The sequence below is a fragment of the Clostridium fermenticellae genome (assembly GCF_003600355.1).
GTDB lineage: Bacteria > Bacillota > Clostridia > Clostridiales > Clostridiaceae > Clostridium_AV > Clostridium_AV fermenticellae.
Map to the genome: position 1 here is coordinate 2,363,734 of NZ_CP032416.1, position 230,686 is coordinate 2,594,419.

The 230,686-nt window shown below is 31.3% G+C and carries 185 protein-coding genes, 3 tRNA genes, 3 rRNA genes, 2 pseudogenes and 3 riboswitches (2 of these 196 running past the window's edge); of the genes and pseudogenes, 43 read left to right on the forward strand and 150 right to left on the reverse strand.

Annotated elements, in window-relative coordinates; genetic code table 11:
- The 29 genes from cobO to D4Z93_RS11150 form a co-directional block, all read right to left on the reverse strand.
- On the reverse strand, positions 1-479 hold the 5' portion of the coding sequence (gene cobO, locus D4Z93_RS11010; RefSeq protein WP_119973520.1) for a cob(I)yrinic acid a,c-diamide adenosyltransferase. Its footprint begins 37 nt before the window's first position; only the first 479 of its 516 coding nucleotides appear in the window; it begins with the start codon at positions 477-479; the stop codon falls past the left edge of the window.
- Between the two features lie 41 nt (positions 480-520).
- Complete coding sequence (locus D4Z93_RS11015; RefSeq protein ID WP_119973522.1) at positions 521-1,363, reverse strand: GHMP family kinase ATP-binding protein; 843 nt, start codon at positions 1,361-1,363, stop codon at positions 521-523.
- Positions 1,353-2,138, reverse strand: a complete 786-nt coding sequence (locus tag D4Z93_RS11020) for a cobalt-precorrin-6A reductase (RefSeq protein ID WP_119973523.1) — start codon at positions 2,136-2,138, stop codon at positions 1,353-1,355. The genes D4Z93_RS11015 and D4Z93_RS11020 overlap by 11 nt, the downstream gene beginning before the upstream one ends.
- Before the next feature lie 33 nt (positions 2,139-2,171).
- Positions 2,172-2,978 (reverse strand): sirohydrochlorin cobaltochelatase, encoded by an 807-nt coding sequence (locus D4Z93_RS11025; protein ID WP_199798440.1) that lies wholly within the window; start codon positions 2,976-2,978, stop codon positions 2,172-2,174.
- Positions 2,978-3,706: a precorrin-3B C(17)-methyltransferase gene (cobJ, locus tag D4Z93_RS11030; RefSeq protein ID WP_119973527.1), complete on the reverse strand. Its 729-nt coding sequence runs from the start codon at positions 3,704-3,706 to the stop codon at positions 2,978-2,980. The genes D4Z93_RS11025 and cobJ overlap by 1 nt, the downstream gene beginning before the upstream one ends.
- A 33-nt stretch (positions 3,707-3,739) precedes the next feature.
- Entirely contained in the window at positions 3,740-4,726 is a 987-nt protein-coding gene (gene cbiG / locus D4Z93_RS11035) for a cobalt-precorrin 5A hydrolase (protein WP_119973528.1), read from the reverse strand.
- Positions 4,707-5,483, reverse strand: a complete 777-nt coding sequence (cobM, locus tag D4Z93_RS11040; RefSeq protein WP_119973530.1) for a precorrin-4 C(11)-methyltransferase — start codon at positions 5,481-5,483, stop codon at positions 4,707-4,709. The genes cbiG and cobM overlap by 20 nt, the downstream gene beginning before the upstream one ends.
- 10 nt (positions 5,484-5,493) lie before the next feature.
- A complete protein-coding gene (locus D4Z93_RS11045) occupies positions 5,494-6,177 on the reverse strand; it encodes a cobalt-factor II C(20)-methyltransferase (protein WP_119973532.1) in 684 nt (227 codons plus the stop codon).
- Positions 6,170-6,754 (reverse strand): precorrin-6Y C5,15-methyltransferase (decarboxylating) subunit CbiT, encoded by a 585-nt coding sequence (gene cbiT, locus D4Z93_RS11050; RefSeq protein WP_119973534.1) that lies wholly within the window; start codon positions 6,752-6,754, stop codon positions 6,170-6,172. Before cbiT ends, D4Z93_RS11045 begins: the two co-directional genes overlap by 8 nt.
- Positions 6,755-6,778: 24 nt before the next feature.
- Entirely contained in the window at positions 6,779-7,399 is a 621-nt protein-coding gene (gene cbiE, locus D4Z93_RS11055; protein WP_119973536.1) for a precorrin-6y C5,15-methyltransferase (decarboxylating) subunit CbiE, read from the reverse strand.
- A 19-nt stretch (positions 7,400-7,418) separates the two neighbouring features.
- A complete protein-coding gene (cbiD, locus tag D4Z93_RS11060; protein ID WP_119973538.1) occupies positions 7,419-8,507 on the reverse strand; it encodes a cobalt-precorrin-5B (C(1))-methyltransferase CbiD in 1,089 nt (362 codons plus the stop codon).
- An 18-nt stretch (positions 8,508-8,525) separates the two neighbouring features.
- A complete protein-coding gene (locus tag D4Z93_RS11065) occupies positions 8,526-9,149 on the reverse strand; it encodes a precorrin-8X methylmutase (RefSeq protein WP_119973539.1) in 624 nt (207 codons plus the stop codon).
- A 16-nt stretch (positions 9,150-9,165) separates the two neighbouring features.
- A complete protein-coding gene (gene cobT, locus D4Z93_RS11070) occupies positions 9,166-10,233 on the reverse strand; it encodes a nicotinate-nucleotide--dimethylbenzimidazole phosphoribosyltransferase (protein ID WP_119973541.1) in 1,068 nt (355 codons plus the stop codon).
- Between the two features lie 16 nt (positions 10,234-10,249).
- Positions 10,250-11,581: a cobyrinic acid a,c-diamide synthase CobB gene (locus tag D4Z93_RS11075; protein WP_119973543.1), complete on the reverse strand. Its 1,332-nt coding sequence runs from the start codon at positions 11,579-11,581 to the stop codon at positions 10,250-10,252.
- An 18-nt stretch (positions 11,582-11,599) separates the two neighbouring features.
- Positions 11,600-12,568, reverse strand: a complete 969-nt coding sequence (hemB, locus tag D4Z93_RS11080; protein WP_119973544.1) for a porphobilinogen synthase — start codon at positions 12,566-12,568, stop codon at positions 11,600-11,602.
- Between the two features lie 43 nt (positions 12,569-12,611).
- Entirely contained in the window at positions 12,612-14,072 is a 1,461-nt protein-coding gene (gene cobA / locus D4Z93_RS11085) for a uroporphyrinogen-III C-methyltransferase (RefSeq protein ID WP_119973546.1), read from the reverse strand.
- A 13-nt stretch (positions 14,073-14,085) separates the two neighbouring features.
- On the reverse strand, positions 14,086-14,958 hold the full coding sequence (gene hemC / locus D4Z93_RS11090) for a hydroxymethylbilane synthase (protein ID WP_119973548.1): 873 nt from the start codon (positions 14,956-14,958) through the stop codon (positions 14,086-14,088).
- A 14-nt stretch (positions 14,959-14,972) separates the two neighbouring features.
- On the reverse strand, positions 14,973-15,581 hold the full coding sequence (locus tag D4Z93_RS11095; protein WP_162920298.1) for an NAD(P)-dependent oxidoreductase: 609 nt from the start codon (positions 15,579-15,581) through the stop codon (positions 14,973-14,975).
- A 20-nt stretch (positions 15,582-15,601) separates the two neighbouring features.
- Entirely contained in the window at positions 15,602-16,669 is a 1,068-nt protein-coding gene (locus D4Z93_RS11100) for a pyridoxal phosphate-dependent aminotransferase (protein ID WP_119973552.1), read from the reverse strand.
- A 2-nt stretch (positions 16,670-16,671) separates the two neighbouring features.
- Positions 16,672-17,646, reverse strand: a complete 975-nt coding sequence (gene cbiB, locus D4Z93_RS11105; RefSeq protein ID WP_119973554.1) for an adenosylcobinamide-phosphate synthase CbiB — start codon at positions 17,644-17,646, stop codon at positions 16,672-16,674.
- A 26-nt stretch (positions 17,647-17,672) separates the two neighbouring features.
- Positions 17,673-19,172, reverse strand: coding sequence for a cobyric acid synthase (locus D4Z93_RS11110; RefSeq protein ID WP_119973555.1), 1,500 nt, complete (start codon positions 19,170-19,172; stop codon positions 17,673-17,675).
- Positions 19,173-19,217: 45 nt separating this feature from the next.
- Positions 19,218-19,769 carry an NUDIX domain-containing protein gene (locus tag D4Z93_RS11115; protein WP_119973557.1) on the reverse strand — a complete coding sequence of 184 codons (552 nt, stop codon included), beginning with the start codon at positions 19,767-19,769 and terminating at the stop codon, positions 19,218-19,220.
- 22 nt (positions 19,770-19,791) lie between these two features.
- The gene (gene pdxR, locus D4Z93_RS11120) at positions 19,792-21,234 is read right to left on the reverse strand and encodes a MocR-like pyridoxine biosynthesis transcription factor PdxR (protein ID WP_119973559.1); all 1,443 of its coding nucleotides are present in this window, start codon (positions 21,232-21,234) and stop codon (positions 19,792-19,794) included.
- 103 nt (positions 21,235-21,337) lie between these two features.
- Positions 21,338-22,321: a dipeptidase gene (locus tag D4Z93_RS11125; RefSeq protein WP_119973561.1), complete on the reverse strand. Its 984-nt coding sequence runs from the start codon at positions 22,319-22,321 to the stop codon at positions 21,338-21,340.
- Positions 22,322-22,539: 218 nt separating this feature from the next.
- Positions 22,540-23,730: a D-alanine--D-alanine ligase family protein gene (locus D4Z93_RS11130; RefSeq protein ID WP_119973563.1), complete on the reverse strand. Its 1,191-nt coding sequence runs from the start codon at positions 23,728-23,730 to the stop codon at positions 22,540-22,542.
- A gap of 54 nt (positions 23,731-23,784) precedes the next feature.
- Complete coding sequence (locus tag D4Z93_RS11135) at positions 23,785-25,398, reverse strand: UDP-N-acetylmuramoyl-tripeptide--D-alanyl-D-alanine ligase (protein ID WP_119973564.1); 1,614 nt, start codon at positions 25,396-25,398, stop codon at positions 23,785-23,787.
- Between the two features lie 2 nt (positions 25,399-25,400).
- Positions 25,401-26,162: an alpha/beta fold hydrolase gene (locus D4Z93_RS11140; RefSeq protein ID WP_119973566.1), complete on the reverse strand. Its 762-nt coding sequence runs from the start codon at positions 26,160-26,162 to the stop codon at positions 25,401-25,403.
- A 585-nt stretch (positions 26,163-26,747) separates the two neighbouring features.
- Positions 26,748-28,637 (reverse strand): molecular chaperone HtpG, encoded by a 1,890-nt coding sequence (htpG, locus tag D4Z93_RS11145; RefSeq protein WP_119973568.1) that lies wholly within the window; start codon positions 28,635-28,637, stop codon positions 26,748-26,750.
- Between the two features lie 321 nt (positions 28,638-28,958).
- Entirely contained in the window at positions 28,959-30,269 is a 1,311-nt protein-coding gene (locus tag D4Z93_RS11150) for a pyridoxal phosphate-dependent aminotransferase (RefSeq protein WP_119973570.1), read from the reverse strand.
- Between the two features lie 341 nt (positions 30,270-30,610).
- Between D4Z93_RS11150 and D4Z93_RS11155 the strand changes: the two genes are divergently transcribed.
- Genes D4Z93_RS11155 through D4Z93_RS11165 form a run of 3 tightly spaced genes read left to right on the forward strand, consistent with a single transcriptional unit; the run spans position 30,611 to position 34,748 of the window.
- On the forward strand, positions 30,611-31,048 hold the full coding sequence (locus tag D4Z93_RS11155; protein WP_119973572.1) for a MarR family winged helix-turn-helix transcriptional regulator: 438 nt from the start codon (positions 30,611-30,613) through the stop codon (positions 31,046-31,048).
- Between the two features lie 48 nt (positions 31,049-31,096).
- Complete coding sequence (locus D4Z93_RS11160) at positions 31,097-32,839, forward strand: ABC transporter ATP-binding protein (protein ID WP_119973573.1); 1,743 nt, start codon at positions 31,097-31,099, stop codon at positions 32,837-32,839.
- Positions 32,826-34,748, forward strand: a complete 1,923-nt coding sequence (locus D4Z93_RS11165) for an ABC transporter ATP-binding protein (RefSeq protein ID WP_119973575.1) — start codon at positions 32,826-32,828, stop codon at positions 34,746-34,748. Before D4Z93_RS11160 ends, D4Z93_RS11165 begins: the two co-directional genes overlap by 14 nt.
- A gap of 1,825 nt (positions 34,749-36,573) precedes the next feature.
- Here the strand turns inward: D4Z93_RS11165 and D4Z93_RS11170 are convergent.
- The 8 genes from D4Z93_RS11170 to thrC form a co-directional block, all read right to left on the reverse strand.
- Positions 36,574-37,212, reverse strand: a complete 639-nt coding sequence (locus D4Z93_RS11170; RefSeq protein WP_119973576.1) for an amino acid ABC transporter permease — start codon at positions 37,210-37,212, stop codon at positions 36,574-36,576.
- A 22-nt stretch (positions 37,213-37,234) separates the two neighbouring features.
- Entirely contained in the window at positions 37,235-38,041 is an 807-nt protein-coding gene (locus D4Z93_RS11175) for an amino acid ABC transporter substrate-binding protein (RefSeq protein ID WP_119973578.1), read from the reverse strand.
- A gap of 217 nt (positions 38,042-38,258) precedes the next feature.
- Entirely contained in the window at positions 38,259-38,867 is a 609-nt protein-coding gene (gene thiE, locus D4Z93_RS11180) for a thiamine phosphate synthase (RefSeq protein WP_119973579.1), read from the reverse strand.
- On the reverse strand, positions 38,858-39,670 hold the full coding sequence (gene thiM, locus D4Z93_RS11185; protein ID WP_119973581.1) for a hydroxyethylthiazole kinase: 813 nt from the start codon (positions 39,668-39,670) through the stop codon (positions 38,858-38,860). The genes thiE and thiM overlap by 10 nt, the downstream gene beginning before the upstream one ends.
- A 178-nt stretch (positions 39,671-39,848) precedes the next feature.
- A complete protein-coding gene (thiD, locus tag D4Z93_RS11190; RefSeq protein WP_119974325.1) occupies positions 39,849-40,649 on the reverse strand; it encodes a bifunctional hydroxymethylpyrimidine kinase/phosphomethylpyrimidine kinase in 801 nt (266 codons plus the stop codon).
- Between the two features lie 65 nt (positions 40,650-40,714).
- A riboswitch (TPP riboswitch) is annotated at positions 40,715-40,813 on the reverse strand.
- Between the two features lie 34 nt (positions 40,814-40,847).
- Entirely contained in the window at positions 40,848-44,564 is a 3,717-nt protein-coding gene (gene addA, locus D4Z93_RS11195) for a helicase-exonuclease AddAB subunit AddA (RefSeq protein ID WP_119973583.1), read from the reverse strand.
- A 50-nt stretch (positions 44,565-44,614) separates the two neighbouring features.
- A complete protein-coding gene (locus D4Z93_RS11200; protein WP_119973585.1) occupies positions 44,615-45,673 on the reverse strand; it encodes a sensor domain-containing diguanylate cyclase in 1,059 nt (352 codons plus the stop codon).
- A gap of 223 nt (positions 45,674-45,896) precedes the next feature.
- Positions 45,897-47,393, reverse strand: coding sequence for a threonine synthase (gene thrC / locus D4Z93_RS11205; protein WP_119973586.1), 1,497 nt, complete (start codon positions 47,391-47,393; stop codon positions 45,897-45,899).
- 415 nt (positions 47,394-47,808) lie between these two features.
- Here thrC and D4Z93_RS11210 point away from each other — a divergent pair, with 415 nt between their 5' ends.
- The gene (locus D4Z93_RS11210; protein WP_243105936.1) at positions 47,809-48,753 is read left to right on the forward strand and encodes a C40 family peptidase; all 945 of its coding nucleotides are present in this window, start codon (positions 47,809-47,811) and stop codon (positions 48,751-48,753) included.
- A 146-nt stretch (positions 48,754-48,899) separates the two neighbouring features.
- Here the strand turns inward: D4Z93_RS11210 and addB are convergent, their stop codons facing one another.
- From addB to D4Z93_RS11235, 5 genes are all read right to left on the reverse strand, one after another.
- Positions 48,900-52,355, reverse strand: coding sequence for a helicase-exonuclease AddAB subunit AddB (gene addB, locus D4Z93_RS11215; protein WP_119973590.1), 3,456 nt, complete (start codon positions 52,353-52,355; stop codon positions 48,900-48,902).
- 170 nt (positions 52,356-52,525) lie between these two features.
- The gene (locus tag D4Z93_RS11220; RefSeq protein ID WP_119973592.1) at positions 52,526-53,170 is read right to left on the reverse strand and encodes a DUF4397 domain-containing protein; all 645 of its coding nucleotides are present in this window, start codon (positions 53,168-53,170) and stop codon (positions 52,526-52,528) included.
- Between the two features lie 123 nt (positions 53,171-53,293).
- A complete protein-coding gene (locus D4Z93_RS11225) occupies positions 53,294-54,550 on the reverse strand; it encodes an MFS transporter (protein ID WP_243105937.1) in 1,257 nt (418 codons plus the stop codon).
- Between the two features lie 260 nt (positions 54,551-54,810).
- Entirely contained in the window at positions 54,811-56,064 is a 1,254-nt protein-coding gene (locus tag D4Z93_RS13530; protein WP_119973485.1) for a transposase, read from the reverse strand.
- A 255-nt stretch (positions 56,065-56,319) separates the two neighbouring features.
- Positions 56,320-56,799 carry an S-ribosylhomocysteine lyase gene (locus D4Z93_RS11235; RefSeq protein ID WP_119973593.1) on the reverse strand — a complete coding sequence of 160 codons (480 nt, stop codon included), beginning with the start codon at positions 56,797-56,799 and terminating at the stop codon, positions 56,320-56,322.
- 266 nt (positions 56,800-57,065) lie between these two features.
- Between D4Z93_RS11235 and D4Z93_RS11240 the strand changes: the two genes are divergently transcribed.
- Entirely contained in the window at positions 57,066-57,506 is a 441-nt protein-coding gene (locus D4Z93_RS11240) for an NfeD family protein (protein ID WP_119973595.1), read from the forward strand.
- Positions 57,507-58,445: an SPFH domain-containing protein gene (locus tag D4Z93_RS11245; protein WP_119973597.1), complete on the forward strand. Its 939-nt coding sequence runs from the start codon at positions 57,507-57,509 to the stop codon at positions 58,443-58,445.
- Positions 58,446-58,494: 49 nt separating this feature from the next.
- Here D4Z93_RS11245 and D4Z93_RS11250 read toward each other — a convergent pair whose 3' ends face one another.
- The 3 genes from D4Z93_RS11250 to D4Z93_RS11260 all read right to left on the reverse strand — a co-directional run bounded on the left by D4Z93_RS11250 (position 58,495) and on the right by D4Z93_RS11260 (position 63,557).
- Positions 58,495-61,560, reverse strand: coding sequence for an efflux RND transporter permease subunit (locus D4Z93_RS11250; RefSeq protein ID WP_119973598.1), 3,066 nt, complete (start codon positions 61,558-61,560; stop codon positions 58,495-58,497).
- 16 nt (positions 61,561-61,576) lie between these two features.
- Positions 61,577-62,839, reverse strand: coding sequence for an efflux RND transporter periplasmic adaptor subunit (locus D4Z93_RS11255; RefSeq protein WP_243105939.1), 1,263 nt, complete (start codon positions 62,837-62,839; stop codon positions 61,577-61,579).
- Between the two features lie 91 nt (positions 62,840-62,930).
- Entirely contained in the window at positions 62,931-63,557 is a 627-nt protein-coding gene (locus D4Z93_RS11260; protein WP_119973600.1) for a TetR/AcrR family transcriptional regulator, read from the reverse strand.
- A 164-nt stretch (positions 63,558-63,721) separates the two neighbouring features.
- On the opposite strand from D4Z93_RS11260, the gene D4Z93_RS11265 reads away from it, so the two are divergent.
- The 4 genes from D4Z93_RS11265 to D4Z93_RS11280 all read left to right on the forward strand — a co-directional run bounded on the left by D4Z93_RS11265 (position 63,722) and on the right by D4Z93_RS11280 (position 69,732).
- Positions 63,722-65,644 carry an NAD(+) synthase gene (locus D4Z93_RS11265; protein WP_119973602.1) on the forward strand — a complete coding sequence of 641 codons (1,923 nt, stop codon included), beginning with the start codon at positions 63,722-63,724 and terminating at the stop codon, positions 65,642-65,644.
- A 1,216-nt stretch (positions 65,645-66,860) separates the two neighbouring features.
- Complete coding sequence (locus tag D4Z93_RS11270; RefSeq protein WP_119973604.1) at positions 66,861-67,661, forward strand: hypothetical protein; 801 nt, start codon at positions 66,861-66,863, stop codon at positions 67,659-67,661.
- A gap of 162 nt (positions 67,662-67,823) precedes the next feature.
- Positions 67,824-68,282 carry a MarR family winged helix-turn-helix transcriptional regulator gene (locus tag D4Z93_RS11275; RefSeq protein ID WP_119973605.1) on the forward strand — a complete coding sequence of 153 codons (459 nt, stop codon included), beginning with the start codon at positions 67,824-67,826 and terminating at the stop codon, positions 68,280-68,282.
- A 31-nt stretch (positions 68,283-68,313) separates the two neighbouring features.
- A complete protein-coding gene (locus D4Z93_RS11280; RefSeq protein WP_119973607.1) occupies positions 68,314-69,732 on the forward strand; it encodes an MDR family MFS transporter in 1,419 nt (472 codons plus the stop codon).
- A gap of 1,456 nt (positions 69,733-71,188) precedes the next feature.
- Here the strand turns inward: D4Z93_RS11280 and D4Z93_RS11285 are convergent.
- A complete protein-coding gene (locus D4Z93_RS11285; protein ID WP_119973609.1) occupies positions 71,189-71,611 on the reverse strand; it encodes a YaaR family protein in 423 nt (140 codons plus the stop codon).
- A gap of 176 nt (positions 71,612-71,787) precedes the next feature.
- Positions 71,788-71,986: riboswitch (cobalamin riboswitch) on the forward strand.
- A gap of 199 nt (positions 71,987-72,185) precedes the next feature.
- On the opposite strand from D4Z93_RS11285, the gene D4Z93_RS11290 reads away from it, so the two are divergent.
- Genes D4Z93_RS11290 through D4Z93_RS11305 form a run of 4 tightly spaced genes read left to right on the forward strand, consistent with a single transcriptional unit; the run spans position 72,186 to position 74,834 of the window.
- Complete coding sequence (locus tag D4Z93_RS11290) at positions 72,186-72,860, forward strand: energy-coupling factor ABC transporter permease (protein WP_119973611.1); 675 nt, start codon at positions 72,186-72,188, stop codon at positions 72,858-72,860.
- Between the two features lie 2 nt (positions 72,861-72,862).
- The gene (locus tag D4Z93_RS11295) at positions 72,863-73,204 is read left to right on the forward strand and encodes a hypothetical protein (RefSeq protein WP_119973613.1); all 342 of its coding nucleotides are present in this window, start codon (positions 72,863-72,865) and stop codon (positions 73,202-73,204) included.
- Positions 73,205-73,206: 2 nt separating this feature from the next.
- Positions 73,207-73,989, forward strand: coding sequence for a cobalt ECF transporter T component CbiQ (cbiQ, locus tag D4Z93_RS11300; RefSeq protein WP_119973615.1), 783 nt, complete (start codon positions 73,207-73,209; stop codon positions 73,987-73,989).
- 14 nt (positions 73,990-74,003) lie between these two features.
- Entirely contained in the window at positions 74,004-74,834 is an 831-nt protein-coding gene (locus D4Z93_RS11305; protein WP_119973617.1) for an energy-coupling factor ABC transporter ATP-binding protein, read from the forward strand.
- 360 nt (positions 74,835-75,194) lie between these two features.
- Here D4Z93_RS11305 and D4Z93_RS11310 read toward each other — a convergent pair whose 3' ends face one another.
- From D4Z93_RS11310 to D4Z93_RS11320, 3 genes are all read right to left on the reverse strand, one after another.
- On the reverse strand, positions 75,195-76,016 hold the full coding sequence (locus D4Z93_RS11310) for a ComEC/Rec2 family competence protein (RefSeq protein ID WP_199798392.1): 822 nt from the start codon (positions 76,014-76,016) through the stop codon (positions 75,195-75,197).
- Between the two features lie 111 nt (positions 76,017-76,127).
- Entirely contained in the window at positions 76,128-76,976 is an 849-nt protein-coding gene (locus D4Z93_RS11315; RefSeq protein WP_119973620.1) for a CvfB family protein, read from the reverse strand.
- 269 nt (positions 76,977-77,245) lie between these two features.
- On the reverse strand, positions 77,246-77,614 hold the full coding sequence (locus D4Z93_RS11320; RefSeq protein ID WP_119973622.1) for a hypothetical protein: 369 nt from the start codon (positions 77,612-77,614) through the stop codon (positions 77,246-77,248).
- A gap of 235 nt (positions 77,615-77,849) precedes the next feature.
- Here D4Z93_RS11320 and D4Z93_RS11325 point away from each other — a divergent pair, with 235 nt between their 5' ends.
- Positions 77,850-78,338, forward strand: coding sequence for an Lrp/AsnC ligand binding domain-containing protein (locus D4Z93_RS11325; RefSeq protein WP_119973624.1), 489 nt, complete (start codon positions 77,850-77,852; stop codon positions 78,336-78,338).
- A gap of 206 nt (positions 78,339-78,544) precedes the next feature.
- A complete protein-coding gene (locus D4Z93_RS11330; protein WP_119973626.1) occupies positions 78,545-78,772 on the forward strand; it encodes a DUF378 domain-containing protein in 228 nt (75 codons plus the stop codon).
- 56 nt (positions 78,773-78,828) lie between these two features.
- Here D4Z93_RS11330 and argH read toward each other — a convergent pair whose 3' ends face one another.
- The 9 genes from argH to D4Z93_RS11375 form a co-directional block, all read right to left on the reverse strand.
- A complete protein-coding gene (argH, locus tag D4Z93_RS11335) occupies positions 78,829-80,145 on the reverse strand; it encodes an argininosuccinate lyase (protein ID WP_119973628.1) in 1,317 nt (438 codons plus the stop codon).
- A 2-nt stretch (positions 80,146-80,147) separates the two neighbouring features.
- Positions 80,148-81,350, reverse strand: a complete 1,203-nt coding sequence (locus tag D4Z93_RS11340) for an argininosuccinate synthase (protein WP_119973629.1) — start codon at positions 81,348-81,350, stop codon at positions 80,148-80,150.
- 174 nt (positions 81,351-81,524) lie between these two features.
- A complete protein-coding gene (locus tag D4Z93_RS11345) occupies positions 81,525-82,304 on the reverse strand; it encodes an amino acid ABC transporter ATP-binding protein (RefSeq protein ID WP_119973631.1) in 780 nt (259 codons plus the stop codon).
- A 25-nt stretch (positions 82,305-82,329) separates the two neighbouring features.
- Positions 82,330-82,980 (reverse strand): amino acid ABC transporter permease, encoded by a 651-nt coding sequence (locus D4Z93_RS11350; RefSeq protein WP_119973633.1) that lies wholly within the window; start codon positions 82,978-82,980, stop codon positions 82,330-82,332.
- A 40-nt stretch (positions 82,981-83,020) separates the two neighbouring features.
- Positions 83,021-83,854 carry an ABC transporter substrate-binding protein gene (locus D4Z93_RS11355; protein ID WP_119973635.1) on the reverse strand — a complete coding sequence of 278 codons (834 nt, stop codon included), beginning with the start codon at positions 83,852-83,854 and terminating at the stop codon, positions 83,021-83,023.
- Between the two features lie 418 nt (positions 83,855-84,272).
- Positions 84,273-84,950: a hydrolase gene (locus tag D4Z93_RS11360; protein WP_162920299.1), complete on the reverse strand. Its 678-nt coding sequence runs from the start codon at positions 84,948-84,950 to the stop codon at positions 84,273-84,275.
- Between the two features lie 536 nt (positions 84,951-85,486).
- Positions 85,487-86,491 carry an isocitrate dehydrogenase (NAD(+)) gene (locus D4Z93_RS11365; RefSeq protein ID WP_119973639.1) on the reverse strand — a complete coding sequence of 335 codons (1,005 nt, stop codon included), beginning with the start codon at positions 86,489-86,491 and terminating at the stop codon, positions 85,487-85,489.
- Between the two features lie 65 nt (positions 86,492-86,556).
- On the reverse strand, positions 86,557-88,479 hold the full coding sequence (locus tag D4Z93_RS11370; protein ID WP_119973641.1) for an aconitate hydratase: 1,923 nt from the start codon (positions 88,477-88,479) through the stop codon (positions 86,557-86,559).
- Positions 88,480-88,506: 27 nt separating this feature from the next.
- Complete coding sequence (locus tag D4Z93_RS11375) at positions 88,507-89,880, reverse strand: beta/alpha barrel domain-containing protein (protein WP_199798441.1); 1,374 nt, start codon at positions 89,878-89,880, stop codon at positions 88,507-88,509.
- A 430-nt stretch (positions 89,881-90,310) separates the two neighbouring features.
- Here D4Z93_RS11375 and D4Z93_RS11380 point away from each other — a divergent pair, with 430 nt between their 5' ends.
- Positions 90,311-91,165: a ComEC/Rec2 family competence protein gene (locus tag D4Z93_RS11380; RefSeq protein WP_119974330.1), complete on the forward strand. Its 855-nt coding sequence runs from the start codon at positions 90,311-90,313 to the stop codon at positions 91,163-91,165.
- Between the two features lie 23 nt (positions 91,166-91,188).
- Here the strand turns inward: D4Z93_RS11380 and D4Z93_RS11385 are convergent.
- The 8 genes from D4Z93_RS11385 to pckA all read right to left on the reverse strand — a co-directional run bounded on the left by D4Z93_RS11385 (position 91,189) and on the right by pckA (position 99,765).
- Positions 91,189-91,263, reverse strand: a tRNA-Asn gene (locus D4Z93_RS11385).
- A gap of 16 nt (positions 91,264-91,279) precedes the next feature.
- Positions 91,280-91,396 (reverse strand): 5S ribosomal RNA (rrf, locus tag D4Z93_RS11390).
- A gap of 161 nt (positions 91,397-91,557) precedes the next feature.
- Positions 91,558-94,458 (reverse strand): 23S ribosomal RNA (locus tag D4Z93_RS11395).
- 248 nt (positions 94,459-94,706) lie between these two features.
- Positions 94,707-94,783: transfer RNA gene (locus D4Z93_RS11400), tRNA-Ile, on the reverse strand.
- Positions 94,784-94,786: 3 nt separating this feature from the next.
- Positions 94,787-94,862: transfer RNA gene (locus tag D4Z93_RS11405), tRNA-Ala, on the reverse strand.
- An 87-nt stretch (positions 94,863-94,949) separates the two neighbouring features.
- Positions 94,950-96,462 (reverse strand): 16S ribosomal RNA (locus D4Z93_RS11410).
- The 16S, 23S and 5S rRNA genes sit together here with 3 tRNA genes alongside, the layout of an rRNA operon.
- A 752-nt stretch (positions 96,463-97,214) precedes the next feature.
- Entirely contained in the window at positions 97,215-98,048 is an 834-nt protein-coding gene (locus tag D4Z93_RS11415; RefSeq protein WP_119973644.1) for an undecaprenyl-diphosphate phosphatase, read from the reverse strand.
- A gap of 115 nt (positions 98,049-98,163) precedes the next feature.
- A complete protein-coding gene (gene pckA, locus D4Z93_RS11420; RefSeq protein WP_119973646.1) occupies positions 98,164-99,765 on the reverse strand; it encodes a phosphoenolpyruvate carboxykinase (ATP) in 1,602 nt (533 codons plus the stop codon).
- A 348-nt stretch (positions 99,766-100,113) separates the two neighbouring features.
- On the opposite strand from pckA, the gene D4Z93_RS11425 reads away from it, so the two are divergent.
- Positions 100,114-101,472 (forward strand): Mur ligase family protein, encoded by a 1,359-nt coding sequence (locus D4Z93_RS11425; RefSeq protein ID WP_162920300.1) that lies wholly within the window; start codon positions 100,114-100,116, stop codon positions 101,470-101,472.
- A 25-nt stretch (positions 101,473-101,497) separates the two neighbouring features.
- Positions 101,498-102,229 carry a type 1 glutamine amidotransferase gene (locus tag D4Z93_RS11430; protein ID WP_119973648.1) on the forward strand — a complete coding sequence of 244 codons (732 nt, stop codon included), beginning with the start codon at positions 101,498-101,500 and terminating at the stop codon, positions 102,227-102,229.
- 59 nt (positions 102,230-102,288) lie between these two features.
- Here the strand turns inward: D4Z93_RS11430 and D4Z93_RS11435 are convergent, their stop codons facing one another.
- The 6 genes from D4Z93_RS11435 to D4Z93_RS11460 form a co-directional block, all read right to left on the reverse strand.
- Entirely contained in the window at positions 102,289-103,101 is an 813-nt protein-coding gene (locus D4Z93_RS11435; protein ID WP_119973650.1) for a polysaccharide deacetylase family protein, read from the reverse strand.
- A 100-nt stretch (positions 103,102-103,201) separates the two neighbouring features.
- Positions 103,202-104,194, reverse strand: a complete 993-nt coding sequence (galE, locus tag D4Z93_RS11440) for a UDP-glucose 4-epimerase GalE (RefSeq protein ID WP_119973651.1) — start codon at positions 104,192-104,194, stop codon at positions 103,202-103,204.
- A 178-nt stretch (positions 104,195-104,372) separates the two neighbouring features.
- Entirely contained in the window at positions 104,373-105,680 is a 1,308-nt protein-coding gene (locus tag D4Z93_RS11445) for an acetyl-CoA hydrolase/transferase family protein (RefSeq protein WP_119973653.1), read from the reverse strand.
- A gap of 312 nt (positions 105,681-105,992) precedes the next feature.
- Positions 105,993-107,363 carry an APC family permease gene (locus D4Z93_RS11450; protein ID WP_119973655.1) on the reverse strand — a complete coding sequence of 457 codons (1,371 nt, stop codon included), beginning with the start codon at positions 107,361-107,363 and terminating at the stop codon, positions 105,993-105,995.
- A 202-nt stretch (positions 107,364-107,565) separates the two neighbouring features.
- Positions 107,566-108,930 (reverse strand): aspartate aminotransferase family protein, encoded by a 1,365-nt coding sequence (locus tag D4Z93_RS11455; protein WP_119973657.1) that lies wholly within the window; start codon positions 108,928-108,930, stop codon positions 107,566-107,568.
- Between the two features lie 406 nt (positions 108,931-109,336).
- Positions 109,337-110,452, reverse strand: coding sequence for a 4-hydroxybutyrate dehydrogenase (locus tag D4Z93_RS11460; protein ID WP_119973659.1), 1,116 nt, complete (start codon positions 110,450-110,452; stop codon positions 109,337-109,339).
- A gap of 312 nt (positions 110,453-110,764) precedes the next feature.
- Between D4Z93_RS11460 and D4Z93_RS11465 the strand changes: the two genes are divergently transcribed.
- On the forward strand, positions 110,765-112,432 hold the full coding sequence (locus D4Z93_RS11465; protein ID WP_162920301.1) for a sigma-54 interaction domain-containing protein: 1,668 nt from the start codon (positions 110,765-110,767) through the stop codon (positions 112,430-112,432).
- Positions 112,433-112,593: 161 nt separating this feature from the next.
- Here D4Z93_RS11465 and D4Z93_RS11470 read toward each other — a convergent pair whose 3' ends face one another.
- From D4Z93_RS11470 to D4Z93_RS11560, 19 genes are all read right to left on the reverse strand, one after another.
- On the reverse strand, positions 112,594-113,961 hold the full coding sequence (locus tag D4Z93_RS11470; RefSeq protein ID WP_119973662.1) for a hypothetical protein: 1,368 nt from the start codon (positions 113,959-113,961) through the stop codon (positions 112,594-112,596).
- A gap of 208 nt (positions 113,962-114,169) precedes the next feature.
- Complete coding sequence (locus D4Z93_RS11475; protein WP_119973663.1) at positions 114,170-115,474, reverse strand: acetyl-CoA hydrolase/transferase family protein; 1,305 nt, start codon at positions 115,472-115,474, stop codon at positions 114,170-114,172.
- Positions 115,475-115,518: 44 nt separating this feature from the next.
- The gene (locus tag D4Z93_RS11480; protein ID WP_119973665.1) at positions 115,519-115,782 is read right to left on the reverse strand and encodes a hypothetical protein; all 264 of its coding nucleotides are present in this window, start codon (positions 115,780-115,782) and stop codon (positions 115,519-115,521) included.
- A gap of 16 nt (positions 115,783-115,798) precedes the next feature.
- Positions 115,799-116,077, reverse strand: coding sequence for a NifU family protein (locus D4Z93_RS11485; RefSeq protein WP_119973667.1), 279 nt, complete (start codon positions 116,075-116,077; stop codon positions 115,799-115,801).
- Between the two features lie 55 nt (positions 116,078-116,132).
- Complete coding sequence (locus D4Z93_RS11490; protein WP_119973669.1) at positions 116,133-117,584, reverse strand: 4-hydroxyphenylacetate 3-hydroxylase family protein; 1,452 nt, start codon at positions 117,582-117,584, stop codon at positions 116,133-116,135.
- A 338-nt stretch (positions 117,585-117,922) separates the two neighbouring features.
- The gene (locus tag D4Z93_RS11495) at positions 117,923-119,371 is read right to left on the reverse strand and encodes a sigma-54 interaction domain-containing protein (RefSeq protein WP_119973671.1); all 1,449 of its coding nucleotides are present in this window, start codon (positions 119,369-119,371) and stop codon (positions 117,923-117,925) included.
- 236 nt (positions 119,372-119,607) lie between these two features.
- The gene (locus D4Z93_RS11500; RefSeq protein WP_119973673.1) at positions 119,608-120,609 is read right to left on the reverse strand and encodes an electron transfer flavoprotein subunit alpha/FixB family protein; all 1,002 of its coding nucleotides are present in this window, start codon (positions 120,607-120,609) and stop codon (positions 119,608-119,610) included.
- A 21-nt stretch (positions 120,610-120,630) separates the two neighbouring features.
- Positions 120,631-121,410 carry an electron transfer flavoprotein subunit beta/FixA family protein gene (locus D4Z93_RS11505; RefSeq protein ID WP_119970188.1) on the reverse strand — a complete coding sequence of 260 codons (780 nt, stop codon included), beginning with the start codon at positions 121,408-121,410 and terminating at the stop codon, positions 120,631-120,633.
- Positions 121,411-121,423: 13 nt separating this feature from the next.
- On the reverse strand, positions 121,424-122,566 hold the full coding sequence (locus D4Z93_RS11510) for an acyl-CoA dehydrogenase (protein ID WP_119973675.1): 1,143 nt from the start codon (positions 122,564-122,566) through the stop codon (positions 121,424-121,426).
- A 178-nt stretch (positions 122,567-122,744) separates the two neighbouring features.
- Entirely contained in the window at positions 122,745-123,923 is a 1,179-nt protein-coding gene (locus D4Z93_RS11515) for an acetyl-CoA C-acetyltransferase (RefSeq protein ID WP_119973676.1), read from the reverse strand.
- Between the two features lie 131 nt (positions 123,924-124,054).
- Positions 124,055-125,347 (reverse strand): acyl-CoA reductase, encoded by a 1,293-nt coding sequence (locus tag D4Z93_RS11520; RefSeq protein ID WP_119973678.1) that lies wholly within the window; start codon positions 125,345-125,347, stop codon positions 124,055-124,057.
- The gene (locus D4Z93_RS11525; RefSeq protein WP_119973680.1) at positions 125,344-126,456 is read right to left on the reverse strand and encodes a LuxE/PaaK family acyltransferase; all 1,113 of its coding nucleotides are present in this window, start codon (positions 126,454-126,456) and stop codon (positions 125,344-125,346) included. The genes D4Z93_RS11520 and D4Z93_RS11525 overlap by 4 nt, the downstream gene beginning before the upstream one ends.
- Positions 126,457-126,472: 16 nt before the next feature.
- A complete protein-coding gene (locus D4Z93_RS11530) occupies positions 126,473-127,960 on the reverse strand; it encodes an AMP-binding protein (RefSeq protein ID WP_119973682.1) in 1,488 nt (495 codons plus the stop codon).
- Positions 127,957-128,199, reverse strand: a complete 243-nt coding sequence (locus D4Z93_RS11535) for an acyl carrier protein (RefSeq protein WP_119973684.1) — start codon at positions 128,197-128,199, stop codon at positions 127,957-127,959. Before D4Z93_RS11535 ends, D4Z93_RS11530 begins: the two co-directional genes overlap by 4 nt.
- A gap of 399 nt (positions 128,200-128,598) precedes the next feature.
- Positions 128,599-131,214, reverse strand: coding sequence for an ATP-dependent chaperone ClpB (clpB, locus tag D4Z93_RS11540; protein ID WP_119973685.1), 2,616 nt, complete (start codon positions 131,212-131,214; stop codon positions 128,599-128,601).
- Positions 131,215-131,348: 134 nt separating this feature from the next.
- Positions 131,349-132,602 carry a helix-turn-helix domain-containing protein gene (locus tag D4Z93_RS11545; RefSeq protein ID WP_119973687.1) on the reverse strand — a complete coding sequence of 418 codons (1,254 nt, stop codon included), beginning with the start codon at positions 132,600-132,602 and terminating at the stop codon, positions 131,349-131,351.
- A gap of 18 nt (positions 132,603-132,620) precedes the next feature.
- The gene (locus D4Z93_RS11550; RefSeq protein ID WP_119973689.1) at positions 132,621-133,925 is read right to left on the reverse strand and encodes a helix-turn-helix domain-containing protein; all 1,305 of its coding nucleotides are present in this window, start codon (positions 133,923-133,925) and stop codon (positions 132,621-132,623) included.
- 239 nt (positions 133,926-134,164) lie between these two features.
- The gene (locus D4Z93_RS11555; protein WP_243105941.1) at positions 134,165-134,356 is read right to left on the reverse strand and encodes a YtxH domain-containing protein; all 192 of its coding nucleotides are present in this window, start codon (positions 134,354-134,356) and stop codon (positions 134,165-134,167) included.
- 98 nt (positions 134,357-134,454) lie between these two features.
- The gene (locus tag D4Z93_RS11560; protein WP_119973690.1) at positions 134,455-136,191 is read right to left on the reverse strand and encodes an ATP-dependent metallopeptidase FtsH/Yme1/Tma family protein; all 1,737 of its coding nucleotides are present in this window, start codon (positions 136,189-136,191) and stop codon (positions 134,455-134,457) included.
- Positions 136,192-136,434: 243 nt separating this feature from the next.
- Between D4Z93_RS11560 and D4Z93_RS11565 the strand changes: the two genes are divergently transcribed.
- Positions 136,435-136,926, forward strand: a complete 492-nt coding sequence (locus D4Z93_RS11565; protein ID WP_119973692.1) for a hypothetical protein — start codon at positions 136,435-136,437, stop codon at positions 136,924-136,926.
- A gap of 152 nt (positions 136,927-137,078) precedes the next feature.
- Entirely contained in the window at positions 137,079-137,360 is a 282-nt protein-coding gene (locus D4Z93_RS11570; protein WP_207666741.1) for a YkvA family protein, read from the forward strand.
- 343 nt (positions 137,361-137,703) lie between these two features.
- Here D4Z93_RS11570 and D4Z93_RS11575 read toward each other — a convergent pair whose 3' ends face one another.
- Together D4Z93_RS11575 and D4Z93_RS11580 are read right to left on the reverse strand one after the other, a co-directional pair.
- Positions 137,704-138,687 (reverse strand): rhomboid family intramembrane serine protease, encoded by a 984-nt coding sequence (locus D4Z93_RS11575; protein ID WP_119973696.1) that lies wholly within the window; start codon positions 138,685-138,687, stop codon positions 137,704-137,706.
- Positions 138,688-138,808: 121 nt separating this feature from the next.
- On the reverse strand, positions 138,809-139,870 hold the full coding sequence (locus D4Z93_RS11580) for an HD-GYP domain-containing protein (RefSeq protein WP_119973697.1): 1,062 nt from the start codon (positions 139,868-139,870) through the stop codon (positions 138,809-138,811).
- A gap of 122 nt (positions 139,871-139,992) precedes the next feature.
- On the opposite strand from D4Z93_RS11580, the gene D4Z93_RS11585 reads away from it, so the two are divergent.
- Positions 139,993-140,325 carry a hypothetical protein gene (locus D4Z93_RS11585; protein ID WP_119973699.1) on the forward strand — a complete coding sequence of 111 codons (333 nt, stop codon included), beginning with the start codon at positions 139,993-139,995 and terminating at the stop codon, positions 140,323-140,325.
- Between the two features lie 15 nt (positions 140,326-140,340).
- Here D4Z93_RS11585 and D4Z93_RS11590 read toward each other — a convergent pair whose 3' ends face one another.
- The 21 genes from D4Z93_RS11590 to D4Z93_RS11695 all read right to left on the reverse strand — a co-directional run bounded on the left by D4Z93_RS11590 (position 140,341) and on the right by D4Z93_RS11695 (position 167,018).
- Positions 140,341-140,775 (reverse strand): Fur family transcriptional regulator, encoded by a 435-nt coding sequence (locus D4Z93_RS11590; RefSeq protein ID WP_119973701.1) that lies wholly within the window; start codon positions 140,773-140,775, stop codon positions 140,341-140,343.
- Positions 140,776-140,795: 20 nt separating this feature from the next.
- On the reverse strand, positions 140,796-141,347 hold the full coding sequence (locus tag D4Z93_RS11595) for a manganese efflux pump MntP (protein ID WP_119973703.1): 552 nt from the start codon (positions 141,345-141,347) through the stop codon (positions 140,796-140,798).
- A gap of 120 nt (positions 141,348-141,467) precedes the next feature.
- Complete coding sequence (locus tag D4Z93_RS11600) at positions 141,468-143,042, reverse strand: S41 family peptidase (protein ID WP_243105942.1); 1,575 nt, start codon at positions 143,040-143,042, stop codon at positions 141,468-141,470.
- 152 nt (positions 143,043-143,194) lie between these two features.
- The gene (locus D4Z93_RS11605) at positions 143,195-144,076 is read right to left on the reverse strand and encodes an SLAP domain-containing protein (RefSeq protein ID WP_119973707.1); all 882 of its coding nucleotides are present in this window, start codon (positions 144,074-144,076) and stop codon (positions 143,195-143,197) included.
- A 273-nt stretch (positions 144,077-144,349) separates the two neighbouring features.
- Positions 144,350-146,026, reverse strand: coding sequence for a WG repeat-containing protein (locus tag D4Z93_RS11610; protein ID WP_119973709.1), 1,677 nt, complete (start codon positions 146,024-146,026; stop codon positions 144,350-144,352).
- A 70-nt stretch (positions 146,027-146,096) separates the two neighbouring features.
- On the reverse strand, positions 146,097-147,428 hold the full coding sequence (locus tag D4Z93_RS11615) for a transglutaminase-like domain-containing protein (protein ID WP_162920302.1): 1,332 nt from the start codon (positions 147,426-147,428) through the stop codon (positions 146,097-146,099).
- 247 nt (positions 147,429-147,675) lie between these two features.
- A complete protein-coding gene (locus D4Z93_RS11620; protein ID WP_243105943.1) occupies positions 147,676-148,467 on the reverse strand; it encodes a sensor histidine kinase in 792 nt (263 codons plus the stop codon).
- Between the two features lie 156 nt (positions 148,468-148,623).
- Positions 148,624-149,358, reverse strand: a complete 735-nt coding sequence (locus D4Z93_RS11625) for an ABC transporter permease (RefSeq protein WP_119973712.1) — start codon at positions 149,356-149,358, stop codon at positions 148,624-148,626.
- Positions 149,358-150,263, reverse strand: a complete 906-nt coding sequence (locus D4Z93_RS11630; RefSeq protein ID WP_119973714.1) for an ABC transporter ATP-binding protein — start codon at positions 150,261-150,263, stop codon at positions 149,358-149,360. The genes D4Z93_RS11625 and D4Z93_RS11630 overlap by 1 nt, the downstream gene beginning before the upstream one ends.
- Before the next feature lie 117 nt (positions 150,264-150,380).
- The gene (locus D4Z93_RS11635; protein ID WP_119973716.1) at positions 150,381-151,058 is read right to left on the reverse strand and encodes a response regulator transcription factor; all 678 of its coding nucleotides are present in this window, start codon (positions 151,056-151,058) and stop codon (positions 150,381-150,383) included.
- 498 nt (positions 151,059-151,556) lie between these two features.
- Complete coding sequence (locus D4Z93_RS11640) at positions 151,557-153,578, reverse strand: leucine-rich repeat domain-containing protein (protein ID WP_119973718.1); 2,022 nt, start codon at positions 153,576-153,578, stop codon at positions 151,557-151,559.
- A 57-nt stretch (positions 153,579-153,635) separates the two neighbouring features.
- The gene (locus tag D4Z93_RS11645; RefSeq protein ID WP_119973719.1) at positions 153,636-155,738 is read right to left on the reverse strand and encodes a leucine-rich repeat domain-containing protein; all 2,103 of its coding nucleotides are present in this window, start codon (positions 155,736-155,738) and stop codon (positions 153,636-153,638) included.
- Between the two features lie 20 nt (positions 155,739-155,758).
- The gene (locus tag D4Z93_RS11650) at positions 155,759-158,644 is read right to left on the reverse strand and encodes a YhgE/Pip domain-containing protein (RefSeq protein ID WP_119973721.1); all 2,886 of its coding nucleotides are present in this window, start codon (positions 158,642-158,644) and stop codon (positions 155,759-155,761) included.
- 201 nt (positions 158,645-158,845) lie between these two features.
- A complete protein-coding gene (locus tag D4Z93_RS11655; protein WP_119973722.1) occupies positions 158,846-159,208 on the reverse strand; it encodes a hypothetical protein in 363 nt (120 codons plus the stop codon).
- Positions 159,209-159,474: 266 nt separating this feature from the next.
- Entirely contained in the window at positions 159,475-160,062 is a 588-nt protein-coding gene (locus D4Z93_RS11660) for a type II toxin-antitoxin system PemK/MazF family toxin (RefSeq protein WP_119974337.1), read from the reverse strand.
- Positions 160,063-160,175: 113 nt separating this feature from the next.
- On the reverse strand, positions 160,176-161,261 hold the full coding sequence (locus D4Z93_RS11665) for a GerAB/ArcD/ProY family transporter (RefSeq protein ID WP_119973724.1): 1,086 nt from the start codon (positions 161,259-161,261) through the stop codon (positions 160,176-160,178).
- A 279-nt stretch (positions 161,262-161,540) separates the two neighbouring features.
- Positions 161,541-162,698 (reverse strand): Ger(x)C family spore germination protein, encoded by a 1,158-nt coding sequence (locus D4Z93_RS11675; protein WP_119973727.1) that lies wholly within the window; start codon positions 162,696-162,698, stop codon positions 161,541-161,543.
- A gap of 20 nt (positions 162,699-162,718) precedes the next feature.
- The gene (locus tag D4Z93_RS11680) at positions 162,719-164,317 is read right to left on the reverse strand and encodes a spore germination protein (protein ID WP_119973729.1); all 1,599 of its coding nucleotides are present in this window, start codon (positions 164,315-164,317) and stop codon (positions 162,719-162,721) included.
- 20 nt (positions 164,318-164,337) lie between these two features.
- Entirely contained in the window at positions 164,338-164,559 is a 222-nt protein-coding gene (locus D4Z93_RS11685; RefSeq protein WP_119973731.1) for a hypothetical protein, read from the reverse strand.
- 26 nt (positions 164,560-164,585) lie between these two features.
- Positions 164,586-165,671, reverse strand: a complete 1,086-nt coding sequence (locus tag D4Z93_RS11690) for a GerAB/ArcD/ProY family transporter (protein WP_119973732.1) — start codon at positions 165,669-165,671, stop codon at positions 164,586-164,588.
- Positions 165,672-166,037: 366 nt separating this feature from the next.
- Positions 166,038-167,018, reverse strand: a complete 981-nt coding sequence (locus D4Z93_RS11695; RefSeq protein WP_119973734.1) for a type I phosphomannose isomerase catalytic subunit — start codon at positions 167,016-167,018, stop codon at positions 166,038-166,040.
- Positions 167,019-167,414: 396 nt separating this feature from the next.
- Here D4Z93_RS11695 and D4Z93_RS11700 point away from each other — a divergent pair, with 396 nt between their 5' ends.
- The 3 genes and pseudogenes from D4Z93_RS11700 to D4Z93_RS11710 all read left to right on the forward strand — a co-directional run bounded on the left by D4Z93_RS11700 (position 167,415) and on the right by D4Z93_RS11710 (position 170,430).
- Positions 167,415-168,707, forward strand: a complete 1,293-nt coding sequence (locus tag D4Z93_RS11700; RefSeq protein ID WP_119973736.1) for an ATP-binding protein — start codon at positions 167,415-167,417, stop codon at positions 168,705-168,707.
- A gap of 800 nt (positions 168,708-169,507) precedes the next feature.
- A pseudogene (locus D4Z93_RS13535) lies at positions 169,508-169,609 on the forward strand (flavodoxin); the annotation flags it as partial.
- Between the two features lie 86 nt (positions 169,610-169,695).
- Entirely contained in the window at positions 169,696-170,430 is a 735-nt protein-coding gene (locus tag D4Z93_RS11710) for a MerR family transcriptional regulator (protein ID WP_119973737.1), read from the forward strand.
- 194 nt (positions 170,431-170,624) lie between these two features.
- Here D4Z93_RS11710 and D4Z93_RS13245 read toward each other — a convergent pair whose 3' ends face one another.
- The 8 genes from D4Z93_RS13245 to D4Z93_RS11745 all read right to left on the reverse strand — a co-directional run bounded on the left by D4Z93_RS13245 (position 170,625) and on the right by D4Z93_RS11745 (position 177,132).
- Positions 170,625-170,765, reverse strand: coding sequence for a hypothetical protein (locus tag D4Z93_RS13245; protein ID WP_162920303.1), 141 nt, complete (start codon positions 170,763-170,765; stop codon positions 170,625-170,627).
- 87 nt (positions 170,766-170,852) lie between these two features.
- Positions 170,853-171,065: a PadR family transcriptional regulator gene (locus tag D4Z93_RS11715; protein ID WP_243106008.1), complete on the reverse strand. Its 213-nt coding sequence runs from the start codon at positions 171,063-171,065 to the stop codon at positions 170,853-170,855.
- 443 nt (positions 171,066-171,508) lie between these two features.
- Positions 171,509-172,744, reverse strand: coding sequence for a serine hydroxymethyltransferase (gene glyA / locus D4Z93_RS11720; protein ID WP_119973740.1), 1,236 nt, complete (start codon positions 172,742-172,744; stop codon positions 171,509-171,511).
- A 240-nt stretch (positions 172,745-172,984) separates the two neighbouring features.
- Positions 172,985-173,122, reverse strand: coding sequence for a hypothetical protein (locus tag D4Z93_RS11725; RefSeq protein WP_243105944.1), 138 nt, complete (start codon positions 173,120-173,122; stop codon positions 172,985-172,987).
- Between the two features lie 48 nt (positions 173,123-173,170).
- Complete coding sequence (locus D4Z93_RS13660) at positions 173,171-173,341, reverse strand: type II toxin-antitoxin system Phd/YefM family antitoxin (protein ID WP_341466789.1); 171 nt, start codon at positions 173,339-173,341, stop codon at positions 173,171-173,173.
- 332 nt (positions 173,342-173,673) lie between these two features.
- Entirely contained in the window at positions 173,674-174,837 is a 1,164-nt protein-coding gene (locus D4Z93_RS11735) for an iron-containing alcohol dehydrogenase (RefSeq protein ID WP_119974339.1), read from the reverse strand.
- Between the two features lie 43 nt (positions 174,838-174,880).
- Positions 174,881-176,194: a hemolysin family protein gene (locus D4Z93_RS11740; protein WP_119974341.1), complete on the reverse strand. Its 1,314-nt coding sequence runs from the start codon at positions 176,192-176,194 to the stop codon at positions 174,881-174,883.
- A 23-nt stretch (positions 176,195-176,217) separates the two neighbouring features.
- Complete coding sequence (locus D4Z93_RS11745; RefSeq protein WP_341466771.1) at positions 176,218-177,132, reverse strand: ketopantoate reductase family protein; 915 nt, start codon at positions 177,130-177,132, stop codon at positions 176,218-176,220.
- 312 nt (positions 177,133-177,444) lie between these two features.
- Between D4Z93_RS11745 and D4Z93_RS11750 the strand changes: the two genes are divergently transcribed.
- Entirely contained in the window at positions 177,445-178,422 is a 978-nt protein-coding gene (locus D4Z93_RS11750) for a glycosyltransferase family 2 protein (RefSeq protein ID WP_119973742.1), read from the forward strand.
- Entirely contained in the window at positions 178,406-181,474 is a 3,069-nt protein-coding gene (locus D4Z93_RS11755; protein WP_119973744.1) for a GtrA family protein, read from the forward strand. Before D4Z93_RS11750 ends, D4Z93_RS11755 begins: the two co-directional genes overlap by 17 nt.
- 64 nt (positions 181,475-181,538) lie before the next feature.
- Here the strand turns inward: D4Z93_RS11755 and D4Z93_RS11760 are convergent, their stop codons facing one another.
- Positions 181,539-181,808, reverse strand: a complete 270-nt coding sequence (locus D4Z93_RS11760) for a hypothetical protein (protein WP_119973746.1) — start codon at positions 181,806-181,808, stop codon at positions 181,539-181,541.
- Between the two features lie 193 nt (positions 181,809-182,001).
- Here D4Z93_RS11760 and D4Z93_RS11765 point away from each other — a divergent pair, with 193 nt between their 5' ends.
- Positions 182,002-182,823, forward strand: a complete 822-nt coding sequence (locus D4Z93_RS11765) for a CsxC family protein (protein WP_119973747.1) — start codon at positions 182,002-182,004, stop codon at positions 182,821-182,823.
- A 124-nt stretch (positions 182,824-182,947) separates the two neighbouring features.
- On the forward strand, positions 182,948-183,574 hold the full coding sequence (locus D4Z93_RS11770; protein ID WP_119973749.1) for a hypothetical protein: 627 nt from the start codon (positions 182,948-182,950) through the stop codon (positions 183,572-183,574).
- A gap of 27 nt (positions 183,575-183,601) precedes the next feature.
- On the opposite strand, the gene D4Z93_RS11775 is transcribed toward D4Z93_RS11770, so the two are convergent.
- The 5 genes from D4Z93_RS11775 to D4Z93_RS11795 all read right to left on the reverse strand — a co-directional run bounded on the left by D4Z93_RS11775 (position 183,602) and on the right by D4Z93_RS11795 (position 190,080).
- Positions 183,602-184,525 carry an HD domain-containing protein gene (locus D4Z93_RS11775; RefSeq protein WP_423243033.1) on the reverse strand — a complete coding sequence of 308 codons (924 nt, stop codon included), beginning with the start codon at positions 184,523-184,525 and terminating at the stop codon, positions 183,602-183,604.
- A gap of 59 nt (positions 184,526-184,584) precedes the next feature.
- Entirely contained in the window at positions 184,585-185,247 is a 663-nt protein-coding gene (locus D4Z93_RS11780) for a B3/B4 domain-containing protein (protein ID WP_119973751.1), read from the reverse strand.
- 130 nt (positions 185,248-185,377) lie between these two features.
- Positions 185,378-186,145 carry a type I 3-dehydroquinate dehydratase gene (aroD, locus tag D4Z93_RS11785; RefSeq protein WP_119973753.1) on the reverse strand — a complete coding sequence of 256 codons (768 nt, stop codon included), beginning with the start codon at positions 186,143-186,145 and terminating at the stop codon, positions 185,378-185,380.
- Between the two features lie 300 nt (positions 186,146-186,445).
- Positions 186,446-187,843, reverse strand: a complete 1,398-nt coding sequence (locus D4Z93_RS11790) for an MATE family efflux transporter (RefSeq protein WP_119973755.1) — start codon at positions 187,841-187,843, stop codon at positions 186,446-186,448.
- A gap of 173 nt (positions 187,844-188,016) precedes the next feature.
- Positions 188,017-190,080 carry a helix-turn-helix domain-containing protein gene (locus D4Z93_RS11795; RefSeq protein WP_119973756.1) on the reverse strand — a complete coding sequence of 688 codons (2,064 nt, stop codon included), beginning with the start codon at positions 190,078-190,080 and terminating at the stop codon, positions 188,017-188,019.
- A gap of 414 nt (positions 190,081-190,494) precedes the next feature.
- Here D4Z93_RS11795 and D4Z93_RS11800 point away from each other — a divergent pair, with 414 nt between their 5' ends.
- Positions 190,495-191,268 (forward strand): PhzF family phenazine biosynthesis protein, encoded by a 774-nt coding sequence (locus tag D4Z93_RS11800; protein WP_119973758.1) that lies wholly within the window; start codon positions 190,495-190,497, stop codon positions 191,266-191,268.
- A gap of 40 nt (positions 191,269-191,308) precedes the next feature.
- Positions 191,309-191,884 (forward strand): flavodoxin family protein, encoded by a 576-nt coding sequence (locus tag D4Z93_RS11805; protein ID WP_119973760.1) that lies wholly within the window; start codon positions 191,309-191,311, stop codon positions 191,882-191,884.
- A 1,459-nt stretch (positions 191,885-193,343) separates the two neighbouring features.
- Here D4Z93_RS11805 and D4Z93_RS11810 read toward each other — a convergent pair.
- Positions 193,344-194,753 (reverse strand): sigma 54-interacting transcriptional regulator, encoded by a 1,410-nt coding sequence (locus D4Z93_RS11810; protein ID WP_119973761.1) that lies wholly within the window; start codon positions 194,751-194,753, stop codon positions 193,344-193,346.
- 166 nt (positions 194,754-194,919) lie between these two features.
- On the opposite strand from D4Z93_RS11810, the gene D4Z93_RS11815 reads away from it, so the two are divergent.
- Genes D4Z93_RS11815 through D4Z93_RS11830 form a run of 4 tightly spaced genes read left to right on the forward strand, consistent with a single transcriptional unit; the run spans position 194,920 to position 197,946 of the window.
- Positions 194,920-195,498 carry a 2-oxoacid:acceptor oxidoreductase family protein gene (locus D4Z93_RS11815; protein ID WP_119973763.1) on the forward strand — a complete coding sequence of 193 codons (579 nt, stop codon included), beginning with the start codon at positions 194,920-194,922 and terminating at the stop codon, positions 195,496-195,498.
- Positions 195,495-195,803 (forward strand): 4Fe-4S dicluster domain-containing protein, encoded by a 309-nt coding sequence (locus D4Z93_RS11820; protein ID WP_119973765.1) that lies wholly within the window; start codon positions 195,495-195,497, stop codon positions 195,801-195,803. Before D4Z93_RS11815 ends, D4Z93_RS11820 begins: the two co-directional genes overlap by 4 nt.
- Positions 195,804-195,815: 12 nt before the next feature.
- A complete protein-coding gene (gene porA, locus D4Z93_RS11825; protein ID WP_119973767.1) occupies positions 195,816-196,997 on the forward strand; it encodes a pyruvate ferredoxin oxidoreductase in 1,182 nt (393 codons plus the stop codon).
- 13 nt (positions 196,998-197,010) lie between these two features.
- On the forward strand, positions 197,011-197,946 hold the full coding sequence (locus D4Z93_RS11830; protein ID WP_119973769.1) for a thiamine pyrophosphate-dependent enzyme: 936 nt from the start codon (positions 197,011-197,013) through the stop codon (positions 197,944-197,946).
- 197 nt (positions 197,947-198,143) lie between these two features.
- Here D4Z93_RS11830 and D4Z93_RS11835 read toward each other — a convergent pair whose 3' ends face one another.
- The 4 genes from D4Z93_RS11835 to D4Z93_RS11850 all read right to left on the reverse strand — a co-directional run bounded on the left by D4Z93_RS11835 (position 198,144) and on the right by D4Z93_RS11850 (position 201,819).
- Positions 198,144-199,445 (reverse strand): pyrimidine-nucleoside phosphorylase, encoded by a 1,302-nt coding sequence (locus D4Z93_RS11835; RefSeq protein WP_119973771.1) that lies wholly within the window; start codon positions 199,443-199,445, stop codon positions 198,144-198,146.
- A gap of 15 nt (positions 199,446-199,460) precedes the next feature.
- Positions 199,461-200,642 carry a phosphopentomutase gene (deoB, locus tag D4Z93_RS11840; RefSeq protein ID WP_119973773.1) on the reverse strand — a complete coding sequence of 394 codons (1,182 nt, stop codon included), beginning with the start codon at positions 200,640-200,642 and terminating at the stop codon, positions 199,461-199,463.
- 60 nt (positions 200,643-200,702) lie between these two features.
- Positions 200,703-201,347 (reverse strand): deoxyribose-phosphate aldolase, encoded by a 645-nt coding sequence (gene deoC, locus D4Z93_RS11845; protein WP_119973774.1) that lies wholly within the window; start codon positions 201,345-201,347, stop codon positions 200,703-200,705.
- 73 nt (positions 201,348-201,420) lie between these two features.
- Complete coding sequence (locus tag D4Z93_RS11850) at positions 201,421-201,819, reverse strand: cytidine deaminase (RefSeq protein WP_119973776.1); 399 nt, start codon at positions 201,817-201,819, stop codon at positions 201,421-201,423.
- Positions 201,820-202,402: 583 nt separating this feature from the next.
- Here D4Z93_RS11850 and D4Z93_RS13360 point away from each other — a divergent pair.
- The gene (locus D4Z93_RS13360) at positions 202,403-203,512 is read left to right on the forward strand and encodes a transposase (RefSeq protein WP_243105945.1); all 1,110 of its coding nucleotides are present in this window, start codon (positions 202,403-202,405) and stop codon (positions 203,510-203,512) included.
- Between the two features lie 262 nt (positions 203,513-203,774).
- The gene (gene dapB, locus D4Z93_RS11860; protein WP_119973777.1) at positions 203,775-204,605 is read left to right on the forward strand and encodes a 4-hydroxy-tetrahydrodipicolinate reductase; all 831 of its coding nucleotides are present in this window, start codon (positions 203,775-203,777) and stop codon (positions 204,603-204,605) included.
- 405 nt (positions 204,606-205,010) lie between these two features.
- Here the strand turns inward: dapB and D4Z93_RS11865 are convergent, their stop codons facing one another.
- The 3 genes from D4Z93_RS11865 to D4Z93_RS11875 form a co-directional block, all read right to left on the reverse strand.
- A complete protein-coding gene (locus D4Z93_RS11865; protein ID WP_119973779.1) occupies positions 205,011-205,208 on the reverse strand; it encodes a cold-shock protein in 198 nt (65 codons plus the stop codon).
- A 226-nt stretch (positions 205,209-205,434) separates the two neighbouring features.
- A complete protein-coding gene (locus D4Z93_RS11870) occupies positions 205,435-207,285 on the reverse strand; it encodes an APC family permease (RefSeq protein ID WP_119973781.1) in 1,851 nt (616 codons plus the stop codon).
- Positions 207,286-207,421: 136 nt separating this feature from the next.
- Complete coding sequence (locus D4Z93_RS11875; RefSeq protein ID WP_119973782.1) at positions 207,422-209,278, reverse strand: APC family permease; 1,857 nt, start codon at positions 209,276-209,278, stop codon at positions 207,422-207,424.
- 432 nt (positions 209,279-209,710) lie between these two features.
- On the opposite strand from D4Z93_RS11875, the gene D4Z93_RS11880 reads away from it, so the two are divergent.
- Entirely contained in the window at positions 209,711-211,711 is a 2,001-nt protein-coding gene (locus tag D4Z93_RS11880; RefSeq protein ID WP_119973784.1) for a methyl-accepting chemotaxis protein, read from the forward strand.
- Positions 211,712-211,941: 230 nt separating this feature from the next.
- On the opposite strand, the gene D4Z93_RS11885 is transcribed toward D4Z93_RS11880, so the two are convergent.
- On the reverse strand, positions 211,942-212,949 hold the full coding sequence (locus D4Z93_RS11885; protein ID WP_119973786.1) for an aldo/keto reductase: 1,008 nt from the start codon (positions 212,947-212,949) through the stop codon (positions 211,942-211,944).
- A 299-nt stretch (positions 212,950-213,248) separates the two neighbouring features.
- Positions 213,249-213,358: riboswitch (TPP riboswitch) on the forward strand.
- A 58-nt stretch (positions 213,359-213,416) separates the two neighbouring features.
- Here D4Z93_RS11885 and D4Z93_RS11890 point away from each other — a divergent pair.
- The gene (locus D4Z93_RS11890) at positions 213,417-214,202 is read left to right on the forward strand and encodes a sulfide-dependent adenosine diphosphate thiazole synthase (protein ID WP_119973788.1); all 786 of its coding nucleotides are present in this window, start codon (positions 213,417-213,419) and stop codon (positions 214,200-214,202) included.
- 107 nt (positions 214,203-214,309) lie between these two features.
- Here D4Z93_RS11890 and D4Z93_RS11895 read toward each other — a convergent pair whose 3' ends face one another.
- From D4Z93_RS11895 to D4Z93_RS11910, 4 genes are all read right to left on the reverse strand, one after another.
- Entirely contained in the window at positions 214,310-215,494 is a 1,185-nt protein-coding gene (locus D4Z93_RS11895; RefSeq protein ID WP_119973790.1) for a pyridoxal phosphate-dependent aminotransferase, read from the reverse strand.
- Positions 215,495-215,670: 176 nt separating this feature from the next.
- Positions 215,671-216,270 (reverse strand): manganese catalase family protein, encoded by a 600-nt coding sequence (locus tag D4Z93_RS11900; protein WP_119973791.1) that lies wholly within the window; start codon positions 216,268-216,270, stop codon positions 215,671-215,673.
- A 17-nt stretch (positions 216,271-216,287) separates the two neighbouring features.
- Positions 216,288-216,557 carry a spore coat protein CotJB gene (locus D4Z93_RS11905; protein WP_119973793.1) on the reverse strand — a complete coding sequence of 90 codons (270 nt, stop codon included), beginning with the start codon at positions 216,555-216,557 and terminating at the stop codon, positions 216,288-216,290.
- The gene (locus D4Z93_RS11910) at positions 216,550-216,804 is read right to left on the reverse strand and encodes a spore coat associated protein CotJA (protein ID WP_119973795.1); all 255 of its coding nucleotides are present in this window, start codon (positions 216,802-216,804) and stop codon (positions 216,550-216,552) included. The genes D4Z93_RS11905 and D4Z93_RS11910 overlap by 8 nt, the downstream gene beginning before the upstream one ends.
- Before the next feature lie 280 nt (positions 216,805-217,084).
- On the opposite strand from D4Z93_RS11910, the gene D4Z93_RS11915 reads away from it, so the two are divergent.
- Complete coding sequence (locus tag D4Z93_RS11915) at positions 217,085-217,945, forward strand: 4Fe-4S binding protein (protein WP_119973797.1); 861 nt, start codon at positions 217,085-217,087, stop codon at positions 217,943-217,945.
- Between the two features lie 50 nt (positions 217,946-217,995).
- Here the strand turns inward: D4Z93_RS11915 and D4Z93_RS11920 are convergent, their stop codons facing one another.
- Complete coding sequence (locus tag D4Z93_RS11920; RefSeq protein ID WP_119973799.1) at positions 217,996-220,227, reverse strand: heavy metal translocating P-type ATPase; 2,232 nt, start codon at positions 220,225-220,227, stop codon at positions 217,996-217,998.
- 163 nt (positions 220,228-220,390) lie between these two features.
- Positions 220,391-220,543: an aspartyl-phosphate phosphatase Spo0E family protein gene (locus D4Z93_RS11925; RefSeq protein ID WP_119973801.1), complete on the reverse strand. Its 153-nt coding sequence runs from the start codon at positions 220,541-220,543 to the stop codon at positions 220,391-220,393.
- Between the two features lie 233 nt (positions 220,544-220,776).
- Here D4Z93_RS11925 and D4Z93_RS11930 point away from each other — a divergent pair, with 233 nt between their 5' ends.
- Entirely contained in the window at positions 220,777-221,154 is a 378-nt protein-coding gene (locus tag D4Z93_RS11930; protein WP_119973802.1) for a helix-turn-helix domain-containing protein, read from the forward strand.
- A gap of 191 nt (positions 221,155-221,345) precedes the next feature.
- Here D4Z93_RS11930 and recQ read toward each other — a convergent pair.
- Positions 221,346-223,133, reverse strand: a pseudogene (gene recQ / locus D4Z93_RS11935) (DNA helicase RecQ); the annotation flags it as partial.
- Positions 223,134-223,204: 71 nt separating this feature from the next.
- Positions 223,205-224,200: an adenosine deaminase gene (gene add / locus D4Z93_RS11940; RefSeq protein ID WP_119973804.1), complete on the reverse strand. Its 996-nt coding sequence runs from the start codon at positions 224,198-224,200 to the stop codon at positions 223,205-223,207.
- Between the two features lie 280 nt (positions 224,201-224,480).
- Here add and D4Z93_RS11945 point away from each other — a divergent pair, with 280 nt between their 5' ends.
- Positions 224,481-225,338: a YitT family protein gene (locus tag D4Z93_RS11945; RefSeq protein ID WP_119973806.1), complete on the forward strand. Its 858-nt coding sequence runs from the start codon at positions 224,481-224,483 to the stop codon at positions 225,336-225,338.
- Between the two features lie 524 nt (positions 225,339-225,862).
- On the opposite strand, the gene D4Z93_RS13385 is transcribed toward D4Z93_RS11945, so the two are convergent.
- The 5 genes from D4Z93_RS13385 to D4Z93_RS11965 all read right to left on the reverse strand — a co-directional run.
- Positions 225,863-226,063 carry a hypothetical protein gene (locus D4Z93_RS13385; protein WP_207666742.1) on the reverse strand — a complete coding sequence of 67 codons (201 nt, stop codon included), beginning with the start codon at positions 226,061-226,063 and terminating at the stop codon, positions 225,863-225,865.
- Positions 226,064-226,246: 183 nt separating this feature from the next.
- Positions 226,247-226,594 (reverse strand): hypothetical protein, encoded by a 348-nt coding sequence (locus D4Z93_RS11950; protein WP_119973808.1) that lies wholly within the window; start codon positions 226,592-226,594, stop codon positions 226,247-226,249.
- A gap of 5 nt (positions 226,595-226,599) precedes the next feature.
- Positions 226,600-227,391, reverse strand: coding sequence for an RHS repeat-associated core domain-containing protein (locus tag D4Z93_RS13665; RefSeq protein WP_119973809.1), 792 nt, complete (start codon positions 227,389-227,391; stop codon positions 226,600-226,602).
- A gap of 178 nt (positions 227,392-227,569) precedes the next feature.
- Positions 227,570-227,938 carry a hypothetical protein gene (locus D4Z93_RS11960; protein WP_119973811.1) on the reverse strand — a complete coding sequence of 123 codons (369 nt, stop codon included), beginning with the start codon at positions 227,936-227,938 and terminating at the stop codon, positions 227,570-227,572.
- A gap of 28 nt (positions 227,939-227,966) precedes the next feature.
- On the reverse strand, positions 227,967-230,686 hold the 3' portion of the coding sequence (locus D4Z93_RS11965; RefSeq protein ID WP_162920305.1) for a DNRLRE domain-containing protein. Its footprint extends 4,297 nt past the window's final position; 2,720 of the gene's 7,017 nt are visible here — the last part of the coding sequence; the start codon falls outside the window, past its right edge; its stop codon occupies positions 227,967-227,969.

Sequence of the window (230,686 nt, forward strand, 5' to 3'; positions counted from 1 at the left end):
TCAAAATAGTGTTTAACTTCTTTCATTTCAGTTACTAAATCCGCCATATTTATTATATCATCTTTTGCATATCTGCCTGTAAGTATCATCTCAACATTCTCAGGCTTATTGTTAAGCAGTTCTTTTACAGCATCTACAGAAATCAAATTATAGTAAAGTGCAATATTTATTTCATCAAGAACTACAATATCATACATCCCGCTCTTTAAAATCTCATTAGCTCTGCGAAGACCTTTTTCAGCATTGACTACATCCTCTTCACGTGTTTCATCATTTATAAAATGATCTAAACCAAATTGCTCCATTTTAAATCCGGGTAAATATTTGTATGCATTCAATTCACTGTAATCCATACCTTTTATAAATTGTCCAAAGAATACTTTCTTACCTGCACATACTGCTCTCAGACTAAGGCCAAGTGCAGCTGTAGTTTTCCCTTTACCATTGCCTGTATAAACTTGAATATAACCTTTTTCCATTTTTAAAATCTTCCTTTCATATAGCAATTTTAAAACCCTGTTTATATAATTCTTATTCCCATTAAAGTCTTTAATGAGTATATACTGAACAAATTAGAATAGTTTTTTAAAGTTTTTAAAGCAAATTCTGTTTTTTGCTTGTCATCATATATAATTCCAAGGACGCTGCCACTGTGTGCACCAATGATTCCAAGTCCTCCTGTGTTATTTTTTATCCTAATAATTTCTTCAATCCAATCATACTTAAGCCTTTTTTGATTTCTAAGTATGCTCTCCGTTGACACAAAAGAAAGTTTCTCTGAATTTTTCTCTTGAACAGCCTGTTTTAAATATGGTATTAAATCATCTACATCACTTAAACTTGGAAGAACTCTATTATTAAATTCTACAGTATTCACTATATTCCTTCCTTCAAATGCAAGAATATTATATTTAAAGTAACTGCCTATCTTATAGACTGTATTGCCAAATTTATAATCAAATAAAGTCATTTTGTCATAAATTATGCTGTCTGTCGGTTCAATTCTTATGCATTCATTTTTTAATTCATCTTCATTAAATTGTCTGTCAAACATTTTTATCAAACAATAATAAAGTGCACAAAGATCGGCTGTACTGCTTGCCATTCCCTTACCACATGGTATATCAGAATTTATTTCTATATCCATATTCTTATAAAGACCTTCAAGATTCCACTCCTTCAATACATTGTATAGAAATATAGATGATTTTTCATACTTGTTCTTGTTTGTAGGATTGTTTGTCTCGTATATTTTAACATTAGTATAAACATTAACAGGACAGGACAGCAGCATATCATGTCCACTTACTTTGCCCTGAATCACTTCTCCAAAGCTTCCGGGATATCTGACTTTAGCCTCCATAAAATACACCCTTCACTTCTTTTTTTATAAAATTTACAGCCTCTTCTTCACTATAAAATACATTTTTGTAATTACCTTTTTTTCTCCCTATTACTATTGCATATATGTCATTATCAATACACGATTTTATCTTTTCAAAGGTGCCTCCTTGAATTCCACTGTCCTTCATTATCATAGCCCTTACATCATACTCTCTTATAAAACTGCAATTTAAATCATAGCTTATAGGTCCTTTGATTGCTATTATGTCATCTACACTTATTCCATTCTGGTAACATTCAGATATAGCCTTAGCCGAAGGCAGAACTCTATGTATCATTCTATTTTTTATGTTTAAAGATAATATTTTTTTTATATTTCTGCTTCCACTTGTATTTAATACATTCCCATCTATATCTTTTAACACACTTTTAAGTTCCTCATAACCATTTATTTTAAGTATATGTGAATTACTTCCAAATTTATTTAGACAAGAAGGTCTCTCATACCTTAAATATTTTATCTTCAGAATTTCACACGCTTTAATTGCATTTTGTGTGATTTCTATGGCATATGGGTGGGATGCATCTAAAAGTATGTTCACCTTATTTTTTCTAAAAGTATATATTAAATCTTCGAATTTTAAAGGTTCTGTATTTAAGACCTTATATTTATAATTTTCAAGAAGTTGTCCTCCATAATTTGTCGCAGTAGATACAAATATATCATTGGTAAATCCATTTAAAAGCGACAATATCTTTTTTCCCTCTGACGTACCTAAAATTAATCCTATCATAAATAATAATCTCCCCATTTGAAAAATCCATGACTATTTTTCAAGCATTGGATTCCCATCTATAGAATCTAAAATGTGATGTATATATATTTGTTGAAATGCCTTATTTTCTCCTAGCCCATGCATATAAAGACTTACTTTAAATCCATGCTTTTCAAGTATATTCTTCCATGAATCATCACGATTTCCTGCCATATCATTAATAGCATGATCGCCAGCCACCAACATGAATGGCATAAGCATAACTTCTTTTATGTTTCTTTCTTCAAGCTTCGATATTACTTGCTTAAGCATAGGGTATCCTTCTACTGTAGCTACATATACATTACCAGGTTTTGCCTCATCCAATATATATTGAAGTAATGCATAAGCTGCATTTATCGGATGTTCTGAACCATGTCCCATTAATATTACACAATTGTTTTTTTCTAATTTAGGAATCTGTTTCTTTAATGCCTCCACTGTTTTGAAATAATCTTCAGTTCTATATAGCATCGGCCTTCCAAGAACAAATTTTTCAAAATCATCTTTATAAATTCGCACTTTATCAACAATTTTATTGTACTCATCTCCAGGCATTATATGAAGCGGTTGAATATAAACCTCATCAAAACCATCATCTTTCAACTTTTTAAGTGCTTCCTGTGGTGTATCTATAACAATATTTTTTTCTGCCTTTAATTTTTTTATTATAATATATGATGTAAACGCCCTTCTTACCTCATAGTCCTTAAAACTCTCTCTTATAGCATTTTCAGTACTTTCTATACATGATTCAAATGCTGTCTTTATACTAGTTCCAAAGCTTACAACTAATATGGCTTTTTTATTCATATAAATCATCCTTTTCTATTAATATTGTATCCTCTGGGTGTTATGAATTCTCCATTTTTAACAAAACTTAAACTATTCCCGATTATAACTATTGAGAGCATATCAACACCGAAATCATCAAATGTATCAAGTGTAAATATTTTATATTTTTGTTCATTTCTCAACGCATTTTTTACAACTGCCGCAGGTGTATCTCCTTTTCTATAATTTTTTATTATATTGATACATTCCATTAAATAATTCGGTCTTCCCTTGCTTCGCGGATTATAAAGTGATATTACAAAATCACCTTTTGCGGCAAATTCAACTCTCTTCTTTATGATTTCATATGGAGTCATAAGATCGCTTAAACTTATATTACAGTTGTCATGCATAAGTGGTGCTCCCAATATAGATGCCGCCGATGATGAAGCAGTAACTCCCGGTATTATTTCTACATCCTCATCTTTTTTAAGTTCTAATATAAGTCCTGCCATTCCATATATTCCAGCATCTCCAGTACTTATTATTGATACAGTATTGTCTTTTGAAAGCTCAAGTGCCTTTTTGCATCTTTCAATTTCTCCATGCATTCCTGTTGAAAATACAATCTTATCCTTAATTAAATCACCTATAAGTTCAATATATTTAGTATATCCAACTATAACATCACTTTTTTTTATTACATCAAGGGCCTTTATTGTCATATATTCAAGCCCTCCAGGTCCTATGCTGACTACATACAGTTTTCCCATAAACTTTAAACCTCCTTTCTAATAAATTTGGCTTCAAAGTACACCCATACACACAGTCATACCCTGTAATTTTATCTTAACTGTTACAGGTTTTGCTCCTACAATTTCAACACAAGGTTCACATACAGATCTTACACCTATAGTCTTTTCTACAAAGTCACTGCCTTCATATTTATATTGGATTTTTTTTATATCATGAAGACTACAAATTCTGAATTCAGCATCAAAATAATCTGCAAGATTAATTATTGCCTGTTCATCTTTTTTTATCTCAACTGTAGAAATAATCTTAACTGATCGGGTATCTATATTGTACTGTCTTAAAAACTCTAAAACTCTATTTTTCATATCCATAAATTCAAAGTTCTTTCTGCAGCCTATTCCAAGAACAATATCCTTTCTTATCAGCTTCAAAATTGACTGTCCTTTAAATTCACTAAAATCGTCCTTTAAGTTATGTGTTACATATACTAATCCATCAGCATCATTTAAACTTTCCTCATATCCTTTTGGCAAAGCTATCAGATTCCTAAGATCCATAAAAGCAACCCTTTTTTTATCAACTAAAAGTGATGAAATATCTTTAACATTTTTAAGATTATCAATTACGAGTTTATTTTTTTTAGCAATAGTATCCGGCGCCTCTACTCCCATATTATCTGTTGCAGTTGTTATAACAGGCACTGCTGAAAGTAGCTTAGAGACTTCAAGTGTCAATTCATTTGCACCGCCTAAATGCCCGCTTAAAAGACTTATAACAAACTTGGCAGCACTATCTACGACCAAAATTGCAGGATCTTTATCTTTACTTATAATATAAGGTGCACATGCCCTTACCGCTATACCTGTAGAACTTACAAATATTACTGCATCGTATAGACTAATGATATCCTTGATTATATTGTTAATCCCCTTATTTTTTACATCAGATTTTTTAAACAGAACTGCATCAAATTTACTTTTAATTTTTTGAGAAATAGTATCTCCGCTATTTGTAACGCTAATTACCGCTATCTTCATTTTTACTTCCTCTAAACATGTGGGAAAAGTTTTCATCGTAAAGGAGACTATTATCGTATCTGCAGTCTATAAAATCACCAACTAATATTTGCGCCGTTCTTGTTATATTTGCATCCTTGACTTTTTTAGATATATCATCAAGAGTTCCCACAACACACTTCTGATCTCCCCATGTTGCCCTTTGAATAACTGCAACAGGTACATTTCTTCCGTAACCTTTCCTTAGTTTTGATACTACCTTATCTATCATTCCAACTGAAAGGAATAATGCCATAGAGGCTCCTATTGATGCAAGTCTTTCAAGATCCTCATTTTGTGGAACAGGTGTCCTGCCTTCCGCACGTGTGAGTATAACCGTCTGGCTTACATTTGGAAGAGTAAATTCCCTGTTTATTGCCGCAGCTGCTGCTGTAAATGAACTAACACCCGGAACTACCTCATATGGTATATTTAATTTTTGGAGTTCATCCATCTGCTCTTTTATTGCCCCATATATCGAAGGATCTCCAGTCTGAAGCCTGACTATCTTTTTACCCTGAAAAAAATAGTTTTTTATTGTACCTATAACTTCCTTTAATGTCATTGATGCAGAATTAAATATTTGAACCTTATCCTTGCAGTATTTAAAATGATCACTGCTCACAAGTGAACCAGCATATATTATAATATCTGCATCCGATATTAAATTTCTGCCTTTTACAGTAATCAAATCAGGATCTCCCGGACCCGCTCCTATAAAGTAAACCAAATTTTTCATATTATGCCTCCTATCTTTTTGCCAAAATCAAAGACATATAATCTTTATTTTTCAGTATTTCTTCTCTAACTCTTAAAATTTGCTGTCCATACCTATAAGCCCTTTTTACGCACACATATTTAAAACCCTTCTTATCTAAAATATCCAGTACTTTTTCTTCTGACTTATATAATTTCATAATAACTACAAATTTTTCATCACGTATAGTATCAACCTTCGATGCTGGTATCACTAAAAGTCCTTCATCACCTATGACTATAGTTTCCCCTGCAGCACTTGCTGCTGCACAGAAAGAAGTTATTCCAGGTATTGTTTCTGTTTTATATCCTTTTTCCTTTATATACCTTAATAGATATATATATGTACTGTAAATAAATGGATCTCCTATCGTAAGAAATGCCACATCCTTTCCTTCCATTAGCTTCTCTTCTATTGATTTAAATGCAAGATATACCTTATCCTCCTGGTCCTTACTCCCCATAGGAAAATGTTTTATAATAACCTCTTTTCCCTCACCTATAAAATCCTTAACCGTATTTAAAGCTATACTTTTGCCATTTTCATGTGCAGATGGTGCAACAATTACATCAGCCTTTTTTATAGTATTAACTGCCTTTAAAGTGAGCAGTTCTGCATCCCCGGGTCCAACGCCTATACCATACAAGATCCCAGATTTTACAGATTCATTACTCATGTTTATTCCCCCCGGTTTTTCTACCTGACAAAATAAATACACTATTATTTGCCGTCATCATATAAGTATCCTGCCTTACTCTGCTTATTCCGACTTGTATACATTCTACATCATAGCAAAGTTTCCTAAGAATACTCATAGCTTTATATAGATTGTCAAGTGTAATAAAATTCAAAACTATTTTTCCATTGCATTTAAGCTTTAAAGAATATTCTCTTATTATATCTTCTATATTTCCACCACTTCCACCTATGAATACAGCATCAAATTCACCTTTTACACTATCCTTTACTTTAATTGCCTCTCCTTCTATTATGTTAAGATTTTTTACATTGAATTTTTTCATGTTCATTTCTATAAGTTCTACTGCATCCTTCTCTTTTTCAATTGCCACAACTTCTCCAGAAACACATTCTCTGGCGGCTTGAATGCTAATTGACCCAGTTCCTGCCCCCACATCGAGAACTCTGGAAGCTTCCTCAAGTTCCATTTTAGATATACTGAGCATTCTAACTTCTTCCTTTGTCATAGGGATACCATTTTCCCTTATAAATTCAGAATCTTTTATGTAAAACATATCTTTTCCTCTCATACTTAAAATTTAATCTAAATCAAGGTTTTCAATAACTACAACACATAAATCACTGCAGCTTATACCGTTTAGACCTTTTATATAAACCTCTGTTATCTTTTCATCTTCATAAGACAAATTCTCACCTATACACATCTTTGCATTTATGTTACCTCGATTTAATTTATCAATTATATATCCAGGTGAGTGCCTGGCATCAGTAAGCCATATTGATATTTTATTTTTTTCGACTGCCTCCAAAAATTCATCTTCTCTTCCATGAAGACTTCCAAGAAAACTTCCCTGCCAACTCATGCAAAGTTTTGCCATCATATATTGAAACGAACTAATCCCCGGAATAACATGAATTTCTCCATCATAATTATTTTTAATATAATTTGTAATTCCGTAAAAAAGTGGGTCTCCAGATGCTGCTATAGATACAGTTTTATCTTTATACTCATTTATATAATCAATTATTTCGGACAACCTTCTTACAATGATTTTTTTGCCACATAAAAAATGCAAACTATCAATTGCCCTGTGGAATCCAAGTATAACATCTGATTTTTTCATTATATCTACGGCTTTCGGGAGCACATACTCCTCACTTCCCGGCCCTATACCAATTATATATATTCCCACATTAATCCCACCTACTCAAAATAATCTAATCTTTAGCACGAATACTGCTATAAAGCACACCTTTTCCCATTGAATACATTATCACATCTGCTTTTATGGTATTATAAGTATATTGTTCTATCCTATTTTTTATTTTTTCTCCAATATTTTCGTAAAGTTTATCGTATCCTCCTCCAAGAAGTTCAACAGCTCCCTCTGTAGTTTTTTCATTATATACTTTTCTCACTATATTAGTATCTGCACCCATAAGTGCAAGTTCAAGGGCAATTGTCTCCAATCTGACATCACATACCCTGCTGTGAGTATTAAAACATCCAGATGCCAGTTTACACAACTTGCCTATATGTCCTACTACCAGTATCTTAGATATTTTCTTTTCGGAGCATACATTCAAAGCAAATCCTATATAATTTGAGCATATTACCATTTTATCCTTATCTAATCTAAGCTTACATGCCATATTTTCTCCCATACTTCCAAATAAAAGTATAAGATCCTTTTTTCCATTCGCAAACTTTTGGTTTATTTCAAGTTCTATCGACTGTTTCAATGCCTCTTCCGACATAGGAACAACTATTCCTGTAGTTCCCAGAATAGAAATACCGCCAAGTATGTTTAAACGTGGATTAAATGTTTTCCTTGCTATTTCACGGCCTTTAGGAACAAAAATAGTTATCTCCACTCCCGCCCATTTTGGAAGTACTTCTTTAACTTCCTTCTCTATCATTTTTCTTGGAACTGGATTTATAGCATATTCTCCTTTTTTTACATATAGCCCGTCACCGTTCACTATTCCAATTCCTCTTCCACCTTTTAAAACATATCCATTTCTTATCCTTCTGGCCCGGGCCCATATATCTATACCATCTGTAACATCCGGATCATCTCCTGCATCCTTTATCACAGAACATTCAACAAAGCCATCATCTTTTACTATTTGGTCTATATTAATTAAAAGCTCAATTCCACTTGGAGTATCTATATTTATCTCTCTAATTTCTGGTTCAAAGTACAACATCTTAGTCGCAGCTTTTGCGGCAGCTGCTGCACAAGATCCTGTGGTATAACCACATCTCAATTTTTTGCCATCGCAATTTACATACATATCAAACATAACTACACACCTAGATTCCTATCTCAATATAATATACATAAGAGCATTTACAATAGCTGCAGCAACACCGCTGCCTCCCTTTCTTCCCCTCACTGTTATCATCGGAGTATTTAGCTTTTCTATCTCAATTTTTGATTCTGCTGCTCCCACAAATCCAATTGGAGCCCCAATTATAAATTCCGGTGAAGCCTGCCCTTTAAGTGTAAGCTCCTTTAATTTGAAAAGTGCAGTAGGTGCATTTCCAAACACAAAAAACTTAACCCCCTCACTGCACGCTTTTTCAACTGCCGCCATAGAACGTGTTATCCCCTTTTCTTTGGCTTCTTTAAAAACATCTTCCCGCGATACAAAACATTCTACACTACAGTTTAGTCTTTTAATCGCATTTTTATTTATACCGGATGCTGCCATATTAGTATCAGTATATATTGTAACTCCACTTTTTAAAAGTTCAATTGCCTTCTCAATTGATCTTTCTCTTATATAAATTAAATCTTTATATTCAAAATCAGCTGTTGTATGTATGACTCTTTTCACTATTTTAAGTTCTGTATCTGAAAAATTGTGTGCTCCCATTTCTTTTCCTATTATATCAAAACTTTTCTTTTCAATTTCCATCGGGCTCTTAATATAATCTTTCATAAAACTATTCTCCAATCTATCTTATATCTATATAAAAATCCTTATTTATAGTTGCCTCCTCAAATGTAGCCATATTATTGATTGTATAAATTGCAGATTCTATTATATTAAAGGCAAGTGGACAACCAGTTCCCTCACCAAGTCTCATTCTTAAATTAAGCATTGGACTTAATTTAAGTTCTTTCATCATATAAATAGAACCCGGTTCTAAAGAACAATGTGATGGAAACATAAAGTCTCTCACGTACTCGCACAATCTGTATGCACAAATTGCCGCTGCTGAAGATATAAATCCATCTATTACAATTGGTACTCTATTTTTAGCAGCCGATAAAAAACATCCACAGAGTCCTGCTATATCAAACCCACCAACCTTTGAAATAACATCAATCGGATCATTTCTATCAGGATTGTTTATATATATGGCTCTCTTAATTACATTTTTTTTATTTACAAGCTGTTCTTCTGTAAGACCAGCTCCCTTTCCAACGACAGTTTCTACTGATATTTTAGAAAGAACACTTAATACTGCCGAACTGGTACTTGTGTTACATATGCCCATTTCTCCTGTTCCAAAGAGATCATATCCCTTTTTAACCAGTTCATCTGTAACTTCAATTCCAGCTTCTATAGCTCTAACAGCTTCTTCACGTGTCATTGCTGGCCCCTTTGCCATATTTTTAGTTCCATAAGCTATTTTTTTGTCTATAATTTTAGAATTATCAAAATCGCCCTTCACCCCAATATCAACTACAGTAATATCTGCATTATTGACCTTAGACAGAGTACATATTCCCGTTATTCCTCTTGTAAAATTATTTGTAACTGTCATAGTTGACTTTTGTTCACAATTGCTTACTCCCTCTTCCCACACTCCATTATCTGCACACATTATAATTGTATCTTTTTTGTGTATTTCATTATAGACCTTACCTGTAATCCCGGCTATTTTGGCGGCTATTTCTTCAAGTTCACCCAGACTGCCTATAGGTTTTGTTAAATTATCTATCCTAACCCATGCTTTTTTTACTGCTTCCGCGTCCTGTGGTTTAATTGACTTAATTGTTTCTTCTAATAAACCCATAATCTTTATTTCCCCTCTACACATCAGTAAGATGATCTAACATATCTAAATTTCCAAAAAAGTGGACATGTGCATAACTAGCTAATGTATTACGTTTTAAATATCCACATTTCCACACCTTAAGTGAATTATCGTACTTCCGTTTTGTAACATCATAAATTGTATTTTCCTTTAAATTTACATAAGATTTGTGAAATTCATGGCAATTTATAGTCATACTGCATGGCAGTATATTATTACTTTCACGAACCTTTATGGACGCATATCCAAAATTCTGCAGTTTCTTTGTCATGTGAGTCTCCCCATTAAAGAAGCCAACCATTTCAAAGGTTTTATCTCCATCTATATTTTGTATACCCTGTGTCAAATACATGAGGCCTCCACATTCTGCATAACATCTTAAACCATTCTCAAGTTTACCTTTTACACTTAAAAGCATATCTTTATTGTAACTTAACTCACTCGCAAATACCTCTGGATACCCTCCGCCAATATACATAAAATTAGTATTTTCCGGAAGTTTTTTATCCTTAAGAGGACTGAAAAACTCAACCTCTCCTATTTCTTTTAGCAATTCAATATTTTCAGTATAATAAAAGCTGAATGCCCTGTCATACGGTACAGCTATCCTCAATCTTTTATTTTTCATGTGGTAATTATCATTGTTTTTAAAATCACCTGATTTTTTAAAACACCTGACTAATTTATCCACATCAACATATTTAAGCACAAGTTCACTGCATACATCTATTTTTTCATTTAAATCCTCTATTTCACTGCTTTGCACAAGTCCCAGATGCCTGCTTTTTAAAACAAGCTTATCATTTTTAGGTATAAATCCCAGCACATCTACACTACAGTTCTTATTAACAACCGCATTTACAAGCTCATAATAGCTTTGGGTTATATTATTAAATATTATTCCTGCTATATTTATATCTTCGAAATTTACAATTCCATTTATCTCTGCACATAATGTTGTGCTTTGAGCTTTAGGTGATATAACAAGTATTACCGGAAGACCCAGAGTTTTTGCAACATGGGCTGTAGAATATTTTGAATCTATTAAAAGCCCATCATATAACCCCATAACTCCCTCTACAATTCCAAGGTCACCATTTCCCCTGCTAAATGAAGCTTTTACACCATCTTCTCCCATAAAATATAAATCAAGATTTCTGGATGGTCTGTTTGTTATAAATGTGTGGAAGGCAGGATCTATATAATCCGGTCCCACCTTATATCCTTGTACACTAAATCCTTTTTTCATAAGAGCCCGCATAATTCCCAAAGTTACTGTAGTCTTTCCTCCCCCACTTCTATCGGAGGATATAATTATACTTTTCATAGTTTTCCACCTCAATAACTATTCTTCTCTAAGCCATTTACAGGCATCAAGTGCAAAATATGTTATTATCATATTAGCACCAGCCCTTTTAATTGAAGTGAGCATCTCCATTGCAACTGCTTTTTCATCTATATATCCCATTTCTGCCGCAGCTTTAACCATTGCATATTCACCACTTACGTTGTAAGCTGCAATCGGAAGATCATATCTATCTCTTGCTAATCTCACCACATCAAGATATGACATAGCCGGTTTAACCATTATTATATCTGCTCCTTCATTTATATCATCCTCTATTTCAAGCATAGCCTCTCTTACATTAGCCGGATCCATCTGATAGCTCTTTCTATTACCAAACTTAGGTGCCGAATTCGCAGCCTCTCTAAATGGACCGTAAAATGCAGAACAATATTTTGCACTATACGACATTATAGGTACATTCTTAAATCCATTTTCATCTAAAATATTTCTTATTAAAAGCACCCTTCCATCCATCATATCTGAAGGTGCAACCATATCCGCACCCGATTTTGCATGTGATAATGCAATTTTTGCTATATATTCTAATGTATCGTCATTATCGACTTCATGTCCATGAATTATTCCGCAGTGGCCATGGCTTGTATACTCACACATGCACACATCTGTTATAACATAAAGCTCTGGTGCTAAAGCTTTAATTTTTTTAACTGCCCTCTGCACTATACCATTTTCCTCAAATGCCGGGGTTGCTACTTCATCTTTATGATCGGGAATACCAAATAAAATAACACCCTTTACTCCTAATTGTTTAACTTTTTCTATTATATCGTCGAGCATATCTATTGAATAATGATAATTGCCTTTAAGTGATGATATTTCACTTTTTATATTGTGTCCTTCAACCACAAATATAGGATATATAAAATCATTTGGGTTTAAAACTGTCTCTCTTACCATATCTCTTATAGTAGAATTAGCTCTTAATCTTCTGTGTCTCTTAAACATAATCGAATTTACCTCTCTTCACAGTAGTTATTTTAATCTAAAATTATTTTAATTCTTTAAGTTTATCTAAGATGCCATCCACATTATACTTTTCACAGGTAACATAATCAATATCAAAACTTTTCAAGGTTCTGCCAGTTATAGGGCCTATAGATATTACCTTTTTCTTCTTTATACTTTCAAGTCCAATTAACTTAACTGAATTTTTTACAGTACTTGGACTTGTGAAGACTATTATATCTACATCATCAATACAAATATTATCCGGCATCTGTCCTAATGAAACTTCGTATGTAAAACACTCATCTACGATGCATCCTATGTCTTTTAGTGCCTCAGCTAAATAAGGTCTTGAATTTGATGATCTTGGTAAAAATATTTTATCACTTTGACTTACTACACTCTTCATCTTTTCAAATAAACTTTCCGCAACAAATTTTTCCGAAGTAATTTTAGGTACTATACCTCTCTTCATTATTTCATTTCCAGTTGCAGGACCTATCGCTGCAAATTCTGCCTTTATTTTTCTTATATCATATTTTATACTGATTAAAAAATTGAAAAATGCCTTAACTCCATTGACACTAGTTAATACTATGTAATCATAATCCGAAAGTTTTTCTATATATTTTTTTAGATTATAGTTTGTGCTATTTATTACTATAGAATTTATTTCAGTAACCTCTGCTCCCAAATCACTTAACTGTTCTCTTAATTTCTTTGCCTGAGGTTTAGCTCGGGTTATACATATGTTTTTACCAAACAGTGGTTTATTTTCATACCAATCAAGCTTATCATTAAACTTAACAACTTCCCCAATAACAATTATACACGGTGAATTTATTCCATTTTCCATTGCGAGTTTTTCAATGTTTCCTAAATTGCCAACTACCTTTTTTTGTTTCGATGTTGTTCCTCTCATGATAACAGCGCAATTAGTCTTTATATTCATATCATTTTCAATCAATTTTGTACATATAGTATGTAGATTGTTGAATCCCATTAAAAATATAAGTGTTCCACCAATCTTAGATACTGACTCCCAATTTATATCAAGTTTGCCGGCAGTCTTTCCTGTAAATACATGGAAACCTCTGGCTATTTTCCTATAAGTTACTGGTATACCCGCATAATTTAAAACTGATATAGAAGAAGATATTCCTGGAATAACTTCGAATTCTAACCCTTCTTCTGTAAGTCTTAATGCTTCTTCTCCTCCTCTCCCGAAAATATAGGGATCTCCTCCTTTTATCCTTCCAACTGTATGGCCGCTCTTTGCTAGTTTTACAAGCATATCATTTATTTCATCCTGTGTTTTATAATGACATCCAGGCTCTTTTCCACAATAATATATCTCACAATTCCTATTTACATATCTTAGAATTCCACACCCTGCTAACCTGTCATACATAACAGCTGTACACTCTTTTAATTTTCTTATAGCTTTAACTGTTATAAGTTCAGCATCACCTGGTCCTGAACCAATAAGATATACCTTTCCCATCTCATATTTCCTCCTACGCTTCTATTATCTTTTCTGCAAGTTTTCTTCCCAAATATATATAATCTTCTTTGTTACCGCTTATATCCTTTTTAATTAGCCTATTATTTATATAAAATATACCAGTTATATGCATAATATTTCCTTGGATTAGCGCATTTGCACCTATAGTTGATTTACAATCACCATTAAGTCTTCTCATAAAACTTCTTTCAGCTTCAACACAAATTTCTGATTCATAATCACTTAGAGATTTTAGTATTTTTTCATTTTTATTACCTTTTTTTATCTCTATCCCAAGTGCTCCCTGTCCAACAGCTGGTATCATCTCATCTAATTTAAAATAATCCGTTATCATATAATCCATATTCATCCTCTTAAGTCCTGACACCGCTAAAATAATGCCATCCAGATTCTGATCCTTCATTTTTCTGATTCTCGTTTGAACATTTCCCCTTAAAGGAACTATTCTAATATCAGGTCTCAAACACTTTAATTGAGCCGATCGCCTGTTACTACTTGTACCAACTACAGCTCCCTTTTTTAAGTTATTAAAACTAATATCAGTTGAAGAAATAAAGGCATCTCTTGGATCTTCCCTTTTAAGAACTGCTATTATTTCAAACGATGGTGGTACATCAAATGGAATATCCTTCATACTGTGCACTGCTGCATCAGTCTCATCTTTGATAAGAGCATCCTCGATTTCTTTTATAAAAAGCCCCTTGCCTCCAATTTCACTTAATGAAACATCACGCAGTTTATCTCCCATAGTATTCATAAGGACCTTTTCAGATAAAATATTATATTTTTCCTTTAACATTTTCATTACTATCTCTGTTTGTATCTGGGCCAACTTACTTTTTCTAGATGCAATTTTCAATCTCATATAAATCATCACCTTTAACTAAATAAATCACTATAAAATAATCTTAAAATAATATGATGCTTTTTCTTTTTATAAAAGAAGTAAAAATCATCAGAACATACAAATTCCATAATTTTTCCTTTCATACTACAATCCTTAAGCTCTGCCCTAAGAGATGAAGTATATTTTAAGAAATCATCATAACAACTGAAATTTTCTTTTACTTTGTCTGCCATATATACAGATGCTCTGGGATTTGGAGATACCATATGTATTCCTATTTCCATTTGTTCTGTATTTCTCTGACATGGAACTACAGCATTTCCATTTTTAGCATCTGCGCAATCTATATACATCTTAAAATCCGTATTGCAGTCTCTTTTTATTTTCTCATTGACTTCTTTAGAACTTGTAGCAATTATAACTAAGTGTTTATCTCTTATATACTTTTTTTTATATTTATCTCTTATAAATATCAATTGTTCTGGATTTTTATGTTTCAATTCAATAAGTTCTATACAAAAATCAACAGATAATAAATAAACCTTACATTTCTTTTCAATAATGGTCCTGGTTTTTATTAATGCAGCTCTGCCCCCGCCAACTATTATTATATTAACTCTTTTCGGTAACAGAGAAATCATAAAATATTTCTCCATAATTTTTAGCACACCCCTTTAACCGTTCCTCCCTTAAGAACATTTATAAGCCTTGAATTACTCTCTCTATCCTTTATTGCAAAACGTACAAAACTATTATCAAGCCCCCTGAAATTATCACATTTCCTTACAGCAATATAATTTTTCATGCAAATATCGTATAATTTGTTACAATCTATGTACTTTAGCTTACACAGTATAAAATTACTATAGGTTTCATAAGCTTTTTCTATGATATCTAAATTATTTAAAGAAGTAATCATAAAATTTCTCTCTTCAGATATCCATTTAAGTGATTTTGTTATATAATCCTTATCACTTAGGGAGTACTTTACTGCAATCTCTGCAAAGCAATTCACATTCCAGGGGTTTTGGCTTTTTTTTATACTATTTATAAAATCAATATCGCCGCTTATTCCGTATCCAAATCGTATACCTGGCATAGCAAAAAATTTTGTAATAGCTCTTATTACAAATATACATTTATACTTTTTAACAAGTCTTGTAAAATCAAATCCGTTTTCTGCGGTAAATTCGATAAATGCCTCATCTATAATTATTTTTTTATTATTTGATTCACAGAAATCTAAAATAGGCACAAATTTACTGACATCTATAATACCACCACTAGGATTATTGGGATTGCCTATAATAAGTGCATCTAAAAACTCCATTTTTGAATATATATCTTCATAATTATAACTCATATCATCTTTTAACTCAGAAAAGCTTATTTTGCAATTCCACTTAACAGCATTTTTCTCATATTCAATAAATGAAGGTACTGGTATACAAATACTTTTAATTCTACCTATTACCTGATCTATAATTTCCGAAGCACCATTACCAAGAACAATATTTTCATTGCAAATGCCATTTTTAACGTAGTTCACAATATATTTTTTTAAAAACCTGTATTTGATATCTGGATATACCTGTACTGACTTTAATGCCTCATTTATATTATTCTTAAACTTAAGAGGCACTCCGAGTGGATTTATGTTCGAACTAAAATCAAGTATTTTTTTCCCTTTTAATATGCCTTCAGTATATATGTCCCCACCATGTTCCAAATCTACCACTCCTTTAAAACGAAAAATATTGATGTATAAAGTATTATTACTAATACTTCAGATAAATACATCAATTTTATACATGAACTTATATGTTCAGGATTAAGTTCTTTTACCTTATTACCGATTGTTGGCTTTTTAACTATTTCTCCAAAATATATGTTAGTTCCGCCTATTTGTATTCCCATTGCACCAGCCGCCGCAGCCTCCGGATAGGCACAATTCGGGCTCTTATGATTTCTTCTGTCTCTCACCATAATCTTTAAACTGTAGACCGGATTTCCCTTTACAAATATAGAAGCTATACAAATCAAAATTCCAGTTATTCTAGACGGGAAAAAATTAGCTATATCATCAACCTTGGCAGGAAAAAATCCTATATATTTATATTTTTCATTCATATATCCAAGCATGGAATCCATTGTATTTATCCCTTTATACATCATAGCACAGGGTGTGCCAAATAATATTCCATATAAAAGAGGAGCTATTACGCCATCTGACGTATTCTCTGCCACAGTTTCAATATCCGCCCTTATTACTTCTTGATAACTTAAATTTTGAGTATCTCTCCCAACTATATACGAAAGTTTCTTTCGTGCATCATCTATATCACCATTTTTCAATGCAAAATAAACTTTTCGTGCTTCATCTTTTAAACATTTAGCTGCTATTGTTGTCCACATTAAACTTATATTAATTATATGATACAAAACTGGAATGCGCATTGATACTTTCAGTATCACAAAAGGAATTATGAAACTGCAAAAAGCCACTATGACTACAATTATCCCGCCAAACAATTTTAAAGCCAGATTACTTTTACATTTCTTTCTTCCTACTTTTTCTAATATAGATATTAATCTTCCTATATATATAACCGGGTGTGGAAACCATAACGGATCTCCAATCATCCAATCTATAATCACTGCTGCCAGTATATCTAAAAAGTTATTCAACAAAAATGACAAATACAATCTGTACCACCTCGCGCAAAATACACTTATTTAATTTTAACAATATCATATATTTTATTCATATCTATACTATTTCTAATTATATCTGCCAATTTATTTAAATTAGATTCTCTTAAATCTTCATACACATTGGATCTCTTTAATTTAATATTTTTTAAAGATCTTATGTTATTTAAAATATATTCTCTAAATTCAGCGGCATCAAATATTCCATGTATATACGTCCCCATAATACTGCCATTTTTATTCATTGCTCCTTCTTCTAAATCAACTTTTTTATCATTTTTACTTAATATCTTAAACATGGGTTCTACATCTTCACCATATGCACATGTGCCCATATGAATTTCATATCCATGAATATCAATTTTTCTTAACCCATCTAATGTATTTAATTCATGTATACTTTGTGCATTTACTCTTGTTGTAACCTTCTCCTTCTCAAATATGGTATCAATATCTAAAAGACCTATACCTTTAATCATTTCAATATTTGTTTCAGTCTTGTACTCATCTTTTAAAGATCTTCCAAGCATTTGGTACCCCCCGCATATTCCAAGAATAATACCGTGCCCTGCATATCTTTTTATGTACTCTTCAATACCATTTTTTCTGATTTCAAGTAAATCTTCTATGGTATTCTTACTGCCAGGTATTATAAGCAAATCCGGATCTCCAAATTCTTCAGGAGTTTCTACAAATCTAACAGATACATCATCTTCACTTTTAAGTGCATCAAAATCTGTAAAATTAGATATGTGTGGAAGTTTTATAACAGCAATATCAATAGGTGCTGTTATCTTTTTATTAAATTCTACCGCACCATCTTCCTCCTCTAAGTCTAAATAAAAATATGGAACAACTCCAAGACAGGGAATTTTAATTATATCTTCAAGCATGTCAAGCCCCGGCTTTAAAATTTCTACATCTCCCCTGAATTTATTTATTATAGTGCCTTTTACTCTGCGTTTTTCATCATCACTAAGTAAGAGCATAGTACCTGCAAGAGATGCAAATACACCTCCCTTATCTATGTCACCTGCCAAAACTACGGGAGCATCACAAATTTCGGCCATTCCCATGTTAACTATATCTCTGTCTCTTAAGTTTATTTCTGCCGGACTTCCTGCTCCCTCCATAACTACTATATCAAATCTGCTCTCTATATCTGAAAAATGCTCTTTGAGCATATCTTTAAATTCAAGCTTCATGTTATGATACTGCATAGCAGTACTGTTTCCATAAACCTTACCATTAACTATTATCTGGCACCTTTTATCAGATGTTGGTTTCAAAAGTATTGGATTCATATAAACTTCCGGTTCAAGTCCAGCTGCGTACGCTTGAAGCACTTGTGCCCTTCCCATTTCTTTTCCATCCAATGTTATATATGAATTGAGTGCCATATTTTGAGACTTAAAAGGACAAACAGAATATCCATCTTGTTTAAATATTCTGCAGAGTGCCGCAACAAGTATACTTTTTCCAACAGATGATCCAGTACCTTGAATCATAATTTTACTCATGAAAGTTCCCCCATTTACAGTGTAATTATTCTATTTAAAAAGCTTTTAACATACAGTATCTCCAAACACATACCATGGTCCAATTCCTATGGCAGTACCTATTTTCTGTTCTTGTCTCAAAAAATTTACTACATCATTTCTCTTAACACGAATCACTTCAATCTCTTCTTCTTCCTCTAAACATTGTACCGGATTCTTATTTTCTTCCATTTTTTCATCAATCTCAACAGACACTAAATTTACAGTATCAGTTAAAAGCGCCGGATTTGAATAAAGAGTTGGGCTTATTTTTTTCACTTTTCCATGATAACCGGTTTCCTCTGATAATTCTCTAATAGCCTCTTTTTCCAGATCATCATTCTCCACAAGACCTGCCGGAAAACCTATTACAAAATTATTTATTGCAGGCCTATACTGCTTTATAAATATATATGTATTTGAAGGTATAAGCTTCGGTATTATAACTACTGTTTTAGTTGTATTTGTTCTCTCTATGCTCTCCCATTTTACCTCTTTTCCATTTTTATTCGTATATGCAGTCTGTTTTAAGGACAACCATTTTCCATTATATAATATAGTATTATCTACATGCTTCATAAAATCTCTCCTTCATTCTAAATTATACCTTTAATTCTTTTACTACATCACCTATTATTTTAAATCCACGCTCTATTTCATTAATACTTACTCGTGAAAATCCTAATCTGAAAGTATCATTTCTAGAATGGTCTGTGTAAAATATATCTCCAGGGGTAAAGATAACTCCTCTTTCACAGCATATTTTTAGAACGTTTCTTGCATTCACACCTTCAAGCTTAATAAAAATATGAAGTCCTCCCTCACCATATACCTTTGCATCCGGTATATATTTATCCGCACATTTTAGTACAAATTCATATTTTTCTTTGTAAACCTTTCTTGCTTTTCTTATGTATTTCTCAAAATTACCACTCTCAAGATATTCATACAGCACCGCTTGATCTAAAAATGATGTATGAATATTTCTGCTCCTCTTAACACTTTCAAGATAACCTATAAACTCTTGATCAGCCATTATCCATCCTATTCTTATCCCGGGAAATAATATTTTTGAAAGACTCCCAACATACAATACACTATTGCCATTATCACTAAGTGCCATTATTGGAGCTATGTGAGATCCCATATATCTTAATTCCTCATTAAAGCCATCTTCTATTATTGGTACATTATACTCCTTAAGTAAATTATAGACCTTGATTCGTTTATCTGCCGACATTACAATTCCCGTAGGATTATGATATGAAGGTATCAGGTATGCAATTTTAAACTTATTTTGAGATAGTGTATTCTTAAGTTCATCTAAATTAACTCCATCATTATCAAGTTTTACACCATGTATATTAAGATTATGAAGTTTCATTATCTTTATTGCCGTATCATGTGTTGGATTTTCACATATAATGTTATCACCATCATTTAAGATACTTGACAGGATTATATCGAAACCTTCAGTAAATCCATTAGTAATGAGTATATCCTTATTTTTTATATTAACTCCTTTATTCTCCATGTATTTTAACAGATACTTTATAAGCGGACTATATCCTTTAGCATACCCATAATTAAGTATTTTCTCCCCCTCTATTGACATACGATTTAAAAAAGCTTTTTTAAATTCCCCAACTTCAAATAAGTTTTCGTCTGGCGCTATACTTTTAAAAGAAATCATTCCCTTCTTCCACTTTGCCTCATGTTTCACTGTATCAAACTTTTCAGCATTTTTAGCATACGAATTAATCATTTTTGTCCAATCAACCTTCCACATACTCTGATGCTTTATCTGAACATCTGAAACAAAAGCTCCTTTACCTATCTTCATATATATAAACCCTTCATCTCTTAGTGTTTCATAAGCACATACTATAGTATTTCTGCTTACACTTAAAAGAGAAGAAAGTTCTCTAGTAGAGGGAAGCTTTTCATCTTTTCTTATCATTCCCTTTAAAATCATACTTTTTATATAATCTTTTATCTGTATGTATACAGGCGTTTTTCTATTCAGCTTAATATCGTTAAACACATACTTCACCTCTAAATATTATATAATAGCTAAAGTATATCACATTATAATAAAAAACACCTGTTTTCAAACAAGTGTTTTTATCTTAAAACTAAATATTAGATTATTTTACTATCTCTTTAATTATTCTTTCCATATTTTTATAAGCTATTTTTTCTAAATCACAGTCTTTATATCCTCTTTTAGATAAGATATCCAGAAGGTTAGGTATTCTAGATGCATCCTCCAATCCCGGAGTTAATACTGTGCCACTTTCTTCAAATGAGGATGTTGTACTTGATTCAAGGAAGTCACAGAAGTCAAATCCAAATCCTATGTGGTCTATTCCTATAAGATTTGCTATATAATCAATATGATCTGCTAATTTTTCGGCAGATGGTTTATCTTTATCAATAAAATCAGGCCAAGCATTCATTCCTATTACTCCACCACGTTCACCAATTGCCTTAATTTGATCATCCTTTAAATTTCTAGCCGCATTACATACTGAATAAGCATTGGAATGAGATGCTATAAATGGTTTAGTAGTATTCTCATATATATCCCAGAAAGTCTTCTCATTTGCATGTGATACATCAACTATCATTCCAAGGCTTTCCATTCTATTTACAACCTCTACACCTAATTTCGTAAGCCCTCTGTTCTTGTTAGGACTGAGTACTCCCGTTGCAAACTCATTTTCCTCATTCCAGGTTAACATTGCATGCCTTACACCAAACTTATACATTGCATTTATAAAGTTTGCATTATCTTTAAAACCGCTTATGCCTTCCATTCCTATCAATATTGCAAGTTTATTCTGATCCTTCAATTTTGAAAAATCATCATAGCTGTATACAATTCCACCATATTCTTTTAAATCTTCTATTTCCTCAGCTACATAACCCATTATTTGAAGCATCCTAGATGTTGGATCTTGATCAGTATATGGTGGATCTATCCATATACCAAGTATAGAAGCCTGAACTCCTCCCTTTTTTAATCTATCCAAATGGTATTTTTTTATTATATCTTTATCTCCTGCTGATCTTTTAATAGTAACATCTGTAAATATATCAGAATGTCCGTCAAAAACTTTTAACACCATAATTCACCCCTCTTCAATATATTGATGATAAGATAAATATACACCTATATAAATATATTGTAAAATTTTGATTTCGATAAATTTTTTCATTATATTGAAATATATCATTAATATTATCATTATTACTATTATTCTCATGATTTTTACAATAAAAACAGCATACCTTCATTTTTCTGAAAGTATACTGCCCAATATCTAAAATATTACATTAATAAAATCTACTTAGAAATCTTTGCTCCACCTGCTTTGCCTGAACTTGCCTTTACTAAAACCTGCGAATCAAATGTATATATATTTTTGTTACGTTCTTTATGCGCTTCTATTCCATACTGTATCAATTTATCTATGAGTTCTGTAAATTTGATTCCAACAGGTTCCCACAGATAAAAAGCCACTGAACCCGGCATTGTATTTATCTCATTTACAAAAACTTTACCTGTGGACTTATCTATCATGAAATCTATTCTGGAAACTCCGGAGCAATCCAAAACCTTGAATACTTTTTTGGATAGTTCTTGAATTTCTTTTGTTTGTTCATCAGGAATAGGTGCCGGTATTCTTCTGACAGTACTCTGCATACCTTTTGAACTTCCCTGTCTCAGATATTTATCATCATAACTTAAAAAATCTTCCCATGATACAGGCTGCTCGCAAACTGAAGATATAACTTGCTCATTACCTATAGTCGAACAGTTTATTTCTATTAAATTGTCAACACCTTCTTCAACTATTATCTTTCTATCATAATTAATAGCAATATCTATTGCATCTATCAGACCTTCTCTATTCTTTGCTTTACTTATTCCAATACTTGAGCCAAGATTTGCAGGTTTTACAAACATAGGATACTTTAATTTTTCCTCTATCTTATCAACTACAGCTTCACTATTTTCCTCATATTGACTTCTTAAGAACCACGTGTAATTAACAATTGGAATATCATTTGCTTTAAATATATCTTTCATTATAATTTTATCCATGCCTACAGCAGAACCAGTAACACCACTTCCCACATATGGTATATTTGCTAGGTGAAAAAATCCCTGTATAGTTCCATCCTCACCGTGCATACCATGGAATGCAGGGAAAACTACATCTACATCTATTGATTCTGGTTCTTTTTTAAACAAACTTGTTTTCATAGGATATATATACAACCTGCTCATTGATGGTATAGGCGGCATAAATACTTTCTGACACTTTGATATAAGAGATGGCATATCCTTATAATTCTTTACATCACATAATGCCTCTCCTGTATACCAATCACCTTTTTTATCTACATATACGGGTATTGCATTATACTTTGACTTATCTATATTTTCAACAACTTGAAGTCCTGTTATGATTGAGATTTCATGTTCAACTGAACGTCCTCCAAACATAACTGCTACATTTATTTTTGACATAATATTTCCTCCTAAAATCAATCTAATTATTTATTTTTATAATATAGTGAACGCTTATTCATTGTAATTATCAGTCAGGTCATTCTCAAATAAAACAATATCACCAATTTTTGAAATCTTGCTAAATTTCTGTGTTGCTTCATCAAGTGTCGCTGTAACTATTATCCTGTCATGCGGGAAATTTTCTTCCTTAAGTCCTTCCAATATTGGTTTTGTTCTCTTTATTCCAACCAAGATAGCATAATCACAACATTTAGCCATAATCTTTCCAAACTTTTTATTCTCCTCATATTCTATATCTCCAAGTTCAACCATTCCAGGTGTTATAACTATTTTTCTTCCACCTGTTAATTCTTTTATTGTTTCAAGAGCCTCCTTAGACCCACTTGGATTTGAATTAAAAGCGTCATCTATCACTGTTAATCCATTATTGGTATCAAGTATTTGAAGTCTGTGCGGCACAGGTTCTATTCTCTTTATGCCCCTTTTTATTTGTTCAGGCGTAAGTCCGAGTTTTAGTGCTATACAAGCACCCGCAAGAATGTTACTTACATTAACTTTACCTAAAAGCTTCGTATTACATTCAATTTCAAGTCCATCTGAACCTTTTATAGTAAACATAAGACCCTTCTTAGAAACTTTTATATTTTCTGCCCTTAAAAATACTCCCCCGGCATTTTCAGTATTTTCTATACTATAACCATACTTCTGAATTTTAGTTTTATCCCACATTTTTTTGCAGTACTCATTGTCCATATTTAATACTGCCATACCATCTTCAGGTAATGCTTCTATTAACTCATATTTTGTATTTGCAATGTTTTCCATGGTTTTAAACGTTGCAAGATGCTGTGGCCCAATAGTAGTTATTATTCCTATAGATGGATGTGCTATATCACACAGCTCTTTTATATCTCCTATATTTCTTGCACCCATTTCACACACAAATACCTCATGCTGCCTTGTAAGATCTTCCCTTATTACCTTTGTTATACCCATAGGTGTATTAAAACTAGAAGGTGTCATAAGGGTATTATACTTTTCAGATAATATTGTCTTCACAAAATACTTAGTACTAGTCTTACCATAACTCCCTGTAATACCTATAACCTTCAAATTATCCATTGATGATATTTTCTTTGCAGCATCCTTTTTAAATCCCATTTGTATATGCATTTCTATAGGATAATTTATCCTGGAAGAAATAAGCATTACGAGCCATATAAAAAATTGTATTACCGCAAGACAAAGTAAAAATTGTATTAAATCATCACTTATAAAAAATCCAATAAGCATAAATATTACAATAAGAATACAATTAGTAGTAAATAATCTTGAAGCCCTTGGTGTAAATACAAGTGGTTTCTTAGCCTTGACATTACTCTTTCTCATAATAGAAATTATTGTATCCAGCACAATCCATCCTATTATAGCAGTACACACAATTGCTATATTATAATTATAAAAGGATACTATAAACATTATAAAACAAAATATTAACTGAAATACATTTGAAATGATTATGGATCTCATATTAGTTTTAACCCACCACCAATACTGGATAGGTTTGTAACCTTCAAGCTGTGCCATATGAAGCTGTTTTTTTACTTCTGAATAACACATGTAAATGAAATATAAGACAATAATTGCATATAACGCTAACTCCATATTTAATTACCTCCAAGAAATTTTGAAACAATTTTATTAAAATCATTTATTTTGTCAAGATATGCAAAATGGCCTGCTCCTTTAAACACTATGAGTGCAGCATCTGGTATCTCCTTTTCCATTATCTGTCCAAAACTCAAAGGAGTCTCTTCATCCTGATCACCCCATATCAATAGTGTAGGAACATTTATTTTAGGAAGACAGGGGCGTAAATCCTGATTTATAACTTTAACAAAAGTTCCTCTCATAGCTCTAGCCTCCCTATAATCATCTGATCCATGAGTTCTATAAAATCTTTCTAATTTTTCATCCTTATCCTTTCCCGGTGTGAAAGTAAGATACAATTTTTTAAGGGCTTTAAATTTATATACACTTAAATAATATTTTAGACTCCTCTTTGGAATAAGTCCTGCACTATCAGTTAAAACAACCTTCTCAACTCTGTCACCATACATAGATGAAAATAATATAGATACTCTTCCTCCAAAGGAATGCCCTATCAAAATTGCCTTATCAATATTTAAAGCTTCAAAAAAACCGAGAAGCATATTTGCATAATCTGTAACATTCCAAGGTTCTGGCGGTTCATCCGATCTTCCAAATCCGGGAAAATCTATAGCGTAGACCTCATACGTTGAAGACAGATAATTATAAACCGGGAGAAAACTATCTGCTTTTCCACCCCACCCATGTAATAATACTATTTTTTTACCACTTCCAGACTTTTTATAAAATATATTCATATCATTGACTTTTATAAACATAAATAATACCTCACTTATAATAACTCTTAATAACTTTGTATCTATAATATATTTTATACAATTGCCAAAATAAAAACAGTACCAATTCTACAGTTTTTTCCCTATGGAGTGGTTCATAAAAAACATACAAACTTTATATGCAGAATTCTACTATATTTTGATGAAATTTATAAGGTTTATAAATGAAAAGTTAATCCATCTCCCGCAGGTATAAATTAACTTTTACATTACAAACACTATGTATGGTTAATGTATGAAAGCTTAACTTATGCGCAGACCGGGATTTCCGAAATTAAGGCACATTAAAAAATTTTGTAGTAATGCTCGCGAGGCGTTCTTAAAAATCTTAGTGGATTTTATATGTTTGAACAAAGTGAGTTTATAAAATCTGCTTAGATTTTTAGGAACGCAAACTTACACTTACTAGAAATTTTTTACGTGACGTATTTTGGAAATCCCGGCCGGAGCATAAGTTAAGCTTTTATTTATAAATCCTATATGCACTTTCTAGATCAACCAAAAAAATTACTACAGATACTTCTGTAGTAATTTTTACATATAGTGTTTCTAACTAAAAGGTGTATTCTATTTAATAAGTTTACATACATCATTTGCAAATTTAACTGGATCCTCTATTGGAAGCCCCTCAATCAATAAAGCTTCATTGTACAGCAAGTTAGAATACATTTTAACTTTATCCTTATCCTCAGCAAATGCGTTTTTAATGGCAACAAACATAGGATGGTTTGTATTTATCTCTAAAATTTTATCTGCCTTTATATTTGGGTTATTAGGCATTGTTTTAAGTATCTTTTCCATTTCAATTGACAATTCACCATCATTTGCGAGGCAAACTGGATGACTTTTTAACCTCTGTGAAGCTCTTACTTCCTTAACCTTATCTTTTAATGTTTCTTTCATGAAATCAAATAATTCCTTATTCTCCTCTGTCTCTTTTTTACTTTCCTTTTCATCTGCTTCGAACCCTAAATCATTACTTGAAACTGATTTAAATTCCTTCTCTTTATATTTCATAAGCATTTTTATTGCAAATTCATCAACATCATCTGTAAAATAAAGTATTTCATATTCCTTATCCTTTACAAGTTCAGTTTGAGGTAGTTTTTCGATTTTATCTATAGTTTCACCTGCTGCATAATATATATATTTTTGATCTTCCTTCATCCTTGATACATATTCATCTAAAGTTACAAGTCTCTTTTCAGTTGATGAATAAAACATAAGTAAATCCTGAAGTACATCTTTATTAGCTCCGAAATCAGAATATACACCATATTTAAGCTGTTTTCCAAAATTGTTATAAAATTCAACATACTTTTCTCGATCTTTTTTTATCATTAACAAAAGTTCGTTTTTTATTTTTTCCTTTATCTTTTTTGCTATAAATTTAAGTTGTCTATCATGCTGTAAAAGCTCTCTTGAAATATTCAGGGAAAAATCAGCAGAATCAACTAAACCCTGGACAAATGCAAAGTAATCTGGAAGTAAATCTTCACATTTTTCCATTATAAGTACACCGTTTGAATAAAGTTCCAAACCCTTTTTAAATTCCTTTGTATAAAAATCATAAGGAGCTTTAGCTGGTATAAATAAAAGAGTTGTATAACTTACTGCACCTTCAACACTCGAATGTATTGTTTTTAAAGGCTTTTCCCATCCAAAATGCTTATCCATATAAAATTTATCATAATCTTCTTGTTTTAATTCATTTTTATTCTTTCTCCAAATTGGAACCATACTATTTAAAGTTTCATCTTCAAAATAATCCTCATACTCTGGTTCTTTTCCTTCTTTATCTGTTCCTTCTTTTTTCTTGCTCTTTTTAACCAGCATTTTTATTGGATATTTTATAAAATCAGAATACTTTTTAATTAATTCTTTAAGTGAATGTTCTTCCAAATATTTGTCATAGCTTTCATCTTCAGTGTCTGCCTTTATCTTAAGAATTATTTCAGTTCCAACTTCAGGTTTTTCACATTCTTCAATGTCATAGCCTTCAATTCCCTTTGATTCCCACTTATAAGCTTTATCGGAGTTTATTGAACGACTTTTTACAACAACGTCATCTGATACCATGAATGCTGAGTAAAAACCAACTCCAAATTGTCCTATAATATCAACTCCATCTTTAATTTCATTTTCATTTTTAAAAGCTAATGAACCACTTTTAGCAATAGTACCTAGATTGTTCTCTAACTCATCTTTTGTCATTCCTATACCCGTATCAGTTATAGTAAGAGTTCTATCTTCCTTATTTGAAGTTATTCTTATATAAAAATCATCCTTGTTAAAGCTAACATTTTCATCTACAAGCGAACGATAATAACTTTTATCAATTGCATCACTTGCATTTGATATAAGTTCTCTTAAAAATATTTCCTTGTTTGTATAAATAGAATTAATCATCAAATCAAGGAGCCTCTTTGATTCAGCTTTAAATTGTTTTGTAGCCATTTTATCATTTCCTTTCATCATAAATTCAAAATAAGAGATAGCAAAATCTTTTATTTAAATAATTCATATATTAAATCAATCTCAATAAAACCACGTCATAATTATTATATAAGTAACGCAGCCATAGCAAGATAATAAAGACATCTTACCTTAAACATCATAATAAAAATGTTTTTAGAAATCTTATTAGCACTCACTATCATTGAGTGCTAACTTTATTTTAGCAATTATTTTAATTTTGTCAATACATTTAGTGATTTTAAGTAAAAAAACCTACATGAATCCTAAAAAATTCATGTAGGTCTAATTTAAGTATATAAATTATCTAGTTTTTTCATAAGCTCTTAGAAGTTTTATAAATAATTCAGGAACCTTTTCCATATTTTCAGGGGATTCTATTAATGCAAGACGCATCTGGGTATCTCCTGGATTAGGTTCACCTTTTATATCATAGAAACCCTCTAAAGGTGCAACTAAAAGAGTTGTCTCAACTCCATTGTAGTCAACTGATCCTTTTTGTGCACAATACATAACAAAATCGATTGCATCAAAACCTGGTTTTACAATATTTTTAACATCTACTACTGTATATATAGATGCAGCAGGATTTGAAACTATTAAATTAGGATCAGCTTCCTTCAAACCTTTATGAAGTTTGAACATAATTTCTTTGTAATAATCACGAAGTCCTTTGCACCAGTTATTTATACTTTCCTTACTTTCATGAGCTAATGCTCCAAATATATATTGTCCAATTACATTACTGCAAAGGTTAGCAGTATATTCAGCAACTGCCTGAGTGTGGAATTCTTTACTATCAGTAATTAAAGCTCCTATTCTTAAGCCACATGCATTCCATACTTTTGAAGCAGTTTCCAGGCTTATTCTTCTGCCTTCTATTCCAGGAACGTCTTTGTCGGAAAGTCCCCATATGCTTACAAGTTTTTCGCTTTTAGAATAATATAGTTCACGATAAGCTTCATCACTTACCATCCACATATTATATTTTACACATAAGCCTGCAAGATCTTTGAGAGTCTCATAATCATAAAGCTGTCCTGTAGGATTATCGTAAGGTATAATAAGAAGTGCTCCAGGATTATATTTTTTAATTGTTTCTTCTATTTCATCTATTTTTGGTAGACTGAAGTTTCCATCTTCAGCTAGACTACGTTTTACTGTTACTGTTTTACGTCCTATTCTTTCTGCAAAAGAGATATAGTTTGTATATGCTGGGTCAATCATTAAAAGTGGTTTTTCATCAGTGCCTGCAGGTCCACAAACGCCAAGTAATAACATTTCCATAGCACTGGAACCACCATCAGTTACTTGAACAAATATTTTTTCTGTATCGAAACCCTGGCATTTAAGAATGTTTTTAAATGCATCCTGAGCTTCATCTGTACCAGCTGTTCCAGAATATCTTATAACTCCTTTTGAAAATGGACTTTCAGGTGAATCTAATGCGAACATCCTTTTCTGCATTGCAGGGTTAGTTGGAAGTGAAACATTTCCAATTGCCACATTTATAAGTGCAGGTTTTTCCTTACGCTCAGCAAATTTCATTTGACCAAGCCTTACATCTGATGGTGCCCTTTTTTTGAAATGTTCTGATAATACTGGTTTACTCATTAACAAATACCTCCTAAAAATATAGTTTATAATGAATGTAAAATATTCATCATCGTTCCTGATTAAAGGATTACATTGAAATATCAAGTGAAAGGCTTCACTCATATATTAAGTATACCACGTTATACTCGTTCTTTAAAATATTTTATCAAACTTTTTATATTAAATTGTATATTTTTAAGTTTATTTAATATAAATAATAAGATCATAATAAAAAAGCGATGTTTTAGCTCATAATTTAACGATTCAAGTAATTACCAAATTGACAATTAAAAAAGTTAAAATTATAATTAGTTAGGATATCTACAATTAATAGCCTGTAAGTATTAGGAGTATGGTTTATGGATGATAGAATAGAAATGCAGATTGGAAGAAAAATTAATATACTTGCTAAAAGAGTACATAGAAGAATAGATAAAGAGGTTTCTCAGTATGGTATAACTGCTGTTCAATCTCGAATACTTGGATTTATATACTATAAGTCAAATAAAAGAGATATATTTCAAAAAGATATAGAAGAAGAATTAGATATAAGACGCTCATCAGTAACTAGTGTGCTTCAGCTTATGGAGAAAAATGGATATATAAGACGGGTAAATGTATCTGAAGATGCAAGACTCAAAAAAATAATAATTACAGAAAAGGGATTGGAAATTCAAAAAAAAGTTTATGACCATATAATTGAAATGGAGAACTTTTTACGCAGTGAGCTAAATGATGAGGAGATCAGTATATTAATTAATTTACTTGATAGATTATGTAAAAAAGTAGAGGAATAAATATAATTTTAATATATTAGTTAGAATTCTAACAAAGGAGGACAAGATATGATAAAAAAATTACTAGGTTATATAAAGGAGTTTAAAAGGGATACTATTATTACTCCTATATTTGTCGCCTTAGAGGCAATAATGGAAACAATTCTTCCATTATTAATGTCCATGATCATTGATAATGGTGTTGGAAAGGGAAATATAAAATATGTGTGCATTGTTGGAATAATAATGGTGTTTGTGTCATTTATATCATTAAGCTGCGGTGCATTATCTGGAAAATTTTCAGCTAGTGCATCAACTGGTTTTGCCAGAAATTTGAGAAAAGCAATGTATTATAACATACAAAATTTCTCCTTCTCAAATATAGATAAATATTCGACAGCCGGTCTTATAACTAGACTCACAACAGATGTTACAAATGTTCAAAATGCATTTCAAATGATTATAAGAATGTTTGTAAGAGCTCCTTTTATGCTTATATTTGCTATGGCAATGGCGTTTTATATTAATTCAAGATTAGCACTAATATTTTTAGGAGCACTAATATTTTTGGGCATCGTCTTATTCTTTATTATGACAAGGGTGCATCCGTATTTTGTTGAGGTTTTTAAAAAGTATGATGATCTAAATGCAAGTGTTCAAGAAAATTTAACTGCAATAAGAACTGTAAAAGCCTATGTTAGGGAAGATTATGAAGTAAGTAAATTTTACAAAGCTTCTAAAACCTTATATAAATATTTTGTAAGAGCTGAAAAATTATTAATAATAAATGCACCTGCAATGCAGTTTACAGTATATACATGTATTTTACTTCTATCATGGCTTGGTGCTAAGATGATAGTTTCTAATTCCATGACAACAGGAGAACTTATGAGTTTATTCACCTATACAACAAATATACTTATGAGTCTTATGATTATATCAATGGTTTTTGTTATGGTCGTTATGGCAAAATCCTCCGCCGAAAGGATTTTAGAGGTATTAGATGAACGAAGTGATTTAACAAATAAGGAAAATTCAATCTATGATGTAAAAAATGGATCTATAGAATTTGATAATGTGGGATTTAGTTACACGAAGAATAAGGGGGGAAACCTTATTATAGAAAATATAAATTTAAAAATTAACTCCGGTGAAACGATAGGAATTATTGGTGGAACAGGAAGTGCAAAATCAACACTTGTTCAGCTTATACCAAGATTGTATGATGCAACCTTTGGAAGAGTAAAAGTTGGAGGTATTGATGTTAAAGATTATGATATAGAATCTCTTAGAAATGAAGTTTCCATGGTACTTCAAAAAAATGTTCTGTTTTCCGGAACTATCAAGGAAAATTTGAGATGGGGCAGCAAAAACGCAACAGATGAAGAAATAATTGAAGCATGCAAGCAGGCACAGGCTGAGGAATTTATAGAGCAATTCCCGGATAAGTATGATACTTTCATTGAACAAGGTGGTACTAATGTGTCAGGAGGACAAAAGCAGAGACTTTGTATAGCAAGAGCTTTACTAAAAAAGCCTAAAATATTAATATTAGATGATTCTACAAGTGCTGTTGATACAAAAACTGATGCTTTAATTAGAAAAGCATTTAAGGAAACTATACCAGATACAACAAAAATTATTATTGCCCAGCGTATATCATCTGTTGAAGATGCTGATAAAATAATTGTACTTGATAATGGCAGTATAAATGGATTTGGAACTCATGCTGAATTGATAAATTCTAATGAAATATATCGTGAAGTATATGAATCACAAATGAAGGGAGATGACGAAAATGAGTCAAGATAATACTAATAATCCTAGAACGGTAGGAAGGCGAAAAGGATATGCAAAATTAAATAAAAATTCTTTAAAAACACTTAAAAGGCTATTTTCGTATGTCATAAAAGAATATAAATTCTTGTTTTTCATTGTAATGATAGCAATTATTATAAGTTCACTTGCAAATGTAATTGGTACATTATTTTTGAAAAAATTAATTGATGGTTATATAACTCCACTTTTGAGACAGTCACACCACGATTTTGGGCCTCTTTTAAAGATGATAATAACTATGGCTGTTATATATTACATTGGAGTTTTATCGACATATTTGTATAGTCGTGTAATGATCTTAATTTCTCAGGGATCACTTAAAAAAATAAGAGATAACATGTTTAAACATATGGAAACTCTACCTATAAGTTTTTTTGATACACACTCACATGGCAATTTAATGAGTCTTTATACAAATGATACAGATACGCTAAGGCAAATGATAAGTCAAGGAATACCTCAAATTTTGTCAGCTACTATAACTGTCTTAGGTGCATTCATATCAATGGTATATTTAAGTCCGCTTTTATCAATAATTGAAATTCTGATGATATTTATAATAATACGTGTTACAAAATTTATTGGTGGTAAAAGTGCAAAATACTTTGGACTTCAGCAAAAGGATTTAGCTATGGTAAATGGCTATATAGAAGAAATGATAAATGGGCAAAAGGTTGTGAAAGTTTTTTGTCATGAAGAAGAGGCAAAGAAAAACTTTGATAAATTAAATGATATGCTTTATAAAAGTTCAGATAATGCAAATAAATATGCTAATGTATTAATGCCTATAATGGGGAATATCGGGTACTTAAATTATGTATTTGTTGCTATTTTTGGTTCTATCTTAGCTATAGGCGGATTTAATGGATTTACTTTAGGTGGAATTGCAGCATTTTTACAGTTAACAAGAACCTTTAGCACGACAATAAATCAGATGTCACAACAGATAAATTTTGTAGTTATGGCACTAGCAGGAGCAGAACGTATATTTAGACTCGTAGATGAAAATAGTGAAACAGATAATGGGTATGTTTCATTAGTTAATGCAAAGGAAAACGAAAATGGTAAAATAGAGGAAACTAAAGAACATACAGGCGTATGGGCATGGAAACATCCTCATTCAGATGGGACTCTAACTTATAAAAAACTTTTAGGTGATATTGTATTTGACGATGTTGACTTTGGGTATAATGATAAAAAAATTATACTTCATAATATAAAACTCTATGCTAAACCTGGACAGAAGATAGCATTTGTAGGTGCTACTGGTGCTGGAAAAACTACAATTACTAATCTGATAAATAGATTTTATGATATTCAGGACGGAAAAATAAGGTATGATGGAATAAATGTAAATAAGATAAAGAAGGCAGATTTAAGAAAATCACTTGGAATTGTCCTTCAAGATCCCCATCTTTTTACTGGAACAATTGCAGATAATATAAGATATGGAAAATTGGATGCTTCAGATAAAGAGGTAATAAGAGCTGCAAAACTTGCAAATGCAGATGGTTTTATAAGACATTTATCGGATGGATATAATACGATGATTTCGGGTGATGGCGGCAATCTATCTCAAGGTCAGAGACAACTGCTTACAATAGCAAGAGCTGCAATTGCAGATCCACCAGTTTTGATACTGGATGAAGCTACATCAAGTATAGACACTAGAACTGAGATTATTGTTCAAGATGGTATGGATAAACTTATGAAGGGAAGAACCGTGTTTGTAATTGCCCATAGACTTTCTACAATTAAAAATTCTGATGTCATTATGGTACTTGACAATGGAAGGATAATTGAAAGAGGAAATCATGATGATTTAGTTGCACAGAGAGGCAAATACTATCAATTATACACAGGTGCTTTTGAATTATCATAAAATCTTTATATTGCGTATTAAGCATTGTTGTAGACACATAAGTAGAATTCTTACTCCCGTGAAATACTGTAAGGCTTTGACACGTTAAAACCTTTTATAAATCTAAAACTTGTGCTGTTAAAAATCTAAAAAACCTGGATAAACTCGTACCTCAGACAGTATCCAGAACTTTAAGATTTTTAACAGCACTTCACCAGGATTTATAGAAAAAGTTTTAAATGTGTCTTCAGCCTTACAGTACTCCACTACGTAAGAATTCTACTTATGTTTGCAATAAATTGTTTAATGCGATATTCTATATTTTTAATTGATTTACAGTATTTATATCTGTTTTAGGCGTGTGCCGTCTACTAAAATTTTTCTAAAAGACTTCGCTAAGAGATGTAAAAAACTTTTTAGATGTGCCTTCAGTTTCCAGGTATACCTCTGTGGTGTGAGTTAAGTTTGTCCTTATAAGTTATATATTTAAACCAGGTTATATGCTTAATAAGTGAAATATTACCTTCAAGGGTTCTAGGGCGATTAGCCCTTATAATTTATACTATAATTACAATTTTAAACATATATTGAAGTAATTAAAAAAATCTGAATAGGATCATATTTTAAATGATATCCGGGACTTTAAGGTTTTTCACAGCACTTCGTCAAAATTTATAGAAAAGTTTTAGATGTGTCTTCGGCCTTACAGTATCCTGCTACGTAAGAATTCTACTTATGTTTACATCAAATACTTAACATATCAATAAAAGTATATAAGTGATTTTATAACTTTACGTAAATTTGATAAACTTTCTGAATATAATTTCGCCTTTAAGGGTTTATGGCGATAGCCATATTAATTTAAAAGTTCTTTACTCCATTAAACCTAAATCATATATAATCTCACTCATTTTCTTGTAACAGTATTTGCAATTTACATTATAATTTCCATGATTGTATTCTCTTTATAAAGGTTTTACGGACGTAGTCCTTGTATACATAGTATTAATCCCCGAGGGATATTTTAAAACTACAGAAATTATAATAAATAACGAAATTTTTCCCGGTAAAAGATTAAATATATTTAAAACTAAAATAACCTGCCTTTCATAAGAAGAACAGAACGCCCTAACGGGCTTGAAGGCTTACAGCCTTCCTTCTTTAAGTTTATAGTAATGACTGTACTAATTTAATTATTAGGACATTAACTTCCCGGGTATATAGTAAAACTCACATTTAAATTTAAATAATTCAATAGGACTAATCGTCCTATCATTTCATTTATCTAAAATTTTAGTTAAATATCTTTTATGCCCAAAAAGATCTTAAAGTTCTGAATATACTATCTGAATTACAGGTTATTCAGACTTTTTTAGTTATCTTAACAGATGTCTAAAACTGCAATTATAGTATAAATCAATATGGCTATCGCCATAAAACATTAAAGGAGAAATCATATTTATCAAGTTTACATAAGTTATATAATTATTTATATACTTTTATTAGTATATAAAGCATTTATTGATTTAAGTATATAACTTATAAGGACAAACTCAACTCATACCACAGAGGTATACCTGGAAACTGAAGGCACATCTAAAAAGTTTTTTACATCTCTTAGCGAAGCCTTTTAGAAAAATTTTAGTAGATTATATATGTTTGAGCAAAGCGAGTTTATATAATCTACTAAAATTTTTAAAAGGCAAGCCTAGAGATGTTAAAACTTTTTTAGGGTGCCGAAGTTTGTGAGTATACCTCTGCGGTGTGAGTTGAGTTTGTCCTTATGTGCATATAATCTTACAACAATGCTTAATACGCAATATATGCAAATTGCGTATTATAGTTGCTAAGATATTACATACTTATTTTCAAGCTTTCTAAATATCAAAACCAATACAGATATAACTGCCAAGTATACAATGCCTGCCGCTATAAAAGGAGTTATTGTAAAATCATTCATTACAACCTCTTTTGCTCCTCTAAGTAAATCACCAACACCAATAGCTGCAACCATTGCCGTATCCTTTATCAGATTTGTCGATTCATTGCAAATAGGTGGAATAACATTTCTAAGGGCTTGTGGTATTATTATTTTCATCATAGTCTGCCTATAATTCATTCCAAGAACCTTTGCTGCCTCAAACTGTCCTTTATCTATAGAATCTATACCGGCCCTAAATATTTCAGCTAGATATGCAGCATAATTTATGGTAAAAGCTATAACGGAAGCTGTCATAGGTTCTAATTTTATACCAACTGCAGGCAATCCAAAATAAATGAAAAAAAGTTGTAATAGCAGAGGAGTACCTCTAAAAATCCACGTATAAAAGCTTAGAATAACTCTTAATGGAGTTATTTTCGAAATCTTGCCAATAGCAACTACAATACCTATTGCTACTGATAATACGGCTACTATCAAAAATAACTTTAATGTCAATATACCTCCGCTTAACATACTCGTCATCATATCTGTAAAATTAGACACCTAAAAACACTTCCTAACATCTTTATTTTTCCGTAACGGACTCTCCAAACCACTTTTGTGATATTTTATTAACAGTGCCGTCTTTTTTCATATCATCCAAAGCTTTATCAAGTTTTTCCTTGAAACTAATATCAGTTTTTCTTATTCCAACACCATACTCTTCCTTTTTAAAATCATCATTTAAAACTTTATATACTCCCTTAGTTTTATTTATATAATACCTTGCAACTACTTCATCTGCAACTACAGCATCAACACGTCCATCTTTTAAATCCATAAGTGCCTCTGTATTATCAGAGTATTTTTTAACCTCTTTTAATGATTTAAGTGTAGTATTATCTGCTTTTAATGCAGTTTCACTGCTACTTCCAAGCTGAAGGCCTACCTTTTTTTGAGCTAGATCCTTCTTGTTTTTAATAGTTGAATCATTTTTCACAACTATTATTTGCTTATTTTGAAGATATGGTTTGGAAAAAGCTATCTGCTGTTTTCTCTTGTCAGTAATTGTAAGCCCATTCCATATAACATCTATATCTTTATTTTTCAAACTTAATAATACTCCATCCCACTGAACTGGTTTAAATACAACCTTTACGCCCATTCTCTTTGCAGCTTCTTTCGCAAGATCTATATCAAATCCCACAATCTGACCTTTGTCATCCTTAAATCCCATTGGAGGAAAACTATCATCCAATCCTACTACAAATTGTCCTTTTTGTTTAATATCATCCCATGAAGCATCTTTAGATTGATTAGTCGTAGTACAACCTGCAAATAATATACTAAAAATAAATAAAGTCAACGTTACAAGTATAAATTTTTTTTTCATTTTTTATCCCCCTAAATTACAGATTTATTATAGATACTATTATACTTTAGCATACTAAATTTGTAAAGTAGTATGAGATAATTTATTAAATATAAAAATTCACTTTTTTAACCTATATAGGGTTTGTAAAATTCCAAGCTTAACTTATGCGCAGACCGGGATTTATAAACCTTATGTAGATTAGAAAGGTGAATTTTAACATAAACTTTTTATATTTTTATAATAAGTTTTGGGCAGCTCTCTTGAAATCCTTTTTGCCAAGTATTGCTGATACTACAGATATACCTGTAACTCCTGATTTTAATACATCTTTATAATTTGTTTCATTTACACCACCAATTGCAACAGAAGGAATAGTTATTTCATCACATATCTTTTTTAAACCATCTATCCCTATAGGTTTATCTATATCTTTTTTAGTTCCCGTATAAAATGCGGCCCCAAGTCCAACATAATCTGCTCCACCTTTTTGCGCTTCTAAAGCTTCCTTTATATTACCCGCTGAAACTCCTATAATCTTATCATGTCCAAGCATTTTCCTTGCTATTTTAAGTGGCATATCACTTTGACCTATGTGTACACCATCTGCATCAACAGCTTTTGCAACATCTATTCTATCATTTATTATTATAGGTACATTATAATAGTCAGTAATTGATTTCACCTGAAGTGCTATCTTATAAAATTCTCTAGTAGATGCATGCTTTTCCCTTACCTGTACCAATGTTGTACCACCTAGAATAGCCTGCTCAACTGCATCTTTTAATTCAACATCATCTAAATAGTCCCTGTCTGTTACAAGATATAATCTATAATCTACTTCCATTCAATTTTCCCTTCTTCTTTCAATCTTTTTTCGGTTAAACTGTAAATACAATCCATCAATTTAACTCTAAAACTTCCAGGAAGTTTAGCTTCCTCATAAGCCGCTTCACCTGCCAGATTCATTGACAGTATTGCTGCAGTAGTAGATAAAAATTTATCTTCATAAGCTCCAGCTGCAGCACCACAAAGCGCTCCAAGCATGCATCCTGCTCCAGTTATTTTAGTAAACATTTCAACACCATTTTTTATAATAGCAATTTTCACTCCATCTGTAATATAATCCTTCTTTCCGGTAGCAGCAACCACACACTTATATTTATTGGCAACATTAATGCAGGCTTCTAGTACACCTTCCCCATCATCCAGCGAATCAACTCCTCTTACATTTGAATCCACTCCTGCTAAGAATTTTATTTCTCCAACATTTCCCTTTATAACATCTATACGTCCAACTTCAGAAATTCTATTTATAACTGAAAATCTTCTAGGTATTGCTCCACATGCTACTGGATCTAGTACAACTGGTACATCATTTATTTTTGCAGAAATACTTGCAAGGACATCAGCTGTCTCCTGCTCTTTACTGAGTGTTCCAAGATTTATATATAGTGCCGATGATATCTTTACAAAATCAAAAACCTCATCATACGCTTCACACATTGCCGGTGATCCTCCAAATGCAAGCAATATATTTGCACAGTCATTTATCGTTACACCATTAGTAATACAATCAACAAGAGGAACCTTCTTTCTTATTTCAGTTAACACCCTTGAAACTTTATTCATAATCTCATCATTATACATCTTATTACCCCCTAATTTATATATAGAATTTACAAGTTCAAGCTTAACTTATGCATAGGCCGGGATTTTCAAAATACCGGGCTTTAGAATTACTAAAAGCATTTATAGTACCGGATTTTGACAGTATCTCCCGGGGGATGGATTAACTTTTCATTTATAAACCCTATAAATTTTGTAATTAAAATTTTATACCTGCAGATTTATATAATTCTACAAAATGTCCAACAGGACCAACTCCATTTCCGATTGAAAAAGAATTTTCAATTGCTTTAGTTATGTACTCTTTAGAAAACCTAACTGCCTCCGATATACTTAAACCACGACTTAAAAATGAAGCTATTGCAGATGACAACGTACAGCCGGTTCCATGTGTATTTTTTGTATCTATTCTCTTTCCTTTTACCTTTATAAAATAATTCCCGGTCAGCAATATATCATTTGCATCATTAAGCCTGTGTCCACCTTTAACCAGCACATTTTTTGCCCCTAAGGCCTCTATTCTTTTGGCTGCTTCTTTCATATCGTCTTCATTCTTTATCTTCATCTTTGCTAAAACCTCTGCTTCAGGTATATTAGGTGTGACTAAATCTGCAATTTCAACAAGTTGTTTCAAAGACTCCTCTGCCTTTACTTTAAGCAAGTGATATCCGCTTTTAGATACCATGACAGGGTCAAGCACTATATTTGATGCTTTGTATTTTATCAGTAATTTTTTTATAACTTCTATACTGTTACTGTTTGACACCATACCTATTTTTACTGCATCAACCTTTATATCATCAAATATAGCCTTAATCTGTGCTTCAATCATATCACTATCTACATCCATTGATTTTTTAACTCCAACTGTATTTTGTGCAGTTATTGCTGTTATAACACTCATTCCATAAACACCAAGTGCACTCATTGTTTTTAAATCTGCCTGTATTCCAGCACCACCACAGCTATCAGAGCCAGCAATCGTTAGTACTTTTTTCAATTTATACACCCCTTTTACAAAGTTTTGCCTCAAAATAAAAATGCACTGCTGAAAAGCAATGCATAAAATTCTTAATTTTTGCTTCCCTACGCCAATATTAACTGGATCAGGTTCAAAGGGTTGGAAACTCCTCTCAGCCTCAAGCGGCACCCCCACAAACGTTATTATTAATATACTATTATTATATACATATATATCCTAAATTTCAACAGCCGTATTATTATAAAGCAAATATAAATACTTATTCTTAACCTTCTTACCTGTAATTAATTCTAAAGCCTTCGCATAATACTTAAGTTGGAACTCATATTTTCGCTTAATATCCCCTATATCCTCTATATAGTCTGTTTTATAATCAATTACAACAAGTTCATCATCCTCTTCAAAATAACAATCTATTATACCTTGAACTAATATTTTTTCATCTTCATATAATTTCTTTGGCAAATCTTCATATATCTCACTACTACTTAAATTTATGATAAATTGTTTCTCTCTATAGACATTATTTGAATTAAGCATTCTCTTGCCAAGCTTAGATGTAAAAAGCCTTAATATCTTCTGTACATCAACACATTTAGCTTCTTCTTGTGTTATAAAATTTTTTGTTATTAGGCCCTCAATCTGATGAGCTATGTCCTGCGATCTAAGTACATTTTTTAAGTCAAGTTTCTGAAGAACTAGGTGCACAATTGTACCTCTTTCTGCACCTGATATATTCTTAGTCTCCTTTAAAAACTTTGGAGTATTTAATGAAGTATTTTTAAATATAACTTCACTATCACCATCCTGTGATAATAAAAATTTTCTTTTAAGTTCTGATATTGACATTTTGGCACTTATATTTTGTGCATCTCTATATTTATATTTCCAATTAAGTCTTCTTGATACCTCGTCTCCAAACTCGCTAATATTGGAATCTAAGTTTATATCATTTATATATTTTAGTACATCATTTTCAGAATCATCATAAATCTTCTTTCTAAAAATAGATTTGTCATACAAATTTATCGTCCACTTAGAATTATCTTCTATAACATACTTTGATACATTAATTTGTCCGAGTCGTCTTATAAGCTTTCCATCTTTATGCCTTGAAAGTGCTCCTCCTATCCAGTCAAGATAACTTCTTGCACTTATTGTATAATATTCAGGTATTTTTTCCTCTTTAACTTCTGTACACTCGCACCATCTGTGACAAGTTTTTTCTATATTATTTACCATGCCCGTTAAAATAAGCTTTTCCTTTGCTCTAGTTAATGCCACATAAAGTATTCTCATCTCTTCAGATAATGTCTCTAATTTTATTTTTCTCTTTATTATCTGTTTTTGAAGTGTAGGATAACTTATTCTTCTCTCTGCATCAATAAAATCTGCTCCAAATCCAAGATCACTGTGAAATAATATACTCTTATTAGCATCCATTAAATTAAAGTTTTTACCTGTTCCAGAGAGTATTACAATAGGAAATTCAAGTCCTTTACTCTTATGTATACTCATGATCTTTACCACATTCTCATTTTCTCCAAGAATCTTTGCACTTCCCATATCTCCACTGCTATTTTTAACTTTATCTATAAAATTTATAAAATTAAACAGACCCTTATAACTAGTGTTCTCATATTGAACAGCTTTGTCAAACAACATTCTTAAGTTAGCCTGCCTTTGGCTTCCGCCCGGCATAGCACCTACAAAACCATAGTAACCTGTATCAGTGTACAAATACCATATAAAGTTATTCAAATCCATATTCATGGATTTATCTCTCCAAACATCAAGTCTATTTAAAAATGCAGACACTTTGTTTTTTAATTTTAAACTTATATGATCCAGGGTATAATCTACAATCTTATCTTCTTCGCATGCATCATCCTCAAAATACTGATCTATTAGTTTCATTGCACTGTAGAAATTTATATCTTTATTTACCATCCTTATATCTATTAATTCTTCTGGTTCAAATGACTCTATTGGAGACCTTAATACAGCTAAAAGAGGTATATCCTGCATCGGATTATCTACTATTTTAAGCATACACATGATAGTTTTTATCTCCGAGGAATCAAAATATCCAATAGCTGTATCTGCAAATACGGGTATTCCTTTTTCCATTAACTCTTGAACATAAACCGAAGCCCAATTTGAAGTTGCTCTTAAAAGTATAACAATATCCCTATATTCTACCTTTCTATAAGCATCTATAGTTTTATCATAAATTAAAAAGCTGCTGTCTCCATTTACAAGTTCATTTATTTTTTTTGCTACCAATCTTGCTTCTATCTGTATATTATCTGGATTCTCTTCATCACCGTCATCTATAATAAGGTCAGCATCATTTTTTGATTCACTTTTATCTATCAGATCTAACTCTATTGGCATGTCATTATCTGTCTTTTCAAAGCTAGCAGCACATTCTAAAAATTCAGATTCATCATAATCAATTTCTCCAACCCTTCTAGACATTATTTGATTAAACACATAGTTAACACCATCTATTATTTCCTTCCTGCTTCTAAAGTTTTTAAAGAGTTTTATTTTTCTGTTCAAACTATTTTTTTCTTCAGAATATGTATTATATTTATGAAGAAATAATTCTGGTTTTGCCTTTCTAAATTTATATATACTCTGCTTTACATCGCCAACCATAAACATATTGGGAAAAGGGTCCTTTTTTGATATTGAATTCATTATAACTTCCTGAACTTCATTGCTGTCCTGATACTCATCTATAAGTATCTCGTCAAAATCATCCCTATATCCAAGTGCCACTTTAGATGGAAGTATTTTGTTATCGTGAGTCTCTGTGAGTATTTCAAGGCAAAAATGTTCTATATCATTAAAGTCTATGACTCCTCTTTCCCTCTTTTTAATGCTAAATCTATCATCAAATGCTATAACAACATCAACTAACGATTTTAATACAAAATACACATGTTTTATATCCTTCGATATATTCTTATTCTCTACAAATATATCAGATATTATAGCTAAAACCTTTTTCTTGACATTATCCCTTATTCCCTTTGCTTTTTCCTTTGCCTCTTTATCAGCATCCTTATTTTTTTTAGCGGGGAGCTTATCAAAGTTAACAGTTTTAAATACACTGTTCATAGAATCCCAATTTTCACAGGACAATATAAGCTTCATATTATAAATGTCATGTTCAAGAGGGTCTATATAGTAACTGATCCCACTTGCATTCTTAACTATGGTTAAAGCCTTTTCCAGGTTATGAAGACATGCTGTTATTTCAACATTTACATATTTAACAAGCATCTCTGCCCATTTGGATTTACCAAAATCAAAGTTTGGGTCTACATTAAACTCTTCTGCCATTTCTACAAGCCATTTTTTAGGATATGGATTACTTGTAGAAAATCTGTGCAGGTCTAAAATTAGGTTTTGAACATTAAAATCATTTTTTCTTCCATAACATTCTAAAAGCTTCAAAAGTTCTGGATCGTCACTATCATACATATCTTCCATAACATCATCCAACGCCTCTTGTTTAAGAAGGACAGCCTCTGTATCATCACATACTCTAAAATTAGGATCTAAATCTACTACATGAAAGTTTTCCCTTATAATTTTTAGGCAAAACGAATGTATAGTCATTATATTTGCTTTATTCAAAAGTATGAGTTGTTTCTGAAGATTTTTAGATTCTGGTTTTTCCTCGAGTTCTTTTGATATTGCATCTCCTATCCTTTCTTTCATTTCCGATGCAGCTGCATTTGTAAATGTAACAACTAATAATTTATCTATATCAATTCCATTATCAGAATCGGTTATTTTTTCTATTATTCTTTTGACAAGCACCGCAGTTTTACCCGCACCCGCTCCTGCAGCAACTAATAAATTGCAGTTTTTAGTATAAATAGCTTGTTTTTGCTCATACGTCCAATTCGTACTCATAAAATCACCCAATCTAATTTTACTACTATAATATAAACTCCTCAATTCATTTAATATACTACTACATTTTTACCTAAATTCTTAGCTTTGTACAAATTCATGTCTGCTCTTTCTATTATTTGGTGTAAATTCTTATCATCATCCTTGACAACAGCTATACCTATAGATATCGTTATTTTATAACTTATACCTTTAAAGTTTACTACTGTATTCTCTATATCTTTTCGTATAGACTCCATTCTGTTATAAACGCTTTCCATATTTTTAACATTATTCATATATATTATTATTTCTTCTCCGCCATATCTTGCAATTATATCATCTTTTCTAATATTATTGCTTATAATTTCGCATATATTCTTTAAAACCAAATCACCAAACTGATGACCATAGGTATCATTACACTTTTTAAAATCATCTACATCTATCATAATGATTGAAAAATTTCTTTCACCATCTGAAATTTTTTTATTTATAACAGAAAAAAAATAGTTTCTGTTATAAAGCATTGTTAAAAAATCTCTTTCTGAACTTCTCTTAGTCTGATTATATAGTTTATTATTTTCAAGACAGATGGCTAAATGATTACTTAATGCTTTTAAAAGCCTGATATGTTCTTCTGTCAAATAATTATACATATTATGCTCCACCACTATAGCTCCTAGAATAACATCATTTAAATATATTGGCATGCAAATACATGAATGTATTTGCATATTCTCGTCTCTAGAGATATCATCTTGCGAGTTAATTAATAATACCTCCAATTTGTCCTGATTTTCATTAAATTCTTTAATCATAAAATGATGTTTAGTCTTGTCAAGATTGGAAACCATTAATTCTAATTTATCGTCTTTTAATAAATAAACACTAGAATATGTAACACCTAGTATTCCTATCATTATATCGTTTATAGTAAATACTAATTGATCACTTCCTAAAAATTTATTTATATACTCACTTATTTTCATTATTAAAGATAACATATTGACCTTTTCATCCAATTCTATTATCTTAGAACTTTGCTTTTGCATAGTTTCTTCAGCTACTCTTTGATAGCTTTCATAATCCTTCTTTAATTTATTATATTTATCCTCTAATGACGACATATATATCTCCTTAACATATTTACCTAAAACTAGACTAGTATAAAATATTACTATTCACCATTTATTCTAAAATTTAACATTAATAATTATATGATAAATATTGTACCATAATGAGTATTATACAATTCTATTTTAATGTAAACATATGTAATATGCATGTTTAATTTTTTAACCTCGCTTAAGAAGATATAACTTAATATATAAAAATTAATCTTTAATATTTCTATTTATAATTATTTAAAAAATCCAAAATCTTAGTCCTAATTTGATTCTTATCACATACAATTTTATGTAATATCTCCTTATTTTCTAAATCATTTATTGAATCAGGAATATTTACAAAACCTATTTTATTCATTTCTTTTATCAAAGAAAAATCATCCATATAAGAATACTTGCTGTCCAAAGCCTTCATCACAAATTTTGTAAATTTATAAGGACTAGCAGTAGATGCAATCAATACCTTTGTATTATCATTTGTTTCCTCTAAATATTTTTTATATACAGAATATGCAACAGCAGTATGCGTGTCAATAAGATATTTATCTGAATCAAAAATCTCTTTTATTGAATCCAAAGTCTCTTTTTGAGTTGCAAAGTTTCCATAGAAATCCCTAAGGCCATCCTTCATATTCTGAGATATACTATACTCCCCATTAGTATTTAATGAATTCATTAATTGTTTAACCTCACTACAATCACAATCACTTATTAAATATAACAGCCTTTCTAAATTACTAGATATAAGTATATCCATTGAAGGCGATATAGTCACAAAAAAATCTCTGTTTTTATCATAAATCCCCTTATTTATAAAGTCAGTAAGTACATTATTATCATTGGATGCACATATCAATTTTTTTATGGGCAATCCCATACTTTTAGCATAATATGCTGCAAGTATATTCCCAAAATTCCCAGTTGGAACAACTACATTTATCTTTTCATTCTTATCTATTTGCCCGTTCTTAACCATACTGGCATATCCATAAAAATAATATACTATCTGTGGTATTAGCCTTCCTATATTTATAGAATTTGCTGACGACAATACATAACCCATATCAAATAATTTTTTATTAAAGAAACTATCCTTAAATATATTCTTTACACCTGTTTGTGCATCATCAAAATTACCATTCAATCCTATTACGCAAGTATTGTCTCCTTCTTGTGTAACCATTTGCATTTCCTGTATCTTACTCACACCATTTTTAGGGAATAAAACTATTATTTTTATTCTATCTACCCCTGAAAAACTCTCTAAAGCTGCTTTCCCAGTATCCCCAGATGTGGCAGTAAGTATCAAAATATCTTTATTAAAATCATTCTTTTTAGCGGATACTTTCATCAAATATGGAAGTATTGACAATGCCATATCCTTGAATGCCAGTGTAGGTCCATGATACAATTCCATAAAATATACATTACTCACTTTTTTTAATTCTACTATATTTTCAGTATCAAATTTTGAATCATATGCTCTGCCTACGCATTCTCTTAATTCTGATTCATCAAAGTCAGTAAAAAATTCACTCATTACTAGATACGACAATTCTTTATAGTTCATATCCACGATACTATTTATTTCATGAGTTAAATCAGGTATACTGTCAGGTACAAATAATCCTCCATCTTCACTTATCCCCTGAAGTATAGCCTGTGATGAAGTAAATAATCTCCTGTCCCCTCTTGTGCTCTTATAAAAAATTTGTTTCATTTTACATAATCTCCTCTCATACCATAAACAACCCACAATATATTAAATTTAATTAATATACATTATACTTATTATTTATGGCATAATAAAGGATTATCGTAAATATTACACAAATTCTTCTGTACAAAAACATATACGGTAAATTATACGGTATCATATACTATCTATATTATCATATTTTTAGTATAAAAATATACATTTTTTACATAGAATAATCGAATTATGACAATATACTCATATATTACAATCATTTAAAAGTTTAAAAAAAGTTTAAAAAATTATCCAATGAAAATAATGTATAATAGAATACGTGTTTACTAGTAATATATCTTCAATATGGAAGGATGTGAATGGGCATAGCTTACACTACTGCCTAATTTTTAATATGTTCAATAAAAAACTTATAACAAGCTTTATGATAATTACTTTATTAATAAATGCAGCTTATGCTAAAAATGTGCTGGCAAGCCCATCTTCTACCCAAATTTCAATAACAAATACAAATAAAGAAGATGACCTTGAAAATAAAATACAAATTGCCGATAATGAAATAGAAAAAAATATTGATAATTTAAATACATATAACAATAAAATAAAGTCTCTTGAAAAAAATATAGTAAAAAATGAAACAAATATCAAAAACCTAACAACCCAAATTCAGAAATTAAATGATGCCTCTAAACAACAAATACGTGCTATGTATATCAATGGTATGTCTGAGGGTTACATAGAGTTACTGCTATCATCTAAAAATATAATTGATTTTGCAGATAAGGCAATAGCTGCCCAAAAAATTATCTCTTTTGATAAGGATACTCTTAGAACTCTAAGCCAAAACAAACAAAATATTAAACTTGAAAGTGATAAATTAGATTCTGATAAAAAAAATCTCGAAGAATTAAAGAATGATGTAAATAAAAAGATACAGTTATTAAATGAGCAAAAAAATTCTGAAAAGGCTCTCTTAGCTCAATTAAAGGATGATGATTCAAAAAGTTTAGACACTACAAATACTGATAATGCCATAGTCAATTATGCATTTAAATTTTTAGGTGTAAAATATGTATGGGGAGGTACATCGCCTGACCCTGGATTTGATTGCTCGGGTTTTGTTCAATATGTCTATGCCCATTTTGGTGTAAGCATACCAAGATTATCACAAAATCAACAAAATTATGGTACAGATATTACTGACAGATCATTACTTAAACCAGGAGATCTAGTTTTTTTTGGCAGACCTGCCTACCATGTTGGGATGTATATAGGTGATAATAAATTTATTGAAGCTCCCCATACAGGTGATGTTGTAAAAATATGTGCTCTTGGAAATTATACCTCTGCCAGGAGGATTACCAATTAATATTTTATAAATTATGCACATATATTTAAATACTCCATATAATAAATATATAAGAGATAAGAATTTTTCAAATCACATAAATATTCTAGTTAGTTTTTAATTTTCCCTATCACCTCCAATATAATAAAGGGGAGCAGTAAATAATACTACTCCTCTTTACCATACCTGCGTTTTAATTCCTCCCACACTTCCTTATCAGATTTTTCTTTCATATTTCTGTATCTGTTACCTTTCATACCAGTATCAAACTGACATATAAATGAATAAATGCAATAATCGCAAGCTATATTTCTATTATTCCTGCATGGACTTATATCTATATTTCCCTCTAGAATCTGTTCACAAAGTTTAGCTATCATATCTCTTATATATCTTCTCAGGTTACTAAATTGTTCTAATGTAGCAACTGATGATTTAGCTTCCGATATATTTCCATCTTTTTTCATAGTTACAGGTATCATGTCAGATACCTTATCTATACTTTTATCCATTCGCTTTACTACACCCGGATCATTCAATATAAGTCCATTCATCCTTAAAGCCCTTGCTATTCTTTTTTCTATATCCTGATCATCTATATCTGATTCAACCTTTATAATTGGATCATCCAGCTTAAAATATAATACTCCACCCGGTATACATGTATCATTATATTTTTCCTCAAATTCTGTTAATATAACATCAAGGTATATTAACAGCTGCATTTGAAGACCATAATACACATCTGATAGTTTAAACTCTTTGGTTCCAGACTTATAATCTACCACTCTTAGATATGTTTCTTCTTTATTCTCCATACCATCTAATCTATCTATTTTTCCTATTAATGAAACAGTTTCTCCTGAATGAAGTTCTACTGATATGGGAGGAAATTCACCTTCGTTTTGGAAACTGACTTCATAGCCTAAAGGTTTAAAATCACTCTTTTTCATATGTCTTGCTATAAGCCATACAGATGTTATTAATATCTTTTTCACTTCATGGACTGCATAATTATATCTCTTCGAACTATTGAATATTGATCCCGGAATATCATTCAAGGTTTGATCGACTATATCTGTTATCTGTTCTTTACACCAACTTTCATTAAGATCACTCCAGGAAAGCTTTTCTTTGCTAATTCTATCTGAAAATATTTTCAGCATACTATGAATGAAGCTTCCAAAATCCGGAGGTGTGAGTTTATATACTTTTCGCTCTTTTGCTTTTAATCCATATTGTATAAAATAAGCAAATGGACACTGCACAAATTTTTCAAGTCTCGAAATACTCATATTCAAGTGTCTTCCATATAATTTTCTAACTTTTGCCGTATCATTTATATAAACTTCATTTGTATATTGAAAGCCTCTTAATACCCTGTCTAATTTCTGACTCCAATCCTCATTCAACTTATACCATCTATACACATCCAGCCACAGTCCATTCATATATTCTCCATTTGAATGTTCCCTTATATTACTTATAAGATCATTAAACACAGCATTTGGACCGGCAATACTATAAATACTTGAGATATCATCTTCTCTATGAATTACAGCATCTTCTTCTTTTAAATTTGGAAACAGCTTCTTTATTCTAGAAATAACAACAGATGGTCTTTTACCTTTTCCATCTTCATCAGAAACAACATAGCTTAATTTCAAGTACTTACTTACAATAGTTAAGGTACTATAAATCAAAAATTGCTCTTCAAATACCCTATTTCTACTACTTTTAGCTATTTCTATACCATAATTATTTAGATTTTCCCTGTCATTATCTGATAATATTCCTTCATCTGGCAGGGGAGATGGAAATGTACCATCATTCACACCTACTATATAAAGAGCATTTATATCATGACTTTTTATTCTAGTTACACTTCCAACCAGGACCTGATCCAGTGCTGGAGGAATAACTCCTATCTCATATTTTTCAAAACCAGTAGCAAATATCTTATAAAATTCTGCTACGGATATAATTTCATCACCTATAGCTTCAACTATTTGATCTAAAAGTTCTACTATTATATCCCATATTTGATTATATTCATTTACCTTATCAAGTTCTCCTATACTCCTAAATCTATCCATTGACGACTGAATTTTATCCGCAAATTGTATATTACAAATAAAATCATAGATTCCGATACAGATTTGCCTTGCAGTCTTTTTTCCCTTAATGCTGTCTGATAATTTTAAAAGCGGCGTTATTATTCTATTTCTAATATCATTTATTTTAGAAAGCATATCACCTTCATATGAATTCTTTCCTTTATCATTTATACTATAATTTATATTAAATTTCCAATATTCATCTTTTATCCATTTAGAACCACTTATACCATTGGATAAAACGTAATTTTCAATTATATCTACCTCATCTTTTGTTATATCGAAAAATCCAGTTTTTAAATATTTAAATACAGATTCATAAGACCAATTTTTTGCTATAATTTCAATTGCCGATATTATAAAGATAACCATTGGATTATTAGAAATCTTTCTTTTTTTATCTATAAAAAATGGTATTTCATATTCTGAAAAAATTGCTCTAATCAAATTCTCATATCCATCAAGATCTCCACTTACAACTGCAATATCTTTAAATCTAAAATCACAATCCCTGCAGATCCTTATTATATCCTTTGCTATTTCTTTTATCTCCGAGTATTTGTTTAAAGCTCTCAATACCCCTATATTAAAATTCTCTCTATCATATTTTTTATAAGGAAATGAAAATAAATATTTTTCAAGGTGCTGCATCTCTGAACTATCTTTAAATCTATAACATGGAGAACACTTTAAAGCTATAGGTCTATCATATTTTATATTGTTATCTTTAGCTAGCTGTAAAAGTTTTGCTTCAGTAAATTTAGTAGGCAAAAACAGATCAGTATCCTCTAAAATTCCTGTTTCATTCAAAGAGTCACTGCATATAGTTACATTTAACCTTTTAGTACTAAGCATAAGCTTTTCTAAAATATTATACTCTTGAGGTGTAAAACTTATAAATTCATCCACCCAAATCTCAGTTTGATCAAACATGTGAGACTTAGATAGATTTCCTGTAAGTATCGATAAATCATCCTCTGCATCTATGTATTTTTCATGGAGTTTCTCCTCAAATTTTGAAAAAATAAGACTTATATCATAAAGTTTGTCTTTCAAATTTTCATTTTCAATCCTATCAACTTTACTCTGAAGTATTTCGGAATTTATATCATATCTTTTTAATTCTGTTATTATATTAGAAATCATACTTATAAACCCGGGTCTTTTAATTGATCTTGAGAATGTTTTAAGTTCAGACGAATTTTCATTCATTATTTTATATATTAGCATATCCTTACCTGATGAATTTACATGTTCAAGTGTAATTCCTCCAACTTCATTTAAAACCTTATATGCCATACTTCTGAAACTCATTATCTGAGCTTTAAACATCCCCTTTTCTCCTATAGTATCTATTAGATTTTTTTCTGCCTGGAATGAGAACTGTTCAGGCACAAGCAAAATTAATGAATTAGTGCTTCCTTCATCAATCCTTCTCTTTATATCTTTTAAGCAGTAATAACTTTTTCCACTTCCAGCTCTTCCATATATAAATCGTAAGCTCATACTACTGCATCTCTCCTTTCAATACTATTATAAATCATAACCCCAATAGAAAAAATCTAGACACCCAAATTTTCCCTGAATCTGCGAATTTATTTGGGTGTCTTGAATTTCAAAATGGGTTGTATATATTTACCGGAGTATACGTTAATCGGCAAGCCAGAGAATTCATATCACCTAATATAACTGTTTCCGTCTAAAGCTATCAATACCTGCAGTGGTGGTCCACCTTTAGCCAAACCAACAGCATACATGGTATAAAATCTATTTCTAGTAAGTCTAACATTTGGAACTAATAAAATACTCTTATTATCATTTGAATTTCTAAGTTCAAAATTATATACACCAGGACTAAGTACAGTGTATTCAGTCGCATTAGGATATTTAACATTGTTAAAAATAGTTCTGTCATTCCTCCTAAATGTTAAATTTGTTGGTGAAAGATCTGGAGATAAATTTACAAATCTCAGCATTAATCTGTTTCTTTCAACAGGAAGTCTCGGATCCATAATCACTTTTATCGATATCCTTGGAGATCTTCCAATTATCGCTGCTGTAATTATATTACCCGCTCCAACACTTATATTTGTATCCAAAATCATATCTCTTGAATTACCAGATGGATAAACTGTAATTCTATAATTTCCTGGGGAAACTGGTATATACTCAGTAAAATTTTTAAATCTAAAATTTCTAGCAATAAGTGATCCATTGGCATATACATCAACTGCCGATAAATTTGGTGAAGCATGAAGCAATCTTAAATGCCCATGTACCTGAGTTTGTCTGAAATAATTAACATATGGACAATAAAACATTAATACCACCTTTAAATTTAATTACTTATACTCTACATAGTATGCAAATTAAGACTTAAAGTTAAATCTATTTTCTATAAAATATCTATTAATGTTATAAATACAATACCAGAGTTTTAGATACTACAATTTAAATATACTCCTTAAATCCAACTTTGAATTAGGATCGGTTTTAATTTTATGAATCATAACAACTAACACACAGATACTAGATATAATTAAAAATATCGGTATACATACAAGAATAGCTCGTGTATAATATTTTATGGAAATAGCTCCTCCAAGTAGAGGTGCTACTGCAAATCCAATACTCCCGATAGTCCCTTGAACTCCAAATAATACTCCTCTCTTGTCAACAGGTGTATTTTCCGCTGTAATAGACATTATAACTGGCTCAACTCCTCCTGTTACAAAGAACATTATTCCAAATACAAATGTAAATAACCACAGTTTAGTTATCCAAATAAGTGGTACCGATATAACTGCACCTAAAGTCAGATATATTATCAGCAGTTTCATTTTGTCATATTTATCACCAAGTTTACTTAAGGTTAATCCAGCCATTGCCGTCATTAAAGCAAGAACTCCATTCATTACCCCTGTTATACCTGCAGCGCCACTAGCTGTTGACCTAACCTCCTGTACAAATATAGGAATATACGGATTAAATACACTACGGCCAACTCTTATAAAAAAAATTACAACAAGCATAGATAGAGCTGTTGTAGTGAAAACAGTACGAAGTGACTTATTTTTATCCCTATTACGAATTTCATCATCCTTGACATCTACATTCTTCTCTTCTTTAACAAAAAATAGAACCAATAAGAAGTCAATAAACATCAATATACCACCTATTATAAAGCTTACACGATATCCAACCCATTCCGCTAAGGCACCACCAATTACTGGCCCAATACATTGCCCGATAAAAGTTGACGATGATAAGAAACCAAGTGCATAAGATATTTTATTTTTAGGTGTATTAGCTGCTATTAAAATTTGAGCTGCTGTAACAGTTCCTGTAAATACCCCTTGCACAAGTCTTAAAATAATCAGTTGATTTATATTCATAACTATACCCATTGCTCCAATTATAAATGAAGCACACAGCATAGCTCTTATAAGCATTAATTTTCTACCATATTTATCTGATACAATTCCCCAAATAGGTGACATTATTGCCATAGTTATAGCAGGTGCAGCGTTTAAAATTCCCGAGTAGAGTTTAACACTGTTTGTACTTGTTATTCCAAGCTGCTGAATATAAAAAGGCAAAAAAGGCATTCCAAAATTAAAACTCATCAAAGACAAAACCTGTGAAAACCAGACAATGTATAAATTTATTTCCCAAAGTTTCATCTGTTTTAGTCGTCTCATTATAAACTTCGTCCTTCTTCCTATTAAAACTAACATAAAATTCATTATAACATTAATAAAATATATTTAAAAGTTAGCATACAAAAAATCAGAGATTTAGCACCTAAATTCCAGTAAAAATTTTATTTTTACTGGAATTGTATCCAATTACATTTATTTAAAGAGCTGGTAAGCACGGAGACCGTTAGGTCAAAAAAATAATTATAATACCTCTTTACCCCGATAAATTTATATAATCAATTTCCAGTTTTAATTTTGAATTATGTCTTTCCAAATATAGGGTTATTCCAATTATCTTCTATAGTAAATCTTTCATCTTTTATATCTTCAATAATATCCATTTGAAGCATATTCTTTTCTCTAAAACCCCTTATACACCTAAAAAAGTATAACTGCATTAAATTAAATGCTATTATTATAAACATTAAAACTGTTTCTACGCCCGTAGGGCTATGAAGAAAACAGTGATCTAAATGCCATTCCGTCTTCAGTTGATGAAATATATTATTTTCAATGTCCCATCTTTTATGCATTATCTTCCACAGGCTTTCTACTGATGTAAATTTATCTGTTGTTATGATCCATCCTTCTTTAATCTCTATTCTGTCTCCAGTATGAATTTCTTCCACAAACCTCAAGAACCTTACTTTTATATCCTTATCAGACATTTCAAAATTATCATCTTCCCATGCCTTAATCTTTGTGTAGATATTTGTATTTTTTCTTACAATCCAGTTCTTATCTGCCTCACGGCATTTAAATAAAGCTAATGCGTCTTTTACAATGTGAAGACGTTCATCTTTTACTCTAACTACAGCATTCATTCCTATAGAGAGTACTTCTTTTATCCATGTAGCATTACAATACAAAGCATCAGCTACAATGATATCCGCAAAGTGATGATATTTTTTATACAGCTTTTTAATTAAACGTTTGCCGGCAGTAATTTCTCCTTCATCTTTACCTGAACTATCTTTTTGGGGTTCAAGCATTTCCTGATCTAAAACAATATGTGGATCACAACCAACCATTGCACAAACTACTGATCTGTGAAAATGATGCGTTATACCATTTTTATCAACCCTTGTAAGGCAGTTGTTACAAGATTTTTTAATACTGTCAAATAGTTCTACACCATCTATGGCAGCTACCTTTAAACCATCTATAGTACCATTTCTAAATACTTTATTCTTCGCAGTAGTTTTTATTATGTGCTTGTTGATATTTTTTAAGCCATCAAGATCAAAATCATTCAAGAAACGCCTAACGGCGTCAATGCGTAGCATTTTAGTATTTTTAGGTAATACCTTTTTAAATTTATTCTTTTCAATCCAATGTTCTAATCTATTGAAACTTCTTATTTGAAGCATGAATCCAAATAATACTACGAAAGCTATTGTTGAAACTTTTGCTGGAGATTTTATTATTTTATTTTTTAAACTATTGATTTTTTCACCTATATCATATACCCTGTTAATATAAGTGAGTAGCTGTTTCAAATAACTTTTACTCATTTTATCAGCATCCTTTTATTTTTAGTTTTTAGCAAAACCATTATAAAAAGGATGCTTTTATTATGCAAATTTTTTCCGTATAATTTCCAGTAAAAATCGGAATCTGTTAATTCTACTGTAAATATTCATAAGACTTTATAATTCAAAGGACTACCATCCTAAAAATTTTTTAAGTGCTAAACTTCTGACAAAAAATTTATTCCGAACATAATTTATGATCGGAATAAATTTATTCTACTTTATTTTATGAAAATATTATTGTGGATAATTTAAATTTTTATCAGAAATATTCATCAAAACCTCATTTAAAAACTTATCCGCAAGGTACTTTGCCATAGGTAAATTCATATCGAGGTAGTTGCCACAGTCCTTTGCAGCTGCCCCCGGTACATCTCCTTCAAATCCGGCAATAAATTTATACATTTCCTTAAGTAACTCAACAATATCTTTAGATTCATAATTTCCACATAAAATAAGATAAAAACCTGTCCTACATCCCATCGGTCCAAAATACATAGTTTTATCTGCATAATCCTTATGATTTCTTAGAAATGTTGCACCTAAATGCTCAATTGTATGTATTTCAGCTGTATTCATAACTGGCTCAAGATTAGGCCTGGTCATTCTTATATCAAATGTAGTTAAAACTACATCTTTAAATTTATCTTTTCTTGAAACATAAACTCCTCTTTGTAGCTTCAAATGATTAACTGTAAAGCTTGCAATTTTATCCATTATATTTTACCTCCTATAAATTTCAATTGTATCTTAACATTTACATATTTATACGTCAAGCAAATAGGTAAATTTATTCCTCACGATAATTCGAGCAAAATGCAAGAAATCATATACTATAATGCGTAAAATCGTTTTAAGAGTTATTTTATACTATATTTAAGGTTACTTAGAAATTTACATTCCTAAGAAATTAATGTATCATTAAATCATAATCAATATATGTAAAATATAATATTAATAACTAAACAATTAGGGGGGAGCTTATGAATCATTTTTTAATACTTTGGATTTTCATCGCAGCTGTAGCACTCATAATTGATATATTTACAAGCAATTTCTTCTTCGTATGGTTTACTATAGGTGCTATAGCTGCTATTTTCACTCAGATTCTCGGATATTCAATAATCATTCAAAGTATTATATTTTTGATAATAAGTATTTTATCAATAGCAATTGGATATCCATTAGTCAGAAAGAATATAAAAGCTACAATAAAACCTACATTACTCAGAGAACAAACCTATATAGGGAGAAAAATTACAGTAGACGATGATATGTTAAACAACAACGTGGTAAAAATAGATGGAGTTCTTTGGCAAATATATAATATAGGAGATAATATCTCAAAAGGAGATAAAGTAAAAATTGTAAAATTAGAAGGCAATAAAATATTAATAGAAAAAATAAATGAGGAGGGAATATAAATGTCAATATTAATTTTACTTATAATTTTAGTTGTTTTATTCTTAGTATTTGTATCATGTATCAAAATTGTAAATACAGGATACGTAAGCATAATAGAAAGATTTGGTCAATTTCACAGAATATTAAACCCGGGCTGGCACCTTATAATTCCATTTGCAGATTTTGTCAGGCGAAAGGTTTCCACAAAACAGCAAATACTAGATATAGAACCCCAAAGTGTTATAACACAGGATAACGTAAAAATATCAATAGACAACGTAATTTTTTACAGAATTCTTAATCCTAAAGATGCAGTATATAATATTGAAGATTATACATCCGGTATAATCTATAGTACTATAACGAACATGAGGAATATAGTTGGTAATATGACCTTAGATGAAGTTTTATCTGGAAGAGATAAAATAAATTCTGAACTTTTAAAGGTTGTAGATGATATAACAGATGCCTACGGAATAAAAATTTTATCAGTTGAGATAAAAAATATTCTTCCACCATCCGAAATACAGCAGGCCATGGAAAAGCAGATGAGAGCTGAAAGAGATAAAAGGGCAGTTATACTTCAAGCTGAAGGTGAAAAGCAAAGTGATATCGCAAAAGCTGAAGGTGAAAAACAGGCAAAAATACTTCAGGCTGAAGCTGAGAAGGAAGCAAATATAAGAAGAGCTGAAGGTTTAAAACAGTCACAGCTTCTTGAAGCAGAGGGTAAGGCAAAAGCTATTGAAGCAATAGCAGAGGCCCAATCAAAAGCAATAAGAAAAGTTAACACTGCAATAATAGATTCAGGTACCAACGAAACAGTTATTGCATTAAAACAGGTTGAGGCTCTTCAAGAAATGGCTAAAAATCCTGCTAATAAACTAATACTTCCAAATGAAACCCTATCTTCACTCGGTTCAATCGCAGCTATAGGTGAGATGTTAAAGGGAAATAAATAACAAAAAGACTGTGTTATTAAATAATTAATAACACAGTCTTTTCATTATTTTAAAGTTGCACACTTTGAGAAGAATGTTTTTTATTCTTCATTTTGAATCTATTCTTAAAACTATTCAAATATACGTAAACAGCTGGAACAAATAATAATGTCAATAATGTTGATGTAATCAATCCTCCAATAATTGCAAAGGCCATAGGGGCACGAAGCTCTGAACCTGAACCAGTAGCTAAAGCTGTAGGAAGCATACCAAAAATCATAGCCAAAGTAGTCATAATAATAGGTCTCAAACGTGTACGGCCCGCCTCAACTAAGGATTCTTCGATACTCATACCACGACTCATATTCTGCCTTGCAAAGTCTATAAGCAGAATTGCATTTTTTGTAACTAAACCCATTAACATGATAACACCTATCATTGACATCATATCAAGTTCTTTATTGCCAATAAACAATCCTAAAATTGCACCAATAATGGCAAGAGGCAGTGAAAGAAGAATGGCAAGGGGATCTAAAAAGCTTTCAAATTGGGCTGCAATTACTAAGAAAACAAATAGAACTCCCATACCAAGTGCTGTTACTAGTCCTGACATTCCTTCATTCATTTGCTCATCAGCTCCACCAGACGTCACTTCTATTCCATCCGGTAATGCAGCTTCAGTTTTTAGTTTTTTATTAAATGCATTATTAAACTTGCTCTGTGACACTCCGGCATAATTTGCTGTAAGTTGTATTTCTCTCTGCTTATCATATCTATTTATAGTTGAAGAAGATGTTGTAAACACCTTTTTAGTTACCTGACTTATTGGAATCATAGTATTATTCTTTCCCGGTACATAAATTCCATCTAAACTATCAAGATTTTTCTTATCGGAATCCTGAACCTGTACACGAACATCATATCTATCCTTATCTGTTTCGTATTGGCTTACAACAGTACCGTTAAAAAGTGTTCCTAGTGTACTTGCAATTGTAGCAGGACTTACTCCTAGGTCTGCAGCTTTATCACGATCTACATCAAAATCCACCTCAGGTTTACCTGCCTTATAGGTCAAACCTACATCTACAGCACCCGGAGTATTTTCCATTACCCTTTTAGCCTTTAAAGCATATGCTTGAAGTTTTGTAAAGTCATCACCTTTAATATGATACTGTGCCATCTTTCCTGGAAGAAAACCTCCACTATTAACAACAGACAAATCTATTCCCGGAATATTGTTCAAGTTTTGCCTCATTTTATCCCCTATTTCATCAGCGCTTTCTTTTCTATCCTGTTTATCTGAGAGCTTTACGAGCATGCTTACTTTACTTGATTTTACTGTTGAATATATATATTTTACATTGTGATCTTTTTTTATTATATTTTCCATTTCATTAGTGATATCAGAAGCATTATTTAGTGTAGAACTGGAATCCAAATCTGCTTCTATATCTAACTCTCCCTTATCAGAAGTCGCAATAAATCCCATATTTAATTTTGTAGCAATAAACAAACTTCCTACCAGCATCATAATAGGTATTATTATTACCCAGATCTTATGTTTCAAAACAGTTCTTAAAGCATTAGCATAAGAATCTGCCAGCTTATCAAAAAACTCACCAAACTTATCTAAAAACTTTCCTACTACAGGTATTGGCTTTTCTTTGCTGCTTAAATACTTGGATGACAGCATTGGAACCAGTGTAAATGCCACAAATAACGAAACTAAAACACTGGCAGCTACCGTCAATCCAAATTGCACAAGAAACTTTCCTACCAATCCATTAATCATTGCTATAGGGAGAAAAACTGCTACGAGCGCAAAAGTAGTAGACATAACTGCAAGTCCTATTTCAGAAGTTGCTTCCTTAGCTGCCTTAACCGGACTTTTCCCCATATTAAGATGCCTTACAATATTTTCAATAACAACTATTGCATCATCGATAAGCAATCCAACCGCAATAGACAATGCCATTAAAGATACTATATTCAGCGAAAAGTTCATAACCTTCATAACTGCAAATGTAGTAATTATAGATATTGGTATTGCAATTCCAGAGATTGCAGTACTTGCCGCATTCTTTAAGAACATAAAAACAACTACTACTGCAAGTATACATCCTTCTATGAGTGTTTTCTGAACATCATTAACTGAATCACGTATAGATGTTGAATTGTCACGTACAACTTTAATTGTTACACCAGATGGAAGTCCTTTTTGGATATTAGCAATTTGTTCTTTTATAGAGTCAGCTACTTCAACAGTATTTGAATTTGACTGTTTTAAAACATCTATACCAATTGCCGGTTTCCCATTATAAAAAGATAAACTATCCTTTTCTTTACTACTGTCCTTAACTGTTGCAATATCCTTAAGTCTAATTTCACTATTATCACGTGTAGTGACTAATATATTTAGGAAATCATCTACATTCTTTATAGCTGCATTAGTTTTTAAACTTATTTCTGTATCACCATCATCAATCTTGCCACTAGATACATCTATATTATCACTTTTTAAACTATTACTAACTTCTGCAATTGTAATATTATATGAGTTCATTTTTTCTTTATCAAGATTTATATGAATTTCTCTTTGTTCTTCTCCATATGTATTGACAGCTCCAACACCGTTTATTGTCTGCAGCTTCTTAACAACATCATCATCTGCTACCTCCGATATATCTTTACTTGACATTTCTCCACTAACCGTAAGGGATACTATAGGCTGTGCAGTAGCATCAAACTTTGCAATTACAGGTTCTGTGATATCTGTTGGAAGAGTTCCTCTAATATTGGATACTTTATCTTTTACATCTTGAAGTGCTTCAGCTGAAGGTTTATTTAATTCAAATATAATTGCTGTACTTGAAACTCCCTCTGTTACAGTTGAACTAATATGTGAAACACCAGATATTTGTCCTATAGAATCTTCTATCTTTTTTGTTACTTTAGACTCAATCTGATCCGGAGCCGCCCCAGCTTCAACTACTGTAACAGATACAACTGGAGTATCAACATCTGGAAACTGGTCCACAGACAGACTTTTATAACTAACTATACCCAAAGCCAACAAAGCAATAATTATTACTGTTATAAATACTGGTCTTTTTAAACTAACATCTGCTAAAAACATAATTGAATATCACCTCCTAGTCAAATACTATTTTTACAGAATCACCGTCCTGCAGACTACTTACATTAGTACAAATAACACTATCACCTACTTGTATTCCAGATTTTATTTCCACATTACTTTTATCAAAATCACCTATGGTTACAGTCTTTTTTCTTACCCTGCCATTGTTATCTATTAATACATAATAATTCCCTTGAGTTCCTCCTATTGCTTTTACCGGTACTGTAATCACTTTTTTATTTTGATCAGTAGCAATTTGTATCTTTCCAAAAATACCCGGTTTAAGTTTTCCGTCCTTATTATCAATTTGCACTTTACACTTAAATGCTCTTGAAACTGGATCTGCAGCAGTATCAATAGTTTTCACAACACCATTATAGCTAGTTTTATCATCGTCATTCAGCTTTAATTTAGCATCTGTTCCTAATTTAATATAATTTAAATCACTTTCTCTAATATCTATATCTGCATATATCGGTGATATAATGTCAACCTTCCCAAGAGCTGTTCCAGCACCTAAATACTGACCTATACTAACATTTTTACCAGTTATGACACCACTAGTTGGAGACTTAATGGTTGTGTTTTGCAGTGAATCATTTAGATTATCCAAATTTGTTTGAGCAGTTTGTATATTGGCCTCCTGAGTTTGAATTGACATACTAGAAGCTTGAGCACTGGCCCTTGCAGACTCAAGCGCACTTTCAGCAGTTTTTAACTGAGACCCCGCATTTTCAAATTCAACATCTGAAGCAGCACCCTGATCATGAAGTGCCTTTACTCTGTTATAATTATTTTGAGCTGTTTGTAAATCTATTTGTGGCTTATTCACTGACAACTGCGCAGAATCCGATGAACTCTGTGCTGCCTGTAATTGAGCTTTTGCTGCTGCAAGTTGAGCCTCAGCCGTTTTTATATTATTTTTTATATCTGTATCATCAACCTTTGCTAAAGTCTCTCCTTCAGATACGGTTTGTCCATCTTGGAATGAAACCTGCGTTACCTTTCCGGGAACCTTGGCACTTATAACTCCTTCCTCTGACGCTTCAAGAGAAGCCTTAAAAGATGCTTTCTCTGACACTGTATCCATATCTGCTTCAATTACTTTTACAGAAACTTTATTTGTCTTTTTAGAAAGGTTGGATGTTTTTTTCTCACCTAAAAAAATACCACCTCCTATGGCTGCAATTATGATAATTACCACAACTATGGAAAGTATTTTACGTTCCTTCATAAATTTAATTACTTTACGAATTAAATTTTTTACTTTGTTCATATTAAACCTCCTCTAATCATGTAAATGCTCATTTGATTCATTGAACGTACATTTAATTTTTTATTCAATAAAAATTAGACTATATGTTAGTCTAATTTTTCCAAGAATCTGTAGTAAATTTCACTAATTCTTCTATATACTTGCTGGTGTCTTCCGATTTTAAATCCGGAAATAAAAATTTCATCATAACTGTACTCCCAATTATAGACATAAATTGATGCGTAACCATTCTGAAATCCATTTCTTTAATTTCCCCTTTTTGATATCTATCCTTAATGAAATTATTTATTTGAATCCATATATTTGAAAACATTTTGAATATAATTTCTCTAGTTTCTCTTCTAAGTAAATCTCTTTCTTGGAGCATAATTATAATGAGTTCACTGTCAAGCATAACTGTATTTCTTAATTCATTACAAAAATAAAGCATAACATCATCTAAAGTCATGTCATCAGTTACGCCTTGTAATGTATCATTCACATGATTGACTAAGTAATTACATCCATCTCTCAATATAGTATGTAAAATTTCTAATTTCCCTTTAGGAAAATAATGATAAATCAATCCATCAGCCATACCTATTTTGTTTGTAATTGAATGCACAGAAGTATTATAATAACCATTTTTGGCAAATAACTTTTTAGCAGAATCAAGTAATTGTTGTCTTCTTTCAATTGCTTGAAGCTTCCTACTAGTTATTCGTTTTTTATTATCCATTTATTCCCCTCATTTCATTCATTAAACATTCAATAAAGTAATTCTAATATTAAATTTTGGTAAAGTCAATATTTTCATAGATTTAATTGACAATTGATATATTGTAATCAATAATTATAATTAATGATTTTTAAGTTAAGTTTATTATGGAAGGAATGATACAAATGAACAATTACAATTTTATAAAAGTAGCCTCGGCTTCTCCTTTAACAAATGTTACTGATATAGAATTCAATATAAATAATATTAAAAAATGTATAAACTCATCAGTTGAAAAGGGATGTAAACTCATAGTATTCCCGGAGTTAAGTATAACTTCATATACCTGTGCCGACTTATTCTGCTCTCAGTTACTACTGGATAAATCCATTGATGCTGTCAAATCATTATGCGATTTTTCAATAAATAAGGATATACTTATAGCTGTAGGAGCCCCATTGAAATATAATTCCTGTTTATACAATTGTGCATATATAATATTTGAAGGGAAGATTCTTGGTATAATTCCTAAAAGTTATATTCCAAATTACACTGAATTCTATGAAAAGAGATGGTTTACAGAAGGCTTAGGGTTGATAAATAAAGAAGTGCACTTTACATTCCAAGGAAACATACCATTTGGAACAAATCTAATATTTACATACAATGATTTTAAATTTGGATTTGAAGTATGTGAGGATGTATGGGTAACTATACCTCCAAGTTCATATCTAAGCCTCATGGGAGCAAATATAATATCAAATTTATCAGCTTCAAATGAACTTGTCAGCAAAGCTGAATATAGAAAAGAACTCATTAAAAATCAAAGTGCACGCTGTATGGCTGCTTACATATATTCATCTACAGGTGTCTTTGAATCAAGTACAGATTTAGTCTTTAGTGGCCATTTAATTACTTGTGAGAATGGAACTATACTCAATGAAAATACCAGATTTCAAAGGGAAAACCAAATTCAAACTTCTATACTAGATATAGACAGATTAAATAATGAAAGATTAAAGAATGTAAGTTTCAGAGACAATTCTAAATTCATACCCTTTGAAACACATGAGATTAAATTTTCATTTAAAAATACTGACTGCAAAACCTTTGATAGATTCGTTGACAAACATCCTTTTGTACCTTCAAATGAAACTAAAAGAGAACTGCACTGCAGAGAAATTTTCAATATTCAAACTTCAGGACTTGCAAAAAGAATATCACATACACATTTAAACACAGCAGTTATTGGTATATCAGGAGGACTTGACTCTACCTTAGCCCTTTTAGTTATAGTTAAAACCTTCGATATCTTAAAGCTTCCAAAAGAAAATATAATAACAGTTACAATGCCTGGTTTTGGAACTACAGATAGAACTTATAACAATGCAGTAAATTTATGTAAGATGCTTGGTACAAAATTTAGAGAAATAAATATAGTGCCTGCATGTCTGCAGCATTTTAAAGACATAAATCACCCTGCTGAAAAGTTTGATGTAACCTATGAAAATGTTCAGGCGCGAGAAAGAACACAAATTTTAATGGATATAGCTAATAAGGAAGGTGGTCTTGTTATAGGAACTGGTGACCTATCTGAAGTGGCCCTTGGCTGGTCTACATATAATGGTGACCATATGTCAATGTATGGGGTAAACTGTTCAGTACCTAAGACACTTGTTAGATATCTAGTATCCTATGTAGCACAAAAAGAAGTGAGCAAGGAGATATCCGATATATTAATGGATATTTTAGATACACCGGTTAGTCCTGAACTCCTTCCTAAGGATAAGGATGGAAAAATTGCTCAAAAAACAGAGGATATAGTTGGTCCATATGAGCTTCACGATTTCTTCTTATATCACTTTATAAGAAATTCGACTAAACCTGGAAAAATATTATTTCTGGCTTATCATGCATTTAAAGATGATTATGATAAAGATACTATAAATAAATGGTTTGACAAGTTCATAAAGAGATTTTTCACACAACAATTTAAACGTTCTGCAATTCCTGATGGGCCAAAAGTTGGAAGCGTAAGTCTTTCACCAAGAGGCGATTGGAGAATGCCTTCAGATGCAAGCTACAACTTATGGATTCAGAATTCATAAATTGCATATATTACGTATTAAGCATTGATCATAGATATATGGGGCTATAAGGACAAACTAGCCTTATACGTAGTAGGAGTGCAATAACAAAACTCAGCACGTTAAAAAGTTTTAACAGTTCTAAGCTTGTATTTTGGAAATTTAAGCAGATTATATAAACTCGCGAAGCTCAAACATATATAATCTACTAAAATTTTCTAAAATACTCCGCTAAGAACTGTAAAAAAACTTTTTAAATGTGCTTTCATTTTGTTATTGCACCCCTGCGTATAAGTCCAGTTTGTCCTTATAAGTTATATACTTAAATCAATAAATGCTTTATATACTAATAAAAGTATATAAATAATTATATAACTTATGTAAACTTGATAAATATTATTTCTCCTTTAAGGGTTTATGGCGATAACCATATTGATTTATACTATAATTGTGGTTTTAGATATCTGTTAAATAATAAAGGTTTGTATTAAGTTAAAGTGTGTGGTTTATTTTTTGAATCTTTTTATTACAAATTCAGTTGAAACTTTTATCCACAAAGGGTTCGCCCGCACCTAAAAGGGCGTATTTTATTACCTTAACTTTTTATCTAAAATTTTAAACCTATCTATAAATAAATTGATTTAAAAGTCCTCTACTCCATTTAAACCCAAATCATATATAATCTCACTCATTTTCTTGTATAGTATTTGCCATCTTACATTATAATTTTCATGATTGTATTCTCTTTATAAAGGTTTTACGGACGTAGTCCTTGTATATATAACATTAATCCCGGAGGGATATTTCAAAACTACAGAAATTATAATAAATAACGAAATTTTTCCCGGTAAAAGATTAAATATATCTAAAATTAAAATAACCTGCCCTTCACAAGAAGAACAGGACACCCTAACGGATTTGAAGGCTTACAGCCCATGTCCATCAAGCTAAGGCGTATAAAGTTTTCTAAATATGAATGATGTTTTATCTTATTTAATTGGTAACATTAATAGATACTAATTATTGATAAAAGCTATTAGGCTATTTATTTTTGTTATTTTATCTAACCTTAATAAAGTACAGCATTTACTTTTTCACTCCTCTTATTTACATGGTGTAAATTTACTTTATATAATAGTAAAAATTATTAAATAGAGCAACAAAGCAATTTATTTTATTGTTTACGTATTGAACAATTTGTTTATAATGTAGATAATTAAGATAAGGAGGAATTCATATGTCTAATTTAAACATTGAAGTGAAAATTGATGGTGAAATTTATACAGATGCACAATTGGCACAATACGAATACCAACGTGCACTACATGTATTACATGAATTGAAAGCTTTAGGTGCAGACGTGCGTGATAGTGGCCGTAAATTGTCACATGAGGATATCAATTGGCTGGAACCAGAAAAAGTGAAACAAATTTCACTTGATATTCGTAATAGTTTAGGTGAACAAGGCACATTGAATCTTTTTAAAGATGCTGAAGCAGATGCGGAATGCCGCTGGAAAGAATACATTAAAGATTATGATCCAACCCAATCGCATATTGGTGTAACTGAAATTCATGTTACGGGCATAACTATTCCTGAGGTACTACCGGTTGTAGGCGGCGGAAAAGGTGAACGATTTGCCTTAGAAATTATGCCGGAACACTATATTGTCAAAGGAAACATTGTTGCTGGTGAACAACAACGCGGTATGGAGGCATTTGGAATGTTTGGAGAACCAACATTTATAACAGGAACTGCTAGTAAGGATATTCCAGAAGGTTTGCCAATTGAAAAAGATCCATCTTATCCAAAGAGTATGTTTGGTGAAACATTGCTTAAAAGTGACGGCACAAATATTCATATAGGTGCATTTCACCAATTTCGTCCAGAGCAAGGCGGATTTAGTATGAAATCAACTTTTTTCTGTCCGGGAAGAGCACCAAAAGCGATTGCTGACGGACACAAAATTCATTTTGCACTAGAATTGACAAATTCCATGAAAATAGCTTATTCACTTAAACAAGAAGAAATAAAATAGCACTATTTATTACTAAAATAGATATTAGGCTGCTGACAAATATATTTTATCAGCAGCTTTTTAGATTTTTTGCTGGATGATTTTTTGTTAGCAATAATATAGCTAAAATCTATTGTATAAAAACAAAATATGTAGTAAACTACATATTTGTGAGGTGATAAAATGGAAACATCAATTCTAAACTCAATTGGTCCACAAATAAAAATTGCAAATACATTGATTGAAAAAGAATTAAATAACCGAATTGCAGAAATTTTAACTGAATATAATTTGACGGGGCCACAGGTTGCCTTAATGATCTATATTTTTGAAGCCAAAGGCAGAACAGTTACACAGAAAGAATTAGCAGATAAATTTGTTTTGAACCATTCGACGATTCGCAGTATTGTCAAACGTTTAGAAAAAATGCAGTTGATTGATGTGGCACATTTAAAAAGTGATAAAAGGCAAATTGTATTGTCTTTGTCTGGTAAAGGATACAACGTAATTAAAAATCATATTAATCAAATTTATAAAGTTATGAAAAATGTAAATCAAAAGATTGTCAAAAACATGAGTGAAGATGATCAGAAGTATTTTTCTAATTCTCTGAATAAAATCATTAAAAATTTTAATATATAGCATACTACATGTTGAGAGGAGAAATAATCAAATGTCATTTGAATCAATAAATATTTCAATTAAAAAAAGAAATTATATGATGTCGGTATTGTTACTAGGAGCATTTGTTTCTTTATTGGCAGAAACTTTTTTGAATAATGCACTGCCGACAATTATGAACACTTTTGGTGTCAATCAATCCACTGCACAATGGTTGACAACTGCCTATCTTTTGGTTGTTGGATTGATAATTCCTTTATCTGCCTGGATTTTCAATTCTTTTAGTTTAAAAACAAATTATTTAATGATGTTGGGAATTTTTTTAGCGGGCTCGCTAATTTGCTTGTTTTCACCAAATTTTTATGTATTGCTGATTGGTCGAATTATTGAAGCTGTTGCAGCTGGAGCTTTAATGCCATTTATTCAAAATGTTATTTTGTTACTATTTCCACCAGAAAAGCGAGGATTTGCTATGGGAATTACTGGCCTTGTTATTGGATTCGGTCCCGCAGTTGGTCCAACGATTTCAGGCTTAATTTTAAAATATGCAAATTGGCGGATGCTTTTTATTATTTTGAGTGTGATAAGTATAGTAACTGCCATTTTAGCTTTCTTTACTTTGAAAAATATTACCAAACCTCATCGCACAACAATTGATGGTTTATCTTTTATTGAATCACTCTTAGGATTTGGCTTTATCCTTTATGCTTTATCAGAACTTGGAAATTCTGGACATTTGACACTATCACTTGTTGTTATATTCTTATTAGGTATTTTTATATTGTTTTTGTTTGGTAAAAGACAATTGCAGTTAGCTTCACCATTGCTTGACATTCGTATTTTTTCAAATAATAAGTTTAACTTATGTACTTTTTTAAGCATGCTAAGTAATATTGCAATGGTTGGAATTGAGTTAGTATTGCCTCTTTATCTGCAAACAACTTGTAGTGAAACAGCACTTGTCTCTGGTTTAATTATGATGCCTGGTGCAATTATAATGGGTATTTGTAATCCTATTTCCGGCATACTTTTTGATAAATTCGGTATCAAGCGTTTATCATTATTTGGTTTTTTTATTCTACTATTAGGTACATTTCCTATGCTTTTATTTAATAATCAAACAGGTTTAATTATAATTGCTTTTTGTTATGCTCTAAGAATGATAGGAATTTCATTTACAATGATGACGACTTTTACGGCAGGTATTAATTTTATAGATTCTAATTATACTACTCATGCTAATGCAGTTTCATCAACTATTCGACAAATAGGCGGATCGTTAGGTACCGCACTGGCAATGTTGGTTGTTGCATTAGGTTCTAATTTTAAGAGTACTGTAGGAGCTAACAAAACGATTGCATTAGAAACTGGTTATCATTGGGGATTTATTTTAATGGTTGTTATTGCATTAATTGGAATTGTTGCAGCCTTTTTTCTTCCTACTGCGGAACAAGAAAATATGGATTATTAAATGCATATATTGCGTATTAAACATTGATCATAGATATATGGTGCTATAAGGACAAACTAGGCTTATACGTAGGGATGCAATAACAAAACTCAGCACGTTAAAAAGTTTTAACAGTTCTAAGCTTGTATTTTGGAAATTTAAGCAGATTATATAAACTCGCAAAGCTCAGACATATATAATCTACTAAAATTTCTTAAAATACTTCGCTAAGAACTGTAGAAAACTTTTTAAATGTGCTTTCATTTTGTCATTGCACCCCTACGTATAAGCCTAGTTTGTCCTTATAAGTTATATGCTTAATAAGTGAAATATCACCTTCAAGGGTTCTAGGACGATCGGCCCTAGTGATTCATACTATAATTACAATTTTAAACATATATTAAAGTAATTAAAAAAGTATGAATAAGATCATATTTTAAATGGTATTCGGGATTTTAAGGTTTTTCACAGTACTCCACTACGTAAGAATTTTACTTATGTTTGCAATAAATTGTTTAATGCGATATTCTATATTTTTAATTGATTTGGAATTTTATGAATGGTAATCCCCTGAATAATATAATCCCGGAGGGATATTTTAAACTTATGGGAGTTATAAAAAATAGCATATCTATTTTCATAACAGATTTAAATTTAAATGTGAGTTTTACTATATACCCGGGAAGTTAATGTCATAATAATTAAATTAGTACAGTCATTACTATAACTTAAAGAAGGAAGACTGTAAGCCTTCAAACCCGTTAGGGTGCTCTGTTCTTCTTGTGAAGGGCAGGTTATTTTAATTTTAGATATATTTAATCTTTTACCGGGAAAAATTTCGTTATTTATTATAACTTCTGTAATTTTAAAATATCCCTCCGGATTAATGTTATATATACAAGGACTACATCCGTAAAACCTTTATAAAGAGAATACAATCATGGAAATTATAATGTAAGTTGACAAATACTATTGCAAGAAAATGAGTGAGATTATATATGATTTATATTTAAATGGAGTAGAGGACTTTTAAATCAATATGGTTATCGCCATAAACCCTTAAAGGCGAAATTATTTTATTGAGCATTTGATTTATAATTTATAAGGACAAACTTAACTCATGCTGCAGAGGTATACTTAGAAACTGAAGACACATCTAAAAAGTTTTTTACATCTCTTGGCGAAGTCTTTTAGAAAAATTTTAGTAGATTATATATGTTTGAGCAAAGCGAGTTTATATAATCTGCTTAAATTTTTAAAAGACAAGCTTAGAGATGTTAAAACTTTTTTAGGGTGCCGGAGTTTGTGAGTATACCTCTGCGGTGTGAGTTAAGTTTGTCCTTATAGCCATATATCTACGATCAATGCTTAATACGTAATATTATGCATTTTACGGACGCAGTTCTTGTATATATAACATTAAATCTCAGAGGAATATTTTATGAATAATACAAATTTTATAATATTAATAATTATCCTATTTGTATATATCCACTAATAAACCAGTTATTTCATCAATAGTTGATGCAACATTAAGATTGTCTTTTTGCTCATTCATAAGCATATTTGTAAGTTCCTCCAGTTTACTGTCTATAGTATCGACCGTTATAAAATACTGAGTCTGCCAAAAACTTATATCCTTCTTAACCTTATACATATGATTTAAAACAGATTTAAGATATTCTTTTATCATACTTTTATATTGTTTTACATCACTATAACATTTAGTTATTGAAAGTCTATTGCCTTTTTTCTTTATATCATCAAACATCTCTTTTAATTGTTCTTCCGATTTTTTTTCCATTTGCGAATTAAAACTTTGAGAAAAATCTTTTTTTACCGAGATCTTTTTTTTCTCAGAAGGCATAACTGAGGTTTTACCAATTCTAGATATCTCCATAAAACTACCTCCATCTCCATAAATTACGACTAATTCACTTAATATATTTATTATATATTAACAGTATAAATGAATTAATTTATTATTTCAAAATAACTTACGATTTAAATTCAAAATTATGCTTATTTCATCAATAACTTTACTTTTCTCCCATTTAATCATATAATTAATACGAATTTAATATTATGCTTATAGGTACTCATATTAAATAATATATGGGTTTAAATGGGAAGTCAAGTGTAATTCTTGTACGGTCCCGCCGCTGTGAAAGAGGAGTTTTTATAAAATACCACTGGAGTATTTCTTATCTCTCCGGGAAGGTTATAAAAATGTTAATTCTTAAGTCAGAATACCAGCCTATAATCACACCATTAACTCTACGAACGATGGGGAGGTGATTAATTGCAGAAATTATAGTTCCTTATAATCGTTTTTTATATAAGGATTTTTTTTGTACTTATTTTCAGGTATGCTCTATAATCAATTACATAATTTATATAAGTAATTTGATGTACAAGCTATTACCTGACCATTTACATTATTAATAATTTTATAATATTGGAGGTCTTTATTTATGCATATTGAAGATGGAATTTTATCACCTCAGGCATGGGGTACATGGTACGTAGTAAGTGCCTTTTTTATTGTTCCCGGAATAAAAGAAATAAAAAATAGGATTAAGGCTAACTTATACTACAAACCCTTCCTGGCTATGATGGGGGTTGCAGTATTTGTTATTTCATGTATGCATTTTCCCGTACCTGTAACAGGTTCATGTTCTCATCCATGTGGCACCCCTCTTGCTGCTATTGTTGTCGGTCCACTTGCAACCGCTGTAATTTCAGCCATATGCTTGTTCTTTCAAGCAATATTTTTAGGTCATGGTGGAATAACCACAATTGGTGCAAATGACTTTTCTATGGGTATAGCAGGTGGAATCTCCGGTTATGTCTGTTGGAAGCTTCTTAGATATTTTAAAAGTCCAATTTGGTTGGCCGCGGCAGTTGCTGGATTTGTTGGTGATATAGTCACATATCTAATTGCAGCACTGGAATTAGCAATAAGTCTGCATGGAAACATACCAATACTAAAGGAATGGATGATATTTTTTGCAGGTTATGGTCCTACTCAAATTCCCCTTGCTATTGGTGAAGCAATATTTACTGCTGTAGTCTTACAAGTTATGGTAAATAGGCGCCCTGATCTAATGCCAAATGTACTCGGGAAAAAATATGAGGAGGTAAAATAATTATGGAAGCAAATTCTAAAACAGATAATAAGAATGTAAAATTTATAGATAATTTTACCAAAAATATTTTAATAGTTGGCTTAATACTATTAATTCTTATATTTATTTCTGGGAAATATATGAGCAGTCATAAAATGGAGGCTGGCGGAACTGATGATAAGGTAAACACAATGGCCTCTGATAAAATAAAGGCAGATAATCATCCATTTATAGAACTGCCTGGAGATGCAGAAGTTGGTGCCTTTTCCGTAACTAATTTTTGTGCAGGTCTTATAGTAGGACATCATTGGGAAAAGTTATTTGGCAAATCAAAATCAAGTAAAAAATCTTTAAAGGAAAACTGATCATGGAAATATCTCCATTTAAAAATATTTCTAATAGAAACAGTTTCTTGAATAACCTGGATGGAAGAGTAAAAACTATTTTATTCTTAACTAGTATAGTAATTACTACTTTTCTTTCTCATTGGTATTTAATAACTTTACTATGGATACTTTCACTGATAGGATACTATACATTAAATATACCATGGAAAAAGCTTTTTAAAAGATTAATTATTCCATTTGGAATAGCATGGATAGTATTTTTGAGCATGCTTTTTACTAATGGCCATACAGTTTTAACCTATATACCATTTGGAAAACATCACTTGAATATTTATGTCGAAGGAATTATGCTTGGGTGTTTACTTTTTTTAAGAATTGTAACTGCAGTAACAATAGCATGTCTCCTATCTTTTAGTACATCTATGATTGAAATCCTAGAAACACTAAGGATATGTAAAATACCCGGTATAATTATTGATCTGGCTGATATGATGTATAGATATGTGTTTATAATTGAAGAAACCTCCCGCAGAATGCATATGGCTCAAATGAGCCGAATGGGTTATGTCGGTTCTTGGTCAAGGCGAATCGCAGATACTGGTAAAATAGCATGCTATGTTTTAATTAAATCTATCGATAAAAGTATATCTATATATAATGCAATGCTGTCCAGAGGTTATTCTGAAGATAGTGTCGAAAACTTGAACTATTTTAATAAACATATACCAAAATTTGATCTTTTAATTAGTATACTGGCTTTAATTTTATTACTTATTTTAGTTGTTATAAATATTGTATTATAAAGAAAGGGTTAGCTATGGAACTTATAAATATAAATAAAGTTAGTTACACATATAGTGATGGAAGCCGTGCTTTAGATAATGTAAGTATGTCAATTAAAGCTGGAGAAAGAATAGCTGTAATAGGCCCGAATGGAGCTGGTAAATCCACCTTATTCCAGCTCTTTAATGGACTTTTAAAGGCAACATCCGGCAGTGTTACAATTGACGGAATGGAAATCCGTAAAAAAAATCTATCTAAGATAAGAAGTACTGTAGGTATGGTTTTTCAAGATTCAGATGATCAGCTTTTTAATTCAACTGTACGTCAGGAGATTGCTTATGGTCTAATAAACATGGGATTATCAGGTGCAAAATTAGACAAAGAAATATATTGGGCATTAGATCTTGTTGATATGAAAGATTTTATTGATAAGAGTCCACATAATTTAAGTGGAGGTCAGAAGAAAAAAATTGCACTTGCAAGCGTACTCGCAATGAAACCTAAAATTTTAGTTTTAGATGAGCCAACTGTTGCTTTGGATCCACGTGGAGTAAATAAACTTATAAAATTGCTTAATAAAATAAATAAAGAACTTGGTATAACTCTAATTTTTGCAACTCATGATGTAGATATTGTTCCGCTGCTAGCCGATCGTATATATGTCCTAAACAGTGGAAAAACCATACTAAGTGGATCTGCATCCGAAGTTTTCTCAAAAAAAGATATACTGAGAAAAATAAACTTACGCTTACCGAGAATAGCTCATTTGATTGAAATCCTTCAAAAAGACGGTTATTTAGATACAAACACGCTTCCATTAACTATAGGTCAAGCAAAACACCTTCTAGAAGAAAAGCTCATATAACTATTATAGGGTTTATAAATGAAAAGCTAATCTATCCACCGGGAGATGCTGCCAAAGGTTAAATTAACCTTTAAATTACAAAAACTATGTATGGTTAATGTATGAAAGCTTAACTTATGCGCAGGCCGGGATTTCTGAAATTAAGGCACATTAAAAAATTCTGTAGTAATGCTCGCGAAGCGTTCTTAAAAATCTTAGTGGATTATATATGTCTGAGCAAAGCGAGTTTATATAATCCACTAAGATTTTTATGAATGCAAGCTTAGACTTACTAGAAATTTTTTACGTGACGTATTTTGGAAATCCCGGCCAGAGCATAAGTTAAGCCTGGAATTACAAACTCTGTATACAATTTCGAGTTTAAAATTGTATATTAACTCTTCCATTTCCTGTAGTTAAATTATGCTTACTTATAACTATATTACCATATATATCAGTCCTAACAACCATGATTCCTCTACGTGATATCCTATTTATAACTCTCATATCCGGAGTTTCAACGCCATTTGACGTTACGATTGCAATTTTAGGATCTATCTTTTCTAAAAACTCATTAGTAGAACTTGTATTTAGTGCATGATGTGGGACTTTAAGCACATCACATTTCTCTAATTTATTCTTTTTTGTCATAAACCTTTCCTCTTCTTTTTCACAATCAGCTGCAAATAAATAATTTATATTATCTATTTCTCCGCATATCATAACAGAATTATTGTTTTCATTTCTACGATTCACTTTATCAGGCAATAAAAATTTCAATTTCATTCTTTTATACTTAAAAGCAGAATTTTTATCTATATATTTTATATTTATATTTCTTTGATTGAGCTCTTTACAAATATCATCTTTAACCTCATTATAATGTTTTGGTAAAAATACATTGTTAACTTTTATATTATCAACTATTTTAATTAGTCCGCCATAGTGATCGTCGTGGTAATGGGTGAGTATTACGCCATCTATATTATCAATTTTCAATTCTTTTAAATATCTAATTATCTTATTGGTATAATATGATGCCCCTGTATCTATAATATAATTCTTATCATCAGCTTTAATTAATATACAATCACTCTGTCCAGTGTCTAAAAAATGAACTCCATACTCACCATGTTTTGCATAAACAGTATCTCCAATGAGTATAAATAGCATAAGGAATATAAATATCTTCTTTTTCACCATACTACCTCCAAATATAACTCTATTAAATATTTAATAGTATATTTAATAAAACTTATATTTATTTTCTGTAGTATAGTTTTTTATATTCAGATAGTAATTAAAATTCGATTTCTAATTTTTCAAAAAAGTTCCTCTACTATCCTGTGTTACCAAATTTCTTTTCATAAGACCACCAAGTGCATTCTTAAAATAGTTTTTGCTCTCTTTAAAAACTTTTCTTATATCTTCAGGGGAACTTTTATCATTATACGGCATATAGCCATCATGTTTCTTTAAGTAATTTAGTATATCATCTTCAAGTGATTTTCTCTCATCTGACGCTTTTTTTCTAGGTGTCAATCCAAGTTTACCATCTTCATATACCTTCTTAACTCTAACTTTTAACTCATACCCTTCTTTCACATTTACAAATATCTCATTTTTCAATATTATTCCTCTATATTTATTATCTAATGCAGCCATTATAGTATTGTTTGTTTGAAATCCGTATACTACACAATTAACCTCGCTTTCAATCTTGTATAATCCATCTGGAGCATTTTCCAAATGCTTATCAATATCAGTAGTAGCTGCTATTCTATTTGTTTTATCAAGATATATGTAGAAAAGGTAATAATTATTTTTTTCTATTTCATACTTCTGTTCTCGCATTGGTACAAAAACATCTCTTTCAAGTCCAAAATCAACAAATGCGCCAATACTTGTTTTGGACACAACTTTTAAATATGCTATTTGATTAACCTCTGCAAATGGCTTTTTCATAGTAGCTATTGGTCTATCTTTAGAATCTCTATATATAAAAACTTCAACTTCAATTCCAACTCTAATATCATCTATAGTTACATTTCCATTTGGCAACAGTATATCATCACTAGTATTTCCTGTATCTGCATCCAAATAATATCCAAAACTTGCTTTTCTTACAATTTTCAAAGTGTTAAATTCACCGATACGAACCATAAGTATCCTCTCCTTATTTATAAATAATCCAATAAATAATCCCACCTTAAAAAGGTGGGATTATAGGCATAAAATTCACTTAAATCTCAGTTAATAATATATCTACAATATATATTATATAACAATATATAAAAACTTACTATATCTTTTTATTAAAGTTTCAAATAATAATATAATTATAGCATAGATAAACAAAAGTCTACAAGAGGGAGCATGTAACTTTTAGGAATTATTTATTTAAAAGGTCTCTAAAATGCTAACAATATGTACTATTTTTTATTTTTTTTATAGTTTTTAGCTCTATTTGGCTTAGGTTTAGGTTTTATAGTCACATCTTTTTTTCTTTTATTCTTAGATGTTGTATCATATATCGCACCTGTATTCAAATCTACAAACCACAGGAAAAACACTATAAACACAACTGATTGCACATATTGCCATACCGTGTTCGCTAGATTATATCTAAAGTATGCAGCCACCATTGGTGGCAAAAAGAACGAAACCACTGCTGCAACTAAGATAATCCATTTATTGGGATGAAGTTTTGAAAGTACATGAATTTTTAGTTGATTATAGACGACCATAAAAACAATCACAAAAAATATTATCTGTAAACTTACTTTTAACCACAAAGGCATATTAAGTCCTCCTTTTTGTATGTCACTAATTATATTATTATATAAATTCAATTATATATCAATACTTTTTTACTTTAATAAAAATATATATGCTCATTTTGAAAATATAATTAAATTATCCCATTAAATATGCTATAATTATAAAAAATAGGCTATAATTAATTATAAACGTTTTTTTATAATAAATTAATTAGTGTAATAATTAGTTTATTATTTGAGGTAGGGAGTGAGTACTATGGGCTTAAAAGTAAATGGATTAGATGATTTAGATCTTCAAATACTAGATATACTAATAAACGATTCAAGAACTCCATTTCTTGAAATATCAAGACAGTGCCACGTTAGCGGAGGTACAATTCATGTTAGAATGAAAAAGATGGAAGATATGAATATAATAAAAGGTACAAAACTTTTAATAGATCCTGTAAAACTTGGATATGATGTATGCTGCTTTATAGGAGTATATTTAGATAAAGCAAAAGATTTTAAAACAGTTGTAGAACAGCTGAGCTTAATAAAAGAGATTGTTGAACTACATTACACAACCGGTGAATATGCCTTGTTTTTAAAAATTATATGCAAAAATATAAATGATTTGCAAAACTTACTGATGAATAGAATTCAAGCTATTGATGGTGTTCAAAGAACGGATACATTTGTTTCTTTGTTCCAGCCAATTGACAGAAATATAGAATTAAACATAAGAAATCATCCTGATGAATAAATTATTTTATTTGTAATAAATTATATTTAATATAATATATATATTACAAAGCATACAAATACACATCCTCTATTCTACAAACATTTATAAGTTGTGGTATTATTACAACTTTACAGGGAAAATTTTCCCTGTTTTTTTATTTTGCTTATAATTTTCTTAATTATGCAAATAATAATTCTGTACAAATCATAAAAGGAGATGTAATTATGAAATCATTAGATACTACCGCATTAATTTTTATAATCATAGGTGCTATAAACTGGGGCTTAATTGGATTTTTTAAATTTGATTTAATTGCTTCCTTGTTTGGTACAATGTCCACATTAAGCAGAATAATATATGCTCTTGTCGGAATATCTGGATTATACTCTCTTTCATTTTTAGGTAGAGAAAGAGACACTAATGAAAATATGGAAAACAGGGAAACTAGATAAAAAGTCAAATAGTCTTTTCTTTAAGAATAGAAAAGACTATTTGACTTTTTATATTTTTATTTCAATTCTCTTTTTATTCCTCTATTTAATGTATTCTGATAGTCGATGAAACTATATACATCTTCTTCAAATAATTCACTAAATTTTTTAAGTTCTTCTAACGATAAATCCTCTATGGCTTTTATATTTTGTTCACAATAAAGTACAATCTCCCCTATTACCTTATGTGCATCTCTAAATGGCATTCCTTTATTAGCAAGATAATCTGCTGCCTCTGTTGCATTTAGAAATCCCTGCTTTACCGATTTAAATGTATTCTTTTCTTTTATTTTTAATGTGGAGAGCATACCACTCATAATTTTCAAGCAGCTTAATACAGTATCTAAGGAATTAAAAAACTGCTCCTTATCTTCCTGCATATCTTTATTATAGGCAAGGGGAATGCCTTTCATAATGGTAAGCAGTGCAATTAATGAACCATATACTCTCCCAGTTTTGCCTCTTATGAGTTCTGCAGCATCGGGATTTTTCTTTTGAGGCATAATACTACTTCCTGTTGAAAACTCATCATCTATCTGAACAAAGTCAAACTCTTTTGTACTCCATAGAATAAGTTCTTCGCTTAACCTGCTAAGGTGCATCATAATTATTGAAAAACAAGACAATAGTTCAATAACATAATCTCTATCACTTACTCCATCTAAAAAATTGTCTACTGGCTTATTAAAACCCAGCTCCCTGGTTGTAAAATTTCTATCTATATTATACGTAGTTCCAGCTAATGCACAGCAGCCTAATGGATTTTCATTCATTATCTCAATTGCATTTCTAACTCTCTTCTTGTCTCTTAAAAGCATATTATAATATGCTAATATATGATGCTTAAAAGTAATTACCTGAGCCCTCTGAAGATGTGTGTAGCCAGGCATTATAGAATCATTTTTATAAGCTAATTCCTTTATTGCAGCCTGCAGCATTTCAATATTATCTATAACCTCATATGCTTTCTTCTTTGCATATAATCTTAAATCTACTGCTACCTGGTCATTCCTGCTTCTTGCAGTATGAAGTTTTTTGCCAACTTCACCTACCCGCTCTATCAAATTAGTTTCAACAAAACTGTGAATATCTTCATAATCTCCATCTATTTTGAGCTTGCCACTTTCAATATCAGAAAGTATTGATTTCAGTCCATTCTGAATAATACTGCATTCTTCCTGAGTTAATATACATGATTTTGCAAGCATCTTAACGTGAGCAATACTACCTTGTATATCCTCAAAGTACAAGGTTTTATCAAAACTTAGAGAACTATTAAAATCCTCCATAAGTTTGTTTTCTGCTTTTTTAAATCTTCCACCCCAAAGTTTCATATTTAACCTTCCCTTTTATCTACAATAGCTTTAATTTTACTTGGAAGAGAGAATATATTTATAAATCCTTCAGCATCCTTGTGGTTATAAAGATCACTTGCTCCAAATGAAGAAACATCTTGATCAAATAATGCATGTGGTGCATCTATACTTGCAACAATAACATTTCCTTTATATAGTTTAAGTTTAACTGTACCTGTGACATTTTTCTGCGTTGTATCGATGAATGCATCAAGTGCCTCTTTAAGCGTAGTAAACCAAAGTCCATCATATACAAGCTCACCATATTTTTGAGATATAATTTGTTTAAAATGAAATGCATCTTTATCTACAGTTAATTCTTCAAGTTCCTTATGTGCTGCATAAAGAATTGTTCCACCAGGTGTCTCATAAACTCCTCTTGATTTCATCCCAACAAGTCTATTCTCGACCATATCCACGATTCCTATTCCATTTTGACCACCTAATTTATTTAATGTTTCAATAAGTTCAACCGGCTTTATATCTTTACCATTTAATTTTTTAGGTATACCATGTTCAAAGTACAAATCAATATATGTAGCTTCGTCCTTTGCAAGTTCTGGTGGCGTAATAGTCATATATAAATCCTGTTTAGGTTCATTTTTTGGATCTTCCAAATCTCCGCCTTCATGACTTGTATGCCATAAATTTTTATCAACTGAATATATCTTTTTCTTAGTTACTGAAATCTCTATTCCCTTAGCATTTGCATAATCTATAGCATCTTCTCTTGATTTTATATCCCATATTCTCCAAGGGGCAATTATCTTTATTGAAGGATCAAATGCTGCTATTCCAACTTCAAAACGTACCTGATCATTGCCTTTTCCAGTGCATCCATGAGCTATATATTTTGCACCCTCGGCATGTGCTATTTCAGTAAGTCTTTTTGCCATCAAAGGTCTTGCAAGTGATGTACCAAGCATATATTTTCCTTCATAAAGAGCATTAGCTTTTACAGCTTTGAATAAATATTGAGTTACAAATTCCTCTTTTACATCTTCTATATAAACTTTTATGGCACCAGTTTTTAAAGCCTTTTCCCTGACTTTATCCATATCATCATCCTGGCCAACATTTATGCAGGCTGCTATAACATCTAAATCATAATTTTCTTTAAGCCATTGAATTATTATAGAAGTATCTAATCCTCCTGAATATGCTAATACAACTTTATCTTTCATAACATTCTCCCTCCAACATTCTGACTTTAATTAAAAGCCAATATTTTATATAAATAATCATAATTAATTTTATATTCTTAAGATTCAAACTATTTAAAGTCTATCTTATAATGATGCTTATTTGTAATAAGTAAAAGCAAGTACTTATTACAAATAAACATTATTCACACATCATTATTTAAGTACTTTTTTCAAAAATTCTTTTGTTCTTTCTTCTTTCGGATGGGAAAATATATCATCAGGTACACCCTGTTCTACTATCTTTCCACCATCCATAAATATAACTCTGTCTGCCACTTCTCTTGCAAATCCCATTTCATGAGTTACAACAACCATTGTCATTCCGTCTTTTGCAAGATCCTTCATTACATTTAAAACTTCTCCAACAAGTTCAGGATCAAGCGCAGATGTAGGTTCATCAAAAAGCATTATATCGGGATTCATAGCCAGAGCTCTGGCTATAGCTACCCTCTGCTGTTGTCCACCGGAGAGTTTAGTTGGATAAAAATCTTCCTTATCCGATAATCCAACCTTAGCTAAAAGTTTTTTAGCCTTATCTAAAACATCTGATTTATTTTCCTTCTTTACAATTGAAGGCGCTATCATTACATTTTCAAGGGCAGTCATATGCGGAAATAAATTGAAGTTTTGAAAAACCATACCCATTTTAGTCGTAATTCTTCTGAGTAATTTCTTATCTTTAGAATTAAGTTCTTCCCCTTCGATAATTACTTTTCCACCATTTATTTCCTCTAAATGGTTTAAACATCTTAAAAATGTACTTTTCCCGGATCCTGATGGTCCAATAACAACTAATACTTCACCTTTTTTTATATCAACATTTAAATTTTCAAAAACAGTTAGGTCATTAAATTTTTTTGTTAAATTTTTAGCCTCTATCATAAACTGCTTGGGGCTAAAATCCACACAGTTATTTACTGCTGTATTCTCCATAATATTTCCTCCTATACTTTTTTAATTAATCATAAACAGAAAGCTTTTTTTCAAATGTAGAAAAAATACCTGTAAATATAGTAGTCATAAGCAAATACAACACTCCTGCAGTAAGAAAAACTTCTATAGGCTTAAAAGTAGTTGCATACATCTGTTGAGCTGACCTCATAAGTTCAACCATAGCTATCGTTGAAACTAATGATGTATCTTTAAGCATAGCTATAAATTCATTTCCTACAGGTGGGATTATCAATTTAAATGTCTGGGGCAATATTATCTTCCTCATTGTCTCTGAATAATTAAATCCCAAAGCTTTAGCTGCTTCAAACTGTCCTTTATCCACTGATTGAATTCCACCTCTTATTATTTCAGCCATATATGCACTGCAATTAAGTGAAAGACCTATTACAGCTGCCTCAAACGGTGTTAACTTCAATCCTATAAACGGTAAACCATAATAAAAGAAAAATAATTGTAAAAGTAAAGGTGTTCCTCTAAATATCCATGTATAGAAACTTGATATAAATCTCAATATAACATTCTTAGAAAGCTTTAAAAGAGCTAAAAGTATACCAAGTATTGTTCCAACAACCAAAGTAATAACTGTTAATTCTACAGTCATAGCACTCCCTTTTAGCAGTATAGGCAATGTATTTATGACAGTTCCTGTGTCCAATATATTCACTCCAATTCAAATTTTAATTTATATCATCTCATTATTTGTATATATCAGTTCCAAACCATTTTATTGAAAGCTTAGAAAGTTCTCCTTCTTTTTTCAATTCATTTACGGCTTTTTGAACTGCACTCTGAAGATCTTTATTTTCCTTTTTAAATCCTATTCCCATTGGTTCTTTCGTAAGATTATCATTCAACACCAAATACTTGCCTTTTTTATCAGAAGCTGACAAATAATATCTTCCAACCGGTTCATCCACTACAACTGCATCTATTCTACCTATTAATAAATCCTGGAGTTCTTCTGTTGTCTTGTCATATTTTTTTACTTCCTTTAATCCCTTCATTTTAGCGGCAACATTTTCACTCGTAGTTCCAAGTCCTACACCAACAGTCTTACCTTTTAAGTCATCTGCTTTTTTTATAGCCGTATTGCCATTTTTAACAATTATAATTTGAGAATCCATTAAATATGGTTCTGAAAAGGCTATTTCCTTCTTTCTTTCATCAGTTATACTCAGTCCTGATATTATAGCATCAAATTTTCCAGTTTTAAGTGCTAAAATTATTCCATTAAAATCAGTAGGTACAAATTCTGTTTTTACTCCTAATTTTTTACCAATAGCATTTGCCATATCTATGTCAAAACCTTTTAATTCATTTTTATTATTTCTAAACTCCATAGGTGGAAATGAATCCTCCAGACCTATTTTTATTACCCCTGCTTTTTTTATATTATCTAATGAACTATCACTGCTTGACTTACTTTGTCCAGAATTACTGGAATTGCTGGAACTACCACATCCTGCAAACAGTGCAGCTGAAAATATAAATATAAACATCAAAGCCATTAGTTTTTTAAATTTTTTCATGATTTTCTCCCCTTTTCAAAATTACTTATTCTTTCCTTAGATAGTATAATAATTATACATCGATTTTTATAAATATGCAATAGTTTATTCTACTTTCGTATATGTATTGTACATATAATCACATAAATATTAATTTACTTAAATTTTTATACATATTATATAAATTAATCAATGTATTTTATATAGTCAAGTGACATTTTTATGTATTATAGGTAAAAGTATATATTCTTTTATAATATATTTTCTATATAGTGCATAAATATCACTGTAATGTTGTAAAGTATTCAACTTAATTATTATATTATATTTATAGATAAAAGTCATCAAAAAATAAGTAGAAATATTTTAATGTCAAATTAAAATTTTCTACTTATTATAATATATCAAATCAATGAATTTATTCAGAATTATGTAATATCTACATATAATCTGCTCTATATTTCTCCATAGTTCCTTTAAATATCTGGCCCGTAGAAGCTGGTGTGTACACAATAGAGTTAGCACCGGCTTCTATAGTTTCCCTTATACTTTCTTCAGTTTTTCCTCCACTTGCAATTATTGGAAATTCGTTGTATCTACTTCTAATACTTCTAACAACACTAGCAGTATTTTTACCGGCAGATACATTAAAAATTGTAGTCCCAGCCTCAATTCTTTTATCCAGGTCTTCCTTTTCCGACACAACAGTTACAACTATTGGACTATCTATTGTATCTCTTACTCCTCTTATAATATCATTTGGAGTGGGACTGTTTACAACAATTCCCATTGCCCCTTGAAATTCAGCATCCAATGCCAAATTTATAACCCTTTTTCCAGTAGTAAGTCCTCCACCAACTCCACAAAAAACCGGTACATCTGATGCAGTTATGAGTACATGAGTTATGAGTGGCTGAGGTGTAAAAGGATAAACCGCAAATATTGCATCCGCATTATTATTTTTAATAACAGCCACATCCGTAGTAAATATGAATGATTTTATCCTCTTTCCAAATACTTTAATGCCGCTCGCTTCTCTTATTACCTCGGGCATATTTATCATATGACTTCTAAGAATTCCCTTTATAGTTGGTACGTATTTAGTATTTTTTGCCATGAGCTCTACCTCCATATCATTTCTTTATATAATATTTTATTACAATTTTTCTAAACTAACCAGTAATTTTATGCTAACATCATAAAGTTAATTTATTACAAAGAATCTTTTTGCCATTTTTACAGATTTCCTGGCACCTTTAACATAAAAATCTGCTCCTGTCATATCTGCATATTTATACTTAGGGGAGATAAACTTACTTTTCAACTATAAACTCTATATAGGGTTTGTAATTCCAAGCTTAACTTAGCCTCTAGCCGGGATTTCTAAAATTTAGGCACATTAAAAAATTTTGTAGTAAGTATTAGCGGGGAATTCTTAAAAGTCTTAGTGGATTTTATATGTTTGAGCAAAGCGAGTTTATAAAATCTGCTTAGACTTTTATAAACGCAAGCTTAGACTTACTAGAAATTTTTTACGTGACGAATTTTGGGAATCCCGGCTAGAGGCTAAGTTAAACTTTCAGTTACAAACCTTAAATAAAAAAGCCACTTCTATAAGAAAGCAGCCTTAAATATTACCTTAATACTTCATTATTAATTATTCATCTCTTCTATTATAGCACTTGTAAATTCTGAAGTAGAAGCACTTCCACCTAAATCACATGTAACACACCTTCCATCGGCAAGTACCTTCTGAACAGCTTTTTCTATTTTATCTGCTGAATCAAATTCTTTTATGTGTTTAAGCATCATAACTCCTGATAAAATAGCAGCAGTAGGATTAGCTTTCCCTGTTCCAGCTATGTCTGGTGCTGATCCATGCGCAGGTTCAAAAATAGCATAATCTTCTCCTATGTTTGCTCCAGGAACTAAACCGAGTCCACCCACAAGTCCAGATGCCATATCTGATAAGATATCACCATAAAGATTAGGCATTACGAGTAAATCATAATTTTCCGGGTTTAATACAAGCTTCATGCTCATAGCGTCAACTATGACACCTTCAAATTCAATTTCTTTATATTCTTTAGCTATATTTCTCGCACACTTCAGAAAAAGTCCATCCGATAACTTCATTATATTTGCCTTATGGACTGCTGTTACCTTCCTTCTATTATTATCCTTTGCATATTCAAATGCAAATTTCACAATCCTATCACTGGCCTTTTTAGATATTATCTTAATACTTTCTGCTATATCTTCACTTACCATATGCTCTATTCCAGCATATAAATCTTCTGTATTTTCCCTGAATACAACAATATCAACATTCTTATACCTTGATTTCACACCTTTGTAAGTCTTTATAGGTCTTACATTTGCATATAAATTCAAAGTTTTTCTAAGGGTGACATTTACACTTCTAAATCCCTTTCCGATCGGAGTAGTAACCGGCCCTTTAAGCGCTATTTTATTTTTCTTTATACTATCTATAATATAATCAGGAAGGGGAGTACCATACTCTTCAATAACCTCAAATCCGGCTTTTACAATATCCCATTTGATATTTACTCCGCTTTCATCTAAAACTTTCTTTGCCGCCATAGTCACTTCTGGACCAATTCCATCTCCTAAAATGAGAGTAATATTATGTGTCAAATCCTACACCTCCAAAGTTTAAAAAGTAATATGCATCCATTAATAATAAGATTTCAGCTTATACACTATTTATTACTTTTTACTAAATTTAAAAGTCCGCCTAATTTTATCATGTTTTTTTGCCTGTCTGTAATTTCTAAAAGCATACTGTATTCTTCATTCTTAGTTTTATTCTTTACTATAACCCCGGAATTATTAACCTGATCTAAAGCATTCTCTATAACAAGCTCATCCATCTCATCAATTTTATCATAATCCTTTAAATCCTTAAATACCAAAGGTATTATTCCGTTATTTATCAAGTTTGCTTTATGAATTCTGGCGAATGATTTAGCAAATACAGCTTTTATACCCAGGTATAATGGTGCTAACGCTGCATGTTCTCTGCTCGAACCCTGTCCATAATTACTCCCTGCAACTATAAAACCGCCATTATTTTCTTTTGCCTTTTTAGGAAAATCCTTATCACATGGTGTCAAACAATATTCAGATAAATACGGGATATTGGACCTATATGGCAAAAGCTTAGCATTAGATGGCATTATATGATCAGTAGTTATATTATCTAAAACCTTGGTTAAAACCTTGCCTACTACAATCTCAGATAAAGGTTTTGCCTTTGGAAATGACTTTATATTAGGCCCTCTAACAACCTTAACTTTATCTGGATCATCTGAAGGTGCAACTATCATATTATCATTTAATAAGAATTCCTCCGGAACTTTTATTTGAGCATCACATCCAAGTTCTCTAGGATCTGTTATATGACCTGTCAGTGCAGAAGCTGCCGCAACTTCAGGGCTCACTATATACACCTGTGCCGAAACCGTTCCTGATCTTCCCTCAAAATTTCTATTAAATGTCCTAAGAGATACCGCATCAGTTGAAGGCGATTGTCCCATTCCAATACATGGTCCGCATGCACATTCAAGTACTCTGGCTCCAGCTGCTACCATACTTGAAAGTGCACCATTTTGAGCCATCATGTTCAGAACCTGCCTTGAACCAGGTGAGATGACCAAAGATACATTTTCAGCTACAGTCTTACCTTCAAGTATTTTAGATACCTTCATCATATCAACATATGATGAATTGGTACAGCTTCCTATGCAAACCTGATTTACCTTAATATTTTTAAGCTCAGATACAGGTACAACATTATCAGGGCTATGAGGGCATGCTGCTAAAGGTTCAAGCTCAGACAAGTCTATTTCTATTTCTTCATCATAAGTTGCATCACAATCTGCTTTTATTTCAACAAAATCTTTTTCTCTCCCTTGAGCCTTTAAAAATGCATGAGTAACCTCATCGCTTGGAAATATTGATGTCGTTGCTCCAAGTTCTGCCCCCATATTAGCAATAGTTGCTCTCTGAGGCACAGTTAAAGTTTTAAGGCCATCTCCTGTATATTCAAATATCTTTCCAACTCCACCTTTTACTGTCAATCTCCTTAAAATTTCAAGGATTATATCTTTTGCTGCAACCCAAGGTACAAGACCTCCTTTTAAATTTACTTTTACAATTTCAGGCATATTTATATAATACTCTCCGCCTCCCATTGCCACAGCAACATCAAGTCCACCTGCTCCAATTGCAAGCATTCCTATTCCGCCGCCTGTAGGTGTATGGCTGTCAGAGCCAAGTAATGTATCACCTGGTATTCCGAATCTTTCAAGATTTACCTGATGGCATATACCATTTCCCGGTCTTGAAAAATATATGCCATGCTTTTTTGCAACAGTTTGAATGTAAAGGTGGTCATCTGCATTTTCTGGTCCTGATTGGAGTATATTATGATCTACATAAGCAACTGATTTTTTAGTCTTAACTTTATCTATTCCAAGTGCTTCAAATTGAAGATATGCCATGGTACCAGTTGAATCCTGTGTCAAAGTTCTATCTATTCTTATAGCAATTTCACTCCCCTTGACCATCTTTCCTTTCACAAGGTGTTTTTTTATTATCTTTTGTGCAATATTAAGTCCCATTATAGTACTACCTCCATTTAAATATATTTAACTCGCTCTAGTGTTATTTTTTTCTATAATCTCGGGCATAAGCTTTTCCACTAACAACTCTAACTCATTATTTCCTATTATTGTCGTCCTGCCATCAACATACTGCTGATCAACCCATTCCTTTATAACTTCAATCCTAGGATCCTTCTTATCAATCTTTTCCTCACCTTTTAATCTGTAATATGTGTCTATCCATGCAGCTATTCCAGCAAGTCCTGAATATTGATTTACAGCCACAACTACAGGCCTGCCAAGTATCTTATCCGTATCAAATATATTGTAAATTTCCTCATCCTTTAATATGCCGTCTGCATGTATACCAGCTCTTGTCACATTAAACTGCCTGCCAACAAAAGGAGTTCTAGGAGGTATATCATATTTTATCTCATTTTTAAAATATTGAGCTATTTCAGTTATAACATGTAAATTCATGTTTTTCGTTATTCCTTTTAATTGCCCATATTCAAATATCATAGATTCTAGTGGACAATTGCCAGTTCTTTCACCAATTCCCAAAAGTGATGTATTTATAGCAGATGCGCCATACAGCCAAGCTGTAGTAGAATTAGTAACAACTGCATTAAAGTCATTATGGCCATGCCATTCTATCATTTCTGAAGGAACTCCACAGTTCACTTTAAGACCATGTATCAATCCCTGAACACTTCTTGGAAGTGATGCGCCTGCATACGAAACACCTAGTCCTAAGGTATCACAAACTCTTATTTTTATCGGAATTCCAGATTCCTTAGAAAGTTTCATAAGTTTATTAACAAACGGCACTACAAATCCATAGAAATCAGCTCTTGTTATATCCTCCAGATGACATCTTGGACGTATTCCATTGCTTAAAGCTTCTTCAACTATTTCTAAATACATATCCATAGCCTGTTGTCTTGTTTTACCTAGTTTTTTAAATATATGGTAATCTGAACAAGACATAAGCATTCCTGTCTCTTTTATTCCCATATCTTTTACCAATTTAAAGTCCTGTTTATTAGCTCTTATCCACGAAGTAACTTCAGGAAATTTATATCCCCTTTCCATACACACTGAAGCAGCTTCTCTATCCTTTTCAGTATATAGAAAAAATTCTGTCTGCTTTATAATTCCTGAATTATTATCAAGTTCATGAAGATAATCAAAAATTCTAATTATCTGTTCGGCTGAATAAGGTGGCATTGATTGTTGTCCATCTCTAAAGGTAGTATCTGTAATCCATATATTCTTAGGTAAATCCATAGGCACCTGAATTTGATTAAAAGTAACCTTAGGAATTTCTGAATAGGGAAATATATCTTTATAAAGATTAGGAGTCTCCACATCTTGTAAAACATGCTCATACGAAGATTTTTTTATAATATTCATAATACCCTCCAAAATTATATTTATAAATTATTGGCCTGTTCTTTTAAAGACCTATTTTGCAATAATTATGCCATAAAAATGCAAGATTAGCTACTTTGCAGAGCTATACGAAATTTCTTGTAAATTTATATTTATTCATTTTTGGTGAATATTTATTCGTAAATTACGTTGTTTCGTAATAATTAAAGTATAATTATGCTTATATTGTAACATTTTTATTTAATATAAGCAAATAAAAATTTTCATATTTTTGTATGAAAATTTATATTGTTATCATTTTTGCTTTTTAAAATGCTTAAAAGGATTTTTTTTAATTAAGATTGGCACCATTATTTAATGTTAAAATTCAAATGTTCTGTTCACAAAACTGTTTAAAAGAATAATAGTTGTAAATATTATTAATACATACTTGTTACTAGGAGGAATTGTTATTATAGATTTTCATAAAAAATATTTTAGATTTTTAGTAGTATTATTAGTTATAGTTTTTACTATAACTGGATGTAGTTCATATAAAACATTCGCAAATGTTGAAAATGAGAGAATAAAAATAAGTTATATAGATGTCGGTCAAGGCGATAGTGAATTAATTCAAGTTAACAATAAGAATTTACTTATTGATGCCGGTCCTTCTCAAAATACAGATAAGCTAATTTCATTTTTAAAAAGTCAAAAAATACGTAAATTGGATTATGTGATAGCCACTCATCCTCATGAAGACCACATAGGAGGTATGCCTGCTATAATAAAAAAATATCCAATAGATAAGTTTTATGCTCCAAAAGTTATTGCAAATACTCAATTTTTTGAAAACATGGTAACTGCATTAAAAGATAAAGACATGAAGATATATCCGGCTAAATCCGGGATGAGTATAGATCTGGGTAAAAATACGAAATGTAATATAATAGCTCCAAATAATAATAAATATGAAAACTTAAATGATTATTCTATAGTACTAGTAATATCTTATAAAAACTGCAAATTTTTATTTACAGGAGATGCCGAAAATTTAAGTGAAGAAGAGATACTTAATAATAATTATGATATTTCATGTAATGTATTAAAAATCGGACATCACGGAAGTAAAACATCTTCATCTGACGAATTTCTCGATAAAACAAGAGCAAATATAGCAGTTATAAGTTGCGGCAAAGATAATGATTATGGTCATCCAAATAAAACAACTTTAGAAAAGCTAAAGAGGCACAATATTAAAATATATAGAACGGATTTAGAGGGTAATATAATATTGACGAGCAATGGAAATAGTATATTTAAATATTAAATAATATATGCAAAAAATAAAAATGGCTCCGCGAAAAGGATTCGAACCTTCAACCCTTCGGTTAACAGCCGAATGCTCCACCGTTGAGCTATCGCGGAACAATATAAGTTTTATACCTGGCGGTGACCTACTCTCCCGCAGGGCTGCCCCTGAAGTACCATCGGCACAATAAAGCTTAACCTACCTGTTCGGTATGGGAAGGAGTGTTACCTTTATGTAATAACCACCAGATTGCTGATTGCTTCTAAATCTTTGATTTAGATAAATATGCATTGACTAAAACTCTAATAAAATTTATACTAACCGGAGGTTTATAAATAAATCCCGGCTAATTGAGATTGTTCTCTCAAAACTGCACAGTAAAGATAGAAGAAATTGATTAAGAAAAGTAACTGGTCAAGCCCTCGACCTATTAGTATCAGTCAGCTGAACATATCGCTATGCTTACACCTCTGACCTATCAACCTTGTGTTCTTCAAGGGGTCTTACTAGCTTACGCTATGGGAAATCTAATCTTGAGGTGGGCTTCACGCTTAGATGCTTTCAGCGTTTATCCCGTCCCGACATAGCTACCCAGCCGTGCTCCTGGCGGAACAACTGGTACACCAGAGGTCAGTCCATCCCGGTCCTCTCGTACTAAGGACAGCTCCTCTCAAATTTCCTGCGCCCGCAGCGGATAGGGACCGAACTGTCTCACGACGTTCTGAACCCAGCTCGCGTGCCGCTTTAATGGGCGAACGGCCCAACCCTTGGGACCTACTTCAGCCCCAGGATGCGACGAGCCGACATCGAGGTGCCAAACCTCCCCGTCGATGTGGACTCTTGGGGGAGATCAGCCTGTTATCCCCGAGGTAGCTTTTATCCGTTGAGCGATGGCCCTCCCACGAGGTACCACCGGATCACTAAGCCCGACTTTCGTCCCTGCTCCACCTGTATGTGTCGCAGTCAGGCTCCCTTCTGCCTTTGCACTCTGCGAACGATTTCTAACCGTTCTGAGGGAACCTTTGGGCGCCTCCGTTACATTTTAGGAGGCGACCGCCCCAGTCAAACTGCCCGCCTAACAATGTCCCGTGACCAGATAAATGGCCTCCGGTTAGAATTCCAGTACTGTCAGGGTGGTATCCCAAGGGTGACTCCACCAGGGCTGACGCCCGGGTATCTAAGTCTCCCACCTATCCTGTACAGACAATACCGAAACTCAATGTTAAGCTGCAGTAAAGCTCTACGGGGTCTTTCCGTCCAACTGCGGGTAGCAAGCATCTTCACTTGCACTACAATTTCGCCGGATTTGCTGTTGAGACAGTGCTCAAATCATTACGCCATTCGTGCGGGTCGGAACTTACCCGACAAGGAATTTCGCTACCTTAGGACCGTTATAGTTACGGCCGCCGTTTACTGGGGCTTAAGTTCATACCTTCGCCATACGGCTTAGTATTCCCCTTAACCTTCCAGCACCGGGCAGGCGTCAGCCCCTATACATCAGCTTACGCTTTAGCAGAGACCTGTGTTTTTGCTAAACAGTTGCTTGAGCCTATTCTCTGCGGCCATCAATAAAGATGGCACCCCTTATCCCTAAGTTACGGGGTCAATTTGCCTAGTTCCTTAACAGCAATTCTTCCGATGGTCTTAGGATTTTCTCCTCACCTACCTGTGTCGGTTTGCGGTACGGGCACCGGTTTACTCCATAGAGACTTTTCTTGGCAGCGTGGAACCGGATACTTCTCTCTTAAAAAGAGATCCCTGTAACACCTTAACTAATCCCGGTGGATTTACCTTCCGGGCACGTCTAAGTGCTTAGACACACATCCAATAGTGTGCACATCCTATCCTCCTGCGTCATCCCATCTGTCAAACGCAAACTGGCGGTATTGGAATATCAACCAATTGTCCATCACCTACGCCTTTCGGCCTCGGCTTAGGTCCCGACTAACCCTGGGAGGACGAGCCTTCCCCAGGAAACCTCAGGTTTTCGACCAATAAGATTCTCACTTATTTCTCGCTACTTATGCCAGCATACTCACTCCTGTACGGTCCACCGCTCCTTACGGTACGGCTTCAATCCATACAGGAAGCTCCTCTACCACTCTTACGAGTCCATAGCTTCGGTGGTAAGTTTTAGCCCCGGACATTTTCGGCGCAGGATCTCTCGACTAGTGAGCTATTACGCACTCTTTAAATGAGTGGCTGCTTCTAAGCCAACATCCTAGTTGTCTTAGAAATCCCACATCCTTTACCACTTAACTTACACTTTGGGACCTTAGCTGATGATCTGGGCTGTTTCCCTTTTGACCACGGATCTTATCATTCGCAGTCTGACTGCCGGGATACAAGTAAATGGCATTCGGAGTTTGATAAGGTTCAGTAACTTTTTAAAGCCCCTAGCCTATTCAGTGCTCTACCTCCATTACTCAGTCCCGACGCTAGCCCTAAAGCTATTTCGAGGAGAACCAGCTATCTCCGGGTTCGATTGGAATTTCTCCGCTATCCACAGCTCATCCCATGGTTTTTCAACACCAACGCGGTTCGGACCTCCACGGAATTTTACTTCCGCTTCATCCTGTCCATGGATAGGTCACCCGGTTTCGGGTCTACAGCATGCAACTGGTCGCCCTATTCAGACTCGGTTTCCCTCCGGCTCCGTACCATAAGTACTTAACCTTGCTACATACCGTAACTCGCTGGCTCGTTCTACAAAAAGCACGTCGTCGCACTTAAATGTGCTTCGACCGGTTGTGGACACACGGTTTCAGGTTCTATTTCACTCCCCTTCCGGGGTTCTTTTCACCTTTCCCTCACGGTACTGCTTCACTATCGGTCACCAGGTAGTATTTAGCCTTGGGAGGTGGTCCTCCCAGCTTCCCACAAGGTTTCACGTGTCTCGTGGTACTCTGGAATAGATCTAACTAAAATTCTTTTTTACTTACAGGGCTTTTACCTTCTGTGGCGGAGCCTTCCAGCTCTCTTCAATTAAAGAATAAAAGTAATTGTGATCTACCCGCAACCCCAGGAACAAGTTCCTGGTTTGGACTCATTCTCTTTCGCTCGCCGCTACTAAAGAAATCGATATTTCTTTCTCTTCCTCCGGGTACTTAGATGTTTCAGTTCCCCGGGTGTGTCTCTATAAACCTATGAATTCAGTTTACAGTACATGACGTTAGTCATGTGGGTTGCCCCATTCGGAAATCTACGGATCACAGGCTATTTGCGCCTACCCGAAGCTTATCGCAGCTTATCGCGTCCTTCTTCGACTCCTGGTGCCATGGCATTCACCATGCGCCCTTTGTAGCTTGACCTTTTAAGTAAAAATTGCTATAAACTCCGTATCTTTCTGTCAAATGTTTCGCTCAGACACTCACTTACCTAAGTAAGCTCCGCTCTTCGCCCGACATTTTCCGCAAGCTACCCGTTTCTATCAATTTTTACCGGTTAATTAATAATAATATATGTTAATATATATCAAATAATTAAGAATCTTTAATCAATTTTACAAAGTAATAACTTTACTTTAACTTTCTTCTCTGTGCAGTTTTCAAAGAACAAATGGTGGGCTTAAATGGACTCGAACCATCGACCTCACGCTTATCAGGCGTGCGCTCTAACCAGCTGAGCTATAAGCCCATATGGTGGAGATAAAGAGACTCGAACTCTTGACCCTCTGCGTGCAAGGCAGATGCTCTCCCAACTGAGCTATACCCCCATATATTAGAATTGTGAACAATATAAATCAAACAGATAAATATAAACCAGTCTTTAAGATAGAGTTACCTATCTTACGACTCCTTAGAAAGGAGGTGATCCAGCCGCAGGTTCTCCTACGGCTACCTTGTTACGACTTCACCCCAATTATTAACCCCACCTTCGGCCGCTGGTTCCTTACGGTTACCCCACGGACTTCGGGTGTTGCCAACTCTCATGGTGTGACGGGCGGTGTGTACAAGGCCCGGGAACGCATTCACCGCGACATTCTGATTCGCGATTACTAGCAACTCCAGCTTCATGCAGGCGGGTTTCAGCCTGCAATCCGAACTGAGGTGAATTTTAAAGTTTGGCTCACCCTTGCGGGTTTGCATCTCTCTGTATTCACCATTGTAGCACGTGTGTAGCCCTAGACATAAGGGGCATGATGATTTGACGTCATCCCCACCTTCCTCCCGGTTGACCCGGGCAGTCTCACTAGAGTGCTCAACTTAATGGTAGCAACTAATGATAGGGGTTGCGCTCGTTGCAGGACTTAACCTAACATCTCACGACACGAGCTGACGACAACCATGCACCACCTGTCTCCCTGCCCCGGAGGGCTTCCCTAATTACAGGTAATTCAGGGGATGTCAAGTCTAGGTAAGGTTCTTCGCGTTGCTTCGAATTAAACCACATGCTCCGCTGCTTGTGCGGGCCCCCGTCAATTCCTTTGAGTTTTAATCTTGCGATCGTACTTCCCAGGCGGAGTACTTATTGCGTTTACTGCGGCACAGAAGGGGTCGATACCTCCTACACCTAGTACTCATCGTTTACGGCGTGGACTACCAGGGTATCTAATCCTGTTTGCTACCCACGCTTTCGTGCCTCAGCGTCAGTTACAGTCCAGAAAGCCGCCTTCGCCACTGGTGTTCTTCCTAATCTCTACGCATTTCACCGCTACACTAGGAATTCCGCTTTCCTCTCCTGCACTCCAGATATCCAGTTTGAAATGCAGTCCCCGGGTTAAGCCCGGGGTTTTCACATCCCACTTAAATATCCGCCTACGCACCCTTTACGCCCAGTAAATCCGGACAACGCTCGCCACCTACGTATTACCGCGGCTGCTGGCACGTAGTTAGCCGTGGCTTCCTCCTTTGGTACCGTCATTATCGTCCCAAAAGACAGGGCTTTACAATCCGAAAACCTTCATCACCCACGCGGCGTTGCTGCATCAGGCTTCCGCCCATTGTGCAATATTCCCCACTGCTGCCTCCCGTAGGAGTCTGGACCGTCTCTCAGTTCCAATGTGGCCGATCACCCTCTCAGGTCGGCTACGCATCGTCGCCTTGGTGAGCCGTTACCCCACCAACTAACTAATGCGACGCGGGCCCATCTCAAAGTGGATTACTCCTTTGGTTGCTTTACTATGCAGTAAAACAACATTATGCGGTATTAATCTCCCTTTCGGGAGGCTATCCCCCTCTTTGAGGCAGGTTGCCCACGTGTTACTCACCCGTCCGCCGCTAGATCCATCCCCGAAGGGATTTCTCTCGCTCGACTTGCATGTGTTAAGCACGCCGCCAGCGTTCGTCCTGAGCCAGGATCAAACTCTCAATTTAATTTCTTATATAAAACTCTTATTCAGAGTTTTGAGTTCAACTTAAGCTCATTTACTTTACTTTTAAGCTGCCAAAGCAGCTTCCAAAAGAATTGCTGGTTTATTTTTATTCTTCTCTGTTTGATTTTCAATGTTCAATACCATCAACATGGCTTTCTTAGAATATCACATCCAAGAACAGTTGTCAACATAATCACTAATATTTTTTTACAATTCCAAATATGATATGTTTTGACAACAGAAATTATTCTACCATAAATACATTAAACTCAAAAATGATTTAACGCTGTTATATTATTTTATAATCTTCAATTTCGTTATTACTATTTAATTCTAATATTTGCATATAGGGACACACTAGGAAACGTATATCTATACTATTGCTTATAGGAAGAGTTACAAACCCATAGGGTCAAATCTAAGCTTAACCTATGTGCAGGCCAAGATTTCTAAAATTTAGGCACATTAAAAAATTTTGTAGTAAGTCTTAGTGAAGCGTTCTTAAAAGTCTTAGTAGATTTTATATGTTTGAGTTTACGAGTTTATCAATCTTTATTAGATTTTCAAAATACCGGGCTTTAGAATTGCTAAAAGCATTTATAGTACCGGATTTTGTCAGCATCTCCCGGGGGATGGATTAACTTTTCATTTATAAACCCTATAAAGCTGATAAATGCACAGGTTTTAATTTGAAATATAAAAAAAATGAAGCATTTTTTGCCTCATCTTTTTTCTGTATATTCTATTTCAAAATTAAACAGTTAGTACTTTGGTAAATACAAGTCCTAATATCAAAGCTCCAATAATTATTCTGTAAATAGCAAACACTCTCATAGGTTTTCTTTTCAAAAAGCTTATAAAACCATCAACAACAACCAATGCAACTATAAATGCAACTATAAATGCAACTATAAGCGCTACAATTTGTGAGGAAGTCATCACAATTTTTATCTTAATTATTGAGAACAGACTCGCTGCTACCATCGTTGGTATAGCTAAGAAAAATGAAAATTCAGCAGCAGCAGAATTATTAAGTCCGCTTACCCATCCTCCCATTATTGTGGATGCAGATCGAGACATACCGGGCCACAATGACAGACACTGAAAGCATCCTATCTTAAAAGCCTGTATAATATTCACATCATCTATATCTCTTATTTTATTTCCTCTTCTATATCTGTTTTCCATGAATATCATCAGAAACCCACCAACAATCAATGCTAAGGATACTGTAACAGCATTAAATAATTTTGCTTTTATAATATCATTAAACAGAAGTCCAACTATCGCAGCAGGTATAAAGGCCACTAGCATATTTAGCCAAAGCTTAAATCCCCATTTTCCGGGTTTAAGATTTTCAAGTGATCCTCTTATCTTATTCCAGTATAAAACAACAATTGCAAGTATTGCTCCAAGCTGAATTACCACATCGAACATATCCATGTACGCTTTAGGATACATAGGAGCTTTAAATTTTATTAAATTCTCTACAATAATCATATGCCCCGTTGATGAAATTGGTAAAAACTCTGTTATACCTTCAACTATACCTATTATTACAGCTTTAAATATAAGTATAAAATCCATTCCTCACACTCACTCTCTAATACATTTTATTTATCAATAACTTTCTATATTATACTATCTTTATTTGTATTTATACAAGCATACACAAGAGAATGAGTTAATTTAGTATTAATAATTAAAAATTCATAGCTTCTTCATATTGCAAGCTCTCTATTGAGGGACCTGCTTTTGCAATTGAATTTGGAACACCTTTAAATTTCTTAAAGTTTTCCTCAAACTTATTGGCTAGAACCCTGGCTTTATCCATATATTTCTCTTTATCATCCCAAGTATTAATAGGATCCAATATATCTGATGGAACCCCTGGACATTTTTCCGGAATCATCACTTTAAATATTGGGTGTTCTACAAATTTATACTTTTCAATCTCTCCACTTATTGCACAATTCACCATAGCTCTTGTATATTTTAAGTTTATTCTATTTCCATTTTTAAAACCGCCATATAACCATCCTGTATTAATAAGATATACTCTTGTTTTATACTTATCTATATTCTCTCCTAAAAGTTTTGCATATATATATGGATTAAGTATCATAAACGGTTCACCAAAGCATGACGAAAAAGTCGCCTTAGGTTCTTTAATTCCTCTTTCAGTTCCTGCGACCTTGCTTGTATATCCTGACATAAAATGATACATGGCTGCTTCTTTAGTTAGTCTTGATATAGGTGGTATTACTCCGAAAGCATCTGCAGTCAAAAATATTATAGTCTTAGGGTTATTACCTACACCGTTCTCTTTAAGATTTTCTATATATTCCAAAGGATAAGCTGCCCTTGTGTTTTCAGTATATCGACTGTCATTATAATCGGGTTCTCTATTAGAATTAAGTACTACATTTTCAAGAACAGTCCCAAATTTTATAGCATTATATATTTCCTTTTCTTTGTTCTTGTCCAGTCTTATAGTTTTTGCATAACATCCACCTTCAAAATTAAATACTCCTTTATCACTCCATCCATGTTCATCATCACCTATTAATTTTTTAGTTGAATCTGTAGATAAAGTAGTTTTACCTGTACCTGATAATCCAAAAAATATAGTTGTATTTTGAGATTGATCAACATTAGCAGAACAATGCATTGGCATTACATGTTTTTTAGGCAACAAGAAATTCATAACTGAAAATACAGATTTCTTTATTTCTCCAGAATAGCTTGTTCCTCCTATGAGTATTATTCTTTTATCAAAATTTATTATTACGAATGCTTCTGAATTTATACCATCATCTTTGCCATTAGCTTTAAAACCAGGCGCAGATATTATATTAAACTCATTTTCTGAACAATCCATATCAGTATCAGAGGACTTCCTAAACAAATTATTTGAGAATAAAGCCTGAGAAGCATATTCACACACGACCTTTATAGGAAGTGAATATTCCCTTATTGCACCTACATGTCCGTTAAATACAAATAAATCCTTATCATTTAAATACTGAGTTACCCTTTTATATAAATCATCAAATATTTCCTCGCTAATTGGTAAGTTTACATCTCCCCAGTTGATATCATTAGCAACACTTTTTTGTTTAACTATAAATCTATCTTTAGGTGATCTTCCAGTATATTTTCCGGTATTTAATACCAGGGCACCATTATTAGCTAGTTTTCCTTCACCGTTTTTTATTGCAAATTCAATAAGTTCACTTTCAGTTAAATTATTGTACAAATTTTTATATCCAGTTATATTTAAATATTTTAGATCCATACGCATATATTATTCCTCCTTGATTATTATTAACTATAATTTTATACTATATGCTGTATTTTAAAATAATATATCACAAATATTATTTTAACTTATTAATGCTATACTATTTATTATAAATAATACACTATTTATTCGTTTTTGCATAGCCTTATTTTAATTAAATATCACTTTTATTTATTTAAGGTAAAAATATTGCCACTTTTATCTATAATACATAACAAATATTTATTTATTTTCAATCTGACTATATATAAGTCAAATTTTAGTGATGTAAAAAAAACAATATTGTATTATAATATTTAAGAGTTGTATATAAAACTTAATTAATACTTTTATTTATATAAAAGGGTGGTGTGGAAAATTAATATAAAATCTTTTTTCAGTATAGTTATTTCTAAGATTATAATAAAGTTATCAAGGGCACTATTTAAAGGCGGAACAAATTTTCCGGGAAAGGTAGCTCTAAAATTAGATAGGAATATATTAAAATGTATATGTAAAGATTTTAAAGTTATACTTGTAACCGGAACAAATGGAAAAACAACTACCACTAGTATGATATATAATATAATAAAGGGAAATGAAAAATATGTCATAACAAATAATACAGGTGCAAATATGCTTCCAGGGATAGTTTCCTGTTTCGTGGAGCATTTTTCTTTTTCAAGATGCTGTGAAACTAAATATGCAGTTATAGAATGTGATGAAGCAAATGTAAGATTATTTACTAAATTTGTAACCCCTGAAGTTATAACTATAACAAATTTATTTAGAGATCAATTGGATAGATACGGTGAAGTATACACAACTTTACAAAAGATAGTAAGTGGAATTAAAAATGTTCCGATGACAAATTTAGTTTTAAACGGAGATGAATCTTTACTAGGAGATTTAGATCTTCCTAACAGAACATTATATTATGGATTTAAATGTTCAACAAACAATGCAAAAACTATCGATATAAATGCAGATGCAAAGTTTTGTAAAAAATGTAAAAGTCCATATAAGTATAATTATTTGACTTATAATCATCTTGGAGATTTTTATTGTGAAAATTGTGGTTATAGACGACCTGATTTAGATTATGCCGTTGAGGAAATAAGAGAACAAACATCGCAAGGTTCGCTAGTATTGATAAATGGAAAAGAATATTATATAAATCAACCAGGTACTTACAATATATACAATGGCTTATGTGCTTATTCAGTAGCAAAAGTATGTGGAATAGAAGACCCTGTTATATTTCACTCATTGAAGAATCAACAAAGCAGTTTTGGAAGACAGGAAAGTATACAGATAGATGATAAAAATTTAAAAATAATTCTAGTTAAAAACCCAGCTGGTTATGATCAAGCTATAAATACGGTAGCTTTAAACAAAGGCGAATTCAACCTGTCAGTTCTCCTAAATGATAACTATGCTGATGGCAGAGATGTATCATGGATATGGGATGTCAAATTTGAAAAGTTAGCATCACTCAATATCAATAAAATAATGGTTTCAGGTGTAAGACTTTATGATATGGCAGTAAGATTAAAAATAGCGGGAGTTCCTGATGATAAATTCGTTATGTGTGAAAACTATGAAAACTTATTTAATGAAATAAAAACTTGTAATAATAATATAATATATGTATTTGCTACTTACACCGCTATGATAAGCTTTAGAAAATTTCTAAATTCTAAAGGATACATAAAAAAACTTTGGTAAATAGTTAATAAAGGAGTGCTATATAATGGAACTTAATATATGTCATTTATATCCTGACTTACTAAATGTATACGGAGACATTGGCAATATACTCATATTAAAATATAGAGCTGAAAAAAGAAACATAAAAGTAAACATATTTAATATTTCTATAGGTGATACATTTGACCCTGAGAAGTATGACATAACATTTTTCGGTGGAGGACAGGATTATGAGCAGTCAATAGTTTCTGATGACCTAAATCAAACTAAAAAATCAGAATTACTTGAGTATATAAACAAAAATAAAGTATTTTTGGCCATATGCGGTGGATATCAACTTTTAGGGAAATATTATACTACACCTGAAGGTGAACAACTTGAAGGGTTGAATATACTTAATATACACACAAAAGGCGGCAATACCAGATTTATAGGAAACACTGTTATATTCAATGAAGAATTTGGTGAATACTATGTTGGCTTTGAAAATCATTCTGGAAGAACATATATAGGTGATTTGAAACCACTTGGCAAAATAATTGCCGGATACGGTAATAACGGTGAAGACGGTTATGAAGGTTGTATATATAAAAATTGTTTTTGCACATACTTTCACGGTTCTTTATTATCCAAAAATCCAGAACTCGCAGATAGATTTATATCAACTGCACTATCAAATAAATATAGTGAACAAATCACTTTAGATCCTATTGATGACAAACTTGAGATAAAAGCTAAAGAATTCATTATAAACAGGGAAAGAAATAAAAAATAAACTTTTATTTATAGATAGAATTAAGGCTTGATATTAATATCCAGTAAACTGACCTCTATCTATAAATTTCTATTCATTATTCCCTCTTTTATCATCTCATCTTTTTCTTCCTTTGTTAGATCTCCAAGTGTCCTAAATTCAAAGCCTTGATTCTTTAAATATTTTATTACATCTGGAAGTGCTTCTACAGTAAAATATTTATAATAAGTATCATGCATCAGAATAACCGCAAGATTTTTATCCCTGCACTGCGTAATAATATTTTTTTTGATTTTCTCCACAGCAACTACATGACTGTCCGCATCACCAGAACAAACATTCCAATCAATATAGTCTATTCCTAATTTATTTAATGATCTTGTAATGTATCTCAAATTGTCTTTGCTAACAATTGTATTGGTAGATCCTCCAGGTAATCTCACACAATCTATTGGATCTTTACCAGTTATTTTGTTTATACTAATTTTACAATTTTCATAGTCTTTTAAATAAGAGTCAACCTGCTTATATATCTTTTTGTAATCATGCGAATAAGTATGTATGCCTATGCTCATTCCACTGTTACTTATATCCTTTAATATGTCCGGATTTTCTTCGGACTTAATTCCAACAACAAAAAATGTAGCCTTTACATTATTATCATTTAAAATTTTAAGTATTTTTCTAGTATTATTTACCGAAGGGCCATCGTCAAAAGTCAAATATACCTTTTTTGAGCATATTGGCATTTCATTACTCTTCTGTATATTCTGTTGCTTATTATCTACTTCTCCTGCTGTAGGTAAATTACGCTTTTCTTTAGGCATAATAAATGCAGACAATAACAAAAGAATAAAGGCAGTATATGTAAATGAATAGATAATTTTTTTCATAAAAACACCTTCCTTTATTTAATCTATACATATATATATTAACCTTTATCCATTAAATAATTATAGTGATTACTTTCATTATATGTTATTATATTCCATTTTAGTCTTTGTATCCTTTAGGATGCTTTTCATGCCAATTCCATGCAGTATTTATTATACTATTAAGGGAATCATATTGTGGTTTCCACCCTAATTCCTTTTTTGCCTTTTCAGATGATGCTATTAAAATTGCTGGATCGCCAGGTCTTCTTTTTGCAATCTCAGCCTTTATATTTTTTCCAGTAACTTTTCTAGCCATTTCAATTACCTCTTTTACAGAAAAACCTTTTCCATTTCCAAGATTATATTCAGAACTCTCTCCTCCTCTTTTCAGTCTCTCAAGTGCAAGAAGATGAGCTGATGCCAAATCCGTAACATGAACATAATCCCTAATACAACTGCCATCAGGTGTATCATAATCATCACCAAATATCTTTATCTTTTCCCTCTTTCCAGATGCTGTTTCAAGAATAATAGGGATCAAATGAGATTCTGGATTATGATCTTCACCTATTCTTCCACTTTCATGAGCTCCAGCTGCATTAAAATATCTAAGAGCAGTATATTTGATTCCATAGGCTCTATCCGCCCACTTAAGTATTTTTTCAACAGCTAGTTTTGATTCTCCATATGGATTTACCGGAGATGTTTTATCTGTTTCAACTATAGGAGTATTTTCCGGTTCACCATAAGTTGCGGCTGTAGATGAGAAAACTATGTACTTAACATCATAATTTTTCATTGCCTCCAAAAGATTTATTACTGAAATTATATTATTTTCAAAATACTTAAGCGGATTTTTAATACTTTCACTAACTAAAGAATATGCTGCAAAATCTATTACGGAATCTATATTGTTTTCAAAAAAAACTTTTTTAAGTATTTCCTTGTCTCTCAAATCACCGAAATAGAACTTTGAATTTTCCTTATCTACGGCTTCTTTATGCCCTTTTTCAAGGTTATCCAATATAATTACATCTTTATTATTTTCTATCAAATAAGCCGTCATATGACTTCCTATATATCCTGCTCCTCCACACACTAAGATTGACATACAAAACACTTCCTTTAAAATGTTATTTATTATTTACAATTATATCACAGCTGATTCAATCATTAGATTAACAAATGAAAAACAAAATTAATAAATATTAAACAGTTTTTTAATAAATAAAGAGTGCTTAATAAATTACAATTTATCAAGCACTCTTTATTATACAGATTTCTAAATTTTATTTTTTATAACTGCATTTGAAAGTTTCTTCATATGCTGCAATTAGTTCTTCTCTAAACTTGGGATGAGCTATATTTATCAAAGCTTCAGCCCTTTGTTTTAAAGTTTTTCCTTTGAGCTGTGCAATACCGTATTCGGTTACAACATAATTTATATCATTTCTAGATGTTGTTACAGGGGTACCAGTTTGTAAAAGTGGTACTATTCTAGAAACCTTTCCTTTAGCTGCAGTAGACGGCATAGCAATAATTGATTTACCATCTTTTGCCATACTAGTACCTCTTATGAAATCAATTTGTCCACCAACACCGCTTATTTGCTTTCTTCCTATACTTTCTGCACAAACTTGTCCCATTAAATCTATTTCTACACATGAATTTATAGATACCATTTTATAATTTTGCATTATAACTCTAGGATCGTTTACATAATCTACTGGATATGACTCAACCATAGGATTATCATCTATGTAATCGTATAACTTTTTAGTTCCCATAAAGAATGCTACAACTGATTTACCTTTATGAATTGTCTTTCTTTTATTTGTAATTACACCTGCTTTTGCAAGTTCAACTACCCCATCGGATATAAGTTCCGAATGTATTCCCAAATCCTTTTTATCTTTTAAGAATAATAAAACAGCATCGGGAATAGCGCCTATTCCGAGTTGAAGCGTTGACCCATCTTCAACTAATGATGCACAATACTTTCCTATAGCTTTCTCAATTTCTCCTATATTAGGTTTTTTCATCTCTGGTATTGGATATGATGTTTTCACCATATAATCTATATCCGATACATGTATAGAACAATCTCCAAGTACTCTAGGTGTATTTTCATTTATTTCTGCAATTACAATCTTAGCACATTCAAGTGCTCCTTTGATGTAAGTATTTGAAACTCCAAGGCTGCAGAATCCATGTTCATCCGGAACACTAAGTTGCACAAGAGCTACATCGACTGGCAGATAACCCTCTTTAAACATTCTAGGTATTTCATAAAAAAAACACGGTGTATAATCTGCTCTTCCAGAATTCACTGCATCTCTTGAACCGCCGCCAACAAACAGTGAATTATATTTAAAATACTTCTCCATTCCAGGCTGTGCATATTCACATTTTCCAATAGGAAGCATATGGTCTATTTCCACATCCTTATAATTTTCCTTATTTTCTACTAAAGCCTTCATAAGTTCTACTGCTTCTCCAGCACCCGGAGCTAGTACAACCCTATCACCAGATTTTATTTTAGAAACAGCTTCCTTTACACTTACAATTTTATCTTTGCACAATTCTTCCCAATTCATATCATTTATCATCCTTCCATAAATTATATAATTGACATATAAAACCAAAAGTAATAATCTATAAAATTGTTAAAAAAACTACAATTATAGGTGATAAGTAAAAAGCACATAATTACTCTAGTATAACCATCACCTATTTAATTAAATTGTATTACTATTTTTCTATTTATTCAAAATTGGTTTTAAATTTTATTTACCTAAATTATACTGTTAAAATCAAATACTTGTCAAATATATAAACATATCTAAAAATAACTCTAGAATGCTTAATAAATGCATTTCTAGAGTCATAAATAATAATCACACCATGCCTTATACTCCTATTTGAGGTGGTAATTCTCTAAAGATTTTAGTTTTATGTGCAAGATAGATAAATCCAAATATCAGCCAAATTATACCGCATGTCATCTGTATAAATCCAAGTTGTGACCAAATTGCAAGGCATACTGCAGCCCCTATAATCGGCATAATTAAATATCTAACAATATCCATGCCCTTCCTTTTTTTGCTCCTTACAAAATAATGTGCAATAACCGAGAAGTTTACCATAGCAAATGTAAGTAATGCTCCAAAATTTAATATTCCTGTAGCAATCGCAAGTGGAACAACTATCGCAAGCAAACTTATTGCTCCTATGATTAAAATACTGTAAGTCGGAGTCTTATATTTAGGATGTAATCTTCCAAATATTTTAGGTGGTAAAATTCCATCCCTCCCCATACCATAAAGGACTCTGGATGCAGATGTGACACCTGCAAGTGATGATGCTAGAAGTCCTGCACTGAAAACAATAGTAAAAAATGCTTGAAGCAACCCGGAATTGTAAATTCTTCTTATTAATTCAACAGAGGCTGACTCTTCGTTAAGTATTTGATTAAAAGCCTGAGGCCATGCCAATTGCAGAAAATAAGTTATAATCACAAATCCTGTACCTGCAGAAATACAAGAAATTAAAATAGCTCTTCCTACATTCCTTTCAGGATTAATGGCTTCCTCACTTAATGTCGATATTGCATCAAATCCGAGAAAAGAAAGTGCTAAAATTGATCCACCTGCCAATATAGCAGATATACCAACTCCAGGCTTATTAAACTCTACCGGGTTAAAATAAGCATGGAAATCAAATAATGTACCAGCTCCACCGCCTCCTAAAACATATTTAAACACAAATCCCAGGAATACTACCAGGAATAATATTTGAAGCCAAACAATAGTGTTATTTACAATAGATGCTAGTTCAATGCCAAGATGATTTATTAATGTGACAAACATTATTGCCACTACAATAAATACCCAGGATGGAATAGCTGGTATTAGAGCTGAAAGATAAATTCCTATTACAACATAATTTAACATTGGTAAAACTATATATCCAAGTAAAACAGCCCATCCTGTTAGGAAACCAATATAAGGATTCATAGATTTTGTAACATAAGAATAGGCTGCTCCTGCCACAGGATATGCCTTAACCATTCTTGAATAGCTAAAAGCTGTAAACCCCATTGCTATAGTCGCAACCGTATATGTTAATGAGATCATACCATGAGTTGTTTTAGTCGCAAGGCCATAGGTTGTAAAAATTGTAAGAGGTATCATAAAAGCTAATCCATAAAAAACCAAAGAATTCAATGTTAACACACGTTTTAGTTTAGGTTCTTCTGTATGTTCATTTTCAACACCCATTTTATATTTCCCCTTTCAATATATTTAATCTTAATCATGCGAATTTTGTGAATATTTAAACTATATTTATACTTTCCTATATCTATATATAATTAGAGCCCATATTCACTAAACAAAATATTTATTTAATCCCGCAAAATTTTAGCTAATATCTCTTTTTAGGAATGTGGACTCTTAATAGTAAATTCAGGTATATAATTTTCTACTTAACTGACAAATTATTTACAATAGCCTTTTCAAATATTTGAAGACCAGCCTCAGTTTGTTTATCAGTCATACATAGTGGAGCCAATAATCTTATAGCATTACCATAAGTTCCACAGCTTTCAATTATCAAACCCATTTTAGCTGCATCTTTAATTATTGCACTTACTATTGCTGGATTTGGTGTTTTTGATTTCTTATCAGTTACAAATTCTATACCAAGCATAGAACCAATACCTCTTACATCACCAACAACATCATATTTATTCTCCCATTCTTTATATCTCTTAGATATTGTTGATCCAATTTTACGTGCTTTTGCCGGAAAATCCTCTCTTTCCATAATTTCAATAACCTTTAATGCAGCTGCGCAGCCGAGTGGATTTCCTCCATAAGTACCGCCTATTGTTCCAACTGGAACTCCATCAAATATTTCTTTTCTGGCTGTAACTGCACTAAATGGTATTCCACAAGCTATTGATTTAGCCATTGTAATAATATCTGGCCTGCACCCTGCTTCTGCCCAATATTCTGTAGCAAACATTCTTCCAGATCTAGAAAAACCTGTTTGAACCTCATCAGCTATAATCATTATTCCTTTTTCATCACATATCTTTCTAACCGCCTTTACCCACTCTATAGGTGCCGGTACGAATCCTCCTTCTCCCTGAATCGGTTCAAAAACTATGGCTGCACAATATTCAGCCGGAGTTGCTTCTATAAATGTGTTTTCTAATTTAGCTGTATAATAGTCAATAGCTTCTGATTCTGTCATTCCATCCGGCCTTCTATACAAGTATGGAAAATCAGCCCTGTAAACACCGTCCGGGAAAGGTCCCTGTCCAATTGCATAACCCTTTTTACCAGTCATAGCCATCGTATAATTTGTTCTTCCATGAAAAGCACCTGAAAAAACAATTATGTTAGGTCTCTTAGTAAAAGCTTTAGCAATTTTTACAGCATTTTCATTTGCCTCTGAACCACTGTTTATAAACATCGTATTTTTTACATTACCTTTTACCGGAACAATTTCATTCAGTTTTTCTGCAAGTTTTACATATCCTTCATGTGTAGTAATATTAAACATTGCGTGACAGAATCTATTAGACTGTTCTCTAATAGCTTCAAGCACTTCAGGATTGCTATACCCAAGATTAGTTACTCCTACTCCTCCAACCCAATCAAGAAATATATTTCCATCAGGGTCTTTAAACATAGCACCTTCTGCTGTATCAATAACAGCTGGATAATTACAATTAATTGCTACTGGACATGCTTCTGATCTCCTATCTATAATAGCCTGACCTTTAGGTCCTGGAACTGTTCCAGTTATAATTTTCGGTAACTCATTTCCTAATTTCATTTTTAAACCCCCTTAAATCTTATATGTTTTGTCCACCTCTAAATCCGTATAAATATTGATCTCTTAGTCAGTTCCTTATTGCTTTCTCTCTGAAATCCTAAACATCATTAAAGCTGTGAATGCATTCAAATATATAAATCAGCAAAAATAATGCCAAAAATAAAAAGTTAGACATTTATGATTTTATAATGTTTTAGATCTATATACATTGTATTTTAATTCACTTTTGAATAATAAAAAGATTCCATACCTTATCTCCTAAATATCAAATTAAGTATTATAGCAAAGTATTCATTCGTGAATAGAATTTTTCAAAAATGAATACTTATTCATAATATAAAAAAATGCCCCTATAAAAGGGGCACACAAAATATATATAAGGTTTTATTATGTTATAGTAAAACTTTTAAAACAGATTTTTATATATTGATACAATCTCTTCTCGAGAAAGTGGAACATAATTATTTACTAATAGCCTTTGCTGTCCGGATATTACACTATCTGTAAAACTCTGAATTTCTTCTTTTTTCATTCCATATTCTCTTAATGGTTTTCTAGCAAGTAATTTATCTAATATATTTGATAATGATTCATACACATTTGAAATATCACAATTCAATATATTTGCTAATATTCTATTTATATTTTTAATCTTACCTTCAGGTTTCTTTTTATAATATGTTTTAAACACTTCAATAAACATTTGGTAATTTGCTTCTCCATGCGGAACATGATAGCTTCCTCCGAGAGGATATGACAGTGCATGTACAGCTCCTACTCCCGCATTTCCAAAAGCTATGCCAGCATAATTACTTCCTATAACAAAGTCTTCAATGATTTGAGTTCTGTAATCCTCACCTTTTTTAAGTATCTGCATATATCCTTTTAAAATTAATTCAATTGCCCTGACACTGTATAGTTCAGTGTAAACATTAGCCTTAGGTGATACATATGATTCAATAGCATGAATTAATGCATCTATAGAACTTGTTACAAAGAATTTAAATGGAAGTCCCTTTACCAGTTCAGGAATTAGTACTGCGTAATTTGCATACAATTCATCTACCGCAAGCCCCATTTTAGTATGTTTCTCTTTTATTTCGGCTATAGATACATTAGTAACTTCTGAGCCGGTACCACATGTAGTCGGAACAATTATAAGTTCTTTGTCCTTAACTATTGGAACTCTTTTCTCAAATAAATCTAAAGCATCATCTGTACACTTTAACGAAAGAAGCTTACATATGTCTATAACAGTGCCTCCTCCTATTGCAATAATTCTTTTATAACTCTTGCCGTGCATAGCACTCATAATCGAATTGATCATAACATTTGATGGTTCTCCCGAACCATACCTTTCCTGAAATACAACATCTGCCTTTAAATTAAGATTACCCATAGATGGTTTATATATATACTCATTCGTTAATATAAAATCCCCTTCACCTATATTGAAAAATTCGGCAAATTCCCTGCAAGTATCAAACTTATGAATTTGTGGTTTTATCTCAAGCAATTTCACGTTACAACACTCTCCTATCTTTTTATAATTTTATATTATAATAAGCAAATTCATTGCCAATATAAGTTTATCATTTTAATACTTCAAATCCTAGTATTTAATTTTTTGGTAACTAATTACACTTATTAGATAAAAAAATAAAGGAAAAAATTTCTTTATGTTGAATATATTATATGTAATAGTACATATTTGCATGTTTGTATTTAAACAAATCTATCTCACAATATTTAATTAAACCCTACTGCTTACCATCCAATGAATGGACTAATATTATTAGTTTATTTAAAAAATATTGCTGAGGGGGCATTTAAATTGGATGATTTAATGAAATCGATAAATATTCCGGCAATACTTTATAAAACTACAGAACAACTCATAATTCCTAATGAAAGCGCAGATAAAATATTAAAGAATAATCTTTCTATTAAAAAAAGTTTGGAAAATACACTTAAGTACTTCTCAAAAGAAAACTTTATGGAATATATGGATAATATCTATATAATTGGGGAAAATGAAAATCTTATTTTTTTGTATTGCTTACAATTTGACAATTGTTCAGAATTTAAAATCATAATTATACAGGATATAAGTATGTCATTGGTAAACATAATAAAAAATCAGAGCACTTATATGCTATTAGATTTTATAAGAAATAATAATATAGATATTATTACAACAGACAAAGATGGTATTATATTGAATATTAGCCCTTTCTTTGAAAAATTCTATAATGTAACTAGTAAAGAATTACTAGGTAAAAGCGTTTTTGAATTAGAAAATATGGGCGTATTTTATCCTTCGGCTGCATCTAAAGTGTTAAAAACATCTCAAATAATTACTATGCTGCAAAAAAACAAAATGGGGCGTAAAATTTTAGTAACGGCACTTCCAATTAAGGATAGCAATAAAAATATTTCTAGAGTTATTTGTTTTTCTTATGACATAACTGATTTATTTAAAATTGAAGAACAAGTTAAAATTTTAGAAAAGAACGCCAAATTATATATAAAAAATTTAAAACATATAGAAAATAAAAAAATAAATTTTTCTAATGTAATTGGAACTGGAACTGAAATGCAGGAAATATTTAAGCTCATCACTAAAGTAGCAGATTTTGATGTTAATATTCTTATAACTGGAGAATCTGGGGTTGGAAAAAATTATCTTGCTAAATTAATTCATAATATTAGCAAAAGATGTAAATCTCCTTTTATAGAATTGAACTGTGGTGCTATACCAGAAAATCTACTTGAATCAGAACTTTTTGGATATGAAAGTGGTTCATTTACGGGTGCAAAAAAACATGGGAAAACTGGTTTAATAGAATTAGCTCAAAATGGTACACTTTTTTTAGACGAAATAGGAGAATTACCGTTAAATCTACAGGTTAAATTACTCAAAGTTATTCAGGATAAGACTTTTAACAGAATCGGAGGTACAAAATCCATAAAAATAAACTTTCGTCTAATAACAGCCACTAATAGAAATTTAAAAGAATTGATTAAGCAAAAGAAATTTCGAGAAGACCTGTTTTATAGATTAAATGTAGTTAGTATTAATATTCCTCCTCTAAGAGAAAGGAAAGAAGATATATCATACCTCATACTACATTTTGTAGATAAGTTTAATAAGAAATATCATTTAAGCAGAAAATTTTCAGAATCTGCAGTAAATGATCTAGTAAAATATAATTGGGTCGGCAATATAAGAGAATTAGAAAATGTAATTGAAAGATCTTTACTAATATCTGAAAACAATATTATTTCTGAAGATTCTCTGCCAAAAAATATACGTGAAAATAACAAATTAAACTTAGAAAAAAATAATACCCTTCATGAAAGACTTGATAATTATGAAAAGCATATTGTATTAAACGCCTTCAAAAAATATAAAACAACTGTTGGAGTTGGTAAAGCCTTGGGAATTAGCCAGGCTACAGCAGTAAGGAAAATTAAAAAATATATACATGACTATCATTAAATTAATAAAAGATTAAAATAATATAGCGGCTGCTTTTAGTTCGGCAGCCGTATTAACATATATTATTTAAAATGTAGTTATAGCCACATATTATGATGATTCTTCAACTTATCAGACAAGTATCATGTTTAGATTCTTTAGTACAATTTTTTATAAATCAATTAAGCACTTTTTTCCTCATTATTAAAAATATTAACATCATATTCTTTTTTATTACCAAGCAATATCAGAAGACAGAGTACTATACCTACTGCAAGTCCCCAAGCAGCCCCTTTTGCTATAATTACAGCTGCCATAATACCTGCAATTCCAAGATCATTTATAGTTTTAGCCTTCAGGACACCTATCCTGACTGAAACATATCCCTGTATTAACATTGTTAATGCCATAGCTATATTTAGTATAGGAGTAACAAGAGTAACTATAGGCAATAGAAAATATCCAGTCAAGGTACCAAATCTAAAAGAACCGGCACCCCCATTTATAGAGTCCATTGCTTTTCTTCCATGTTTATATCTGTCGCATACAACAACCTGCATTGCTGCCCAAAGAGGTCCACACATGGTTATATCTGGTCCTATAACAGACATTATTATATTACGCAGTCCAAATATCAAGTGAGTTCTATTAGGATTATAATCTATTACTTCATCCTTTCGTACCTTACCTGCATCCTCCAGTAAAGCTTGCGCCTGAATCATTTCACCAAATAGTATTATGTATGCTGAAAATACCATCGGAATTGCATTTATAAACATCTTGAGTGGTGGAAATCCTATGCTCCAAAATGTCCAATTACTCCAAAGTTCACCATATGCCGGTTGTGAAAAGCCCCATTTAATGGCCGGAATTACAGTTTCACCAACAATAGGACCTACAATTACAGCTAATATCATTACAGGTAAAATTCCTAAATTAGAAATCATCTGAAGTAATTTATTTTTATTTCTTATACTCTTAAATTGATTTGAAAATAGAAGATAAAATCCTAAACCTATACATATAGTAATAGTCCATGGATAACTTTCAAATTTCCCACCTTTTCCAAATACAGTATTTACAGCTGCCAATCCTGCTCCCATTATTATTCCAGCCTGCATTGCATTTGGAACAAGTAAAATTACCTTTTTCCCAAGTCCAGTAATTCCTAAAAAAGCAGCTAATATACCAAGTGACATCTCAAATGCGATCAATGCTTGAACCCTTTCCGGTCCCATAGGATAAGTACTAACATATAACATTAAAAGTGGTATAGCCGGTGTAACCCATCCTGGTACAACAGGATCTCCCAAGAATACATGTGCACAATAAAGCACTCCATTGAGTGTTACAATTGCTAATGCAACATTAAACGGCATTCCAAGATACTGCTGCAGCATAGGTATAGCTGCAAGACAAACTGCACACATCAAAAGTCCTTGAATGTAGTCCGATATCTCAAATCTATAATGAATTCCCGGAATACGTATTTTAAAAGGGCCCGCAGGTATAAATGGCTGTTCTTTTCCTTCTTCTCTTCGTAAACTCATATAACACTCTCCTCAATCAATTTATTTTTCGTGTTTCTTTATGAAATCGTTATCATTATGTTTTAAGTATATATTGTATAATTACTATAATAACTAATAAACTAATTTAACTTATCATATAGTTATAGTGTTTATTATAAGCAAAGGTTAGGACAAATCTTATTATATTAACCTTTACTTATATAAACAAATACTTTAGTAATCTTTATTATAAAAACTTACAATTAAACCTTATTTCATATTCTTTTATCAATTCTTCTCTAAAATCTGGATGGGCAATATTTATTAATTCACATGCTCTCTGTTTTAATGTTTTTCCTTTAAGTCTTGCAATTCCATATTCTGTAATAACATAATCTACATCATTCCTTGAAGTTGTAACTGCTGCACCTTCATCTAGTAATGGAACTATTCTTGACACCTTGCCTTTAGCAGCTGTTGATGGTATTGCAATAATTGATTTACCATCCTTAGCCATACTAGCTCCCCTTATGAAGTCTATTTGTCCACCTACACCACTTATCTGCTTCAAGCCAATACTTTCAGAGCATATCTGACCCATTAAATCAACTTGTACACAAGAATTTATAGATACCATCTTGTAATTTTTCATTATAACTGTAGGATCATTTACATAGCTTACTGGATAAGCTTCCACCATAGGATTGTCATTTACAAAATCATATAATTTCTTTGTACCCATAAGGAATGTAACAACTATTTTCCCTGGATGCAAAGTCTTCTTCTTATTTGTGATTACTCCTGCATCCACAAGATCAACAACTCCATCCGATATCATTTCTGAATGGATTCCAAGATCTTTTTTATCCTTTAAAAACAACAATACAGCATCCGGAATAGCACCTATTCCAAGTTGCAAAGTAGATCCATCTTCGATAAGGGATGCACAATATCTTCCAATAGATTTTTCAACATCTCCTATTTTAGGTGGCTTTAACTCTATTATTGGATGAGATGTTTCAACTATATAGTCAATATCTGACACATGTATAAATGAATCTCCCATTGTTCTTGGCATATTTTCATTTACTTCTGCAATTATAAGTTTTGCACAATCTGCAGCAGGTTTACTGTAATCATTTGATACTCCAAAACTGCAAAAGCCATGTGCATCTGGTCTGCTTAACTGAACCAAAGCAACATCTACCGGCATATAGCCCTCTTTAAACAACCTTGGGACTTCATAAAAGAAACAAGGTGTGTAGTCTGCTCTAGCAGAATTAACAGCTTTCCTCGTACTAGCACCTACAAATAGTGAATTATGGATAAAGTGTTTTTCCATTCCTTCATTTGTATATTCACCTTTTCCCATAGCTACCATATGAACTATCTCAACATTTTCATAATTGTCCTTATTTTTAACCATTGCATCTATAAGTACTGAAGGTTCTCCAACTGCATGACTAAGGACAACCCTGTCATTTGATTTTATCTTAGATACTGCTTCTTCTGCACTTACAAGCTTACTTTTATATATCTCTTTCCAATTCATAAAATCATTCCTTTCATAACATGGATAAATATAAAAGCTAGTTTTTATATTAAATATTTATTTAAAATTCTTTTGACCATGTAATAGTCATCTTTGCATGTAACTAATATTTTTTCATAGTTAAATTTAAGATCTAAATGATCTGCACAACAACTTGTACATCCACATAAAACTATAATTATATCATAAGTTTTACTAGAATCTACAACTTCAAATTTGCGTTTAAAATCTCTTTCCAATGAATATAAAAATTGCTTTCTATCGTATTTGGAATTACATCCTCCACAATATTTAACCCCTACATTCAAACTTTTCACCCTGTACTTATTTATTTTTTGACAGTATCTTTCTTGCCATATCAAGTGTCTCATCACTCAAATAATCAACTAATTCAACTTTTTTGATTTCCGGTATTTCAGCTTTTAAAGAAGTTTCAACAATCTCCTCAACAGTATATTTTGCAGATAAGCACCCGCTACATTTACCAAGAAGTTTAATTTTTAATATACCATTTTCAAAATCCAGAACTTCAATATCCCCGTTATGTCCACTTAAATACGGCCTTACTTTTTCATCAATAACCTTAGAAATTTTTTCATACATAATTATTACATCACCTCATTTTTTTAGGAGGTGGGGTGAAAAACACCCCTATGTTTTATTTTATTCTAGCTATGGCCTTTGCCAGACGCTTCTTTTGTCCTAAATTTCCTTGTCTTGATATCATTATTCTTTGAGCCTGTGGTGATCCTGCACCATGCATTGACTCAGTTCTGTACCCTACTGCTGCAGTTCCAAGGCATAGATTTTCAAGTAATCTTAATACCTTCATTCTATCTTCTACCGGAACAGATGCCACTCCTACTAAATATTTCTCAACATATTTTCCAACAACAGGATTATGATAATCTTTTTCAGATGGCATAGTAACCATAAGACCTCCAGCTATATCCTCTGCCAGTCTTACTATTTCATACGGGAATCTTGTTACATTCTGCTTACAGACATTAGCTAGTAATAAGTCTATTTGATAATTTCCTGCTTTTGTTGGATATCCCTCAGCAGAACATGCTATTCCGCAAGCATACAATGTTTCATTTAAATGCATCATTTCTATTAATTTATCTTTTATATGTGATGCTTTTGCAGCACCATTATAATCAGCAGCAAGTGCAGCAGCTCCTATAAGTACATCTCCAACTCCGACTTTACATCCACCATAACTTTGTCTATGATAGCCTGCAAATCTCTCAACTAACATTCCTGCAAATTCAGTTTCTCCATTTAAAAAGATTCTGTCATTTGGTATAAATACATCATCAAATACAGTTAGAGCTTCTACTCCACCAAATTCCTTGTTGCCTACATCTATATCAGTATCTTTTTCCATTTTTCTAGTGTCGCATGATTGTCTTCCAATTATCATTGTTATTCCTTTTGCATCAGTTGGTACTGCAAATGCAACTGCATAATCCTTATCCTCCGGTTTCATTGCAATTGTTGGCATAACTAACACTTCATGAGAATTACAAATACCTGTCTGGTGTGCCTTTGCCCCTCTTACAACAATACCGTCAGGTCTTCTTTCAACAACTCTTAAATATAGATCTGGATCAGCTTGTTTACTTGGTGATAAACCTCTGTCTCCTTTTGGGTCGGTCATAGCTCCATCAACAGTCAAATCGTTTTCTTGAACATACTTCAAAAATCTCTTAAAATTTTCATGATAATTTGTATTGTATTCCTTATCTATTTCATACGTAGTACTAAATGTTGCATTAAAAGCGTCCATACCAACACATCTTTGAAAACATGCTGCAGTCTTTTGTCCACATAATCTCTGCATCTTAACTTTTTTAACTAGATCTTCCGCACTTTGATGTAAATGAACAAATCTATTTATTTTTTCTCCTGTAATACTTGATTTTACAGTCATTAAATCCTCATACTCAGGCATTTGAGCTAAATCATAAGTCATCTTTACAGAATTAAGTGATGGACGAAGTATTGGATTGTCCACTGGATTATCTATCTTCTCTCCTAATAGGTAAACGTTTAAATTTAATTTACGTAAACTTTCTACATATTCCTCTCCTGTCATTAAAGCCATTTAAAACCATTCCTTTCATAATAAAATATATTATTTATACTTATATATTAAGCAAGTGTCATGCCAGTATCGTTAAAATTTTAAAAAAATTAACCCTTGATAAATTAAATATATTAACCTGCTTAACGTCCTAAAGCTAGTAAATTTAAAGGTGTTTAACCTTTAAATTTACTTACGATAAATATATTTAATTAATACCAGGAGTTTTTAATCAATTTTAGCTTAATCTTAATTACTGTTGCATTGTCACAACAATAGTTATATATAATTTTATGACAGTTAGAAATTTATGGACTTATAAGCTTACAGTAACTGAACATGCATAACTGCAACAAATGTTATTTTTGCAACATAGTTCTATTATTATATTTTTTTCTCTTTCTGACTAATGTAGATGCATCTATACCAAGTTTTTTTGCCGCTGATCTAACATTTCCACACTCTTCAAATGCACTTTCTATAAGATTTTTCTCTAAATTCTCAACCGCCTGCTTTAGTGTAATATTCATATTAACCGAATTTATCTGATGTACTCCATTATTACTCCATATTTCTTTAATAGGCAGATCACTTCTTAATATGTTGTTACCAGTGCTCATAATAACAACTCTCTCTATTATATTCTTTAATTCTCTAACATTTCCTGGCCATTCATATCTTTTTAAAGATTCCATTGCTCCAGAACTTATTTTCTTATTAAAATCATACTTTTTATTAAACATTTGCAAAAAATATTTAGCAAGTGGTTCTATATCTGCCCTCCTCTTTCTAAGTGGTAATATTGTTATTGGAATCACATTTAGTCGATAGTATAAATCTTCTCTAAAGGCTTTTTTCCTCACCATATCCTCCAGGTTCCTGTTTGTTGCAGCAATAACCCTGACATCAACTTTAATATTTTTAATTCCACCTACTCTTTTTATCTCACCCTCCTGAAGAACTCTAAGCAGCTTCACTTGCATATCAAGTGGAAGTTCTCCAACCTCATCTAAAAATATCGTTCCGGTATCTGCCAGCTCAAATAGACCAATTTTACCCTCTTTATTAGCACCTGTAAAAGCACCCTTTTCATATCCAAATAATTCTGACTCAATAAGATTTTCGGGTATAGCTCCACAATTTATTTTTATAAAACTTTTGTCTTTTCTTTTACTATTTTTATGTACATATTTCGCTATGACTTCTTTTCCTACTCCTGTTTCCCCTAATAAAAGTACAGTTGTATCAACTCTAGCAACCTTTTCAGAAGCTTTTAAAGTGGCAAGCATTTTTTCATCTTCTACTATGATATCAGAAAAATTTAAAAGTTGATTTCTCATCGCTGCAACTTGTGAGTAGTATTTTTGCGTTAGTTCTTTATTTTTTTCCAACTGTTCCTTTAACTCATATAACTCAGTAACATCTCTAACATTTGTAACAACCATAATTATATTCTTATCATCATCAAAAATAGGGCTGCTTGATACTAAAACTTTCTTTCCAGTCTTAAAACTCTGCTGTATTGTTATGCTCCTCTTAGATCTTAAGACCATAAGTGTACCCGATTTAGATATGAATTTATTTTTTTCGAGGTATTCCATATTCTTTCCAATCATTTCCTTTTTCTTCATGCCAGTTATTTTTTCATATGATCTATTTAAGAATATAGTATTAGCATCTCCATCAGTTATATATATCCCATCATAAGAACATTCAATGATATCATAAAGTCTCCTGATTGTAGCCTTTAAAGTATCAGTGTCAGCATTATCCAAGTCGCACAAATCAAACTGATGTATGGTTTGCATATTAAATTTACCCCCTTATCTAATAAAAAAATTGTTAAAAAATATACAATTATGCCTATAAACACTTGAAATCTGTTTAAGTAAAATTATATCATAATTTTTACTCTATTCAAAATTGATTAATGATAAAAATATTTTGTGGTAAATTATTCATATCCACAAAAAAAAACAGCCGCTGAAATATATTTTTATTTCAACAGCTATTTTTGATATTTACGATCAAAATAAATTAAAAATTAATTCATAGCCTTTATCTGTGCTATCATCTCAGGTATTACTTTAGTGTAATCACCAACTATAGCAAGGTCTGCAGCCTGCATTATTGCAGCTGAATCATCCTTGTTTATGGCAACTATATAATCACTGTCCTGCATCCCTGCAAGATGCTGTATTGCTCCGGATATTCCGCAGGCTATATATAGATCAGGTCTTACAGTTTTTCCTGTTTGTCCTACCTGATATGCCTTATCTATCCAGCCATTATCTACTGCCGCACGTGAGGCTGATATTGTTCCGCCCAGTACGTCTGCAAGTTCTTTAAGCATATCAAAGCCTTCAGGTCCGCCAAGTCCTCTTCCGCCCGATACAAGAACCTTTGCATCTCCTATATCTGCAATATTTTTAGCCGATTTTACTACTTCCTGTATTTTTGTTCTTATATCTTCTTCTTTAACATCTATATCTACTTTCTCTATTTTTCCTTTTCTTGATGTATCCTTATCAAGTTTTTCAAATACACCGGGTCTTACTGTTGACATCTGGGGTCTGTTGTCCGTGCAGGCTATTGTTGCCATCAGGTTTCCTCCAAATGCAGGTCTTGTCATAAGAAGGTTCTTTCCTTCTCCGTCTATATCAAGTCCCGTACAATCTGCTGTAAGTCCTGTTGAAAGTCTTGCAGATACCCTGGGTCCGAGATCCCTTCCTATAAATGTTGCACCAACTAAAAGTATCTCCGGTTTTCTTGCATTAACAAGTTCATGTATAACATTTGCATATGCGTCTGTCGTATACTGTTTCAAGTTTGGATTGTCTACACATATAACATTGTCTGCACCGTAAGATACCAGTTCTTCTGCCAGATGTTCCACTCCGCTTCCAAGAAGAATGGCAGTCACTTCCTCTCCTAATTTATCTGCCAGTTCCCTTCCTTTTCCTGCTAATTCAAGGGCTACTTTCTGAAGCTTGCCGTCCCTTTGTTCAGCAAATACCCATACACCTTTATAATCTGCTATACTCATGTTTAAATCCCTCCTATAAATTTAGATGAAATGTTTTTCTTTAAGTTTTGCAACTCCATATGCAGCTGCTTCTTTGAATGGTTTATCTACAATTTCTCCCTTTCCTTTTGCTGCTTTTGGCCAGGATTTCTTAACCTTTGTAGGTGAACCTTTCAGTCCAAGAAGGGATTTATCTACATCAATATCATCTGCCGTCCATAATTTTACTTCCCTCTTGTAAGCATCAAATATCTTTGACATATACATATATCTCGGTTCATTCAATTCTTTTATTGCAGTCAAAAGAACCGGTGTCTTTACTTTTATCATCTCATATCCATCTTCAAGTGATTTCTTTACAGTAAGTTCGTTCCCGTCTACCTTTACATCCTCTACATATGTTACCTGAGGAATTCCGAGGTGTTCTGCTATTTCAGGTCCTACCTGTGCGGTATCTCCATCTATAGCCTGTCTGCCTGCAAATACTATGTCATAGTCAAGTTTTCTGAGTGCACCTGCAAGTGCATTTGATGTTGCTAAAGTATCTGCTCCTGCAAATGCCCTGTCGGAGATCAATATTGCCTCATCTGCACCCATTGCGAGAGCCTCTCTTAAAGCCCTGTCGGCCTGTGGAGGTCCCATGCTTATTACTGTTACTTTTGCCCCCTGACTTTCTTTTAACTCAATAGCACCTTCAAGTGCATTTTTATCATCGGGGTTTATTATAGATGGAACTCCTTCTCTTATAAGTGTCCCGGTCTTTGGATCTATCTTAACTTCGTTGGTATCAGGTACCTGTTTTAAGCAAACTACTATATTCATATGTTTAACCCTCCTATTTCTTTAACAAATTGCCCGAGATAACCATCTTTTGAACTTCTGATGTTCCTTCATATATTTCTGTTATCTTGGCATCTCTCATCATTCTCTCGAGCGGATAATCCTTGGTGTATCCATAGCCACCAAGAATCTGCACTGCCTTAGTTGTTACAGCCATTGCAGTTTCTGCCGCAAACAATTTTGCCTGTGCTGCATCTACTGTAAATGGAAGTCCTTCCTGCTTTCTCCATGCTGCTTTGTATACAAGATATTTTGCTGCCTCTACTTTAGTGTCCATTTCAGCTACATACCACTGCAGTCCCTGGAATGCTGCTATAGGTCTCCCGAATTGTTTTCTTTCCTTCATATAGTTTATAGCATATTCAAGTGCCCCTTCTGCTATTCCAAGAGCCTGTGCGGCTATTCCTATTCTGCCGCCGTCAAGTGTTGTCATCGCAACTTTAAAACCTTTTCCTTCTTTTCCTAAAAGGTTTTCTTCCGGTACTTTTAAATCTTCAAATATAAGTTCTGTTGTTGAAGATCCCCTGATTCCCATCTTGTCTTCTACTTTTCCTATTGTGAAGCCGGGCATTCCCCTTTCAATTACAAATGCTGATATTCCCCTTGTGCCCTTGCTCCTGTCTGTCATTGCAAAAGTTACAAAAGTGTCTGCATATCCTCCATTTGTTATAAATATCTTGGAGCCATTTAATATGTAACTGTCTCCTTCTTTTCTTGCCGTTGTCTGCTGTGCTGCAGAATCTGTTCCTGCATTAGGTTCAGTTAATGCAAATGCGCCTATTTTCTTTCCGCTTAATAGATCCGGGAGGAATTTTTTCTTCTGCTCCTCTGTTCCAAAGTTATATATTGGCCAGCAGCATAGTGATGTATGTGCTGAAAACGCTGTTGAAGTAGTTGTGCATGCTTTTGCAAGTTCCTCTACTATCAGTATATAACTTAAATAATCGGCACCGGCTCCGCCTAATTCTTCAGGATAAGGCATACCCAGCATCTCATATTTTGCCATTTTTCTCATTGTTTCTATCGGGTATTTTTCTTCTGCGTCAACTTCTTTTGCAAGTGGCTCTACCTCATTTTTTACAAATTCAGCTGCCATCTGTTTTATTAATTCTTGTTCCTTTGTCAAACCAAAATTCATTATATTAACCTCCTATCTATTCTTAAAAGATTTGTAAACTTTTCATTACCAAATAATATGGCTGAGACTTTTTATAGCCCCAACCATATTAAATTATATTATACTAAAAATAAAATCTAGGTCTGCAGCCCAAAATGGTGCACAGCACAGTTAAATTTTTAGTTTTTAACCTTTTAAACTACTCCATCTCAACAATTAGAGCTGTTCCCATTCCACCACCTATACAAAGTGTTGCTAAACCTTTCTTAGAGTTTCTTTTCTTCATTTCATAAAGTAATGTAGTGAGTATTCTAGCTCCTGATGCTCCAATAGGATGTCCAAGTGCTACCGCCCCTCCATTTACATTAACCTTGCTCATATCAAATTTCAAATCCCTGGCAACTGCCAAACTTTGAGCTGCAAATGCCTCGTTTGCTTCTATCAAATCCATATCATCAATAGTTAAATTAGCTTTTTCCAGAGCTTTTTTTGTTGCATAAAATGGTCCATATCCCATTATTTTTGGATCCAGTCCTCTTGTTCCATATGAAAGTATGGTTGCCATAGGTTTTATACCAAGTTCCTTTGCCTTCTCTTCACTCATTATTACTAAAGCTGACGCTGCATCATTTATACCTGATGCATTTCCTGCTGTAACTGTCCCATCTTTCTTAAATGATGGTTTCAATTTTGCCAATCCCTCAATTGTGGAACCAAATCTAGGAAATTCATCTGTATCGAATACCTTTTCACCTTTTCTAGTCTTTATTGTAATTGGAACTATTTCATCCTTAAACTTTCCACCCTTTATTGCAGCTTCTGCCTTTTGTTGTGAAGATAATGAAAACTCATCCTGCATTTCTCTTGTAATTCCCCACTGCTCTGCTATATTTTCTGCTGTTATTCCCATATGATACTGGTTGAATGCATCCCATAATCCGTCCTGTATCATTTCATCAACTAATTTTCCTTCTCCCATTCTCTCGCCCCATCTTACTTTATTCAATATATAAGGGGCCCTCGACATATTTTCCATTCCGCCAGCAACTATAATATCTTCGTCTCCGGTTTTTATTAACTGTGCTGCCAGGCTGACTGCCCTGAGTCCTGATCCACAAACCTTATTTATTGTGAATCCCGGTACTTCTTCTGGAATTCCTGCTTTTATAAGTGCCTGTCTTGCTGGATTTTGTCCAAGTCCTGCCTGCAGTACATTTCCCATTATAACTTCATCTACATTCTCAGAATTTACATTTGCCCTCTTTAATGCTTCTTTTATAACTGCTGCTCCCATATCAACTGCTGAAACATCTTTTAATGTTCCTCCAAATTTTCCTATTGCTGTTCTAACAGCACTTGCTATAACTACTTTTCCCATAAGTAATCCTCCTAACAATCATTAATAAATATTTTTTTAACAATCTTTATTTTATTATACATCAATTATCAATAAAATCATAACAATTATTAATCTAATTATGTAAAATTATAGTTGATATTAGTTATAAGTTATTCAATATTTACTAAACACCATCTCAAAAGTTCATTTATCATATAATATCCATCCCAGGGGTAACCATAACTATTCATTGTTCCAACACTAACTACTCTATTAACTCCGCGGGCACTTACTTCATCCGCAAATTTAAATATTTTATCTTTATCATCACTTGCTATTCCTATCGTTTGAATCCTTCGCGTAATTAAACTTTTTATATCAAATATACTGTCTACTTGCTTTACAAATATACACCTCCCACCTATCGGTTCTTCCAGCACAAAATTATCATCTATTAAAATAGTATATTCAAGACCTTTAGAGGATTTTAAATTTTTATCAATACTTAATAAATATATCCCTCTCTTATTTATTATTTTTGCTGCCGTACTCTGGTCAATAATATTAGGATATCTATTATTTATCCTGGCAAGACACTGTGACAAAATATATACAATTTGTTCTAATTTAATTTTACTTTTTTCTACAAATAATACATGCGGAGATGAGCAAGCTTTTTGTGAAAATAAAACCATATCCATTACAAACTGTGACAAATATTCTTCAAGTTTATCTCCTTCAGCAGCACTTTTATCAAAAACGGCAAAAGAATATTTTGGTCCAAAAATAAGATCTTTACAAGTAGTTTTTTTAGGAGTTACTGTCAATGAATTTACAGCATTTTCTCCACCCCAAATTACTCTTGCATCTGCAGTTAATGACATACTTTTATTTAAAGTTTTATCACTGCTTTCAAAGTAAACAATAGAAACGCTTTTTATCAGTATATCTGACGAGTATATTTTCCCATTATATTCAACATTTATATCATCCAAAAACTCAAATAATTTTACTACTATATCTATAGTTTCTTTGGAAACTCTTATAATGTTTAAATTTTTAGATATTAGAGACTGAAGTAGTGAATAAATTGCAAGAGTCGGTATGTTACCTGCTATCCAATGACATACAATTCCTCTGGCTTGTGCCTTTATAAATCTTCCATTCCCAATATCCACAAATTTATCTAGGCACTCTGCGTTATTAATACTACTTTTTATTAAATTATTGATATTTGCTTTTTTTAAATAAAATGATAAAAAAGGTACTCCCTCTATTTTTAAAATTTCTCTATTCAGACTTAATTTTTTACTATAAGCATCAAATATTAAAACAATAACCTCATGAGGGAGATTTCTAAGGTTGTTAAAATTTTTTTCTAAATTCCTCTTTATATTAGTAAAATCCCTTAATTTTAATGCATTTTTATATATCTTCCCATTTAATGAATAGCAATCTATCAAATCTTATTCACCCTCTCTGCAAATGTGTCTCCACATCCTCGTATCTCAGCTCTCTCAATACGTGACTTAAATTTAAAATACTTACCTTTTCTACCACACTTACATGTATCTATTCCAATTAATTCACCAATGTCTTCTGTTAGAATGGCTTGAGATGGATAACTTGAACCAAGTGTACTTATAACCTCTATAATACCGGTTTGTCCAATATCAACTTCTTTCAGGGTGTTAAAGTCCCTAATTATAACATCTGCAAAATCTGGAATATGTTTATAACCACATTCACAGTCTAAAAACACCACTCCAACTTGTTCAACCATACCATAAAAATCTATTATATTTTTAGGATCAGTTCCAAAAACCTCTGAAGTAGTCCTTATAAATTCATCCTTTGACACACTTTGAGATTTTAACTTTTTCCATCCTCCACTGTGTAATAATTTCATTTTCGGAAATGACAATCTTATATTTTTTTCCTTTAATACCTTCACAAATTTCGTCCAAATCATATATGTAAATCCGTAAACTAATATCTCCGAATCAGCATATTTTCTCTGAAAGGTTTGAAGTTTATCCATATCTATTTTAAGATCCTCGCCATCTTTATCCATTACGTATGTTATTTCACTTGCAAAATTACTTACCCCTCTGATTGCTGCTCCTCTGGCACTTAAAGTATTTTTTCTGCTGTTCACATCACCATTATCTATTACAAGCAGAGGCCTTCTATTGCCTCCAATAAAACTTATAAGTGTTGAAATTAAAGCCTGTGACTGCCTAATTGATGTCATCCTGTCCAAATATATTTTACTTGGTTTACCCGTTGTAGTAGCACTTGAATTAAGAACCCTAACAATATTTTTTTCATTACACAGCAGTAAATCAAATTCTTTAAACATATTTACAGGTATAAATGGTATTTCCTCTAATGAGGATATCTTAGGAATATCGATGTCGCTTTTTCTATACATACTCCTTATATTTTGGTTTACCATATTGTGTTCTAATTCATCCCTTAACACTTTAAGTAAAATCTTTTCCTTTTCATTCTGATTGATTTTAAACTGGGTGCCTAATATAATATCTTCCAGCAATTGATGATTTTCCATACACATATCACCTGTTTCATTTCATTTTTTCTCTGTCCTTTAGAGCTTTAAGAAGTACTTTTCCAGATGAATTCTTGGGCAGTTCTGTTAAGAACTCAATATACTTTGGTACTTTAAAATTCGGTAATTTCTCCTTACAGTAGTCAATTATATATTTTGAATTTATATTCATTCTATTACTTTTTAACACAATGAATGCTTTAATTGCCTCACCTAATATATCATCCTGCACACCGATAACAGCACATTCAACGACTTCCTTAATTCCAACTATCACATTTTCTATCTCTTTAGGACTTATTCTATTTCCAGCACTCTTTATTATGTTCTTCTCTCTTGATACTATATATATAAAGCCATCTTCATCCTTTTTCCCAATATCACCAGTATATAATAACCCATTTTTTAATACCTTATCAGTTGAAGTCTTGTCATTAAAATATCCTGTCATTATATTGCCACCTTCAGCTACTATTTCTCCGACTTCATCTACTCCTGTTTCTATACCATCTTTATTTAAAACCATAAGTTTTGTGCCGGGAATTCCCTTACCAATTGAACCTAATTTACTCTTTAATTTATCTGGAGGAAGATATGAAAGCCTGGCAGTGGCCTCAGTCTGTCCATACATTATATATATATCAGTTTTCCCCAGTATAGAAGCTAATTCTGATATAAAAATTTCCGGAAGTCTTCCACCTGCTTGAGTTATATATCTTAAAGAAGGGAATTTAATATCTTTTATGTTAGTCATTCTAAGCAGTATTTGATAAGTACTTGGGACTCCTGCAAAACCTGTACAATTGTATTTATTTATATGTTCTAAAACTGTCTGTGGGAACATGAATCTATTATTTATTACAATACTTCCTCCACATCTAAAATGCGTATTTAAAAGCGATGTACCATAACAATAGTAAAATGGCAAAACAACTTCTATTCTATCACCCTTCGTTAATTTTAGATATTTTATTATAGAAGACGTATTATATATTAAATTATAGTGAGTTAGCATGACCCCTTTGGGTTTGTCAGTCGAACCGGAAGTAAACATTATAAGTGCCGTATCATCTTTTAAGTCTACATCATTTCTCACTTCAGGTTCTCCAATATATTTTAAGTTAAAGAGCTCATTTTCAGTATAGATTTCAATATCTTCTTCAATTAAGCTATTTATCTTTTCCTTGTATCTTTCCTGAACAAATATCATTTTTATATTTAATGATTTAATTATATACTCCATATCGTTAATTGAAATAGCAGGATTCACTGGAACACAAATACTACCACTTTTAATAACTCCAAAGTAAGTTTTTATGAAAAATAAAGAGTTTTCTGATATTATAAGCACACTATCGTTTTTACCACAAGCTTTATTTACTAATAAATTTGTAACATAATTTATACCCTGATATATTTCATGATAACTTATCTCGGTTTTATCTATAACTGCTGTTTTATCTAATTTAGACGAAGATTCAAAAATATAGTCTGTAAATGTCATACTTCTATTCCGTATTTTTTCAATATTTTTTTAATATCACCAATAGTGTACATTCTTGATACATCTATAACATCTATACTTATATCAAAATTATCTTCAAACCCTGACACAAGTTCAACATGAGCTAACGAATCCCAGCTTTCTATTTCATCCGGACCCATCTCATCCTTTAACTTACTCATATCTTTTATATTTAAAGTCCCGGAAATTATTTTTTCAAATTTTTCTTTATCATTCATAATTCTATCCCCCCTTAGGAATTTATTTATATAAAAAGCAATTATCATGCCATTATACATTCTTATCGGTAAAGTCACTAAAATCAATACTTTTTTACTTTTATATAATTCTCTACATAAATTAATTGGTGCATAATAGCAACAGTTTTAAAATACAATTGTATAGCTTTACATAAAAGTATGTTGCTATTATGCATCTTATTGCATATATGCAACAAAAATATAGGGTTTATAATTCCAAGCTTAAATTATACATAAGCTGACATTTCCAAAGTGTAGGCACATTAAAAAACTTTTTAGGTGACGAATTTTGGAAACGTCAGCTGGAGTATAACTTAAGCTTTCATTTATAAACCCTATACAACTGCAAGATTAAGATTGCAGTTGTATTTTAAATAATTATTCGGTTAAGCCAGTATTTACATTTTTAATTACAATTTTATCATCAATATCATCAACACTTACAGTAGATCCATTGAATATTTTACCTGCTATTATTTGTTTTGCAATTTCAGTTTCAAGAGTATTTTCTATATATCTTTTAAGGGGTCTTGCACCATATATTGGATCATAGCCTTCACGTGCCATAAGCCTTTTAGCAGTTTCAGTTATTCTTAGTATTATATTTTTATCCTTTAGCCTTTTTTGTATGTCTTCTACAAAAATATCTATTATGTCCTTTATTTCATCCGTAGATAAAGGTTTGAAAAGTATTATATCATCAATCCTATTTAAAAATTCAGGTTTAAACTTAAGCTTCATATCTTGCATTACCCTGTCTCTAATACTTTTCTCTATACCATTTTCATCTTTGTTCTCAAGAAGGTAGCTGCTTCCTATATTTGATGTCATTATTATGATACAATTCTTAAAATCAACTGTTTTCCCTTGATTGTCGGTAAGTCTTCCATCATCTAATATCTGCAAGAATATATTAAACACATCATCGTGAGCCTTTTCCACCTCATCAAATAATATTACGCTATAAGGCTTTCTTCTAACTGCTTCTGTAAGCTGACCACCCTCATCATATCCAACATATCCCGGAGGTGCTCCTATAAGCCTTGATACAGAATACTTTTCCATATATTCAGACATATCTATTCTTATCATGTTTTCTTCACTGTCAAACAGATTTCTTGCTAGTGTCTTTGCAAGTTCTGTCTTTCCAACTCCAGTAGGTCCTAAAAATATAAATGATCCTATTGGTCTTCTTGGATCCTTCATACCAGCTCTGGCTCTCATAACAGCATTCGATACTGCAACAACTGCTTCTTTTTGTCCTATAACTCTTTTTGAAAGTTCATCCTCAAGTCTCAATAATTTTTGTCTTTCACCTTCAACTAATTTTGATACCGGTATTCCTGTCCATTTAGATACTATACTGGATATCTCTTTCTCTGTGACTTCCTCTTTTAGCATTGCACCCTCATTATTTTCCTTTAGTAATGCTTCCTTATCCTTAATCTGTTTTTCAATTTTAGGTATAACTCCATATTTTAACTCAGCAACTTTATTTAAATTATATTCTCTTTCAGCTTTTTCTATTTGACCTCTTGCATTATCCAATTGTTCCTTTAAATTTCTTACCTCTGTAATTTGTGATTTTTCTTTATCGTATTTCAAAGTAAGCTCATTATCTTTTTCCTTTAAATTACTAAGTTCTTTTTGAATTGTTTTAAGTCTTTCCTGAGATGCTGTATCCTTCTCTTTAGATAGAGCTTCTTTTTCAATTTTAAGTTGAAATATCTTCCTTTTTATTGTATCCATTTCAGTTGGCATACTATCTATATCAGTTCTTATCATTGCACACGCTTCATCAATAAGATCTATAGCTTTATCAGGTAAAAATCTATCCATTATATATCTATCTGACAACTTTGCAGCGGCAACTATCGCCGAATCGTGTATTCTTATTCCATGATATATTTCAAATTTTTCCTTAAGTCCTCTCAAGATTGATATAGAATCCTCCACTGTAGGTTCATCAACTATTACCGGTTGAAATCTCCTTTCAAGCGCTTTATCTTTTTCTATATATTTTCTATACTCATCAAAAGTTGTAGCTCCAATACAATGAAGTTCTCCCCTTGCAAGAAGTGGTTTTATTAAATTACCAGCATCCATTGATCCTTCGGTCTTTCCTGCTCCAACTATTGTATGAATCTCATCTATAAAGAGTATTATTTTTCCTTCACTTTCTTCAACTTCTTTTAAAACAGCCTTTAGCCTTTCCTCAAATTCGCCCCTGAATTTAGCTCCCGCAATAAGTGCACCCATATCAAGTGAAAAAATAATCTTATTTTTGAGCCCCTCCGGTATATCTCCCTTTACAATTCTTTCTGCTAATCCTTCTACTATAGCAGTTTTACCAACACCAGGTTCGCCTATTAAAACCGGATTATTTTTGGTTCTTCTAGATAATATTCTTATCACCCGTCTTATTTCATCATCCCTGCCTATTACAGGATCTAACCCATGTTTTTTAGCTTCTTCAACTAAATTCCTTCCATACTTCACCAAAGCCTCATAAGTACCTTCTGGGTCCTGAGTATCCACTCTCTGATTGCCTCTTATTTTGGACAATGTACTTAGGAAATCTTTTTTATTTATATTAAATTCTCTTAAAATCTTATCAGTTTCAGGAGATTTAACTTCCATGATTCCAATCATAACATGTTCAACACTAATATAAGTATCCTTGAATTTATCTGCAACTTCTTCAGCTTTCACAAATATTTCTTCAAATCTTCTTGTGGCATATATTGATGAATTTTGAGCTCCCTCACCAAGAACTTTAGGCATTCCTTCAAGAACCTTTTCTGTCTCGTTATTTATACCCTTTATATTAACTCCCATTTTCTCAAATATATTAGGGATCAGTCCATCCTTTTGCGATATCAATGCATCAAAAAGATGAATTGTATCTATTTGTTGATGATTGTGTTTTACAGCTATAAGCTGGGCTTCATTCAAAGACTCCTGTACTTTTGTAGTTAATTTTTCAATATTCACAGCAACAACACCTCCAATAAGTATATTATAGCCAAAAATAGATCATATTCAACTCTAAGTTAAATACATAGCAAAAAATCATAGTAATTTATTATTACTATGATATAATTCAATTCATATTTATAATATTAAAATCATATCTTCTTTTCAAGTTTTATACCAAAATTAAAATACTTTATTGATTCCCTTACATTGCCAATCTTATAATACATATCGCCCATCTCAATATATCTCTTGTAAATCTCTCTATTATTAGCAAACTTAAGTAATGCATCTAATGATAAATTCATATACATTTCCGCCAAATCCATTTTACCCTGTTTTTGCAATATTAATGACTTATAATGGTATGATTTTTCTATTAAAATTATATTGTTTAAGTTTATAGCATAATTCAGTGCCTTGTCGCATATTTCCTGTGCTTCATCCAAAACCTCATTCTCAATTAATTTTTTTACACTTGTGAGCAAGAACTTAACAAAACAATTCTTATTTTCTGTTGGATAATAAACTACAGCATCACTTATATACTTTATAGCCTTTTCTCTGAGACCAATTTCAAACATAACAACACTGTAATTATACATAGCCTGAGCTTTATGCACCATATCATCTTTATATAATTCGTAAGACATTTTTTCATATTCTTCAAATTTACTCATATTCTTTCTAAGTGACAACATAGCAAGCATATGATAAGCTTCTGCCTTTTTATCAGAATCCTTCATGTATTTAATAAGTTCAACCATTTTTAACGCTATATCATACGATTTTTCATAGTCTTCAAGCATAATATAACAAGCAGCTTCATTATATGTAGCTCTCGCAAGCAGTTCATAATTTTCCATATTTTGAGCCATCATTTTTACACTATTATAATAATTTGAAGCTTGAGAAAATTCTTTTGTAGCAAAAAAAAACATAGCTATATCCATGTAATATACAATCTTATTTTCATCATTAAAACAATTATGCCAACAGTCATAATATTTAGATATAATCAGTTGTATTTTTTCAGTTTTAAGGTTTTTTAAATAATAATTAAATAGAAAATGCATTATATTAAACGAAACATCATTATAATGATACTTTTCTGCGAACTTAAGATTATATTTCAGTTCCTTTTCATAATGTTTTGAATATCCACAACTTGTTATATACTTTACATTTTTTATTATCTGATCTTTAACATCCTGCTTAAGATAATCACTATCAATATCAAGCTGTTTTGCAATAAAATCCAATATCCATTTCTCAGGGACCACTTTATCATTTTCAATACAGCTCATCTTAGATACAGATATTTTATCACCACATAATTTTTTTAACGTGTATCCTTTATAGACTCTAGCCATTTTTATTTTTTCACCAGTAGAAAGTATTTCCATATTCCTCACCTATCCAAATTAAGACTGTTTTAATACACCAATTTTTTTAAAAGTTTCCACGCCTTCATTTAAATATTTAGCAGCTTCTTTATCTCTATTATTATCTATATAAAATTTTCCTATCATTATACATATTTTTGCAGTTTCATTGGCATAATTCATTTTTTTTACAAAATTCAGCGCCATAATCAGAGTGTTTTCTGCTTCCTTTAAATTTGATTCCATTATGTCTATTCTATATTTAAGCAGGTAATAACTTACCAGAGCAATGTCACTTCCATCGTCGATATTATCCATTATTTCATTTATAGTAAGTTTCGCATTTTCAATATCCTTCAATTTTATATAATTTTCACATATATCTACCAGAGTATTAACTACACTTTTATCCTTTGTCCTAAGTTTTAACTCTTTAGCATTTTTTAAATGTAAAAATGACTCCTCAATATTATCAAACTCATAAAATAATTTTCCTAAATTATTTTCTATACAAGCTATACGACTAATATCTCTCATCTGTTTGTATACATTTAGAGTCTTTTCAGAATATTTTATGGCATTGTTAACATCACCCTTTTTATTGTAATCCTCAGCCAAAAGTAAAAGAGTTTTTGCATATTCATCTTTATTATTGAGTTGTCTAAATTTTTCTTTTGCAAGGTATGAATAGTTTATAGATTTCTCCAGATCTTGTAATTTAAAATACACACTAGCCAGACAATAATATATTTCTCCACGTAAAAAATCATTTCCTATGACATTTTCATTGTATACATTTTCTGCTTGCTGTAAATAACTGCACGAAGATTGATACGCCTTCAGCTTCATAGTAATTTTACCTAGATTTACAAACGTTTTAATTATTTCCTCATAATTATTATGTTTTATAAACAGTACATTAGCAGATAGAAAAAACTGTTGTGCCAGGGCAAATTCACTTTTCTTTACGTACATTATACCTCTCAGATATAGGTTCTTTGCTTTTCTATATTCGAGGTTATACTTTTCTGCATAATATAAAGCCTTTTCTATATACCTTTCTCCTTCATTTAAATCGCCATTTACAATATATGACTCAGCTATATTTTCAAAATATACACATATCTTTTCAGCCTGAGTTTCCTCTGATTCCATAAGATACTCTATTGAAGTATTTAAAGCATCTGCCAGATATTCCAGTAAATCCATACTTGGATTTGATTTTCCAGATTCAACAAGACTTATTTGCCCGGGTGTTATTCTATCGCCAGCTAAGTCTTTTAATGTCATATTAAGGCATTTTCTTCTTCTTTTTATCTTTTCTCCCAAAGATAATATCTCCATAAATCCATCTTCCCTTACTACAATATTGCTTACAATGAAATTGTATCTTTTAAAGATTTCGTAATGTACTCAATTAATTATACCATATTTACGGCAATAATATAGAAAATTTTATAAAAACACTCTTTTTTATTTTATATATGTAGAATTATCGAATATTTTTGATAAATAGATCAAAAAAGCTATATACCCCTACAGCATAATGCCGCAAGGGTATACAATTTATTGAATTTTTTTAGTTACCTCATAATATTTCTCATATCATCAAATACATCTTCAGCAGCATTTCTCACACTTCTTGCAGTTCGTCTCATTCTTCTTTTAGTTGATCCATCAAATTCGGGCATAAACATCATTCTCATTGCAGTAGCACCAAGTATTGCTCCAGCTGTCATTGTTGTTATAAAAATTCTTCTATGCAGATGACACATTCCTCTATCAGCTCCTCTCAATACTCATTAATTAGTCAATATGACTTTATATATAGCTTACGCATTTTTATATTTATTACCCTATGAAAATTCTAGAATTATAATACTATATCTTCTGAATTCAAAGTTTCTTTTTCTAATAACATATTCGATAATTTTTCAAGCTTGTCCTTATTTAATATAAGTAGTTTCTTTACATCACTATAAATGGAATCTACAAATTCCTTGCATTCTCCTAAAACATCATCCTGATTTAAATTCAAGTTTGAAATTTCATCCACGTTTAAAAGCCCCAGAGTATCTCCCATTCCATATTGTGTAATCATATTAATTGCTATTTTAGTACTTTGTTTCAAATCACTGTGTGCACCTGTAGTAATAAATTCTTCTCCAAATATAATTTCTTCAGCTGCTCTTCCACCAAGCAATACCATTATTCTATTTTTTAAATATCTTTTATTTTGATACATTCTATCCTCTGGAATGCTCAATGTATATCCGCCAGCACCCTTTGTACTTGGTATAATAGTTATCTTTGATATCTTTTCATTTGGAAGAACTTTCATTGAAACAATTGCATGTCCAGCTTCATGATAAGCCGTTATTTTTTTATCTATATCTTCTATATAGCTTCTGTTCTTTTTCTCATACCCGGCAAGAATTATTGAAAAAGCCTTATCTACATGCTCTTTTTCTATAAGTTTACTATCTGCTTTGCAAGCCAGTATTGCTGCTTCATTCATCAAATTTTCTATCTTGGCTCCCGAAAAATAGGAAGTTTTTTGTGCCAATTCACATATATCTATATTACCAACAGGTTTATTGGCTAAATGCAGTTTTATAATTTTTTCTCTAGCACACCTGTCAGGAAGCATAATCTCTATGTGCCTATCAAATCTTCCCGGTCTTAAAAGAGCCGGATCCAGCATATCAAGTCTATTTGTTGCTGCCATAACAACAATACCCTGGCTATCTTTAAATCCTGACATCTCCGTCAAAAGTGCATTTAAGGTCTGATCTCTTTCATCAGATCCACCTGTTGATTTTGCACCATCTCGCCTTTTACCTATGGCATCAATTTCATCTATGAATATAACTGCTTTTCCATTGCTACTTTCCCTTGCTTTTTTAAATAGTTGTCTTATACGGCTTGCCCCTACTCCGACATAAACCTGTATAAAATCTGAACCGGAGACAGCATAAAATGGGACATTTGCCTCACTGGCAACTGCTTTGGCAAGAAGGGTCTTACCAGTTCCTGGTTCCCCGTACAATATCACACCTCTTGGCATTCGAGCACCATATGATGAATACTTTTCTGGGTTTTTTAAGAAATCAACTATATCCTGTACACTTTCTTTTGCCTCTTCATTGCCTGCTATATCTTCAAATGTATAATCACTATCTTCTGCCACTAAAGCTTCCATTGATTCAACTGACATAGCTTTTTTTGATTTCTTAGCTGAAGTTTTTACTCCCATAAATATAAGAACAGCTATTGAAGCTATAAGTCCCAAAGATGGTATTAAGGTTACTAGATTTACTGGCAAATCTTCGGAAACATTTATATTTTGTTTTAACAAGTCTTCTTTAAAATTATCTGTTCTTGGATTATCTGTCTGATATGTTTTTCCGTCTTTAAGTTTTATTGTTATTTTTGATGAGTCACCAATATATACATTAGCTATTTTTTTATTTGATGTATCCTCTAAAAACGATACATAAGGTTTATAATTTGTGGTTCTACTTGAGAAGTTGGTAAATATTAAAGTCGCCCCAAATAAGATAGCTGTAACTATTGGAATTATCCATAGTTTATTTTTATATTTCTTCATTAAATTTCACCTTTCCAAAGCAATAATATTTATATACTCTTCCCTTTACTTAAAAATATTATAGTATTTTTGCTTTTTAGTCTAATAAAAATCATAAAATTTGCTAAAGTAATTTATGGAATATTAAATTTGTAATATGCATATATTGCGTATTATGAATTAACACTTCATAATTTTCACAGTAGAAGATGATTAATTTTTATTGTATACTTTACTTATAAGTATCAAGAAGGGAGAATTTATATGAAGGTTTCGGCCGCTAAATTTACTTTAACCGGGCAAGATATACTCGAAATTATAAATGATTACGTAAAAATAAATGATCTAAAAATAGACAGCGTAGATATAGATGATATATTTACTGTTAGGGGAACTTATAAAGTAAAGCTTGTAGTTCCATTTCAAGCTAAAATCGGAATTGGAAATATTTACAATGATATAATAAACCTAAAAATATTTAGTTTACATGTTTCAAAGATAGGTATGCTGAGTAGTGTAAAAAACGTTTTTTTGAAGAAATTATTAAATGATTATTCCAAATATGGAATAGAATTAAATAAGGATACTTTAACTATAGATTTAAATTTAATATATAAACTTATACCATATTTTAATCTTAAAATCAAAAAAATAACTGTAGTAAAGAATGTCTTAGAAATATACACTAATAATATAATATATGATCCAAATAAGTCTACTATCGATTTTAAAAAAAAATCAAAAAATCTATCATAACAGATAAGTACAAACAGAAAAGGGACAAAATTTCAAACAAAATACCTAATAAATATGAAGATATAATACAATATGCAATGTTTATTCCCGACATAACAATATTGTTATGGAGATTACTAAAAGATAAAAGAGTTGAAGGTAAGATCAAAATAATGATAGCAGGTGCAGTGGCCTACCTTGCAAGCCCAATTGATATACTACCAGATTTTATACCTTTTATAGGACAAATTGATGATGTGGTTATAGTATTTTTCATATTGAATTGTATAATAAATGAAATACCACAAAAAATCATACTGGAAAACTGGGAGGGTAGGGAAAATATACTCCTTTTGAGCAAACAAGCTGTAACTAATATGTCTAAAATAATTGGCAAGCAAAATGTCAGCAGTCTGCTATCTTCTATTAAGAATATCTTCAAGAAAAAAAGTTAAAGAAACAAGTACATATGATTTATAGTTAAAAAGTTAGTTCATCCCCCGAAGGTTAAATTAACTTTCAAATTACAAACCTTACATAGGATTTACAAGTCTAAGCTTAACTTATGCTCCGGCCGGGATTTCTAAAATTAAGGCACATTAAAAAATTTTGTAGTAAGTGTTAGTAAAGCGTTCTTAAAAATCTTAGTGAATTTTATATGTTTGAGTGAAGCGAGTTTATAAAATCTGCTTAGATTTTTTTAAGCGCAAGCTTACACTTACTAGAAATTTTTTACGTGACGTATTTTGGAAATCCCGGCCGGAGCATAAGTTAAGCTTAGATTACAAACCCTATACTTTACAATCTAGGAAATAACACATATGAAATTATAATCCCGCCAATTAAACCACCTATATGTCCAAAATTATCAACATTAGGCATAGAAAATCCTATTATTAAATTTACAACTACAACAGATAAAACATTAATTATATAGTCTTTATGTATCCTATCCTTCATTTTAATTCCAAATACTAGAGATGCTCCAAGTAATCCAAAGATAGCTCCTGAAGCTCCAATCGATATACTCTGTGAAAATTCAAAACTAAAAATTGATGATATTAAGCCCGATATAAAATATATAATTGTGTATTTTGTCTTTCCATATATGTCCTCAACAAGAGTTCCTATTGCAACTAAAGCATACATATTTAAAGCAATATGTATAATCCCCCCATGTAAAAACATACATGTAATCAATCTATAATACTGTCCTTGTGATATGAGACTATTAACTTTTGCACCAAGAAGTACAAGTACATTTATATTACTGTCTGCAATATTTTTAGATAAATACGCCGTAAATATATATGCTATTATATTTAACACTATAATTATATATGTAATTATAGGTATTTTTTTCGAAGGGTTACGATTGTTAATCCTTATCATATTATTCATGCAAGTTCCAAGTTGATTCGCTATTTCGTTAAGTGATGGATCTGAACACATTATATTTTTTTGCACAATATCAATTAAAATTAATCCACATTGTGAATTGATTTTTCTGTAATGCTCAAGATCTAACTTACTTACGAGTGAAACCTCGATTAAATTTAAATTATTACAATCTAATTTACGTTCCAATAGATTCTTAAATACGGCTTTATCCAATTTATCTCTAGAATTAAACTCTGAAAAAAATATAACAACAGAACTATCGCCATTATTTTTAAAAACGCCAAAATTTCCGATTAAATCTATCCCATAATCAAACTCAATAATGTTATAATTATAAAGATTAGATAAATTTTTTATTAGACCTTTTATAATCTTCTCCATATCTTCTTCTCCAAATATAATTACTTATAAGCATACATAAATCTCATATATAGGGTTTGTAATTCTAAGCTTAGCTTATGCGTAAACCAGGATTTCCAAAATTTAGGTTCATTAAAAAATATTAATTAGCTACTTTGGTTATTACAATATTGGTATTTTTCATTAAATTCACTTCATAAAAAGGTACCGGGTTATGAGTATTTATATCATATAGGACCCTTACAACCGGCCTGTCAGGAAATCCTTTATTCTGTCTTACTACATATCCTTCTACTCCATCTGAAAGCCTGACACAGCATCCAAGCGGATATACTGAAAACGTATTTTTAAAATTTTCAACTGTATCTTCATCAAAGCTCGTACCACTACCTGCAAGTATTAACTCATAAGCATCATTAGGACTAAATTTTTTTCTATAGCACCTATCATTACTAACTGCGTCATATACGTCACATATACATATTATTTTTGCAAAATTACTTATCTGGTGACTAACAAGTCCACAAGGGTATCCTTTCCCATCTACTCTTTCATGGTGCTGCCCAACAGCCTTGATCACTGAGTCAGGTATTAAAACAATCTTTTTAAGCAATTTTACCCCATAGGTTGGATGCTTTTTCATTTCGGCAAATTCATCATTAGTTAATTTACCATTTTTATTGAGAATCTCTATAGGTATTTCAATTTTACCTATATCATGTAATATTCCAGCCATACCAAGCTTTTTTATATCAAATTGATTATACTTACAAGTTATACCCAAAAATGTTGACATTATACAAGTATCTAAACAGTGTACAAATGTATAATTATCATAGGTCTGTATGTCATATAAGCTACTATTCACATCAGCGTTATCTATTATATAATCTATTAAATTTTCAACATTATACAAAGACTTTTTAAATTCTTTTCCATTACAAGAATGAATATTTTTTATTATACCATTCATGCTTTTTATTGCACTTTGTTTTAATTCCATGAGTTTTTCATCTTCAACTCCTATGTCATCAAGTCTGTCATCATATATGTACACATAAAATACACCCAATTTTTTTAATTTATCTATATATAATTGATTTAATCTAACTCCTGACCTTAAAAGAACCTGTCCTTCATTTGTAAGTATATTTTTTGCTAATATTTCATCCGTTTTTACTCTATTTATAGATTCAATCCTCATTTTTTCACCTCATCATACCGTGTTTTTCTAGACATATAGTCCTTTGTTAAATTAAAAAACATTTACTTATTTACATTTTTTGGTTATTATATTGTTAATGAAACTTATTTTAGGAGGATAATATGAAAAAAATCTTTACACTGATATTAATTATACTAACACTTTCATCTTTTGTACTTGCAAGTCATATTTATCATGGCAGCAAATGCAAAAACATCGAATATGCCGCTCAATATTATATTACCACAGGAATATTTAATCGTTATAAGTTATCAAATGTTAATAGTACAAAACTATCATTTTCAAACGGACAAATGGCTGTAGTGAAAGTAGATGGTCTGGCATATAAATCTCCACATAGGAGATTAACATATGATATATTCTTAGAGAAAAACAATAGTGGTACATGGAGAATGAAAAAAATATACCCCGATAAATCGTATTCAAATAACTAGACAGAATAGTTGTACCTATCTATTCTGTCTTTTTATTTTTTTTTGACACTCTTCACAAATACCTTTTATATTTGTTTTTAATCCTTCATCAAATAAATCAAAACCAGTATTATTTTTAATAATCTGCTTTACCTCCTGCATAGGACAATCTATTTCTATTTTTTTGTTGCACATTATACATCTTAATATATGTTTGTGATGTTCCCTTCTAATTGCATAAACATACCTTTGTTTATCCAGATTAAATCTTATTATTATATTTTTATCTTCAAATAATTCAAGAGTTCTATAGACAGTAGACAAATCTATATTTTCATTTTTATTTTTACACTCTTCAAATATACATTCGGCACTAATTGCTTTTTCACTCTCAAGTAAAGTATTAAATATACTTACTCTAGCTTTAGTAACCTTTAATCCTTGTTCTTTCAAATACCTACTTGTATTCAAAACAATATCACCTCAAGTTTCTACAAGAGTATCATTTTAAGTCCAAATAGAATAAGTATTGCCCCTCCCACATAATCTGCATACTTACTCAATATCTCAATGCGTTTTAAAAATCTTGCAATTAAAAATGCTATACTAGACATAATTAGAGTCACAATCCCTATAAACATTGTATATTTCAGTATGATAAAATTATTTGATATATTATTAAACATTGTAAATCCTATAACGGCTGCATCTATACTCACTGATATTCCGAGTATTACAAACATCTCTGGTTTTACCAAAATAGATTTATTTCTCTTCTCATGTCCTTCCTTAAGCATCATAATTCCAACGATGACTATTAACATTCCTCCTATTATCTGGGGGATAGATGTTACGTATTTATTGAACAATATTCCTATGTATGATCCAATAAATGAAAATAAAAATTGAAAAATTCCGAAGGAAAGTATAAATTTAATTTTATATTTTATATCTATATCATGGCTAAAACCTATAGCCAATGCTACTCCAAAAGCATCTAATGAAAGAGCCAATGCAATTAAAAATAATGATTGAAAATTCATTTAGTTATATTCTCCTTAAAATGTGTGATTACCTTCTTATATATTATTATGTTCATACAGCGAGTTTTATAAAGAATTTTTTATACTATTTTTAATTAAACACCTTTAAAATATTACATATTATTTAACTGAAAAAGGTCTCAAAGTACCAAAAATTCTTACTAGATAAGTTTCACCACTTTGTAAGTTATTCTTTGGTACCAAATTTATCTTATTTCCAGCAATTTTTTTAATATCAAAAGCTACTCTTTCACCAGTGTTAGCATCTATAATTTCAAATTTTGAATTATCTTTTAAACTATCTGAATCTAAATTTTTATTAAAAGTTACAGTAAACACTTTATTTTTTTCATTATTGTTCGATGCAGTTAAAATCTTATAATCTGAATATAAAAACTGATATACATTATTAAAATATTCTTCTGGTGCCTTAATCCATCCTTTATCAGTTCCTATATAAATCTTACTTTTATCCACATTTTCGATTATATACTTAAATGCAGTCCAATGTGAATCATCCTTTGCAGTATTTAAATTAATTTCAAAATCTGTTCCATTTATGTTTGCCTTAATATACCCTGATTTATCATATGTTTTTACACATTTCCCGGACAATAATTCAGCCACCTTTAAAGACAAATTATCATCATCTACTTTGAAATCTGGAGATATTCCAACCTTTTGTATAGTATTACCCATAGGTGAAAAGAATTTTTCAACAGTAAGTTTCAAATAACTTCCATCTGTTAATCCAAATATCTGTTGAGCTACTCCCTTACCATAGGTCGTACTTCCAACAAAAAACGCCTTCTTATAATCCTTCACTGCAGCCGATAAAATCTCCGATGCACTTGCAGTATTCTTATTAGTTAAAAATATTACAGGTTTATCAATTATGCTTCCCTTGTCAGATGCAAGATATCTAACCCTGCTTCCCGATCTATCCTCTACAGTTATTGCTGGCTGTTTTCCTACAAAATTACCAGCTATATCTAATGCAGTTGACATATAACCTCCACCATTATTTCTTAAATCTATTATGTAACTGTCCGGATTTTGCATCCTTAAATTTTGTAACTCCTCTGTAAATAGCTTAGAAGTATCTTCACCAAAAGAAGTTATATCAATATAAGCAGTATGTCCATTTAGTACTTTTCCAGTTACAGTAGGTACACTTATTTCTTTTCTTTCAACAGTAAAATCAAACTCTTTATCATTTCTTTTTATCACAAGTTTAACAGATGTCCCTTCACTGCCTTTTATATAGGAAGATGCTTCTGTAGAGTCAAGTCCGACAAGTGACTTTCCATCAGCAGATAATATTATATCTCCTGATTTAATACCAGCCTTCTCTGCCGGGGATAAAGATATTACATTATTGACTAACACTCCATCCTTAACAACTTGTATGTATACGCCTATTCCACACATTTTATTATCTATGGAATCCACAAAATCCTGCTGTTCCTGCTTTGAAAAATATTCAGAATACGGATCATTTAATTGCTTAATCATTTCCTGTATAGTAGCTGCATTTAAAACATTATCTGAGACTGGTTCCACATAATAGTTTTCAATATAATATCTAGCTTCATCAATAACTGAATCAGCCTGTACACTATTTTGGAAGGTTACAATGAATACTACTACAAAAATTGCTAATATACACCTAAATCCAAACCTAAATTTTTTCACATATCCACCTTCTTTTATATTTCATCCTTAAAAGCTAATATATTCTATATTTGTAATTAAAGCTTACTACATTATCTGATAAAATTACAAGTACTTTTGTAAAATTTTTATATATAAAAAAGACACTTTAAGATAGCTTAAAGTGTCTTTTTTTAATTTTGTGCATTTTTCGGTACCTTGGCTAAAGGCTCTGATTTAAATAAAATCTCCCAGTCATCTAATGATATATTCTCCTGTACTCTTATATTTGTAGGAAATACAAAATTACACATCTTTGCCTTAAGCGGATTTACTACAAAATTATTAAGTTCAAATATATTAGATTTTACAACATTTCCATTCTGATCTTTTATACTCACTGGCATCTTTTCCAATTTGATAGGTTTAGAAGTAGCATTCCTCATTATAATTGTAGCTAATATATGTCCACCTGTATCAAGTCCTATACTAAATTTAGATATACTAAACTCACCTTCATTTAAGTCAGGAAGTTCGTCCAAGAAGCTCTCCAATACCATCCTATTATTCGTATCCATTACTGGTAAATCCTGATATGACACCTTAACTTTTTTGAGAGCTTTAAGCCTTGCATCAAAAGCTATTTTCCAACCATTCAAAGGAATTTTATCTACATATACGTTCTTTTTTTCAAAATAAAGCTTTACTGGTCTTGCCGCACCAGATGGAATCTCGCCAAGTTCCTCTAAATTAAACATCTGATAAGCCAATTTATCACCTTTAGAATTCAATAAAATAAATGGTATGTATTTTAAAGCAATACTTTTTGAATAACCATTTCTTATGTAAGCTTTAACTTCCAATTTGTCCTCTAAATCATAAGCATAAATACCAGATACATTTAACTCTCCTTCTTTTATTGGGGGAAGCTCATCTATTTCATCTTTCAATATTTCCTTCTGAACATCAGACATTATAAGTTGATCATGATCAACAAGTGAAAGGACTGTTGGAACATCTGCTTTAGCATCTTTGCTAACATTGCTTGTTTTTGTTTTTTGTACTTTTTTTACCATTATATACCTCCAAGCTTCTATAATTACTACAAACGCTTAAATATCAATTTCAAATCAACTATAATATATTATTAAATTATAGTTAAATATAAATAAGTTTTCATTTTCTAATTTAATATATCATAATAGAGTTGTAAAATCAAATTAATTTGGTTAGAATTTATTCAACGAAATATTAATGTAAATGCTGTATTTTCGTAATAAATAGAGCGTTTATTCGCATAAACTCAACATACTTATTCTTGTATTAATTGTATTTATATTACATGTATTCTACTTATAGTCTACAGTGAAATTTTTTTCTATAAGTTTTTGATTTAATGTCTTCCCATCTTTAGATTTTATGCCATTTAATATTGTAATAGTATAGTCTTTACCAATATCATACCCGGAGTACGGAGGTTCTATAATAACACTCCTTGAATCTTGATAAACCAACTTCGAATTAAGTTCATTTCCACTGCTGTCTTTAACACTAATATTATCAACTATATCATCACCATAATTATCATCATCATCCGTATTGTTACTCTTTCCAATATCTATAGGTCTATTAAATTTTATCTTCCATTCTTTATATCGATTGACATCTTGACTATTAGCTAAATAACTAATATCTTTATTAATAAATATAGTATAGACATCATCCTTTTCAGCCACAGCAACTCCGCCTGCAAAATTAGAAACATAATCATATTTGCGTTCGATCACGGTATTACCAAGTCTATCCACAATACCCCATTTATCGTTTATTTTCACTACTGCAGTTCCTTCATTAAAATCAGAAGCATAATCAAATCTTGGATCAATTACAGTCTGCCCTTTTCTATTTATAAATCCATACTTTGATCCATCAAATACTCTAGACAATCCATCTTTAAATGAATATATATCTTCATACCTGGGTTTATAATTTATCTTTCCATCTTCATTTATAAAATATTTTCTTTCACTGTATTTTACAATAGCTTTTCCTTCATGATAATCAGAGATATCATTAAATTTAGGTGATATCAAAAATTTTCCATCCCGGTCAACAATACCTTTTAGTCCATCCTTAACAACTACAAAATTTCCATCATTATTCTGAGTTATATTAGTATACTCTACGTCCAAAACAGTTTTGCCAGTTCTATCTATAATTCCATATTTATCATTATTTGAAACAGCTATAAGATTTTTATTTAAGAAATATACATTATTAAACTGAGGTTGTACTATGATTTTTCCCGTTTTATCTGCAATTCCCCATTTTTTATCTTCTTGTACAGGTGCAATTCCATCTTTAAATGCTTTCATTCTATCAAACTGCATAGCTTTAAAATTTCCAGTCTCATCAATAACTCCCCATGTTCCATTCTTTTTTACAGGTGCTATACCATTATCAAAATCACATTCATCATCAAATTGAGGTGAAATGATAAGATTACCATTTTCATCTACAAAGCCATACTTACCATTTATCATTACTCTGGCCCTGTCATCTTCAAAACTATAGACATTATCAAACTGTGGTGAAACTATAACTTTGCCTGTATAATCTATAAATCCCCATTTTGAATTAATAGAAATCCCGGCAAATCCATTCTTGAAATCATATAAGTTATCAAATTGAGGATTTACAATAACTTTTCCCGTTTTATCTATAAAACCATATTTTGATCCTTTTTTAACTCTTGCAATTCCATTATTAAAGCTGTCAATAGATATAAATTGAGGCTTCAATATAACTCTCCCTTTACTATCAGCTAATCCATAAAGTCCATCCTTCTCTATCTTAAGCAGTCCATATTTAAAACTTGAAATATTATTAAATGAATTATCCTTTGGTATATTAATACTTGTAATTGAATCATCCGCAAATACAGTGTTTAAACTACCTGCCAAAAATAATGTGGAACATAGAATAGAAAAAATTATCATGAATTTAAAATATTTTTTTAACCCCATATGGCATCCTCCCAAATCGTATTTTTAAAGTCCTGCTATATAATTATTAAATTTAAATCAGTCATATAACCTACTTGTCCAATATTTCTATGGTTGTTTTTCTATCTACTTTTACTCCACTGCCCTCAGTATATGAATAATACAAGGTAGAATCCTTGTTATCACCTTGAGGTGTATAGCCCTCTATGAAATGACCGGAATCACTTAAATTTGAAAAATAGCTGTAATCTATTACCCTATTATTATTATAAAAATATTCATTAGTTGGCTCCACTACTATCCACCCATAACTTGGAAGATAGTATTCTGCCCATGCATGAGCATCATTTGATGGATCTATACTTGTTCTACTACTAAATTCTCCAGAATTAACCCAATACCCGGTCACAATCCTTGCAGGAACCCCTGATGCTCTTAAAAGTGCTGTAAACAATTCTGCATAATCCTCACAAACGCCCTTTCCAGTCAGAAGAGCGTTTAAAGCGCCTTTATTAGCATTATTTGAATCATAAGTCATATACATATTTACGAACTCATATGCCTTTTTTGCCTTATAATATGGATTATCTATTCCAGAAAAAAGTTCCGATGCCTTATCTTTTATTTGTTTTGAAGTGCTTTCTACATTTTGCTCTGGTGAAGTATATTCGTTGTAATCACTAAACTTGCTATAGTCATTAGATGTTTTCGATAAATCTTCTGTATACTTTATTCCACTATTTTCAACTGTTCTTGTAAGTTGATATTCTACACCTTCTCCGGGTTTAACATATGCCGATGCAGTCATCTTCTTATGAGAAAAATCATCATCTGTTATTTTTGCATTTCCACCTGAAACCTCAGTGCTCAAATCCTTTTGATAAGGAGAATCACCTTGAGCCCCAACATTAAATGTCAAGTCAACATTTGTAGCTTTTTTAGATGTAACTGTAAAAGTATCCGTAATTTTATAGCTATGAGTGTCCTCAAGTTCATAAACATTATTCAAAGTTGAAAATTTCATCATGCCAGGTGTTTTCAAAACATTTCCACTTGTTGATCTTATATTGCTTACATATAGAGTATAATTCTCTCCAGAACTATAATTTTCTTTTGGGCTTACAGTAATATAATTCTTTCCTAATGTCATATCAACATCAATATTATTCCCATTTTCATCAATAACTTTAATATTATTGCTATTTACTGAACTCGAATCTATATTATCTGAAAATAATATTTTCCATGACTTGTCCACAGATATGTTTTGCTGAGTTGGAAACACCTTATAGGATAAACTATCTGCTAAAACTGTTTTAGGCATTAGTAAAAATAAAGTAAAAAACATTGAAACAACTAAAAATCTAAACACATTTGAATCCTTGTTTTCAGTATATTTTATTATTGTTTTAACATGTTCCATAAAACTCACCAACCTTATTTTATATATACTTAATATAGCATATTAAGTACTAACTAACAATAAAAATAATAACAGCCTATAATTTGTAATTCACATTTATTTTTAATAACATTTCAAATTTTTTAAAAAATAAGACCTTAAATAATTTATGGATTACTTACTATCAATATTAGTATTAATATGAGGTATTTGGTACATTGCATTTTGTGGTAGTTTTAAATTACTTGTAAAGTGATGATATATTTTATTAAACTTTAGGAAATGAAATATATATTGAGAATTTGCCATTATTATAAAACGCCTCTATTGTTCCATTTAACCGTCCGGTAATTTCTTTGGCTATTGTAAGCCCCAATCCTGTAGTTTTTTTATTTCTAGATTTATCTTTCGTATAAGAACGCTCAAAAATATAATCTAAATCATCCCTAGCCATGGGTTCACTAAGATTAGAAAAAGTAAATATATAACTACTATCTGCTTCATGGATTTCAAACCAATATCCCCCATTACCATGTACAATTGCATTAAATAAAATATTTGAAAATATCCTTTTTACTGCCTGTTCATCTCCCTGTATTATACATGGTTTTTCTGGCAAATGAACAGTTGGTTCTTGTCCCTTTTTATAAAAATCATCATAGTACATGGTAAGTGTATCTACCAAAACTTTTTTTGCATCTATAGGCACATGTTCATAAGTAATCTCACCTGATTCAATACGTACATACTCAAATAATTGTTCCAGTAGTATCTTAACCATATTTTGCCGTTCTAATATTATTGCTAAATACTCTTTGTATTCTTCTTCTGTAACACTTGTCTGGAGCATTTGAACGTATCCACTAGCAGTTGTGAGTGGAGTTCGTAAATCATGCGAAATATTAGTTATACTCTGTCTAAAATTCTTGTTTAATCTTTTAATATGTATACGAGATAGTCTAATATCTCGTATTAACTTATTGAGCTGATTAACCAGATTAGTAATATCTCTTTGCTTTGCTACTACTGTCAGCAGCTGATTGGTATCTTTTAGATTCATAATTTCCTCTAACTGTTTAGTAATATGCTTAATATTCATCCGATAATACAGATGATAAAAAATAAGTATAATAAACATAAATATGAACAAAAAAGTTGTAACTACCCAAATATTTTTCATATTGACTCCTTATATACTTTTGTTCCTTCTTGTCAATCAATCTACGTCCCTCTTTGAAAATAACAAACTAGATCCAAAAACTGTAATTATTCCAATTAACAAAAATACAATTGAATAATTCACAACATCCTCTGGTTTTGAATTAAAATCAACTATGGTATTACGCATATTTGTAAGAGAGTATCTTTTAAAAATATCATTCTTTGTTATCAAAGTAAGCAAATTTACTATGAAGCTGCTACTTGCCACTAGCAAAATAGAAACTATAATTGTAACGCCTTCATTTTTTAATAAATAAGCCAAAAAAGTACCAATTCCTGCGGTGCCCCAAAACATGCAAATTATCCCAATATTCATTCGAATAAATGCAGCCGCATCAACTTGTCCTAGTTGAAATAGCATTATAGTTGATAATAAATTTAAAATGCCAAAACCTAATAAAACTATTGTAATAACAGAAGACATAGCTATATACTGTCCAAGAACTAATTTCCATCTGGCTATTCCATGGCAAGTCATTTGTCGTATATTGCCATTGGCGTATTCAGCAGTAATCATACAAGCCACAAATATGAGAATGATATAGAAAATAAAATCTACGCTATAAGATTCTTGATAACTAGAAATTCCTGTTCCTAACATCCTGGATTTTGTCGCAGTAGAAATTGAAATAAATGTAATAATATTCATTCCTAACAATATAATTGAAACAGCATAAAAAATCCTGCTTCTAAATATTTTATAAAATTCACTGGAAATTACATTCATCATTATTTATCACCATCCATCAACTTTACAAAATATCCTTCTATATCATTGCCTTCTAAGCAAATCCTTGATACTAAAATACCATTCTCAACCAATTCTTTATTAATTTGTTCTGGTATATCCAAGTAATCATAAATGCAAATCTTTCCTTCATCAAATACTTTGAAATCTGAGCTGTTGATGTTATTTTTTAAAATATAGGCTGCTTTTTCAGAATTATTCACTACAATGGTAAGACACTTTTTGCAACGTTCTTCCAATTCTACTGCTTGAAATTCATCAATAAGTACTCCTTCATGTATGACTCCATATTTTGTCGCAATCTTAGTAAGTTCTCCTAAAATATGAGATGAAATTAAAATAGTAATTTCATTTTCACTATTTAGTTTTAATAGTAATTCTCTAACTTCTTTGATACCAGAGGGATCTAATCCATTAATAGGTTCGTCTAGTATAAGAAAATCAGGATTACCTAATAAGGAAATTGCAATGGATAAACGCTGTTTCATACCAAGAGAAAAAGCTTTAGTTTTCTTTTTGCCTGTATTTTGTAAACCAATCAAGCTTAGAACTTCATCTACATTACCATAGTCTGTAATACCAAGCAGCTTATCATAATAAATCAAGTTTTGCCTTGCTGTCATATCAGGATAAAGTGCTGGCTGTTCAATAATACATCCCATTCTTTTCCTGGCCTTTTCTAAATTGCTACTTTCAAACAGTTGAATATCACCCTTATCATGATAAATGAGTCCACAGGCAATTTTCATAATTGTTGTTTTACCTGCACCATTTTTCCCTATCAAGCCATAAATATCGCCCTTTTCAATATTAAGATTAACCTTATTTGCAGCTATTTGTTTTCCATATTTTTTAGTTAGATCATTAGTTTGTAATACTAAACTCATATATTTTACCTCCTACTTTCCATCGTTAAAATATTATTTAATGCTATATTTAAATAATAAATGAAAGGTATTAAAATAGAATTTAGAATTTATCAAGAAAGTATCAAGTTTTATGAATTAATTATCTTGCATTTTGTATCCTATTCCCCAAACTGTTTTTATGTATTCTTCTCCATGTTTCAACTTATTACGCAAATTACTAACATGTACCGTTACCACTCTTTCATCCAGAATATATTCTTCAGACCAAACACTCTCAAATATATTCTGCTTGGTAAATACTTTCTTAGGGTTACTAATTAATAATTCTAATATACTATATTCTTTTACAGTAAGTTCAATAGACTCATCATTAATAGTTACAATATGATTTTCACTATCTAAAGCCAAATCTTTAAATTGGAATATGTTGGCTTTATCCATGGTTGTACCCTTATTTGTTCTTCTTAATACTGCACCTATCCGCACAATTAATTCTTCATTATTAAATGGCTTTGTTATATAATCATCTGCCCCATCTCGAATCAATTCAAGTTTAGTGTCTAAATCATCTTTTGCTGATACACATATAATAGGAATTTGGAATTGTTCGTTAACTTTCGTTAGAATTTCTTCCCCACTTAATCCTGGCAACATTAGGTCCAATAAAATCAAATCAAAAGACTCTTTTTCTAATAATAAAAGCGCTTCTGTACCAGAAAACGCAGCTACTACTTCATATCCATTTTTTCTTAATAAAGTTTGTACCATTTTATTAATTTTAGGATCATCCTCTACAATTAATATCTTATTCATCCTTCTCTACCCTTCTATAAATAATCTCAATCGATTCTACTTTTTAATTTATTTCATATTAATGTAAATAACCTACATAATATTATATCAAAGAATTTCTAAACTCAATAACATAACTTCCAAATAGTGAAATCACACTAAGTTTACCATGTTCTACAGTGTGTCTGTATGTTCTTTACATTATTTATAACTAATGAGGGCTAGTCATTTTCATTTATATATACTTCAATATAATTTACAATATTCAGATGCATAGCAGCAAAGCTTTAAACTTACAGCCTTCACCGGCTAGTTTTAGATTAATTTATTACAATCAATTAGGGACTTACAAAAATATACATTTTAAAGGAGCTATCGCTCCAAAAACATAAAAGGGAAGCTGATATATCAAGCATCGTTGACAGTTATATACGTAATAAGGACAAACTTGACTCATACCCCGGAGTATGAGTTAAGTTTGTCCTTATAATGCATATATCTATAAGCAATGCTTGATATTTATTTTGTTACATCTATTGAAGAAGGCAGTGAATTTATCTGTGAATCAGATACATTGTCACCAGTTAACGTTAAATCCTTCAATTTAGGAAGATTCTTAATTGGAGTAATATCAGTTATATTGTTATCACTAACATCCAAAGTTTTAAGTACATTCAACCCTTTAAGCGCACTTAAATTAGAAACAGAGTTCTTTGAAAAACTAAGTACTTGAATGTTAGGCATATTAGAGATCACACTTATATCCCCTATATTGTTCTTATCAAAATATAATCTTACAAGCTTACTAAGACCATTTAAAGGACTAATGCTACTTAAATTATTTGTGTTTAAGCTTAGTATTTCAAGATTATTTAATTTTGATATTGAATTTATATCACTTATATTATTGTTATCAAGGCATAATTCCTGAAGATCACTCATATTCTGTAAGCCTTGAGTACTACTCAATTTATTCTGATATGCAGTAATCCATTTCATATCAGTTAAATCAGCAAGTGCCTTAAAACTTGATATCTGATTCTTATTTATAGATAATCTCTCGATCTTATGTAAATTTGAGATTGGAGAGATATCCGATATTGAGTTTTCATTTAAATTTAATGTTTTTATTCCTGTTAGACCCTCTATAGGTTCTATATTTGAAATACTATTTGTATCTAAGCTTAATGTTTCCAAATCAACTAAATTCCTTAGTGGTTCAAGTGAGGATATCTTATTGTCTGATAAGGTTAGATTTTTTAAGTTTACTAAATTCTCCAATGGAGTAATGCTAGTCAGTTCACTATCTGTAGCCGTTAAACTCTTTAAGTTTGTTAAATATTTTAGTGAATCTAAGCTTGATATACTCACTTTATACATATATAGATCCTCAAGTCCTGTTAATCCTTCAATTGGAGTTAAACTTTTTATATTATTCTTTCCAAGATTTAATACCTTTAAATCTGTTACATTTTCAATTCCAGATAAATCAGTAACATTCTTTTCCCACAAATTAAGCTCAGTTAATCCATCAAGTTCTGATTTTCTTATATCTCCAGCAGGTTTTTCTATTTTATTTCTAATTGCATCTTCTAAATTTTTATCTTTAAATCTGACAATTACATACGGATCATTTATTAAATCATCTAGTGATGACATATCATATATCTCTTTATTTCTATACCTGACCCAGTGTAAATTTTTAAAATTTTTAAGTTCTTTTATATCATCTATTTTATCCTTATCCAAATTTAATCTGTTTAATTTAGTTAAACCTTTAAGAGGTGCTATCTCTGTTACCTGATTTTCATCTATATAAAGTTTTTTTAAATTCTTTAAATTCGATAAAGGTTCTACATCATCTATATTATTTCTACTCAATATAAGAGTATCAAGATTTTTGATATCCTTCAAATTATCAGCATCATCAACGGTATTATCAGATAATACAAGTTTCCTAAGCTTTGTTAAATCACTTAAATATCTAGGATTACTTATTTGATTTTTACTCAAATCAAGCTCCTTTAATGATTTTAATTTTCCAAGGCTGTCTATATAACTTATCTTATTATCACTTAAATTTAATTTTTCAAGCTTGCCTAACCCCTTGAGCGGTTCAATATCATATATATTATTCTTATAAAGATTTAGACTTTTAAGATATGGCAGATATTGAAAAGGTGTCATATCACTTATAACATTATTGCTCAGGTCAAGCTTTTGAAGATTTTGCATATATTCTATCCCCGAAACATCAGTTATGTTCTTACCTCTTAAGTTTAGAACTGTAACTTTAAGCATGTCATCTTTTGTAATTGAACCATGCATTTTATTTATAGCTTCTCTAACTGCAAGCTCAAAGTTTTTATCTTTAAATTGTATGTTTAAATTACTTTGTATATTTGGAGCAAGAATTTTACTTAAAGCATTACTTTTATTTTGAGTTTTATCTGGAATATATGCCGCCATTACCGATGTAGTATAAATACATACAAGTATTCCTGCAAGGCATACTACAATCCTTACCTTTTCTTTACCCATATAATTAATTTACCCCCTTATTAAATAAAGTTATTATTATAGAGTAGATGTTATAAATTATTTTGTAACATCTATTTCCTTAGGAAGCGAATTTATAATATATTTTGGTACATCTGTATTTGTAAGTGTCAAATCCTTAAGATTAGGTAAGGAATTTATAACACTTATATCAGATACACTATTATCTCCTATATCTAATGTGTTCAAATTCTGAAGGTCTTTTACAGGTGATATATCTGAGATATTATTATTTCCAAGATATAATACCTCAAGTTCGGGCATATTTTTAACTGCATCGATATTAGTTATGTTATTTTTGTCAAGATAAAGCTTCTTCATGTTCTTCATGTCATTAAGTTTACTTATATCTCTTATATTATTTTGATACAAATATAAATTTTCAAGTGATGTTACTGCATTTATGTCGTCTATCTTGCTTATATTATTTTCCATAAGGCTTAAAGTCTCAATATCTGTCAAGTTTTTAAGTGCAGCAATATTATCTATCTTATTTTGATCTGCATGGATTTCTTTGAGCTTAACTAAGTTTTCCAGACCATCCAAATCTGTAAGATCATTCTGATCTGCAGTAAGCCATACCAAATTTGAGGCATTTTCAAGTGGCTTAAGTGTAGTTATATTATTTTTATTAATAGATAGTCTCTCAAGATCAGGCATATTTTTAACCACATCTATTGTTGAAATATTATTTTCATTAAAGGTCAGTGTCTTTATCTTTTGAAGACTTTCAAGTGATGATACATCCTTTATATGATTTTTTCCTAAGTCTAAACTTTCAAGGTCAGTCATATCTGATAAATCATCAACATCTGTAATATTATTGTCATTTAAGTTTAAGGTTTGAAGTTTAGTCAAATCTTTAAGTGCAGAAATATCTGATAGCTTTGAACTCGATATTTGGAGGCTATTCAAATTTGTAAGATCTTCAAGTGGATCTATATTATCTAAATCAGCTTTATAAATATATAATTTTTCTAAATTTGTAAGATTACTTAAAGGTGTTAAATCTTTTAGTTTATTTCCTCCTAAATTAAGCGATTTCAAATCCGTTAAATTTTCTATTCCAGAAATATCAGTTATATTTTTATTAAATAAATCAAGATCGTCTATATATTCAACATCAGCATACATTAGATCACCAGATAGTTTATCTATTTTCTGCCTTATAGCATTTTCCAAATTTTTATCTTTAAACACTACAGGAGTATTGGCATGCTGGACAACGTAATTCAATTTGCCAATATCTGTAGTTGCCTGTCCCTGATATTTTATCCATTTCAAATTTATCATATTCTTTAAATCCTTGATATCTTCCACATTATTTTTATCAAGATTTATCCTTTCAAGTTGTCCCATTCTAAGTAATGGTCTTATATTAGTTATTTTATTGTCATCTAGATAAACCTTTTTTAAATTATCCAAAAATACCAGCCATCCTATATCTGATATCTTATTTTTGCTCAAATATAAACTTTGTAAACTCTCTATGCTGCCAATATCTTGTATATTCTCTATACCATTGTTAGTAAGAGTCAATGTTTTTAAATTACGGAGATTACTGATAGGTCTTAAATCCGTAACCTCATTATTTCCTAAATCAAGTTCTTTAAGGTTATATAAACTAGATAAAGAACTTATATCATTAATTTTATTATCCGATAAAGATACCTTCCGTAAAGATGTCAAACTAGAAAGCACTGATATATTTGAAATTTTATTCTTATAAAAATTTATTTTTCTTAAGTTCGTACACCCTTCAAGAGGGCTTAAATCTTCTATATTATTAAAACCAGCATCTAAGTTCTCAAGTGAAGTCAATTTCTGTATTCCTTCTAAATTATTTATATTTTTATTTGTAAGATCAAGGTTAATTATACTCTCCACATCAGTTTTATATATTGGAGCACTCGGTTTGTTTATCTTCTCCCTTACAGCCTGTTCCAAATTTCTATCACTAAATGTAATCTCCTTCTCGTTAGTATTATTACTTGAGTATTCCACTTCAGAAGTATTAGTTATCTGTTTTGCACATACTTTGCCAGGTGTAGGATAAAATACATTAGAAGAAACCATAGCCAATGCCAAAACAAAAGAAAGTCTTTTTTTATTCATTCTATTCTGCTGATTAAAATTCAGCATTTCACCTCTCTTCTTAAGATTTATTTTATTTTCTTTATTATCATCTTCATCTGAATTTTTAATCCTTGAGCCGCTACTTCCTCAGCTCCATCTACCTTATCTATATTATTTTTAACTATTTCCGTTGATTGCATTTTAACCATCTGTGCACTCGCACTAAATTTTATCTTATCTGCGTATGGCTTTAAAATCATAGTTAAAATTAATGCACCAGCGGTCATTGATAAAAGAACTACTGTATCATATATTAGGACGCTTTTATCTATACCAGAGTTTATTTCTCTTAAAGCTGATATAGAATATGTAAATGGCAAGAATGGCTCAAGCATATCAAAAAATTCAGGTTCAAGTCCCGTAGGAAAGGTACCATTACATGAGGTAAGTTGTAATAATAATAACACTATCGCTCCTATCCTTCCAGCATCCTCAAGTAAGAACACAAAACACTCTATTATTGCTATAAATACAAATGACAAGAATATGTTATAACCAAAATACATATGTATATTTGAAGGTTTAAGTCCAAGCTTCAAAACCGCTATACTTATAAGAACAGCCTGAATTATACCAACCATACAATATACTAGATATTTACCAACAACTAAATTCGGGATTTTAAATATCCTTCCCTTATTAGTTTTATCATTTACTACAAAGAATAAAAGTAATGCTCCTACCCAAAGTGCTAACGAAACAAAGTATGGTTCAAGTCCTTCTCCATATGTAGACACATTATATAGTGGTTTATCTCTTAAGTTTATAGGATCTGACATAAATTTTCCCATATCTTTTCCACTAGCAGCTAAATTATCAGAAAGCTTTGATGCACCATCTTTAAGCGACGTATTCAATTGAGATACTCCCTCGTAAAGTTTATTTGCGCCATCAGATAAATCTGGCATTTTATCATTCAAAGATTTAAGTCCATCTCTTAATGTTATGGATCCATCATGTAATTTAAGAACACCATCTGATAAATCATTAGATCCATCATATAACTCTTGAATTCCTTCCACTAAATCAGGTATTTTATCATTTAATTCTTTAAGCTTATCTGTCAGTGTACCTGATCCTTGACAAATTTTAAATAAGCCATCAGATAAGTCTCTTGCTCCGCCTGAAAGTGTATCAATGCCATTACTTAATTCCGGAATTGTATCTTTAAATTGATCTATACCGACATTTAAATTTCTAGAACCATCATATAAAGTATCTATACCATCTTGAAGATCTTCTGTATTATTATATAAGTCATTTAATCCACTATGTAATTTTTTAGAACCATCATATAAAGTATTAAGCCCATTTACTAATGTACCAATACCACCAGTAGCTTGTCCTAATGCATTTGATAAAGATGATGTCCCCTGATATAATGCAAGTGTCTGTTCAAGTGTAGCCAATTGTTGATCTAAGTTTGACATTACTGCAGCCATTTGCTGCAGCTGGGTCTTTGTTTGAGAATCCGAACTTGCAGCTGCCATGGCATTCAAATCTGATGCTAATTTAGTAAGTTGTGAATTAGAATTACCTACATTAAGATTACTTAATATAGAGTAAACTTTTGAAAGCTTACTATTCATCTGAGACTTATCATCAGTATTTTTAATATCCTTGATTTCTTGTGACAAACTAACTAACTGACTTAAAGCTTGACCATCCTGCTGCGGTAACTTTGAAACATCAAATGAAGAGTTATCCATACTACTATCAATACCATTAGATAGTTCAGTAAGTTTTGGCATAAGTGAATTAAGTATTTGTGCATTTAACTTGTCACTTCCATTTTTTATTGCAGGGAGTCCACTATCTTGCTTTACATTACCTTGAGCATCTTCTGTATAAAGCTTACTTGCTCCATCTATTGCACTCTGAAGACCATTTTCAAGATCTGAAGAACCATCCCTTAGTTTTTCGACTCCGTCAACCATATCAGGCATATTGTCATTAACTTCCTCAAGACCTTCTTTAAGTACTGTTGAACCATCATAAAGACTATTTACTCCATCGGTTAAATCTGGTATTTGGTCATTCAAAGCTAGAACTCCATCTCTTAAAGTTTTACTCCCATCTGAAGCATCTCCTATTTTCTTAGTCAAAGTAGAAGACCCATCATAAAGTTTATTTGCTCCATCTTGAAGATCAGGCATTTTACTGTTTAAAGTACCCATACTCTCATGCAATTTATTGGCTCCATCCGAAGCATCATCTAATTTATCACTTAATGTAGAAGACCCATCGTATAATTTGTTTATTCCATTTGTCATAGTTGGCACTTTATCTTTTAAATCAGATACACCATCTCTTAATTGTGATGTTCCATCAGCCGCTGATTCCATGCCATCTCTTACTGTAAATAAACTATCAAATGTTTTACCAGTAGATCTCTGTATTATTCCTTCGGTTATTTCGTCTTTTAATGCTGTAGATGCCTTGTCCATTATTATTCCTACAATATAATTTTTTTTCTTGTTACATGTGAATATAAGCTTTGGTTTTTCTAACTTACCCTTTTCGGCATCTGTAAGTCTTTTTGAAAAGTCATTTGGGACAACAACTATTGCATAATATTTACCACTTTTAAGTCCTGCATTTGCTTCCCTCTCACTCTTTATAAACTTCCAGCCAAGATCATGATTGTTTTTAAGTTTTTCAATCACATCATCTCCATAATTAACCTTACTCTTTATGCTACTATCATTTTCATCACTTACAAATCCTCCTTTATCCAAATTTACTACAGCAACTGGAAGTGTGTCCGTTTTGCTATAAGGATCCCAAAATGCAGCTAAATAAAGTCCACCATATACAAGCGGCATAGCAGTCATAACTATAATGGCTAACATTATAAATTTATTATGAATTATATTTCTTATATCATCTCTTAATACCTTAAAAAAGTTCATTACCTAATCTCTCCTGAAATTGATAAAATTTAAATTTATGAAAAATATTAATAATACTGACTGGTCAGTTTTATTAAACAACTTTTTTCACATTATGTCAATGAGTTAATCAATTTTTATCGCTATGTTTAAGCAAATTATATAAGAATATAAAAAAATGTCTGTACCAGAATATTTATATATTCTTATACAGACATTTTTTTATTTACTTATATTCACAACATTTTTATTGTTTTGGACAGCCTGAACATTTATCTTCAAGTCTTTATAGTATTTCTTTAGATCATCAGCATACTTATTAGCAAGTGCCTCTGCATCCTTTTTGCTAACGTCCTTCTTTAGAACTATAGCAGCCACTGCTGTCTTATTTTGTACATAGACTTGTCCATTGGAAACACCTTTTTCCTTCTTCAAACTTTGTGTTAATTTAGCATCCTGGACTACCTTCTTAGGATCTTTATTAGGCTGAACCTGACTGCTCTTACCAAAAGAACATCCTGCTAAAGAAGCAAGCATAGCTGCTGTAACAAAAAACAACACTAACTTTTTTAATGCTCGTCTCATAACTAAATACCTCTCTTTTCAAATTTGCTATAAACATTTTACTACAATAGATGTTTAAGGTCAAAGTATTAACCCCTGGCAATATCTAACTATATGCAAAATAAAAAGACTGGTAATATACCAATCCTTTAAGTATGTTATATAATCTCCTGGCCTATGCCAAGTATGAAATCAAACTAATATGTGATAGAATCTCCTAATCATCACTAGGTATGTAAACACACTTATTTATGATACCACTAATTCACTATTTAATCAATATAAATTTATAATTTTAGGGACACTTTTAATTTTGAATTCAGAATATTTTCCACAAAGTCACTTTTTAAAGTAGCTACATGCCTGCCAAGCCGTACTTTTGATACAACTTTAATTTGTTCACATAGCACTGTACCAGTAACTTTACTTTTTTCACCTTCTACTAAAGTATAGTCGCTATCTCTAAGTTCAATATGTGTAGCTATCTTTTTAGGTCTATTTGATATTGGTACTACTATTGTAGTTGGACCCTTTTCATTTCCAGTATCATTTTGAACTACTATAACTGGTCTTATTTTATTTTCTTCAGATCCAATATTTTTTCCTAATTGACATGTCCAAATTTCTCCCCTTTTAGGAATCCTAAAAATACTTTTTGAAGAATTATCACTAATATGTATCTTATCATTTGCCCAATGTGCATATTCATATATCTCTTTTAAATCATATGCTCTTTTCTTTAAATTATGAATTTTTTTATTATCTTCAATTTTTTTAGTATTTAATTTTATATATTCATTTAAAAGCTCTTCTATTGTTTTTTTAGTATTTACTATATATTTCTTTAATTGGTCTGAATTCATATCCCTAATCATAATAATACTCAAAATATCCCTCCTTCCGCGCATTTTACTAATATTATATCATATTTGTATATACTTCCAATATAACAAGTGGATTAAATATATATTCCATAATAATTTTACTTCTATACCGATAATCTTCTAAAATACAATATAATTAAAGATATAATAGGAATTACAACTATAAAAAGCAAACTAAACACAGGGTATATATTTAACGTATAATATCCAAAATCCTTTGTAGACGAAATCATAAAGAAAGCCTGTATTATAGAAACTATTCCAACTGGAACAACTATTCCCTTATATGATTTTAACTTAAATACTTGAGCTATGCTTAGAACTGTAGCATGGTATGTTACACATATCTTTACAAACACATCAAAGAATAAAATCAGTGCAACTAAAATTTCATTTCTTGTCATAACTTCACCTATTTCTAAATCTTTAGCCACCTGATAACTCTGAAACTTTTGTATCTGACCAATATTTCCAAGGACAGCTGTATTCCTTACAACAACAGCAACAAGAAAAATAACACCTATAGTATATCCTATGAAACTATATTTTTTAATTTTATCAGCATTTTTTACATATGGAAAAATTGTCATGCAAGAAATCAATTCTCCAAAAGGTATAGCTATCATTAAATTTATACTTTTAACGAGATCATGAAAATTAATTTGAAATATCGGCAAAAAATTTCTAATGCTGGTATCTTTTATTGTAAATACTATTAAAAGTGGAACTTCAACAAGAGTTAAAATTACTATAATCGGTGTAATTCTTGCTATAACTTCTATGCCCTTTTTAATTGCATAAATAGCTACAAATGCAATTCCACATATAAAAATCATTATATTCGTCTTATCAAACATATATGTTTTAAAAAAATCAGCCATATATCCAAAATTTGCAAATGTTATAAACCCAAAAAAATTAATATAAAGTAATGAAACAATTTTACCAATATATTTACCATATATAATATCATTTATTTCAATAATAGTATTTCCATAAAATTTAACTTCCATATATGTGTATTCTAAAAACAATGGTACCATCAAAACAGCACTTATTATCACAATAATCCACATATCTTGTTTAGCAGTTTCAGCCGCAAATGACACCGTGAGTGCTGATCCTTGAAATAATCCTATAATTATAAACATTAATTGTAAATTTGATATAGTACTGTTTTTTACTTTCATGGTCAGTGTTCTCCTATAAAAATACTAATATTTATTTCACTTATAATTCAAATGTAATAAATTTTTCACAAAATAATTAATAATAAATGATGGATTTAAAATCTGAATATCAAAAATACATGCTATTAACAAAATCAATGCAAAAAACAGTATTAGAAAAAAGACAATTATTTCACGTAAGCATCCTTTTTTAATGACTTTAATTGTATCTACAACTATCAATATTACAATTAATATTATACATATAAACATGATTAATCCTCTCTATGAACATTCCTTCTAAATGATTGATTTTGTTATTCTTCCACTCCTCTCTATATTTGACTTTACCTCCACATTGACTTCGATATTTCTAAACCTTTGCTTCCAATTATTTTCTATTTTATTCCATGATTTGGGATGATACATATATATATTGTCTCCGAATCCAAATATATCTGCACCAATCTCCTTTCCTTTATTTATTGCTGACATAATCTCTTTTTTTATTAAGTCCTCCTGCATATTTTCAAAATTTTTGATATTTTCGGGGTCAGATGTATCTTCAGAAGATGTATTTTCCACTATATCCCCTGTTTCATCTATTTTCATATCTATATATACATCATCTCCATTAACTTTTGATACTATTTTACTTTTTACATGCTTCAATTCTATACTTAGTTTTCCACTTTTATTTGGAATAGATATAACACTAACTGTACCACTAATTCTTCCTGTTCCCCATAAAAATCCTGCAGTCTCCCTGCTATTTAAAGTGCCTATCATTTTATTATTCTTATCAAACACAGCTATACCAGATAATCCAAGTTCTGGCTTAACATTTTTTTTAGTAATTTTAATTATAGGTGCTACTGGCGATGTTGTTTTACTCATTATTTTTTGTGAAAACTCTTTCAAATCCACATAAGGTACCTCTGATATATTTTTCTGATTTCTAATAAGTTCTCCTATATTTCTTCCTGTAGTAGACTCAATATTTGGATTTACATTAAGTATCTCAGATGCACTTCTATCTGAAATAACAATCCACTCTGAAAGACGTGTTTCTCTATTCCTCATAAAAAAATCAACATATTTACCTATTCCATCTTCAGCTACATCTTTACCAAATATTATAATTTGATTATGTGGGAAAAAAAGTGTTCTATTCAATTCCCTATTTATATATTTGATAGTTTCCGAAATAGTATTTCCTTCCCCCTTAAGGTTTAAAAACCTATTATTCTGATATGTAACTCCTGACATATCTGAAGGCATATTTATTCCAATAACTTTGGCTATTTGAACTGTTGTATCAATACTTTTAAATTTATTTCCCTTATCAATTCCAACTCCCATGACAATAGCCAATTTATTTAATTCTCTAGCATCCCAACATGAGGTTAAACTTAATGAAATCATTATTAATATAATAATTTTCACATATTTTTTCATTAAATTTACCTCCACTTATCTTAATTATCATCCTCATCATTAACTTTTGATGGCTGTGGTTTTAAATTTTCACCCTGTCGTACAATATTTTTCACCCCCATATTATGCGGCCTTTTTTTCATTTTCCATATAAACGTTCTAACAAATGAATCCTTAATATCATCTTTTTCAATCGGTGCAAATGGTGAAAAATAGGGTGTTCCAAATGATCTTAATGATACAATATGAATAAGTGTAACAAGTAATCCTATTCCGACACCAAATACCCCCAGAGTACCTGCCAGTATAAGTAATAGAATTCTAAGAATAGATTCTGCATCAGTAAAAACTGGTACGGCAAAACTTGATACACCAGTAAGTGCGACAATTATAACTAATATTCCTCCTACTAATCCTGCTGATACTGCTGACTGCCCTATTACAAGTGCACCAACTATACTAACAGCCTGACCTACAGGACGTGGTAACCTTACTCCGGCTTCTCTTAAAATTTCAAATGTTATTAACATCAGACCGACCTCTAATATCGCCGGAAATGGGACTCCCTCACGTCCGGAGGCTATAGTAAACAATAAAGTTGTAGGTATAAGTTCCTGATGAAAGGTTGATAACATGACATATACTGCAGGTAATAAAATGGTTATCATAAAGCATATAAACCTAAGCGTTCTTATAACATTTGAATAATATGGTCTTGAATAATAATCTTCCGCACTTTGAAATCCTTCAATAAATAACATTGGTACTGTTAAAATAAATGGAGTTCCATTAACTAAAATTCCAACTCTACCTTCTAATATCTTAGCTGCTGCAGTATCTGGTTTTTCAGAATTACCAACGGTCGGAAATACTGAGTATGGAGCATCTTCTATAAACTGTTCAATATATCCAGATTCCAAAATAGCATCAGTATTTATTCTCTTTAATCTTTTGCATACTTCCTCTACAAGCTTTGGATTTGCAATATTTTTCAAATAAACAATACATATGCTGGTTCTAGTCTGTTTTCCTATATTCATTGTTTTAAAAATTAAATTTGGATTTCGTATTCTACTTCTTAAAAGTGATATATTTATTGATATACTTTCAGAAAATCCATCTCTTGGTCCTCTAACAGTTGCCTCCGTTTTTGCTTCTTCAACTTTTCTGCCTTTGTAATCTTTGGAATCAATTATAAGTCCTTCATTAAATCCATCAATAATAAGTACCGTATTGCCACAAAGGCAAGAATCTATTATTTCATTTATAGAATGTGTTTTTTTAATTTCTGCTGCAGAAATAATACAATTTTTTATTACATCTATATTATCCAATTTCATTTCTTCACATTTAAAGTTCCTATATTCAAGTAATTCTGAAACAATATTTATTATTTCAGATTTTTTGATTATATCCCCTAAAAATATCATAACAGCATTTATTTTATTGTCTTTATCAAATGATATTTGACGATATACTACATCATCACTACTGCCGAGTATATTCTTTATAATATTTACATTTTTATCCATATCATCTAAAAGTTTAGTTTCGCTAGTATTATCCTCTTTTTCATCATCAATTATTCCCGAATCCTTAAAACCAAAATATTTTAATTTTTTGTATATATAACTAAACATACTTTTTTCCTCTTATCAATTTATAAATTATGTTTTACCAGCTTTATCAGTTTCATCAGCTTTTTTTTAAAAATATCTGAAAAATTTCTATCGATATATTTTATTCTAAAAACAAATAATAAAAATTGAGTAAATGTAAATGATACTATTATAATCAAGTATATCCATGAAACTATACTAAAAACTGTTGGGAAAACTCCTCTTCCCTTAAAAATATTCCTTAAAACCTGAAAAATTTCCACAAAAAAGCCTCTTTTTCAAATAAGTTTTATAGTCTTATCCTTTTCTTTTTTACATAATACAATATAAGCATGATTATCGGAATTATATTAGTATATATAATTTCAAAATATAAAGCGTCAAATGGTACCATCCATTTGTGATAAATATAATTTTTTTCGAAATTCAAAGAAAATATAATTAAAAATATATCAAATATAATAAGTATAGATTTGTATTTCTGAGTCTTAAAAAGACTCTTTAAAATTAAGATAATTGCATTTAAATAAATTGACATTTTAAAAAAACCACCAAATAGAATAACTAATATTGCTATAATATCGATATTTGTTATTATACCTCCTATATTTATAAGCTTTATACTTTCTATAAAAGGTATAGTTGAAACGTACGTATACTTACATCCCAGAGCACTTATATTTACAATGGATGATATTATGATTAAAATACCGGATATAAGAACTGCCTTCATTGAAATTTTTCTTATATCCTCCTTTTTATCAACATAGCACCAATACATGAAAAATATAAATATTTCTCCAAATGGAAACATAACTATACCCGGTACTGCTTTAAGCATCGGTAAAATCCCGCTAGATGCTACTGGTAATAAATTTCTAAAATCCAGCTTTTTAGATAAAATTAATAAAATATAACTTATTAAAATAAAAAATATCATAATAGGAACCACTATTTCAGATGCTCGCGCCAATACCTCAGTTCCCTTAAATAAAGCATATGTAGATGTAAGCAAAAATAAGATGAGAATTATATAAAATGGAGTTTTAGGAAGTGATGTTATTATTAAAAGTTCCCCGAATTCCCTAAGACTTCTCGCTACTGACCACAAACAATCACATACATAAAATATTACTAGTGGTATCCCTAATATTTTTCCAAATAGCACCATAATTATTTCGACAAGATTTTTACCTGAAAATGCGTTTTGTAATTTAGTATAAATCCAAACAAAACATAATCCAATCAGCAATGCAATTAATGTAACAATCCATGCATCCTGCTCTACTTCTATTCCGAGTGCAAAAAGTGTTGTGCTTCCTATTTCAAATATCAACATTAATGTAAAAAGTTGATGGCCACTCAATCGTATCATTATAAACTTCCTTTTAAAGGTTAATAATTTATTTATAGTATGACCAAGTATATTTTTAATATGTATTTCGAAGAATTTAAATTTAATATAGGGTTTGTAATTCCAAGCTTAAGTTATACGTAAGCTGACATTTCTAAAATGTAGGCACATTAAAAAATTTTTTAGTAAGTTTTAGCGAAGTATTTTCGAAAATCTTAGTGGATTTTATATGTTTGAGCCTGCGAGTTTATAAAATCTGCTTAGATTTTTATAAATACGAACTTAGACTTACTAGAAATTTTTTAAGTGACGAATTTTGGGAATGTCAGCTGGAGTATAACTTAAGCTTTCATTTATAAACCCTATAATTTAGCATATAAATTAACATTATTCTTCTATTTTACTCAATATATCTTTTTCAACTTTATCAATATCCGGAACATAACTTTTTAGTAATTTCATCCTTCCATAAAATCCGTATTTTCCAAGTGATGCTGGTATAAGAATACTTTCGCCCTTTAAAATTTTTTCTTCTCCATTAAAATATACAATTTTCCCATTTCCATCTACACAAGTAAATATATAAAACCTTTGAAAATCACTATTTTCTGAGCAGAAATTATTTATATCATATAATTCAAGCGAAAATTCTTTTGATAAGCAAAGATATGTTTTTATATATCCATCCATTTCTATATTTATTCCAATTTTTCTTTGCCCATTTAACTTAAAATCTATAACATCAATTGATTTATCTATATCAAGTTTTCTTCCTCTGTCATAATCATATACTCTATAGGTGATGTCACTATTTTGCTGTATCTCAGCTATTATAACTCCACCACATATCGAATGAACTGTTCCACTTTTTATAAAGTATACATCGCCTTTTTTTACAGGAAATTTATTTAAATACATCTCAACATCTGCATCTTTTACAGCTTTTTTAAATTCACATTTAGTGTTTATATTCTTAGTTCCAACAACTAAACTTGCTCCATCAAATGCTTCTACTATATACCACGCTTCGCTTTTTCCAGATTCACTTTCAACCCTATTAGCATATTCATCATTTGGATGAACCTGAACTGATAACTTATCAGATGCATCTATTAATTTTACAAGAAGCGGAAATTTATCCTTTCTGATTTTACTCCCAATCAGCATGCTCCCCTGCTCCTCTATCAACTTATCTAATCTATATCCCTTAAAATCTCCATTTAAAACCACACTCATATCATTTTCACGGCAGCATACATCCCAGCTTTCGCCTATTTTACCATCAGGAAGATTATTTCTAAATATTTTAAAATTCCTTCCTCCCCATATTTTATTGTGATATATATTTTCAAACTTCAATGGATACATATCCTATACCTCCTCATAGTAAAGAATATGTTTTATAATTTTAATAAATGTCACCATATCTCGAATCTATAGTGATTACTTCTATATAGGGTTTGTAATTCTAAGCTTAACTTATGCGCAGGCCGGGATTTCTAAAATTTAGGCACATTAAAAAATTTTGTAGTAAGTGTTAGCGATGTGTCCTTAAAAATCTAAGCAGATTTTATATGTCTGAGCAAAGCGAGTTTATAAAATCTGCTTAGATTTTTTTAAGCGCAAGCTTACACTTACTAGAAATTTTTTACGTGACGTATTTTGGAAATCCCGGCCTGCACATAAGTTAAGCTTTCAGTTACAAATCCTATAACATGTGATATAATGAAAAATAATTTTATACTAAGAAATGGGGGCTATTTTATGACAGAAAAAAAATACTACAAAGAATTATATTTAAATTTAGAGGGGCTTACTATATACAGAGAACTTTTGAAAGATCCTGTTATTAGCAATTTAAATCTTCTTTTTAAAGAACTTTCAAAAACTAATCCCAACATAGATGAAATATTTAAATTATATTTCACACTACAAAATAAATTGCTGGAAGATTCAGAAGCCTTTGGTTTTAGTGGCAACCTATTAAAATCTTATGTAATAGACTTTCTTATAAAGGACAAAAACTTTTTCACATTAACATGTGAAAAAATAGGTTCGAGTATAAAAGAAAATCTATACAATATCGCCTTGAATGATATTAAAATCATATATTTTTTAATAAATTTCAACCTAGATTCTATAGGTTCATTAATAAATTATCCTTGTAATTTCTTTAACAATTACTCTCCAAGTAATAAAATCAATAAAATAAAACACTTTGAGGCTTATAAAGATAATATTTTAAATGCTGATTCCAGTAAAAAATTTTTAGATTCATTAATAGAATATTACTTTCATGTAGGATGCGGAGAACTTTCAGATTGTATTGCATTCAAGTGGGATAATCCTAAAGGTTTGATTGGGGTAAAAAACTTTAATAAAATAACACTAGATGATATAGTTGGTTATGAATATCAAAAAAAAATATTAGTAAAAAATACATTCGACTTTATATCTGGTAATACCGCTAATAATGTACTTTTAATTGGTTCTGCCGGTACCGGGAAATCTTCCTCGGTTAAAGCACTATTGAACAAATTTTATGATAAAGGCCTTAGATTAGTACAAATATCAAAAGAACAGTTATTGTGTTTATCAAGCTTGCTAAATGAATTAAAAAACAGAGGTAAATACTTTATAATATTCATCGATGATTTATCTTTTGAAGAATTTGAAACAGATTATAAAGAAATGAAATCTGTTCTAGACGGTGGAATTGAAGAAATACCTGACAATATTCTAATATATGCTACCTCAAACAGACGGCACTTAATAAAGGAAACCTGGAATGACAGAACTGCTGATGAGGAAATACATATATCAGATTCTGTGAATGAAAAACTGTCATTATCCGAACGCTTTGGAATTGTTTTAACATATACTAATCCAGATAAAGAACATTATTTAGCAATAGTAAAATCGCTTGCAAAAAAACAGAATATAAAAATGGATGAAGATACATTAAACCTTGAGGCTTCAAGATGGGAACTTAAAACTCATGGACGTTCCGGAAGAACTGCCAAACAATTTATAAATTATATTTCTTCTTCAAATTAACGGCATTTTAATGCGTAAGCTGCATATATTGCGTATTAAGCATTGATCATAGATATATGGTTATAAGGACAAACTCAACTCACATCGCAGAGGTATACTCACAAACTTTGGCACCCTAAAAAAGTTTTAACATCTCTAAGCTCGCCTTTTAAAAATTTAAGCAGATTATATAAACTCGCTTTGCTCAAACATATATAATCTACTAAAATTTTTCTAAAAGGCTTCGCTAAGAGATGTAAAAAACTTTTTAGATGTGCCTTCAGTTTCCAAGTATACCTCTGTGGTATGAGTTGAGTTTGTCCTTATAAGTTATATACTTAAATCAATAAATGCTTTATATACTAATAAAAGTATATAAATAATTATATAACTTATGTAAACTTGATAAATATGATTTCTCCTTTAAGGTTTTATGGCGATAGCCATATTGATTTATACTATAATTGCAGTTTTAGACATCTGTTAAGATAACTAAAAAAGTCTGAATAACCTGTAATTCAGATAGTATATTCAGAACCTTAAGATCTTTTTGGGCATAAAAGATATTTAACTTAAATTTTAGATAAATGAAATGATTCCAGGACGGTTAGTCCTATTGAATTATTTAAATTTAAATGTGAATTTTACTATATACCCGGGAAGTTAATGTCATAATAATTAAATTAGTACAGTCATTACTATGACTTAAAGAAGGAAGACTGTAAGCCTTCAAACCCGTTAGGGTGCTCTGTTCTTCTTGTAAAGGGCAGGTTATTTTAATTTTAGGTAGGTTTAAAATTTTAGATAAAAAGTTTAGCGGAGGATACTGCCCTAAACTATTGCTTGGGAATGAACCAATAAACAAATATGAATATATTTTTGTAGGAACACCTAATTGGTTCAGGTCTTTTGCACCACCGATATGGAAGTTATATATTTTCTCAACATAGGAAAAAACACTTGACTCCAACCTTAGGTAAGACCTTAAACTAAATAACGAGGTGAGAATATGACTTATACAGTTCAAGAAGTTGCTAATTTATCTGGCACAACGGTTAAAACACTCTATCATTATCAGAAAGTGGGTTTGCTTTTTCCACATATGATAGGAGAAAATGGCTATCGCTATTATACAGATAAGGAGTTAATACGATTACAACAAATATTGTTTTACCGTGAATTGGACTTTTCTTTGGAACAAATTAAAATGGCCTTAGAAAATGAACCAAATCAACTAAAATGTTTAAAAAAGCAAAAATCTCTACTTAGTACGCGTAAAGAAAGATTATCTGCTATTTTAAACACTTTAGATGAAGCAATTTCTCATGCTCAGAAAGGAGTTCCTATGAATACGGAGAAAATGTTTACAGGTTTGAACAAAGCAGAATGGGGAGATGCCCTTAAAGATCAAAATGAACACTTGCAGAAAGAATATGGGTTTTCTCTTGATACCGCCGCTATCAGTGCAGACACAATGAATGAAAATGCACAGGAAGCTATTCAATTTATGTCTTTTATGGCGAAGTCGCTCAAAGAAAATGTAAGCGTCAATGATAGAACAGTAATTACGGCAATTCATAAACACATTGAGTTTTTGAACATTAATGCAAAGGGCTTTGCCAAACAATCACACTTCTTTCTTACCGACAATTTCCACCGCAGTATGCTGGAACAGCAACAAGTAGGATTAAGTTATTATCTCTACATTGCCGCAGACAAATATGCAGAGAGCAATAATAATTAAGGATAGCATTAGTCGCTGAAACCATTGAAAAAAACGTGATTATAGAAATCAGTATATCCTATGTAAACGGCAGTTTTGATTATTACAAAACTGCCTGTTAATTTTCTACAATAAAAGTTAACAACCTGTATATTAGAAAAGTGTATATATTCAAATGGGATAATTCCATTAACCGTTATAACTTAAAATTTGTGTTATAAGCTAACCTTCTTAACATTTGATATAAACTTCCTTATACCAAAATACATTATCAAAAGTCCACCAACAGTTAATAGTACTACATTAAATATAAGCGAATAGGAAATCATGGCAATTACTCCATCCATAACACCCATTTTTTTAACTCCTGATTTTTCATTCTTAAGATCTGATAAAATTTTTAATTGAACTTACTGCAAATGTGATCTACATACAGGTCGATCTTATTCATCAACGCTACCCCCTAAAAAATGATCTAATAATTCCTTAAAAAGCAACCATTCCTGAACCCTTTTTTTGAAAAAATCCAAACCTTCCTGTGTAATCTTATAATAACGTCTTCTCCCGCCACCACTATTTTCATTATCATTCCAATATCCTTCCAGATAATTTCTTTTTTCTAGTCTTTTTAAATAATCCGGAGGAGTATCGTCCATGCCCGTCAAGTTAAGGAATCCAGTTTTTATTTTATGATATAATTTTTGAAGAGGGATAAAAGGAAAGGACATCATTGATATAACTTTTTAACATGCTGGGTTCTGTTATCGTATCAAACAATTTATTGTAAATATAATTAAAATTTTTACGTAGTGACAAGCTTAACTCATACGCAGAGGTATACTTAGAAACTGAAGGCACATCTAAAAAGTTTTTTACATCTCTTAGTGAAGCCTTTTGAAAAAATTTTAGTAGATTATATATGTTTGAGCAAAGCGAGTTTATATAATCTACTAAAATTTTTTCAAAAGGCTTCACTAAGAGATGTTAAAACTTTTTTAGGGTGCCAAAGTTTGTGAGTATACCTCTGTGTATGAGTTGAGTTTGTCCTTATAGCCTATATATTTAACAACAATGCTTAATACGCAATATATGCATATGATTAATCATATATTGGGTATTTTTTACACAATTCATTCACCTGTTGTTTTATGATGGATAAATCTTTATCCCTGTTCTCTATAACATAATTTATGAAATAAGCGATTTTCTTCATTTCCTCCTCTTTAAATCCCCTTGTAGTAACAGCTGGAGTCCCAATTCTCAATCCACTTGTTATAAATGGACTTAATGTTTCAAATGGTACGGTATTTTTATTTACTGTAATTCCAACGGAATCCAAAAGTTTTTCTGCATCTTTTCCAGTTATATTTTTATTAGTCAAATTAATCAATATAAGATGATTATCAGTTCCGCCACTTACTAATTTAAATCCATAATTAATCAATTCCTCTGCCAAGACCTTAGCATTTTTGAGAACTTGATCTATATAATCTTTATATTCATCTTTAAGAGCTTCACCAAAGCACACTGCCTTTCCAGCAATTACATGCATAAGTGGCCCACCTTGAATTCCGGGAAATACTGATTTATCTATTACTTTGGCATACTCTTTTTTACATAAGATAACTCCACCTCTTGGCCCTCTTAAAGTTTTATGCGTAGTAGTAGTCACAAAATCTGCATATGGAACTGGTGACATATGTTTACCTGCAGCTACTATCCCTGCTATGTGAGCCATGTCAACCATCATGTAGGCACCTACTTCATCACAAATTTGTCTTATTCTTTTAAAATCTATTTCACGCGGGTATGCACTCGCTCCAGACACTATCATTTTAGGTCTATGCTTAACTGCCAGATTTTTCATCTCATCATAATCTATAGTCTCAGTATTCTTATTTACGCCATAGTCTATAAAATTATATAGTTTTCCTGAAAAATTAACAGGACTTCCGTGTGTTAAATGCCCTCCGTGTGTCAAATTCATACCAAGTACTGTATCTCCTGGTTCTAGTACTGCTGCATAAACTGACATATTTGCCTGAGCTCCAGAATGAGGTTGTACATTAGCATGTTCTGCCCCAAATAGTTTTTTTACTCTATCCCTTGCTAAATTTTCAGCAATGTCAACTATATGACATCCTCCGTAATATCTCTTTCCCGGTAGTCCTTCTGCATACTTGTTAGTTAAAAATGACCCCATTGCTTCCATAACGGATTTACTTGTGAAATTTTCCGAAGCTATAAGTTCTATTCCATTTTCTTGTCTCATATGCTCCTTTTCCACAATATCAAAAATTTCTTTGTCCGTTTTTCTTAAGTCTTCAAAATCCATATTTTTGCCCCCTTTAAATTAAATATCAATGTAATACGTATGCGTGTATCAAACAAACCAAAGTAATGTGTATGCCTTGAAAACACTTAGCTTACACCGATTATATTTAAATAATTATAGTGTATTTTGTATAAATTTTCAATATCATTAAATATTTAGTTTGTATCAAGTTATAGTAGGCAATTTACTGTTTTATCAAACTATATATTAATAGTAAATAAAATTACTTTGAAATTATAATTAATAAATAGGTGAATTTTGATAAGGATTTTTAATTATAATTTTTATTAAATCCTTAGCCTTTTTATCTAAACCACAAGCCTCCAATTTTTTAGCATCTTTTACTGCTCTTTTAGTGAAAACTATTCTAAATTCCATCCTATATCCTCTAACGTTTTACAATCTTTAATAGGTTCCCCTTTACCTTCAAGTATACTTTTTTTTCATACCAGGTATAGAAACTATATTCAATGTTTCTTGTATAGATTTCCAATCCTCTAGACTAATCATTATAACATCACCATTTTTACTAGTTATTTGTACTGGCTCAGAATTTACTATAGTTTGATTAATAATATTATATATATATTTAAAAATATTTTATTTCTATTTTAATTTGCAATTATTTTTCAATAATATACCAATACTTTATTATATGGATATATTGTATAGGATTTGTAATTCCAAGTTTAAGTTATACGTAAGCTGACATTTCCAAAATACGGGCGCATTGAAAAATTTTTTGGTAAGTCTTAGTGAAGCACTTTTGAAAATCTTAGTAAATTTTATATGTTTGAGCCTGCGAGTTTATAAAATCTGCTTAGATTTTTATAAATACGAACTTAGACTTACTGGAAATTTTTTAGGTGACGAATTTTGGAAATGTCAGCTGGAGTATAACTTAAGTTTTCATTATAAACCCTATAATCTTAAAGAGCTGCTTTATAAATATTCAATACATCATCTTTATCTAATTTCCTTATTCCTCCGATTTTTCCGTATCTAACTGCACCTTGAGCCATTATCTCTAATCTATCTTCTCCTATTCCAACCTCAGTTAATTTAGAAGGTATACCCAGTAAATTAAAGAATTCCCTAGTTTTATCTATGGCCATATTCGCTATATCATATTTATCTTTGCTAGCGTCAATTTCCCAGACATTAATTCCATACTCCACAAACTTATCCACTGTACTCTCATCAAGTATGTATTTCATCCACACAGGTGTTAAGATTGCAAGCCCTACACCATGGGTTATATCATAAAATGCACTTAATTCATGTTCCATAGGATGAACACACCAATTTGCGTCCTTGCCGTAACTTGCTAAACCATCTATAGCCAGACTAGATGCCCACATTAAATTTGCTCTAGCTTCATAATCATCTGGTTTATCTAAAGCCTTTTTACCATAATTTATGCATGTTTTTAATATAGCTTCTGATATTTTATTTTGCAAGAAGGCAGAGTCAGGTTTACTGAAATAATCCTCAAATGTATGGCTCATTATATCTGCGGTTCCAGCTGCTGTTTGATTTTTAGGTACAGTAAATGTATATGTAGGATCTAATATTGAAAAAACTGGTGCCATATCTGGATGTCCTGTGCCAAGTTTTTCATTAGTGTCCATATTAGTTATAACTGCAAATGTATCCATCTCAGATCCAGTTGCCGCAATAGTTAAAACACTTGCAACAGGAAGCACCTTTTTTATTCTATATGGAGCCTTTACTATATTCCATGGATCCTTTTCATAATAAAAACCTGCTGCAACAACTTTGGAACAATCTATAGTACTTCCTCCACCAACAGCAAGAACAAGTTCTATGTTATTTTTCCTGCATATATCTATACCTTTTCTAACGGTTGTTATTCTAGGATTGGGTTCTACTCCGGAAAGTTCCCAAAAATCAATAGAATTATCCTTCAACAATTTGACAATGTTATCATATATACCATTTCTTTTTATACTTCCACCACCATATACAAGAAGAACCTTTGAACCATATCTTTTTATCTGCTCCGGAAGCACCTTTAATTTATTCTTTCCAAAAAATATCTTAGTTGGATTTGAATAGTTAAAATCCATCATACTATCACCCCATTTTATTAATTTAAAACACATATATATTATATCATTTAGACTGGTTTTTATTAACATTTATTTTATTTTCTATAAGTATTCTACTTACTCTCTTCCTATTGCATTTAAGCACAGTAAACTTATAATTTTTATATATTACTTCATCATTAACCTGCGGATACAATTTTAAATTAGAATATACCCAACCTCCTACTGTATCTATATTATCAGAATCAATATCTATATTTAAAAGTTCATTTATATCGTCTATACTGAGTTTTCCATCTACAATATATCCGTTGTCATCAGTTCTCACAATTTCGCTGGTTTCTTCATCAAACTCATCCTGTATATCACCAACTATCTCTTCCAAAATATCTTCTATAGTCACAAGTCCATAGGTACCTCCATATTCATCAATTACTATGGCAAGTTGTGATCTATCCTTTTGAAACATTTTAAATAGCTCGCTTATTGAAAGTGACTCAGGTACAAACTTTATATCACGAATAATCTTTTCAATATTTGTACTATTTCCTTCTATTTTCTGCCTGTAAAGATCTTTTATATGTATAAAACCAACTATATTATCTTTATTCCCCTTACATACTGGATATCTTGTAAGCTGCTCATGTAAAGTCTTTTCTATAATTTTGTCAAATGAATCCTCCATAAAAATACATGCCATATCAGTTCTAGGTATCATAACTTCTTTAACTGTTTTATCCGAAAAATCAAATATATTATCAACTAATGTTAGTTCAGTCTTATCTATTAATCCATGTTTATAACTTTCTTCAACTAATAATTTTATCTCATCATCTGTGTAAAAATCTTCGCCTTCATTAGTCTGAGATATTCCAAAAATCTTTACTACTATATTTGTACTACAATTAAATAACCACATTATTGGATATGTTATTCTATAAAATATAATTAACGGTAATGCTGTATAAATAGCTATCTTTTCTGTATTTATTATTGCAATCGACTTAGGAGACAATTCTCCAAGAACAATATGAAAAGTTGTTATAATTGCAAATCCCAAAACAAAAGAAATTGAATACGCAGAAACCCCGTTGATACCTAAAAATTTAAAGAACGGCATCACCGCATCAGAAACAGCTGGTTCACCAATCCAACCTAAACCAAGTGATGCTAAAGTTATACCAAGCTGACATGCCGATAGATATGAATTCAAATCATTTATAACTTTTAAGGTATGTTTCGCACCTTTACTACCCTCTAATACCAAGGTTTCTATTCTAGATTTTCTGACCTTTACCATTGAAAATTCTGTTGCAACAAAAAATCCATTCATAAATATAAGTAAAATGACAATAATAAAATTCATAAAATAAATCATACCCACTACCTTTCTTATAGTATTTAATTACTGACTTCCTCCATTGCCTTTATTATATCTAAAAAAACTCTATTTATAGGTGTATCTAAATCATAATTTTCCCCAAGTTTGCAAACAGTACCAGCAAATATATCGACTTCTGTTTTTCTGCCATATATTATATCCTGACACATTGATGTCCTACTATTAGGATTTATACTATCAAGTCTTTTATACCATTTATTCAAATCATCTTCATTTAAATTAACACCTGCTTTTTTAGAAAGCTCTATTACCTCAAACATTGCTTTATTCATAAGTTCCTTCGCATAACCAGATTTCTTAAAATCACCATAATTACTCTTTAATATGGCAGATACTTGATTTATTCCTACATTAACCATAAACTTCCACCAAAGTTCATGTATCATATCCAATGGAATATTATAATTAATTTTGCTCCTGTCAAAGAGCTCCTTGACAGCTTTTACATTTTCAGAGTATACATCATTTTTCTCTTCACCAAAATTTATATGGCACATATCTGAAAAATCAACTCTATTTCCATCACGGTTAGAATCTCCTATACATAAAGAATATATAATATTATCAGTTTTAAAATACTCACCTATTATTTTCTCACTTGTAATACCATTCAAAAGTGAAATAATAATTGTATTCTTTCCAATATGATTCTTTATATCACAAAGAGCCTGAGCCAATTGAGTTGATTTAACAGAAATAATAACTAAATCAGCTGGAGAGCACTTTTCTTCTGGATTTACATATGTAAAGTCATACCTTTTACCATTAATTACGAATCCATTCTTCTTATACCTCAAGCCTCTTTCACCGCCAGCTATGATTTTTATAATATTGGAGTTATAATCATACAATTTACTGTAGTAGGTACATCCTATTGCCCCTAAACCTATAGCAGATATACTATTTATACTCATAATTTCTAGCTCCTTTCGCAAGTTTAAAATCCTGAACTTTCCATTAACTAAAAAAATCCTTATTGAAAGTATATCATAAAATATAGTAATATAGCATTTCTGCTTTAAAAAACCATTTATAGTAAAAGTACTACACATATCATCACAACGATGCAATGTATATTTACTATATATTAGAATTATGTTAAGATATTAGTATCATGATAAAATATTATAATTATAAGTGCTTATAAATAATTATATATAATTTAAATCATAGAATATACATTGATTTCAAAGTCAGAGACTTCTATGGTAGAAAGGTGTTGCATTGTGAATTTAACAGTACTTATCCCATGTTATAATGAAGCTGAATCAATAAGATCGATGTACAATGAGTTAAAACTTGTAATTTCAGAGGATTCCTCTAAATGTTCCTATAATTATGAACTGATTTTTATTGATGATGGAAGTTACGATACCACACTTGACATAATAAAAGAGTTTCAACAACATGACAATCATGTTAAATACATATCTCTATCTAGAAATTTCGGAAAAGAGGCTGCAATGTTAGCTGGTTTCTCTTATTCAATAGGAGATGCAGTTGTTATAATTGATGCAGACCTGCAGCATCCGCCTAGATTAATCCCGGAAATGATAAAATACTATATAGACGGATATGATCAGGTTATCGGAAAGCGGAACAGAACTGGTGATTCCAAGACTAAAACTATTTTGAGTAAATTATACTATAAGATAGTAAATTATTTAATTGATATAAAGTTGACAGATGGAATAGGAGATTTTCGCCTGCTGAGTAGGCGAGCAATAAATGCAATTTTATCAATGCATGAATACAATAGATTCTCAAAAGGGATATTTTCATGGATAGGGTTTGATTCTAAAATAATAGAATATAAAAATCAAACTAGAGTAAATGGGGATAGCAAATGGAACTTGAGAAAACTTTTTCACTATGGAATTGACGGTATACTGTCATTTAACAATAAACCTCTTACCACAACCTTATATTTAGGTTTTGTAACAGCCATGTGTGGAATACTCTATGTAATATATTCATTAATACGAATACTAATTATTGGAATTGATACACCCGGATATTTTACATTAATAACTGCAATTTTAATTATAGGTGGAATTCAGCTTATATCAATAGGCATAATAGGACAATATATTGGAAGAATTTATTCTGAAATTAAGATGAGACCTCATTTTATCATCAAAGAAACAAATATTATTTCACAGAAATACATTAATCAAGGAGCAGGAAATGACAAAAAACCTTAATATAATAGCCAAAAAATTTCTTAATAATTTCTTAAAAGATGAAAGCAGCCTATTTAATTTTCTGCGATTTGGTACCATTGGAGCTGTAAATACCTTACACTACTATATATGGTATATGATATTGCTTCATTTCAAAATTCCTTATATAGTAAGCCATACAATAGCTTTCACTTTTAGCATGATAGGCTCATATTTTTTAAATTGCTATTTTACCTTTAAAACAAAACCTACACTTGTTAAATTCATAAAGTTTCCATTAACTACCCTTGCAAACTATATTATTTCCACTATTTCACTTATACTACTTGTAAACATAATACATATAAATCCTAAATTTGCTGCGCTATTAGCTTCAGTACTCCCTATACCAGTAACTTTTACAGTCACACGCTATTTACTCAAATCACCTACTGTTTCAGGCGATAAAAAAAACTATTCGGGGTTTTTAAAAAATTTTCTTGTATTGATCCTTTTATCACTTTTCTCAATAGCATGCCATATGTATATATTCTACACTGGCAATTTATTTGGCGTATCAGGTACAGATAACACAATGCAGTTTATGTATTTCATTCCATTTATTCAAAAATCCTTGACTGCAGGGCAACATCTATGGTCTTGGAGTTATGGCCTCGGAGGAGATGTATTCGGTGGATTTAGTTACTATTATACTACAAGTCTATCCTTTTATTTAATGCTTTTAATAGTAAAATTAGGATCCATAAGTTTAACTCTTGCAAATACACTAAAATTAAAATTATTATTTAGTATTTTAAAACAGATTGTGTCAATGTTAATCTTATACAGTTTACTCAAATATGAAGGCAGAAAAACTTACTCTTCTATAATAGGTTCACTTATATATGGAGGATGTATAAGTTTTATACATTTTTCCCTTTTTTTTGACTTTATGTCAGATGCATATATATTGCTCCCTTTAACTATACTTGGATGGAGAATATATTTAAAAACGAAAAATTATTTTTTGTTTATTCTAAGTGCAAGTTTGACCATTGCCAATAATTTCTACTTCGGATTTGTAAACTTTGTATTTTATGCTATTTTTATAATTTTATTTACTAAATTTAAGGGTAATACTATAAATCAGAAAATTTTATCCTTTTTTAAACTCATATTTAAATACACTTTATTTGCATTGTTATCATTAAGTATTGCAGCAGTTTCATTTATTCCTACTGTTATGGCTTTTTTAAATATAGATAGGTTTTCAACAAAATTTCATGTTCCATTTTTTTATAGTATAGGCAGTATGCTTGAACAACCAAGTAAATTATTTTCCTACTATAGTATTTTAGGCTTCCCTTTGATTGTTCTTATCATATTTATTTTACCATGGAGAAAACTTCACATTATCACAAAGAAAAAAAGTATATTATGTTTTATATTTTTTATTCTATATTTGACTCCACTGTCTGGAAGCTTTTTTAATGGTTTTTCATATTCCTCAGACAGATGGTTCTATTTGTTCATATTCTCCATAGCCTACACAGTACCTGATTGGCTAGACGAAAATGATAGATTAAAACATATATCTTTGTCTAAATTCCTGATTATAAGTATAATCATTTTTATACTATCTCTATCAAGAATTCCTAATGGTATAAGTTTTTCTAAAATATCACAGGAAAAAACTTACCTTATACATATAATAACATTAATTTTAGGTCTATTATCATTTTTCTGTATATCTTTAAAGTACTACATAAAAAAACATTCTTTAAATATAATTTTTAATTTTACAATAATTTTATGTGCAGCTTTTACATTAATAATAAATTCAAATGCCTATCTATATATTTGCAAACCTGATATGAATTACTCCATATTACAAAAATCAGGTATGGATAATAAAGAGGAAAGAGAAATATTTAAAAAGCTGACTCCATCATCAGGTGATTTTTTCAGAGTTATCTTTAGAAATCCGGATGAAGAAAATACTCCAATGAGTTATGGATATTATGGCACAAGCACATACAATAGTATGATAGATGGGGATTTGCACAGATGGCTTAAAAATGACTTAAATATACTAAATCGTACCGTTACACCAAGCATATATGCAAATTTTGATGATCGCATTTTCATTGAGACTTTTTTGGGATGCAAATACATCGTTGGATATAACCATGATAATTATACGCCACCATATGGATATAAACTTATTAATAAAACTAAAAATTATGTCGTTTACGAAAATACAAGTAATCCTGGTTTTGATCTATGGTATTCAAAAATAATTGACACACAAGTTTACAATAAAATGAATATTGCACAAAAAGATACATTACTCTTACAAGCTGCTGCAGTTGATCAAAATATGGTTCAATCAAACGATGCTATGCCAAGTACTTATGATGTTACAACCGAGTTTCCACTTGACTTTAAAAATGCAGTTACTAAAAACTTAAGTTTTAAAAATGGAGTCATACATGCACATAACAATGCCTCAATAACTATTCCAATATATAATAATAGACAAAATATTCGAGGTGAATTACTATTTTCATTGAATCTAAAACCGGTAAATGGTCAAAAAATTGTACTAAATGTAAATGACAAATCTACTAGTAAAATGGAAGAAGAGTATCCTTATGTGTATCCCATTAATCAATTCACCGTTAAATTGCCTGGTGATACTAAAACATTAAATATAAATATTTCTCAAGGAGACTACATCTTAAGCAATACACATTTATGGTTTAATTCATATGATTATTATCAGGAATGGGTAAGTGATTTGAACAAGTACAATCTTAAAAATCTATATATAAATGGTGGGATAGTTAAAGGAAATATAGAAAATAAAGAACAAGGTATTCTGGCACTTAATATACCATTTAACAGAGGTTGGTCTGCAAAAGTAGATGGAAAACATCAAAAATTAATAAAAGTAAATGGAATACTTTCGGGTCTTATGCTCACACCTGGCAAACACAATATAGAACTTAAATTTATAACTCCGGGTTTAATCCCTGGAATTATTATAAGTATACTTTCCCTTTCAATTTTAATCTTAGATATGATCATCTAAAAACAAACTCCAGGCATTCCAGTTTTAGAATCACCTAGAGTTTTATCATGTTTGTTTAAACCATCTAATTTTCTGTCATTCCCTCTATATCTTCACCTTCTATACTTTTAATTATTACAACTTGGTCCGGTAAATCATCAAATTCAATTTTAACCTCTGTTAACTTATGAGTTATACTATCATTGTGACTTCTTAAGTAATTATAAAGTTCGGATGAATCTAACCTACTATTTTCATTTACGACTATAATAATCTTATCTAATTTTGTTATATTACGTGAATCACAACATTTATCTAAAGCTCTTGATATCTTATCTAAAAGTATATTTCCCATTTAACCTCTCCTTTCATTAATCATAATAACCTTTATATATTTATATAACTCAATAGCGACCAATAGTACTCAAAATCATTTTGAAACTTAATTATAGTTCCTATAATTAAGTAACATTCCATTGAAACTTTAATATTATGTAGTATGATACAAAAACTTATAACATTTATAACTTAGAAGGAGAGATAAAAAAATGGATAACCAAGATTATTCTTCATGTTCTAATTGTAATGCTAGAGTTGTGAGTTCAGAAACACTTACACCTGCAAATAATTATCGTTGGACTGGAGGAAATTTCAAAGTTCCAAAAGTTCTTGCTGAATTCGTTATTCAGTTGGACTCCGAATCAAAAATCAGGCTTAATGAGCCAGCTTATGAAATAAAAAGAATAGAAAAACAGATATTTTTAACTCAATGCAGATATATACCACCAACTGATAAAATCTTTCTTGCTGGATATATAAGAGCAAATATAGAATATGCAGTTAAAAACTGTGTAACTGATTCTGGAATAGGAGGATCTATTAAAGATATAACTGTCCACATTCCAATAAAAGCTTACACTCAAGTTAATTTTAATTCTTTACCTCAAGTTATTCCAAATGTTCCACCAGCAGTGGCTAGATATTTTGATGCAAAACGAATGGGTAAAAACTTTAGAGAAGCTGATAGATTAAATGTAGAAGTATTCAACGAGCCTGTTTACTGTGAGCTTGAGTGGTCAGGAATTGTTAATGCAGGTATAGATGATAAAGGTGTTCCTATAGATGGCTTTATTAATGAAGAAGAATTTCAGGAGTTTACTGATAAGTCTGTTGTATATTTATGTATGAAATTATTACAAAAACAGCAGGTTTCTTCAATTGATTCTAATGGAGGTTCAAAGAGTTCTTCTAATGGAAATTCTCAAGGCTATTCTAAAGGAAATTCAAATAAATGTTCATCCGTAATAAATTCAGGTTGGAATTTTCCAATAACTGATTTGACAAGAAATAACCAATGTAACAAGAAATAAATAATTACTATTTACAAAAGAGCTAGTTTTTAAGCTAGCCCTTTTATTTTGATATCTTTTAAGTTACCAAAAAAATAAATCATCATATAATACATAAGAATAAGGTTGGGAGTGTTATGTAATTTTGGATATAAGTAAAAATTGTAAAAGTGATCCTATTATACCAATACCCAATTCGGGCACATTCTATATAAGAGTGCCAGTTATTATAGCAGAACCCTTAATCCACATAAATATTGAAAGCATAATAAATCTGCCAAAACCAGCCATATATATAAAATGTATCAAAAGAAAAATATTTATAGAAAGCTGCAATCTTATCCCAGAGATCAACAAAATGTTTATAAATGGCTCTGTTAAAAAAGTTATAGAGTACTCAGAAACAATGTCATCTAATAATAACATTATAGAAGGTCAAATGAAAAATATTACCCTGGATACACCATTTAACTGTACTACAGATATAAAATATATAACCCCACCTAAAGCAATTAATAAAAACTACAAAAATAATGTAAAAGCATATAGTAAGAAAAATGACGAGCAAATTTTTACTGAAAGTTATAATGAAATAGAAAAAATATACGGCCAAATTATAAGTGTAGATTTTAATGAACTTAACATAAAAGAAGATAAATTTAAGCCATTTAATCTTGATACAATATATACATTTAAAACAATTAGACAAATACTATCTATAAACTTAGCCATACGTTTTTTGCAAAATCAAACTATAAAGATTTCATCTTAAAATAATGGCAGCTACAGTTGGTGTATGTTATAAATATAATCTAGTTCCTATTTTTTTATCAAAAGCCGACCAGCTGCCACTCTCCGTTTTAGCCTTCATTTGAGCTATTTTATTCATAGACGCGTCTATGGAATCGGCATAATTTAATATAAAAGACTCTTCCATATTCGTTTCTCTTGGTGAACCATACTCAAGTTTTCCATGATGCTGAACAACACATCCTTTAACTCTTGTAACAAAATCTTCACTGTAAATTTCCGGGTTTTCTTTTATCGCCTCATCTATAAGTTCTGTACCAATTACAATATGTCCTTCCATCTCTCCTCTTAATGTGTATCTAAAAGGTCCATCATAATATAGCTCATATATTTTACCTATATCATGAAGCTTAGCCGAAAGTACAGCTATTTCTGTTCTCCTGCAATTGTATCTCTCGCACAGCATTATTGTAAGATACATAACATTAAGTGTATGCTCTGCAAGTCCTCCAATATAGCTATGATGCATAGATACTCCACCTATTCCTCTTTTGAACTTATCTAGAAATACGACATCCTTAAAAAAATAATCATTCAAGGCCTTGGCTTGAGTTGATACAATGTATTTATCTGTATAGAATTCAATATCATTCATAATTTCTTCAATAGGCCTATCTACTGTTGGAAGATAATCTGAAATTTCATAGTCAGATATCAATTCATACTCTTCTACATTAAGTATCCTATTTTTAACACATTCAACCTTTATAACAGTTCCTTCAGAAATATCATCATTTTTATTCGGAATATCTGCCTTTATATCTCCGCTTTTATCTGATAGTACACAAGCTATCTTGCAATTATCCCTAAATATTACCTTTTGTACCATCAAAGATATCGTCATATTTTCGCCATCTTTTATATCGTTTAAAAAGATTTCTTTTTTATTATCATGTTTTCCCATCATAATCATATATTCCTCCAGTTAAATAAACTTTAAACATAGTATATGTAAAAAGAATATTTATATTTTCACTTTATTATTTTGGTTTCAATTATCTCAGCAGATGCATATTTTTTTAATAGTTCTGATATATACTCCAAATATTTAGCATCATCGTCAGTATATTTGAAAAAGAATAGGCACATAAGCATATTCCTCGTATCTTTCGTTACCATTGTTCTTTCGGAATCAATTGTTGGGCTTCCAAATTTTCCAATAGAATCCGACATAACAGGCAAATTAGATAAATTTATGCTTCCTCTTCCAATACCATTATAACTATCACCTTCATCTCCCACCGTAAATAAAACTGGTTCTTTAAGTTTATCTAAATCATAAGTTCCAATAGAATAAAAATATTTTAATGATATCAAATTGTTAATATCCACAATATTGTTTACATTATATATACCCTTTCCCTTAAGCACCCTTCTCACAAGTGCCTCAGCTGCCAGCCTATATCTACTCGGATCCTTTCCAGTTGTCTTATAAACATTTCTTCCATATTTAATCTGTGGTATCTTCGAGACATCCGTAATTGAAAAATTATTATTTAATTCATCACATGCATTTTGAAGTTCTTTTAATAATTCATCAGGGCTATCAGAAACCTTAACTTTTGCATATATATACCCGAGACTTACTTCTTTACACATATCTTTAAACCTGTCATCTATTTTTATATCTATCATATTATAAGATATCCTCCTAAGATAAAATTTTACACTGTTTGTAATCATTATAAATGCTTTAAATCAGTTAATCAACAAAACACCACTTTATAATAAAAAGGTGTTCTGCATTTTTTATATTTGTATTTTATTATTTGGTCATTGTTATAAGTTTAAGTATTTTATATAATTCATCTGCCTGTAATTGTCCTGGAGCAGATGCTTTCTTAGCTGATCCAAAAGTAAGCGCAGACCCAAAAACTTCCCCTGCCACACGGCTTATTACACCTAAACCTCCCATTGACATAGTTATAACTGGTGTTCTATCATGATCACGTCTCATCTCATTAGTAGCACTTAAAAGTTCAATTACATCATCAGGATTAGATGGCATAACTGCGATTTTAGGAATATCTGCCCCAAGATCCTGCATTTTAGATAATCTACTTACAATCTCATCTTTAGATGGAGTTTTACCGAAATCATGATTTGACATAATAACCTTCACTCCATTTTTATGTGCTTCACAAACTATATCTTTTATCACTTCAAAATTGACTGTAAACAATTCAATATCAATCAAATCTGCATTTTTAGTTGCCACTATAGCCTTATTTAGTTCAGAATAATACTCTGGAGTAATTTCCCTTTCTCCTCCCTCTTTAGCTGTTCTAAAAGTCACTAATAATGGTATATCTTCTAACTTAATTCTAATTTTAGATAAAATGTTTTTTACCTTTTCAATATTCTCTACATCCTCGTAATAATCCATTCTCCATTCAACAATATCAAGTTTAACTGTCTTTAAAATATTAATATCACCTATTAATTCCTCATCAGTTTTTCCCATAAACGGTACTGCGATTTTAGGAATACCATCTCCCAGTATTACCTTCCTAACCTTAACCACATTTTTCATAATTTCATCTCCTGAACTTTTAATTGATATCTTTTGACTATAGGGTTTGTAATTCCAAGCTTAAGTTATACGTAAGCTGACATTTCCAAAATGTAGGCACATTAAAAAATTTTTTAGGTGGCGAATTTTGAAAATGTCAACTGGAGTATAACTTAAGCTTTCATTTATAAATCCCATATATGTTATGATATATTATGACAAGTATAATTTTAATTTTCAATCATATGTTGAAAATTAAATAATAAAAATTTCCCGGTTCATCCATTTAATTTGAATATGATTGATTCGGGAAACTTTAATTTAAATATTGTTATATGCGTCACGTTTAAAATCACGTACAATATTATTTTCTTCAAATCTTTCCTTTAGTGCTTTCCTTATAAAGTGCACAGAAGTTATTATGACAAGTACATCCGTTATCGGATATGCTATCACTGCACCTTTTACTCCAAAAACTTTAGTGAGAAATATTGCTAAAGGTATAAAAACTAACATTTCTCTATATATTGACAAAAGAAAACTTTTCTTTGCCTCACCTATTGCCTGATAATAATACATTATTATATAGTAAATTCCAAGCAGAGGAAACATCAAAGCACATATCTTAAATGCACTCACGGTTTGACCTAAAAGAACATTATCTTTTAAGAAAAATCCTATTATGTCATTTGAAAAATATACAAATACTGCCCAGAATATAGAAGATATTATAACAACATATTTAAGTGATACTTTTAAAGTTTCTTTGACCTTCTTATAATTTCCTGCACCAAAATTGTAACCAACTATAGGCTGCATACCATAACTTATACCTATCATCGTAATATATAAGAACATTGAAATTTTTGCTACTATTCCGACAATTATTATTGCTGAATCTCCACCTGTTGCGTACAGAAGATTATTAAGTACTGCCGATACAACTGCATCTGAAATTTCAACCACAAATGTAGAAAATCCACCAATAATTATTTCATTTAAAGTATCAATGTCTATAGATTCCAAAATAAACTTATCCGAAATTCTTATTTTAAGTTTTCTATTTATATTTATAAATTTTGATGATACAAATATAAGAGAAACTACCTGGGTAATTACTACCGCGATCGCACTGCCTTCTATTCCCATTCCCATAACAGTTACTAGAATATAGTTAATTACAATGTTGATTGATACACTTATCAAATCTGTATAAAGCATCATTTTAGTTTGACCAAATGACACCATTATATAACATGCAACAACAGATAAAGCTTGAAATACAGTTCCAAAAAGTACAATTGATACATAAGTGTTTGCCATATAATATGTCTCTTGACTTGCACCAAGCGCAAAAAGAATAGGATTCCTAAATATAAAAACTAAACCTGAAATAAATATCAGAGAAATTAAGGTTAAAGTAAAAGAATTCACTATTATCTTTTTTAACTCAATAATATTTTTCTGACCTATCATCCTCGCTGTATATGTTGATGTTCCAATAGCTATAAGCAGACCCAGAGCTATAAAAAATCTCTGTATAGGAAATTCAACTGTAAGAGCTCCTATAGCATTTGCTCCTATATATCTTCCAGCAAACACTGTACTCACCATATTATACAATTCATTTGCCAGAAGTGAAAGTATAGCTGGAACAGCAAATTTAAAAAGCAGGTTACCTATCCGCTGATTTGTAAAAGTATTTTCATCTGCTCCCATAAATTCACCTCAATTTCTTAATCTTAGAAGCAACATTTAACTTATAATTAATTATAATATTTATTGAGAGTGAATTTCATTAACTAAAATGCCGATAAAAAAGTACCAATATGCTATACTGGTATTTCTTGTTTTTTATAAAAAGAGCAGAAAAAAACAGTTTTTTTACTTATTTATACCTCTTTTATTACTATCAGTACGGCTCCATAACCTTGAATCCTAGTTCTTATATTAAGCACTGTACTTTTCTTTATGCTTCTAAAATGTATTCGTGGAAAAGATGCTTTATGGAGTATTTCCTTTTCTTCTTTACTTAATCTTTTAGGTTTACCCATATCTATCCAGTAATTATATGATGATCCAACCTTTTCATTTATCTCATAAGTTATTACCCTAACATCAGAATGCACACCAACAATGTTGAGCGAAAACTTCTTTTCAGTTATATTTTTACTGCCTCTAAATTTAGAAAAATTTTCAGGAAGATTAAAATTATCTATATCTTCATGATAGCTAAAAAGCAAAATTTGATATTCCTTATTACTCTTAGTCACTATATAGTTATCGTTTTTATCAACTAGAGTATCTCCAAGTTTATTCATTAAAAAATATGCATAATACAATGGTTTTTTTATCTTCTTATCATTTATAAACCCCGGATATCCAAAAAACACCTCATTTGTCAGATTGACCTGATTATCTAAAACATCAAATGCTCTTAATACATCCATATTTCTGTTTTTATTTATTGTACTATCAATTGTAAAAGGCAGCATATATGCCGTATCATATATAAAATTTATATTATCCTCCAATACGAATTTATCTTTTATAAAATCAAATTTATAATAATCAAGCAAAAATTCACTTATCTCACTTTCATATTCATCATCAACCCTCGACGAAAATTGAAACTTAAAAGAATCAAAATCTATACCTTCAATTTCATTAAAATAACTTAAAAAAGAGTTCAATACAATTTTAAACTCGTTAGCTGTAAATTCTTGATCAATTACTATAAGTATATTTAATCCAATACTATCTAGAAATTCAAATACATCGCAAACACGATTCCAATTATAAAATTTTGATTCCTTAAATACCCCCATATCATGACTAAATACATTTAGTACTCTTGCACATTTAAATCCAATTTCCACCTGTATATTCCTAAGTATGTCTTTGTTGTCTTCAATTAAAAGATCAAAAGCATCTCCGACATTTATTATTTTTTTGAACCCTTTATAAAATTCTCCAATAGTATTTTCCATATTTAAATATATCTTTGTGATTTTGTCTTCATAATTAAATCTGTCGTAATCCTCAAGATAATAACTTATAAATTCAAATGCCTTTGAAAGTTCAATGAATCTTATTTTCTTTTGATCTTCAAAAGTATCCTGATCAACTTTATACTTTTTTCTAAATTGTGATGGCGATGATTTAAAATGTATCTTAAAATGCTTATTAAAATATCTTGTATGTGAAAAACCAACCTCCTCTGATATTTCAGATATTGTCTTATCTGTATCAAGTAAAAGTTTTATTGCTTCATCTGCTCTCGTTAAATTAAGCAGATCCGTAAAACTGTAACCTGTTGTATCCTTAATACCATGTGATAAATAATGCGTACTCAAAAATTCTTTTTCAGCTATTTTCTGAAGTGTTATATTATCATTATAGTTATTAAAAATATACTTTATAATTCTGTGATATCTCTCAAGTATCTCTTCATTTTCACCAATGTCCTCCATACTATTTGTAAGGTAGTGAAAATTATTTATAAGATGGTATAGTATTTTTACAAGTATATCTTCAATTTCTTCATCATAATTATCCTGCTTTTGCACAGCTTCACATATTATCATAGAAAGAAGTATTCTGAGCTCATCATATTCTTCTCCAACTTGGCCATTGTCATCAGTCATATTAGTATAGAAAAACATATTTTGAATATCACTATAGTACTTTTCAAAAAAATTAGGATCTATGTGAAATATAAGTAACAAATTATCTTTTTCTCTTGCAAATACACTGTGTGCTTCATCTATATTTACTATTTCTATATCACGTTCAACAAGTTCATACTTATCCGAATCTATTGTTATATAAAAATTTCCCTTGAGTACATATAGTATTTCTATAGAATTGTGCCAATGAATTGGATACTCGGTTACATTTACACATGATATTAAAACTGGTATATCCTGTGGATAACTTATATATTCTCTTCTCATATACAAATAATTCTCCTCAATCTAGTTTGTAAATATTATACCATAAATTTAACTACAAACTTTTAGGGTTTATAAACGAAATCTTAACTTATGCTCCGGCCGGGGTTTCTAAAATTTAGGAACATTAAAAAATTTTGTAGTAAGTCTTAGCGAAGCGTTCTTAAAAATCTTAGTGGATTATATATGTCTGAGCAAAGCGAGTTTATATAATCCGCCTAGATTTTTATGAATGCAAGCTTAGACTTACTAGAAATTTTTTACGTGACGTATTTTGGAAATCCCGGCCGGAGCATAAATTAAGCTTGGAATTACAAACCCTATAGCATTGAACTCATATAATTCAAATGCTATAATTTTCTTAATATATATTGTAGGTAAAAAATAGAATTTATATTGATTAAGGGGGAGATTAAAATGAGGCAGTATGTAGTAGATGCTTTTTCGGATAAAGTGTTTGAAGGAAATCCTGCAGCAGTGTGTGTTATGGATAAATGGCTTCCTGATGAAATTATGATGAAGATAACAATAGAGAACTGTCTATCGGAAACAGCTTTTGCTGTAAAAGAAGGATCAGCTTATAAATTAAGATGGTTCACTCCTGGTGGCGAAATTGATTTATGCGGACATGCCACTCTAGCAACAGCATACGTTATAACTAAATTCATTGAATCTCACACAACTGAAGTTCATTTTAAGACACTTAGTGGACTTTTAGCAGTTGTAAAAAAAGGTGATCTTCTTGAAATGGACTTTCCAGCATATGATTTAAAAAAAGTAGATATAACAAATACAATCGTTGAAGCCATAGGAGTCAGACCTCTAGAAGTTTATATAGGAAGAGATTTGCTCTGCATTCTTAAATCCGAAGAAGAAGTTAGAAATTTAAATCCAAATCAAGAAAAGATCAATTCATTAGATGGATTGCTTTTACATGTTACAGCCAGAGGTAAGGAATTTGATTGTGTATCCAGATCATTTGCACCAAAATGTAATGTACCAGAAGATCCAGTATGTGGTTCAGGTCACTGTCACATTATTCCATTTTGGGCTAAAAGATTGAAGAAGAATAAATTAGTTGCCTATCAATCATCTCCAAGAGGTGGAATATTATATTGTAATTATCAAGGAGAAAGAGTAAAAATAAGTGGAAAAGCAGCACTATACTCCACTGCAAACATTAATTTTTAATGTATATTTTACATGAATGTTTATAAACAGGAGGCATAAAATGAAATATTGTATTCTTATGGGAAGCCCACGTAAAAGTGGAAATACATCTAAATTATTAAAACCATTTACTGAAGAACTTGAACTTCATAAAATTAAATATGATTTAATTTGGCTTTATGATAAACATATTGAGCCTTGTATTGCCTGCCGGAACTGCCAAAAAGACTGGACAATTTTTGGATGCAGATATTCAGATGATATGCAGGAAATTTTTGATAAAATATGTGATTGTGATGTCATTATTTTAGCTACACCCATTTACTCCTGGTACTGTACACCACCTATGAAATCAATGTTAGACCGTTTAGTATATGGAATGAACAAGTATTATGGTGATGAGAAAGGTCCTTCTCTCTGGAAAGGCAAAAAGTTAGCTATTATAACAACCTGTGGATACAGGCCAGAAAAAGGAGCCGATTTATTTGAAGAAGGCATCAAAAGATACTGTAAGCACTCTCAATTAAAATATATTGGAATGCTTGCTGAAAGAGATCCTGGCTATAAATCTACATTCATAACAGATGATAAAATTGAACACTCTAAATTATTTGCTCAACAGCTAATTAGTTTATAATATGCATATATTGCGTATTAAGCATTGATCATAGATATATGGTTATAAGGACAAACTCAACTCACACCGCAGAGGTATACTCACAAACTTCGGCACCCTAAAAAAGTTTTAACATCTCTAAGCTTGTCTTTTAAAAATTTAAGCAGATTATATAAACTCGCTTTGCTCAAACATATATAATCTACTAAAATTTTTCTAAAAGACTTCGCCAAGAGATGTAAAAAACTTTTTAGATGTGCCTTCAGTTTCCAAGTATACCCCTGCGGTGTGAGTTAAGTTTGTCCTTATAAATTATAAATCAAATGCTCAATAAAATAATTTCGCCTTTAAGGGTTTATGGCGATAGCCATATTGATTTAAAAGTCCTCTACTCCATTTAAATATAAATCATATATAATCTCACTCATTTTCTTGCAATAGTATTTGTCAACTTATATTATAATCTCCATGATTGTATTCTCTTTATAAAGGTTTTACGGACGTAGTCCTTGTATATATAACATTAATCCCGGAGGGATATTTCAAAATTACAGAAGTTATAATAAATAACGAAATTTTTCCCGGTAAAAGATTAAATATATCTAAAATTAAAATAACCTGCCCTTCACAAGAATAACAGAGCACCCTAACGGGTTTGAAGGCTTACAGTCTTCCTTCTTTAAGTTATAGTAATGACTGTACTAATTTAATTATTAGGATATTAACTTCCCGGGTATATAGTAAAACTCACATTTAAATTTAAATCTGTTATGAAAATAGATATGCTATTTTTTGTAACTCCCATAAGTTTAAAATATCCCTCCGGGATTATATTATTCGGGGGATTACCATTCATAAAATTCCAAATCAATTAAAAATATAGAATATCGCATTAAACAATTTATTGCAAACATAAGTAAAATTTTTACGTAGTGGAGTACTGTAAAACTGAAGACACATTTAAAACTTTTTCTATAAATTTTGACGAAGTGCTGTGAAAAACCTTAAAGTCCCGGATATCATTTAAAATATGATCTTATTCAGATTTTTTAATTACTTCAATATATGTTTAAAATTGTAATTATAGTATAAATTACAAGGGCTAATCGCCCTAGAACCCTTGAAGGTGATATTTCGCTTATTAAGCATATAACCTGGTTTAAATATTAGCTTATAAGGACAAACTTAACTCACACCGCAGGGGTATACCTGGAAACTGAAGGCACATCTAAAAAGTTTTTTACATCTCCTGGCGAAGTCTTTTAGAAAAATTTTAGTAGATTATATATGTTTGAGCAAAGCGAGTTTATATAATCTGCTTAAATTTTTAAAAGGAGAGCCTAGAGATGTTAAAACTTTTTTAGGGTGCCGAAGTTTGTGAGTATACCTCTGCGGTGTGAGTTAAGTTTGTCCTTATAGCAACAATGCTTAATACGCAATATATGCATAGTTTATCTTTATATCCATTGACAGGCATACTTCAACATTGGCCTTTTTTTCTTTTCATATAGTAGGCAACTTTATAATATTCAATATTGTACCCCTTTTCTTCAAGACATTTTGAAATCTTTCTAGGACCTAAACCCTGGCAGCTAAGTTCATCAATTATACTGCCAATATAACTATTAATTGTGTTATTTTCAATGCTATCTTGTTTATTAAGATTGTTATCATCAAAAAGCTCAAAGGGTAAATGTTCTAATTCCACTTTAGTTACTATTTCTTTACCATCGTGAATTTCTGAAATAAGAGGAGACGCTGCATCAATACTTAAGTTTATAACATCTCTCATTTGTCTTATGTTTCGAGGATAATGTGCTTTGAGTAGTATATCCCGGCATGAAGGATTTAAAACAACTTTATATTTAATATTATTATGAAGCATTACAGCATCTTCGTATTTTTTTACAAAGTGATTAAGTAAATCTATTTTCTCATCCAGGCTTCGATCTGCGAGTGAAGGTAAAATCAGCTCATATTGTGCAAGTCTTTGGTATAATTCTGGTAATAGTTCATCTTTAAGGTTTTTGGTTGATGCAGCAATAATAATTACATCAACATTAATTTCTTTCGATCCACCGATTCGTCTTATTTTACCAGATTCTATAGCTTTTAATAGAATGTTTTGATACTGCTCTAATGCATGAGCTTCATCTAAAAATAATATACCTCCATTGGCTTGCTCAAAAAGTCCTCTTTTCTGCTTAGATCCAGTATAAGCACCCTGCTCGGATCCAAAAATTTCAACTGCTGCTATATCTGAATTTGTATATTGAGCGCAATTAATTTCTACAAATGGAGCATTTTTATCTAGGACTCCTAATTTGACAGCATAGCTGTAAATCATTTTTGCCAGCATGGTTTTTCCTGTTCCGGACTCACCAATTATAATAGAATGTCTTGGACCTGCAAGTGATCCAACTGTTCTCTTGGCAGATCTCAGTACCTTTTCCAAAGAACCATCCTTACCAATAATGGACATAGGATCTGATTCAATTGAATTTAGCTCAAGTTGTAATTCTAATGATTTTATTTTTTTATTAAGAGCATCAATATCATTAACACTTTTAAAAATTGAATAAGCACCAGCAAATTCACCTTTAATGAATATGGGAAAAGAATTAACCATATATTTTCTATCGCCAACTTGATGAATTTTTTTATCATGAATTGAATGTTTATGTTTTAGTACAGGAAGCAATACAGCTTTAGGATAAAAGTCAGTTATCATTCTACCAATCATGGACTCTGGCTGTGTATTAACATAAGAAGCAGATATATTATTAGAAAAAATAAGCTGTCCATTAGTATTCACAATGTTAACTCCATCATTACAGTTGTCTAATATATCTTTTATAACATCATTAGTCAATAAATCTTTAAATTCCATTGCGCCACCACTTTTACAACATTATTTTTAATTATAACAATGATTATAACATTTTTTATAACAAATTTACATGAAAAACAATAAAATATTAGAAAAAACGAAGGATTTATCCTTTGGCATGGCAATTGCTATAATATTTAGTAAAATGATAAAAGGAGGATTTAAAATGTCTAAATTAATTGAAATTCGCTGGCATGGCCGTGGTGGGCAAGGAGCTAAGACTGCATCATTGCTGCTGGCAGATGCTGCATTTAATACAGGCTGCTACGTTCAGGGATTTCCTGAATATGGTCCTGAAAGAATGGGTGCACCAATTACTGCTTATAACAGAATAAGTACTGAAAAATTAACAGTGCACTCTAATATCTATGAACCAGATTATGTAGTTGTAGTTGATGAATCACTGTTAGAATCTGTTGATGTTACAGCAGGACTTAAAGAAAACGGTGCAATTGTTATTAATACAAAGAAATCACCGGAAGAGATAAAAAAGCACTTAAGAGGTTATAAAGGAAAGGTTTGCACAATAGCTGCAGGAAAGATTTCTGAAGAAGCCTTAGGGAAAAACTTTCCTAACACACCAATGCTGGGTGCAGTTGTAAAAGTAAGTGGAATTATGGATGAAGAAGCTTTTATTAAAGATATGGAAGCATCCTTTGCCCATAAGTTTGCGACGAAACCAGAAGTCCTCAATGGAAATATGGAGGCATTAAAAAGATCTATGAAGGAGGTGAAAGGAATATGAGAACAAAAGAAGGCAAAATAATTGATGAGAACATTACGTGGAAGGACATAACTCCAGGTGGTGTAATATATGAAAGTGGAAGTGCACAGCATTTTAATACTGGTGATTGGAGAACAATGAAACCTGTTTTTAAAGCTGAAAATTGTAAACAATGTTTGCTCTGTGTTCCAGTATGTCCTGACGCTTCAATTCCAGTTAAAGATGGTAAACGCGCAGAATTTGATTTTGAGCATTGTAAAGGCTGTGGTATTTGCGTAAAAGCATGTCCTTTTGATGCAATTGACTTTGTTAAAGATGAAAAGTAGAGGAGTGATATAATGGCTATTAGAGAAAGATTATCCGGTAATGAGGCTGTTGCTATTGCTATGAAGCAAATTAATCCAGACGTTGTAGCAGCTTTTCCTATAACACCTTCAACGGAAATACCACAATATTTTTCACAATATGTTGCAAATGGAAAAGTAGGAACAGAATTTGTACCTGTTGAATCAGAACATAGTGCAATGTCTGCATGTATCGGTTCAGAAGCAGCAGGAGCAAGAACTATGACAGCAACATCTTCTTGTGGTTTAGCATTAATGTGGGAAATGCTGTACGTAGCAGCATCTGCCAGATTACCAATTACTTTATCCTGTGTTAACCGTGCACTTACAGGACCTATTAATATAAATAATGATCATAGTGACTCAATGGGAGCTAGAGATACTGGTTGGATTCAAATTTACAGTGAAAGTAATCAAGAAGCTTATGATAATTTTATACAAGCAGTTAGAGTAGGTGAGCACAAAGATGTTCAACTGCCAGTAATGGTATGTCAAGATGGATTTATAACAAGTCATGCAGTTGAAAATATAGAGCTTATTGAAGATGAAAAAGTTAAAGCTTTCGTGGGTCAATATACACCAGAAGATTATATGCTTAATACTAAGAGACCTATTTCTATCGGACCGTATGATACAGTTGCTTATTATATAGAGCATAAAAGAAATCAGGCAGAAGCTATGAAGAATGCTAAAAATGTAATCCTTCAAGTAGCAGAAGAATTTGAAAAATTGACGGGTAGAAAATATGGTTTATTCGATACATATAAACTGGAAGACGCAGAGCTCGCAATTGTAGTTATAAATTCTACTGCAGGAACTGCAAAAGCTGCTATAGATTCAATGAGAGCTAAAGGCAAAAAAGTAGGATTATTAAAAATAAGGATTTTCAGGCCATTTCCAATGGAAGAAATAGCAAAAGCACTTCAACATGTTAAGGCTATTGCTGTAATGGATAAAGCTGAAGGTTTCTCAGCAGCAGGTGGTCCACTATTTGCCGAAGTAAGATCTGCTCTTTATGATGCTAAAGAAAAGCCTATGATTGTAAACTATATTTACGGTCTTGGTGGAAGAGACGTAAGAACAAATGATATCGAGAGTGTATATAATGATTTAGCTCAAATATGTCAAAATGGACAAACTGGAGAAGTATATAGATATTTAGGAGTTAGGGAATAGGAGGTGTAATATAATGAGTTATAATTTTAAGGAAGAAATGAATAAACCAGAAAGATTAACTGGTGGTCATAGAATGTGTGCCGGATGTGGTGCTCCTATTGCCGTAAGAGGAGTACTTAGAGCACTTAAAGCAGAAGATCATGCCATTATTGCAAGTGCAACAGGATGTCTTGAAGTTTCAACTAACTTATATCCTTATACAGCATGGAAAGATTCTTTTATTCACAGTGCATTTGAAAATGCAGGTGCAACTATAAGTGGTGCGGAGGCAGCTTATATTGCTTTAAAAAGAAAAGGAAAAATTGATGAGGATCATAAATTCATTGCATTTGGTGGAGATGGTGGTACTTATGATATCGGTTTTCAATCTCTTTCTGCTGCAATGGAAAGAGGTCATGACATGGTTTATGTTTGTTATGACAATGAAGCTTATATGAATACAGGTATTCAGAGATCCTCAGCTACGCCAAAATATGCTGATACTACAACAACACCAGTAGGCTCAGAAAGTTCAGGAAAAAAACAGTTTAGAAAAGATTTAACACAAGTTATAGCTGCTCACGAAATTCCTTATGTTGCTCAAACAACATTTATAGGAAATTTTAAAGATCTTCATGAAAAGGCTGAGAAAGCTATTTACACAAAGGGAGCAGCATTTCTTAATGTGTTAGCACCATGTCCTCGTGGATGGCGTTATAAAACAGAAGATATTATGGAAATTTGCAGATTGGCTGTTGAAACTTGTTATTGGCCTTTATTTGAGGTTATTAATGGAGAATGGAAACTTTCCTATAAGCCAAAGACAAAACTTCCAATTGAAGAGTTTCTAAAACCACAAAAAAGATTTAAACATCTATTCAAAAAAGGAAATGAACCTTTGATTGCGGATATACAAGCAAATGTTGATAAAAAGTGGAATGACCTATTAATTAGATGCGGAGAAAAGTAGAATAAATCTCTAAAAATTTCCTTCAATTATATTTTAGTATTCAACTTATAGATGTATGGAAGCATTACTGTAGTACATTTAAAGAGTTTTCCATAGTCTTAATAAAGTATTCTAGAAAATTTTAGCAGGTTATATATGTCTAACCTTGGGGGTATATATAATCTGCTTAAATTTTCTAAATACAAGCTTGAAGCTGTTTATTCCGTAATAATTTTATGGATCAAAACTGGTTTTTCTGCATAATCACTTATAGTTATATTCTCATAAACCTTATTCTTTACATCTTCTACATTTTCACGATCTGAGTAAATAGTCACAAGTAACTCGTCTTTCTTTACCTTATCTCCAACTTTTTTATTTAAAACTATTCCTACAGCCAAATCAATCTTGTCTTCTTTAGTGGATCTTCCTGCGCCCAAAAGCATTGCTGCTATACCAATCTGATCAGCTACCATATTTGAAACATAACCACTTATCTTTGCAGGAACATCAATTTTATATTTTGCCTGTGGTAATTTTTCAGGATTGTCCACAACTGATGGATCTCCTCCCTGATTTTTAAGAAATTCCTTGAATTTCTCTAATGCCCTGCCACTTTTTATTGCTTCACATAATTTTATTCTTGCTTCCTCTAATGTTTTTGCTTTTTTCCCAAGTACAACCATTTGACTGCCAAGAGTTAAAACAAGCTCCGTTAAATCCTCCGGTCCTTCTCCCCTCAATGTATCAATAGCTTCCTTTACCTCTAGAGCATTTCCTATAGCAAATCCTAAAGGCTGCGACATATCTGATATTATTGCCATAGTTTTTCTTCCAACATTATTGCCTATTTTAACCATGGCATGTGCAAGTCTTTCTGAATCCTCTTCTGTCTTCATAAATGCACCTGCACCCTTTTTAACATCAAGTACTATTGCATTGGCTCCTGCTGCAATTTTCTTACTCATTATCGAACTTGCAATCAATGGAATTGAATTTACAGTTCCAGTTACATCCCGAAGCGCATATAATTTTTTATCTGCTGGTGTCAAATTGCCAGTCTGCCCCATAACAGCCACCTTGCTTTTATTTACAAGGTCAATAAATTGTTTTTTTGTGAGTTCAACATGAAATCCATTTATTGATTCAAGTTTATCAATAGTTCCACCTGTATGGCCAAGCCCACGGCCTGACATTTTAGCTACAGGTACTCCTACAGATGCAACCATTGGTGCAAGTACGAGTGTTGTTGTGTCACCAACTCCTCCTGTTGAATGTTTATCTACTTTTATACCATCAATTGCTGAAAGATCAATAGCTTCTCCTGATTTAACCATAGCCATAGTAATATCCGCCATTTCACGATCAGTCATATCTCTAAAATAAATTGCCATTGCAAGGGCGCTTGCCTGATAATCAGGAATCTCTCCGTCGGTATAACCTTTTATAAAAAATCTAATTTCCTCGGTGGTCAATTCATGACCTTCCCTTTTCTTATCAATTATATCTACCATTCTCATTCTGGCATCCCACCTTTATATCAATTCTCGTAAAAAGCTTTGACCATGCTCAGGCATCTTAATATCAAAATTATCTGATATCGTTGCTCCTATATCGGAAAAAGTTTTACGTATTCCTATGTCTTTACCTTCTTTAAATTTCTTTGAATAAACAAGTAGAGGCACATATTCACGTGTATGATCTGTCCCGGTATATGTTGGATCATTACCATGATCTGCTGTAATTATAAGTAAATCATCTTCCCTCATTTTTTCCATGACCTCAGTAAGTCTTTCATCGAATTCTTCTATTGCATTACCGTATCCGATTGGATCACGCCTATGACCATAAGCCGCATCAAAATCAACCAAATTAGTAAAACTTAGTCCATGAAAATCATCATCTAGAAGCTTGATAAACTTATCCATACCATCCATATTTGATTTAATCCTAATGGCTTTTGTAATTCCTTCACCATCAAATATATCTCTGATCTTTCCAATAGCAATAGAACCAAATCCTGCATCTTTTAGATAATTCAACACCGTTTCAGCAAAGGGTTTTAGTGCATAATCATGTCTATTCGAAGTTCTCTTAAACGTATCCTTGGTTTTTCCAACAAACGGTCTTGCAATTATTCTTCCTAATTTATATGGTTCATCAAGCGTTATACTGCGGCAATACTTACATATCCTATAAAGTTCATCAAGTGTTATAATTTCTTCATGTGCAGCAATCTGAAGAACAGAGTCTGCAGAAGTATATACTATAAGTTCACCAGTTTTAAGCTGCCTTTCTCCAAGTTCCTTTATTATTTCTGTTCCACTAGCCGGCCTGTTTGCTATAACCTTTCTTCCCGAAAAATCTTCAATCTTTTTTATAAGTTCTTCTGGAAATCCATTTGGAAAAACCTTAAATGGTTTATCAATATATAGTCCCATCATTTCCCAGTGCCCTGTCATAGTATCCTTACCGTGAGAAGCTTCCTGCATTTTTGTAAAGTAAGCCTTTGGATGCTTTGCTTTTTTTACACCTTTTATTTTATATATATTTGACAATCCCATAGATTCCATGTTAGGTATGTTAAGTCCATTCCTTTTTTCTGCAATATGTGCCAAAGTATTGACTCCAAGATCACCAAATTTCCTTGAGTCTGGTGCCTCTCCTATTCCGACAGAATCCATAACTATAACATGTATTCTTTTAAATTTCTCCATCAAAATTCCTCCTAAATTATATAATTAGATTAATGGTGGCTGCTGTAAAAACTATAAAATTTACTCAGACATAATCGACATTCCTGCACTTGTACCTATGCGATTTGCCCCAGCTTCTATCATATCTAAAGCTTCCTTCCTAGTATGAATTCCACCAGATGCTTTAACTCCCATATCATTTCCTACCGCCTCACGCATAAGCCTGACATCATTAACTTTTGCACCATATGTTGAAAATCCTGTAGATGTTTTGACAAAATCTGCTCCTGCTTTCTTTGATATCCTACACACTTTAATCTCCTCATCATCGCTCAAAAGACAAGTTTCTATAATAACTTTTACAATTGCCTTTCCATTCGCAGCTTTAGCAACAGACTTTATATCATTTTCTACATATGCATAATTCTTATCCTTTAACTCTCCGATGTTTATAACCATATCAATTTCCTGTGCACCATTTTTTATTGCATCTTTAGCTTCGAAAACTTTTGTTTCAGTCGTATTTGATCCCAAAGGAAATCCTATAACCGTACATACTTTAACTTTACTTTCTGCCAAATTCTCACTTGCCAGCTTAACCCATGTAGGATTTACGCATACTGAAGCAAAATTATACTTTTTTGCTTCCCCAATCAATTTTAAAATTTCTCTCTTAGTTGCATCCGCTTTTAATAATGTATGATCAATCATCCCAGCTATATTCATGATCAATTTCCCTCCAAATACTAATTAATAATATATTACTTTTTTATATAAGTTTAGACTTGTAAGCTCTATACTATCTATCCAAGTCTTCTTTTGTAAAGGCTCCTGGTAATAATTCTTCCAAAGTTTTAATTAAATACTCATCCTCACCTTTTCCAATTATTATCTCTGCATCCTTTAAAGCAAATTCAGCTATAACCTGCCTGCAAATCCCACATGGAAAAGTATAATTATTTTCTACGCCAACAATTGCAATAGCTTTTATAGTCCTATTACCCTCTGATACAGCTTTAAATATCGCTGTCCTTTCTGCACAATTTGTTGCACCATAGGAAGCATTTTCAATATTACAACCTGTATAAATCTTATCATCTTCAGCTAACACAGCTGCTCCTACCTTAAAATTTGAATATGGAGCGTAAGCATTTTTTCTTCCCTCAAAAGCTTTATAAACTAATTTTTTATAATCCATATAATATCACCTATTGTTTTTTATTATTTTTCTAGTACTTCCTTTAACATAAGATCCTAGAGAAAGTATAAAATATTATTTATTACATGTAAACCTAAATTTATTAAATAATATTTAATGATAACAGTATGTATTTTGTCTATTCATTATAAGGTTTGTAATTCCAAGCTTAAGTTATACGTAAGCTTTCATTCATAAATCCTATAATACTTAAAAGTCGAAATTTTATGGATACTTGAAAATTATGTACATTCAGAAGTTTAGCACTTAAAAAATTTTTAGGATGGTAGTCCTTTGAATTATAAAGTCTTATGAATATTTACAGTAGAATTAACAGATTCCGATTTTTACTGGAAATTATACGGAAAAAATTTGCATAATAAAAGCATCCTTTTTATAATGGTTTTGCTAAAAACTAAAAATAAAAGGATGCTGATAAAATGAGTAAAAGTTATTTGAAACAGCTACTCACTTATATTAACAGGGTATATGATATAGGTGAAAAATCAATAGTTTAAAAAATAAAATAATAAAATCTCCAGCAAAAGTTTCAACAATAGCTTTCGTAGTATTATTTGGATTCATGCTTCAAATAAGAAGTTTCAATAGATTAGAACATTGGATTGAAAAGAATAAATTTAAAAAGGTATTACCTAAAAATACTAAAATGCTACGCATTGACGCCGTTAGGCGTTTCTTGAATGATTTTGATCTTGATGGCTTAAAAAATATCAACAAGCACATAATAAAAACTACTGCGAAGAATAAAGTATTTAGAAATGGTACTATAGATGGTTTAAAGGTAGCTGCCATAGATGGTGTAGAACTATTTGACAGTATTAAAAAATCTTGTAACAACTGCCTTACAAGGGTTGATAAAAATGGTATAACGCATCATTTTCACAGATCAGTAGTTTGTGCAATGGTTGGTTGTGATCCACATATTGTTTTAGATCAGGAAATGCTTGAACCCCAAAAAGATAGTTCAGGTAAAGATGAAGGAGAAATTACTGCCGGCAAACGTTTAATTAAAAAGCTGTATAAAAAATATCATCACTTTGCGGATATCATTGTAGCTGATGCTTTGTATTGTAATGCTACATGGATAAAAGAAGTACTCTCTATAGGAATGAATGCTGTAGTTAGAGTAAAAGATGAACGTCTTCACATTGTAAAAGACGCATTAGCTTTATTTAAATGCCGTGAGGCAGATAAGAACTGGATTGTAAGAAAAAATACAAATATCTACACAAAGATTAAGGCATGGGAAGATGATAATTTTGAAATGTCTGATAAGGATATAAAAGTAAGGTTCTTGAGGTTTGTGGAAGAAATTCATACTGGAGACAGAATAGAGATTAAAGAAGGATGGATCATAACAACAGATAAATTTACATCAGTAGAAAGCCTGTGGAAGATAATGCATAAAAGATGGGACATTGAAAATAATATATTTCATCAACTGAAGACGGAATGGCATTTAGATCACTGTTTTCTTCATAGCCCTACGGGCGTAGAAACAGTTTTAATGTTTATAATAATAGCATTTAATTTAATGCAGTTATACTTTTTTAGGTGTATAAGGGGTTTTAGAGAAAAGAATATGCTTCAAATGGATATTATTGAAGATATAAAAGATGAAAGATTTACTATAGAAGATAATTGGAATAACCCTATATTTGGAAAGACATAATTCAAAATTAAAACTGGAAATTGATTATATAAATTTATCGGGGTAAAGAGGTATTATAATTATTTTTTTGACCTAACGGTCTCCGTGCTTACCAGCTCTTTAAATAAATGTAATTGGATACAATTCCAGTAAAAATAAAATTTTTACTGGAATTTAGGTGCTAAATCTCTGATGTACATTAACTAATAATGACATATAACAACTTTAGTGATATAATAAAGTTGTTAGTAACAAAAAAATCATAAAAGGGAGGTAATTTTATTTGATTAAAGTAGGGTTAATAGGTTTAGGTAAAACAGGAAAGTATATTGCGGAGAGTATTTTACAGCAAGATAATATGACTTTGGTTGCCGCAGTTTGTAGTCCAAATAGTCAAAAAAAAGGAATGGATTTATCGGAGTTTCTTGGTAATAAAAAAGCAGAGATTAAAATAACCACTTCTGATGAACTTGAAGCTACAATCTTTAAAACAAAACCAGATATCATGCTCGACTTTTCAAGCTCAAAAGCAGCTATAAAGAATGCAGTTACATTATCAAATATGAAAGTAAATATAGTAATAGGTACTACTGGTTTTACAGATAAAGATATTGAAAAACTCAAAAACATATCTCGTGAATTTAAAAATGGCATAGTCTATGCCCCAAATATCACTTTAGGTGTAAATGTGATAATGATGCTAAGTAATATTGCAGCTTCTATACTCAATAACTACGATTTTGAAATTATAGAGATGCATCATAAAACAAAAAAAGACTCACCTTCAGGTACAGCTCTAAAATTATCCTCTGAAATAGAACTTGGTCTTAACTCATCAGGAATTCAAGATAAGGTCATCCCTATAAGCTCTATACGTGCAGGAGACATAGTAGGAAAGCATGAAGTTCTCATAGTCGGTGAACATGATAAAATAGAGATAAGCCATGAATCTTTTTCTAGAAAAGCTTTTACGGTTGGAGCAATTAGTGCCGTAAACTTCATTTATAAAAAATCCGGCTATTATGAAATGAGAGATGTTCTAAATTTAAAGGAATTAATCCTCAAATATATAGATTCATTAGAGGATGAATCTCCTGAAAGTTCCCAAGCTTAAAATCTTTTCTTAATTAAGATTAAACACTTCTTATATTCCAATTATAAGCACCCTTAAAAGAGGTGACTCATAAAAATTTACTATTAAAGTCACACCATAATAAAAGCTTAACTTATGCGTAGGCCGGGATTTCCAAAATACGTCACGTAAAAAATTTCTAGTAAGTCTAAGCTTCTACTTGTAAACTCTAATAAGGTTTGAAATTTTAAAGTTAATTTATACTTAAGGGAGATGCTGACAAAATATAGGTACATTAAATGCTTTTATTGTACCTATATTTTGTCAGCATCTCCCGGTGGATGGATTAACTTTTCATTTACAAACCCTATATAAATGACAGACAAATTTTTAAGAAAATATCAAAACCCCTTGAATAAAAATATCCAAGGGGTTAAGCTTCACTAATTAAAGAATTGTAACATTCTCAGCTTGAGGTCCTTTTGGTCCTTCAACTACTTCGAAAGAAACCTTCTGACCTTCTTCAAGAGTCTTATATCCATCTGTTTGTATTTGGGAAAAATGTACGAAAACATCTTTTCCATCTTCTCCTGTGATGAATCCAAATCCTTTTTGTGAATTAAACCATTTTACTGTTCCGTTCATGAGTGTATACCTCCAAAATTTTATTATTCTTAAATTCATTGTAATAACCCACCAATAAAATCTCGATTCAGTATACTATAATACTAGGTACCAATTGAAATATATTTGTGTTACATTATTTACCACTAATTTAAGATCATTTAAATAATATCACAGTTTGCATTATAAATCAAGTATTTTTACATATATTTTTGTTAAAATTTTAATAGTAATTAAATTTCAGTATTTATTTTTGATAATCATTCGGTAGATGATATGGAAAAGTGCATACTATAATATTATTATTCCTAAGTAATGTTTCTCTAATAAGGAAACCCGTATGATTATGCAAAACATTTCCGAATTTCTCATGCGTAACAAATTGAGGAACTATAACTGTTACTTTTTCATTTTCTCCTGCTGAATTTGCAATAAGTTCTATACTTCTTAACAGGGGATTTACAACTGTCCTATATGGTGAATATCTTGCTACAAGAAGTATATCTGTATCTAATTTACTCCATCTCTTTTTCAACTTTTCCATTGCTTCTTTATCTGTCGAAATATTGAGTGCAATTACATTATCACTCATGCTTTGTGCGTATTGGAGCGCTCCTATTGTCGCTTTGGTTAAACTCGCTATTGGAACTATCACAATGTGTGTGTATTTAATCTTAAAGTTGACTTTTTCTAATTTTATATTGCTGACACTGAGTCCTTCTGCAACCTTACTATAATGAGATTTAATCTTTAACTGAAGATAAATTATCATAGGTATAAGTATTGCAACTATAAATGCTCCGTCACTAAACTTTTCAACTAAAATTATCACAGTCGTAAAGAGTGTGACAAATGCGCCAAAGCCATTAATAACAGCCCGTTTCCTCCAGCCTTTTTCTTTAACCCTTCTCCAGTGATTTACCATTCCAAACTGCCCCAGTGTAAATGATATAAACACACCTACTGCATATAATGGAATAAGTCTGTGCGTATCTGCCTTAAATATGATAACCAAAAGACATGCTATCAACGATAGTGCTCCAATTCCAAATGAAAAGCTCAGCCTTTTCCCCCTTATTGTAAATTGTCTCGGTGCAAATCCGTCCTTTCCCATTATATACATAAGCATAGGAAATCCGGTATATGCTGTATTGCATGCCATTAAAAGTATCACCGCAGTACTGAACTGAATTACATAATACATCACTCCACTTCCAAAAATGGCTGATGCTATCTGTGATATAACTGTAGGTCCATTTGTTATTGGTACAGCTGTGTAAAATATTGCAAGTACAGATGTACCTCCGAATATACAAAGTATTAATATTGCCAAAAGTATCATTACAGTTTTCGCATTTCTCTGACCGGGTTCTTTAAAATTCGGCACAGAATTACTTACTGCTTCAACTCCTGTCAAAGCCGAACATCCAGAAGAAAATGCCTTTAAAATAAGAAATATCGACAAATCCTCTGTGGCCTCCGGCACAGCATAAATTGGCTGCGGGTGAATATTAAGTATAAAATATTTAAACAATCCATACAGAATCATAAAAAGCATACTAAAAATGAATATATAAGTAGGTATCGCAAATATCTTAGATGAATCACGTATCCCCCTTAAGTTTAAAATCATTAAGACAATAATTATTGATACAACAAATATCACCCTATATTGAGTCAATCCATTAAATGCCGAAACAATGGCATCTGCACCGGCACTGGCACTAACTGCAACCGTAAGTATATAACTTATTATTAGTCCTGAACCAGCAGAAAGTCCCGCTTTGTCTCCTATATTTTCTTTTGCAACCTTATATGATCCTCCACCCTGTGGATATGCCCTTATAATCTGAACATAAGAAATAGTAAGTATCACAAGTAATCCTATAATCATAAATGAAGTTAATGTAAGCCACTTGTAAGCCGATGCTCCTAAAACTATTAAAACAAAAAGAATTTCCTGGGCACCATATGCAACAGACGATATGGCATCACTTGCCATTATTGCAAGTCCAAAAGGAACATTATATTTTTCACTGCTTCCCTGTTCATTTGCTAAAGGTTCACCCAATAAAACATCTAAAAATTTTTTAGGCATAGCTATCCCCCTATATCTTATAATCATTTATATACTCTATTATTAGTTATTTTTCTTTATTTATACAAAAAAACATAGGTTCTGCCATAATATAATAATTGTAACAGAGCCTATTTATAATATTTAAGCTTTTAAATTAACTATTATCGACATTTTCATCTGATAAATGATACGGAAAAGTTGATACCATTATATTATCATTCCTGAGCAGTGTTTCCCTAATTAAGAAACTAGTATGGTTATGTAATATTTCTCCAAATTTCTCATGTGTAACAAATTGTGGGACCACAACTGTTATCTTTTCATTTTCATTTGCCATATTTGCAACAACTTCTATATAATTTAACAGTGGTGTAACAACTGCCCTAAATGGTGAATACTTTGTAACAAGTGATATATCGGTATCAAGCTTACTCCATCTTTTTTTCAACTTTTCCATTGCTTCCTTATCCGTAGAGATATTAAGTGCAATTACATTATCACTTATACTTTGTGCATATTGAAGTGCTCCTATTGTTGCCTTAGTCAGGCTTGCTATTGGAACTATTACTATATGCTTGTACTTTATCTTAAAATCCACTTTATTTAAATTTATTCTGCTTATGCTGAGTCCATCAGCTACCTTGTTATAATGTCCCTTAATTTTAAGCTGAATTAAAATTATTATTGGAATGAGTATTACAACTATAAATGCTCCTTCTCTAAACTTTTCAACTAAAATTATTACAGTTGTAAGAAGTGTTATAAACGCACCAAAACCATTAATGGCAGCTCGCTTCCTCCACCCGTTATCTTTATTTCTTCTCCAGTGATTTACCATTCCAAACTGCCCCAAGGTAAATGATATAAATACACCTACTGCATATAATGGAATAAGTCTGTGCGTATCTGCCTTAAATATGATAACCAAAATACATGCTATACATGACAAAGCCGTAATTCCAAATGAAAAGCTCAATCTCTTTCCTCTTATTGTAAATTGTCTTGGCGCAAAACCATCCTTTCCGACTATATACATAAGCATTGGAAAACCAGTATAAGCTGTATTACATGCCATTAAAAGTATCACAGCAGTACTAAATTGAATTATATAATACATTGGTCCACTTCCAAAAATAGCTGATGCTATCTGTGATACAACTGTGGGCCCATTTGTTATTGGTACAGCTGTGTAGAATATTGCAAGTACAGATGTACCTCCAAATATAAAAAATATTAGTGCCGCTAAGAGTATCATTACAATTTTCGCATTTCTCTGACCGGGTTCTTTAAAATTCGGCACAGAATTACTCACTGCCTCAACTCCAGTCAATGCCGAACATCCTGATGAAAATGCCTTTAATATCAAAAATAATGACAGATCACCCGTAGCCTCCGGCACTTTAAATATTGGTTGTGGATGGATATTAAGTATAAAATATTTAAATAACCCGTACAAAATCATAGAAACCATACTAAAAATAAATATATAAGTAGGTATTGCAAAAATCTTTGATGATTCGCTTATACCCCTCAAATTTAAAATAGTTAATATGATAATTATGGACACAACAAAAACAACCTTGTACTGCGCAAGACTGCTAAATGCTGAAACAATAGCATCTGCACCAGCACTGGCACTAACAGCAACTGTAAGTATATAGCTTATTATTAATCCTGCACCAGCAGAAAGACCTGCCTTAGCTCCTATATTTTCCTTTGCTACCTTATATGCTCCTCCACCTTGAGGATATGCTCTTATAATTTGAATATATGAAATAGTAAGTATTATTAAAAGCCCTATGATCATAAATGAAGTCCATGTTAGCCATTTGTAAGCCGACGCTCCTAAAACTATTAAAACAAAAAGAATCTCCTGGGCACCATATGCGACAGATGATATGGCATCACTTGCCATTATTGCAAGTCCAAACGGTATATTATATTTTTCACTGCTTCCCTGTTCATTTGCCAGAGGCTCTCCTAACAAAATATCCAAAACATTTTTAAGCATAAGTTGTCCCCCTAGATTAATATTCTGCAAAATATTTTATAGTAATATAACCTTTTGGTGCAATATTATAATTTTTATATTTATATGCCATAAAGCTTCAAATTTCCATGTGAATACGATTACATTGATCTTTATGACTCGATTAGTGTTATTTATACTTTATTATACTCGTTGTACGATTTTTCAAAATTTAAATACAATATATCTCAAATTATGCCCGCCAACTTCCAAGGATTTTACGGTAAATAATAAATATATTTTACATACTCTAAAGAATAACTTCAGCAAATTTATTTATAATTTTCAAGTATTTAATATGTTTTATTATTTAATATTAGGTGTTTTTATAAAATTACTAAAATATGTTGATTTATGTAAATTTATGATCTATTATAATTGTATATTAAGAAATAATAGGGGGAGTGAATTAAAATGAATTCTAAAAATTCAAAATTAAATAACATTCGTATCAAATTAGTCACAAGTTTAATACTAATTTGTGTAATCCCATTACTAATATCCGGATTTATATCATACTCTAAGTCAAAATCAATACTTAATCAAAAATTAATACTTACAACCACCCAAACAATTGATGAAATAGATGATGGTTTGTCCAATTATTTAAATGTTTTTTCAAAATTAGTTTCCATATCGGCTGCAAATCCCGGTATTATAAATTATGATACTAGTAATGACAATGATGCCTTGTCTTATGCATTAAAAAATATGAAAGAAAACGACAAAGATATTTTTCAAGCTTATTACGGAACTGCCTCTCACAAATTTACAATATACCCTTATTCAAAAATGCCGACCGGGTATGACCCACCTGAACGGGACTGGTACAAAACTGCATTAAGAAATAAAGGTAAAATTACTATAAGTCAGCCATACATAGATGCGGCAACAAAAGACAATGTAATCACATTTTCACAGACAGTAGAAAAAGATGGACAGGTTGTAGGTGTTGTAGCATTGGATTGCTCTCTAAAAACGTTATCACAAGAAATTTCATCAAAAAAGGTTGGCAATTCAGGATCTGTTTTTCTTGTTGATCCTACGGGCAAGGCAATAGCCAGTCCAGAAAAAAATCTTATTAATACTGATATATCCTCAAAATTTACTTTCTGGAGTAAGGCAAAATCAGAGGACAGCGGATTTGTCAATTATACTTATAATGGCGTAAAAAAGTTTGGAGCATTTACAACAAATAAATTAACCGGGTGGAAAGTAATCGCCACCTTAAATGATAGTGAACTTTCCAAAGATACAAAGCCCATATTGCATATAACTTTATTAATGATATTGATAATGGCGCTGGCTGCAGCAGCTTTGTCTTTTACATTAAGTAAAGGTATATCTGATAATATAAATAACTTTAAAAAAGCATTCTCCAAAGCTTCAAAGGGGGATCTGACAGTATCAATAGCTGCTTCAACAAAAGATGAATTCAAAGATCTGTCTGAATCATTTAATACTATGCTTAAAAATGTATCTGATCTTATGAACAATGTCACAAAATCTTCAGAAACAGTATTGCAAACTTCCTTAAGCCTGGCAAATATGTCCGGCGAAGTAACCTCATCTGTAACTGAAGTATCAAAAGCTATAGAAGAAGTTTCTATGGGTGCAACTAAGCAGGCGGAGAATGCCCAGACAGGTGCAGCTGAAATGAATTCACTGTCAAATAAACTGGATGAAATAAGTAATAATTCAAACGAAATCGATAAAATTTCGAGGGATACCAAAGAACTTGGATCAACAGGTCTTTCTATGATAGACACTTTGATAGAAAAATCCAACAAAACTAAAGACTCCACTACTTCAGTCAATAAAGTAATTTTTGATATGAACGAAAGTGCTAAACAAATAAATGTCATATCAGAAGCCATATCTGATATAACGGAACAAACCAATCTATTATCACTGAATGCGAGCATAGAATCTGCACGTGCCGGTGAAGCAGGAAAAGGATTTGCTGTAGTAGCAGAGGAAATAAGAGTTCTTGCCGAGCAGTCTCAAAATTCTGCAAAAGAAATAAAAGGCATTATAGCAACTATACAGAAAAAATCTGAAACAGCTGTAGATGCTATTAATTCAACTGAAGTAGCAGTAAATGAACAGTATAAGGCAGTAAATAAAACCCAGGAGATATTTAATAAAATACTTAAATCAATTGAAATAATGATAGGCAGAGTTGATGAGGTAAAGAAATCCATTATTGATATGAATGATAAGAAACAATCTACATTAGCTGAAATTGAAGATATCTCATCCATATCTGAAGAAACAGCCTCGGCTTCCGAAGAAGTTACTGCATCCAGCGAAGAAATATCTGCAACTATGCAGGAATTTACAAGACATTCAGAAAAGCTTAAAACTTTAGCAGAGGAACTTAAAGATGAGATAAATCAATTTAAAATTAATTAACTTATGCGCAGACCGGGATTTCTAAAATTAAGGCACATTAAAAAATTTTGTAGTAAGTCTTAGCGAAGTGTTCTTAAAAATCTTAGTGGATTTTATATGTTTGAACAAAGTGAGTTTATAAAATCTGCTTAGATTTTTTTAAACGCAAGCTTAGACTTACTAGAAATTTTTTACGTTACGTATTTTGGAAATCCCGATCGGAGCATAAGTTAAGCTTTCAGTTACAAACCCTATAAAAAGGTTTTGTAATCTTCATAATTCTTTTTTAAAAGCTCTGGAGTATTTAATTTATACGGGCACTTGCTCATACAGTTATTACAATGAAGACACCCTTCAATCTTTTTCATTTCTTCCTGCCACTCCTTAGTAAGGTAATCATCCTTCGGTGCACGACGGAGAAGAAGACTCATTCTTGCGCAATCATTAATTTGAATTCCAGCCGGACATGGCATACAGTATCCACATCCACGGCAAAAGTCTCCGGATAATTCTTTTCTATCATGTTCAATCTGTTTTTTCATATTATCCGTAAAAATTGGTGGATTGTCATTATAAGATAAAAATTCATCAAGTTCATTTTCACGTTGAATTCCCCAAATAGGCGCAACATGATTAAACTGTGAAAGATATGCATATGCAGCAGCTGAATCTGTAATTAACCCACCGGATAGTGCCTTCATTGCGATAAATCCCATATTATTTTCCTTACACAAATTAACTATTTCTATATCTGATTCCCCTCCAAGATACGAAAAAGGAAATTGGAGTGTATCATATAGTTTTGATGATATAGCTTCTTTTGCGACAGTCATCCTATGATTCGTAATTCCTATAAATCGTATTTTACCCTGTTTCTTTGCCTCAAGCATTGCATCATAAAGTCCAGATTTATCTCCAGGCTTTGGACAAAATGATGGATTATGAAACTGATAAATATCAATATAATTCGTCTGTAAATTCTTCAAGCTTTGTTCTAAATCTTTCCAGAATTCATCAGCATTTTGTGCCGCTGTTTTAGTGCTTATAATAATCTTATCTCTTATGTAAGAAAACGCAGCTCCTATTTTTTCTTCACTATCTGAATATGCTCTTGCAGTATCAAAATAATTGATTCCATTATAAAATGCCTTTTGTAATAAATAAACAGCGTTCTTTTTTGAAATACGTTGTATCGGAAGTGCTCCAAATCCATTTTTACTTACAATTAATCCTGTTTTACCTAACTTTACTGTTTTCATACACCTACCATCTCCTCTAAAAATTAAATAATATATAATTGTTTAAATATTTCAATACTTATTCAAAATTATATTATTAAAAAGTATTTTTTACAAACCAAATATAGGAGTAGTATAAATTACCACTTGAAAGAACATACAATATATTTCTGTAATATTATTGAATTTATGTACTTATAGGACTTTTTTTGTAAATTAATTTTATAAATAAATATATTGTAAGATTAGTATTTTTGTGTTACTATAAAATATGTTAGGAATTCTTAACGTTTAACAATTATTAAAAAATGAATATTAAATATATTTTAGCGGGGAGTCCATGTTTTGGACTGAGAAAGGACTATTAAGCACCTGACCCTTATAACTTGATCGGAGTAATGTCCGCGTAGGGAAGGTTTAAAATATTTCGCACACCTTTTCCTAAGGGTGTGCTTTTAATTTATCTATAAATGAAAGGAGTTAAAAAAATGTACTTAGAAGACACCAAAATTTCAAAAGCTATTATTGATACTTACAAGGATAAACTTGAAGACATATTATATTCAGATGTAATCATCGTCGGAGGAGGTCCATCAGGTTTGGTAGCTGCAGCTTACCTTGCTGAAGCCGGAGTTAAGACAACCATTATAGAGCGTAGTCTCAGTATTGGAGGCGGCATGTGGGGAGGTGGCATGATGATGAATCAAATTGTAATTCAGGAAAGTGCCCGAAGCATTCTGGACGACTTTAACGTTAATTATAAAAAATATGAAGAAAACTATTATACAGTTGATTCTATAGAATGTGTTTCTGCGCTAACTCTAAAAGCAGTTAAAGCTGGAGCTAAAATATTAAACTTAATATCCGTAGAAGACGTAATAGAAAAGGATAATTGCATTGCAGGACTTGTAATTAACTGGGCTGCCGTTGAAAAAACAAAAATGCCTATTGATCCAATAATGATAGAATCAAAATATATACTTGATGCCACAGGTCATGATGCATCAATAGTGAATAAACTTGTAGCTAAACAAGGAAACGTTTTAAATACCGAAAACGGAAGTTTTGTGGGAGAAAAAACAATGTGGGCAGATCGTGGTGAAGATCAGGTCGTTAAAAACACTGGTGAAGTATATCCAGGACTATATGTATCCGGTATGGCTGCTAATGCCACTTTAGGCGGACAGAGAATGGGTCCGGTTTTTGGAGGTATGCTTCTTTCAGGTCAGAAAGCTGCTAAACAATTAATAGAAAAATTGCATGCAGCAAAATAAGAATTAACACAATAACCTAAGTAGGAAAAGAATAATTCCAGTTCAAAATATAGACAAACAGTTCACATTGATTTATTCAATACTGTTTGTCTATCATTATTAGAATGTTATTTATATTCCTCTGCTAATTTTTTAAACAAAGGAATTGATTTTTCAATTGTTGAAGTTTTAATACAATAAGCAGCTCTAAAATGTCCTGGGCAACCAAAATCCTTTCCCGGAACAAGCAATAAATTATATTTTTTTGCCTTTTCACAAAAAGCCTCATCGTCAGCTTCTAATGATTTGGGAAATAAGTAAAATGCCCCATCTGGTTTTACACATGAAAATCCAGCTTCAATCAAACCATTATATAATATATCTTTGTTATTTTCATATGTACTTATATCTGAAGGCAGGCCCGCACATCTCGCAACTACTTTCTGAAACAATGATGGAGCATTTACATGTGTTAAAACTCTGGCTGCACCGGCAATAGCTGCAAATATTACATCAAAATCAATGATTTCATTGGGAACCACTATATATCCAATTCTTTCACCAGGCAATGAAAAAGATTTACTGTATGAATAACATACCAAAGTATTATCATAATATTTGGGTAGATATGGTACCTCAACATTATCATACGCTATCTCACGATAAGGCTCATCAGATATCAAAAATATTGGATGATTATATTCTTTCTCTTTTTGTTTTAATATATCTGCCAACTTGATAATTGTTTTCTCTGAATAAACTGCACCACTTGGATTATTGGGAGAATTTACAATAACAGCTTTAGTATGTTCGTTGATTCTCTTATCAAATTCTGAAAAATTAATCTGAAAATCAGAAACATTCGCTTTAACAGCTACAAACTTTGACCCTGTGGATTCAACAAAACATTTATACTCAGGAAAGTAGGGAGCAAAAGCTATAAATTCATCATCTCTTTCACCTAATGCTTTAAAACATATACTTATTGATGCAGCTGCTCCGGCCGTCATAAATAAATTTTTTCCCGAAAAGTTTGTACCAAATCTCTTATTCAAACTCTTGGCTACTAACTCTCTCGATTCCGGATCTCCATAGGCTGCTGTATACCCATGTACACTACACGAATCCTCATTATTTAAAATATCAATTATAGTTTCTTTAATATACTCAGGTGCTGGAACGTTAGGATTTCCCAAACTAAAGTCATATATATTCTCTTTTCCAACTACTTTAGCCTGTTTTTCTGCATATTCAGCAATGGCTCTTATAGTCGATTTTTTACTGCCTAATTCATACATTTCTTTTGAAATCATAAAATTAACCCCCTTTTAGTTCATATACTTAATATTATAATCTCTTTTGCTGATTATTTGTCAATATTTATCCATAAATAATTATAAAAATAAATACAAAAAGAGCCTTTATGCTAACTAATTAGCAGTATAGGCTCTTAATTCAATAAAATATATAAGCAAATAAAAATGAATATTTATTTAGTAAATTTCGTTTTAGGCATAATAAATAACTTAGGTTCCTGTAAATACTCCTGAACTATTCTAAGAGCCTCTCCAAATCTCTGGTAATGAACAATTTCTCTTTCCCTCAAGAATTTCAATGGTTCTATTACATCTGGATCTTCAGCAAAATTAAGAAGATATTCATACGTTCCTCTGGCTTTTTGTTCTGCAGCCAAATCTTCAGTTAAGTCTATTATTGGATCTCCTTCTGATTGAATACAAGCCGCAGTAAATGGATCTCCAGAAGCACTTGAAGGATAAACTCCCTTTCCATGATCTGCATAATAAGCATCAAGACCTGCTTTTCTAATCTCCTCAAGGCTTGCTCCGTCTACAAGCTGATGAAACATTGCTCCAATCATCTCAAGATGTGCAAGTTCCTCTGTTCCTATATCATTTAAGGTTGCAATAGCCTGAGGTGTCAGCATCGAAAATCTCTGACTGAGATATCTTAGTGACGCTCCAAGTTCTCCATCAGGTCCGCCATATTGAGTAATAATTATTTTTGCCATTTTAGGATCAGGATTTTTTATTTTAACTGAATATTGTAACCTTTTTTCATATGACCACATATAATTCTATTCCCCCTTTAAAGCCTAAAGTTGGCTTCATATTCCCAAGGCCAGGGTTCATCCATCCACTGCCATGGGCACTCGCTATAAGCCCCGTACGCTAAAGGCCCAAAGTACTTTTCGTAATTTTGTTTTAGTCTGTTTGCCTCAACTGAAATTGAATTGTATTTTGAAATGGCATCACAATCACTCGGATGAGTATTTAAATACAAATGGAGATCTACAAGCACAAAATCCACAGCACTAATTTGTTTTAAAAGCTCTTTTTTATTTACTTTATCACTCACAGCAATCACCCCATTTATCTTTTTCAGCTTTATTCATTTGTTTGTCTTTTCCTTCATAAGGACTATAAAGTTCTAGAAATGCAGTTCCATGTTTGAGAGCCTCAATCGGGCATAGAATTGTACATAATTTTTGGTAAGGTACATATGCAGCTGCTAATCTTACATTTCTTATTGTTGTCTCTTGTGGGATACATTTATCCTGTGATGACCTTACATTCTGATTTTCTAGTTTTACACCCTTTGTCATAAATTATTGTTTCCTCCTCACTTTTTGCTTACTTAATCTTATCTTATGATTAGATATAGAGGATTGTTACTTTATACATTTAATACTCTCTTATTCTCAAGATTACTAAATAATTTAATTATCAACAAGCTCCTGACAGAATATGTACAACAATATCTGTTAAACTATAAATACTGTATGATTTATTACACCATAATATAAACAAATCATTTTATATCTAGTATACTTATATTGTATTCAAACTTATCAAAGATACATTATATAAGGAGATGTTATTATTATGGTTAATCTAAAAAGGCAAAAAGAATTAAAACTACTGGGATTTTTATTACAAAATGATAGAGAACACTTTTCGGTAAGATTTTTAAGCAAAGCAGGAAACTTTACAGTAGAGGAATTAGAAAACATAAATAAAATATCAAAAAAATATGGAAGAGGTTATTCTGGACTTACAACAAGACTACAAATTGAAGTACCATGGATTAAAGATGAAGATGTCGAAAAAGTAATTGAAGAATCTAAAGCATTGGGACTTAAACATGGAGGTACAGGTCAAAAGGTAAGACCCCTAGTTGCATGCAAAGGTAGTGTCTGTCTCCATGGCAATATAGATACACAGGAGATTTGCAGACAGCTGGATAAAAAATATTTTGGAACTAATACCCCCCACAAATGTAAAATAGGGATAGTTGGATGTGCCAATAACTGTGCTAAAGCCAATATAAATGATATTGGCGTTATGGGTAGGTGTGTTCCTCAATTAAATTCAGAAAAATGTATTGGATGTGGACTCTGCTCAAAAAACTGCAGACAAAATGCACTTAAAATAGAAAATAAAAAAATAATATATAACAAAAATTTATGTGTAAATTGTGGTGAATGTGTAAGGACATGCAAGCCAAATGCCATTACTGCCAAAGAAAAGGGTGCAGAAATATTCATTGGCGGAAGATTTGGAAGAGAAATAAGAATTGGAAATTCATTAGGAAAGATATTCAAGGAAGATCAAATTATACCTGTTGTTGACACAATAATGGACTACTATAGAAAAGTAGGTAATAAGGATGAACGAATTTCAACAGTTATGGATAGAATCGGCCAAGAAAAATTTATATCTGATATCCTGGATAAACTTAATTAAATTTTAAAGAGTGCGGTCAGAACTTCCTTGACGCACTCAACATAAACACTTTATATATTTTCAGTTTTAAGTGTCCTCATAGAATTCAAAACTGCAATTAATGTAACACCAACATCTCCAAATACTGCTTCCCACATGGTCCCAATACCGATAGCTATTAAAATTAACAAGAGAAATTTTACTCCAAGTGCAAAGAATATATTCTGCATTACTATACTTCTTGTATGTTTAGCTATTTTTATAGCTGAAGCGATTTTTGAAGGTTCATCCGTCATTATAACTACATCTGCTGCTTCAATTGCAGCATCAGAACCAACTCCACCCATTGCCACTCCTATATCAGCCCTGGCTAAAACTGGTGCATCGTTCACACCATCACCTACAAATATAAGCTTACCTTTTGGTGCCTTCTCTTTATATAACATTTCTATTCTATCAACCTTTTGGTCTGGAAGTAATTCAGCATGAACCTCATCTATTCCTACTCTTTCTCCAACCTTGTTTGCTGCTGCTTTATTATCACCTGTCAACATAACTGTTTTCTTGATGCCAACAGATTTTAACGCCTTTACCACCTTTACTGAATCTTCTTTAATTTCATCAGATATTAGTATATATCCTGCATATTCTTTATCAACAGCAATATGAACCGCCGTTCCTATAGTATCAGCTTCAGTATACCCTATACCTTCTTTATTCATAAGTTTGTAATTGCCCGCTAACACTTCTTTTCCATTAATAACAGCCTTTATTCCATATCCTGATATCTCTTCATAATTGTGTATTGAATCTTTAACTATTTCTTTTCCATATGCATTTAATATAGAAGATGCTATTGGATGATTAGAATAGGCTTCTGCAAAAGCTGCATAAGTCATAAGTTCATCATTTGACACACCATTCTGTGCCTTCACTTCTGTTACCTTAAATACACCTTTAGTAAGCGTTCCTGTTTTATCAAATACAACAATCTCTGCATTGTTCAAAGCTTCTAAATAATTTCCGCCCTTAACAAGTATTCCATTTTTTGAAGCTCCACCTATTCCTCCAAAGAAGCCAAGAGGTATAGAAACTACCAAAGCGCATGGACATGATACTACTAAAAATGCCAATGCTCTGTATATCCAGTCCGAAAAAACAGCGCCTTTAATAAATAATGGTGGTAATACAGCAAGAGCCAATGCAGAAAAAACAACAATTGGTGTATAATATCTTGCAAATTTTGTCACAAAGCTTTCAGTTGGAGCTTTTTTACTATTCGCATTTTGAACCAAGTCTAATATCTTCGCAATTGTGGAATCACTAAATTCTTTTTCCACTTCAATTGTCAGGAGACCATTTTTATTGATGGTTCCACCAAGGACGCTGTCTCCTGTATGAACTTCTCTAGGAACTGATTCACCAGTTAGTGCAGATGTATCAAGCATTGAATCTCCATTAATGACCTTACCATCTAAAGGGACTTTTTCACCTGGTTTTATTATTATAATGTCACCCACACTAACTTCCTCCGGGAAAACCTTTTTCACATCATCGTTAACCTTCAAATTAGCATAATCAGGTCTTATATCCATAAGCTCTGTAATTGATTTTCTTGAACGTCTAACTGCTAGTCCCTGCAGCATTTCTCCGAATTGATAAAAAAGCATAACTGCAACACCTTCTGGATATTGTCCAATAGCAAAAGCTCCAACAGTCGCTATACTCATCAAGAAATTTTCGTCAAATACTTGACCTTTAGACATATTCTTTAGAGCTGTTAGAAATACCTCTCCACCTACAATCATATAACTTATCAAATAAATTCCCAATTCAATTGGAGGTTTAAACTTAAAAATACCTGCTACTAAAAATCCCAGAGCTCCTATAATAAGCCTTATTATTTCACCCTTATTACTTTCCTCAGCTTCCAGATTATCAGATTTTTTTCGTTTTTCATAGGTCTCAATAAATTTGACATCTGGCTCTATTCTCTTGGAAATCTTTTTGGCTTCCTCAATAATCTCATTCTTCTTAGACGGCTTATTTATATTAATAATAAGTCTTGCAGATACAAAATCAACAACAGCTGACTTAACCCCGTCAATTTTATTTACTTCTCTTTCTATCTTAGCCGCACAATTAGCACAATCCAATCCCTCGATAATAAATTCTTTTCTAAAATTCCTATTTTCAGAATCATTAATGTCCCTATATGTTTTCATATTTATATCTTTAATATTTATATTTTTAGTTAGAACTTTTAGATTACTTTTATTAAGATTTTTGATTTCATCATCCATTACCTATCCTCCCAATAATAATATCCCTTTATAGTAGCAAATATAGATACTTTGGTGAACATATGATTATCTGTTCATATATTCATTATATGTAATTAGAAGTTTCATGTCAACAATCTTTTATTGTAATTTTGTAAATCCACATTAATTATATGTTTTAATCTTATTTGGAATTTTTATAAGTACTTTGTCCATTCATAAACCTTATTATAAGTACATCTAATTCACGACTTTTTTCTAATATTTTATCGTATTCGGCATTATTGGCAATCAAAGAATTTAAAATATCTCTTAACTTACATATTTCTTCATCCATAATTATTACCTCACTATTAGTTATAAATAAAAAACAATTTAATAATTTTGTTGACAAATTGTCAGTTTTTATATATGTTTTTTCTATCTTGCAATCACTCGTAATGTCAAAATTTTAATATCTATAGATATATTCGCATATAAATATGCTATTTGCAAATAAAACTTTATTGCTAATAGCATATTTATGTAATAGCAGAATGTGTATAAAGTTATTTTAGGGAGTGAGTGTAATTGAAAAACACAATAAATGCTATAGATGCTGAACTGATTGGAACTAGAATACGTAAAGAAAGAGAAACTTTAGGATTAACACGAGAAAAATTTGCTGAAGTACTTGACCTATCTCCTCTTTATATTGGACAACTAGAAAGAGGGGAAAGGCTAATGAGTCTCTCAACCTTAATAAAAATATCAAACATACTTAATATTTCGACCGATTATTTGATACATGGCAAATCTACTCATGAAAGTTTGATGAAAGAACATTCAAATGAACCTTTATACAACAAAAATAACAGCACATTATATGCACTGCTAAATAAATGTTCTCAAAAGGAATTAACATTGATAGAATCAATGGTCAAATTAATCATACCATATATAAGGTAAATTATATTGATACATCTTAAAATAGGTTTTATAATGGAAGCTTAACTTATGTGTAGGCCGGGATTTCTAAAATTTTTTACGTGACGTATTTTGGAAATCCCGGCCGGAGCATAAATTAAGCTTGGAATTACAAACCCTATAAATTTTTCTATTCAAAATGATGCATTATTATTTACTGAATCTTAATTTTCATCACGGTTTAAATAATCTTTTATAGCTTCAAGGAATCTTTCACCATATTTCTTTAACTTAAATTGACCTACACCGGATACATCCAGCATTTGATCAAGATTTGCCGGCCTCTTACTGCTGAGTTCTTTTAGTGTAGCATCAGAAAATACCAAATATGGTGGTACAGCCTCTCCAGATGCTATTTCTCTCCTGAGAGTTCTTAAAACTTCGAATAAATCATCGTTTACTTCTATCTTTTTAGTAGAGACATTCTCCTTTAATACTACTTTTTCTTCTCCTCTTAATATCTTTACAGAATTGGAATTCAACACTACCTTGGGATATTCCCCTTCTTTTAGTGATATATATCCATGTGCTATAAGTGTATTTATAAAACTTGCAAGCTTTTCCTTTGAGTAATTTTTTATTATTCCATAGGTAGACAATTTATCAAAACCATATTGGAGCACCTTTTTTTGAGTAGAACCTCTGAGCACATCAACTATCATATTTATCCCAAACTCTCTCTTCATTCTATAGATACATGACAGCACTTTTTGACAATCTACAGTTTTATCTACATATTCTCCTTCACTTATACAATTACTGCAATTACCACATTCATCATAGTCAACTTGTTCTCCAAAATAGTTAAGTATATATTTTCTGAGACACCCATTATAGTGAACAAAATCTATCATCTGCTGGAGTTTTTTATATTCGTTAAGCCTTCTATTTGGTGATTGTACACTTGCTTCAATAAGATATTTCTGTGTACTAACATCTTTAGGTGCAAACATAAGTATGCATTCACTTTTTTCTCCGTCACGACCCGCTCTGCCTATTTCCTGATAGTAACTCTCTATATTCTTTGGCATATTGTAATGGATGACATACCGAACATTAGACTTATCGATACCCATTCCAAAAGCATTTGTTGCAACTACTACATTTACCCTATCATATACAAAATCCTCCTGATTGCTTTTTCTATCCTTATCAGAAAGACCTGCATGATATTCTGTTACAGATATGCCATTTTCCTTGAGTTTACCGTATATACTATCAACCTCTTTTCTGGTGGCAGCATATACTATTCCGGACTGTTCCTTATTGGTTTTGATATAATTAAGAAGATACTCCATCCTGTTTCCAATCTTTAAACATCCTATTTTAAGATTATCTCTATCAAAGCCCGATATAAAAACAGCAGGATCTCTAAGTTTTATTTGTTTTATGATGTCATCTCTGACCTCTTTAGTTGCTGTAGCTGTAAAAGCTGTTACAACAGGTCTCTTTTTAAAGTTTTCTATAAACCTCCATATATATGTATAACTGCTTCTAAAATCATGTCCCCATTGAGAAACACAGTGTGCTTCATCTACTGCTATCTGAGATATACTTATATCTTTCACAATCTGACAAAATTCCTGAGACTCCAGCCTCTCTGGTGCTACATATAGTATCTTCACATGCCCTTCAGTTAAGTTTTCACATATATCTAAAATATCCTTATGCGAAATAGAACTATTTATATAGGCCGCCCCTATACCTAAATCCTTTATATTATCCACCTGATCTTTCATAAGTGAAATAAGTGGTGATATAACTATCGTTACCCCATCAAATAATACCGCAGGCACCTGGTAACATATTGATTTTCCTCCTCCTGTCGGCATTACAGCTAAAGTATCTTTTCCATCCAGTATACTTGAAATCACCTTTTCCTGGTCTTTTCTAAAACTACTGTATCCATAATACTTATGGAGAACTTCAAGTGCATTTTTAAGCAATAGCTTCACCTCCATAACATAATTTATATTTTCATTATATCACAGAGGCTACAATCCATAATCCTATAATCATTTTATATAAATTATTACTTAATATATTCTTTAAGCTTTTCTTTGGTTTTACTATCAGTAAAGCATGCGTCAACACTATTAAAATAAATCTGTCTATAGTCTTCATAACTCATATCAAACTCATTAACCATTACTTGACATTCATTTGTCATAGTCGTATTTGATACAGTTCTGTTATCAGTATTCAAAGTAACTCTTATACCATCTTTTAGGAATTTATATATAGGATGTTCATAAAAACTATTAACTGCTTTTGTCTGCACATTACTAGTCGGGCACATCTCAAGGGCAATTTTTTGTGCCTTAACAAGTTTATATGCTTCTTTGGAATTTTTTATTGCAACTCCGTGCCCAATTCTTTCTGCCCCTAAAAGCCTTACCGCATCTATTACATTTCTTGATATTCCTGTTTCACCTGCATGTATAGTTATTCCATACCCATACTCCCTTGCCAATTTAATTGGCTCTAAAAATCTTTCGCAAAAACCATCATCTTCAGAAGAACAAAGATCTATTCCGGCAACGCCTCGTCCAATGAACTTTTTTCCATCTTCAATTACCTGAAAAGCTTTATCTTCATCCATATTTCTCATGCAGCAAAGTATAACATTTCCTTTAATATCATACATAGACTCAGCTAATCTAATTCCTTCTATAACACTTTGTATAATCTCCTCTAAAGTTAATCCTTTCAATGTATGAAGTTGAGGTGCAAATCTTATTTCCATATATTTAACATTTTCTCTTGCCGAGTCTTCAAATACTTCAAAAGTAATTCTTTTCAAATTTTCTTTAGACTGCATAACCAAATTCGGAATTTCAAATGCCTTTAAATACTCATCAAGAGATTTACAGTCCAATGGAATTGTAATTTTATTTCTAATGTCATTTACGTTATAAGATAGAATGTTAATTTTATCCTTTTTTGCTATATCAACTATCGTTTCTGGTCTAAGACTGCCATCCAGATGACAGTGAAGTTCTATTTTGGGTAAATTTTTTAAATTCATAATCTCCTCCTTGACATTATAAAATATCATTATAATGGTACAATTTATAAAATTAACTTTAACTAAAATATTACATTAAAATGGTCTTCATTATGTTACAAATTTATGAATAATATAAAGATAGTATAAATTTTATTTTGCAATATAAAAATATGCTCAAATACACTTAAAAAAGTCTTCTATTTATGTTATAATATTATTACATACTATTTACACAATAATAATCAATGTGGCAATGATTATTATATGTAATTCAATTCTTAAGTTAAAGGAGAGTTTTATGAAAGGGAAAAAGACTAAATTTTATCAACTTATTGGTAGATATATACTTTTATTTATAGGGGCAATGATCTACTCAATTGGGCTCGAGATTTTTCTTATACCAAATAATGTAATTGATGGTGGAATCGTTGGAATTTCTATAATAACAACCCATTTCACAAAATTACCATTAGGAGTACTTACCTTTATTCTTAATGTTCCATTCTTTATATTTGGATATAAGCAAATAGGAAAAACGTTTACAATATCAACTCTATTCTCTGTGTTCTGTTATTCAATAGGTGTAAGTTTATTCACTCCAATCTCCAGCATAACCCAGGATGTGTTATTAGCATCAATATTCGGAGGTATTTTAATTGGTTTTGGAGTAGGTCTTATAATAAGAAATGGCGGTTCAACTGATGGTTCGGAAGTTATTGCAATAATTCTCGACAAAAAATCAAGTTTCTCTGTTGGACAAATTGTAATGTTTTTTAACTTCTTTATATTGACATCGGCCGGTTTTGTTTTTGGATGGGACAGGGCTATGTATTCTCTTATAGCATATTTCATAGCCGTAAAAGTTATAGACATTATTGTTGACGGACTAGACGAATCAAAAGCTGTAATTATAATTTCTGAACAATATCAGGACATATCAGAGGCAATAATGAATAGACTCGGAAGAGGATTGACTTTGTTAGATGGTAAAGGTGCTTATAAAGGAGTTGACACCAGTGTGATATATGTCATTGTATCCCGTCTCGAGATATCTAAAGTTAAAAATATAGTACACGGATTTGATGAAGATGCCTTAATAACTATAGGTCCCGTTGACGTATCCGGCAAAAAATACAAGAAAAAAGCTATACACTAATTTTTATGGATTTATAAATGAAAGCTTAAGTTAACCTCTAGCCGGGATTTCCAAAATATGTCACATAAAAATTTTAGAAATCCCGGCTAGAAGCTAAGTTAAGCTTAGAATTACAAACCCTGTAAAGTTTACCTTTTCTTCATCCATGGAAATACTTTTTTAATCATTATCTCACCTATGATAAAAAATGAAATTAATTCCACCCATTCCATATTCACCAATAATTATTAATATCGCTCCAGTTAATCCGAATAACAATACAATCAATACTGTGTCTTTTACAATTATTCCCCTCCAAAGTGAAAATGTTTTATAATATCCACCATCCTATCTGTAAAAATTCCAATCATAATACCTGTGGCAGTATATTCCTAATTTAGCAAAAAGAGAAACTACAGAAACTTATATAAAGTCTTGTAGTTTCTCTTACACTTACTGTTCTCACTTTTTATTACTTATAGCTTAAAGTGCTGGTAGTACAAAATACATAATTAGTAGTATTACAACTCCTATTATTCCAATCTTTAAATCTTATAAAAAATATAATAGTCATTTCTTTCATTAGATTCTTTATATAGCACTATAAATGCCATTAGAACCAACATTATTATATTTATACATCCTATAGTAGACATTATTTTGCTTTGAAAGAATGGTAAATACTTATTATTAAACATTTCAGCATAATGCTCTAATGAAGCTTGAATACCCATAAATGTTGACAATAGATTCTTTCGGCATTGTACTACTTTGCATACTATACATTAGAAGCATTTCTTTCTGCCGCTGAAACTATATATTTAGTTTATTGATCTATGCTTATAAAAAGGAGCCAATTAGTTTTTCCAATTGGCTCCAACATTTTTTAATCTTATGTTCTTTCTAAATCCTCTTAAAAATTACTGACACTAATCTTTGAACTTACCATTTTTAATCATCCATGGAAATATTTTTTTATTCATTATTTCAGCCAAAATAAAAACTGATATTGTTCCTCCAAACATCATATAGAAATTATCCTTGTATGCTCCTAAAATTGAAATTAGAAGTGGAGATAATATAAGAAACAGCATAAATGTTCCCAAGTATTTTTTAGTCTTATAAGCTGATAAAATAAAAATTAGAATCATAATAATAAATGCACATACCATAACTATTAAAGTTCCATTTTCTCCATACTTATTAGTTGCCCATCTGTTTAACATAGTTCCAAATAATACTCCATTTATACATATTAATTTCAATTTGTCTTTCAAAATTACTACCTCCCGTAGTGGCGTTTCTCTATTTTATCTTTATACTTGTCAATTTGCTCTCCAATAAAAATACTTAATACAAAACCTCCAGCTTCAACAGCAGCTTCTGGAAGAAATGAGGCTATAATAGATGCTCCAATAGCTTTAGTCATTAAATTTCCTGCTATTGCACCTCCTGCACCTGACAATGAATCTGCAAATGCACTGAAATACTCTTTTCCACTCAAATCTCCAATTACATCATCAGTCGTAAAGATTGCAGTCCCCGTATATTGAGACGCATGACTTATAATACTGCGTGATAGTGTTGCTGGTTTTTTTATTGCCATAGTCACGCCATGTTCACTTGGTGTCCATCCTGTAATAGTCCTTTTTATGGCTCTATTTGCTATATATCCTGATCCTCCGTCAATTAATCCCGAAGCAGTATTTGAAGCCCATGATGAAAGTTTTGTTATTCTATTGTGTATACTCGATGCAACCTTTCTCACGGTAACCTTTACCTGTGCCACTTTCTTTGACACATATGCTTTTGCCTTGGTCACAACATTTACAACTTTCCTGTAAACTGCCGTCACATGTCTTTTCACTGCAGCTGCCGCCCTGCTCAGCCATCCAGGTAAACATCCACTCGGATCTGTCATATTAACAGGGTTATTCATCGAATATGCAAATACATTATGGGATAACAATACTCCTGTACCTCCTGCCGCAGCATCTGCATTTATATACCTTCCCCACTCAGGGTTATAGTATCTTGAGTTTAAGTAATAAAGCCCGGTTTCATTATCATTCATATATTAATTTTTATAAATAGAAAGAAGAAACTATAGAAACCCATATATAAATTTCTATAGTTTTTTCTTACCTTTACCATTACCTTATTATTTAAAATAATGATGATGAAAGGCATATATTGATACTATTACCTTTTATCTTTACAATCTCTATTTAAAATATATATTCATTTGTTTTTCATTTATTATTTTTATGCTTATAAATTCCATCAGCAATAGTTACTACTGTGAAACTTATATTAAGAATTATTATTATAATCAATATTACTATTTTATACTGTTGTGAACGCTGAGAATGATCATCTGGTATAATGCATAACACCATTACAGAAATCATTAATAATGCTACTATCACCACCTGTACAATTAAATACTTACGTTCTATTTTATTTCCTTTAAACCTATATACATAAACAAATATTAATATACCAACAATAATAAAAAATTCTGTCTTAAAGTCGACAAGTATCTCACCTGCAAATGTAGACCTTATGATATAAAGTACCAAAAGACCTATCGCAATCGGTCTACTATTATCTTTTCGCATATATGCCTCCACTGCATTTGTATTTTAATTAATCATTTTTCCAGATTAAATTTTTTGCAATTTCTGCAGCTGTCCCAAAAATCATTGCACTTCCAACAGCCACTCCTACTGGATTAGACCATCCAATAGCAATTGTCACTGCAGCAGCTGATATATCCAAAGCACCTCGTCCAATTGCTTCAGTAGAAGTATATCCGCTATGAAAATCTTCCCATACAGAATCAACAGTCATAGCTCCACCAATTACACCAATTCTTTCAATTTGACCAATGCCTCTCAAAAATGATGCACCTTTCACTGGTGCCAAAATTTCCTGTCCGGCACGTCTTAAGGATCTATTAGTTACTATTGGTATATAATCACGAACTCCCTTTAATGCTGAACTAGCTTTACCTTCTGCCCATGTAGCCGCAGTACTTTTTCCAACATTTCTTACCTGACTACTTGTCAAACTATGATATGCTGATTTAACATTTGCTACTATCTTCCTCACGGTAATCTTTACCTGTGCCACTTTCTTTGACACATATGCTTTTGCCTTGGTCACAACATTTACAACTTTCCTGTAAACTGCCGTCACATGTCTTTTCACTGCAGCTGCCGCCCTGCTGAGCCATCGAGGTAAGCAGCCACTCGGGTCTGTCATATTGACAGGGTTATTCATCGAATATGCAAATACGTTATGGGATAATAATACTCCTGTACCCCCTGCCGCAGCATCTGCATTTATATACCTTCCCCACTCAGGGTTATAGTATCTGGAGTTTAAGTAATAAAGCCCGGTTTCATTATCATATCTATATCCCCTGTATCTATAAGGATTTTTATATCCGGCATGTGCCGTATCACCTGTTATATCAACTCCGTCTGCATCCTTAATACTTATAAGCCTGCCCCAGGTATCATAAACATAACTTACTACCTGTGCGGTAGTATTATCAAACAGCCCTATTATATCCCCCTGGACGTTTCTTATATAGTAGTATTCTTCTCCATTTAAATTCATGCTTATTAAGTTGTCCTGGCTATCATAAGTATAGTATATCCTATCTGAACCATTATCTTCAAAGGTAATTTTATCCTGTGCAAGATAATACTTTGTGGTAACTCCATTTACACTTTTCTCTGTCCTTATTCCCGAATCATTATATTTATATACTATATCTTTTCCATTTCCAGATATTGATTTCAGCTGTCTTCCCTCTTCCCATTCACAGCTGCAGCCATTATAGGTCTTGAGGTTCCCTATTTCATCATACGTTATCTGTTTTCCATTATAATTTATCATCTTATCTTTCCAGACACTATCATAGCTATAAGTTATAGTTGTTCCATTTCCACCTGATCCGCGGGGTATTTCCACCTTACTCTTTATATTTCCGCCCTCATCATAGGTGTAAGTTATTTTTTTGTTTAGTGCATCGTTGTCTTCCTCAACTAATTCATTTAATTCGTTATAGTAATATGATATATTTTCCCTCTCTCCCGAGAAAACAGATACTTCTGAAATGTTTACTATATTTCCATTCTCATCATACTTATAGTTTATAGGGTGGTCTTTATTTTGTATGGTGGTTATCCTGTCTGTTGTCGAATGCAGTTTACTCCCGGATTCATGACTGTAGTAAACATCAAAATTTTTAAGCCCTATGCTGGTTATCTTTTTTGACAGACTCCCGAGCCTCGTATCATATTCATATTTTACCCTGCTCCCGTGATACATTTTGAGTACTTCCGGATCTGTTAGTTCTTTTGGGGTAAAACTAAATCTCTTTACAAGCCCCTTTAATATATAGTCCCCGCTTATATTGCTCCCGACTGCCGTCTTAACTCCCGTAAAATCTCTAAAGTCTGCCGCAGCCACATCTTTTTTGTAGGCCTTTCCATTTAAATATAAGCTGCAGTGTAAGTTTACTTCATCAAATGCCCATACTACCGCCGTAAAATACCACTGATTTGGTATTAATTCCTCCTCAGTTGTTATTACACTTTTAAAATTGCTTGAACTGTCCATTATACCTAAGTTGAGCTTGTTATTATCGTCTACATACACATTTAAAAGGTTTCTATCTGTTCCTTCATTTGCAATTATTAGCCTCGAACCTCTTCCCCCCGAGCTTATATTTGCCCAGGCTGTCATAGTTCCATTATTTCTGCTTATTCCAAGGTCATATACAACCTTTGTCCCCGGATAAGCATAAAGTACGGATTTTCCATCTTCATCTATTCCATACACGGCATTTTGCTCTACTGGCAGTGTCCCTTTACTTCCCGTGGCATCTCCCATAAACGGGAAGTATTCTGCATCCTCATTGTCATCTATGCCGTCACCATATAGTACCTGTGTTGGTTTGTCATCCCCGTCATATTCATACCTGGTTTCATACAGTTTCCCATTGATTTTCTGATATATTCCCGTTTCATTGTCCTCTTTGTCCCTTGAAAATTTAGTATAGTTTATATTATTTGGATTTTCCGGGTCCAGTTCTTCTATTCTCACTAATCTGTCCGATAAATCATAGATATATCTGTAATTTTTGTTATTGACTTTATCTTCGTGATAGGCAAGGTTCTCATTTCCATCATATTTATAGATATACCTTGTTTCACCCATGAATCTCCTTGCAATTATCCTGTCTAAATTGTCATACTCCAGAGATACACTTTGGTTGTTGCCATATGTTGAATCGAGGAGATTTCCTGTGGATCTGTCAAAATTGTTGGCTACCAAATTTTGATCTCCCACAT

Coding starts and splice junctions, on each gene's coding strand:
- D4Z93_RS11835 (WP_119973771.1), bottom strand. CDS start 199,445: ATGAGAATGGTAGATATAATTGATAAGAAAAGGGAAGGTCATGAATTG.
- porA (WP_119973767.1), top strand. CDS start 195,816: ATGGCTATTAGAGAAAGATTATCCGGTAATGAGGCTGTTGCTATTGCT.
- D4Z93_RS11665 (WP_119973724.1), bottom strand. CDS start 161,261: ATGAAAGTAAAAAACAGTACTATATCAAATTTACAATTAATGTTTATA.
- D4Z93_RS11830 (WP_119973769.1), top strand. CDS start 197,011: ATGAGTTATAATTTTAAGGAAGAAATGAATAAACCAGAAAGATTAACT.
- D4Z93_RS11220 (WP_119973592.1), bottom strand. CDS start 53,170: ATGTTTTATTGTCCATATGTTAATTATTTCAGACAAACTCAGGTACAT.
- D4Z93_RS11815 (WP_119973763.1), top strand. CDS start 194,920: ATGTCTAAATTAATTGAAATTCGCTGGCATGGCCGTGGTGGGCAAGGA.
- D4Z93_RS11165 (WP_119973575.1), top strand. CDS start 32,826: ATGAGTCAAGATAATACTAATAATCCTAGAACGGTAGGAAGGCGAAAA.
- D4Z93_RS11430 (WP_119973648.1), top strand. CDS start 101,498: ATGGAACTTAATATATGTCATTTATATCCTGACTTACTAAATGTATAC.
- D4Z93_RS11550 (WP_119973689.1), bottom strand. CDS start 133,925: ATGGAGATATTATCTTTGGGAGAAAAGATAAAAAGAAGAAGAAAATGC.
- D4Z93_RS11715 (WP_243106008.1), bottom strand. CDS start 171,065: ATGGACGATACTCCTCCGGATTATTTAAAAAGACTAGAAAAAAGAAAT.
- cbiG (WP_119973528.1), bottom strand. CDS start 4,726: ATGAAGATAGCGGTAATTAGCGTTACAAATAGCGGAGATACTATTTCT.
- cbiQ (WP_119973615.1), top strand. CDS start 73,207: ATGGAAATATCTCCATTTAAAAATATTTCTAATAGAAACAGTTTCTTG.
- D4Z93_RS11960 (WP_119973811.1), bottom strand. CDS start 227,938: ATGCGAAAAGATAATAGTAGACCGATTGCGATAGGTCTTTTGGTACTT.
- D4Z93_RS11515 (WP_119973676.1), bottom strand. CDS start 123,923: ATGGGAAAAGTAGTTATAGCAAGTGCTGTTAGAACAGCAATAGGAAAA.
- D4Z93_RS11865 (WP_119973779.1), bottom strand. CDS start 205,208: ATGAACGGAACAGTAAAATGGTTTAATTCACAAAAAGGATTTGGATTC.
- D4Z93_RS11695 (WP_119973734.1), bottom strand. CDS start 167,018: ATGTATCCATTGAAGTTTGAAAATATATATCACAATAAAATATGGGGA.
- D4Z93_RS11660 (WP_119974337.1), bottom strand. CDS start 160,062: ATGATTAGGGATATGAATTCAGACCAATTAAAGAAATATATAGTAAAT.
- D4Z93_RS13665 (WP_119973809.1), bottom strand. CDS start 227,391: ATGAATGATAATGAAACCGGGCTTTATTACTTAAACTCAAGATACTAT.
- D4Z93_RS11340 (WP_119973629.1), bottom strand. CDS start 81,350: ATGAAAGATAAAGTTGTATTAGCATATTCAGGAGGATTAGATACTTCT.
- add (WP_119973804.1), bottom strand. CDS start 224,200: ATGAATTTAAAAAATTTACCCAAAATAGAACTTCACTGTCATCTGGAT.
- D4Z93_RS11075 (WP_119973543.1), bottom strand. CDS start 11,581: ATGAAAAGTATAATTATATCCTCCGATAGAAGTGGGGGAGGAAAGACT.
- D4Z93_RS11745 (WP_341466771.1), bottom strand. CDS start 177,132: ATGAGTATAAATAGTATATCTGCTATAGGTTTAGGGGCAATAGGATGT.
- D4Z93_RS11895 (WP_119973790.1), bottom strand. CDS start 215,494: ATGATTTCAAAAGAAATGTATGAATTAGGCAGTAAAAAATCGACTATA.
- D4Z93_RS11130 (WP_119973563.1), bottom strand. CDS start 23,730: ATGTCAAAAATAAATGTAGCAGTTATGTTTGGAGGACGTTCAGTTGAA.
- D4Z93_RS11920 (WP_119973799.1), bottom strand. CDS start 220,227: ATGGATGATGAAATCAAAAATCTTAATAAAAGTAATCTAAAAGTTCTA.
- D4Z93_RS11820 (WP_119973765.1), top strand. CDS start 195,495: ATGAGAACAAAAGAAGGCAAAATAATTGATGAGAACATTACGTGGAAG.
- D4Z93_RS11655 (WP_119973722.1), bottom strand. CDS start 159,208: ATGAGACGAGCATTAAAAAAGTTAGTGTTGTTTTTTGTTACAGCAGCT.
- D4Z93_RS11310 (WP_199798392.1), bottom strand. CDS start 76,016: ATGGTGAAAAAGAAGATATTTATATTCCTTATGCTATTTATACTCATT.
- D4Z93_RS11095 (WP_162920298.1), bottom strand. CDS start 15,581: ATGATTTCTCTGTTACCGAAAAGAGTTAATATAATAATAGTTGGCGGG.
- D4Z93_RS11115 (WP_119973557.1), bottom strand. CDS start 19,769: ATGAAGCATGTAGATAATACTATATTATATAATGGAAAATGGTTGTCC.
- D4Z93_RS11635 (WP_119973716.1), bottom strand. CDS start 151,058: ATGAATAAGATATTAATTGTAGAGGATGATCCTAAAATTAATAAAATG.
- D4Z93_RS11155 (WP_119973572.1), top strand. CDS start 30,611: ATGGATGATAGAATAGAAATGCAGATTGGAAGAAAAATTAATATACTT.
- D4Z93_RS11595 (WP_119973703.1), bottom strand. CDS start 141,347: ATGAATTTTCAATCATTATTTTTAATTGCATTGGCTCTTTCATTAGAT.
- D4Z93_RS11285 (WP_119973609.1), bottom strand. CDS start 71,611: ATGGAGATATCTAGAATTGGTAAAACCTCAGTTATGCCTTCTGAGAAA.
- D4Z93_RS11360 (WP_162920299.1), bottom strand. CDS start 84,950: ATGGCAAAAAATACTAAATACGTACCAACTATAAAGGGAATTCTTAGA.
- D4Z93_RS11880 (WP_119973784.1), top strand. CDS start 209,711: ATGAATTCTAAAAATTCAAAATTAAATAACATTCGTATCAAATTAGTC.
- D4Z93_RS11435 (WP_119973650.1), bottom strand. CDS start 103,101: ATGAAAAAAATTATCTATTCATTTACATATACTGCCTTTATTCTTTTG.
- D4Z93_RS11810 (WP_119973761.1), bottom strand. CDS start 194,753: ATGGAATTTAAAGATTTATTGACTAATGATGTTATAAAAGATATATTA.
- D4Z93_RS11065 (WP_119973539.1), bottom strand. CDS start 9,149: ATGAAAGATTATATTAAGAGCCCGATGGAAATTGAAAAGAAAAGTTTT.
- D4Z93_RS11870 (WP_119973781.1), bottom strand. CDS start 207,285: ATGCCTAAAAAATTTTTAGATGTTTTATTGGGTGAACCTTTAGCAAAT.
- D4Z93_RS11620 (WP_243105943.1), bottom strand. CDS start 148,467: ATGAATCTAAAAGATACCAATCAGCTGCTGACAGTAGTAGCAAAGCAA.
- D4Z93_RS11490 (WP_119973669.1), bottom strand. CDS start 117,584: ATGGCTTTAATGACAGGAGAGGAATATGTAGAAAGTTTACGTAAATTA.
- D4Z93_RS11240 (WP_119973595.1), top strand. CDS start 57,066: ATGAATCATTTTTTAATACTTTGGATTTTCATCGCAGCTGTAGCACTC.
- D4Z93_RS11280 (WP_119973607.1), top strand. CDS start 68,314: ATGTCATTTGAATCAATAAATATTTCAATTAAAAAAAGAAATTATATG.
- D4Z93_RS11470 (WP_119973662.1), bottom strand. CDS start 113,961: ATGAGTTTACGAAGAGAAGAAGGAAAAGAACAGCCATTTATACCTGCG.
- thiM (WP_119973581.1), bottom strand. CDS start 39,670: ATGTATAATGATGAGATTATGAATAAAGTTTCAAGGGTGTTAACTGAA.
- D4Z93_RS11330 (WP_119973626.1), top strand. CDS start 78,545: ATGAAATCATTAGATACTACCGCATTAATTTTTATAATCATAGGTGCT.
- D4Z93_RS11235 (WP_119973593.1), bottom strand. CDS start 56,799: ATGGATAAAATTGCAAGCTTTACAGTTAATCATTTGAAGCTACAAAGA.
- D4Z93_RS11255 (WP_243105939.1), bottom strand. CDS start 62,839: ATGAACAAAGTAAAAAATTTAATTCGTAAAGTAATTAAATTTATGAAG.
- D4Z93_RS11320 (WP_119973622.1), bottom strand. CDS start 77,614: ATGCCTTTGTGGTTAAAAGTAAGTTTACAGATAATATTTTTTGTGATT.
- D4Z93_RS11610 (WP_119973709.1), bottom strand. CDS start 146,026: ATGGGGTTAAAAAAATATTTTAAATTCATGATAATTTTTTCTATTCTA.
- D4Z93_RS11475 (WP_119973663.1), bottom strand. CDS start 115,474: ATGAATTGGAAAGAGATATATAAAAGTAAGCTTGTAAGTGCAGAAGAA.
- D4Z93_RS11945 (WP_119973806.1), top strand. CDS start 224,481: ATGAAAGGGAAAAAGACTAAATTTTATCAACTTATTGGTAGATATATA.
- D4Z93_RS11645 (WP_119973719.1), bottom strand. CDS start 155,738: ATGCTGAATTTTAATCAGCAGAATAGAATGAATAAAAAAAGACTTTCT.
- D4Z93_RS11800 (WP_119973758.1), top strand. CDS start 190,495: ATGAGGCAGTATGTAGTAGATGCTTTTTCGGATAAAGTGTTTGAAGGA.
- cbiT (WP_119973534.1), bottom strand. CDS start 6,754: ATGTTTTACATAAAAGATTCTGAATTTATAAGGGAAAATGGTATCCCT.
- pckA (WP_119973646.1), bottom strand. CDS start 99,765: ATGCGTATGGATCTAAAATATTTAAATATAACTGGATATAAAAATTTG.
- thrC (WP_119973586.1), bottom strand. CDS start 47,393: ATGAAACAAATTTTTTATAAGAGCACAAGAGGGGACAGGAGATTATTT.
- D4Z93_RS11885 (WP_119973786.1), bottom strand. CDS start 212,949: ATGAAAACAGTAAAGTTAGGTAAAACAGGATTAATTGTAAGTAAAAAT.
- deoB (WP_119973773.1), bottom strand. CDS start 200,642: ATGGAGAAATTTAAAAGAATACATGTTATAGTTATGGATTCTGTCGGA.
- D4Z93_RS11265 (WP_119973602.1), top strand. CDS start 63,722: ATGAACAATTACAATTTTATAAAAGTAGCCTCGGCTTCTCCTTTAACA.
- D4Z93_RS11875 (WP_119973782.1), bottom strand. CDS start 209,278: ATGCTTAAAAATGTTTTGGATATTTTGTTAGGAGAGCCTCTGGCAAAT.
- D4Z93_RS11125 (WP_119973561.1), bottom strand. CDS start 22,321: ATGGTGTTAAAAGTTTTTGACGGACATTCTGATATATTTACAGATGTT.
- D4Z93_RS11710 (WP_119973737.1), top strand. CDS start 169,696: ATGACTTATACAGTTCAAGAAGTTGCTAATTTATCTGGCACAACGGTT.
- D4Z93_RS11290 (WP_119973611.1), top strand. CDS start 72,186: ATGCATATTGAAGATGGAATTTTATCACCTCAGGCATGGGGTACATGG.
- D4Z93_RS11535 (WP_119973684.1), bottom strand. CDS start 128,199: ATGAATGATAAAGAAAAATTTGAAAAAATAATTTCCGGGACTTTAAAT.
- D4Z93_RS11605 (WP_119973707.1), bottom strand. CDS start 144,076: ATGGTAAAAAAAGTACAAAAAACAAAAACAAGCAATGTTAGCAAAGAT.
- aroD (WP_119973753.1), bottom strand. CDS start 186,145: ATGAAAAATGTGGTTAAGGTTAGGAAGGTAATACTGGGAGATGGTATT.
- D4Z93_RS11225 (WP_243105937.1), bottom strand. CDS start 54,550: ATGAGACGACTAAAACAGATGAAACTTTGGGAAATAAATTTATACATT.
- D4Z93_RS11625 (WP_119973712.1), bottom strand. CDS start 149,358: ATGATGAATGTAATTTCCAGTGAATTTTATAAAATATTTAGAAGCAGG.
- D4Z93_RS11650 (WP_119973721.1), bottom strand. CDS start 158,644: ATGAACTTTTTTAAGGTATTAAGAGATGATATAAGAAATATAATTCAT.
- D4Z93_RS11575 (WP_119973696.1), bottom strand. CDS start 138,687: ATGGAGAAGATTATAAAAGGTCTAATAAAAAATTTATCTAATCTTTAT.
- D4Z93_RS11570 (WP_207666741.1), top strand. CDS start 137,079: ATGATAGCAGGTGCAGTGGCCTACCTTGCAAGCCCAATTGATATACTA.
- D4Z93_RS11760 (WP_119973746.1), bottom strand. CDS start 181,808: ATGGGAAATATACTTTTAGATAAGATATCAAGAGCTTTAGATAAATGT.
- D4Z93_RS11805 (WP_119973760.1), top strand. CDS start 191,309: ATGAAATATTGTATTCTTATGGGAAGCCCACGTAAAAGTGGAAATACA.
- hemB (WP_119973544.1), bottom strand. CDS start 12,568: ATGTTTAAGAGACACAGAAGATTAAGAGCTAATTCTACTATAAGAGAT.
- D4Z93_RS11305 (WP_119973617.1), top strand. CDS start 74,004: ATGGAACTTATAAATATAAATAAAGTTAGTTACACATATAGTGATGGA.
- D4Z93_RS11680 (WP_119973729.1), bottom strand. CDS start 164,317: ATGTTTAGTTATATATACAAAAAATTAAAATATTTTGGTTTTAAGGAT.
- D4Z93_RS11210 (WP_243105936.1), top strand. CDS start 47,809: ATGATAATTACTTTATTAATAAATGCAGCTTATGCTAAAAATGTGCTG.
- D4Z93_RS11150 (WP_119973570.1), bottom strand. CDS start 30,269: ATGAGTAAACCAGTATTATCAGAACATTTCAAAAAAAGGGCACCATCA.
- D4Z93_RS11565 (WP_119973692.1), top strand. CDS start 136,435: ATGAAGGTTTCGGCCGCTAAATTTACTTTAACCGGGCAAGATATACTC.
- D4Z93_RS11500 (WP_119973673.1), bottom strand. CDS start 120,609: ATGAGTATAGCAGATTATAAAGGTGTATGGGTATTTGCTGAACAAAGG.
- cobA (WP_119973546.1), bottom strand. CDS start 14,072: ATGGGAAAGGTATATCTTATTGGTTCAGGACCAGGTGATGCTGAACTT.
- D4Z93_RS11555 (WP_243105941.1), bottom strand. CDS start 134,356: ATGTGTCATCTGCATAGAAGAATTTTTATAACAACAATGACAGCTGGA.
- D4Z93_RS11755 (WP_119973744.1), top strand. CDS start 178,406: ATGACAAAAAACCTTAATATAATAGCCAAAAAATTTCTTAATAATTTC.
- D4Z93_RS11675 (WP_119973727.1), bottom strand. CDS start 162,698: ATGAAAAAATATGTGAAAATTATTATATTAATAATGATTTCATTAAGT.
- D4Z93_RS11045 (WP_119973532.1), bottom strand. CDS start 6,177: ATGAGTAATGAATCTGTAAAATCTGGGATCTTGTATGGTATAGGCGTT.
- D4Z93_RS11505 (WP_119970188.1), bottom strand. CDS start 121,410: ATGAATATAGTAGTTTGCTTAAAACAGGTACCTGATACCAACGAAGTT.
- cobJ (WP_119973527.1), bottom strand. CDS start 3,706: ATGGGAAAACTGTATGTAGTCAGCATAGGACCTGGAGGGCTTGAATAT.
- D4Z93_RS13245 (WP_162920303.1), bottom strand. CDS start 170,765: ATGGGTGTTATGGATGGAGTAATTGCCATGATTTCCTATTCGCTTATA.
- D4Z93_RS11560 (WP_119973690.1), bottom strand. CDS start 136,191: ATGAAGAAATATAAAAATAAACTATGGATAATTCCAATAGTTACAGCT.
- D4Z93_RS11795 (WP_119973756.1), bottom strand. CDS start 190,080: ATGAGAAGAGAATATATAAGTTATCCACAGGATATACCAGTTTTAATA.
- D4Z93_RS11725 (WP_243105944.1), bottom strand. CDS start 173,122: ATGGAATTTAGAATAGTTTTCACTAAAAGAGCAGTAAAAGATGCTAAA.
- D4Z93_RS11585 (WP_119973699.1), top strand. CDS start 139,993: ATGAAAAAAATCTTTACACTGATATTAATTATACTAACACTTTCATCT.
- thiE (WP_119973579.1), bottom strand. CDS start 38,867: ATGGAAGTAGATTATAGATTATATCTTGTAACAGACAGGGACTATTTA.
- D4Z93_RS11700 (WP_119973736.1), top strand. CDS start 167,415: ATGACAGAAAAAAAATACTACAAAGAATTATATTTAAATTTAGAGGGG.
- D4Z93_RS11735 (WP_119974339.1), bottom strand. CDS start 174,837: ATGATGGATTTTAACTATTCAAATCCAACTAAGATATTTTTTGGAAAG.
- glyA (WP_119973740.1), bottom strand. CDS start 172,744: ATGGATTTTGAAGACTTAAGAAAAACGGACAAAGAAATTTTTGATATT.
- deoC (WP_119973774.1), bottom strand. CDS start 201,347: ATGAATATAGCTGGGATGATTGATCATACATTATTAAAAGCGGATGCA.
- addB (WP_119973590.1), bottom strand. CDS start 52,355: ATGAGCTTACGATTTATATATGGAAGAGCTGGAAGTGGAAAAAGTTAT.
- D4Z93_RS11545 (WP_119973687.1), bottom strand. CDS start 132,602: ATGGAAATACTTTCTACTGGTGAAAAAATAAAAATGGCTAGAGTCTAT.
- D4Z93_RS13530 (WP_119973485.1), bottom strand. CDS start 56,064: ATGAGTAAAAGTTATTTGAAACAGCTACTCACTTATATTAACAGGGTA.
- D4Z93_RS11580 (WP_119973697.1), bottom strand. CDS start 139,870: ATGAGGATTGAATCTATAAATAGAGTAAAAACGGATGAAATATTAGCA.
- cbiD (WP_119973538.1), bottom strand. CDS start 8,507: ATGTTTGATATGTATGTAAATTGCGATGGCAAAAAATTGAGATGTGGT.
- D4Z93_RS11445 (WP_119973653.1), bottom strand. CDS start 105,680: ATGAATTGGGAAGAATTGTGCAAAGATAAAATTGTAAGTGTAAAGGAA.
- D4Z93_RS11295 (WP_119973613.1), top strand. CDS start 72,863: ATGGAAGCAAATTCTAAAACAGATAATAAGAATGTAAAATTTATAGAT.
- D4Z93_RS11850 (WP_119973776.1), bottom strand. CDS start 201,819: ATGGATTATAAAAAATTAGTTTATAAAGCTTTTGAGGGAAGAAAAAAT.
- D4Z93_RS11345 (WP_119973631.1), bottom strand. CDS start 82,304: ATGGAGAATACAGCAGTAAATAACTGTGTGGATTTTAGCCCCAAGCAG.
- cobT (WP_119973541.1), bottom strand. CDS start 10,233: ATGGGTTTATTAGAAGAAACAATTAAGTCAATTAAACCACAGGACGCG.
- D4Z93_RS11015 (WP_119973522.1), bottom strand. CDS start 1,363: ATGGAGGCTAAAGTCAGATATCCCGGAAGCTTTGGAGAAGTGATTCAG.
- D4Z93_RS11200 (WP_119973585.1), bottom strand. CDS start 45,673: ATGTCGTCATTAGAGGATAAATATAATAAATTAAAGAAGGATTATGAA.
- D4Z93_RS11455 (WP_119973657.1), bottom strand. CDS start 108,930: ATGAAATTAGGAAATGAGTTACCGAAAATTATAACTGGAACAGTTCCA.
- D4Z93_RS11775 (WP_423243033.1), bottom strand. CDS start 184,525: ATGATTATGATGGGAAAACATGATAATAAAAAAGAAATCTTTTTAAAC.
- hemC (WP_119973548.1), bottom strand. CDS start 14,958: ATGAGATTGAAAATTGCATCTAGAAAAAGTAAGTTGGCCCAGATACAA.
- D4Z93_RS11260 (WP_119973600.1), bottom strand. CDS start 63,557: ATGGATAATAAAAAACGAATAACTAGTAGGAAGCTTCAAGCAATTGAA.
- D4Z93_RS11900 (WP_119973791.1), bottom strand. CDS start 216,270: ATGTGGTCATATGAAAAAAGGTTACAATATTCAGTTAAAATAAAAAAT.
- D4Z93_RS11275 (WP_119973605.1), top strand. CDS start 67,824: ATGGAAACATCAATTCTAAACTCAATTGGTCCACAAATAAAAATTGCA.
- D4Z93_RS11765 (WP_119973747.1), top strand. CDS start 182,002: ATGGATAACCAAGATTATTCTTCATGTTCTAATTGTAATGCTAGAGTT.
- D4Z93_RS11370 (WP_119973641.1), bottom strand. CDS start 88,479: ATGGGACTTAATATTGCACAAAAGATAATAAAAAAACACCTTGTGAAA.
- D4Z93_RS13360 (WP_243105945.1), top strand. CDS start 202,403: ATGCTTCAAATAAGAAGTTTCAATAGATTAGAACATTGGATTGAAAAG.
- D4Z93_RS11690 (WP_119973732.1), bottom strand. CDS start 165,671: ATGATACGATTGAGTGGCCATCAACTTTTTACATTAATGTTGATATTT.
- D4Z93_RS11640 (WP_119973718.1), bottom strand. CDS start 153,578: ATGGGTAAAGAAAAGGTAAGGATTGTAGTATGCCTTGCAGGAATACTT.
- D4Z93_RS11630 (WP_119973714.1), bottom strand. CDS start 150,263: ATGAGTTTAGTATTACAAACTAATGATCTAACTAAAAAATATGGAAAA.
- D4Z93_RS11530 (WP_119973682.1), bottom strand. CDS start 127,960: ATGACATTTACAGACTATATTTTTGAATCTTCGTCTAAATTAGATAAA.
- D4Z93_RS11525 (WP_119973680.1), bottom strand. CDS start 126,456: ATGGAAAATCATCAATTGCTGGAAGATATTATATTAGGCACCCAGTTT.
- D4Z93_RS11890 (WP_119973788.1), top strand. CDS start 213,417: ATGTACTTAGAAGACACCAAAATTTCAAAAGCTATTATTGATACTTAC.
- addA (WP_119973583.1), bottom strand. CDS start 44,564: ATGAGTACGAATTGGACGTATGAGCAAAAACAAGCTATTTATACTAAA.
- D4Z93_RS11740 (WP_119974341.1), bottom strand. CDS start 176,194: ATGATTTATTTTATGAATTTTATTATTGTCATTTTACTTATATTTATG.
- D4Z93_RS11450 (WP_119973655.1), bottom strand. CDS start 107,363: ATGGGTGTTGAAAATGAACATACAGAAGAACCTAAACTAAAACGTGTG.
- D4Z93_RS11175 (WP_119973578.1), bottom strand. CDS start 38,041: ATGAAAAAAAAATTTATACTTGTAACGTTGACTTTATTTATTTTTAGT.
- D4Z93_RS11325 (WP_119973624.1), top strand. CDS start 77,850: ATGGGCTTAAAAGTAAATGGATTAGATGATTTAGATCTTCAAATACTA.
- galE (WP_119973651.1), bottom strand. CDS start 104,194: ATGTCAATCTTAGTGTGTGGAGGAGCAGGATATATAGGAAGTCATATG.
- cobM (WP_119973530.1), bottom strand. CDS start 5,483: ATGAAAAATTTGGTTTACTTTATAGGAGCGGGTCCGGGAGATCCTGAT.
- D4Z93_RS11160 (WP_119973573.1), top strand. CDS start 31,097: ATGATAAAAAAATTACTAGGTTATATAAAGGAGTTTAAAAGGGATACT.
- D4Z93_RS11270 (WP_119973604.1), top strand. CDS start 66,861: ATGTCTAATTTAAACATTGAAGTGAAAATTGATGGTGAAATTTATACA.
- D4Z93_RS11615 (WP_162920302.1), bottom strand. CDS start 147,428: ATGGAACATGTTAAAACAATAATAAAATATACTGAAAACAAGGATTCA.
- D4Z93_RS11135 (WP_119973564.1), bottom strand. CDS start 25,398: ATGGAGTTAGCGTTATATGCAATTATTGTCTTATATTTCATTTACATG.
- D4Z93_RS11510 (WP_119973675.1), bottom strand. CDS start 122,566: ATGAATTTTGGTTTGACAAAGGAACAAGAATTAATAAAACAGATGGCA.
- argH (WP_119973628.1), bottom strand. CDS start 80,145: ATGAAACTTTGGGGTGGAAGATTTAAAAAAGCAGAAAACAAACTTATG.
- D4Z93_RS11415 (WP_119973644.1), bottom strand. CDS start 98,048: ATGGATTTTATACTTATATTTAAAGCTGTAATAATAGGTATAGTTGAA.
- D4Z93_RS11020 (WP_119973523.1), bottom strand. CDS start 2,138: ATGATAGGATTAATTTTAGGTACGTCAGAGGGAAAAAAGATATTGTCG.
- D4Z93_RS11485 (WP_119973667.1), bottom strand. CDS start 116,077: ATGTATGAAAAAATTTCTAAGGTTATTGATGAAAAAGTAAGGCCGTAT.
- D4Z93_RS11780 (WP_119973751.1), bottom strand. CDS start 185,247: ATGATAGATATAAAAATAGATGACAGGTTTAAAGATATGTGTAAAGAA.
- D4Z93_RS11925 (WP_119973801.1), bottom strand. CDS start 220,543: ATGGATGAAGAAATATGTAAGTTAAGAGATATTTTAAATTCTTTGATT.
- D4Z93_RS11910 (WP_119973795.1), bottom strand. CDS start 216,804: ATGACAAAGGGTGTAAAACTAGAAAATCAGAATGTAAGGTCATCACAG.
- D4Z93_RS11110 (WP_119973555.1), bottom strand. CDS start 19,172: ATGAGTAAAATTATGATTCAAGGTACTGGATCATCTGTTGGAAAAAGT.
- D4Z93_RS11245 (WP_119973597.1), top strand. CDS start 57,507: ATGTCAATATTAATTTTACTTATAATTTTAGTTGTTTTATTCTTAGTA.
- D4Z93_RS11140 (WP_119973566.1), bottom strand. CDS start 26,162: ATGTTTATAAAAGTCAATGATATGAATATATTTTATAAAAAGTCTGGA.
- D4Z93_RS11250 (WP_119973598.1), bottom strand. CDS start 61,560: ATGTTTTTAGCAGATGTTAGTTTAAAAAGACCAGTATTTATAACAGTA.
- D4Z93_RS11355 (WP_119973635.1), bottom strand. CDS start 83,854: ATGAAAAAATTTAAAAAACTAATGGCTTTGATGTTTATATTTATATTT.
- htpG (WP_119973568.1), bottom strand. CDS start 28,637: ATGGCTACAAAACAATTTAAAGCTGAATCAAAGAGGCTCCTTGATTTG.
- D4Z93_RS11915 (WP_119973797.1), top strand. CDS start 217,085: ATGGTTAATCTAAAAAGGCAAAAAGAATTAAAACTACTGGGATTTTTA.
- D4Z93_RS11495 (WP_119973671.1), bottom strand. CDS start 119,371: ATGCAAACCATACATCAGTTTGATTTGTGCGACTTGGATAATGCTGAC.
- D4Z93_RS11315 (WP_119973620.1), bottom strand. CDS start 76,976: ATGGTTCGTATCGGTGAATTTAACACTTTGAAAATTGTAAGAAAAGCA.
- D4Z93_RS11790 (WP_119973755.1), bottom strand. CDS start 187,843: ATGGGAGCAGATGAAAATACTTTTACAAATCAGCGGATAGGTAACCTG.